Below are 162,357 nucleotides of genomic sequence, written 5' to 3'. Positions count from 1 at the left end.
TGACTGCGCCGATGGTACTATCGCTTAAGCGCTGGAAGAGTAGGTCGCCGCCAGGCTTTGCAGCAGGCGCATCCGGGAATTGTTCCTATATACAGAACCCATTCATGATTTTAATACGGTCTCACACCGCCTCTGGCGCGGGATGGAGCAGCCCGGTAGCTCGTCAGGCTCATAACCTGAAGGTCGCAGGTTCAAATCCTGCTCCCGCAACCAAGGCCGTAAGACAAAAAAAGGGCTTCCCTCCGGGGAAGCCCTTTTTTGTTGTCCGGAATCCGCGGACATAACGCCGATTCCGCAAGCACCGTTGGCGCGATCCTGTTGGTGAGAGCCAGCCACGGCCACGCCGTCGCGGCTAGAGATTCCGGCAATTACCTGAGAATTGCCGAGCCTTTCGCTCCCAGGCTATCAGCGACTGAGGTCCAGTCGCCCTAAGGGGTTTCGGGTGGGACTCCCCGCTTGGCGGCAGCCGCAGACATGAGAACTCGTTCAACGATTGCATCAAACTCTTCCCGGCCGATCGGATCCAACGCCTCGTAGCTTGTCACGCTCTCGGGCCACCACCCATGCCTATCGCCCCAGGAAAACAATTCGCGTGCGGCGGCTTCGATCTCCGCGTCACTTGGACGATCACTCTCGGCAAAATGGGAAGGATACATTCAGCGCTCCGTTGCAATACCATCCAGACATCAGGCTTGGGTTCTGCAAGCGGTCGGGCGGCAAAGAGCCCCACTTGCGAACGTTCAGCGGAACAGGGTGTAGAGCGCACCGGGCATGGCCAACGCGACAATCGCAATCCAGTGCTTCCAAGACAGATAATCCTGCCTGCGCAACACCCATCCGACCGCTGCCGCCACGGCTCCGAACAGAATGAGCGCGCTCTGGAGAAGTTTGCCATTTTCACCCGCGCCCAGAACGCTGATCACTAGGGCCAAACAAATCGCCATGAAGGCGCTGACGAACAAGAAGACCATGGCGATAATTCGGATCATCCTGTTCCACAATTCTGCTGTGGAAATATATGTCTGCTTCATGCCTTGATCGTAACACATGTGCGAAAAGAGACGCTACAGCTTGCGGACTGATGACGGTGCTCCACCTTTCCCATCTACCGTCGTACGCCCCGGAACCCTCTGCGATCACCCCCGAACCGGCGCAGCCTCGATCAGGCCGGCGCAGCGGGCGAAGAGTTCGTTCTGTGAAGCGATGCCGAGCTTGGCATAGGCGCGGCGGCGAAAGGTCTTCACCGTCGTGGTGCTGACCGCCAGATCCTGGGCGATCGCCTCCGCGCCGTAACCGCACAGGATCCGCGCGCAGACTTGGCGCTCGCGCTCGGACAGGCCGGGCAGATGGTCGCTCATATAGCGTTCCGCACGCATCGGCCCCGCCGGCCGCACCCATCCCGCCCCGCACAAGGCTTCATGCTTGAGCATCAGCTCGAGCAGCAGCGCGCCGATCTCGCGGACGCAGCGCCGTCCCAGCGCATAGGCGCCCGACAGCGCATCGGCATAATAGAGATTGAGATAGAGGATCATGCCGTCGCCGCGCACGATCGCCGACGCCTTGGCCGACAGGCCGGCGTCACCGAACAAAGCGCGACGATAGCCGATGTCGGCGATGCTCGCGCTTTCGATCGCCGCGACCGCGGAGCGCGCGGCCGAGCGGACGAAATCGCCGAGCAGCGTGTCGCGATCGGCGAAGCTGCGCGCATAGCGCCGGCACAGTGCCGCGACATGATCCTCTTCGCCCGGCCTGCGCGCGAGCAGGCAGCGCACGCCGCGATCGTCGAGCGCGAGCAGCGTGATCTGGTCCGCCTGCGCCAGATCGCTGCAGGTATCGAGGAACAGATCGCCGAATCCCGGCCGGCCGAGTTCGGCGACCAGCCGCTGCACGCCCGCGAATTGGTGCGTGCGGCTGTTTGCCACGAACGGCGTGCCGTCAGCCAATCGCGCTGCTGCCTAGATGGCGGCGCAATGTCGCACAGGTGAGGTCGATCGCCTCGATCGCCGCGTCCGTCTCTCCCCAGAACAGGAAGCCGTGCGGCCAGCCTTCGAAACAGCGATAATCGACCGCGACGCCCGCCGCGCGCAGCCGCTCGGCATAGGCTTCGGCTTCGCTCAGCAGCGGGTCGAGCCCGGCGGTGACGATCAGCGCGGGCGGCAGGCCCGCCAGCGATTCCGCGCGCAGCGGCGACATGCGCGGATCGTCCAGATCGTCGGGGCTGCCGATATAATGGCTGAGGAAATATTCGGATTTGCTGCGCGTGAAGAAGAAACCCTCGGCGAAGCGGCGATAGGACTCGCTGTCGGTCGATCCGTCGAACATCGCATAGATCATCACCTGAACCGCGGGCCGCGCGTCGCCGCCGCGATGGAGCTGCTGCGCGACCACCGCGGTCAGATTGCCCCCCGAGCTTTCCCCGGCCAGCGCAAAACGCGCGGCGTCATAGCCCAGCATGTCCCCCTGGGTCAGCGCCCAGCGCGTCGCGGCGAGGCAATCCTCGGGTGCGGCGGGAAAGCGGTTCTCGGGCGCCAGCCGATAGTCGACCGCGATCAGCGCCACGCCGGTGCGCGCCGCGATCAGCCGGCACAGCGCGTCATGCGTATCGAGATTGGCGACCATGAATCCGCCGCCATGGAAGAACATCACCAGCGGCAGATCGCGATCGTCCGATGGGCGATAGAGCCGCAGCGGGATCGGCCCCGCCGGGCCGGGGGCGCTGAGATCGCGCACCGCGTGCATCTCGGCATGCGGCAGGCCGCTATTGCCGACACGGGCGTCGGCAAAACGGCGCGCCTCTTGCGGCGGCAGCGTCTCCAGCGGCGGTTCGCCGCTGGCCGCGATGCGATCCATGATCGCGCGCGCCTGGGGATGGATCGTCATGTCGTTCATGGATGTCTGTCCTTCGCGATCAGAAGCGGAACGTGCCTTCGAGGCCGAAAGACCGGCGGTTCTCGTTGGCGAAGCCGACCGGCTGCGCGAACAGGAACTGGACCACGCCGATATACTGCTTGTCGGTCAGGTTGCGGCCATAGGCGGCCAGTTCGAAGCGTTCGTCGCCGGTCTTGAACGCGATGCGCGCGTCGAGCAGGCCGACTTGCGGACGGATCAGCGCCGGCGTGTTGGCGTCGTTCTGCGGCATCGCGCCTTCATAGGAATAAGCGAGCCTGGCGCTGCCGGTGCCGCCGCCGACCTTCGTCGAATATTCGATCGCCGCAGCCCCCTTCCAGCGCGAGGCGCGGGGCAGGCGGTTGCCGGCATATTGGATCAGCGGCGTCGTGCTGAACACGTAGCGGCGATAGGTGGCGTCGAGAAAGGCGACATTGCCGCTGAGCGTCAGGCCGGGCGCGAGCAATGCCGCCGCCTCGACCTCCACCCCGCGCAGCCGCGCATCGGCATTGCTGGTCTTGGTGGTGCCCGGCCCGGTCGAGACCGTCACCTGCAGCCCGTCATAATTCTCGTGGAAAGCGGCGACGTTGAGGCGCAGGCGCCGGTCGAGGAACTCGCTCTTCAACCCCAGCTCATAGGCCCAGACGCGTTCGGTGCCGAAGGATTCGGGCGGCAGGATGTTGAAGCCGCCGCTCTTGAAGCCCTTGGAAACGGTCGCATAGACCATCACGTCTTCGTTGATGTGATAATTGGCGCCGAAACGCGGCGTCCATGCTTTCCAGCTATCGTCGAGCGCGGTCGCGCCCTGCGTGAAATCCTTGGTCTCATAGGTGTAGCGAACGCCCGCTTCGAGCTCGAGGCCGGTCGCCACTTCATAGGTCGCGTTGGCGAAGGCGGCATAGCTTTTGAGTTTGTTGGTGCCGGGCACGAATACCAATGTGTTGGTCGGCACCACCGTGATGTTGGCGACGTTGTTCACATTCTCCTGGAAATAATAGAGGCCGACATCCCAGTTGAGCGGCCCTTCGCCGCTGCTCGATGCGCGGAATTCCTGCGAGAACTGGTTGTGCTTGCCGTGCGATATGTTGCGCGCGAACAAGGTGTCGGTGGCGTCGGTATCGACCTGCCCCGACATCTTCGAATAACGCACCGCGGTGAGCGAGATCAGGTTCACGCCGCCCGCATCGTAATTCACTTCGAGCGAGGTCCCGCCGGTTTCGCGGTTGAGGAAGGAATCGAAATCGTTGCGGACTTCGCCGAGCGGAAAGCCCTGTTCGCGCTCGAGCGTGCGGCGATCGATCGCGCTGACCAGCGGCCCGCCAAAACCCTTGGTCAGGCGCCGGCCGCCATAGTTGGAGAAACCCTCCTCATAATCGCCGCGCAGCCGCAGCAGCAGATCGTCGGTCGGCCGGAAATCGATCGCGGCGGACGCATTGAACGTGCGGTTGCCCGCGACATATTTGTCGAGCGTGCGGTTGTAGATCGATCCGCGCGAGCGCTGATAACCCATGTTCAGCACGCCATTGACCTTGTCGGCTAGCGGCCCTTCGACCGAGGCGTCGAGCACATAGGTTTCGAAACTGCCATAGCTCGCCCGCACCATGCCGCCGGGGGTGGAGGATGGCGCACGATGGATGATCTGGATCGCGCCCGCCGCGGCGTTGCGGCCGAATGTCACGCCCTGCGGTCCACGCAGCACCTCGATCCGCTCGACGCCGGCCAGCGCGCTGCGCACCGCGAACTGGCGGCCGACATAGACGCCGTCGATATAGACCGCGACCGGCATGTCGAACGCGACGCCGGTGTCGATCGAGCTGATGCCGCGGATCGAGGTCGGAAACTGGTTGTAGATGGTGCGGCCGGGCAGTTGCAGCCCGGGAACCTGGACGCTGATATCCTCCAGGAAGCGCGATCCGTTCGCCTGCAGCGCATCCTCGCCGATCGCGCTGACCGCGACGGGCGTGTCCTGCAATGCGGACTCGCGGCGCTGCGCGGTGACGACGATGTCGACCAGCCCTTCGGCCTCGGGCGCCGGCTGCTCGGCGGCGGGCGGCTGCGCCGCCTGCGCGAAAACGGGTGTCGACCAGCACAGCCCCATGACCAGCGCGGCGCCGACGGATCCCGCGCCCCCGAATTGCCTCGTCATCATCCTCTCCCCGATTCTTCCCCCGCAGTCGCCGCTGCGTCGTCACGATATGGCGAGCTTCGCGCGATCAGGTCAATCGAAAAGCCGTTTTTAGGGACATCTTTCCCATTATATGAGATTAATGTTGCACCTGACGTGTCGCGCGATTGAGCGCCAGGCCCGCAAGAAGCAGCGCCGCAGCGGCAAGGGCCAGCGACATCGTGTACCCGCCGGTCATATCGCGCAACTGGCCGGCGGCGAGATGGCAGACCATACCCGCGATCACCCCGGCGAGCGAGATGGCCGCGATGCCGACGGGGCGTTCGCCGGGTGCCAGGATCAGCGGCGGCACCGTCCAGAACACCGCGAACATCGCAAAGGCGCTGGCAGTGGCGATCGTCATGCCCAGCAGGATCGTCGCCGTTCCGTTCCCGGTCGCCGCGAGCGCGAAGCCGGCCGCGCCGAGCAGAGCCGCTGCGATCAGGTGGCGCCGGCGCTCGCCATGCCGATCCGAACTGCGCGACCAGCCATACATGGCGATCGCGGCGATCGCGTTGGGCAGGCCGGTCAGCCACGCGATCAGCGACGGGTCGAGCCCCGGCCGCTGCAGGATCTGCGGCGTCCAGGTGGTGAGGGCGATGCCGATATTGATGCACATATAGCCGAGCGCGAGCGCGCGCTTGACCGGATCGGTCAGGATCGAACCGATCACGCGCAGTGCGCCGGCGGCGGGCTCGCCGGCATGGCCGGCACGTTCGGCGGCGAGCGTGGTGTTCAGCCAGTGCTTCTGCTCGGGCGTCAGCCAGCGCGCATCGTCGGGGCGGTCGTCGAGATATTTGAGGATGACGATGGCGAGCAGCAGCGCGGGCACCGCTTCGACGACGAAGATCCAGCGCCAGCCGGCCAGGCCGAACAGCCCGTCGAGCCGCAGCACCAGCCCGGAGACGAAGGCGGTGACGATGCCCGCGATCGGCATCACCATCAGGAATGCCGAGGTCACCCGCCCGCGCTGCGCTTCGGGCAGCCACCAGGTGAGATAGAGCAGCACGCCGGGGACGAAGCCCGCTTCGGCGACGCCGAGCAGGAAGCGCAGCAGATAGAAATGCCATTCGGTCTGAACGAACGCCATCAGCATGGAGACGAGCCCCCAGCTCGCCATGATCCGCGCGATCCAGCGCCGTGCGCCGAACCGGGCAAGCGCCATGTTGCTCGGAATCTCCGCGACCAGATAGGCGGCGAAGAACAGGGCGGTGCCGATGCCGAGCTCCGCCGCCGAGATGCCGATATCGGGCATCATGGTGAGCGCTGCGAAGGACAGGTTGATCCTGTCCATCATCGCCACAAGCATCGCGACGCTGAGCAGCACACCCAGCCGCCACGCTATGAGACGGCGGACCTCGACCGCGATATCCATGATATATGCTCCCGATTAACGAGACTCGAATCCTGTTAATCGCGATCTTGTATCAGCATCGAGCAGTTGGCAATCGCTTGCTGCGATCGACGATCTCCGGCCTGTGGGGACGCGCCATAGCGCTCGCACAGTCTGCTTTGCTCGTTGCCCCGGCGAAAGTGCATCGGTGCCCGCGATTCCATTCGGAGCGCGAGACGGTGTGATTTTCTCCTCTCCATCGAAGATGGGGAGGGGGACCGCCAGCCAAAGGCTGGTGGTGGAGGGGAAATAGGATGCAGCCGCTCTGCGGGACTTTCGAGCAAGATCTCGCGAGATTCCCGCCAGCTTCGAGGAGAATGAGCCATCGCATTTCCCCTCCACCACCGACCTGCGGTCGGCGGTCCCCCTCCCCATGCCTTCGGCATAGGGAGGAGAGGCCAACTGCATCGGCCCAGATCATGTCTCGACAACGGGAAAAGCGGCTCAGTACCGGGAGTTCCCGCCTCGCATCAGGCTCCCGTAGTAAAATCCCGGACAGCAACGGGCGAAAGCCGGAGACGTAGTCGACCGTAGGTCAATCCTGTCCGACATCGAGCACGAGATTCCGGCTTTTGCCGGAATGACGCGGTGTGGGTGAAAGCACGCATTTGCGGCCACCCCGAACCTAATGCTGTGCGATCGCCTGTGAGATCTTGCGCGCGGTCGCCTGCACTTCGCTGGCATAGCGCGCCATGCGCTCGCGGTTCAGCCGGAATGACGGGGCGACCACCGAGATCGCATAATGGGCGAAACCGTCCGGCCCCATCACGGGCGCGGCGAGGCCGCTGACGCCTTCGTCGATCTCGTCGCGATTCATCGCATAGCCCTGCGCCTTCACCGTCTCCAGTTCGCGCACCAGCACCGCGCCGTCGGTGATGGTGTTGTCGGTATATTTGTTGAACTTGCGCCGCCGCATCACCGTCTGCCGGTTGCGCGGATCGCCGAATGCGAGGAAGACCTTGGCCGACGCGGCCGCCGGCGTTGGCAGCACCTGGCCGCGATTATAGCTGATGCGCACCGCCTGTGCGCTTTCGATGCATTCGAGCACCGAGATCTCCAGCCCGTTCATCTGCGTCATCAGCACCGTCTCTCCGGTGGTGGCGGACAGCTGGCGCAGCTCGGGCTCGGCGATCTGCAGCACCGAATAGCCGCGCCGCGCGACGCGGGCGAGCTGGAAGATACGCGGCCCCAGCCGGAATTCCGAATCGCCGGCATCGACGAGCAGCCCGCGCGAGCGCAGGCTGGAGAGATAACGATAGGTCGTGCTGCGCGGCATCCCGAAACGCTCCGCCACTTCGGCGGCGGTCAGCGACGGATGCTCGTCGTCGAACATCAGCAGGATCTCGATCGCACGGTCGGCAGTGGAATTGGCGCTCGGCATGGTCGCTCTTCATCGTTGCGGTGGGGGTGGTTGTAGCATCATGCGATCAGAATGCGACCTGATCCCCGCCCTTCAGGCCCAGGATCGCACGCGCCTCCGCCGGGGTCGCCACCTGGAGCGACAATTCCTCGACGATACGGCGGACCTTGGCCACCTGTTCGGCATTGCCCGATGCCAGTTTTCCAGGGGCGATGAACAGGCTGTCCTCCAGCCCCACGCGCACGCTGCCGCCAAGCATCGCCGCATGCGTCGCGATCGGCATCTGCCGCCGGCCGGCCGCCAGCACCGACCAGACATAGTCGCCGCCGAACAGGCGGTCGGCGGTGCGGCGCATATGCAGCAGGTCCTCGGCATGGGCGCCGATCCCGCCCAATATGCCGAACACCGACTGGACGAAGATCGGCGGCGTCACGAGCTTGCGGTCGAGGAAATGCGCGAGCGTATAGAGATGGCCGATATCGTAGCATTCATGCTCGAACTTCACGCCTTCGCCGCCCAGTTCCTCCAGGATCGCCGCGATGTCGCGGAATGTGTTGCGAAAGATCAGGTCGTCGGTGCCGCGCAGATAGGGTTCCTCCCAGTCGTGCGTCCACGACTTGTAGCGATCGGCCATCGGATAGAGGCCGAAATTCATCGACCCCATGTTGAGCGACACCATTTCGGGTTTTGCGCGCCGCGCCGCGGCCAGCCGCTGGTCGAGCGTCATCGTCACCGCCCCGCCGGTGGTGATGTTCACCACCACGTCGCTGGCCTGTTTGATCCGCGGCAGGAAACGCATGAACATGTCCGGATCGCCCGTCGGCCGCCCATCCTCTCCCCGCGCGTGGAGATGGACGATGGCGGCGCCCGCCTCGGCCGCGGCGATGCTGTCCGCGGCGATCTCGTCGGGGGTCACCGGCAGCGCCGGCGACATGGTCGGAGTGTGGACACCGCCGGTTACCGCACATGAGATGATCACCTTGCCTGCCATGCCGAGCCTCGCTTGCTAAAATAAACGTCCTGTTTTACGGGTATCATGTCTCAATAAACAGGACAATGATTCTCGATGGGAGGCTGTGTGGAGAATGGAAATGGCGTGCGCGAAGCCGGTCGGTTCGATGTCGACGCGCTCGTCATAGGGGCCGGGCCGATCGGCCTTGTCATCGCCAACCTTTTGGGAAGATACGGGATTTCGACACTGGTCGCGGAACGCAATACCGGTCTCGCGGATATGCCGCGCGCGGTCGCGCTCGATGACGAAGGCATGCGGACGCTGCAGATGGCGGGGCTGGTCGAGGCTGCGGCGCCGCACATGCTGCTCGGCTATGATCACCGGCTGTTCGGCCGCAACGGACGGCTGCTGCTCAGCGTCGACCCGGCGAGCCGCGAGCATGGCTATCCCAAGCGCAACCGTTTCCACCAGCCGATCCTGGAGGAAATCCTGCTCGCCGGGCTCGATCGTTTTCCCGGCGTCGATATCGCGTTCGGCCATGAGCTGACGGCGTTCGAGGGCGACGCGGACAGCGTCACCGCGCGCTTCGCATTGGCGGAGGGCGGCGAGCGCGAATTGCGCGCCCGGATCCTGATCGGTGCCGATGGCGGCAACAGCGCGGTGCGGCGGATGGCGGGGCTCCGCATGGATGGGGAAAGCCATGCCGAGCCCTGGATCGTCATCGATACCGAGGCCAATGACGATACCGCGCGCTACAGCCGCGCGATCGGCGATCCGTCGCGGCCCACCGTCAATGTGCCGGGGGTGGAGGGGCGCCGGCGCTATGAATTCATGCTGCTGCCCGGCGAGGATCCGGAGGCGGCGGCGAGCGATGCGGCGGTGGCGAAATTGCTGGCGCCATTCTGCGATCTCGATCGCGTGCGGGTGACGCGGCGCACCGTCTACACCTTCCACTCGCTGATCGCCGAACGCTTCAGCCAGGGGCGGCGCATCTTCCTGGCGGGCGATGCGGCGCATATGATGCCGCCTTTCCAGGGACAGGGCATGAACAGCGGCATGCGCGACGCCAGCCTGCTGGCATGGCGGGTGGCGGCGGTGCTGCGCGGTCAACTGGGGGCGGGTCTGCTCGACAGCTATGATGCCGAGCGCCGCCCCCATGCGCGTGAGATGATGCTGCTGTCGCAACGCGTCGGCCGCATCCTGATGACGCGAAGCCCGGTACGGGCATTGCTGCGCGACATGATGTTCGGTGTGCTGACACGCTTGCCCGGCACCGGGCGCTATCTGCGCGAGATGCGCTTCAAGCCGCGGCCCGACGCCGCATCGGGCTTCTTCGCCGGCCCGGCGGACGGGATTGCGGGGAAATTGTTTCCCCAGCCCGATATCCTGACCATCGATGGCCGCCGCGTGCCGCTCGATTCGGTGCTCGGCGACGGGTTCGCCATCCTGCATCTGACTGATGCGCCCTTCGATCCGCGTCCCGCCTTCGGTCACCCATTCTGGGCACGGATCGCTCCCACCCATCTGCTGGTTCTGCCCGGCGGACTGACGCGGACGCCCGAGGGCATTGCGCAGGTCGCCGATATCGGCGGCTCGGTCCGCGCCGCGGCGGGCGGGCGCCGTGGGATCGCGCTGCTGCTGCGACCCGACCGCTATCTGGCGGCGGTGATCGAGCAGGGCCGGGCGGATGAAGTAGCGACGGCGCTCGAGGCATTGGCGGATGGCGGGGATACGACCGGATAAAAGGCCCATTTGAACCCGTCCCGTTCGCGCCTATGCCTTGGCCGGATGAGCCATTCCCTTCGCCGCCTTCGCTGGACCGATCCGCATCTGGCGGACATTCCGATGCCCCGGGGCGGATTGCGCCTGACCCGCAGCCTGGCATCGGGCCTGTGCCGATCCGCCCGGGATCCGGACGGGGTGTTCTGGGGGATCGGGGACAGGGGCCCCAATATCAAGCCCGGTTCGGCCGCCAGCCTGTACGGCGCCGATCATCTGGGCCCGCTCGGCGGGATCGATGGCGCCAAGATCATGCCGCTGCTGTCGGCCGGCCCGGCGCTGGCCCGCTTTCGCAGGCAGGGTGATGCGATCCTGCTCGAGACTGTCGAGAGCCTGACCGGTCCGGATGGAGCTGCCGTCACCGGCCTGCCGATTCCGGCGGCCCCGCATGCCGAATTCGAACCGGTGTTCGATCTGGCCGGTTTGCCGCTCGGGACCGATCCGGACGGCGCCGACAGTGAAGCGATTGCCGCACTGCCCGATGGCAGCTTCTGGATCTCCGAGGAATATGGGCCGTCGCTGCTGCGCGTCGACAGGGACGGCCGCGTGCTGATGCGCTGGGTGCCAGAGGGCATGGGCGCGAGCTTTGCGGGCGCGGCCTGCCCGGTCGTCGAAGCGCTGCCTGTGCTGGCCGCGGCGCGCAAATTGAACCGGGGCTTCGAGGCGTTGGCGCTCTCGCCCGACGGTGCCAGCCTGCTGGTCGCGTTCCAGAGCCCGCTCGCGCATCCGGACCGGCACGCCCATGACTCCAGCGCCCATGTCCGCATCTGGCGGCTCGATGCGGCCTCGGGCGCGCTGCTGGCCGAATATGTCTATCCTCTCGACGATCCCGACAGTTTCCGGCGCGACTGCGCGGCGGGCAAAGTGAGGCGCGACGATATCAAGATCAGCGAATTCGTGGCGCTCGCCGATGGGCGCCTGCTGGTCCTGGAACGGGTGACTCTGTCCACCAAAATCTATTGCGTCGTGCCGGACGCGGGCAATCGCGCGCCGGCGGCGCTGGCCGATCCCGCGACGCGGCCGACGCTGGAACAGATGTCACGCGGGGATGTGCGGCGCGGCGGCATTCCCATTCTCGAAAAGACTCTTCTCCTCTCGACCGACGATCATGCCGAGATCTGCGGCGACCTCGAAGGCATGGTCCTGCTCTCCCCGACCGAATTACTGCTTTCCAGCGACAGCGATTTCGGCATCGAAGGCGCCGAAACCCAGTTCTGGCTGGTCGAGATGCCGGCGCTTTGCTGAACTGAACCGATGGCGTCGCGACCTTACATCGCCTCGCCGATCCGCACGCGCATCTCCTCCACCCATTGCGCATGCGGCCGCCGGCTGGGATCGTCGCGGGTCAGCGCGTCGGTTTCCTCGATCAGTTCCGCGGCGCCGCGTGTCATGTCGACCGCGATGCGCATCGGCTGGCTGACATACCAGGGCGAGCTGGCATAGATTTCGATCCTATTGTCTTCGGGGTCGCGGAAATAGATGCTCCAGGCATTGCCGTGGGTCACCGCCTCCAGCCCCGGCAACGCCGCGCTCTCCGCATGCGCATGCCAGGCGCGCAATGCGTCGAGATCGGCGACGCGGAACGAGATCTGGTTGATCAGCTGGAAACTGCCGGCCGGCCGGCCGCTGGCGAGCACGACCTGATGATGTTCCTGCGGATTGCGGCTGAGAAACGCCCAGGCGCGGCCGCCCGCCTCGCCGCTGTCGGTCACCACCATGCCCATCACATGCGTATAGAATTCGGTCATCCTGGCGATGTCCGAAACATAGAAGCCGAGATGGGTCAGCTCGGCATGGGGCGGCGCCGCCATCAGTCGCTCTCCTGCACGATCGGATTGGCCAATATGCCGATGCCCGCAATCTCGACCTCGATCCGGTCGCCGGGCTGCATGAACAGCTGCGGCGTGCGGCGATTGCCGACGCCGGCACAGGTGCCGGTGGCGATCACGTCGCCCGGCAGCAGCGGACAGATCGTCGAGAGATAGGCGATCATGCGCTCGATCGTGAACATGAGCTCGCCGATCGACGCGGACTGCACGACGGCGCCGTTGAGCCGCGTCTCCAGCCGCTTCTCATAAGGATCGCCGAACGCGTCGGGCGTCACCAGCCAGGGGCCGAGCGCGCCGGTCGAGGCGAAATTCTTGCCCGGCGTGATCTGCGTGCTGTGGACCTGCCAATCGCGGATCGATCCGTCGTTGAAGCAGGTGAAGCCCGCGACATGGGCCATCGCATCCGCTTCGGAGACATGCCGTGCGCGCTTGCCGATGATCACCGCCAGCTCGCCTTCGAAATCGAGCCGGTTCGAGACATTGGGCCGGACGATCGGGTCGCCCGCCGCACACAGGCTTTCAGCGACGCGCAGGAACCAGGGCGGCTCGCTGGTCTCCTTGTGTCCGCCCTCGGCCAGATGCGCGCGATAGGTGCCGGCCGCGCACCAGATCGCGGCCGGATCGGGGATCAGCGGCAGCAGCGCGACGGCATCGAGCGCGATCCGGTCGGGCCGCGCCAGCGCGGCCGCACCCGCGGCGCGGAGCGCGTCGGCGGCGAGCAGCCGACGCAATGCCGATCCTTCGCCGGCGGGCGCCGCAACGGGCGCGAAACGGTCGTCGCCGTCCATCACCCCCGCCGCCTTTTTGTGCCCCGCCCGGTAAGAGATGAAACGCATCGATCGGTCCTTGCTCAGTGTGCGGAAACGGCAATCCTCACGCTTCGCCTTTCCCACAGAAATCGCGCGCGGAAAAGCTCTGTGATCTCACAATATGGGAATATTATCCTGTTTATTGATTTTTCGATTGCCGGTCAGGCCGTCGCGACGATCCGCATGAGATCCGCCTGCCGACGCACGCCGGTCTTGTCGAAGACACGCTGCAAATGGGTCCGTGCGGTGCTGCGCGCGACACCCAGCCGGCCCGCCGCCTGCGGCACCGAGCAGCCTTCGAACAGTGCCGCGACCAGCTTGATCTCGGTGCGGGTCAGGCCGAAACCGGTCTGCGCGGCGTGCAGTCGTTCGCGCGCGTCATCCTTGATCGCCCGGATCATGACGATGATGCGCGGCGGACGTCCATCCTCCGCTTCGAGCCCGGCGAACTCGGCGTCGAAGCGTTCGTCGGCGCCGTCGAATATGGTATGCGCATGGCCGAGGCCGACCGCATCGGCGAGCGCGCTGGACAGCCGTCGGGCATTGGCCTGCGTCGTCGCGGCGACCCTGTCGAAGCTGCGGTGCAGGACGCGGCCATTGGCAAGCAATGCGCGTCCGCCCGGCGTGGCGTGCACCAGCCTTCGTTCGGCATCGATCACCATGACGATAGGCGCCGGCGCGGCATATGCGCCGTCACCCGCGCCAATCTCCGGCTGAAACGAGAGAAGATGGCTATGCATGACTCGTTACTCCCTGCACTATGCTTCACCAGGGATGACGGAAAGCCGGAGCAAAAGCGGACAGCATGACGGCCGAACCAACCAACGCCGGATCGGACACGCTGATGACCGCGATGTATGCCGAACTGCGTGTCGCCGCGCATCGCGAGTTGCGCCGCGCGGGTTCGCCGCAGACCTGGCAGACCACGGCGATCATCAACGAAGCCTGGATGAAGCTGCACGACCGCAACGACTGGGAAAGTCGCGAACATTTCATCCGCACGGCATCGACGGCGATGCGCCACATCATGATCGACGCCGCGCGGGCGCGGCTGGCGACGCGGCGCGGCGGCGGTCAGGTCGCGGTGCCGATCGAGGAGGTCCAGGATAGCCTCGGCAATGTCGACGACGCGACGATGGTCCAGCTTGGCGAGGCGCTGGTCGGGCTCGCGGTGATCGACCCCGAACTGGCGCATCTGGTCGATTGCCGCTTCTTCGCGGGGCTGACCGAACCGGAGACCGCGCGGCTGCTCGGGATCAGCGAGCGGACGGTGCGGCGGCGCTGGGCACAGGCCCGCGCCTGGATCCATCGCGAGATGCGCGAAGTCTGATCCGCTCAGCGCACCTTCGCTTCGATGCGCGCGGCGGCCAGTACCTCCCGAAGCTTGGGCAGGCTGGCGGCGAATACCACCGCGGCCGGCCCGACCTTTTTGTAGACCGCCTCGGCCGCGTCATAATCGGCCTGTGCCTCGTCGAACCGCTTTTCTGCGACGCGAAGCTGCGCCCGGCCGCGCAGGAAAACGCCGTAGATGAGGTGCGTCCTGCCGAATGCCTCGGCCGCCGGGGTCACGCCGTCCAGCGCCGTGCGTGCGGCCGTGACATTCCCCAGATTCGCCTGTGCCTCGGCCAAGGTGACGCCGAACATGACGGCGTGCTGCGATGCGGGCCCCAGATAGACGCGGGCAAGCTGCGCCCCTTCGGTCAGCACCGGAATCGCCTCGCGGACCTGACCGAGACTCACCATCACCCGGCCGACCGACAACAGGTCGCCGGCCAGGCCGATCGATGGACCGAAAAGCTCGCGCCGCAATGACGCCGCGCGCTGGAACTGCCGGAGCGCAGCCTGCAGATCGCCGCGGCGCGACAGGATTCCGCCCCTGAGCTGGATCAGCGAGACCGCGACCGGGGATCGCTCCGCGCCGGTGCCCCGCATCTTCGCTTCGGCGCGTTTCAATATGGCGTCCGCCTCGTCGATGCGATTGAGCTCGATCAGATGCACGACGATATTGTTGTAGCGCGTCAATATCTCGCGCGGCTTGTCGGCATAGACTCGCTCGGCATCGGGCAGGCTGGCGGTCAGCAAGGCGACACCCTCTTCGCGCTTGCCTTGCAGCCGCAATATCATGGCGCGCGCGCTGATCGTTTCGAGCCGCTGCTGCGGGAAACGTTCGGGATCGGTGCGCCACACGGTTTCGGCCCGATTGAGCAGCAGCTTCGCTTCGTCGAACTTGCCCATCGCGGCCTTGGCGGTGCCGAGTGTGATCTGCAGCGTGGCGCGGTCCTCGGGCGCATCGTTCCCAACGCCCTTTGCCAGCGCCTTGGTCAGGATCGCATCGGCGCTCGCCGGATCGTCGATCTGGACATAGAGATCGGCGATGGCGGCGACCACCGCCGCCGTTTCGGGTGAGGCGGCATCGAAGGAGCGGACAAGCTCCTCGGCGCTTTCGTTGAGCAGGTCGCGTGCGGAAACGGTGCCACCGCGATTGCTGTTGCGCGCATTGCCGAACATCAATGTGATCGCGGCATTGACCGCTTGCGCCTTGCGCGCCTCGGCGCGCGCGATGTCGCGTTCGATCGCGGTCTGGCGCGCTTGCCAGGCAATGCCGCCGGCGCCGGTCAGCAGCATCAGTACTGCGACCGTCGTGGCCAAAGCCGTCCAGCGATTGCGGCGCAGGAAGCGGCCCGCGCGATATCCGGCCGATCCGGCCCGCGCGTGAACGGGTTCGAAGTTCAGATATCGCCGGACATCCGCAGCGAGCGCCGCCACCCCCGGATAGCGGTCCGCCGGATCGCGGCGCATCGCCTTCATCACGATCGCATCCAGATCGCCCGCGATCCGCGACGCCGCGATCGATCCCGGTTCGGCCACGGTGCTGGGAAAGGGCGGATCCTCGTGCAGCAGCCGGCGCAGCACCGCCGGCATCGGCGCGTCGTTGAACTTCCACGGCCCGCGCCCCGCCAGCAATTCGAACAGCACGGCGCCCAGCGCATAGATATCCGACGCGACCGTTGGACGTGCGCCCGCAAATTGCTCGGGTGCGGCATAGTCCGGGGTCAGCAGCGCGCGTGTCTGCGTGCGATCGGTCGCGGCGGCATCGACCAGCCGGGCAATGCCGAAATCGAGCAATCGCGCGCGACCATCGCCGTCGATCAGGATATTCGAAGGCTTGATGTCGAGATGCAGCACCAGCCGGGCATGCGCATATTCGACCGCGTCGCAGATTTCGAGGTACAGCCGCAGCCGTGTCGCCAGATCGGCGTCATGTTCGGCGCACCACAGGCCGATCTCGCGGCCGTCGACATATTCCAGCGCCATGAAGGCGCGGCCGTCATCGGCGATGCCGCCGTCGATCAGCCGCGCGATTCCCGGATGTTCGAGCCCCGCGAGCAATTGCCGCTCGGTATCGAACAGCCGCGCTCGCCCGGCCGCCTCGGGGCGCAACAGCTTGAGCGCGACATTCTGGACGAAGTCCGTCGTGTCGCGCCGGGCGAGATAGACTTCGCCCATGCCGCCCCGGCCGATCAGCTGCACGATGCGATAGGCGCCGACCCGCGTATCGGGCGCCAGCGAGGCATAGGTGACGGGCGCAATTGCACCACCGTTGCCCGGCGCGGCATCCAGCACGCCGGTGTCCGAGTCTTCGGCCAGCAGCGACCGCAATTGATCGATGATGAACGGATCGGCCCGCATCCGCGACAATCTGGTTGTCCGCACATCAGCGGGCAGGTCGACGAGCGTGCCGAACAGCTCGCTGATCCTGCTCCATTCGGCTTGGGTCGGTTTACGGGCCATCATGTCCCCAAAGTCGTCAGGCCAGTCTGGCGCGGTTCGTCGAGGCGGTAAAGCGACTGAATGTCATTCCACCGAGGCATTTCGTGGCCACGCAGGAAACGACCGGCCCTGCCGTCGACGACGATCCGGGGCGTGCGGCAAAGGTCGCGATTGCGGAACAACTGCTCGGCGGGGCGATCGCCCAGAATGATGCGGACATCCCAGCGGCAGCCCGGCGCTGGCAGCGGGATCGCCAGGCTGGTGCCGATCCGGACATTTTCACGCGCGCGATCGGGGCCCCAATTATCGGCGTTCGACGGCGACAGGTGAACGCCGCGCAGCACGTTCCCGCTTTGATTCTCGATCACGACCATGCGCGGCGATGCCGATGCGGCGGTCAGCAGGGTCAGGCAGCCGAGGGCGGCGGGCAGGGAACGGATCATGGTCTATTCCGCGGTGGCGAGGTTTCGTCGCGATAGCCGGAACCGGCGGGATCGGCGTCCTTCGATCGGATGACGCGGACGGTGCGGCCCGGGCTTTATGTCCGGCGGATGTCGATGCAGACCGCCAGCACAGCGCCGCCTCCGCAGCGCCGGATCGTGCCCGTGACATTCCATGCCGAACAGGCGCGTCGCCGGAAGTCGATCTGGCGCACCACCTGCGTCTGCGCCATCGCAGCCGTGATCGCCGGCATGTTCCTCAGCCTGGTGCTGCTGCTGTTCGCGCCGGTCGGCCTGGGCGTCGTCCTCGGGCTCGGCCTGCGCGCGATCCAGGCGCTGGGGCTGAACGCGGCGGCGATCGCCGCCGTCGAGGGCATCGTGACCGGACCCAATCGCAACGCCGCGATCCTCGGCGCGGCAACGATCGTCATCCTGCCGACACTCCTGCCGCCGCCGATCGCCTGGGGTTGGCTGCGATCGCTGATGCTGCGACGGCAGGAGCCGCCCTGGCCGGCGGCGCTCGTGGTTCGCCAACCCGGGCCGGGCGATCTGGAAGAGCATCAGTTCGGCAATCTGGTGGGCGAAATCGCGGTCGCCGCCGGCCTGCCGGTGCCGATGGTCGGGATCATCGATTCGCCCGCGCCCAATATCGGCATGTTCGGCACGGGCCACGACAATGCCGGCATCGCGGTCACGCGCGGACTGCTCGATACGCTCGACCGGGGTGAGACCCAGATGCTGGTCGCGCAGATGATCGGATCGATCGGCAATGGCGATCTGCGCGTTTCGGCGTCGCTGCTCGCCGTCTATCGCGCGATCGGCCTGTTCATGGTGCTGCTCGACCTACCTGTGCGTCGCACCGCCCGTGCGGCGATCGCCGCGCTGCTGACGGGCGGCGACCGCGAGGCCGCCTATGCCGAACTCGATGCGCAGATCGTCCGTGGCGGTCTTGCGCGGCTGCTGCTCTGGCTTCCGGCGATGCTGATCGTGCCCGGCATCACGCTCTCATTGGTGGTCAATCGGCTGAATCTCGGTGCGGACACGCCGCTCGGCGGGCTCTTGCCGGCACTGCTGATGCTCGTCGGAGCGGCGGTTCTGTTCTATGGGCTGATCCGGCTCACGCTCGGTATCTGGACGATCTTCGTGCTTGGCTGGCCGCTCGCCTATCTCTGGCGCGGTCGGCGCTTCCTCGCTGATGCGACCGCAGTGCGCCTTGCCGGCAATCCGCAGGCGCTGGCGGATGCGCTTGTCCATCTGCGCGCCACCTGCGCGATTCCGCCCGGGGGCGAGCGCTTCGCACATCTCTTCCTCTGCCGGCCGGAGCGGGCTGCATCACTGTCGCCGCTCGCGACGCTGGAGCCGTCCTTTGCGAAACGTCTCGCACGGCTGCACGCGCTCGGCGCGATCGAGGGGCTGCATCCCGAACCCCCAATCGCGGCGCCCGCACGCCCGGCGGGTGCCGTGAAGCTCGGCCTGGGCGGCCTCCTCCTGATCTTCTTCATCGCCAATGCCCGGTTGACCGCATTCCTGATCGCCGCCGGGCTCGGCGGACTGTTCCTGCTCAGCTGCGGTGCCGGGATCCTGTTGTTCATCACCATCATCAACGCCTGAAGGAGCGTTCGCATGACGACCCATTCCATCATCGCCATCGCCGCGGCGGCGCTGCTCATCCTGATCGTGATCGGAATCTACAACGGACTGGTCCGCGCACGGATGCGGGTGCGCACCGCCTGGGCGCAGATCGACGCGCAATTGAAACGGCGCCACGATCTGATCCCCAATCTGGTGGCGTCGGTCCGCGGCTATTTCGATCATGAAGCCGACGTGCTCGAGCGCGTGACGACATTGCGCGAGCGTGCGGCCGGCGCCGGCGACGATGTGGCGAAACGCGCCGATGCGGAAGGGGCGCTGTCCGGCGCGCTCGGCAAGCTCATCGCCCGCGTCGAGGCGATGCCCGATCTCAAGGCGAACACCACCGTGCTGGTGTTGCAGGAGGAACTGGCGACGACCGAGAACCGGATCGCGTTCAGCCGCCAGCATTATAACGAGACCACCGGCGACTATAACGGCGCGATCGCGACGATCCCCAATGTGCTGATCGCCCGGCCGTGCGGATTCCAGCCCGCCGCCTTTTTCGAAATCGACGTGCCCACCACGGTGCCCATCGTCTCGCTGGGCCGTGCGGCGTGAGGGCCCTGTGCGCCCTCGCCGCGCTGACCGGCGTGGCGCTCGCGCTGCCGGCCGATGCGCAGCTGCCGAGCAGGCCTGCCAAGCCGCAGGTGAAGCTGATCGGAAAGGTTCCGCTTCGCACCATGACATTGCCGATCGTCCGCAATTCCGACGGCAGCTTCGTCCAGGATATCGACGGCAAGGCGCGCAATTTCGGCTTCAAGCCCGGCAGCGTCCATTCGATCCGCGGCAAGGGTTTCGGCGCCCGATCGAATATCAGCGCGGTGCTGCTCAAATCGGCCGATGGCCGTTTTGCCGCGACGCTCGCCATCGTCCGTTGGGAGGATGACCTGATCGTCGCGCAGGTTCCGGCCAGCCAATCGGGTTTTCCTTCGGCCGATCAGCTCGTCCTGATGATCCTGACCGGCCCGTCCAATGGCGGGCCGCGCCAGTTCACGATCCGCGGCGGACGGTTCGAGGCCGAGGATGCGGAAGTGAAGCTGGCGCTGTCGTCAGCGGATCAGCGCGCGCTGCAGGATGCCGGTCTCAGGATCCGGGTGTGGAATCGCGGTCGCGAATTCTTCACGGCCGAACGCGACGGCGCGATCACCGTGACTCATTATATCGACTTTCCCAAGGATCAGCGCACCCAGCTTTGCCCGGGACCTGGCAGCGACCGCATCAACCTGACCCAACTCGCATCGTCGCTTCGGCTGCGCGACGGCTTCCGATTCACCCGGATCGCGATGTCGCATGGGCCGACCAATGGTCATTTCACCGGCCGTTATGGCGAAGCCTGGCAGTCGATCGACGGCACTGTTTTCTACAAGGTCGACTGGGGCGTTTGGCGCTTTCGGCGCGATGCCAGCTTCTCGCTCAACAAGCCGTTCGACATCAGGGACCAGCCTTTTGGCCGGCATGTCGTCATTCCGAATGCCGACAAGGCGTTCACTGCCTGCGGCGCCGAATTCAGCCTCACTTTCTACGTCACCGGCCCGCGCGGCCTGTCTCCCCGTTGAACAGGAAGAACCTCATGCACCGCATCGTCATCGCAATCCTTCTCGCTGGCACCGCCGCGATTTCCGCAGCGCAGACGATGGTTCCGATCAAGCCGAAGAAGCCGCCTGCCCCAAAGGTGTTCAAGGGCACCGAAATCGATGCCGGCGCGTATCGGCCGACCCCGGCGGAGATCGAAGCCAGCAAGATCCGCGTGCCGCCCAATATCGGCGTATCGCGCGATCGCTCGGGGTGGATCGCCTCGATCGACGGTAAGGGACCGCGCTATGGCGACGGTCATGACGTCACCTTCAGCCTGGGCAGCGAGCATGTGTTGCGCGGCAAGGGGTTTGACGGTTTCGTGTCGGCCTTCATCACCGGTTCGCGATTGCCGAGCGGGCAGGGCCGCTATGAAACCGTCGGATCGGTGCTGGTGCCCGTCCGGCAGAGCGACACCGAACTGGTGCTCCGGGTGACGCAGATCGCGGCGGGCAAGATCCCGTGGTCGTCGTCGGGCACGCGCCAGAGCCCTTCGATACGGCTGAAGCTGACCACGGCCGGCGGCGGCCGGACGATCGAGGCGACGCTGCAGAACAGCGTTTACCGCTGCGCGGTGGGCGAACCCAATTGCATATGAGGCGGGTGGGATTGCCATTGTCGCTGGCCATGTCCGCACTGGGGATGCCGATGCTCCCGCGATCGGCCGGGCCGGAGGCGGCCGCACCGTTCTCCGGCAAGTTCCATGTTGAATATCAGCCGCTCCATTGCGTTCGTGCGCCATGCCCGCCGGGCCGTTACCGGGTCGTCATGCCCGGGCGATCCGCCACTCTGGTACAGGCCGTCGATTATGATCCCGCCACGCCGGTTGCGATGCGCGTCGCACTGCGTGGCACGGGTTCGGCGGAGGGCGTGGCGATCGATGGGCGAGTCCGCTTCGTCCGCGAGCCCGATGGCCGCACCGTACGGGCGGTCATCCTGGCGCGGCGCGCCATCGCCGGGCGATGGAAACCGTGATGCCGTTCGCACGATGGCGGATCGATCAGGGCTCAACGACGAAGCGGATATTCCTGACTTCGTAGCGGCTCCAGACATTGCCTGGCTTGACGCCCTGAAGCAGCAATCGTCCCCGGTTCGTGCTCGGGATCAGCCTGGCCCGGTCGGTCGGCACGACCACCGTCACGCGTGTGTCGGTCCAGCTGACGATGCTCAGCATCATGCCCGACGTCGCGGGGCCGTCGAACAGGGAGACGTTGCTGGCCTTGGCGCGGTCGGCGAAACCCTTGCCGTTGATCACCACCTGCATGCCCGGCCGGAACAGGAATGGTCCGCGTCGGCCGTTGATGTCGGCGATATAGCCGCCATCGGAATAGACGGCGAGAAGCGGGCGGACCATGGGCGCGCCCAGCCCCCTGGCCCGCGCCACCGGATCATATGGCAATAGCCGTCCGTCTCTGGTGTCGAAGCCCGTCGCCGCCGATCCCGGCACTAGCAGGGTCAGGCCGAGCAGCGCGATCCGGACGCTCACGGCTTGCGCACGATCAGCGTCGCGCCGTCGATCGAAAGGTCGAGCCTTTTGGGATCGCGGCCCTGCTCGATCAGGAAATTATGTGGCGGACGGGCGTTCAGGATCGCATCGGACGCGCGCGTCAGGCCGATGCGCACCGTCGGCACGCGATCATAATCGGACGATATTTCGACCAGATTCTTGGCGACGCGCTTCACGGTGATCTGGACGTCAGACTGCGATCCGCCGCGTGTGTCGGCGACGACCGCGCCTTCATAGATACCCGCCGCGACATCGGCCAGATCAGGCTTGCGCGCCGGCTGGCCTGCCGCAGACGCTGCGGATGCGGTGGTGACGAGGGCGATAGCCGACAGAATAGCCGGCATAAACAGCGGCATGGCTTTACGCATCTTCACTCTCCTCGATCGAAGGTCAGTTCACCGGGCTGCGTCTGATGGTTTTGCCGGTGAAGGGATCGATGCCCGCCGGCCCGTAGAGCGATATGTTCACGCGGTAGCCGGTGGAGCAGAACACGGGCATCCGCTGCGCGGTGTATATATGATAGACCCGAGCCGAGAGCGTGATCCTGGCGGCCTGGGCCATCTGGTCGGTCGCCATGCCGTCGGCATCGATAAAGGGGGTTCCCGGGCGGCGAACCGGGCCGCCGGTCGGGACGGGAACATAGCCCTTGGGCGGCGGAACGGGCTCGATCGTGAACGCGGCGAGTTGGAAGCCGTGGCGGCGCGGTTCCGCCAGGTCGAGCGTGTCGGGGCGGCGCGGACGACTGGAGCAGCTATATTCGCGTCGGGGCTGGGGTGGTTCCACCCAGCTCTTGCTGACATAGATCGTGGCACCGGCGCTCGATATGCCGCCGGGCGGCGCGGGCGCCGTGCGCGCGATCTTCACGCCTGGCCAGCTATGGAGGTCGAGTGCGGAATCGGGCACCCGGCCGATCGGCACGACGGCTTTCAGCACCTTCACCTTCGCGACGAGCGGCATGGTGGTGACGAGTGGGCGCACCTCTTCCATGCGGACCTGTGCGGGCCCCATCGCTGGGATGGCGAGCGCGCCGATCAGGATGAACGATATGGCGGGTTTCATGGTGACGATCCTCCGTTTCAGCGGTCCTGACGATGGCTGGGGCGCCGGAATGAACCGAACGGATCGACGCCGATCGGGCCTTCGAGCGTGACGGTCAGCCGATATCCCGACCAGCATGTGCTCGGTCCGCCGTCCTGCTTGACGAACAGCGGCGGGCGGATGCGGATCTGGTCGGCCTTGTCGAGAAAGGCGGTATAGGTATCGCCCTCGCGGCTGTTGACGGCGATCGCCTCGACCGGGGATTGAAGCGTGTGGCCATGGCGCGGTGTCAGTGGTTCGGCGCTGAATGCGGCAATGGTGAAGCCACGCTTGCGAACGGCGGACAGGTCGATGCGATCGTAGAATGTCGTACAGGGCGCCGAGACCGGGCTGCGCACCCGTTCCACCGCCAGCGCCGAAGGCGGATAGTTCAGCGCGATCCTGCGCGAGGGATTGCTCCAATCTTGCGGCGTGGCCAGCGTCAGGTCGCGATCGGGCCAGTCATGGACGGGCTTGCGCTCGGTCTGTCGCCGGATCGGCGTGGTCGCAATGTCGATGCCCGGCTTGATCCTGACCGGTGCGATTTCGGTTTTCTTGGGCGACGAGCCGACATTGATCGTGTCCTGTGCGACCGCAGGCGCGGCGAGCAGAATGATCGGGAGCATCAGTGCTTTCATGGATCAGCCTCCGGTCGGGGATGACGGGCTGGCAGCTGCGCCCGGAATCATCGCCGCCATCCATTGAGGGGGTCGGTGCCCGCCGGCCCGATCGCCTTGATCTCGAGGCGCCAATTGGCCGCGCATGCCATGCGCTGGATCTTGCCGTGCGCCGGGATGTCGAGAACATAGATGGTCGGCGATATGCTGATCACATCGATCTCGGCCGGGTTGTGCGCATTGAGCAGCCGCGTGCCGTTGCGCTTATAGGGGCGCACCACCGCATGGGCGGCGATCTTGTAACCCTGGGGCCCGGCGTCGGTGATCAGCCGGTGATCGACCACGGTGAAGCCGCTCATGCGCAGCCGCCGCAGATCGATCGAATCGCTGGGCTGCCGGCATTGCTGAAACGGCAGCGCAATGCGCCGTGCGCCGGGATAGCCGCCCTCGGTCAGGGTGGCCGCCTGCCACCCGCCTTCGGTATCGAGGGCGATCATCTCGCGCGGCAGATTCTGCAGCGTCACCACAGCCTGCGGCACGGATAGCGGGCGGATCTTGGCGGTGAGCAATTTGGTCTGTTGCGCCGCCACGGGCATGAACGGGATGATCGACAGGCAAAGAATGATCGATCGGGACGGGATGCGCATCACGCGGCTCCTTTGCGGGGGTCTCAATCGATCTGACGGGATAGGCCGGACTTTCCGGCCAAAGTTTTCTGCGGCTGGAGCGATTTGTAGTTCGATCGAATCATCGAACGACTCGAAAATCGCGTTAAAACAAACATCTGGAGCAGGCTGTGATCCGCTTCCGCCGGATCACAGCCTGCTCTAGTCGGGAAGCGCGGCGAAGATCCGGACGAGCGGCCCGCCCGGCCCCTGGGTGATGACATTGTGCGAAGCGCCGTCGGGGCCGGCGAAGAGTGCGGAACAGAAGCCCGCGCCGGTCCCGGCACACACTTTGATTTCCGGAAAGGCGGCGCATTCGGCCTGCCCGATCGACGCGCAATCGCGCTCGGCCGGAGCGCCGGGCCGATAGCCGCCCGCCGCAAGCCGTGCCTTGACCGCGACATAGGGCATATCGGCTTCGAGCCCGAGCGCGGCGAAAACGGGCGGGATATCGTCGGCCAGCGCGGAATCGGTCGCGGCCGGCGTGGCGGGGGCGGGCGCCGATGGCGGTGGTTCCGGCGTCGGCGCGGGCCGGATCGCGATAGGCGGGGGCGATGCCGTCGGCGTTGGCGGCCCGCCATCCAGCGCCGCTCGCCCGGCGACGATGCCGATCCCGGCCGCGACCGCCAGCGCAATGAGCGTGATGGCCGTGTATCTCATTGCGGCCGTGGCGGCAGGCGCCTGACGATCGTCCGGGCGGGGCCGATCCGCATCGGAGCGGTGATGGTCGCCGGTGCCGGCCGCCATCCGGCGTCGGCAATGCAATCATGATATTCGCCCGCGATCCGGTCGACGGTGCGCCGGCTTCCGCGCGTCCAGACCGTGCCGACATTGCGATCCCAGGCAGTGCCGCCGCCGCCGACCTTGCGGACCTTGACGGTATAGGTTCCGTGCGCGGGCACGTCCTTCACCACCGGCCACACCGTGATCACCGTCTGATGACGGCGGATCGTCAGTTCGCATTCCAGATCGATACCCTCGCCCTGTGCCCAGGCGCCGGCCGGCAGCAGCAGCCAGCCAAGCAGCAGCGACGCAGCGATCCGGCGGGGAGAGGTTCTTTGTATCATGGCGCCAGCCTAGCCGTGCGCACGGCGCGTGCCGTCCTTCGTTCGTGGGAGGGGCCGCAGCATTCGGCGGCGGGGCGCATGGCGTCCCGACGATCATCTTTCGCCGGGGTGCATTATCCCCCGCGACAATTGGCGCGCGGGCGGTTAGTCAGCGGCTATGACCAGATCCGCAACAGATGTGATGCAGGACATCATCTTCGCCGCCGTGATGGACGGCATCGCAGCGCTCAAGACGGCGTCGAAGGGCGTTCCCAACACCCTCGTCCGCGATCTGGGCGCGCTTCACGTCAACACGACCTTTGCCGATCTGCCGCCCGAGCTGCGTACCGCGATCGCGGCGAGCGTGCGCACGGCGTTCACGCGCCTGCAAAAGGAGGGCTATGTCGTCGGTGGCGGAACACCTGCCGGCGGCCCCGATCGTCCCGTCCGGTCGCCTTCCGCGCATGCGCCGCGCCCGCCCTCGGCGAAGCCTAGGCATCCGCGGCCCGACAATGGCAACAACAACCGGCCCAGGCCCGGTGGCGGCCGACCGTCAGGAAAGCCCGGACGGCGAGGGAGCTAGAGCGGAGCGCTCTCCGCGGCCCGAAACACTGCATCGCACAGCGATGTCGCCCGGGGATCGCCGACGAGATCGGGGCCCATATGGTTGCAGGCATAGCCGATCGCGATGCCCGTCCCGCGATCGGCGCAACCGAAAGAGCCGCCCCAGCCGCTATGGCCGAATGTCTCGCGATGAGGCCCGAACATGCCCGACGCATTATGCGCCACCCCCATGCCCCAGCCCGGATTGAAGCCGAGCACGAGATCGGGCCGGTCGGCGGTCGTGCGGGTCATCGCCGCGACGATGGCCTCCGGAATCGGCTTGATGCCGTCCAGCCCGGTATCGGCGACAAGCGCCGCATAGAGCCGCGCGATGCCCTGGGCCGAGCCATGGCCGTTGAGCGCCGGCAATTCCGCGGCGCGCCATCCGTCTTCATTGGCGCGCTGCGGTTCCATCGCCGGACTGCCGAGCGCCATCGCCATTGCCGGGGTGATGGCGAGCCCTGACAGATCGGCGGCGGTGTCGGGGGGCACCAGTTCGGCGACTCTCGGCGCCTCGGCCCCGCCAAGCCCGATATGGATATCGGCCGCCAGCGGTCCGGCGAGTTCCTCGGCCAGGAACCGGCCCAGCGTGCGTCCATCGGCGCGGCGCACGATCTCGGCGGCGAGCACGCCCCAGGTGACGGCGTGATAGCCATTGGCGGTGCCGGGCGGCCACAGCGGCGGCTGCGCGGCCAGTCGCGCGGCGACACGGGATTGATCGAACAGATCGTCGATCTCGGTGGGTTCGGCGAAGCCGGGAAGCCCGGCCTGATGCGACAGCATTTCGCCGAGCGTGACGTCCCGCTTGCCGGCATGCGCGAATTCGGGCCAGGTCGCCGAGACCGGCTGCGCATAATCGAGCACGCCGCGCGCGACGAGCAGGGCGACGCACATCGCCGCGACGCCCTTCGTCGTCGACCAGAGATTGACGAGCGTGTCGCGGGTCCAGAGGCGGCTCAGCGCCTTGTCGGCATGGCCCGCCCAGAGGTCGACGACACAGACGCCGCGCCGATAGACCGCGCATGACGCGCCGATCTCGGCATAGGGGCCGGTGCGCGCGAAATTCTCGGCAAAGGCGCCCCGCACCGCTTCGAAACCCGGCGCGACATCGCCATGGATCGCCGCCGCCATCTCAGCGTGCGCCGAGACCGAAGGCATAGAGCATCCCGAATTCCTCGACGATCCGCGCGACCATCGCTTCGTCCTCGCCATCGAACCATTTGGGGATCCAGCCGAACGTGCCCGCCAGCGCGATCGCGGCGGCGGTCGCGTCGATCGCACGGATGCTGCCCTCGGCGATGCCGGCCATGACGATCGCTGGAAAGACCTGCTGCGAGGTCCGGACGAGCGCGATCACCTCGTCATGCGCCTCGGCATGGAGCGCATCGACGCCGGCAAGGGGGGCGAGCGGCGAGAATTCGGCACGCGCGTTGATCTCGACGAGCAACTGGAAACCGGCAACGGCGCGCGCGAACCCGTCGCCCGGCGCCGCGCCGATCGCATCCAGCACCCGGCCGCCCAGCGCGAACGCCCGGCGATAGCATTCGGCCACCAGCTCGGGCTTGTCGGTCAGATAATGATAGACGACGCCTTTGGTCGCGCCCAGCGCGGCGCCGATCTCGTCGAGCGAGGTCGCGTCGATGCCCTTGCGATTGAACAGCCGCGACGCCGTGCGCAACAGCTCCTCGCGTTTCATCGACGCCGCCTCGTCGCGGCTAAACGGGTTTCCCCGTGGCGGACGCAGTGCGGAAATGCCGATCCGCGGCAATGGCGTATCGGGTGTCGCCATGGCCGCAATGCCGTTGCGGATCAGGTCGATCGCGGCCGCGCAGACGCGCGCGCGCGTCTGCGCGGGATCCGCGCCGCTCCAGCGCGGCGCGAGCGGCGTCCAGGATACCATGCCGATGATCGCCTGCGCCATGATCGCCGCGTCGCAGGTGCGCAGCTCGCCGGCCTTCTGGCCGGTTTCGATCAATGCGCGAAGCTGGGCGAGCACGCCCCCGGCAAGCCCTTCGATCGTCGCGCGCTGTTCGTCCGACAGATAGGCGACCTCACTCAGCACGGCTTCCTCGACGCGGTCGCCGTCCAGGCTGCGTTCGATGAAGGCGGCGATCCGATCGAGCGCGCCGCCCGGGGCCCGTGTCGCGGCGGCGATGTCGCGGGCGAGCGCTTCGCACGCGCGACGATAGCTCTGAAAGACCAGGTCCTGGCGATCGTCGACATAATAATAGAGCGCCGCGCGCGAGAGCCCCAGTGCCGCCGCGATATCGGCGAGCGCGGTCTCGGAAATGCCGCGCCCGTTCAGCTGGCGCGCGGCTTCGTCGAGGATCAGATCCCGCCGGCTGCGCTTCCGCACGAGTTTCAGGTCGCCGCGCGGCATGGCCGGTTGTTCACCCATCGCTTCCTCAACATTTGGTTTTGACAACATACGCATATGTCAAAACGCTTGACAAGCCCAATTCAACATGTCCTGATGCATGCATACTCAGATGTAAAATCCGTGAAACGGCAGGTGCATCGAAGTGGCAAAGGCGGGTTCGGCCCGCATTTGGGGAGGCTGGAATGGCGAAGATGCTGAGGAAAGGCGCGCGTTCGATTGGCGGCTGGTTGCTCGCGACGGCGGCGATGCCGGCAAGCATTGCCTGGGCGCAGGCCGAACCCGTGGCGCGCGAGTCGGAGATGGCGGAGATCGTCGTCACGGCGCAGAAGCGCGAGGAGCGGCTGGTCGATATCGGCATCAACATCCAGGCGCTGTCCGCCGAGGCCGTCGGCGAACGCCGGATCAACCAGATCGAGAATCTCGCTTCGGCGATCCCCAATATCGACATCAAGGAACAGGTGCCCGGCGCCATTCCGGTGGTGACCGTGCGCGGCATCGGGCTCGACGATTTCAGCGCGACCAACAGCCCCGCGGCGGGCGTCTATGTCGACGAGGTTGCGCTTGCCTCGACCGCGCTGATGAGCGGCGAACTCTACGACGTCGCGCGGATCGAACTGCTCAAGGGGCCGCAGGGCACGCTCTACGGCCGCAATTCGACCGCGGGCGCGCTCAACATCATCACCCAGCGGCCGCAGCAGGACTTCGCGGGAGCGATATCGGTGGGCTACGGCAATTATCAGGCGTTCGAAGCCGAGGGCTTCGTCAACGTCCCGCTCTCCGAAACATTGGCGATGCGGCTTTCGGCGCGCACCGTCCAGCAGGGGCACGGCTACTGGAAGAGCCGGCTGCTTCCCGGCGAGACGATCGGCGAGCGCGACATCATGACCGGGCGGTTCCAGCTGCGCTGGCAACCGTCGAACCGGGTCGACATCAACCTGAAGGTCGAAGGGCTGCGCTCGAGGTCGGAAATGGGCCAGGGCGAATTCTTCGGCGCCGTCGATCCGCTGACCGGCGGGCCCTGTGCGCCGATCCTCGCGGGCCGCGTCGACAATACACGCTGCACCGATTTCTTCGGCTACACCGATACCGACGGCAAGCCGTTCCTCGGCGACTGGCCGCGCGACGCATTTTACGACACCGACAGCTGGGACGCGACTCTTTCGGCGCGGATCGGGCTCGGCAGCGTCGAACTGGTCTCGATCACCGGCTATCGCTGGCAGGATCGCGGTTTCGACATCGATTCCGACGCGACTCCCGCGCGGCAGGTCGATTTCCTCCAGAACGACACGATCGAGCAATTCTCCCAGGAATTGCGGCTCTCCGGAAAGACGGGGCCGGCGGCATGGATATTGGGTGCGATCTATGCGCACGACCGTGTCGAGGTCTTCACGCCGGGCAATCATCTCGATCTGTTCGCGACACGCACCGTGATCACCGCCGATCAGAAGACCGATGCCGTCGCCGCCTTCGTCAATGTCGACTGGACGCTTGCCGACCGGCTGACGCTGGTCACGGGGCTCAGGCTGACCTGGGAGGAACGGACCTATGTCGGCGGCACCACCGATCTCAATCCGCTGGGCTTCAGCCTGCTTTGCATCCCTGCCGGATTGTGCGCGCCGGGGGTTCCCGGCCCGGTGGCGCTCAGCTTCATCGACGCCCGGATCAGCGACACCAACCTGACCGGTCGCGTCGCGCTCGAATATGCGCCGGCGGCGAACAGCCTGATCTATGCGAGCATCGCGCATGGCGTGAAGAGCGGCGGCTTTTTCAGCGGCCTCTCCACCAACGATCTGGCGCTGCTGCCCTATCGCCCGGAAAAGCTCACCGCTTATGAGGTCGGCGCCAAGGCCGAACTGCTCGATCGGTCGATGCTGATCAACGCCAGCGCCTTTTATTATGACTATCGCGACGTCCAGACCTTCGTGCGCGCCGATGACGGGCCGATCCCGGTGCAGAAGCTCGGCAATATCGACAAGGCCAGCGTCAAGGGGATCGATCTCGACATCACCTGGCTGCCGGTGCGCGGACTCAACCTGTTCGCGGGGATCGGCCTGCTCGACACCAGGCTTGGCCGCTTCACGACGACCGCGGGCGTCATCCCCGGGGGCAACAGCCTGCCCAACGCGCCCGATCTCACCTTCACCGGCCGCGCCCGCTACCAATGGTCGGTCGGCGGTCTCAAGGCGTCGGTCCAGGGCGGCGCGCGCTTCGGCGATGCGGTGTTCAAGGATGCGATCAACGATCCCGTCATCCGCGGCGAATCCTATTGGATGTTCGACGCGCGGATCGCGCTGGGGGCGGAGGATGATCGCTGGGAATTCGCGCTCTGGGGCAAGAATCTCTCCGACGACCGGCATGTCGTCCAGGGGCTCAACGTCGCCGCGCTCGGCTTCGGCAACCGCACCTACAACGCGCCGCGCACCTGGGGCGCGACATTGGGGTTCCGTTTCTGATGGGCGATCCCTTTCTCGGGCTCGACGCCGAATTGCGGCCGCTCTGCACCTCAGCCGTCACGCTCGGCGACGCGCATGTCATCGAAAGCGGTCCGCACGGACGGCGCCTGATCGTCGATGTCCTTTCCGTGCGGATGGAGGGCGAACGGCTTTCGGGGCGCCTGCGCGGCAGCGCCGCCGCCGACTGGCTGACGATCGGCCCCGATGGCCGATATGGCGCGCTCGACGTTCGCGCCACGATCGAAACCGACGACGGCGCCGTGATCTATGTCCAATATGGCGGTCGCATCCGTTTCGGCGCGGAGGGCATCAACGCGGCGTTCGGCGCGCCGCTCTTCGAGACCGGCGATCCGCGCTACGCTTGGCTCAATCGCATCCAGGCCGTCTCCAAGGGGCGTTCCGACACCGCGGCGCGCACCATCCACTACCGCATCTACGAGGTTTGCTGATGTCGATGCCCGTCAATCGCCAATACCGGCTGGCGCGCCGCCCCGGCGCGCGCATTTCCCGCGACGATTTCGCCTGGTCGTCCGAACCCGCGCGCGCGCCGGGCGATGGCGAGATCCTCGTCCGGACGCGCTATCTGTCGCTCGATCCGACCAACCGGCTGTGGATGACCGACGTCCCGCAATATCTGCCTCCGGTCGCGATCGGGGACGTCATGCGCGGCGGCGGGATCGGCGAAGTGGTCCAGTCGCGGCTCGACGGCTATGCGCCGGGCGACATGGTCTTCGGCATGACCGGCTGGCAGGATTATGGCGTGCTGTCTGCCGGCGGGCCGATCGGCCTGGCGAAGCTGCCCAGCGATACGGGGCTGCCGATGGAGCGGTTTCTCGGCGCCTGCGGCGCGACCGGGGTGACCGCCTATTACGGCATGATCGACATCTGCCGGCCGCAAGCCGGCGAAACCGCGATCGTGTCGGCGGCCGCGGGGGCGGTGGGCTCGGTCGCCGGACAACTCGCGCGGATCGCGGGCGCGCGCACCGTCGGCATTGCGGGCGGGCCCGAGAAATGCCGGCTGCTGATCGACGCATTCGGTTTCGATGCCGCGGTCGACTACAAGGCCGCGGACTGGCGCGAGGCGCTGGTCGCCGCCACCCCGGGTGGCGCGGACATGCTGTTCGAAAATGTTGGCGGGCGCGTCATGGCGGCGAGCATAGAGCGATTGCGCATCGGCGGGCGCATCGCGCTGTGCGGGATGATGTCCGCGCAAGGCGGCGAGCAGTCCACCAGTGCGGACTATGCCATATTGATCGGCCGCCGCCTTCGCCTGCAGGGCTTCAACATCGTCGATTATGCCGATCGCTGGCCCGCTGCGGCGGCGCAGCTCGGCCGATGGATCGCCGAAGGGGCGCTCAACGGGCGCGAGACTTTGGTCGAGGGGCTGGAGAACGCACCCGAAGCGCTCAACATGCTGTTCGACGGCGGCAATGTCGGCAAGCTGGTGGTGCGGGTGGCATGACCGACGGTCCGTTCAGCGGCATGACCGCGCTCGTCACGGGCGCGGCATCGGGCATCGGTGCGGCGACGGTCCGCGCGCTGCGGGCCCAGGGCGCCGTGCGGCTGGTGCTGGTCGACCGTGACGGCGAGGCGCTGGAGCGTGTCGCCGACGGCCTCGACCTGGCGCGCGACGCGATCGAGATCGCGGTGCAGGACGTCGCCGATGCCGCGGCCTGGACCGCGCTCGAAACACGGATCGGTGCGCGGTTCGGCCATGTCGACCATGTCGTCGCGGCGGCGGGCATCGGCCATGCGGTCGCGCCCGTCGCGGATCTGCCGATCGCCGAGTGGCGACGGACGCTGAGCGTCAATCTCGACGGCAGTTTCCTCGCGCTCCAGTCGGGTATCCGGCTGATCCGCGCGGGCGCGCGGGGCGGCGGCATCGTCCTGCTGTCGTCCTCGACCGCATTTCGCGCGCAGCAGGGCATGTCGGGCTATGCCGTCTCGAAACTGGCGCTGGTTCAGCTTGCACGCACCGCCGCGGCGGAGGTCGCCGCCGAGGGCATCCGCGTCAATGCGATCGCTCCGGGCGTCGTCGAAACCCCGTTGTTCCGGACGCTGCCCTGGTTCCGCAATCTTGCCGCGCAGTCCGGCGGCGAGGCGGAGGCCTTTGGCGCGTTCGCGCGCCGCGCCGTCCCCATCGGGCGCGCGACCACGGCCGAGGAGACGGCCGAGCAGATCCTGTTCCTGCTCGGGCCTTGGGGCGCCACGATCACCGGCGCTGTGCTCAATGCCGATGGCGGCATGACCTTGAGTGCCGCCTAGAGCCTGAGTGATTGCGGGGCGGGCGATGTCGGCCCGCCGGCCATTGCGCGCGCATAGCCGCTCGGTGCCAGCCGCACGATCAGGCCCGCGACGATGGCGGCACAGCAAAGATGAAAGATCCAGCCGGCGACGAATCCGCCGCTGGCATCGTGCAGCGCCGCGACGATCCAGGGCGGAATCGCCGCGATCAGGAAGCCGCCGCCCTGCATCAGCGCGGACAGCGCGCCGGCGCGCGCCGGATCGGGCAGATGGTCGAGCGCGACGATCATCGACAGGGCGAAACAGCCGCCGAGCCCGGCGCCGAGCAGGATCGCCCAGAGGACGGGCAGCAGCGTCGGCCAGGCGGCGAGCCCGGCAAAGCCGATCGCCTGCATCGCCAGCGTCAGCCACAGCCAGGGGCGACGATCCTCGCCCCTGCGCGCCAGTGCGGGGATCAGCAGCGCCGCGACCGTCTGGCTGGCCGCCATCATGGCGAGCAGGCCGCCGCTGGCGGTGCCGGTCCAGCCATGATCCTGATAGGATGGCGCAAGCCATGCGACGATTGATGCATAGCCGCCATTGACCAGGCCGAAACAGATCATCAGCAGCCAGCTGCGTGGCCGTTTCAGCAATGCCGCGATCGGCCGGTCATCGCGCCCGACCATGACGTGGCGTGGCAGGATGCGCGCCGCCATCGCCAGGGCGATCATCGCGGGCAGCGCCAGGGTGGCCAGGCCGAGACGCCAGTTTCCCGATGCACGCGCGACGATCGGCGCGATCTGCGCGCCGAGCGCGCCGCCGCCCATCAGCATCGACGAATAGAGCCCGGTGACGATCGGGACGTGCCCGGGAAATTGCCGCTTGATGATCCCGGGAAAGACCGCCTGCACGATCGCGGCGCCGAGCCCGCACATGGCCGCCGTGCCGAGCAGTGCCCAGCCGCCGAACGCGGCCAGCCGCAACAGCGAACCCATGCCGAGAAGGGCGAGTGCGGCGACCACCGCACGCCGCGGTCCCAGCGTGTTTTGCAGGGCGGGGCCGGCAAAGGCGCCGGCGCCCATGATCAGCATCGGCACCAATGTCAGCAGCGCCATGCCCTGCAGGTTCAGGCCGGTGTCAGCGCCGATGCGCGACGCGAGCGGGCCGATGCCGGTGAGAAACGGCCGCAGATTGAGGCCGATCATGGCGACGGCCGCGATCAGGGGAATGCGTGTCCGCACAGGGTCAGCCCCGGCGTTCGGTGTCCTGCCGCCGCTTCCATTCGCCATAGAGGTCGGGGCAGCTGTCGAGGTGCGCCGGCAGGTGCCGGATCCTTATCGACTGTTCGGAAAAGGGCTTGGCCAGATCGGCGCGGATCGCGGCGGTCGACAGACCATAGGGTTCGCCGTCGTCGTTGGAATAGGCATAGGTCACCGCGCCGATACCGGCCAGCCGCATCGCGGCCATGCACATAGGGCAGGGATGGCCGCTGGCGAAGACCGCGCAGCCGCTGAGGTCGGCCGAGCCGAGTGCCTGGCTGGCGGCGCGGATGGCGTTCAGTTCGGCATGGGCGGTCGGGTCGTTTGAACCGACCACGTCGTTGACGCCCGTCGCGACGATTTCGCCGTCCCGGACAACGACCGCGCCGAAGGGGCGTCCGCCCGCCGCGACATTGGCATGGGCGAGCGCGATCGCCGCGTGCAGGAAATGCTCTTCGTCGCGCATGGATTGAACGGTCAAGGCGCCGGCTTGGCGTTCCACGCGGCGACCTTGGCGCGGGTGTCGGCCAGCATCCGGTCGAGCGCCGCTCGGTCATGGACAATGCCGCGCATGATCACCGTGCGGATCGCCCGCGTCGCCGCGATATCCTCCAGAGGATTGCGATCGAGCAGCACCATGTCGGCCGCCTTGCCGCGCGCGATCGAACCGAAGCGATCGAGCGTGCCGAACCATGCCGGCCCCGCGCGCGTCGCGGCGGCCAGCGTCTGGGCGGGGGTCAGGCCGTATTTGACGTAGAGCGCCATCTCGTCGTGCAGGCCGATGCCGGGATAGTTGAACGAGTTGAGAAAGCCGGCATCGGTGCCCGCGATGATCGTGACGCCCGCCGCCTTGAGCATCGGCAGCACCGCCGCCTCGCGCTCGATCTGGTCATGCCGTGCCGTGATCGCGGCGGCGTCGGCCTGCGCGGCGCGTTCGACGCGCCATGTGTAGGTCGCGCGCAATCCGGGGCCGATATAGGCCAGATAATCGTCGTTCCGGTGATCGTCCTGGTCGAGATAGGCGATGATGCGGCCGCCGTTGAGCGTGGGGGTGACGAAGACGCCGGTCTCGGCGAAATGGCGATAGGACGCCATCGCCGTCGCCTCGTCGAAACCGGCATTGATCCGGCGATTGGCCTCGGCGCGGTCGATGCGGCCGGCGGCGAAATCGGCGGCGATGCCGGCCTCGTCCTTCGCGCCCGCCTTGAACGCATAGCCGAGATGCTCGATCGAGCTGATCCCGGCATCGACTGCCTGCCGGACCGTGAGCGCCATCGGGATATGGCCCGATGCGCGCAGCCCGGCGGCTCGCACCTGGCGCAGCGCATAGAGGAACAGCTCGGGCTTGAGCGTGCTGTCGGTGATCTTGACGAAATCGACGTCCAGCGCCTTCAACTGCGCCACCGCTTTGTCGACATCATCGGTCGATCCGGTTTCGATGGTGCCCTTCCAGATCGGCTTGATGCCTTCGATCTTGGGGCCCGAACTCAACAATGTCGGGCCGAACAGGCTGCCGTCGCGGATCGCCTGCCGCCAGCTCAGCACCTGTTGCGGCAGATCGCCCGACGCGTCGCGCACCGTGGTGATGCCATGTGCGACATAGAGCGGGAGCAGCGCCTTATTCTCTTCGATGAGCGCGGGGCCGCCGCCGAAATGGACATGCATGTCCCACAGGCCGGGGATCAGATACCGGCTCCTGGCATCGACCGTCCGCTTGGCGCCCCATTGCCGGGCGATCTCGGCGTCGCCGCCGACCGCGACGATCTCGCCGCCCGTGGTGGCGACGGCCTGATCGGGGATCAGTCGCGCATGCTCGACATCGACGATGGTCGCGTGGCGGATCAGCACGTCCGCCCGATCTTTTGCGGCCGCCTGTATCGGCAGCAGCGCAAGGCCCGCGAGAATGGCGGTGAACACAGATTTCATTGGTCGAACGTCCCGGAATCCCAACTCGTCCCATGGGTAGCTTCGCGTTGGAACATTCGCAAATTAGATGTATGGATAAATATTATCTATTTTCAGAATGACTCCATGCTCGATCCCCGTCTCCTCCGCGCCTTCGTCACCATCGCCGACACCGGCAGCTTCACGCTGGCCGCGGCGCGGCTGCACATGACCCAGTCGACGATCAGCCAGCAGCTCGGCCGGCTGGAGCAGGCGGTCGGCCACGAACTCGTCGACCGGACGGCGCGGCCGGTTCGGGCGACGGCATCGGGCGAACGCCTGCTCGGCCATGCCCGCCGCATCCTGGCGCTCCAGCGCGAGGCCGAAACATTGCTGTCGGATCAGGCCGGCACCGCATCGATCCGGATCGGCGTGCCCGACGATATGGTCACCTCGCAGATGAGCCTGATCTTCGCCGCCTTTGCGAAGCGGCATCGCGAGATACGGCTCGACGTCATCACCGGGCTCAGCCGCGATCTCGGCCGGCGTTACCGCGCGGGCGAGTTCGACATCGTCATCGTCAAGGAACCGACCGCCAGCGTCGATCACCATGCCAGTTTTCCCGAAGCGATCGGCTGGTTCGAAAGCGCGGATCGCGATCATGAATGGCCCGATCCGGTGCCGCTGGTCGCCTTTCCGCCGGGCGGCCTCTATCGCGAGGCGATGTTCGAACGGATCGAGCGCGAGCGCCGCCGCTGGTACATCGCCTTTACCGGCAGCAGCCTGAACAATGTGCTCGTCGCGGTCGAGGCCGGGCTCGGCCTGTCGCTCGTGCCGACCTTTACGGTTGCGGGCTACCGGATCCGGCCTTGCCCGGCGCTGGGGCCGGAGCCGGCGATGGTGGTTTCGCTCTATGCCTGGGAAAGGACCGGCCAGCGCGGCGAACTCGTCGAACATATGGCGGCCGCGCTCGCCGATCGGTTCGAGGCGTCGCTTCGGACGACCTCATGAATTCAACGGCGGATTCCGGCGCTGCGTTTTCCGGGGCGCGGAATCCCCGATAAGAAATTATTTTCAATGGATATTTTTGAAGATGGTTTCGGCCCGTCCACGCATTGACATTGTCATGGTTATAATGTGAACTTGCCGGACTCGTGGTGATGAGCGGACATGGGGCGCCCGGCGGCGGCCTGACAGGCTCGAATCCCGTTCCGTTTCCTATAGGAATTTCGCTCATGCATTCTGACTATTCCGGCTCCGGACTTCGGAAGCGGTTCGGCGACGATGTGATCCTCACCGATATGATCTTCGTCTACGAACCGCCGATCGGGAACGGCGCCGATCTGTTCGACCGCTATGCCGAGGCCGGGTTCGATTTCATCCAGTGCCACCCGGCGGGCGACGATCACAACATCACCCAGGCGATCCAGCGCATCGCGCGGATGCGTCGGCAGGTCTGGTCGCGGCGCGACATGTGCAGCCTGGTCGAAAGCGTCGAGGATATCCGGCGCGCGAAGCGCGAGGGCAAGCTGGCGGTGGGGATCCAGCTCGAGGGGTTCCGATGCCTGGAACGCGATCTGGACATGGTCGATCTCTATTATGCCGTTGGCGTGCGGCTGTGCCACCCGGTGTTCAACATCACCAACTCGATCGGCGGCGGCTGCGCCGACGGCAGCGATATCGGCCTGACCCGCTTCGGCCGCCGCGTGATCGAGCGGATGAACGAAGTCGGCATGATCGTCGACGGCGCGCATGCCGGGCATCGCACGCAGCTCGACATGCTGGAGGTGTCGACGGCGCCGGTGATGTTCTCGCATCACGGCGTCGCCAGCCTCTATCCGCATGTCCGCAACATCGCCGACGACGTGATCCGTGGCTGCGCGGCGCGCGCCGGCGTCGTCGGGATCACCGGCGCCGGCTATTATCTGGGGGGGCAGCCGACCCCCGAATTGCTGTTCCGCCACATGGATCATGTCGTGCAGATGGTCGGCCCCGATCATCTGGGGCTGGGTCTCGACTGGACCGCAGACAATGAACGTCTCGAACAGGCTTTCGCGGCCGCCCCCGATGTCTGGGGCCCGCTCGATCTGTGGCAGCCGATCGCCTTTTGCCCGCCCGGCTTTCTGGGGCCGACCGTCGAACTGATGGACCGCGCCGGCTATGGCGAGGCGGCGATCGCCGCGATCGTCGGCGGCAACTGGATGCGCGTCGCGACCGAAATCTGGAATTAGAGCATTTTCGAGTTGACCGTTTACAGTCAACGGCTCGGAAAATGCGACCGCGAAAGACCAGAGCGTTTCCGCTCATCGTGGAAACGCTCTAGCCCGGCGGGATCATAATCCGCAACGGTCCCCCAATAATTGTAATCGCCAAAGCGATGGATAAGCAGGGATGATCCCTCGTCAGCCAGTCCGCCCATTCGGGTGATGGGCGGCCGATCGATGAGGGATGGATATGGACCGGAAATATCTTTTGGGCGTGGCCGCTCTGATGGCCGCGTCGCAGGCGAATGCGCACGAGATCTGGCTGGAACAGGATGCGTCCGGGCCGGCCAGGGTCTTTCTCGGCGAGCCCGATTACCCCGTGCCGCCGGGCGGGGACAAGGAATTCCCCCGCCTCAAGGCGCCCCTGGTCTTTCGCGACGATCCGGCAAAGGCCGCCACATTGACGCGCCGCGCCGATCATCTCGAGGCGGCGGTGTCGGGCACGGGGGATATCAGGCTGCGCGATGCCGCGATCTTCGATCCGGAACGCGGTGAGGACGGCAGCTACAGTGCGCGGATCTATTATGCCAAAGCGGGCCGGGCCGAGACCCGGGCGGTGCTCGACTTCGAAATCGTCCCGCAGCGATCCGGTGCGAACGATTTCCAGATCATGTTCAAGGGCGCGCCCGCGCCGCGCGAGGGCGTCAGGATTATCCGCCCGGATGGCTGGCTGAAGAATATCAAATCGGACGATGCCGGCCGGTTCGCGGTGCCGGCCGAGCCGGGCGGCCGATATCTGATCTATGTCGATCATGACGAAAAGACCGACATGCTTCAGGGGACGATGCGGGTGTCGAAGGTCACCCATGTCGCGACGCTCACCTTCGTCCAGCCCTGAGCAGCACGGCGCCGCGGGCGCCGGCCATGGCATCGGCCCGGACGGCACCCGCACGCGCGACATGGCCGGCGGCCCCATAGCGAGACACTGCGTTGGCAGATCATTTTCAGCGATGGCTTTCAGGGGGCCGGGGACGCCGGGCTCCCGTTCGCACGGTCGGCGCATGGTGCGCCGGCAACCGGCGGCTGGGCCTCGGCCTGGCTGCCGCGATACTCGGCCTGTATCCGTCGATCGCCTGCGCGCAGGGCTCGGATGCCCCCGTCACCTGGCGGCTGAGCAGTATCGCCGATGGTTGGGCCGCGATCGACAATGGCGCCCGGCGCAACATCGCGGCGCTCAACAAGATCGACGCGGCGATCACCATCGACGGGCACGCCGCCGGCATCGGATGGCTGAGCGCCCATGCAAGCTATTTCCATATCGTCGGCCATGGCCCCAGCGAGCGGCTGGTCGGTGACGGGCACGGCATCGACAATGCCGAAAGCGACCCCGACCACCGGCTGTTCGAAGCATGGGTGGAGGCAAGGCTCGCGCCCAACGCATCGATGCGTATGGGGCTGATGGATCTGAATGCGCAGTTCGACGCCATCGATACCGCATCGCTCTTCCTCAACGGCGGGCACGGCATGGGCACCGAATTCGCGGCGAGCGGAGTCAACGGCCCCTCCACCTATCCGGCCACCGGGCTCGGCATCAGCGGCACCGCGACCTGGTCGGGCCTGACGCTTCAGGCCGCGGTCGTCGACGGCGCGCCGGATGCGACCGCCCATGGCGGCCTCGCGATGCGTCTGCGCGGGCGGGATGGCGCGCTGATCGTTGGCCAGGCGCGCTACGCCTTCGGTCGGGATGGCCCCTCGCTCGGGCTCGGCGTCTATCGATATAGCCGTGCGCCCGCCCCGACACCGGACACCGTGACGAGGCGCCAGGGCGGCGGCATCTATGCGACGGCCGAATTGCCGGCTGTCCGGGGGCTTGCCGGCTGGCTCCGTATCGGCTTCGCCGATGCGGCGATTTCGGACGTGCGCCACCAGATCAGCGGCGGCATCGTCCGCCACGCACCGTTTCCGGGACGGGCGGACGACAGGGTGGGGCTGGCGGTGAGCACGATCGGTGTCCGTCCCGACGGACCCGGTCGGATCGGCTATGCGCGGCGTGAAACCAATGTCGAACTGACTTATCATCTTGCATTGAGCGAGACCGTCAGCCTTCAGCCGGACGTGCAATATATCCTGCGGCCGGCCTATGATCCCGACTCCAAAAGCGCGTTGCTGGCCGGTCTGCGCCTGACCGTCTCGTTCGGAAGCCAGAGTCGATGAAACGCAGACTGTTGACGATCCACCGCTATGTGTCGCTGTCGCTCGCGCTGTTCTGGATCATCCAGGCGCTGACGGGCACCATTCTCATCTATGCCCGGACCGCCGACGACATGGCGATGGGCGCCTCGGCGCGCGCCGTCTCCTCGGCCGCCGTCGATCGCACGATCGCGGCGATCGGCCGCTCGGGTGCCACCGTCCACGAATATTTCGTCAGCGGCGGCGTGCCGGGGCAGATCGATATCCTGGTCGAGGATCGCGCCGAAGGGTTCCGGGTCTGGCGCGTGGACGGGGCGAGCGGCGCCGTCCAGCGCGTGAGCGCGTGGAACGGGCCCTGGTGGAAGCTTTCGCTCGCGCGCGGGGCATTGCTCCTCCACAAATCCCTGCTCGCGGGCGCCACGGGACGGATCATCGTCATCGCGAGCGCCGCCATGCTGTTCGTCAACATCCTGATCGCGCTGAAACTGGCCTGGCCGATGAAACGGCGATGGCGTTCCGCACTCGTACCGGCCCGCGCCGGCAATGCCGTGGTCAGAAGCTTCTCCTGGCACAGGGCGCTCGGATTATGGGTGTTGCCCTTCGGCCTCGTCATCACGCTGACCGGGCTCGGGCTGTCCTTCATCCCGACGCTCGAACAGCTGACGGCAAGCCGGGCCGCGTTGCCGCCGCAATGCCGGACCGCCACCGCCGGGCCGATGCCCGCTTTGTCGTCCGCCCGGGCGCTGGAAAGCGCAAGGCAGGTCTTCCCCGATGCCGGTCTGGTCGTCGTTTCGCTGCCGCGTGCGGACCGGCACTGCTATGTGCTGCAGATGCGGCAGCCCACGGAATGGCGGCGCATATTCGGCACCAGCCGCGTCTATGTGGACGCGCGATCCTATGATGTCATCGGCCGTTGGGATGCGACGGCAGCGGGCCTTCCCGCCAGGGCGGTGGTCGCGCTCTATACCATCCATACCGGCGAATGGGGCGGCAGCGCCGGCCGCTTCGCCACTTTGGTGATGGGCGCCGGCCTGCTCGCGACGATCATGCTCGGGCTCTGGCTCTGGTGGTCGCGGCGGCGCGCGCGCGGCGCGTCCGCCCGATCGGGCCGACAGCCCTCCGCCCGATCCTGATCAGGCTCGCGAGCGATCGGTCCGATGATGAGCCCATCATCCCGTTGTCGAGACAGGATCTGCGCCAGCAGCAAGCTTTCTCCTCCGCGTCTCCGCGCCTCCGCGTGAACCTGCCAATCCGGAAGCGCTGCCAGGCGATGACAGTTCACGCGGAGGCGCGGAGACGCGGAGGATCGTTCTCAAATGGCGGAAGTGGGGCAAAGTCGCGTCGTGCCAGCACGCCCGCTTTGCTCGACAATTAGGGGGCGGCTTCCAAAAATTGTGATCGACTCGACTGCCTGCTCGGGATCATCATCACCCATGAATTTCGCAGTGATCGAAATAGAGTTCGAGTAAAAATTCAATTCTATCGAAATCCACATGCGTTCCATAAAAAAACAGGGGGTGTGAAATGGAAAAGATCAAGACCATGGCCTTTCGATCTGCAATGGCGGCGATCTGCTGCTCGGCTTCGTCAATGGCAATAGCGCAGGTGGAGTCGCAGGGTGCGCAATCGAACGAGGAAATTGTTGTCACCGCCGATCGGCGCAACAGTTTCGGTCAGGATTATCTGCAGGCCGGTGCGTTTCGCGATGCGCGCATCATCGATACGCCGCTGACCGTCTCGGTCCTCAGCCGCGAATTGCTCGATGCGCAGCAGGCGGGCAGCATCATGGATGCGGCGCGCAACACCGCCGGCGTCACCCAGTCGCAGCTCAACAGCACGATCTACAGCAATCTCTCCATTCGCGGCATCGCCGTCGACAACCTGACCAACTTCCGGTTCAACGGCATCCTGCCGATCATCAACTTCATCGACATGCCGATCGAGAGCAAGGATCGTGTCGAGATCCTGAAGGGGGCCGCCGGCCTCTATTACGGGTTCGCCTCGCCATCGGGCATCGTCAATCTCGTCTCGTCCCGCGCGACCGCCGATCCCGTCAACAAGGTCGATGTCAGCGGCAATCTCCACGGCTCCTTTGGCGGCCATGTCGATATCGGCCGGCGATGGGGCGATGTCGGGCTGCGCGTGAACGCGGCCGCCAATTCGCTCGAAACCGGCGTCGATCGCACGACCGGCCGGCGTTTCTTCACGTCCGCGGCTTTCGACTGGTCGGTCACCGACCGGCTGACCTTGCAGCTCGACGCCGAATATATCGACAAGTCGATCACCGAGGCGACCGAACTGGTCCTGCCCGCCGCCGTCAACGGCGTGGTCACCGTGCCGCCGCTGCAAAAGGCGTCGAAGAATGTCGGTGCCACCTGGCTGCTGTCCGAGGGTTATGAGTACAACCTGCTCGCCCGCCTGAAATACACGATCTCCGACGATTGGAGCGTCACCTTCGGCACGGGCGAATCCTATCTCAAGCGCGACCGCCGCTATTCGTCCTTCTCCGGCTATAATCTCGCGACGGGCAACGGCACGCTCGGTCTCGCGCTCACCCATGGCAATGATTATCGCGCGCGGATCGTGCGTGGCGACGTGGCGGGCGTCATCCAGACCGGACCGATCAAGCATAATCTGCTGATCGGAGCGTCCTATTACACCCGCGCCAGCAACATCCCCGCCGCGACCCGCTACACATTCGCGCAGAATCTCTACGATCCCATCGTCATTCCGGAACAGCCGACGCCGGCGCGCACGATCACGAGCATTTCGCGCGTCAAGGAAAGCGCGGTGTTCATCTTCGATCGCGCCAGCGTCGGGGAATGGCTGAATCTCATCGTCGGTTATCGCAAGACCGATTATGAGGATCGCAGCCTGACGGCCATCTACAAGGCCAGCCCGGATTCCTGGTCGTACGGCGCGCTGGTCAAGCCGATGCGCTGGCTCAGCATCTACGGAAATTATATCGAAGGGCTCGAATCGGGCGGCATCGTCCCGCAGATCGCGACCAATGCCGGGCAGGTCCTGCCGGCCGCGCTCAGCAAGCAGCGCGAGTTCGGCGTGAAGCTCGAACCCATGCGCGGCTTCCTGATCACCGGCGCCTATTTCGATATCGACCGGACATCGGCCTATCTGAATGCCGCGAACCTGTTCGTCCAGGATGGCCAGGCCAGCTTCAAGGGCTTCGAATTCAGCGGCAGCGGCAATATCGGGCCCAACCTGTCCCTGTCGGTCAGCGGCGTGTTCCTCGATGCCGTGCAGAGAACCGGCAGCGCGGCCGTGGTCGGCAATGTGATCGAGAACACCTCGAAGTTCAGCGGTTCGATCTTCGCCGAATATCGCATCGAGGCGCTGGATGGGCTGCGGGTCTCCGCGGGCATGTTCCGGGTCGGGCGTCGCGCCGCCAATGCCGCGAATACCGCCTTCGTCAAAGGCTATACGACCTTCGACCTCGGCCTGCGCTACGAGACCGAGATCGCCGGACATCCGACCTCGTTCCGCCTCTATGGCGAGAATGTCGGCGGCCGCGAATATTGGGCGGCCACCGGGTCGAGCCTGCTGCAACAGGGCGTACCGAGGACGGTGAAGGTCTCGGTCGCGACCTCCTTCTGACGGCCATGGCCAGATCCGGCTCCGATGATGACCCCCGACCGTCCCCGACACGCAATACGATCGACATCCATCGTCGGGGACGCCGTCATGAAACGAGGATATAAATGAAGTTCGATGTCATCGTCGTCGGAGGGGGCTTTGCCGGTGCCTCGACCGCCTATTTCCTGGCACGGTCCGCATCGGTGCTCCTGATCGAGCGGGAGCCGGCGCTCGGCACCCAGAGTTCGGGGCGCTCGGCCGAGCAGTTCACCGTCGGCATCGCCGCGGATCTGATGCGCAATCTCGGGGCGGCCAGCCGGTCGTTCTTCGATACGCCGCCGGCGGAATTCGGCGAGGAATCACTGCTTTCGCCGCGAGGCTGCCTCACTGTCGGTGCGGCGGAGCATCGCGCTCGCCTCGACATGCTCTCGCAGCGCCTGGCATCGGCCCGCGCGGAGGCGCGGCCGCTTTCGGGGGTTGAGGCGCTGGCATTGTTTCCGGCGCTTCGTCCGGACGGTGTCGAGCTCGGCATCTATGAACCCGGCGCTGCCGACATCGACAGCAACAGGCTGTTGCAGGGCTATGTCCGCAGCGCGCGCAGCCATGGCGCCGAGATCCTTCTCGACGCACCGGTCTCGTCGATCGATCGCCGGAATGGCCGGTGGATCGTGACCACGGGCAAGGGGGCGTTCGAGGCGCCGGTCATCGTCAATGCCGGCGGCGCCTGGGTCGATCAGATCGCGGCGATGGCGGGCGTCGCGCCCATCGGCATCCGGCCGATGCGGCGAACCGCCTTCACTTTCGCGGCGCCGGCCGGGCTGACGGTCGATGCCTGGCCGCATGTCTTCAAGGTCGATCGACAATGGTATCTGAAGCCTGAGACCGGTCGGTTCATGGGCAGCCTGGCCGACGAAGTGCTGTCGCCGCCGAGCGACGTCTATCCCGACGATCTGGATGTCGCCCAAGCGATCGAGAATATCGCGGCGGATACGACGCTCGCCATCGGGCGCCCGATGAGCAGCTGGGCGGGACTGCGCAACTTCCTTGCCGACCGCAATCCGGTCGGCGGCGCGCGCGCCGACGATCCCTCTTTCGTCTGGGTGGCCGGGCAGGGAGGATGCGGCGTGCTGACCTCCCCGGCGCTCGGGCAGGCGGCGGCCGCCGCGGCGCTGGGGCAGGCGCTGCCCGACGCGCTGCGCGAATTCGGGATCGATGCCGCAGCCCTTTCGCCCGACCGGCTCACCGCCGCTCCGTGACGGGCGGGCGCGTCCAGACACCATGATCTTTTCGGGAATCCACAATGACTTCGACCTACAGGCCAACCGCCATTCCACGCACGCGCATCACATCGGGCAGCGAATTCGAGCGTATCTATAATTACAGCCGCGCCGTGCTCGTCGGAAATCATCTGATGATCTCCGGAACCACCGGTTACGACTATGCCACGAGCACGCTTGCCGACGGCCCCGTCGAGCAGACCGAGCAGCTGATCCGCAATGTGGAGGCCGCGCTCGCCCAGGTCGGCGGCACGCTCGCCGATATCGTCCGGGTCCGCATGTATCTCGCTTATGCCGAAGATTATGACGCGATCATGGAGGCCTATGCCCGGGCCTTTGAGGGGATCTGTCCCGCCTGCACGACGGTCGAGGCGAAGCTGTTCGATCCCGCCATGCGCATCGAGATGGACATGGACGCGATTGTCGATGTCCGCCCTTAATCTCAGGCCGCATACCCCGGACGACGTGCTCGCCCGGATCGGGAACCGCGCCTGGGCGCTGCCCGATCGCGCCGACGCCATCATCATCGGCGGCGGCATCATGGGGATCGCGACCGCCTATTATCTGGCGCAGGCCGGCGTGAAGGCGGTGGTGATCGAAAAGGATCGCGTCGCATCGCAGCAGTCGGGCCGCAATTGGGGGTTCGTGCGCACGCAATATCGCGACCCCGCCGAAATGCCGCTGGCGCTGGAGGCGCTGCGCATCTGGCCCGGGCTCGAGGCCGAACTCGGCACACCGCTCGGCTGGAGAGCCACGGGCTGCCTGTTCGCTGCGGCCGACGATGCCGAATATGGCGCTTTCGAAGCTTGGCTCCGCCAGTTGGGTACGAACGCGACCTCGTCGCGTCTCCTCAGTGCCGGCGAAACCGCCCGGCTGTTGCCGTCGCTCAATCGGCCCGCGGTGGGCGCGCTGTACACGCCCGACGACGGCCAGGCCGAACCGGGACAGGCGACCATGGCCTTTGCCCGCGCGGCCCGGGCGGCGGGCGTCGAGATATTGGAGGATTGCGGCGCGATCGGCATCGATGTCGCGGCGGGCCGCGTCGCTGGCGTCCAGACCGAACATGGCCTGATCCGCAGCGATGTCGTGATCTGCGCCGCGGGTGCGATTTCCCACCATCTGCTGCGGCCCTTGGGGCTGCTGCTGCCGCAAAAGACGGTCCGCAACACCGTGTCGCTGACCACCCCGGTGCCGCCGCTTGCACAGCCCTGTTTCTGCGGCTTCGGGCTCGGCCTGCGGCAACGCGCCGACGGATCGTGCATCATCGCCGCGGAATCGACGTCGGACGTCGACGTGACCTTGGGCTCACTGCACAATGCGCGCTATTTCCTGTCCAGTTTCCTGGCGAACTGGCGTACCTTCCGGTTGAGCATCGGCCGACCCTTGCTCGACGATCTGCACGGCCTGATCGTGCGGAAACGCGAAGAGCGGCTGATCGAACCGCGCCGGCCCTTCCTGGCCCCCAATGAGAAGCGGGCCGGCAAGATGCGCGACCTGCTCAGGCAGCTTTTCGCGGGCGCTGAGACTGTGGAGATCGAGCGATCCTGGGCCGGCGCGATCGACGTGCTGCCCGATGCCCTGCCGGTCGTCGACGGCGCGACGGGCGTGTCGGGCCTGGTCGTGGCGACCGGTTTCTCCGGGCATGGTTTCGGCCTTGCGCCGGCGGTCGGCCGCACCGTCGCCGCGATCGCGGCCGGACGGGCGTCGCCGCTCGATCTTTCGGCATTCCGTCTCGATCGTTTCGAACGGGGCACTTTCGGCCAGCCCCACGCGCCGCTTTGAGGAGTCCGTCATGACCATTGCCGATCACGCGCATTACCGGTCGATCGCGTCGCGATTGTCGATGGCGGGCCGCGCATTCATCGATGGCGCCTGGAGCGACGGGCCCGCGCTTTTCGAAACCGTGAACCCGGCGACCGGTCGGGCCTTCGCGACGGTGGCCCATTGCGGCGACGCCGAGGTGGATGGCGCGGTGCGCGCCGCCCGGCGCAGCGTGCGCGACGGTGTCTGGGGACGGCAGCCGCCCGAATATCGCAAGGCCATATTGCTGCGGCTTGCCGATCTCATCCGGCACAATGCCGAGGATCTCGCGGTCCTCGAAAGCCTCGACAGCGGCAAGCCGATCCGGGACTGCCTGAAGGAGATCGGCGAGGAAGTCCCGTCCTGCTTCCAATGGTATGCCGAACTGATCGACAAGAGTTTCGGCAAGGTCGCCCCGACCGGCGAAAATGTGTGGGCGATGATCATCAAGGAACCGGTCGGCGTCGTCGGGCTGGTCCTGCCCTGGAATTTCCCGCTGCTGATGGCGGCGTGGAAACTCGCGCCGGCGCTGGCCGCGGGCTGCTCGGTGGTGGTGAAGCCGGCGGAGCAGACGTCGCTCACCGCATTGCGCCTCGCCGAATTGGCGGCCGAAGCGGGCGTGCCGGCGGGTGTGCTCAACGTCGTTCCGGGATTTGGCGAGACCACGGGCGCCGCGATCGGGCGCCATCCCGACGTCGATGCCGTGTCCTTCACCGGATCCACCGAGGTCGGCCGCCATTTCCTGCGCTATGCCGCCGATACGAATCTGAAGACCGTCGGGCTCGAAATGGGCGGCAAGAGCCCGTTCATCATCCTCGACGATGCGCCCTTGTCCGACGATCTGATCGAGAATGCGGCGATGTCCGCTTTCTGGAACGCCGGCCAGAATTGTTCGGCCAATATGCGCCAGATCGTCGGCGGCGGGCTTCACGACGCATTCGTGGATGCGGTGGCGCAGCGTGCCGATGCGATCGTGATCGGCGATCCGCTCGATCCGGCGACGGAAATGGGGCCGCTGGTGTCGGAGGAACATCGGGCTAATGTCCGGCGCCATCTCGATATCGGCCGGCGCGAAGGCGCTGTGGTGACGCTCGATCGTGCCGATCAGGGCCGGGACGGCTGGTTCATGGGGCCGACCGTCCTTGCCGGATTGACGCCGGCGATGACGCTCGCGCGCGAAGAGATATTCGGCCCGGTATTGGGGATTCTGAAGGTCGATGGTCTCGACGAGGCCGTGCGTGTCGCCAATGACAGCGATTACGGCTTGCATGCCACCATCTACACGCGCGACATCGACGCCGCGATGCACGTCGCCAATCGCCTGGAATGCGGTACGGTGGCGATCAACGGCTTCACCGAGGGTGACATGAAGACCCCGTTCGGCGGCTATAAGCGATCCGGTTCTCTCGCCCGCGACAAGGGCGTGGAGGCGCTGGATCAGTATCTGCACAGCAAGACCATCTGGATCACCAACACGCAATATTGACGATCCCTTTCACAGCAGGGCTGCCACCATGTCCCGTCGCCTTCCATCCGTGAACGCACTGAAATGCTTCGAAGTCGTTGCGGCGCAGATGAGCATCCGCAAGGCCGCGGCGGCGCTGCGCGTGAGCGAGAGCGCGGTCAGCCGCCAGGTCCGGATATTGGAACAGCAGCTCGGCATCACCCTGTTCCAGCGCGGCCATAACGGCCTGGAGATCACGCCGGAGGGCCGGATCCTGGCGTCGAGCACAAAGGACGCATTCGACCAGATCGCCCGCACCATCGAGAGTTTCCATCGCGATCAGGACGTCGTCGAGATCCGGGTGTTGCCGAGCTTCGCGCTGCGCTGGCTCTATCCCCGGCTGCGGACCTTCCAGGATCAGCATCCGCTGGTGAAGGTGATGATCCACACGCGCTGGCACGACATGATCTCCAGCGACAACGACGCCGAACTCGGCATCCGCTACGGCCTGGGCAATTGGCGCAGCGAGGACGTGACCGAGCTTTATGCCGAGCGGCTCGTGCCGGTCTGCGCACCCGATTATCTGTCCGGGCGCGAGCTGCGCTCGGTCGAGGATCTGCGCGGCGCGACCTTGCTGCATTCCCAGCCCGACCATCAGGATTGGAAGATCTGGGCGCTCGGCTGGGAAGGCGGCGAGATCGACACCGATCAGGGCCTCGATTTCGATGTGCTCGACATGGCGCTGCGCGCGGCAGAGGCGGGCTTCGGCATCACGATGAGCGATCAGCTGCTCGCATATGACGCGGTGCAGGCCGGGCAGCTGACGATGGCATCGCGTCGCGTCGTCGCCAGCGGGACGTCCTATTATCTCGTGCGTCCGGCCAATCTCAATGCACGGCGCCAGGTGCGCCTGTTCCATGAATGGATCTGCGACGAGATGAGCAGCGCGCGTCGGTTGCTCGAGGCCGGCGGCCGTTGAGCATGACGACCGTCCTTTCACCATCGCGCCGGCGTGCGGCGTTGGGGCTGGCCGTGGCCCTGATCGGGCTGGCGGGCTGCGGTCCGCGCGCGGCCGCCCCCCGGTCGGTCGATGGCGTGATGCAGATCCCGCTGACCTCCGACATCCGCGGCACCAATCCCGGCGTCAATCGCGACGCCAACACCGACACCGTGATGATGCATGTCCTGGAAGGGCTGGTGGGCTATCAGGAGGACGGGCGTCCCGGCCTGATGCTGGCGCAATCGCTGACGGTGTCGCCCGATGGCCGCCGTTATGTCTTCCGGCTGCGCGACGGCGTGAAATTCCACAATGGCCGGCCGCTGACCTCCGCCGAAGTGGTCTGGTCGTGGCGGCGCTATCTCGATCCCGCGACCAACTGGACCTGCCTCGCCGATTTCGACGGTTCGCGCGGCATGAAGATCGAGGCGGTTGAGGCGATCGATCCGCAGACCGTCGCGTTCACGCTCAATCGCCGCCAGCCGCTGTTCCTTACGCAGATGGCGGCGTTCACCTGCGGCGGCGGCGCTATCCTCCATCCGGATTCGGTCGATGCGCACGGCGCCTGGCACGCGCCGATCAGCACCGGCCCGTATCGGATCGTGCGGTGGGAACGTGGCCGCTTCATCGATATGGACGCATTTGCGCAATACCGGCCCGCGCCCGGCCGCGAGGACGGCAATATCGGCGCCAAGATCGCTTATGAGAAGCGGTTGCGCTGGCTTATCATCCGCGACGCCTCGTCGCGCCTCGCGGCGCTGGAAAAGGGGCAGGTCGATGTCATGCCCGAGGTTCCGGCCGCGGAGATGCTGCAGGTCCGCCATCTGAAGGGGATCCGGATCGCCCAGGCGCCGATGCTCGGCAGCTACGGGATTCTCGTGCAGGACAAGGATCCGCTGCTGGCCGATCCGCGCATCCGCGAAGCGATCGGTTATGCGATCGATCGCGAGACGCTGGCACGCCTCGTCACCGAAGGGACCGCACCGGGCAATGCCTCGATCGTCGCGAATGCGAGCCCGTTCCATTCCGACGGGCCGGGAAAATTGTTCGATCCGGCAAAGGCCAGGGCGCTGCTGCGCGCGGCCGGCTATCGCGGCCAGCCGATCATCCTCACCACCAATCGCCGCTATCCCGCGATGTTCAACCAGGCGCTGCTGGCGCAGGCGATGGCACGGCAGGCCGGCCTGAACCTCAAGATCGAGGTGCTCGAATGGGCGACGCATATGGATCGCTGGCGCTCGGGCAAGTTCCAGCTGCTGTCGTTCGGTTTCTCGGCAAAGGCCGATCCGTCGCTCAGCTACGAATCCATCCTGGGTGACCGGGCGAAATCGCCCAGCAAGACCTGGAACGATCCGGCGGCGCTCGACCTGCTGGCGGCGAGTGCTGCGACCGACGATGTGGCGCAACGCCATGCCATTTTCGAAAGGCTGCATGGACTGATGATCCGCGACGTCCCCTATATCGCGCTGTTCAGCCCGGCCGACAACAATGCCGTGCGCGACGGCGTGACCGGGTTCCGGTCGTGGCAATTCGGCCGCGCCCGTTTCTGGGGCGTGCGCGCCGCCGGGAGCAAGCGGTCATGATCCGGTACGCCTTTTCCCGCTTCGTCCTGGCCCTGCCGACGATCCTGATCGCCCTGTTCCTGATCTTCGCGCTCATCCGGCTCATTCCCGGCGATCCGGCGCAGCTGATCCTCGGCGATACCGACGATCCCGCCGCGCTGGCGCGGATCCGCGCCACGCTGGCGCTCGACCAGCCCTTGCCGGTGCAGTTCATGCACTGGATCGCCGCGATCGCGCATGGCGATTTCGGACGGTCGATCTCGATGGAGAGCCCCGTCATCGACCTGCTGATGCCTGCCTTCGGCGTTACCGCCTTGCTGGTGGTGCCGGCGGTGATCATCGCCGCGCTGCTCGCATTGCCGCTCGGCATGTTCGCGGCATGGCGGCAGAATAGCGGAACCGATACGCTGGTGGTGACCGCGGCGACCTTTTTCCTGTCGGTGCCCAGCTTCTGGCTGGGCCTGATGATGCTGCTCTATTTCGGGGTGAAGCTCGATCTGTTTCCGGTGGTCGGCTATGTCTCGCCCTTCGACGATCCGGGTGAAGGGCTGCATTATCTGGTCCTGCCGGTCGTGACGCTTGCGCTCATCGAGGCCGGGGTGCTCGTCCGGCTGGTCCGGGCCAGTACCATCGAGGTGCTTCAGCTCGACTATATCGCGCATGCCCGGTCGAAGGGATTGTCCGAGCCCGCCGTGGCGCGCCGCCATGCGTTCCAGAACGTCATGGGCCCGACCTGGACGATGATCGGGCTGGCGCTTGGCGGCCTGCTCGGCGGCGCGGTGGTGATCGAAACCGTCTTTTCGCTTCCCGGTCTCGGCCGATTGATGGTCGAGGCCGTCTTCGCCCGCGACTATCCCGTCGTTCAGGGGTGCATGGTCATCGTGATGCTCAGCTATGTCGGCGTCAATCTGGCGGTCGAGCTGACCGCTCCGCTCATCTGTCCGTCGCTGCGCCATGACTAGAGCGCTTCCCGAAAAAGTGGGCACCGGTTTTTCGGCCGGGAAGCGCTCAGGATATTCGTCGATCCGCGCATTCGCCGCCCGCCCGAGCGGCGCCATCGGCGGGATCCTCGTCATCCTGACCCTGGCCGCCGCGCTCGCGGGTGCGATCGCCACGCCCTATGATCCGACATTGGTCGATTTTTCGGCGCGGCTTTCGCCACCTTCGCTCCTGCATTGGCTCGGCACCGACGAATGGGGGCGCGACGTGCTCAGCCGCCTGCTGGGCGGTGCGGCGATCACCGTCGCGGTCGCCGCGCTGACCACTGTCATGGTCACGATTGCCGGCGCCGTGCTGGGTGCGCTGTCGGCCTTTGCGGGCGGCTGGCTGGATCGCATCGTCATCGCGCTGATGGATGCCCTGCTCGCCTTTCCCGCGCTGGTGATGGCGATCGCGATGACGACGGTGCTGGCCGGGTCGTCGCTGGCGCCCGTCATCGCGCTCAGCGTCGCCTATCTGCCCTATATGGTGCGGGTGGTGCGGACGAACGTGCTGACGATGCGCAACCGCGATTTCATCACCGCGTCGAAGATCATCGGCAATCGGCCGATCTATACGCTGGCCCGTCACATCCTGCCCAATACGGTCGGGCCGGTGCTGGTCATGTCCACGTCTCTGTTCGGATGGGCATTGCTCGCCGAATCGGCGCTGTCCTTTCTCGGGCTCGGCCTGCCGCCGCCTGCCGCGAGCTGGGGCGGTATGCTGGCCGACAGCCGCAATTATTTCGCCGATGCGCCCTGGCTCGCGATCGTGCCCGGTGTGGCGATCTCGGGGGCGCTGCTCGGCATCAACCTGTTCGGCGATTCCTGCCGCGATCATTTCGACCGGAAGATGAAGGCATGACGCGCGACGCAGCAAAGCCGGTGCTCGCCATTGACGGGCTGACGATCACCGCGCCCGGCGGGCGGGCGGTGGTGGACGATGTCAGCCTGTCGTTGCAGGCGGGGGAGATCGGCGCGCTCATCGGTGAATCGGGCAGCGGCAAGACCACGATCGGGCGCGCTGTGCTCCGGCTGCTGTCGCCCGCGCTCGCCATCGCCCGGGGCGCGATCCGCTTCGAGGGGCAGGATCTGGTCCGCGCCGATCCCGCCACTTTGCGCAGCCTGCGCGGCCGGCGCATGGCCGCGGTCTTTCAGGAACCGATGACGTCGCTGAACCCGTCGATGACGGTCGGGCGGCAGATGATGGAAGCGCTCCGGCTGCATGAGGGCGTCTCGGCGCGCGAGGCCAGGGCGCGCAGCCTCGAAATGCTGCGCCGCGTCCGGATCGGCGATCCGGCACGATGCTTCGACGAATATCCCGGCAAATTCTCGGGCGGCATGCGCCAGCGCTTCATGCTGGCGTCGGTGCTGCTCACCCGTCCCGCGCTGCTGATTGCCGACGAGCCGACCACCGCGCTCGACGCGCTCATCCGCCGTGAGATCATGGAGCAGATGGTCGAACTCACGCGCGAGCTTGGCACGGCGGTGCTGCTCGTCAGCCACGATCTCGGCATGGTGTCGCAATATGCGGATAGCGCGACGGTGCTGCATGACGGCCTGGTCGTCGAACAGGGACGGGCACGCCAGATCCTGCTCGATCCCCGCACCGACTATATGCGCCGCTTCGTGGCGGCCCTGCCCAGTCGTCCGGCCGAGGCGCATGCGGCGGTCGCCGATGCGACGCTGGTCGGCGTGTCGGGGCTCAATGTCGCCTTTCCGTTGAAGCGCCCGCTGCCCTTCGGACCCCGGCGGCACGTCCGCGCCGTCAAGGATGCGAGTTTCGACATACGGCGCGGCGAGGTGCTGGCCGTCGTCGGTGAATCGGGCTCGGGAAAGACGACGATCGGCCGCACCTTGCTGGGGCTGCACCGCGTCGCGTCGGGGGCGATCGAATTCGGCACCGCATCGGCCGAGGGCATCCAGATGATTTTCCAGGATTCCTATTCGTCGCTCGATCCGCAGATGACGATAGAGCGGATCGTGGCCGAGCCATTGCGGCACGATGCGCGGCTGACCCGCGACGCGCGGCTGGAACAGGCGCGGCAGATGCTGCGAGAGGTCGGGCTCGCCGAGACCTTCTTCGCCCGCTATCCGCATGAATTGTCGGGCGGGCAGCGCCAGCGCGTCGGCATCGCGCGGGCGATCGTGGCGCAGCCCGCGCTGGTGGTGGCCGACGAACCCGTGTCGGCGCTCGACGCGTCGGTGCAGCGTCAGGTGCTCGACCTGCTGATGCGCCTGAAACAGACTTACGATCTCTCCTATTTCTTCATCTCGCACGATCTGGGCGTCGTCGAGGAGATCGCGGACCGCGTGATCGTCATGTATCGCGGGCGGATCGTCGAGGCGGGGCCGCGCGAAGCGATCTTCGACCGGCCGCGCCACCCCTATACGCACCAGTTGCTCGAAGCCACGCCGCGCATCGTTCGGGGCGCGCATGATCATTATGAGCTTGTCGTCGCGCCGACCGGCGATGCGGCGGCCCCGCCCGGCTTCGCCTATCATCAGGCGGACGACGACGATGATGATGCCGAGATGGTCGATCTCGGCGGCGGTCATCAGGTGCTGTGTTCGCCCCGCACGGATTTTTTGCAGCCAGGCGCATAATTATTGAAAGCGACCCTGGTCTCGCCGCCGTCTAGAAATCGGCTTTCGACAGGTCCCGGAGCGACGTTAGATGAGCATTACCCCAGGCGACAAAGCCGATCTGCTGCGATTTTTCGGCGGTTCGCTGATGCCCGGCGAGGTCGTCGACGTGATGCTGCGCAACAGCCGCATGTTTCCCCATGCGCCGGTCGCGCGCGGGACGGCGCCGGCGCGGCCGCTGCCGGTGGCCACGACGCCTTTCCCAAAGATCGAGATCGCGCAGGACGGCCGGACCTTCGATCTCGGCGACTTCATGTCGGTCAACCGCGTCGCCGGCGTGCTGATCATGAAGGACGGCCAGGTCGTGCTCGAGGATTATGAGCTGGGCCTCGACGCCGACACGCATTGGGCATCCTGCTCGGTCGCGAAGTCCTTCACATCGGCACTGATCGGCGCCGCAATCCTGGACGGATCGATCGGCGATCTCGATGCGCCGCTGACCGACTATGTCGAGATTGGCGGGCCCTATGCCGAGGTTTCGGTGCGCCAGCTGCTGCGCATGTGCACGGGTGTCAAATGGAGCGAGGAATATGTCGATCCGCGCTCTGAGCGCCGCGTCCTGCTCGACCGCCAGCTCGAATTCAGCCCGCGGGCGGTGGTCGCCCATATGTCGGGACTGAGCCGGCTGACCGCGGCGGGTGGCGCATGGGCTTATAATACCGGCGAATCCTATCTCGTCGCGGCGCTGCTCGAAAATGCCACCGGCCGGTCGCTGACCGATTATCTGTCGGAGAAGATCTGGTCGCGCCTCGGCATGGATCAGGACGCGACATGGTGGCTCGACAGCCCGGGCGGCATGGTGGTGTCGGGCAGCGGCATGGGCGCGACGATGCGCGACTATGCGCGCTTCGGTCAGTTCGTGCTCGACGACGGCGTGATCGACGGTGAACGCGTGGTGCCCGCCGGCTGGTTCCAGGAGGCCGGCGCCCCCTATCATATCGGCGAAAAGCTGGTGCCCTATGGCTATATGTGGTGGGTGCCCGAACTGCAGGCGCCCGAGCTCGAAGGTTCGTTCCAGGCCGAGGGCATTTACGGCCAATATATCCATGTGAACCCGCGCGAGAATCTCATGATCGTGCTGCTGAGCGCCCGCTCGAAACCCAATTACCGACTGCGCTACGAGCTGAACGACGACGCTTTCTTCGCGGCGGTCGCGCGCGCGCTGCGATGACGACCGACAAGGCCCGGCGCGTCCCCGCCGAATGGGCGCCCCATGACGGCCTGTGGATCGGCTTTCCCAGCCGGGCGGCGGTCTGGGGACGCAATCTCGACGGTGCCCAGCATGAGGTCGCGGCGCTGGTGCGCAGCCTGGCGACATATGGCGGCGAACATGTGTATCTGGCGGTCGGCGACCGGACGGCGCGGGAGCGCGCGCTGAGCCTGCTGGCCGATGTGGCGCATGTCGAGATCCCGCCCTTCGATGTCGGCGACGTCTGGCTGCGCGACACCGGGCCGATCTTCAGGGCGGACGGCTCGGCCGCCGCCTTCGCCTTCAACGGCTGGGGCGAACAGTTCGAACATGCCGACGATCTGCATGTGGCCCGGTCGATCGCGGGCCATGCCGGTGCGCGCCTCGACGCGCATCGCTTCGTCCTCGAAGGCGGCATGCTCGATTTCGACGGCGAAGGCACCGCGCTCGCGACGCGGCAATGCGTGCTCAATCCCAATCGCGGCCGGCGCTGGACCGAGCGCGATGCCGAAGCGGCACTGCGCGACGCATTGGGTGTCGAGGCGGTGCTATGGCTGGATCGCGGCCTCGAACATGATCACACCCATGGTCATATCGACAATGTCGCCAGGTTCGCCGGCCCCGCGACCGTGCTGGTATCGATCGGGACGGCGGGTGAGGATGGAGACGCCGCGCTTTACGATGTGATCGCCGATACGTTGACGGGCAAGGTCGATGCGCGAGGGCGTGCGATGAAGGTGATCCGTGTCGCTTCGCCCGGGCCTGTGGTCGGGGAAGACGGAGCGCCGCTCGCGGCCTCCCACCTCAATTTCATCATCGCCAATCGGGCGGTGCTGGTGCCCGTCTATGGCACCCCGAGCCAGGCGCTGGCGCTCGAGCAATTGCAGGCCGCATTCCCCGGCCGCACCGTCATCGGTCTTCCGGCGAATAGGCTGTTGAGCGAGGGGGGGGCTTTCCACTGCATCAGCCAGCAACAGCCGGCGCTGGGCGGGCATGGCGACGCGGTTCTTCGAGAACAGGATTTGTGCTGAACGGATGCGAGTTCGGCTCTAATGTGCCGGCGGCCAATTGTGCGTCTCGGCATCGCCCGACCGGCACCAGGCATAAAGCGCATCGTAGATGATCATGCCGTGGGCGAGCATTTCGTGGTCGTCGGCATGGCACGCCGACAGACCGAGCGAGATCGCGAACAGGCCGGCCGATTGCGGCGTCAGGTCGAGCCGCGACGTGTCCGCGCCGCGCACGATCAGGGCCAGTTTGCGGAGTGCCGGATCGTCGAGGCCATATGCGTCGAGAAAGGCGTCGAAGCTGCACTTCTCCCCGACATGGCTCAGCGCGACGCCCAGTATGTCGTAGGGAATGGCGCCCTGTTCGTCGGCTGCGGCAAGCACCGTTCTGCTCGGTACATAGAGGAATTCGGGCGCGTCATCGATGAAACGCGCGATCAGCCATGGGCAGGCGATGCGATCGATCTTCGGGCGCTCGCGGGTGACCCATTTCATGAAGCACCTCCTTTTCCGCTTCTAGAGCGCCGCGCGAACCAGCAGCACATAGCCGGCACCGAGCGCCGAACAGGCGCCGAGAACCGGCAGCACGCCGACCTTGAACCGGAACACGGCGATGGCGGCGCCCAGCGCCAGCAATGCCGCCACGATGTTGAGCGAACCCCATACCGGCACGTCGATCTCGCCGCCGGCGAACGGCACCATGCGCACCTGTGCGAACAACGTATGGATCGCGAACCAGAGCGCGAGGTTGAGGATCACGCCGACAACGGCCGCGGTGATGGCCGCCAGCGCCGAGGATAGCGCGCGGTTTCCGCGCAGCCGCTCGACAAAGGGGGCACCCGCGAAGATCCACAGGAAGCAGGGCAGGAACGTGACCCAGGTGGTGAGGATGGCGCCCAGGGTCGCGGCGACCAGCGGGGCGAGCGTGCCGCTGTCGCGGAACGCGGCGAGGAATCCGACGAACTGGGTGACCATGATCAGCGGTCCCGGCGTCGTCTCGGCCATGCCGAGCCCGTCGAGCATCTCGCCGGGCCTCAGCCAGCCGAACGTGTCGACCGCTTCCTGCGCGACATAGGCGAGCACGGCATAGGCGCCGCCAAAGGTCACCACCGCCATCTGGCTGAAGAAGGTGGCGATGCGGCTATACACATCGTCGGGGCCCAGAAGGACGAGCAGCGCCGCAACCGGTGCCAGCCAGAGGAACAGCAAGGCGCCGGAGATGCGCAACGACCAGCCGAGATTGGGGCGCGCATGATCGGGCAGGCCTTCGCCCAGCGCGGTGTCGCGGTCATGCACAGGGATCGCGCCGCCATTGCCGTGACCGCCGCCGCCCTGGAATGCGGCCAGTCCGGCGCGGCCGCCGAAATAGCCGATCAGCGCTGCACCCAGCACGATCAACGGGAACGGCGCGTCCAGAATGAAGATGGCGATAAAGGCGAGCGCAGCCAGCCCGCGCATGACATTGTTCCTGAGCGCGCGCGAGCCGACCCGGACGACCGCCTGCAACACGATCGCCAGCACCGCCGCCTTCAGGCCAAAGAACAGGCCCTCGACCAGCGAGACATTGCCGAGTAGCACATAGACATAGGAAAGCGCGAGGATGGCGAGGAAGCCGGGCAGCACGAACAATGCGCCCGCGATCAGCCCGCCCTTGGTCTTGTGGAGCAGCCAGCCGATATAAATGGCAAGCTGCTGGGCCTCGGGGCCGGGCAGCAGCATGCAATAGTTGAGCGCGTGGAGGAAACGCTCCTCGCCGATCCATTTCTTCTCTTCGACCAGGATGCGATGCATCAGCGCGATCTGGCCGGCGGGGCCGCCGAAGCTGAGCGCGGCGATCCGCGCCCAGACGCGCACCGCTTCGCCGAGCGGGATGCCGTGATCCTTCGGACGGATCGGGCTTTGTCCGGGTTCGGGACGCTGAAGCGTCGCGTCGGTCATCTCGCTCTCCGGCTGCTGAAAAAGGCATGGAACTGGTCGAGCGCTTCGCCGCCCTTGGCGATGCGATCGAGATCGTCGTCGGTGGACGCGCAGATTCCCGACAACATGGCGCCCAGGCCAAGCGCCTCGGGCCGATCGAATTTGCCGTCGCCGATATCGAGTTCGTGGATCATCTCGCCGATCGCGACGAGCGCATTGTCCTCTTCGAGGCCGAGGCGCGCGATGAACGTCTCGAAGCTGCAGCGATCGCCTTCATGGGTGAATTCGGCATCGGCCATGTCGAAACGCAGCTCGCCATGCTCGGCGGCATGGCTTTTGCCATCGACGAAGCTGAAGACGGCATCGGGATCGATGAAACGGCGGATGAGCCAGGCACAGGCGATACGATCGACATGCACGCCGCGCCGCGTCACCCAGATCCTGTTGGTCAGCATGGCCGGGTCGGGCGTGTCGGCGGGGTCGGACCGGCTGATATCGGGATGCGCGTAGCGCTGCGTGTCGAGCTCCCGCAGCGCCGCCTCGGCTGCCTGCCGGCCGTGCGCGCCGAAGAAATCGAGCCTTTCGACCTCGACCAGCCGCTTTTGCAGGCGCTCGATCTCGATGCCGGTTGCCGGGCCCGTGTCGAGAAGGTTGCGCGCGGCCTGCGCGATTTCCTCATAGTCCGCATCGCGCGCCGCATCGAACAGGGCGCGCAGCTCGCTGTCGGAAAGCCCCGCGATCAGCCCGGCCTCGATCAATATGGCCTCGCCGCCGCCTTCGACGATCTCATCCAGCAGGTCGCGAAAAGCGGTTTCGCTTTCCTCGCGCAGCGGCAGGACATGCACCGCATTCTTGATCGGCACCGCTCCGATCGCCTGAAGCCGCCGCCAGACCTTCACCCGCAAATAGGGCGGCTTGGCCGGAAGCTGGTGCAACAGGGCGAGCCAGCCGGATTCGGGCTTTGAAACTATCATGAATCATGTGTATCATAGATTCGGTGATAAAGAAACATATGTATCATATTGCGGCGGCCTGCCTTGCGTCATGCGGCGCCGGGGCAGCGATGGCGCAGGATGCGAAATCCGGCCTATTGCTCCACGACGCGCTTGGCGCGCCGGACGCGTTGGTGATCTCGGGCTCGGTCCGCGCGCGGTACGAAACGCTCGGCGGCCAGTCGCGCGCGGGGTTCGGTCCCGATGACCAGCTTTACAGTGTGCGGTCGACGCTGCTCGCCGAATATCGCGGAGACGGCCTTCGGATCGGGGCGGAGCTTTATGACAGCCGCGCTTATGGCAGCGCGCCCAAAAGCGCGATCGGCACCGGCGAAGTCAATACGATGGAGCTGGTTCAGGCCTATATCGGTGTGGATATCGACGCGCCGTTCGGCAAGGGCAGCAAGGCCGGCCTGCAGCTCGGCCGGTTCATGCTCAATCTCGGATCGCGACGCCTGGTCGCGGCCGACGATTATCGCAACACCACCAACGGCTATACCGGCGTGCGCGCCGATCTGCGCCTGCGCGACGGCAGTGCGGCGACCTTCATCTATACCCTGCCGCAACTGCGCCTGCCCGACGACCTCCCCTCGATCCTCGACAATAAGAGCCGTTTCGATCGCGAGAGCTTCGATCTGCGATTGTGGGGCGGCCTGTTCTCCAGGCCGCGCGCGTTCGGCCAGACCATGGCCGAGATCAGCTATTTCCGTTTGCAGGAACGCGATGGCCCCGGCCGTCCGACCCGCAACCGCGATCTCCACACGATCGGCACGCGGATCATGCGCGACGCCGCCGCCGGCAAGGTCGATTACGAAGTCGAGGCGATCTACCAGCTCGGTTCGATCCGGGCCTCGGCCGCGCCGGGCGCGGCCGCGCTCGACGTCTCGGCCTGGTTCCTGCATTTCGATGCCGGCTACAGCTTTCCCGGCGCGCTGAAGGCGCGGCTTTCGGTGGAATATGATTATGCAAGCGGCGACGGCCCGGGCGGCGGCTTCGGACGGTTCGACACCTTGTTCGGCATGCGTCGCGCGGATCTGGCGCCGGCGGGCATCTATGCGCAGATCGGCCGCGCGAATATCAGCACGCCCGGCATCAGGCTCGAGGTCGCGCCGACGCCGCGACTGGACGGCTTCATCGTCTATCGCGCGATGTGGCTCGCCGATCGCACCGACGCCTTTGCGACGACGGGCGTCCGCGACGCGACCGGACGGTCCGGCAGCTTTGCTGGGCACCAGGTCGAAGGGCGGCTGCGCTATTGGCTCGTGCCGAAGCTGCTGCGCGGAGAGATCAATGCCGCGTGGATCGACAAGGGCCGGTTCCTCAGGACAGCGCCGAATGCGCCGCGGACCGGCGACACCCATTATGCTTCCTTTGCGCTGACTGCGACCTTCTGATCGTCAGCCGCCGTCGCGTGAAACCGCTTCGCGCATCGCGCGGAGAAAGGCCTTGAGGCGCAGAAGCCCGAGGAAATCGAGCATCATCGGCAAGGCGGTCTGGAGCATCGCCGCCGCGCGGTCTTCGGCAATGCGTCCCGCGCTGCCCTCCAGAAAGACGCGAACCTCCTCGTTCGCGATCATCTCGGCCGCACGCTGATAGAAAGCTATGTTTTCGGGCGGAAAGCCCTGTTCCTCGATAAAGCCCGCCTGGCGGATATGGCCCCAGATTTCGACGAGCCTGGCATCGCCATGCGACAGCATCGCGCCATCCGGCGTATCGACGATCTCCACCATGCCCATCGCCGCGAATGTGCGTGCGTCATGATCCGCCATCGGCAGACGCTCGACCAACTGGCGAAGCGTCACGCGCGGCGTTTCGTCGACACCGAAGCGCATCGCGAGCAACGTCTCCAGATGCTGATAGACGCCGCTGGACGCGTGCGGCGCCAGCCCGCGACCTTCGAACAGATCGCCGATCTGGTCGAGCGTCAACCGCCCCTGACGCTGAAGATCCCGCACCGTCGCGATCGCGCGCACATGCCCCTCATCATAAACCGCTGCGTTGCGCGCCGGCCGGTGCGGTTCGGGAATCAGCTTCTTGCGCAGAAAGATGCGGATCACTTCGCGATCGACGCCCGTACGGCGTTCCAGTTCCTGCATCTTCATTGGCGCGTCATACCGAAGCCATCCCGACGGTTGCAACCGCATCTATCAACACATGTGTTGATTTTGTGATTGCGGCACGCCCTTCACGCGTGTTAGCTACACGCATAATAGAATCGAAGCGATGAAGCTCGGCGACCATTAGGATCAGATGGAGAGAATCGTGGCGACCAATATCCCGGATGCATCGGCGCATGCGCAGCGCCCCGCGCATGTCCCCGCCGACAGAGTGTACGACATCGACATGTACGCGCTCGACGGTATCGAGGAAGGCTATCACGAGGCCTGGAAGCGGGTTCAGCAGCCGGGTATCCCGGATATCGTCTGGACGCCGCGCACGGGCGGTCACTGGATCGCGACCAATGGCGATACCGTTCGCGAAATCTACAGCGATCCCACACGCTTCTCGAGCGAGAATATCTGGCTGCCCAAGGAAGCCGGCGAGAAATACGAGATGGTGCCGACGCGGATGGATCCGCCCGAACACACGCCGTATCGCAAGGCGCTCGACAAGGGCTTGAGCCTGGGCCAGATTCGCCACGTCGAAGATCGCGTCAGAAAGATCGCCGCCGATCTGGTCGACCAGATCGCGCCGCGCGGGCGCTGCGACTTCGCCGCCGATTATGCGAACGTCTTTCCGGTCAGGGTTTTTATGGCGCTGGCCGATCTGCCGATGGAAGACGTGCCGCGGCTTGCCGCCTTCGCCAAACAGATGACGCGTCCGGAAGGCGATACCCCCGAGCAGCAGGCAGCCACGCTGGAAGCGGGCAACAAGGGTTTCTTCGCTTATGTCGATCCGATCATCCGCGCCCGCCGCGGGGGGAGTGGCGTCGATCTGATCACGACGATGGTCAATGCCGAAATCGAGGGCCAACCGATCAGCCATGAGAAGGCGCTCGGCTTGGTGTCGTTGCTTCTGCTGGCCGGTCTCGACACCGTCGTCAATTTCCTGAGCTTCATGATGATCTATCTCGCCCGGCATCCAGAGCTGGTTGCGGAACTGCGCACTGACGAACTCAAGCTGAAGCGCAGCGCCGAAGAGATGTTCCGCCGCTTCCCGGTCGTTTCCGAAGCGCGCATGGTCGCGAAGGATCAGCACTATCGCGGCGCCGAGTTGAAACGCGGCGACATGATCCTGTTGCCGACGGCGCTGCATGGACTCGATGCCAGGGAAAACCACGACCCGCTTGTCGTCGATCTCGACCGGCGCGGAATCTCGCACTCCACCTTCGGCGGCGGTCCGCATCGCTGCGCCGGCCTGCATCTTGCCCGGATGGAGGCGATCGTGACGCTGGAGGAATGGCTGAAGCGGATTCCCGAGTTCCATCTGCAGGACGGCGCCCGGCCGATCTATCATTCGGGCATTGTGGCGGCGGTGGACGATGTGCCGCTCGTCTGGCCGACCGCCGATTAGACAACAACTGTCATGACCATCATCACCGTAACGACCCGCGAAGGCGGGATCGAGCCGATCACCGCGACTGACGGATTGAGCCTGATGGAGGCGATCCGCGACGCCGGCCAGGACGGACTGCTGGCGCTGTGCGGCGGTTGCTGTTCCTGCGCGACCTGTCACGTCTTCGTGGATCCCGCCTTCGCCGACCGGCTATCGCCGATGAGCGAGGATGAGAATGATCTGCTCGACAGTTCATCGCACCGGCGACCGTCGTCGCGCCTGTCGTGTCAGGTCACCATCCACGCCGCGCTTGAGGGCCTGGCTGTCGAGATTGCGCCCGAGGACTAAACCCTATCCATGCGCCAGGCGAACGCCGGGCTCGGCCAGCGCACGGCGCGAAACCACGCTCAAGCCGAAGCCTTCCAATGCCGTGAGTTTGGCGTTGCTCGATGTCAGCAGGATCATCTCGCGCACGCCCAGGTCGATCAGGATCTGCGCGCCGATGCCATAGTCGCGATAGCCATGGGTGTCGGAATAGGCCTTGCGGTTGCCCTTCACGCGCTCCGAGATCGAGACCGGACTCGGATCGCGCACGAAGACGGCGACCGCCGGCCCGTCATAGTCCGCGAGCGCCCGCAATGCGGCCGGCACATAATCGCGATGGGCCGCGCGCCAGCCCAGCACGTCCGCGGTCAGATCGAGCTGATGGACGCGAACGAGCGTGGGCTGCCCGGATTGCGGCGCATCGCGCACAAGCGCGACATGCTCTCCGCCATCGATCGTGTTGCGATAGACGACGATGCGAAAATCGCCGTGCCAGCTGTCGAATGGCGCCTCGACGACGCGCTCGACCAGGGATTCGGAGCGGCGCCGATAGGCGATGAGATCGGCGATCGTGCCGATCTTCAGATCGTGCTGCCGCGCGAATGTGATGAGTTCCGGCAAGCGCGCCATGGATCCGTCGTCATTCATGATCTCGCAGATCACCCCTGCGGGGGTGAGGCCCGCGAGACGCGAGATATCGACCGCCGCTTCGGTATGCCCCGCACGGACGAGGACGCCGCCCTCGCGCGCGACGAGCGGGAAGACATGGCCCGGCGAAACGATGTCGCCCGGTCCCTTGGAACCGTCGATGGCAACCGCGATCGTATGCGCCCGGTCATGCGCCGAGATGCCGGTCGTGACGCCCTCGCGCGCCTCGATCGACACCGTGAATGCCGTGCCGTGCCCCGCTTCGTTGCGGGACGTCATCGGCGCCAGATCGAGCTGGCGCGCGCGGTCGCCGGCGATGGCGAGGCAGATGAGCCCGCGCGCATGCATCGCCATGAAGTTGATCGCACGAGGAGTCGCGAATTGGGCGGGAATGATCACATCGCCTTCGTTTTCGCGATCCGGCGCGTCGACCAGGATGTAGGGAAGGCCGTTTCGGGCATCCTCGATAATGTCTTCGATCGATGCGATATCGTTCATGATCCTGCTCCTTGCAGCCGAGCGGCGACGCATGGCGGCGGGTTTTCGGGCGTTACCTCCGTCGTGAAATCGCGCACATAATCGAGAGTCCCGGTCGCCTGTTCCAGCCTGCTGCCGGAATAGCTCCAGCACATTCCGGCCATGCCTTCGGCATGGGCGAGCGGTGTCGGGTCGCCCTGATCGATGACATGTTCGCGTCCGCGTGCGACGAACAGCCCACGCTGCAGCATCGTCGCGGCGAGCAAGGCATCGCCATCGAACTCCGCCCGTGCCCAGGCCATGAAGCCTTTCATCAGCGGCCGCTCCGCCAGCGCCGACGGCGTCACGATCCGGCGATGCGCGATCTGCCACCGGTGCATCGTGATGCCGTTGCGGGCGATCTCGATCCGGACGGGTGACTCGATCTGGTCGGGGATGGCGATTTCCCAGAGCGCGGTGCGCCCGATCTGCGCCAGCGACCAGCAGGCGAGGTCGGCCAGATGCGTGCAGTTCGAGGATCGCGGAAGCCGGGCCAATGCCTCCGCCGCCGTGGTTGCGACGGGCAAGCCGATCAGCGCCGTCAGTCCCGCCATGGCGCCGCGGCAGGCCGTGTTCGGCGCACGCATGAAACCGGCATCGACCTCGGTCACCCGAACCCCGTCATGTGCGAGGGCCAGCCAATAGGAATGATGCGTGTCGTCGACCTGCGCGGTCATGCCGTCGGGGCCGGCAGAAAAATGCAGGCGCCGCCGATAGACACCGCGGCCATATCCGGGATTGCGCGGAAAATGCGCGAGCGTGCGATCCATCTGCCTCTCCTGAAACATCAATGCGCACAATATGGCGGCTAGTCAACTCCTGTGTTGACTGATAGCCTTGTGGCGTGTCGACGGATAAGAGAACCGGATTGCATGAGGGAAACAGCGGTGCCGAAAGTTAGCAACATATCCCGCCGTAGACTATCGGCGCTTGCAGAGGGCGGTTCGGATTATGCGGCGAAGCGCGAGGAACTGGTCCGGATCGCCGCGCAGTTGTTCAAGGAACAGGGATATCAATCCACGCGCCTAATCGATGTCGCCCGCGCCGCGGGGCTCGATCGCGCCACGGTCTATTATTATTTCGGCAGCAAGGAAGAGCTGTTCCGCGAAACCGTGGAGGGCGTCCTCGACGCCAACATGCAGGAGGCGGAACGCCTGCTCGCCGATGAAGGGCTGAACTGGATCGAGCGGCTCCATGCAATCTATGTGCGCCTGATGGTGTCCTATGAGGAGAATTACCCGGCGACCTTCGTCTATATCCAGGAACAGATGCATCAGGTCGGGGCGGAGGAGACCGTCTGGGCGCAGGAGATCATGAAGAAGACCCGCGCCTTCGACACCATGCTGATCACCTTCATCCGCGAAGCGATCGCCGCGGGCGAGCTCCGCAGCGACATTCCGCCCCGATTGGTCGAGAATGCTTTGTTCGGCATGCTCAACTGGACGCATCGCTGGTTCCAGCCCGGCAAGGGCATGACGGGCAAGGAAGTCGCGGAAGCCTTCTGGTCGATATTCGTCAATGGCATGAAAACTGGGGCCGACGCCGCCTGATCGACGGCGCCGGCCAACACTGGACGCTAGACCAAGATCACTTCAGATTGAATCAATCTGAAGTGATCTTGGTCTCAACCATATGATAGAGCCTGATTCACGCCATCGGCGGAAGCGCGTAGCGCTTCCACCTCAAGCGATCAGGCTCTAGGCGGCCACCGCCGATTGCGCGGACGGCTTTGCGCCCTCGGGCAGCGAGATGCGCGGCGCGACTTCCTTGGCGGCGAGTTCGAGCGAGTGGAACCAGGCCGACGGATCGTCGTAATAATCGTGGCTCTCGATCTGGAGCGTGCCCCAGCCGCCGCATCTCTCGAACAATGTGTTGATCTTGTCGACCACCGTGTCCGGCGATCCGACGACGAACACATTGTCGACGAGGAATTCGAGATCGGCCCGCAGCGGATCGATGCCCGCATCCTTGGCAAAGCCGTCCATCATGCCGAAACGGCGCCAGATCGGGATCAGATAGCGGTTGAAGCAATAGCCGATCGGCCCCTCCATCACGAGGCGCTTGGCCTCGGCGTCGGTGTCCGCGATGAACACGGTCTGTGAGACGGCGTGGCGCTGGCGATCGGGCGTGAAGCCGGCCTTGATGTTCGCTTCGGAATAGATCTCCCAATGGCGCTTGAGCGCATCGAGGCCCGAATAGATCGACACCGGCTTGAAGTTGCGTTCTCCCGCGAGCTTCATCGAGGGCGAGTTCGGGCTGAATCCGGTGACCGCGAATTCGGGGAACGATCCGCCCCAGGGCGAATAATTGGCGAGCTTGTGCTGCTCGTCCTCCTCGGTCACCGCTTCCTCTTCCTCGGGGAAGCCGGCATCCCAATATTTGCCCTCGTGGAAGAAAGGCTCGCGCTTCCAGATCTTCTCCATGATCATCAGCGATTCTCGCACCATCTCGTTGAGATGCTCGGTGCTCTGATCCTCGCCGCGAATGCCGTGCATATAGGATGCGAGCGGGTAGGCGCCGGCGCCGATACCCATGAAATAGCGACCCTCCAGGATCTGCGACAACCAGCCCACCGTCATGGCGAGCTTGGTCGGGTTATGATGCGGCAGGATATGGGCCATCGGCGCGAACTTGATGGTCTTGGTGTGCAATGCCGCCGCCGCCATGATCAGCTCGGGATTGGGGATATTCTCCCAGATTTGCGAGGCGTGCTCGGAAATCATCATCGAATCGAAGCCCGCCTTGTCGCACGCGATCGAGCTCTGCACCCCCCATTCGAAGGTCTGCCGCGCGGTGCGGCTCGGCCGCATATACGGGTGGAAAATCAGTCCGGTCAGCATCGACATGGTAAACTCTCCTCGATTCTCGTTTTAAGCCACGTGGCTTAATTGACATAGGTGCGAGAACCGGTCAACCGGATTCGAAAGGGCGGACACGGAGGCGAATGGTGGCAGTTGCGGCGGCCCCGCGGATGGATGGAAAGACCAAGCTGATCCTCGCGGCGGAAAAGCTGTTCGCGCGGGGCGGAATCGAGGGCGTGTCCCTGCGCGAGATCTCGGCGGCGGCCGGTCAGGGCAATCATCACGCCGTGCAATATCATTTCCGCTCGCGCGAAGGGCTGGTGCAGGCGATCTTCGATTTCCGCATGCGGCAGATGGAGCATCGCCGCGCCGAGATGCTGGACGCGGCGGAAGCCGCGGGCCGCCTCGAAGACGTGCGCACGATCGTCGAGATCATCTTCCTGCCCCAGCTCGAATTGCCGGGGCAGCATGGCAATCACAGCTATGCCAATTTCCTGTGCCAATATCTCCTGCGCACCGAGACCGCGGAGTTCGCCGATTTCGGAACCGAATTGCCGCCCAATATCGATCGCGCGCTGAGGCTGTTGCGCGAGCGGCTCGCCTTCCTGCCGGATCGCATCGCGCAGCGCCGGCTGATCACCGCCTGCTTCATGTTCCTCAACATGCTGACCGCCTATTCGGACGATCGCGCCCGGACGCCGGACGATGAGAGCTTCGAGGATGCGGTGAAGGACACGCTGGGCCAGATCGTGCTGGCCACCTGCATGCCGCTGGATCGCTAGGGCCTGATCGCTTGAAGTGGAAGCGCTACGCGCTTCCGCCGATGGCGTGAATCAGGCTCTATTCATATGGTTGAGACCATGATTCACACTCCAGATTGAATCAATCTTACGTGATCATGGTCTAGGGCCTGAAGAAAACATCCCAGGCGTGCATCGTGTCCATATATTCCCGGACGCGCCGGACCTTGCCGTCCGCCACCTCGAACAGGAAATGATAGCGCGGCTGGTAGACCCGGCCGCTCGTCATCGTCGCGAAACCTTCGGCCTCGACCGCCACATGATCGCCCTCGGCGATCATCGAAACCGGCGTGATGCGCAGCGCGCCTTCGACATAAAGCGCCGTCGCGCCGCGCAGCAACGGCCCGAACGACGCTTTCTCATAGGTGCCCGACATGCCGTCGAGACCGCCGGACACCCACCATGTGCCGTCATCGGCCATCGCATCGAGCACGCCATCGACATCCCCGCGGGAAAAGGTCGCGAGGAAATCGCGGACAATCTGTTTCGGATCGCTCATCATTCGGTCTCCGTCAGCCGGGCGCGCAGCGCCCGCTTGTCGATCTTGGTTGCCGACATCGGCCAGTCGCCGGCATGCATGAAATGGATCGCGCGCGGCACCTTGTAGCTGGCGATGCGGCCGCGGCAGTGGGCGATGAGCGCCGCTTCATCGGCGACCCGGCCGTCATACAGCTCGACGAACGCGACCGGCACTTCATCCAGCCGGGGATCGGCGCGGCCCACCACTTCGGCGGTCTTCACATCGGGATGCGTGCAGAGAAAGGCCTCGACCTCGATCGCGGCGACATTCTCGCCGCCGACCTTGAGCATGTCCTTGCAGCGTCCGCCAAAGACGAGGCTGCCGTTCGGCAGCCGCGTGTAGAGGTCGCCGGTCCTGAGCCAGCCCCCGGCATTGAACGCATCGGCCGTCTTCTCCGGCGCGGCCCAATATCCGTCCATGACGTTATAGCCGCGCACCAGGATCTCACCCATCACGCCGTCGGGCAGGTCGGCGCCGGTTTCCGGATCGGTGATCCGTATCTCCACGCCGTCGGCGGGTTTGCCATGCGAGGTGGAGCGCGACTCGCGGCTTTCGTCGGCGTCGCACAGCGCGAAGATGCCCGCGGTCTCGCTCATCCCGCAGGCCTGGATGACCTCCGCTTGAGGCAGCACGTCCTGCACGCGGTCGACCAGCGTCGGCGGCGCGATCAGGAAGAGGTGGCGCAGCGCCGGGAGCGTCGCGGGATCGAAGTCGGGATGGTCGATCAGCCCCTGGACGATGGCCGGAAACCAGGGCCAGGCCAGCGTCACGCCATGCTCCGCCATCAATGCAAGCGCGCGTCCGGCCTCGAAATAGCCATCGGTCAGATAGGTGCCGCCGGCGCCGATCGATCCGATGAACGGGGACAGCGAACCGATGTGGAACAGCGGGCCCGCGCCCCAGGTCACGCCTGGCGCGCCGGTACCGAGCCGATGGCGCGCGCGCTCCACCGGCCCGCGCGTCAGCGCTTCGTGACAGATCAGGCATCCCTTGGGATTGGCGGTGGTGCCGGACGTGTAGATGATCAGTGCCGGATCGCGCAGCCTGATGCTCCGCCGCGCATGTTCGATCGTCGATTCGGGCACGGCCTCGCCGCCGGCCAGAAAATCCTCGCGGCCGACGGACCGGCCCGACGGCTCGCCGCGCAGCAGGACGACGGTGCGCAGCGCCGGCGCCTCGGCGATCGCACCGTCGCCCGCCAGCGACGGCAGCGCCTCCGTCAATATCCCCGGAAAGTCGATGGGATCGGTCGGATGCCGGCTGGTCAGCAGCGCCACCGACTCGGAATTGGCGAGGATATAGCCCAGCTCGTTCGCGCGATGCCGTGCGTTGAGCGGCACCGCCACGCCGCCCAGCAGCGCGACGCCGAACAGCGCTTCGGCATAGGCCACGCTGTTGGGGATCAGGATCGCGACATGATCGCCGCGCCGCACGCCGCGTGCCGCAAGCGACCGCGCCACCGCATAAGCGCGGTCGCGCAACGCGCCAAAGCCGACGCGATCGTCGGGCAGGATCAGCGCCGCGCGCTCGGGATGATCCGCAGCGCTGCGCAGCAGCAGATCGCCGAGCGTCGCCACTGCCGTCGTCACGATCTGTGCCATCGCCTCTCCTCCATCGCCACTTATAGTCCGGCGTCTGCCCCACGATATGCCCAACCCGACCACCATCAGTCAACACATGAGTTGACAACTCGCGCCGAATGCGCTGGAAGTGGTTCCAACACATGCGTTGACAGCAAATGGCGGAGCGCCACCAATGCGCTGCCGCATAAGATGGGCGGAGAGCTATGCGATTTCATTTGATGCAGACGGGCGTCGTCGGGCGCCGGCACGAGATCGAGGCGGGCATGGCCGGCCAGCGCCCCGAGCTTTACCAGCGCTTCCTCGATGAGGTGCGGGACTATGTGAAGCTGGCGGACGAACTGGGTTTCTACGGCTATTGCCAGCCCGAGCATCACCTCCAGATCGAGGGTTTCGAGGCGAACAACCATCCGGGCATGTTCAGCCTCTTCGTCGGCCAGCATGCCAAGCGGATGCATGCCGGGATCATGGGCTATACGATGACGACGCATAATCCGGTGCGGGTCGCCGAGGAAATCGCGACGCTCGACCATATGCTCCAGGGCCGGCTCTATTGCGGCTTCACGCGCGGCTATCATGCCCGCTGGGTCGACGCCTATGGCGTGAAGGAAGGCGTCAGCGCCACCACCCCCGACAATGTGAAGGCGCGCGACGAGCAGGATGCCCGCAACCGCTCGCTGTTCGAGGAAGGCGTCCGCGTGATCAAGAAGGCGTGGACCAACGATGTCTTCAGCCACAAGGGCGAGAATTGGCAATTCCCGCCCGAGGGCGGTTCGGCGGGGCATCCCGCCTATGCGAAATATGGAAAAGGCCAGGACGCGGACGGCATCGTGCGCGAGATCGGCATCGCGCCGCTGCCCTATCAGCGCCCGCACCCGCCAATCTATGGCGGCTTCGCGGCTTCGGGACGGACCATCGATTTCTGGGCGGAGGAGGGCGGCAAGCTGATCGTCCTGTCGGACAATCTCGATTTCTGCGAGTCGCTCAACAATCGCTATATCGCCACCGCCGCCAGGAATGGCCGGGAGGTCACCGGTACCGACGCGTCGGCCTGGGGCGGCTTCCTGATGCTCACCGACGACAAGGATCGTGCGGCCAAGCTGATGGAAGAGCATATGTGGTTCTGGGACGAATGGTTCATTCCGATGGGCCAGCGTCCTCCCAATGTGCTGATCGGCTCCGCCGACGAGATCGCCGACAGGATCGGCGAGGCGCATGATCGGCTCGGCTTCGACGAACTGTTCCTGATGTTCGGTCAGGGTCATCTCGAGCCGGAGGCCAATCAGGAGGAACTCGAGCAGTTCATCAGCAAGGTGGCGCCGCGCTTTTCGACAAAAGCGCCGGATGGCACGCTGGTCTGATCGAAGAACAAGACAGATTTCAGGAGAGAGAGCCAATGGCCATGCAGTGCGGGATCTTCATGACCCCCTACAACCCGCCGAGTCGAACGCCGCGCCAGGTGTTCGACTGGGCCGTCGACATTGCGCGCATCGCCGACGAGGCGGGGTATGTCGACTTCATGATCGGCGAGCATTACACGCTCGGCTGGGAGAATATCCCGATGCCGGAAGCGATCATCGCCGCCTGCGCGCAAACGACGAAGACGATCCGCTTCGCCCCGATGGCGCATCTGCTGCCCTATCACGACCCGGCGACGCTCGCGATCCGCATCGGCTGGCTCAGCCAGGTGATGGAGGGACGCTATTTTCTCGGCGTCGCCCCCGGCGGCCATCATACCGATGCGATCCTGCACGGTTTCGACAGTATCTTCAGCCTGCCGCCCCGCCAGCTCGAGGCGCTCCGCCTGATGGAGCGTGTGTGGGAGCGTAAGCCTTTCCTTGAAAAGGGCGAATATTCCCAGGCGGGCTTCCCCGGTCCGGATACGATGCCCGAATATTGGGTCGAGATCGCCGACAACAGCCCCTATGGCGGACGCGACAAACTCGAGATCGCGGTCACCGGGCTGTCGATGAATTCGTCTTCGATGAAATTCGCGGGCGAACGCGATTACAGTCCGATCTCCTTCTTCGGCGGCACGCCGCAGATGAACGCGCATTGGCAGACCTGGGCAACGGCGATGGAATCGCAGGGCCGGGTTGCCGATCGCAAACGCTATCGCGTCTGCCGCGACGTCTTCATCGCCGATACCGATGCAGAGGCGAAGCGACGCTATCTGAGCAGCGGCATGGCCGAGACCTGGCGCAAATACCTCAAGGAAATCTACATCAAGTTCAAACTGTTCGACGGAATCATCCAGGATTCGGGCGTCGACATCACACCCGCCGAGATCGACGATGATTTCCTGGCCGAACATGTCGTGCTCTGCGGCTCGCCGGAGACCGTGATAGAGAAGCTGGAAAAGCTGGCGAGCCAGGTCGGCGGCTGGGGCCAGATCGTGGCCAACCAGCATGACAGCATCGACGATCCCAGCCCCTGGGAAGAATCGCTGCGGCGTCTGGCGACGGAAGTCTGTCCGAAAGTGAATATGCCCGCCTGAGAAAGCGGAGGAACAGGAGAAGGATCACATGGCCACCGGCCGCGCCGCCGTCCTCGTCGAGCCCAATCGTCTCGAAACCTGGGACGTTCCGATCCCCGATCCCGAACCGGGCGGCGCACTCGTGCGCGTCGTGATCGGCGGCGTGTGCGGTTCCGATCTCCATATCGCCACCGGCGAAGCCGGCGTGATGCCGTTTCCGATCATCCTCGGCCATGAGGGGATCGGGCGGGTCGAGAGACTGGGCGGTATCGACAAGGATTATGCGGGGGTGCCGGTGAAGGCCGGGGACCTGGTCTATTGGTCGCCGATCGCTGCGTGCCACCGTTGCCATTCCTGCACGGTGCTCGACGAAACGCCGTGCGAGAACAGCCAGTTCTTCGAACATGCCGAAAAGCCCAATTGGGGAAGCTATGCCGATTATGCGTGGCTGCCGAGCGGGCTCGCATTCTTCAAGCTGCCGGACGGTGCCGATCCGCTCGCGCTCGCCGCATTGGGATGCGCATTGCCGACGGTGCTGCGCGGCTTCGATCGCTGCGGGCCGGTGCGGATGGGCGAGGCCGTCGTCGTGCAGGGCGCGGGGCCGGTCGGGCTCGCGGCGATCCTGGTCGCGGCACAGGCCGGCGCACGCCAGGTCATCGTCATCGACGGCGTCGACCGCCGCCTCGAGATCGCGAAAACGCTCGGCGCAACGGCAACGGTGTCGCTGAAGGCGAGCGCGGAGGAGCGGCGGCGCCAGATCTATGATCTGACCGGCCCGGCCGGCCCCTCGCTCGTCGTCGAAGCCGCGGGCGCGCTGCCCGCCTTTCCCGAGGGCGTCGACCTCACCGGCATCCATGGCCGCTATGTCATCCTCGGCCTATGGGGTGCGATCGGAACCCAGCCGATATCGCCGCGCGACATGACCACGAAGAATCTGACGATCGCGGGCGCGAGCTTTCCGAAGCCTCGCCATTATTACGGCGCCATGCATCTTGCCGCGCAGCTCCAGGACAAGGTGCCGCTGGCCGGGTTGATCAGCCATCGCTTCGCGATTTCGGACGCCGGCAAGGCGCTCGAGGCCGTCCGCACGGGCGAGGCGATCAAGGCGGTGATCGACCCCGAACTCTAGCCTATCCGGATAGCGGGCCGACGCCGCGATGCCCGGGTGCCGCAGCGGCAAGGTCGAGGCATTCGAGGATCGCCCTGCGGCCGGCGCCAAGCGTGATGGCGTTGTTCAGATGGAGGCGAAAGCCGGGCATGAAGCGGTGCGCCGGTGTGGCGTCGCATGCCATCGCGATCAGTTCCTTGAGCCTGGCGCGCACCTGACCGCTTTTCCACGGCACCGCGCAATACTCGAAAAAGGCGGTGAATTGATCGGCCGACAGGCGGAGCATCGCGCCCAGGAAACCCGGCAGTTCGATTTCGAACGCCGCCCAGAACGGATCGCTGCCGACATATCCGTCCCAGAGCGCCTGCTGCTCCGGCGTCAAAGGCGATGACTCCAAGCCGGCGGCGCGTGCGATCGGCACTGCCGTCACCATGAGCGAATGCACGCCAAGGCCCGATACCAGCGACACCACTTCCTGGATCTGCGCGGGCGTGGCGCCTGCCGCCATGGCCTTTTCGACCGCGATCTCGATGGCATCGGGATCGAGGGCGGTGACGCTCGCGGCCAGGCCCAGCCGGACCATCGCGATGTCCATCGGGTCGAGCGGTTCGCCCGCATGCGAATCGCCGAGCGCGGTTGCCGCCAGTGCATGCAGTTCGGTCAAATCAACGATTCTCATGCTTTCTTCCCTTCGGCGCGGCGGCGTCCAAGGACACTGACAGGCGCTTGTCATCGATCAATATGAAATCAGTCAACTTTGATGTTGACGACGGCGCCGGACGCTGTCAACTTCACTGTTGATAGAGCGCTGGGTCATGGCGTCATTCGCCGCTGTGCTGATGGCGCCTCAGAAAAACAGGCTTACGCCGGTCAGAGGAGGGATGAATGAAAGGACGCACGATCGATTCGTTTCAGATCGCATTGCTGAGCGGAACGGCGCTCGTCGCGGCGATCGCGACGCCGGCCATGGCTCAAGAGGCGGCCGCCGCAAGTGCCGAGGCCGAACAGGCGCCGCTGGACAGCGGCGACATCATCGTCACTGCGCAGCGGCGCGAGGAAAGGCTGTCGAAGGTGCCCGTTTCGGTCGTCGCCTTTGGCGCCGACGTGCTCAAGACCCGGGTGATCAACAGCGAACAGGATATGGGCTCGCTCGTGCCCGGCCTGCTCGTGAAAAACGGTCAGAACTCAAATCAGCTGAGCTTCAGCATGCGCGGCCAGACGCTGGATCCCTTTTCGGGCACCAGCCCGGCGGTGCTGACCTATGTCAACGAAGCCCCCTATATTCCCAACAACACCGCGACGTCGCTGTTCGACCTGTCGTCGATCCAGGTGCTGAAAGGTCCGCAGGGGACGCTGTTCGGGCGTAACGCCACCGGCGGTGCGGTTCTCTATTCCACGCCGATGCCGGGCAATGAGCTGAAGGGCTATCTGACGCTTCGCGCCGGCGAGCGGAACAGTTTCCAGGCCCAAGGCGCCATCGATCTGCCGATCGCCACCGACAAGCTCGCCGTCCGCCTCGCCTTCGACTACACCAAGGCGGACGGATATATAAAGAACGTCAACACCGGCAACACGCTGGGCGACAAGAACAGCAAGTCCGGACGCATCACGGTGGTTCTGAATCCCACCGAGACGATAAAGAATACGCTGCTCGTCCAGTATAGCGATGTCAGGGGCAGTGAAGGCACCGGAAATCTCTACAATTATTATACGATGGGCGGCATCGGCAGCCAGCGTATCAACAACGGCATCAGCTCGACGCTGAACACCAATGGATTTGCCCTGACCAGCACGCTCGACACGGTCTATAATGTGCTGTCGGGTTCGATCAGGAACACGCAAGGCAATTTCATCGGCGACAGCAATCTCACGCCGGGGCCGGCTTATGGGCCGGGCCGTTTCCCGGGCGGGGTGGCGGGCTATGCGGCCTGGTCGCGCGCCAATCCCTACAAAATCTGGCTGGAATTCGATCTTCCGCACAAGGCGCATAACACCTATGTGACCAATACGACGGAAATCGAAGCCAGCGATACGGCAACGATCAAGAATATCTTCAGCTATATGAAGGGTTATTCGCGCACGCCGGGAAATCTTGCCGGCGGTCCTTTCGGGGCATTGTGGCTCTACAATAAGCCCAACAACACGACGGGTCTTTCCGGAGAGGGTGGCCCGGGCGGCCAGACCTTCAAGTCGGAATATATCAGCGAGGAATTGCAGATACAGGGCAGCCTCGATGAAGGCAGGCTCGATTACACGGCGGGTGTCTATTATTCCAAGGCCAAGAGGTTCGAGATCATTCCGGTCAATGTCGGGTCCGATCTCGATCCCGTGACGGCCGCGCCGTTCGGGCTCCCCGCGGATATCGACTATACCTATCGCGCCCGGAATTCGTCCAAGGCGGTCTATGCCCAGGTCAATTACAAGGTCACCGACCGGCTGACCGCCGTTCTGGGCAGCCGCTACACCTGGGAGAATGTCTCGCTGGCGCAGGCGCCCGGCAATGTCTTCGGCGATACGACCTATATCCCGCAAAAGCGCAAGCTGTCGGCGCCGGCCTGGACCGCCAGCCTCCAATATCAGATCGATGACGACAATATGGTCTATCTCTCGCAGCGGGGCAGCTTCCGCGCGGGCAATTTCAACGGCACGGTGGCGCCGGTCATCGCCGCGCCGAACACCAATTTCTTCCGCAACGAATATGTGAAGGACCTGGAGTTCGGCTACAAGTTCAACGGCTCGATCGGGGGGCTGCGCTCCCACCTCAATACCGCGATCTACCACAGCATCGTCAAAAAGGGGCAGCATGCGGTCTATGCGGTCATCCAGGGCAATCCGGCCGGCTTCACGCTGAATGTTCCCGAAGCAAAGATCACGGGTGTGGAAGTCGATGGCGGAATCGGTCTCGCCAGCTGGCTCGATCTGAGTTTCAACCTCGCCTACACCGATGCGAGATATACGAAGAACCGTGTGAATATGGAGCCGCTGACGGGTCAGGCCGGCTATTTCATCACATTCACCTCCTATCCCGATACGCCGAAATGGTCGGGTTCGATCGCCGCCGATCTCAAATTGCCGGTTCCCGACAGTCTCGGTGAAATGCGTCTCCGCGCCGATCTTTATCGGCAGACCAAGACCTTCTTCTCGAGCAACGAGGGGTCGGTCACGCCGGGCACGAGCCTGAAGGGCTACACCACGATCAACCTGCGCTATAGCTGGAATGACATCATGAACAGTGATTTCTCATTGGGTGTCTACGTCCAGAACGTGGCCAACAAGCTCTATTATGTCTCGGGTTACGCAATGGGTGCTTCGGGTGGCTACAATACGGCCTATCCGGGGGCTCCGCGGACGATCGGCGCCGAAGTTTCGGTCAAGTTCTGAAACATGGGGCGCATCGGGCCGATGACGATCGCGCATCGGCCCGACTGCCTGACCAACACCGCAAATGAGATTGGGAAAGAGACTCCATGAATCGTCTGGATGGCAAGGTCGCACTGATCACGGGCGCGGCGCGCGGCATGGGGGAATCGCATGCCCGGCGCTTCATCGCCGAGGGCGCGAAAGTGGTCATGACCGACCGTTCCGAGGCGCAGGGCCGGGCGATCGCCGATGCGCTTGGCGCGAACGCCCTGTTCCTCACCCATGATGTGACCGATGCCGGGCAATGGGCGGATGTCGTCGCCAGGGCCGAACAGGCCTTCGGGCCGATCACCATCCTCGTCAACAATGCCGGAATCCTGGGGCCGATGGCCAACACCGTCGACCTGACCGAGGCCGATTACATGCAGGTCTGCGCGGTCAACCAGCATTCGGTTTTCCTGGGCATGCAGGCGGTGCTGCCGTCGATGCTGCGCGCGGGACGGGGCTCGATCGTCAACATCTCCTCGATCGCGGGCATGGTGGCCAATTACGGTTTCCCGAGCCTGGCCTATGTCGCGAGCAAATTCGCGGTGCGCGGCATGACCAAGGCCACGGCGATCGAATATGGCCCGCACAATATCCGCGTCAATTCGGTGCATCCGGGCTTCATCCTGACGCCGATGATGGTGGAGGCGACCGACGAGGTCGGCGGCGATGCGCTCGCGCAGATCCCGCTCGGTCGGCTGGCCGATCCCGATGAGGTGTCACAGCTCGTCCTTTTCCTGGCGTCGGACGAATCCTCCTACATCACCGGCACGGAGCATGTCGTCGACGCCGGAATGATCGCGCAATGACAAAGGATGATGACGCCGTGAGCATGAATGACATCGAAAAAATGGTCGAGCAGAAGGCGATCGAACGGATGATGTTCGACTATAGCTATGCGCTCGACATGAACCGGCCCGACACGCTCGCCGCCTTGTTCGTCGAGGATTGCGAAGTCAGCTACGCGCCCAATTTCGGCGCGTCCGGCATGGACGCCTATAAGAAGACGCTCGAGGGCATCGGCACCTTCTTCAAGGGGACGTCCCACCACAACAGCAATATCGTCGTGGATTTCGTCGGCCCAACCGAAGCCAATGTGCGTTCGATCGTGCTTGCGATCCATCGCTATCAGAAGGAACGGCCCGACGGCATATTGTATGGCCAGTATTTCGACACCGTCGTGAAGGTCGATGGCGCGTGGAAATTCAAGCGCCGCGAGCTTCGTACGACGCTCACCACCGATTATCACGTCCGGGCGTCCAACCCCATCGGCCGCGAGGCGTGACCCTTGCGCGCTGATTATGAGCATATCCGCATCGAGCATGCCGGTCCGCTCAGCTGGATCGTCCTCGATCGGCCCGAGCGCGCCAATGCGCTGTCGCCGGCCCTGCTCGACGAATTCTCCGACGCGCTCGAACGCCTGAAGACCGAGGGTGGCCCGGTGCTCGGGCTGCGCGGCGAGGGCAGGGGCTTTTGTGCCGGGATGGATCTTGCTGCCTATGGCAGCGGGGACAAGGGGCCGGCCGATCCGATGCTCGACCGTGACCGGCTGCACCGCAATGTCGAGCGCTGGCTGGCGATGTGGGATCATCCCAAGCCCGTGATCGCCGCCGTCCACGGCTTCTGCATGGCGGCGGCGGCGCAGATGTGCGTTTTTGCTGACATCACCATCGTCGCCGACGATGTCCGCATCGGCGAGCCGACCGTGCCGATCGGCGGCGGCTTCATCGCACCCGCCTGGGTGTCGCTGGTCGGCGCCAAGCGCGCAAAGGAGTTCGCTTTCGTCCCGGGCAACTGGATCGACGGGCCGACGGCGGTCGAATGGGGCTGGGCCAATCATTGCGTGCCGGCCGCAGGGCTGCTCGATGCGGTCGCGTCGCTGGCGGATCGGATCGCGCTCACGCCGCCCGAAGTGCTGCGCCTCAAGAAGCTTTCGATCAATCGCGCCGCCGAGGCTGCCGGCTTTCGCCAGGCACTGTCCGGCATCGCGGAGATCGATGCCCTGCTGCATCTCGCGCCCGCCGTGGTCGAGATCCGCGCCCGCATCGCCGAGCGCGGGCTGAAGGCGGTCATCGCCGAATATAAGGTTCCGCCGACGACCCCGCTCGTCGCACCGACCAAGGAGTAGTGAGTCCGTGTCCGATCTAGAATTCACGGTCGATGGCCATGTCGCCCATGTCCGGCTCAACCGTCCGCAGGGATTGAACGCGATCACGCCGGCGATGGATCGGGCGATGTTCGATGCCTGGGCGGCGATCGACGCCGATCCCGACATCTGGGCGGTGATCCTCTCGGCCGAAGGCGAAAAGGCCTTCTGCATTGGCGCCGATGTTTCGGGCGGCACCGACCGCAGCGGCCGGATGGCGCTTGCCGGCGGGCTCACCGGCATCGGCGGACCGCTGGTGAAACTCAGGAAGCCGATGATCGCCGCGGTGCAGGGCTTCTGTGTCGGTGGCGGTTTCGAACTGGCCATGTGCGCCGACATCATCGTCGCCGCCGACACCGCGCAATTCGGCCTGCCCGAGACCAAGGTGGGCATTATCGGCGAATGCGGCGTCGTCCATCGCGCGATCCGCCAGCTTCCCTATCATATCGCGATGGCGATGATCCTGACCGGCGAACGGATCAAGGCCGATGCGGCGCAGCAATATGGCCTGGTCAACGAAGTGGTGGCCTATGCCGATCTCGATGCGGCCGCGCGCAAATGGGCCGACAGGATCAACGCCGCCTCACCGCTCGCCGTGCAGGCGGCGAAAGCGGCAGTGCTTGGCCGGCTCGGCCATCCGCTCGAAGTGGCGTTGATGACCCGCTTCGAGGAGATCGAAGCCTATCACGACGCCGCCGACCGGCTGGAGGGGCTCGCGGCCGCTGGCGAGCGCCGCAAGCCGGTATGGACGGGCCGGTGACGACCCGGCTCGATCCGGAAATCGACGGCGCGACCTTTCGCCGCGTCCTGGGGCATTATCCGACGGGGGTCTGTGTCGTCACCGCCGTCGAGCCCGACGGCATGGCGACCGGGATGATCGTCGGTTCGTTCACCTCGGTGTCGCTCGATCCGCCGCTGGTGGCCTTTTTCCCGGACCGGCAGTCGACGAGCTGGCCGCGCATCGCGCGCGCGGGCCGTTTCTGCGTCAATGTGCTTGCCAGCGACCAGCAGGATCTGTGCCGCCGCTTCGCCGCGAAGGGCGGCGACAAGTTCGCGGGCGTCTCCCACCGCCTGTCCGCCAACGGCTCGCCCGTGCTCGACGATGTCGTGGCCTGGATCGATTGCACGCTCGATGCGGTCCATGAGGCCGGCGATCATTTCATCGTGCTCGGCCGCGTGCGCGAACTCGATATCGCGCGCGCCGACGAACCGCTGCTTTTCTTTCGCGGCCAATATGGCAATTTCGCCCCCTTGCTGGATCCAGGCTGTGAGGCGGGCGCATGACCATCATCGAGGATCGTCTCCGGCGGCTTGAGGATCGCGCGGCGCTCGACGATCTTGTCGTGCGTTATTTCCTCGCCGCCGACGGCGACGATCTCCAGGGCGTCGGCGCGAGCTTCGCCGAACATGCGAGTTTCGCATCGTCGGGCATGATCAACGCCACCGGCCGGCAGGGCATCGTCGATTTCATCGCCGGCGCCCGCGCCCATATGGGGCTCACGGTGCACACGCCCAATTATGCGCTCTACAGTTTCGCCGACGCCGATCATGCCACGGGCCTGATCGGCGCGCATCTCGAACTGGTGCTGGGCGGTCAGTCGCTGTTCGGCGCGGTGCGCTATCAGGACGATTATGTCCGCACCGGCGAAGGCTGGCTGATCATGCGGCGCGACATGCGCACCGTCCATATCGCGCCTTGGAGCGATGTCGGCGAAGCGATGCGCTCCGATGCCCCGGTGCGCTGGCCGGGGATGGCGCCGCTGCCGTCTGACTATCCGCGTCGTGCGGACCCGACGGCGAACGAGGGTCATTGATCCCGGCTGACGATGCCGCCGGATCCATCCCCGCGCCGGGATGACGGATGCCGGGTGGTGATCGCCCCGGACCAGCCGGGGCGATCACCATGTCGGTCAGGCTTCGCCGCTCAGATGCTTCTGCGCGGCCTTCTTGGCCGCGGTCGCGGTCTTGCGCCCGCCGGTCCCGGACGTGGCGGCCTTCGGGGCGGCCTTGGCCGGAGCCTTCTGACCGGGCTTGCGGCCCAGGCCGATCTTCTTGGCCATCGCGCGGCGCGCTTCCGAATAGGTCTCTGCGACCATGGGATAATCGGGCTTCAGGCCGAAACGCTCGCGATATTGTTCGGGGGTCAGGCCGTTGGTCGAAAGATGGCGGCGCAGCGTGCGATAGGGCTTGCCGTCGATCAGCGAGATGATGTGATCCTTCGACGCCAGCGATTTCCTGACCGTGACTGCGGGCTGATAGTCGGGCTGCGCCTGGACGGGCGACGGCGCCGGCGTCTGGGCCGCAACCAGCTCCGTGACGGCGCCATGCATGGACTTGAGGAAGGTCGGGACATCGTCCGCGCCGGCTCTGGTATTGGGGTTCGACAACCATGCCATGGTCAGGTCGGCGGCAAGTTCGACCGTATTGATGGGGTCTGCTTCGGCGTTGGATTCGATATCGACGTCGGACATGTCCAGCTCCTTGTGGGGCGCAGTTTCTCGGGGCGGTCGCGGTCCTATCCAAAATGGACCAAATTGCCAAATACCGTCGGGCGCGCCGCCGATCGCCGAAAACCGGGCTGGGCGAATTGCCCGGCAGGAGGGGCCGCAATCTGCTCCGTCCCGGCTTCGTCTCGCCTCGCCGACCGGCCCGGCGCTGCCCGTTCGCGAATCGGCTTGAGAAAAGCAGTGAAACCAAGCGTCAATGCTGGGACGAACGGCCATTATAGGTCCGATCTGGGTCGGCGGCTGCACTCTCCGGCTAGCAGCGCGGAGACGTTCAGTCGGAAGAGATCATCCTTATCTCCCGGCCGATCCACGCTCTGAATGCCTCGAGCGGCGGGTGGTTTTCGTGCGTGTCGGGCCATGCCAGATAATAGCCCTCGGGGCTCAGATAGGCGCCATCGACAGGCTTGACGAGGTCCCCTCGAACCAGTTCCCGTTCGATCAGCCGTTCCGGCAGAAGCGCTATGCCGAGCCCGGCGCGGGCGGCCTCGATGACGAGGGCGAACTGGTCGAACAGCATGCCATGGACTTCGCCGGGGTCCACGCCCATCGCGACGAACCAGCGTTCCCAGGCATTGGGGCGGGAAACGAGATGAAGCAGCGGCGCGTGCACGAGATCCGCAGGGCCGGTGCAGGCCATGCGCGCCATCAGCGCCGGACTGCAGGCGGGCACCAGTGTCTCGTCCATCAGGAAATCCAGCCCGGCGCCGGGCCATTCGGGCTGGCCGAAATGGATCGCGGCATCGACCGTGTCGAAGCGGAAGTCGAACGGGATGATCCGCGTGGCCAGATTGACGGTGATCTCGGGATGCTCCGACAGGAAACGCGGCAGCCTTGGGGTGAGCCAGCGCGCACCGAAGAGCGGCAATACGGCAATGTGCAGGGAACTCCCGCCCGGGTTCGCCCTGAAGCCCAATGTGGCGTTGGAAATCCGGTTCAGCGCATCGCGGACTTCGCGGACATAGGCATTGCCGGCCAGCGTCAGATGGACTTTCTGCTTTTCGCGATGGAACAGGGGCGCCCCCAGCATCTCTTCCAGGGCGCGGATCTGCCGGCTGACCGCGCTCTGCGTCAGCGACAATTCGCGTGCCGCAAGCGTGAAGCTTTGCGTGCGCGCCGCCGCCTCGAACGCAGAGAGCAGCGCAGTCGGGGGAAGAAAACGTCGGGGGATCATGGGTCATTCCAATATGGAACCAACTCAGTCGAAATCCTCGTTTGATTGCCGGATTTCCTGAATGGTAATTCCCAATCGGCATGAATTATGCCTCTGTCAATTGGGGGCGGGGGATCAGATCGTCGCATGAATGGGGATCCGCACAGCCACGGATTGTGGGAGGCGTCGGCACCTGCCGCTCCACCAACCCAATCGCTGTCGTCCGATATGACGGCCGATGTCGCGATCGTCGGTGGCGGCTTCACGGGATGCTCGGCCGCATATCATCTGGCAAGCGCGGGCCGGTCGGCGATCATTCTCGAAGCCCGCGAAATCGGCTTTGGCGGATCCGGTCGCAATGTCGGGCTGGTGAATGCCGGCATGTGGGTGATGCCCCACGACCTTCTGGCATCGCTGGGCGACACCTATGGCGAACGCCTGCTCACCCAACTTGGCGAAGCGCCGCGCCTCGTCTTCGATCTGGTCGAACGTCTGGGGATCGATTGCGAGGCCGTGTCGCGGGGTACGCTGCACTGCGCGGTCGGGCGCAAGGGGCTTGCCGAGATTGCGGAGCGTGCGCGGCAATGGCAGGCGCGTGGCGCCGACGTCGAACTGCTCGACGCCGGGGCGGCCGAGCGCCTGGTCGGCAGTCGCGCCTATATGGGCGCATTGCTCGATCGCCGCGCCGGAACGATCCAGCCCCTCGCTTATGTCCGTGGGCTTGCCGACCGTGCGATCCGCGAAGGTGCCCGCATTCACACACAAACGCCGGCCCTCGCTTATGAGGATCTCGGTTCCGCATGGAAGGTAACAACCCCGAGCGGAAGCGTCACTGCGCCCTGGGTGATCCTGGCGACCGACGCCTATTCGGGCGCGGGTTGTTCGGCCCTCAAGCGCGAGCAGGTCATGCTGCCCTATTTCAACCTCGCGACCCGGCCGTTGAGCGAGGATCAATTGTCGGAAATCCTGCCCGAACGCCAGGGCGCCTGGGACACGAAATCCATCCTGTCATCATTCCGTCTCGACCGCCGCGGCCGCCTGATCTTCGGGAGCGTCGGCGCATTGCGACACGGCGGCAAGCGCATCCATATCGATTGGGGCAAGCGTGAGCTTGCGCGCCTGTTTCCCCGGCTTGGCCCCGTCAGTTTCGAACATTGCTGGTACGGCATGATCGGAATGACCGGCGACGCGATGCCGCGCCTGCATCGGCGCGGGCGCAACATGGTGTCGATCGGCGGTTTTAATGGCCGCGGCATCGCGCCGGGTACGACTTTCGGCCGAGACCTTGCGCGTCTGGTGCTGGGCGAAATCGTGCTCGAAGACTTCCCGCTGCCGCTGACCGATTTGCGCGAAGCGCCGTTCCGATCGGCCCGCGCGGCATTTTACGAAGCCGGCGCACAGCTGGCGCACTTCACCACCTCCCGATTCCAGCAATAGCCATTCAAGGACCATCAGATGACCAATGCGCTTGCCATCGAAACCCGCGACCTCCTGGTGAAGATGGACGTCGATCCAGCACTTCTCCAAGGCGGAACGCTCACCGTCCGTTCGCCGATCACCGGCGACGTGATTGCCGAGCTGAGCGAAACGACGCCCGCACAGGCCGAGGCCGTGATCGCCGCTGCGCAAGCCGCCTTTCTCGCATGGCGTCGCGTGCCCGCACCTCGGCGCGGTGAGTTCGTCCGCCTGCTCGGCGAGGAACTTCGTCATGCGAAACAGGATCTCGGGCGCCTGGTTTCGCTCGAAGTCGGCAAGGCGCTGTCCGAAGGTCTCGGCGAAGTGCAGGAGATGATCGACATCTGCGACTTCGCGGTCGGCCTCTCGCGCCAGCTTTATGGTCTCTGCATGCCGTCCGAGCGTGGCGACCATCGTCTGACCGAACAATGGCATCCGATCGGCCCGGTCGGCGTCATTTCCGCGTTCAATTTCCCGGTTGCCGTCTGGAGCTGGAATGCCGCGCTCGCTTTCGTCTGTGGCGACAGCGTGGTCTGGAAACCCTCGGAGAAATCGCCGCTGACCGCGATCGCGGTCCAGGCGATCGTCGCGCGCGCGCTCCGGAAATTCGGTGAAGATGCTCCCGCGGGGCTTGCGGGGTTGGTCATCGGTGGCCGCGAACTCGGCGAATTGCTCGTCGACGACATCCGGCTTCCCGTCATCTCGGCGACCGGATCGACACGCATGGGCCGCATCGTCGGCGAACGCGTCGCCCGGCGTTTCGGCAAGTCGATCCTCGAACTCGGCGGCAACAATGCGTCGATCGTAACCCCTTCGGCGGATCTCGACCTGACATTGCGCGCGGTCGCGTTCGGGGCGATGGGCACGGCCGGCCAGCGCTGCACGACGCTCCGCCGCCTGATCGTGCATGAAGATGTCTATGATCGGCTGATCCCGAAACTGGCCGATGTCTACCGGACCATCGTCATCGGCGACCCGCGCGCGCCCGAGACATTGGTCGGACCGCTGATCGACGGCGATGCGTTCGCGGCGATGGAGCGCGCGATCGTCGCGGCGCGGGCCGCCGGCGGAACCGTGCATGGCGGTGGCCGCGTCGACGTCAACGGCGATGCGTCCTTCTATGCGCGGCCGGCCCTCGTCGAGATGCCGGAACAGGCGGCCTGCGTCCGTGAGGAAACCTTCGCGCCGATCCTGTACGTGCTGAAATATCGCACGTTCGACGAAGCGGTCGCGCTGCAGAATGGCGTGCCGCAGGGACTCTCCTCGTCGATCTTCGCCACTGACATGCGCGAGGTCGAGCAATTCCTGTCGGCCGCGGGCTCCGATTGCGGCATCGCCAACGTCAATATGGGCACTTCGGGCGCCGAGATCGGCGGCGCGTTCGGCGGCGAGAAGGAAACCGGCGGCGGGCGTGAGAGCGGTTCGGACAGCTGGAAGGCCTATATGCGGCGTCAGACCAATGCCATCAATTACGGCCGCACCCTGCCGCTGGCGCAGGGTGTGCGGTTCGATGTGAACGCCGATGCCGCTTCGTGAGGGCGTTCACCCGTCCAGAAAGGCAATGAGGCTGCGGGCCAGATCGTCCGGCGCTTCGAGCGGGGCGAGATGTGCCGCCTCGAGATCGAGATGGACCGCGCCAGCAATGTGGGCGAGCATCAGGTCGCCGTGCCCGGCGAACGGCGTCGAGCTGTCGCGCGATCCCGTCACCACGACGGTCGGCGCGGTGATGCCACCGATGCGATCGGCCAGGTCCATGTCGCGGATCGCGGCGCCGCAGCCCGCATAGGCTTCGGCATCCATCGCGAGAAGCTGGCGAAGCAGGGTTTCGCTTATGCCGGGTTCGGCCACCCGGAATTGATCGGAGAGGAAGCGCCCCATGGCGAGCGCCGCGATCGCCGGCATGCCGTCGCGGCGCACCGTCGCGACCCGCGCTTCCCAGGCCGCCTTGTCCATGGCTGCGGATGTGCAGATCAGCGCGAGCTTCGCGACGCGAGCCGGCTCGCGCAAAGCAAGCTCCATGCCGATCATGCCGCCGAGCGACACGCCGGCAAGCGCGAAACGGTCGAACCCGGCCGCATCGGCGACGGAGATCACGTCGCTCGCGAGCAGGGCGAGCGAATAATCGCCTGGTTCGGCACGCGATGCGCCATGGCCGCGCGTGTCGATTCGGAGGATCGCGAAACGGTCGCGCAGCGTCGGGACGACCATGTCCCAAAGCCCCATGTCGGTGCCGATCGAATTGAGCAGCAGCAGGGCTGGGCCCTCGTCGCGGCCTTCGCGTTTCCAGTAGAGCCGGGCGCCCGGCACATCGGTGAATGGCATGTCAGGCCGCCGCCGCTTCCGCCGATGCACGATGGTCGAAAGGCGCGCCGGTTTTTGCGATGACCTCATCGAGACCCACCCCGGGCGCCAGCTCGACGAGGCGCATCGATCCGGCGTCCTTGTCGATGGCGAACACCGCGAGATCGGTGATCACCATGTCGACCACGGCTTTGCCGGTCAGCGGCAAGGTGCAGGCCTGAAGGATCTTCGGGGCGCCATCCTTCGAGACATGGTCCATGACGACGACGACGCGCTTGACGCCGGCGACGAGGTCCATTGCGCCGCCCATGCCCTTCACCATCTTTCCCGGGATCGTCCAGTTCGCGAGATCGCCGTTCGACGCCACCTCCATCGCGCCGAGCACCGCCATGTCGATATGGCCGCCACGGATCATCGCGAAACTGTCGGCGGAGGAAAAGAAGCTTGAAGTCGGCAGCGCAGTGATCGTCTGCTTGCCCGCGTTGATCAGATCCGGGTCCGCCTCGCCTTCATAGGGAAAGGGGCCGATGCCGAGCATGCCGTTCTCAGATTGCAACGTGACCTTGAGCCCTTCGGGCACATGGTTGGCAACGAGCGTCGGAATGCCGATGCCGAGGTTGACGTAGAATCCGTCCTGCAGTTCCCGGGCCGCACGCGCGGCCATCTCATCGCGAGTCCAGGGCATCATGCCATCTCCCGGGGGCGTGTGGTGAGTTTCTCGATCCGCTTTTCGTTGATCGTCGAGAGGATGATGCGATCGACATAGATGCCCGGCGTGTGGATGCAGTCCGGATCGAGCGCGCCCGCCTCGACGATCTCCTCGACCTCGACCACGGTCAGCCGCGCGGCGGTCGCCATGTTCGGATTGAAGTTGCGCGCGGTCTTGCGGAACATCAGATTGCCTTCGGTGTCGGCGCGCCACGCCTTGATGATCGCGAGGTCGGCGCGCAGCCAGGTTTCGCGGACATAGTCCTTGCCCTCGAAGGTTTCGACGGGCTTGCCCTCGGCGACGACGGTACCGACGCCGGTGCTGGTGTAGAAAGCGGGAATGCCCGCGCCGCCGGCGCGGATGCGCTCGGCAAGCGTGCCCTGCGGATTGAGCTCGAGCTCGAGTTCACCCGAGAGATATTGCTGCTCGAACAGCTTGTTCTCGCCGACATAGGACGAGATCATCTTCTTCACTTGCCGGCTTTCGAGCAGCATCCACAGTCCGAAACCATCGGCGCCGGCATTGTTGGAGATGATCGTCAGGCCCTTCACCCCGGCCTTGCGGATTTCCGGGATCAGGCTTTCGGGATTGCCCGACAGGCCGAAGCCGCCGGACATGATCGTCATGCCGTCGAACAGCGCGCCCGCAAGCGCGTCGGTGGGGGTTTCGAAGATCTTCGTCATGTGATGCCTTTTCAACTAACCCAGGTCGCCACCGGCCACGGGCACGATCGTGCCGGTGATGTAGCTTGCTTCATCGGAAGCGAGGAACAGGATCGGCGCGATCTGTTCGTCGAGCGATCCATAGCGTTTGAGGAATGTCGATCCGGTCACCTGCGCGACGGCCTCATCCATCCATTGCCGCTCGCGCGCATCGTTGCCATCGGGGTTGCGCGGCACGCGCCGCGGCGGCGCTTCGGTCCCGCCCGGAGCGGTCGCGACGACGCGTATTCCGGCCGACGCATATTCCATCGCCAGGCTCTGGGTGAGGGCGTTCACTCCACCCTTCGCCGCGGAATAGGGCAGCCGGTGAATGCCGCGCGTCGCGTTGGACGAGACATTCACGATCGTGCCCTTGCCCGCGGCCAGCATGGCGGGAAGGGCGGCGTGGCAGCAATAAAGCGTCGGCATCAACGAGCGGCGGATTTCGGCATCGATTTGTTCCGGCTCGAATTCCGCGAATGGCCGCATGCGGATCGCGCCACCGACATTGTTCACCAGAATGTCGATACGGCCGAACGTCTCCATCGTCGCCGCGATCGCGTCGCGCGCGCCTTCATAGGTTTCGAGGTCGCATGTAAAGACATGCGCAACGCCGCCGGCCGCGCCGATCCGCGCGGCGATCTCCGAGACGGTGTCGGAGCGGTCGATGAGCATCAGGCTTGCGCCTTCCTGCGCCGCGCGCACGGCAATGCCGGCACCGATGCCCTGGGCGCTGCCGGTGACCAGCATCACCTTGCCGGCAAAGCGTCGGGGGAAGATCGGCGCGCTTGCCATCAGACGTGATAGATATCGATGACTTGGTGGATATAGTCGTTTTTCAGCACGACCTTCTTACGGCCGATCCGGGGAGCGGGGCCCGACAAGTCGATCGTGCAGAAACTGGTGCCGAAGAACTGGCTGGTCTGCTGCATCCGGTGGCTCAGTGTGTGCCAGTTGTAGCGAATGTCGACCTGGTTCCCGCGACGCTCGACGATTTCGACATTCGCCACCGAATGGCTGGTGCGCGGTTCGGGCGAGCTCGCTGCCGAGCGACCGGTGTTGAGCCGGTACACGCGATCTTCGAGGCCCTGCCGGTTGGGATAATAGATCAGCGAAATCTCGCTATGGGGATGTTCGGTCAGCGTGTCATCGTCTGTCCAAGCCGGCATCCAGAATTCGGCATCGTCGGTATAGCATTCCAGCCATTCCCCCCATTGCCGGTCGTCGAGCAAGCGGGCCTCGCGATAGAGGAAGTCGCAGATCGCCTGATAGTCCGCGCTCATTCCGCAGCCTCCGGCAACGTCGCCGGCGCGTCCCTGTCGATCGCGGCGAGAAGCGTCTCCGCCCAATAGGCATGCTGCCTGACGAACAGGCCTTCATCCTCGCTGCGCTCGCTCGAAAGCAGCGGATTCATGCCCATCGCCCTGGCATTCTCGTCGGGGCCGGCGATCCAGCGCCGCGCGCCGCGGCTCAGATCGTTCCAAAGCGCGCCCGTGCCCGAATAGGATGACTGGCACGCGCGGAATTCCTCCAGGTCATCGGGCGTGCCCATGCCGGACACGTTGAAGAAATCCTCATATTGGCGGATGCGCGTGGCGCGGTTCTCGGCGCTCTCGCCCTTGGGGGCGAAGCAATAGATGGTGACTTCGGTCTGGTCGACGCTGACCGGCCGGACCACCCGGATCTGCGTCGAGAACTGGTCCATCAGGAACACGTTGGGGTAAAGCGCCAGATTGCGGCTCTGCGTCACGATGAAGTCCGTCCGTTCCGTGCCCAGGCGACGTTCGAGCGCATCCTTCTGGGACCAGATCGGGCGAACCTCCGGATTGAGCACGCGCGTCCACAAAAGGATATGGCCGCGCTCGAAGCCGTAGACGCCGCTGACCGCCTTCGACCAGCCATCGGCATCGACGGCCTTCGTACCGCCCTCGGCGCGGCGGGTCATCGTCGAGGCGTAATTGGCGTGCACCGAACTGACATGATAGCCGTCGCAACCATTCTCCATCTGGAGCTTCCAGTTGCCGTCGAAGAGATAGGTCGAATTGCCGGTGAGGATTTCGAGGCCTTCCGGCGCCTGATCGACGATCTGGTCGATGATGACGCGCGTCTCCCCGAGATGGTCCTCCAGGGGAAGGACATCGGGGTTCATGCTGCCGAACAGAAATCCGCGATAATTCTCGAAGCGCGCGACGCGCGCCAGATTGTGCGAGCCGTCACGGTCGAAACTGTCGGGATAGGCTCCGGAGCTTGCATCCTTCGCGCGGAGCAAGCTGCCGTCGATCTTGAAGCTCCAGCCATGAAAGGGACAGACCATGAGCGGCTGGTTGCCGCGTTTGCGGCGGCATAATTTGGCGCCACGGTGCGAGCAGGCGTTGACCAGCGCATTGATCGATCCGTCCCTGGCGCGGGTCAGCACGACCGGTACCCGGCCGATCCAGGTCGTGAAGAAATCGTTGGCCGCCGCAACCTGGCTTTCATGGGCGAGGTAGACCCAGTTGCTCTCGAAGATATGCGTCATTTCGAGTTCGAAGAGCGCAGGGTCGGTGAATGCGTCCCGCCGGCAGCGGAAAACGCCTGCCGTCTCGTCTTCGACCACGGCGGTGGCCACACGGTGCCGCAATGCAGTAGCCATGTTTTCGTCCTTCTTGCCGATCACTCGACGGCAGCGCGCCTCCGCGCCGAGAATGCCTCATCGTCCTTTTCGCTGGACCGCTGCAGTTCGAAATCGAACGCGATATAGGCCGTGTCACCCTGGCGGCTCGGAACGGGCAGGAGCCCTTCGCGCGTGCCGAAGGCGAAGTCGTCCGCCGCAAAGGGATCGTCACCGAAATTGATCTGGGTGGTCAGCGTCCGATAGCCCGGCGCTTCGACGAAGAAGTGGACATGGGCCGGGCGGTTGCCGTGCCGGCCAAGCGCCTGCATCAGCGTTTCGGCCGCCCCGCCGGGGGGGACGCTGTAGCCGTTGGGCATCTTCGAGCGGAATGCATATTGCCCGTCCGGGCCCAGCTTGATGCGGCGGCGATTGTTGAAGGGGGATTGCTCACCCGTCGGGTCGAAATGCGAGTAGAAACCCTTCGAGTTCGCGTGCCAGACATGGAGCATCACATCCTGGACGAGCTCGCCGTCGGGGCCGGTCACGCGACCGGTCATGTGGAGGGTGTCGGTGTCGTCGGGATCCTCGCTCAGGTCGACATTGCCTTCGACGATCGGGGCGCCTTCGACATAAAGCGGGCCCTCGATCGTGCGCGGCGTTCCGCCGTTGCGCCCGGCCTCCGCATCCTTCGCATCCATATAGAGGTCGAGGAAATGCTCGAGGCCGACGCCGGGAACGATCAGGCCGAATTCGCCTGCGCCGTTCTGCAGATAGGTGACGGCAGACCAGAATTCGCTCTCGCTGACATCGTGGCGCACAATGATCGTCATCATGGCTTCGAGCAGGTCGCGCAGGATCGACTTCAGGCGAGGATCGCCATCGGCTCCATCAAGCCCTGCCGCGCGATCGAGCAATTGCTGCACCGCCGCCGTCTTCACGAAATTCTCGTTCATAATGTCTCTCCTGATCTTGTTGTTGCGGCGCCGGTCAGCGGTCGTCGTCGTGCATCGACGAGGGATGCCGGCAAAGTGCGGTCACGCGGATCGTCATGAAGGGATAGAGCGGCAGCCCTATCAGAAGGTCATGGAGCTGGGCGTTGCTCTCGACGTCGAAGATGCTGACATTCGCGTAGCGACCGACGACGCGCCAGATGTGACGCCAGGTTCCGGCTGCCTGCAATTGCTGAAAGCGCTCCTTTTCCGCGGCTTTCAGGCGCGCAGCCTCGTCGGCGTCGAAGCCGGGTGGAATGTTCACGTCCATTTCGACCATGTAGAGCATCGTTCAGGCGCCTCCCGAAACGGCGTGGAGCGTAGGTGCGGTGCGATCGCGGCGGAAGAATGCGACCTTGGCTTCGTCGAGCGTGATCCCGAGGCCGGGCCCGGTGGGAACGGGCATCGAGAAATCGCGATAGGCGATCGGCTCGGCCAGTATCTCCTCGGTCAGCAGCAGCGGCCCGAACAGCTCGGTTCCCCATTCGAGCGTCGCGAACGTCGCGAAGAGATGCGCCGAGGCGATCGTGCCGACTCCGGCTTCGAGCATCGTGCCGCCATAAAGGCCTATCCCGGCGGCCGAGGCGATGCCGGCAACCTGCGCGGCGGCGTGCAGCCCGCCCGATTGCGCGATCTTCACCGCGAAGACCTGTGCGGCTGCGGCCGATGCGAGCGCGAAAGCCGTTCGCGGACCGTGCAGGGCCTCATCCGCCATGATCGGCACTATGTGGCGCGATGCCAGGCGTGCGAGCGCCGGTACAGCGCCGCCGGCGATCGGCTGCTCGACGAGATCGACCCCCGCGTCGCGAAGCAGTGCCATGCCGCGATCCGCCTGTGCTTCCGACCAGTTCTGATTGACGTCGACGCGGACGCTGGCCCGCCCCTCGACCGCGCGGCAGATCGCGCCGACATGTTGCGCGTCCGCCTCGACGCTGCGCTTGCCGATCTTGAGCTTGAAGATGTTGTGGCGGCGCGTGGCGAGCATTTCCTCGGCCTCTTCGATGTCGCGCGCGGTATCGCCGCTGGCCAGCGTCCATGCGACTGGAAGCGTGTCTCGCACCCGGCCGCCGCCGATCAGTTCGGACACGGGAATGCCGAGGCGCTTGCCCGCCATATCCAGCAGCGCGGTCTCGACGGCGCATTTGGCGAAATGATTGCCTTTCACCGACCGGCCGATCACTGCCATCGTTTCGGCGACCCGCTCCGGATCGCAATGCGACAGGATCGGCGCGATATAGGTATCGATCGCCGATTTGATACTTTCAGGACTCTCTTCGCCATAGCTGAGCCCCCCGATCGTCGTCCCTTCGCCGACACCTTCGAGACCATCCGAACTGCGCAGCCGGACGAGGACGATCGACTGGCGGGACATGGTCGCCATCGCCAGAACATGCGGGCGGATCGTTGGAATATCGACGATGCAGGTATCGACTGCCGCGATCTTCGCCATGTGATGCACCCTCAGCCAAACCGGTATTCGCTGATGGGGTAAGCGCGGTGAGAGCCATACTCAAAGACCATTTGGGTGCGATGAGAATACCTGTAAAGTATCGGAATGAACCTGCGTCAGCTCCAATATTTCGTCACGCTTGCGGCCGAACGGAATTTCAATCGCGCCGCGGAGCGCCTGAACATGGCGCAACCGCCGTTGAGCCGGTCGATCCGGCAGCTCGAGGAGGAGTTCGGCGCGGACCTGTTCGACCGGACCGTGCGGCCGCTCCGTCTCACACCCGTCGGCCGCCTGTTCCATGAGCAGGCCAAGCAGGTGCTCGATCGGGTCGAAAGCATGCGATCGATGATGCAGTCCGCCGCTGCGAACGAGCGGCGGCGTTTCACGATCGGTTTCGTCGCATCGACGATCTATGCCCGGCTTCCGGAGCTCATCCGGGCCTTTCGAATGGAAGCGCCCGATGTCGAGCTGGTGCTGGTCGAAAGCAGCACGCTCGATCAGATCACGGCGCTGAAGGAACGGCGGATCGATGTCGGCTTTGGACGGATACGGTTCGAGGACCCCGCGGTGAGCCGTACGGTGCTGCGTCACGAACGCCTCGTCGCCGCCTTGCCGGCGGGCCATCGGCTTGCAACCGGTGAGGGCGCGGTTTCGCTTCGCGAGCTCGCGGGTGAGCCCTTCATCCTCTACCCGCGTGCGCCACGGCCAAGCTATGCCGACCAGGTGATTTCATTGCTCAGGGATCATGCGATCGAACCGCAGATCGCGCATGAAGCCCGCGAGCTTCAGATCGCGATCGGTCTGGTCGCGGCGGAGGAGGGCATTGCGATCGTGCCGGAATCGGTTCGGCGATCGCGGACCGAGGATGTCGTGTATCGCGATCTTGTCGAGCCCGCGACGTCACCCATCATCCTGAGCCGGAGAATTGACGACAGCTCGATCGACCTGAGGACGATGTCGAAGGTCATCGTCAGCAATTATCGGGAATGGGGTTACGATATCCCGGAGGCGCTCGAATAGAGGACTATATGGCGGCGCTGCCGGTCTGACGCGAACCGCTCTTCGCATGGCGGCCCAGGCTGGAGCGTCCGTCGGTGAACCTCACCAACAGCCGTGCCAGCCTGTCGAGATCGATATTGGGCGAGCCGGCATCGGGAAAAACGCTGTGGCACAGTCCGGGCGCCACCACAGTGAGTTGAATGTCGCGCGACGCCAGATCGGCGAGCAGGGATTCGGAGACCTCCTCGACTGCGAACCTAGCCGCGTCGCAGGCTCCGGAGGCAGAGCCGGTATGATCGTCATCGACACAGCAGATGTTCAGGATGTGGCCCGAACGGCGCGCGCGCATATGAGGCAAGGCGGCGCGCGTGGTCGTCAGCAAGCCCAGTACATTGGTACGGAAAATGCGCCCCTTGTCGTCGTCGTCGCCCTTGTCGGCCGCGTCCGGGGAAGCGGCGCCGATATTGTTGATCAATATGTCGATTGCGCCGAAACGCGCGACTGCCGTTGCGATCGCGGCTCGGGCCTGTGTGCCGTCGGTCGTGTCGAGCGGCAGCGCAAGCAGGTTGCGGCGGCTGCCCATAGCCTTGGTGATCGCGGATCTGCGGCGGGCAGTGGCGACGACATTGTCGCCACGGGCCAGCGCCAGCCGGGCGATCTTCAAGCCAAGCCCGGATGACGCGCCGGTAATGAACCAGGATTTCACGATATCGAGTCCCATGCCGTGGCATCTTGCCGGCGTGGCCCAGCGGATGGAGGCGGTTCGCACGTCCGCTCCATGCCGCTGTACCGGGCGGATTTTCCCGCCCGCGATCAGCGGGGCCGCGGGCCGCCGAGATGGTCCATGAAGAAGCGCATGGTGCGTTCCACGCCGTAAGGCTCGGCGGCCACATGGTGGGGAGAGTCGGGGACGATGAGCAGATCGAATTGCTTGTTCGCGCGGACCAGCGCATCGATCATCTTGAAGCCCGACCGCATGGGCACGATCTCGTCGATCCCGCCATAGATCAGCAGGAGATTGCCCTTCAGCCGGTCGGCCAGGCGGACATTGCTGATGAGATCGAAATAGTCGCGCGCCTGTTTGGATTGCGAGGGCACGCCGAAGAAGCGCTCGTTGCTCGTGTCTCCGGGGAAATCGATCCATTCGCCGGGGCCGACGCTCGATACGCCCGCCTTGTAGAGATCGGGGTGGAGCAGCATCGATCTGAGCGAGCCGTATCCGCCGAAGGACTGGCCGGTGATGCCGACACGATCGAGATCGAGATAGGGCCGCGTCTTGCCCAGATTGCGTAGCGCCGCCGCATGATCGGTCGATCCGAAGGGATCCTCGGTCCCGCGAAACACATCGCGGAATTCGCGCGATCGATAGGCCGTGCCGCGCCCGTCAAGATAGACCACGATGAAGCCGAGCTCGGCGGTTGCCTGGGGCTGCATATAATCGAAATAGCCGCGGAAGGTTGAGGGCGCGAATTTGCCCTGCGGCCCCGGATAGGTCTGTTCGATCACCGGATATATCTTGTTCGGATCGAAATCGATCGGCTTGTAGATGACGCCGTAAAGATCGGTCTTGCCGTCCGCGGCCTTGACGGTGAATTGCTCGGGCGGCGTCCAGCCGGTGGCGCGCAAGGCGCTGTCGTCGGCTTCGGCCAGCTTGCTCACCAGCTTGCCGGATGCCGCGCGGATGACGAATTTGGCGGGCGCCGTCGCGGTCGAGAAGCTGTCGACGAAATAGCGGCCGCTGGGGGAAAAATCCGATCCGGGCCGCGGCCCTTCCCAGAAATCCTGATCCGCGTCGAATTCGTGGTCGGCGTCTTCGGGCGTCAGCAGTTGCGGCGTCCCGCCGTCGAGACCGACCCGGTACAGATGGCGATAATAGAGATTGCGTCCCTGCTCGCGGCCGGTCGCGGTGAAATAGACCTGCCGGTTCGCCTCGTCGACCCGCACCAGATCGGCGACCACCCACGGCCCTTTGGTCAGCTGGCGCTTCACGGCGCCGGTGGCGACGTCGTAAAGATACAGATGCCCCCAGCCGTCGCGTTCGGAATACCAGATTGCCTCGCGTCCGCTCTTCAGGACATGAACATTGGGGCGCGCATAATCATAGGGGTTGAGGCGAACGCTGAAGCGGCCGGTTTCGGTCACCACGTCGCGAACCTCGCCGGTTTTCGTGGCGATCCGGGTGAGGCGGTAGCGTGTGCCGCCCCGGTTGGCGGAGATGATGAAGGCGGCGTCGCTGGCCGCGTCCCAGCGGATGAAGCCGCCCAGCGTGAAATAGGGCAGGGCCCAGTCGTTGATCGATTGCGGGTCGAGCTTGACGGGCGTCGCGGTGCCGGCGCGGACGTCGATGATCGTCATGGCGCTGTCGGCGCGCTGCGGATCGCTGGGAACCGCCGCATGACGGACATGCATCACCGGATCCGTCCGGTCGGGGGGAAGATATTCGGTGAGGACCAGGCGCGCGGGCACGGCGCGCAGATCCTGCCGAAGCCCCAATATATAACGGCCATCAGGGGACCAGTGAACGCCCAGCAGCGGCGACGGCACGCCGGCGCGGCGGAGGTCGACCTTGGCCTCGTCGATATAGGCGTCGGTATCGCCATAGGCGAAATTCTCGACGCCATCGTGCGTCAGTTGCCGTTCCTGGCCGGAGGAAAGCTCGCGCAGCCAGAGATCATTGTCGCGCCGAAAGACGGCGTTCCTGCCGTCGGGCGACAGAACCAGGTTGCCGGGCTGATCCGCATCGGTGCTGGGAATGCATGATATCTTTGCGAGATCGCAGCGAAAGCGCGCATCCTCTATTCCCACGGTCAGCTGCCGGGGATCGTCCGAAAGCGTGAGCGATGTCAGTGAAAGGTTGTTGGCCTCGACCGCTTCACCGGTCGCCTTGCCGAGCGCCGCCGCCAGCGCCTGATGATCGAAGGCGGGGCGGCGGGCGCCGGTGGATGCGTCGACCAGCAGATATTCGCTGCCGTCCGCCCGTTCGTTTCGAAACCAGAAGCTGTCGCCGGAACCTGTCCAGTTCACCTTGATCGCGTGGTTGCGCACTTTCCTGCGCAGCTTGCCGCTCGTGAAGGGCATGGCCTTGCTCAGGCGCGCCGCGGCGTCGGGCGCGGGGCTTGCCATCACGCCGGTCGCGCCGCTCATCAGGCCGAGCGCGACCCCGGCGGCCAGATATGGCCGGAATCGAAGAATCTGACGTCCAATCACGCGAATAATCCCGTTGCTCTGGTTTCAAAGGCCAGTCTGATGCACCGCGCTCAGAACTTTGCCCGCACATCGATCCCCATCGTGCGGGGGCGCCCCGCCGCGATCCGTGGGCGATCGGGATCCTCGATCGCGAGTGGTGGAACATCGGCCAGGTTGGCGATCGTGTTGAAGACGTTTTCGACGAAGAGCGTGACGGTGAAGCGCTCGAAATCGGTACCCAGGCGCAGATTGGCGAGCTCATAGGCCGGGCGGATGCGGCCGGTCAGCAGGTTGCTGCGGCTGAGGCTGCTGCCGACATGGGAAACGTCGCCGTGGAAGGTCAGCGGCAATTTGCCCAGCGCGAAATCATAATCGGCCGAAGCGGTCAGGTTCCAGCGGGGCACTTGCTGGATACGCGCGCCCGATTTGAGAACCGAAAGCTTGCCGGGGTCGGTGATCCGCGCATTGGTATAGCCTATGCCTGTACCCAGCACCAAGCCGTCCGCGGGCCTGGCCTGCACCTCGAGTTCGAAGCCCTCGCTGCGCGCCTCTCCGCCATTCTGATCGATCGAGAAGCCGCAGGCGAGTGCGACATTCTGCTGGATGTTCGACCAGTCGACGCGGAATGCGGTCGCGTTGACGACCAGATGGCCACCCAGGAATGCGGATTTGACGCCGGCCTCGTAGCTCCACACCGAATCGGATTCATAGGAGCGTGCATCCTCCGCGCTGATGCCCAGCGCCTGCCGGTCGGCTGAGCATACGCTTTCGGAATATCCGTTCGCGCCGCCGATACGAAAACCCTTGGCCGCATTGGCGAACAGGTTGATGTCGTCATTGACCGCGTATTTGATTCCGAACCGCGGATTGAAACCGCTTTCGCGCTGGACTTCGCTGAACGTACCGGCGCCGGCACCGACGGCCGCGCCGCCCTGGCTGATCGTCAGGTCCACCTTGTTCCGGAAATAGCGCAAGCCGGCGATCAGCTGGAGCGCGTCGGTGACGTCGAGATTGGCTTCGCCGTACAGGGCCTTTTCGGTGGTCCGGCTGTCCGCCCGGTAATTGTAGAGATCCCCCAGCCCTTCGATGATGTTGGGCGGGATTTCCACCTTGCCCTTCGATCTCTGGTAAAAGGCGCCGACGGTAACCTGAAACGGGCCCTTGAAGTCGGACGTGAAGCGGAATTCCTGTGCGAAGGTGCGGGCCCGGCTCGATCCACGGAAAAGCGAAGGCGTGGTGAATTCCAGCAGTGCGGAAATGACTTCGGAGGCGTTCTCGGCGTCGGACACGTCGCGGTTGAACTGGGAGGTCACCGAGACGAATTCACCGAATTCGGCGCCGTAGCGGCCGGTGAGGCTGTACAATTCCCAATCGTCGGCGCCGCGATCGTCGAGATCGAACAGGCGTTTCTGGACGAAATTGCCGGCCTTCACATCGGCATAGGGCTGGGCATTGGTCCGTGTGCGCTGCAGCACCATTCTCGGCGTCAGGCTGAACGCATTGTCGAAAAGCTGCAGGCGGGCCGCGATCGCGCCGCCATAGCGCCGCGTCGCGCCGAGATTGTCGCGGCGGTCATACTGCACCGGGGCATCGGCCGAAGGAACCCGCGTGAATACGCCCGATTGATGATCCCAGAAGCCGAAGGCGCGGATGCCGAGCGTGTCGGTTACCAGCGGAATGTTCACCGACCCGTCGGCGGTGCCGTTCACATCGCCCTTGCGGGTGGATGAAATGATGCCGTGGCCACTGCCGCTGAAGTCGTTCAGATCGGGCTGATGGGTGATCAGCCGGACCGTACCGCCCATCGAACGCGCGCCATAAAGCGTGCCCTGCGGCCCACGCAGCACTTCGATGCGCTGGAGGTCGACGACCTGGGGGTCGACGCTGCCGGGGAGCGGCGTTTCGTCGAGATAGACGCCCGTCGTGTTGCCTCCATAGATGCCGCGCAGCGAGATTGCCTGGCCTAGGCCGCCGAGGCTCGATCCGCCCTGCGTGAAGGACAGGTTGGGCACGCGCGTCGCATAATCCTGGAACGATCGAAAACCCTCCTTTTCGATCTGGTCGGCGCCCATCACGGTGATGCTCAGCGGCACCTCCTGGACGTTCTGCGCTCTTTTCTGGGCCGTGACGACGATCTCGCCGATGCCCGGATCCTGTGCCGTGCCGTCGTCGGTCTGCTGGGCAAGCGCGGAGGTCGCGGGCAACTGGACCGTCAGCAAGGCCGCGGAAGCCAAGCACCTTATCTTCATTGCCATGCGCATGATTCGACCCCGAGAACAAAAGTGAGAAGCATCTCACTTTTACTCATTTTACGATCTTGTCAACCACCACCCCATTGCCGCTGGATTTCGGGGGTTTTTGCGGCCGGGATCACCCGGGCAGGATGGCGTCGGCAAATGCCTTGACCGCGCGGGGCAGGTTTTTGGGCAGTGGTTCGAGCGGATAGAGGACGCGCAGCCACATGACGCTCGTCGCGTCCGCGATCATGTCGTCATCACCATGAAGCTGCTGTAATAACGCAAGAAAATCCCGATCCGGATAAACGATCAGCTTGCGGAGCAACTCGTCCATCATCGCCCCGAGCAGATAGACCGCGAAAAGGATCGGGGCCTGGTCGATCGCGCCGCGGCGGCGTGCGACGCTGCGGGTCACATGCCCAAACCAGGCGCGGTTCGTCCGCTGCACGACCGCCGCGAAATCGGCATTCTCGTCGCCGAGCTGGACGACGCATCGCATCAGGCCCGGATTGGCCCGCGCAACCGAAATCCATCGCCGGTTCGCACGCCGTATCGCGGTGAAAGGATGCTCGGACGTCTCCGGCGATTCGGACGGCAGCAGCACGAATTCGTCGAGGAGTGTGGTCAGGACGGTGATCGTCGAATCGGTCTTATCCTTGAAATATATATAGAAAGATCCTTCGGCGACCCCCGCACGCGCAGCGACGTCTCCAGCCTTGATCGCGAGATAGCCTTTCTCCTCGAGCACTTCCGCCGCCGCGATCTTCAATCGCTCACGGGTGCGCGCGCCCTTTTGCTGAGGCGGGTTCCTCTCCAGCCTGTCCTTGAGAAAATCGATGAAGGATGGGTTTTCGGACGTCATCGGGCCGGTCCGAGCCCCCGGCACTTGACTTGGCATAAAACTGAGATCAATCTCATATTACTTCTCCCAAACTGGAAATCATAATGAACGAAGCAGTGCTGACAAATTCCTTTCTATCCGCCGAGCCGGGCACCCTGATCGGGGTGTCGGACTGGATCAACGTCACCCAGTCGATGATCGATCGTTTCGCCGACGCGACGCTCGACGACGACCCGATGCATATCGACCCGGAATGGGCGCGGGCGGAGACGCCTTTTGGCGGTACGATCGCGTTCGGATTCCTCACCATGTCGCTGCTGACCCATATGCTGCACAGCGCGCAGCCGCGGGATCGGCGTTCGCATGTCGCGACCGCCGGCTATTATCTCAATTACGGCTTCAACCGGTTGCGGCTAATCTCTCCCGTGCCGACGGGCAGCGCAGTGCGTGGACGGTTCGAACTGATCGATCGTCGCACGGATGAGCGAGGTCGGGTGCAGGTGACGATTGGCGTGACCGTCGAGATCGAGAATAGTGAGAAACCGGCATTGGCGGCGGAGTGGCTGTCGGTATGGGTGCCGCCCGAAGGCCATCAGGAGGCATGAAAGCCATGCGGGACGATGACGGATTCGCAGACGGCATCAGCGATTTCCTGTTCCTGCATGCGCGATCCCGGCCGGACGCCGTCGCGCTCGTGCTGGAAGGTCGGCGTTGGACCTATTCGGCCCTGGCATCGGCGGTGGATGCGCTGGCGCGCGCCATGGTCGCGGCCGGGGTGGTCAGGGGCGATCGTGTCGCGACGCTGCAGACGCCGCACCCGGATTTTCTGATCGCGCTGCTGGCGACCGCGTCGATCGGCGGGATCTGGGTCGGGCTGAATCCCCGATATCAACGCGCCGAACTGTTGCATGTCTTGGAGGATGCCGAGCCGAAGCTGCTTCTTGCCCGCAGCAAGGTGGGCGGGCGCAGCTATGAGCGGGAACTGGTCGGCCTGTGTGCCGATCTTCCGGCAATCGAGACGCTCGTCGTTTTCGACGGCGACCCCGCGGTGCCCGGTGCCGACACGATGGTGGCGTTCCTGCGCGCCGGCGCAAGCGTCTCCGACGCGCGGCTTCGGGAGGCCCGGCTGGGCGTTGGCGGACGCATGCCGTGCCTGATCGTCTATACGTCGGGTTCGACCGGGGCGCCCAAAGGGGCTGTCCTGCATCATGCGGGCATCAACGCATTCTGCGTGACGCAGAACCGGCTCTGGCCGCTCGATCCGCATCGGGTCCTGAGCTATTTTCCGATCAATCATATCGGCGGTGTCGTGGACACGGTCCTGCCATGCATCGCAGCGGGCGGCACCGTCGTCTTCATGGAGCAGTTCGATGCGGCCGGCTGCCTGGCGCTGATGGCGCGTGAGGCGGTCACATTCTGGATTTCCGTTCCCGGCACCTTCCAGATGCAGCTCGAACTGCCGGATTTCAGCGATCACGACCTCTCGGCGGTCCAGCTGATCGTTTGGGAAGGGGCGGAGATGCCCGCCGAGATGATCGGGCGCCTCTTGCGGATCTGCCCGAGGCTGGCGACCAATTACGGCATGACCGAAGCGACCAGTGCGATCACGGTCGTCGAGCCGACCGACGATATCGATATCCTCTCGGCTTCGGTCGGCCATGCCTTTCCGGGCGTCGAGATCCGGCTGGCCGATGCCGATGGCGTCGAAGTCGCCGTTGGCGCGGAAGGCGAAGTGCAGACGCGCTCCGGTCTCAATCTGATCGGCTATTGGCGCCGGCCGGATGCGACGGCGGCGTGCTTCACGCCGGACGGCTTTTTCCGCACCGGCGACCTGGCGGTGCGCCGCCCGGATGGCAGCTATCGTCTCGTCGGCCGGCTGAAGGAAATGTACAAATCGGGCGGCTACAATGTCTATCCCAGGGAAGTGGAGACCGTGCTCGAGCGGCATCCCGCCGTGGCGCTGGCCGCCGTCGTCGCGCGGCCCGATCCGGTCTGGCAGGAAGTCGGGGTCGCTTATGTCCACCCGTCCGCCGATGTGAGTGCCGAGGAACTCGACGCGCATTGCCGCGCGCATCTCGCCAACTACAAGATCCCCAAGCTTTTCGTGATCGAGCCCGATCTGCCGACACTTCCCATCGGCAAGATCGACAAGCAGGAACTGGCGCGGCGCGCGCGTGCGCTCACCGCATGAAGGCGGATCGAGGCAGGGCGCCGCCCTTTCGTGAACACGCCGCTGGAAAGTGAGAGACATCATGGATTTGGATGAAGCGGTTTCGCACGCATTCTCGACAAGTTACACCGAGGCGCGGGCGCGCTTCCTTGCCGCGGCACATACCGCGGGAGCGGACGTCGCGCATCTTCAATGCCCTGCTCACGGCCCCCTGGGGGAGGCGTTGATGATGGATGTCGCATATCTCGGCGTCAGAAATGCCGCCGACATCGTGGCCATCTCGTCGGGGGTTCACGGCGTGGAAGGCTATGCCGGTTCGGCGGTGCAGATCGACACCCTCGCGCGCGGTTGGCCGGCCGATGGGCCCGGCCTGCTCCTGATCCACTTCGTCAATCCCTATGGCATGGCGTGGACCAGCAGCGACAATGAGGAAGGCGTCGACCTCAATCGCAACTTCCTCGATTTCAACCGCCCGCCCGGGCACAATCGGCGCTATGACGAAGTCGAGAGCTTCGTCTGCTGTCCGGCGCTGGAGGGGGAGGTTCGCGTGGCTGCCGATGCCGCGATGAATGCCTATATCGAAGCGCAGGGCTTCGAGAATTTCGTGCGGGCGATCGCCGATGGTCAGCATCACCAGCCCGGCGGCTATCTTTATGGCGGGCATGTTCCGGCCTGGTCCAATCTCACGCTGCGCAGGGTTCTTCGCGACTATACGCAGGGTGCCCGGCGGCTCGCGGTCATCGATGTGCATACGGGGCTCGGCGATCGCGGAGGTGCGCTGATGCTGTGCATCAATGCGCCCAGATCCGCCGCGTATCGCGCCGCGTCCTGGTGGGACAATCTGGTCCTGGTTCCGAGCGCGGACTTTCCCTTCGCGCCGGTCGGAACCTTTGTCGGATCGATCTGGGATTTCGGCCTCGATGCGGAACTGACGGTCGCCGCGCTCGAGGTCGGCACCGAGCCGGTGGAGCGCGCCTTCGGGGCACTGCGCAATCGCAAATGGCTTGAGAAGCACGGCGATTTCACCGGTCCGGCAGCGGCGGCGATCCTCGATGAAATGCACGCGTGTCTTGCTCCGCGCGATATTGCGTGGCGCAGGGCGATGCTTGCCGCCGGCCGCGCGGCGCTGGATGCGGCGGTGGCGGGCCTCTCGCAGGATCGCTGAGCGGCGAACATGGAAAAGGGGTGCGCCCGATCACGGAGCGCACCCCCGATCGTTCAATAGCGATAGGTCGCGGTCAGGCCGGCGGTGCGCGGCCGTAGCGTCGTGACATAATAAAGCGACGACGCCAGCGTGTCGCGCGAGCGGCCGAGAATGGGCTGCGACTTCAGGACATTGTCGACGAACAGCGACAGATCGACGCCGCGATATTGCAGACCGGCGCGCAGCGAGAGCTGGTTGATGGCCTGCGATCCCCGCAGGATGGTCGGATCGACGCCGACGACGGCCAGGTTCGGATTGGGCGCCTCGCTGACGAACTGATAGTCGGCGCGAAGATAGGCGTCGCGATCCTCCCTGACGTCGAAGCGATATTCGCCCGACAGCGCGACGCTCCATGGCGGAATGTCGAGCTTGTCGCCCTTCACGCCGAACGGGCGGGCGCCGCCGCTGAGCAGCGTGGCCTCCAGCCTGGCGTCGGTATAGCCGGCATTGACGCCGACGCTCAGCCGATCCGAGACCGCTGCCTGCAACGACAATTCGAACCCGGTGCTGCTCGCCGAGCCCAGATTGGCGATGATGGTGGAGCCGCAGGTGGCGAGCTGGATGCGGCGCTGGATGTTCCGCCAGTCGATCCGGAAAAGGCTGGCATCGATGCGCAACCGGCCGCCAAGGACGCGGTTCTTCGATCCGACCTCGTAGGACCAGACCGAATCCGCATCATAGGTGCTGGCATTGCCGGTTATCCCGATCTGCTGCGCCTGCGCGTTGCACGCCGCGAGCAGGGCGGGATTGATGCCGCCGATGCGAAAACCCTTGCTGACCGATGCGTAGAACAGATTGTCCGGGTCCGCCTGATAGGACAGGCCGAATTTCGGCGTGATCGGCTGTTCGTGCTGGCGCTCGCCGAAGCTGGACGGGCCGCCGGAAAAGGGGCCGCCGATCGACTGGTCGTAGCGCAGCTTGACGTCGGCGATGCGGAGACCGGCGGTCACTGTCAGCCCGTCGGCGATCTCATAATCGACCTGGCCGAAACCCGCGATCTGCTTGTCGACCGAGTGAAGGTCGGAAAAGAAGGGAATGTCGCCGGGATCGAGCGGACGCCCCAGGACGGCGGCGACACCCACGCCATAACGCTGGATCAGCGCGCGATCGAGAAAGGGCGAGACGTTGGTTTGCCGCGCGCGCTGCTTCGACTGGCCGAAATAGACGCCGAACACCCAGTCGAGCGGCCCATTCCCGTCGGACTGGAGGCGCAATTCCTGCGAGAAATTGCGCTGGTCGTCGCGAAACCGGGCCAGGTCATACTGGCCTGCAATGGACGGGCGCGGATCGCCCAGGAGCAGTGCGCCGATGAAATTGGTATAGTCGGCATCGTAGCGCATCTGCCGGCGGAAATAGGATGTGTTCGAGATCAGCCGGACCGACCCCAGCGAATATTCGATGTCGAGCGTCGGCAGGGTGAACCGGTCGCGCCTGGGCTGATCGAGCACGCGTCCGCTCAGGAAGGTACCGGTGCCGACATCGGTCAGGTCCGCGAACATCAGCGGCGGATTGTCGATCACCTGCTTCTGATGGAAGACCGACGCCGTGATCCGCAGGTCCGCGACGGGTTCCCATGCCAGCGCCCCGCGCAACGTATAGCTGTCCGAGCCGTTCGCGTTCCGGTTCACCGGCGCGCGGGTCCGGAAATCGACGCGATCGATCCACCCGCCGTCGCGGCGATACCAGCCGCTGGCGCGAAAGCCGAGCTTGCCGTCGACAATCGGGCCACCCACGGCGGCCCCGGCCTCATAACTCATGTCACCGCCTTCGGTCGCGGCGATTTCGGTGCGGGCATAACCGCTATACCGGTTCAGGCCCGGCGCGGGGGTGATGAAGCGCACCACGCCGCCCTGGGCGCCCGCGCCGAACAAGGTCCCTTGCGGTCCGCGCAAAACCTCGACCCGATCGAGATCGAAGATCAGCGGATAGGCGGTGGTCGCGGTATTGCCGGTGGCGCGGACCTGGATCGGCGTCTCGTTGATGTAGATGCCGGTCGTCGCGGCGCCCGCCGACGAGGTGATGCCGCGAATGGCGATCGTGCTGCGAACGCCGGTGACATCGTTGGGCGATGTCCCGGCCGCCGATATGCGCAGCCCGGGCGTCAGGCGCGCCAGATCGTTGATCGATCGGACGCCCTGCGCGTCCATGCTTTGCTGGTCGAAGGCCGCGATGCTGATCGGAACACGACTTAACGGTTCTGCTTGGCGAGTGGCGGTCACGACGATGTCCGCCATGCTCGATTCGGACTCTCCGGTTTGGGCGTGAACGGCCGGCACCGCGGTCATTGCCGCAAGGCAAGTCGATATATTCAGGAATATGATAAATTTATCAGTCATTTGATCTCTCCCCAGTTCGGCGCATTCGCTGCGCTCTTGTGCTCCCACGGTAAATGTGAGAAGTCTCTCATATTATAACGACCGGTTAATCGGCAATACAAAACTGTATGTTAAGGATGGGGAGGGGCATGAAGAATCCAGGTCGGCTCCTCCTTTCGATGGTCTCGATCATGATCGCGCCCGTTGTTTCCGCTTCGGGCGATAAGGCGGTCGAATTTCAGGGGATCGTCATTCCCGACATGAGCGGCGCGGTGATGACGGTCACGGGGGCCGTCGCGCCCGACATGCTTGGGGCGACGCTGATGCACGAGCATCTTTTCGTCGATCTTGCCCGCGCCTTCGCACCCGGTGCCGCGATGGGTCGGCCGGCCACCGGTGAGACTTTGAGGCGCTGGGCCGAGCCGTTCGAGACCCGTCGCCGGGGCGAATTGCTGTACGATCCGTTCGGGACGAACCGGGACATGCTCGTGCTCGATGATCCGGCGGACGCGAAGGCGGAGATCGAGGACTTCAGGGCATCGGGCGGCGGGGCGATCGTCGACGTCACCGTTTCCGGCCTGGGCCGCCGGCCCGTAGCGCTGCGCGATCTGGCGCGAACGACCGGCGTGAAGCTGGTGATGGGCACCGGCTTCTATCGGGCGGGCTGGCATCCGGCCGACATGAGCGGCCGCTCGATCGACGATATCACCCGCATGATGGTGTCCGACATCGTGAAGGGGGCAGACGGAACCGGGATCCGCGCGGGCATTATCGGCGAAATCGGCGCCGAGGATCTGCGCCTGACGCCGGCGGAATCAAACGAAGTGCGTGTGCTGCGCGCCGCGGCGCGTGCCAGCCAGCTGACCGGCGCGGCTGTTACCATCCACAACTCTATCGGTCACCGCGAGCTTTGGCACACGGCACTCGATATCCTCGAGCGCGAGGGCGCCGACATGGGCCGGGTCGTCGCGGGCCATATCACCGGGGTCGATGCCGACTTCGTCGAGACCCTGATCCGGCGCGGCGTCTACGTCCAGTTCGACACGCTCGGTGCGCCGTTCTTCACCCAATATCCGATGCTCGACACGCGTCCGAACATGCTGACCATCCTCGAACTGATCAAGCGCGGTCATGCGAGCCGCATACTCGTTTCTCAGGACGTCTGCACAAAGGCGCAGCTGCACAGGCATGGCGGCTTCGGATATGATTTCGTCCTTCGCCATCTGGTGCCGTTCCTGCGCGCCAATGGCGTTTCTCAGGCGGACATCGACCGGATCGTGATCGGCAATCCGGCGCATGTGCTGAGCTTCGTCAAGCCGCGTCCTTATCGCACGCGCATCCGCGAGTGAGTGTCCATGTTTTATGAATGACTCTTTGGAAGGGGCCCTAATGCCGCGCTTCAACAGGTGAGCACCGTGATTGCAGACGTACCGAAAGGGCGCTGGTTGAGCCGCAGCAATTATGTGTTGCTGGTGCTGACGACCGTCTATGCGCTCAACATCGCCGATCGCTTCGTGCTGGGTTCGCTGATCGAACCGATCAAGGCCGAGTTCCAATTGTCCGACGGCGGCGTGGCGTTCCTGACCGGCGTTGCGCTGGCGATCTTCTACGTTGCCGCGGGCATTCCGCTCGGCCTGCTGGCCGACCGGACGAACCGCCGGACCATGATCGCCTGGGCGCTTCTGATCTGGTCCAGCTTCACTCTGCTGTGCGGGTTCAGCCAGACTTATTGGCAGCTTCTGCTCGCCCGTATCGGCGTCGGGGTGGGGGAGGCCGGCGGGACGCCGCCCTCTCAATCGCTGCTTGCCGACGAGTTTCCGGCCGCCAGCCGCGGCCCGGCCATGTCGATCTTCTCGATCGGTTCCACCATGGGGGCAGCACTCGGCATGGCGGGTGCGGGCTGGCTCACCGACCTCTATGGGTGGCGGCAGAGCCTGATCGTCTTCGGAGCGATCGGACTGCCGCTCGCGCTGCTGGTGCGCCTGTCGCTGCGGGAACCGACGCGCGGCGCGACGGACGAGGTGCGGCCGGCGAGAGCCGTTGCCGCGCCGGGCATCATCGATACGCTGCGCTACATACGCGCGCATGCCGCGGTCTTCCATGTCCTGCTCGGCGCCACCATCGTCACGTTCTCGGGCGCCGGGCTGCTGTGGTGGACATCGGCCTTTCTGATGCGTTTCCACGGCCTTTCCGCCGGAGAGGCGGGCATATCGCTGGGGATCATGAGCGCGGTCGGCGGATCGCTGGCGATGCTGGGAACCGCCTGGGTCATGGCCCGGCTCTCATCCCGCGATCCGCGCTGGCAGGTCTGGCTGGTGGCGCTGGTCAGCGTCGCGGTGATCGTGCCCGGCGTCGTTGCCTATTCGACGCATTCGCTCAGCATCGCGACGCTCGCGCTCTGGGTCTTCGTGCCCGCGAGCTGCATCTATATCGGCCCGACCCTGGCGCTTTGCCAAAGCCTCGTCCCCGCCGAGATGCGCGGCCAGACCGTCGCGATCCTGCTTTTTACCGCGAACATCGCCAATCTGGTGCTGGCACCCCAGCTGATCGGTTCAGCATCGGATTTCGTCGGGCCATTTCTCGACGATCCGCATCAGTCGCTGCGCTGGGTGCTGGTGGCATGCAGCTTCACCGGCATCTGGGGCGGCTGGCATTATTACGCCGCCGGCCGGACGATCAGGGAGGATATCATATGAGAGCGGCGATACTTGCCGTCGCGCTGGCCACCGCCGCGCCCGCCGTCGCGCAGCAGCCGCCCAGCGCGGCGCAGGCGGAGGCATTCGTCCAGGATGCGGAGCGCCAGCTCGAGGTCAGCTACGACTATGGGCAACGCGCCGGGTGGGTGAACTGGACGTATATGACGGAGGATACGAGCTGGATCGCGGCGCGTGCCTCGGCCGATGCATCCCGCCTTGCGTCGCGCCTCGCGGCTTCGGCGGCGCGTTTCGATCGCGTTGCCGGGCTTTCCGGCGATGCCGCCAGGAAACTCTATCTCATCAAGCAGGCCACTGTCCTGCCGGCCCCTGCGCGAGCGGGCGCGGCCGAGGAACTGGGCGGCCTGTCCGCCAGCCTCCAGGCCATCTACGCGACCGCGCGCGGCACGCATGGCGGCATATCCCTGCCCGGCGACGAGCTGGACGGACTGATCGGCACGGTGCGCGATCCAAAGGCGCTCGCCGAGATATGGCAGTCCCGGCAGGACAGTGTGCGGGGCATGCGCGAAGACTATGCCCGGATGGTGAGCCTTGCGAACGAGGGCGCACGCGAACTGGGCTATGCGGACGCCGGCGCGCTGTGGCGTTCGGGCTATGACATGCCGCCGGAGGAATTCGAGGCGCTGGCCGATCGCCTCTGGCTGGAGGTGAAGCCGTTTTACGAACAGCTTCATTGCTATGCCCGCGACCGGCTGTCCGCGAGATACGGCCCGGACGTCCAGCCCGCCACCGGCCCGATCCGCGCCGATCTGCTCGGCACGATGTGGGGACATAAATGGCAGTCGATCTATGACATCGTCGCCCCGCAGGACGGCGGCGACAAGGGTTATGACCTGACCGAGCGCCTTGTGGCCGGTCGTTACGATGCCAAGGCCATGGTTCGGTCGGGCGAGCGGTTCTTCACGTCGATCGGCTTCGACAAGCTGCCACCGAGCTTCTGGGAACGATCGATGTTTGTCCGGCCCCGGGATCGCGACGTGGTGTGCCACGCATCGGCATGGACGCTGGGGCAGGACATGCGCATCAAGATGTGCATCCGCCCGACCGCGGACGATTTTTCCACCATCCATCATGAGCTTGGCCACCTCATGTACGAGCGGTCTTTCGCCGCGCAGCCCTTCCTTTACCGCACCGGTCCGAACGATGCGTTTCAGGAAGCGGTCGCCGACTTCGTCCATTTGTCGCTGACGCCCGATTATCTGGTCGGGGCGGGGATCCTTCCGGTCGAACAAAAGCCGGGGCCGGACGCCGAGATCGGCGTTCTCCTGTCATTGGCGTTGACCAAGGTGGCGGCGCAGCCCTTCGGCCTGCTCGTCGACAAATGGCGCTGGGGCGTCTTCTCCGGAAAGATCACGCCCGAAAACTACAATAAGAGCTGGCACGATCTGCGCCTGCGCTATCAGGGCGTGGTTCCCCCGGTTGCGCGTTCGGAGGCCGATTTCGATCCCGGCACCTTGTTCCATGTGCCGGCCGGCATTTCCTATATCCGCTATTTTCTGGGGCGTTTCCTGCAGTTCCAGTTTCATGAAGCGGCCTGTCGCGAGATCGGCTGGAAGGGGCCGCTGCACCGATGTTCGGTCTATGGCAGCAAGGCCGCCGGCGATCGCATGAGGGCGATGCTGACGATGGGCGCCTCCAGGCCCTGGCCCGATGCGCTGGAGGCATTCACGGGCAGCCGTGAGATCAGCGCCGGCGCGATGCTGCGTTACTTCAGGCCGCTGGAGGATTGGCTGCGCAAGCAGAATGCGGGCCGTCAATGCGGTTGGTAGCCGCCAGAATCTGCTCATAAAACAAGAATATCAAGGATTTATATGAAGCTTAAGCTATGCCTTGCGTTGCTGGCGTCGACGGTCTGGGCGCAGGCCGCGGCCGCCAAAGCCGAGCCCGAATATGATCTGGTGATCCGCAACGGCCGCGTGCTCGACGGTGCCGGCAATCCCTGGATCCGGGCCGATCTGGCGGTGGCGGCGGGAAAGATCGTCAAGATCGGGACCGTTGTCGCCAAGGGGAAAAGGGAGATCGACGCGTCCGGCCATTATGTGTCGCCCGGTTTCATCGACATGATGGATCAATCGGGCGCGGTGCTGCTGAAGAACGGCGATGCCGAGAGCAAGCTGCGCATGGGCGTGACCACGGTGATCGCGGGCGAAGGCGGCACGCCCGTCGGCTCGGCCGAAATCGGCACCTATTTCGCGACGCTCGAGCGCCAGGGCATCGGCGTGAATTTCGGTACCTTCTATCAGGCGGCGCAGGCACGCATGAGCGTGATGGGGGATGGCGAGGGGCAGCCGACCCCTGCCCAGCTGGAGGCGATGCGCGCCGATGTGGCCCAGGCGATGCGGGCGGGCGCATTCGGGATCTCGTCCGCGCTGATCTATCCGCCGTCGAGTTTCCAGGGCACCGACGAACTGGCCGAACTGGCCAAGGTCGCCGGCAAATGCGCCGGTTTCTACGCCACGCATATGCGCGACGAGAGCGCCGGCCTGCTCAAGGGAGTCAGGGAAGCGATCGAGATCGGTGAGCGCGGCGGCGTGAAGGTCGAGATCTTTCACCTGAAGGCGGCCTATGCGCCCGGCTGGGGCAGGTTGATGGCCGAGGCGGTGGGGGAAATCGATGCGGCGCGCCTGCGCGGGGTCGATGTCGCCGCCGATCTCTATCCCTATACCGCGGGCGGAACCGGGCTCAGCATCACGGTTCCAAACTGGGTGTTCGCGGACGGCCAGGAAAAGGGTTTCGCGCGGCTGAAGGACCCGGCTGTTCGTGCGCGGTTGAAGCGCGAAGTGGCGGCGGGATCGATGCCGGGCTGGTCCAATCTGGTCGAGGCTTCGGGCGGATGGAAGGGCATCGTCCTCGCCAACGCATCAAGCGACACATTCGCCCGTTTCGACGGGCGCAATATCGCCGATATCGCGACCGAGTTGAAGCAGGACCCGGCGGATGTCGCCTGGGACATCGTGCTCGAAGCGCTGCCGCGCCGCGCGACCGCCCAATTCTTCATGATGAGCGAGCAGGACATCGCGCTGGCGCTGAAGCGGCCATGGACGAGCATCGGCAGCGATGCGGCGGCGTCGGACAGATTTGGCGAGATGACCAAGGACCTCCCGCACCCGCGCGCCTATGGCACATTCCCCAGGATCATCGCCCAATATGTCCGCGACCGTCCGGTGCTCACGCTCGAGGATGCGGTTCGAAAAATGACCTCCTGGCCGGCCACACGCATGGGCCTCTTCGATCGCGGGGTGCTTCGCGAAGGGATGTGGGCGGACATCGTGATCTTCGATCTCGATCGGATCAAGGACAGCGCCAGCTGGGCGCAGCCCTATGCGCCGCCGATCGGCATCGACCATGTCATCGTCAATGGAACGGTGGCGGTGGAAGGTGGTCGCGGCGTCAAGGCGCGCGCAGGCCAGGTGCTGCGGCATCGCTGCGGCGATTAAAGGCGGCAGTCGACATTCTTCATATGGCCATAAAAATAAATGGAGGAGAGCGATCTGGGTATAAATATAGTCAAGGCATATGGATCGACTTTGGTTGTAAATAATCGATCTATCTGAATCTCATATAGAGATGATTGCAATATAGAAAGTAACGTAGGACCAATGTGGATTCTGCGAACGGCTAGTTTCGGATTCGTAAATGATGACATCATAATAAACTGAGAATCTTCTCAGTTTGCTCTTGAGAATATTTGATACAGTGCAGTACTGTATGGCGACTCGCATTTGCGGGTCTGAAAAAACAATCTCAGGGGGGTATCATGCATCGATATTTATACCGCAACCGGTCCCTATTCCGGACTGCTCTCTGCATTGGGGCGGCGATCGTTCCGGGCACGGCGAGCGTCCTTGCTCAGAATGTGCCGGATGAAAGACCGGCGCGAACGGAGCCGGCCGTCGAAGACAGCGATATCGTCGTCACCGGATCGCGGATCGGCCGTGGCAACGAGGCGGCGGCAACGCCCGTCCAGGTTCTGACCGCTCAGGACATTTCGCAGCAGGGGCAGACCAACGTCTCGACGATCCTCAACGAACTGCCTGCGGCGGGACCGAGCGGCTTTTCGTCCAGTGGCGCCAATGCGCAGGACTTTTTCCAGGGGGGTGTCGCCACCGTCGATCTGCGCGGCCTGGGCAGCGACCGCACGCTCGTCCTCGTCAATGGGCGCCGATATGTATCCGGGGTGCAGAATGCGTCGCTGGTCGACCTCAACACCATCCCCGCCGACATGGTGGAGCGCATCGAGGTGACCACCGGCGGTGCGTCCGCGATCTACGGTTCGGATGCGATCGCCGGCGTCGTGAACCTGGTGCTGAAGAAGAAATATGAAGGCGTGTCGGTCAACAGCCAGGCGGGCATCAGCGACGAAGGTGACGGCCGCCAATTCCAGCTCAGCCTGCTCGGCGGCGGCAGTTTCGCCGGGGGACGGGGCAATGCCCAATTCTATGCCGGTTACGATACTGTCGATGCGATCCGTGGAACCGCGCGCTCCATTTCCAGGCAGCGCGTCGCCGCGACCGATATCACGCGACCCGATCTGGCCCTGCGCGGCGCGGCTGCCGCGAGCGGCCTCGTCAACGAGTCGGGGCTCTTCTATCCGACATCGACCAGCTATCTTGCCGCACCCAACAAGCAGGTCGTATTGCCGGACGGCAGCGTCGTTCCCTTCAACCGCGCGATCCACGGCTTCGACACCCAGCCTTATAAAAGGCTGACCACCGATACCGAGCGGCTCGTGACCGCCGCCACGCTGGGATATGATCTGACCAGCAATGTCCGGCTGTTCGCCGAAGCGAATTTCGCGAAAACCAAGACGTTCACGCAGCTCGAGCCGGTCTTCGTGGCCAGCGGCCTCGTGAACATCGGGGTCGGCCCCGATGCGATCCCCTTCTCGATCCCCACCAGCAATCCCTTCATGCCGGCGGCGCTGCGTGCGCTGGTTCCGGCCGGACGAACCGAGATCGGTTTTGGCCGCTATTTCTCGGAATTCGGCGGTCGCGGCATCGACTATACGCGCGAAACCGTGCGGCTGGCCGGTGGCTTCGACGGGACGCTGACGCTGCCGTTTTCGGAGAAGCCGTGGGACTGGAACGTCTATCTCAGCTACGGTCGGACCGACGTCGATCAGCAGTTCAGCGGCGGATATGACATTGCCCGGCTCTATGAAAGCCAGCGCGTGGAGTCGAATGGCGCCGGTGGATTCCGGTGCGCGAATGCCGCGGCGCGTGCCCAGGGCTGCATTCCGGTGAATCTGTTCACCGGCACCCGCCTGACCTCACAGGAAATCCAATATCTGTCGAGCGATCCGAGCGCCAAGGCAGTGCTCGAGCAGAAGGTAGCGGCCGGTTCGATGTCGGGCGAGCTGTTCCGCCTGCCCGCCGGCCCGTTCAAGATGGCGATGGGGTTTGAGGTTCGCGAGGAAAAGAGCGCCTTCAACCCGAGCGAGTCCTTCGAACAGGGTACCAGCGGCATTTTCCAGACCTCGGCGATTTCCGGAAAGTTCAACGTCAAGGAGGTGTTTGCGGAGGTCAATTTCCCGCTGCTGGCCGACCTGCCGTTCGTGAAGCTTCTCGAATTCCAGGGGGCCTTCCGCTACGCGCATTATTCCACCGTCGGCGGAACCCAGGCCTGGAATTTTGGCGGATCCTACAAGCCGATATCCGATCTGCGTTTCCGCGCGCTTTATGCCGGGGCCGTTCGCGCCCCGAACATCGGCGAACTGTTCCAGGCGCCGACGCTGAATACCGCTTCGGTCTTCGATCCGTGCCTTGGCGGCGGGCGGCTGAGCGGTCTCGACCCGGCGATCGCGGCACAACGCAAGGCCAATTGCCTGGCGACACCGGGCATCACCACCGCGTTCAATCCTTTGCAGCCATCCTCGATCTTCAGCTTTGCCGGCAGCAACAGCAAGCTGAAGGAGGAAGTGGCCAGGACCCTGACGGTCGGTGCGGTCTATACGCCGTCCTTCATTCGGGGGCTGACGCTGATGGTCGATTATTACCGGATCCGGATATCCGACGCGATCTCGGACATTCCGCTGCAGACGACGCTGGATCAGTGCGCGAACACCAAGGATCCGTTCTTCTGCAACCAGATCACGCGCGACCCGGCTTCCGGAAACATCATGCGTGTTGATCAGACGTTGCAGAACGCCGCGAATCTGAGGGTTTCGGGCATCGATGTGGAGGCGCGATACCGGCTGCCGCTTTCGAATCTCGGCATATCGAGCAACGGCCAGCTGACTTTCGGCGTGAATTATTCCTATCTGCGCGAATTCAAGACGACGCCGTTCGTCGGCGGCGATCCGATCGTCACCAAGGGGGCGGCGGGTTTCCCGGAGCACAAGGCGAATGTGCGGGTGTCCTATTCGGATGGGCCGATCAACATCTCGCTTGAGGAGCGCTATATCGGCTCCATCCTCAGGCTGCCGGATCAGTCGTTCGAACTGAACAGGGTTCCCGCATTCTTCTATACGGATGCGCAGATCCGCTTCGATGTCCGGGAAAAATTCACGGTCTATTTCGGCGCCAACAACCTCTTCGACAAGAAGCCGCCCTTCATCCCGCTGCCCTATACCAATGCGACGCCGGGGACGAACACAGCGACGGCGGCATATGATGTCATCGGCCGTTATCTCTATACCGGCGTGTCGATGCGGTTCTGAACGATCGGGGGGAGGGCGGCTGTGACGCCCTCCCTTGAAAGTTATCGGCTCGTCGATAACGATCGCGCCACGGCTTCCGCACGCGCGAGGACGCGCTGGATATTGCCCGAAGCGATCTTGGCGAGCTCTTCACGCGTGTAGCCGCGCCGCAGCAGTTCGGCGAACAGATCGGGATAATGGCTGACATCGTCCAGGCCGGCGGGCAGATGGTCGACACCGTCGAAATCCGATCCGATCCCGATGTGATCGATGCCGGCGATGCGGCGGATATGGTCGATATGATCGGCGACCTGCGAAAGCCTGGCGCCGGGATAGGGGTTGCCGGCTTCCCATGCGGTCAGGGCTGCGGCGTGCGCGGCCGCGTCGTCCGGACGTTCCGCTCGCAGGCGATCGCGCTCCTTGATCCAGGCGTTGCGCCATTTTTGCGCATCGGCATCGATCGTCCAGGGGATGAAGGTCGCCATGACGATACCGCCATTGTCGCGCAGCTTGCGCAGGACATCGTCGGGCACGTTTCGCGGATGCTGGCGGGCGCCATAGGCATTGGAATGGCTGAAGATGACGGGCGCGGCCGAAGCCGCGAGCGCATCGTTCATCGTCGCGGGTGAGGTGTGGCTGAGATCGACCAGCATCCCCAGCCGGTTCATCTCATGCACGACTTCGATTCCGAAAGGCGTCAGGCCGTCATGCCTGGGGGCGTCTGTTCCCGAATCCGCCCAATCGGTCGTGTAATTATGGGTCAGCGTCAGATAGCGGACGCCGAGGTCGTAAAACTGACGCAACACGGCAAGCGACCCGCCGATCGAATGACCGCCCTCGGCGCCGATCAGCGACGCGATCCTGCCTTGCCCGAAGGCCTTGCGAACATCCTTAGATGAATAGGCCAGCCGCATATCCGCCGGATATCGCGCGGCCAATTGCTTGACGATATCGATCTGCTCGATCGTCATCTGCACCGCTTCGGCGCCATGGAGTTCCGACGGCACATAGACCGACCAGAACTGGCCGCCGACGCCGCCGGCACGCAGGCGCTCGAGATCGGTCTTCATCTTGCGGCGCTGCTCGGCGTCCAGCCGTTTGAAGTCGAAGCTGTCGAACCGGCGCTGAAAGGCCTCGCGGATGACGAGCGCGGTGTCGTTATGGCCATCGATGACCGGGGTCCGCTTCAGCAGGGCCTTCGCCTCCGCCTGATAGTCGCGTTCCGCATGGGCGGTGGCGGTGGCGAGCAAAAGAATGGGCAGTGCGGTCAGGCGTTTCAAGATCATTCTCCAGCGGGCGAGGGGGAGGATTGGGCTTGCGGACGCGGTGCCGGACGGGGGCTGCTCGACCTTGCCGAGGCGCAGGCGAAACGGGGCAAGCTGCACTATGTCCGGCGGGATGCCGTGATGCAGCTAAAGCTCTATTTCGTGCACCAGGCCGCTGGCGCGAGCCCGGGCCAGCGCCAGTGCGCCGATCGCAATGTCCTGAACCGCCACGCCGGAACTGTCGAAGATCGTCGTCTGGCGATCACCTGTTCGGCCGATCGCTGTCCCGTTGATGACGGCGCCCAATGGAACGATTCTGTCGGGCGAGACGCTGCCCGCGCGGCAGGCGTGCTGGAACTCGCCGACCGCGACCGATTGCGTGACCATATCGGTGAACAACAGCGCGGCTTCGACAAGGTCGATGGGCAGTTCCTGCTTGCCGGGGCCGTCGGCGCCCATCGCCGAGATATGAATGCCGGGCGTCATCAGCGCTGCGTCGAAAAGCGGCCGGGTCGAGGCGGTCACGGTGCAGAGGATATCGGCCTGCGTCACTGCCTCCTCGATCTCCGCGGCGCGCGCGGGCAATCCCGCTTCGCGAAGCCGTAAAGCGAGCCGTCCGGCCGCCGCTGGATTCCGGCCCCATATCAGGATCTGTTCGAGCGGGCGGACTTGCGCGACGGCCAGGGCCTCGTAATAGGCCTGATGTCCGCTTCCCAAGATCGACAGCCGCGATGCCGAGGTGCGGGCCAGATGCTTCACCGCCACGGCATCGGCCGCGGCAGTGCGCAAGGCCGTCAGGTAATTGGCGGCGACAAGGGCGCATGGGCGGCCCGTGCGGTGGTCGAGCAGCAGCGTGGTCGAACCGTGATTGGCGAGGCCCGTGCGGCTATTGTCCGACCAATAGCTGCCCAGCTTGGCGCCCGGATGACGCGAAAGGCCATCATAGCCGGCCTTGACGCCGAGGCGCGTGTTCGGGGTCGGGCCCGGCCCCGCGCTGAAGGCGAAGGCGCGACTGAGCTCGGAGTCGAGCGAAGCGAATGCGCTTTCGACCACGGTGATGGCGTCCCCGATCCCGATCAGTCGTGCCGCCGTCGCTTCGCTGATCACGGCGATCCGGGTGGTTTCGGGACTGTGGCTGGGGGAATGAAGTGTTGGCAAGATTTATCCATTTAGGAAATATATATCCTATATGGCGAATAGCGACGCGAGGCGGCGTGTCAAGCAAGAGGGGCGGGTGATTTTCTGCTATGGCCAATCCGTCGGCGCGTTCCTATCCTCTGGGGCGCGGCCAAATATTGTATTCTGGGAATGGGAAAGCGCAAAAAATGAACAGCAAAGCGGCGGCGCGGGACCTGGTCCATGCCCGAGTGCGGGCCCTGCGGATCGAGCGCGGGCTGACATTGGCCGATATGGAAAAGGCCACGGGGCTTTCGGTTTCGCTTTTGTCGAAGATGGAAAACGGCAAGATTTCGCTGACTTACGACAAGCTCGCGGCTCTCGCGATCGCGCTGCATATCGATATCGCGGAACTGCTCGCCACCGAGACAGAGGGATCGCGATCCGGGTGGGGGCGGCGGACGCTCACCAGGGGCGGCGAGGGGCGCGAGGTGGAGACCGGGGCCTATCTCTACCGTTATCTGGGCGTCGATCTGCTCGACAAGCGCTTCACTCCGATCTGGGGGGAGATCGTTGCCCGCTCAGTCGAGGAATGCGGCGGGTTCAGCACGCATAACAGCGACGAGTTCATCTATGTCCTCGACGGCGTGCTCGAACTGCACACCGATACCTACGCCCCGTCGATCCTCAAAGCGGGCGATTCGCTCTATTTCGACGGGCGCATGGCGCATGCCTATGTCGCGTCCGGCGAGGGGCCCTGCCATATCCTGAGCATATGCTCCGAGGAAAAGGGTTGAATCTGTCCTGGCGGGCCAAATATGGCCTAAAAGGAAAATGATTGACTAAATGGAAAATCTCCTTGAGGATGTTCGGCGTCACAAGGAGAGGGCGGGTCGCAACCCGTAAATATGAAAATGATCAGCAAAGGGCGCCGTCGGCGCAGCCAGGGTTTTTGCGTCGTTGCAATGCTGTTGGTCGGGGTGGGGCAATCCGCCCTTGCCCAGACGACTTCCAGCGAAAAGGGTGTGGAAAGCGCCGAGGAGGCGGTTCCCGCCGAGGATATCGTGGTGACCGCCTCGCGTGCGGCGGGATCCGGCTTCGATGCGCCGACACCCGTCACGACGGTGAGCAAGGCCGAACTGACCAATAGCGGCGTGTCGAACATCGCCGACCTGCTCAATACCCAGATTCCGTCCTTTCGCGCGTCGGCGACGCCATCGTCCGCGACGACGCGGACGGCGGGCGCGGGCAATTATCTCGACCTGCGCGGGCTCGGCTCGGCCAGGACGCTCGTGCTGCTCGATGGCCGCCGCCATGTGCCGACGACCAATGCGGGGCTGGTCAACGCCAATGTCCTGCCACAGATGCTCGTCGATCGCGTCGATATCGTTACCGGCGGCGCTTCGGCGGCCTGGGGATCGGATGCGGTGGCTGGCGTCGTCAACTTCGTCCTCAAGGATCATGTCGACGGTTTGATCGGCGAAGCGCGCGCCGGCATCTCGGGACGCGGCGACAATCAGAATTATCAGTTGTCGCTCGCCTGGGGCACGAAATTCGCCGGCGGCCGGGGATCGTTCATGATCGCGGGCGATTTCGCGGACAGCCAGGGGATCGACGATCAGGGCAGCCGCGGCTGGGGACGGAAGGACTGGCAGGTCATTTCCAATCCGCGTTTCGCCCCGGGCAACGGCCAGCCACGCAACCTGATCCGGCCCAATGTGCACACCGCGGTCGCGACGCCGGGCGGCATGGTCTTCCTGCCCGACGGCGATGTCGAATTCGGTCCCGGCGGCACGCCGATCCCGTTCATTCCGGGAACCGATATCGGATCGCTCTATCAAGTCGGCGGCAGCGGGATCAATCCGGGGCGGTTCAATCAGCTCGTCATTCCCGAACGGCGTGGCAGCGTGTTCGCGCGCGCATCCTATGAACTGGCGAACGATGTGACGCTCTTCGCCGAAGGCTCCTATGCCGAATCGCGCAGTCGTTTCGAGGTCCTGCCGACCTTCGATTTCGGATCGATCGAAATCAGCCGCGACAATGCGTTCCTGCCGGCTTCGATCGCCGCCGTCATGGATCGCAACGGGCTGGATTCGATCGATATGGGACGGATCAATTATGATTTCGGCTTTGTCGAGCCGCTCAACAAGGATCGCGTCTATCGCGGCGTCATCGGGTTGAAGGGCAAGATCTCCGACTGGAAATGGGATGTCTATTATCAGCGCGGAGAAGCACGGCGTGCCGAACTCCTGCTCAACAACCGCAAGAAGAACGATGCCGCGGGCAAGCCGATATTCGCCTCCGCGGTCGATGCGGTTCTCAATCCGGCGACCGGTGCGATCGTCTGCCGATCGAGCCTCACCAATCCGTCGAGCGCCTGCGTTCCGCTCAACCTTTTCGGCGAAGGTTCGCCTTCGGCCGCCGCGCTCGGCTATATTCTGGGAACCTCGTCGCGCCACACGCGGATGAGCCAGGATGTGATCGCCGCCAATCTGCGCGGCGAGCCGTTCTCGACCTGGGCAGGGCCCGTGGCGCTGGCGTTCGGTGCGGAATATCGCCGCGACAAGACGGTGTACGACACCGATCCCATCGCCAATGCCAATGGCTGGTTCACCGGCAACGGCCGATCCTATTCGGGCGGGGTCAAGGTGAAGGAAGGTTATCTCGAAGCGATCGTGCCGTTGATGCGCGAGTCCGCGCTTGGCCAGTCGCTCGATATCAACGGTGCCGTCCGCTATACCGAATATGACATTCGGGGCAGGGCCTCGTCATTGTCGGCAACGACGTGGAAACTCGGCGCCAGCTACGAACCGGTTTCCGGCGTCCGTTTCCGCGGCACCTATTCGCGCGACATCCGCGCGCCCAATGCCGACGAATTGTTCAGCGCGGGCCGCACCGGCCTTGCCACGATCAACGATCCGCGCTTCAACAATGCCCAGGCGCTCGTGACCGTCGCCGAAGGCGGCAATCGCAATCTCGATGCCGAGGTCGCCAAGACGCTGACTTTCGGCACCGTCCTGGCGCCCGCCTTTTTGCCCGGCCTCCAGCTGTCCGTCGATTATTACGACATCAAGCTGCGCGGCGCGATCGGTGCGAACAGCGCGCAAAATCTCGTCAACCGCTGCGCCAATGGCGAAACCGCGATCTGCGCGTTCATAACGCGCAATCCGACGACCAATCTGATCGAGCGGGTGAGTGCGACGCTCAACAATCTGGCCCAATTGCATACCCGTGGGCAGGATTTCGATCTCAGCTATCGCACGGCGATCGATGGGATCGGCAATGACGCCAGGGCGACCTTCCGCCTGATCGCGACGCATGTCGACACGCTCGAATATCGCGACGGTGCGTCGATCACCGAAGGCGCGGGTTCGCTGGGGCCAAAGCTTGGCGGCGTTCCCAAATGGCGTTTCACTGCCAGTGCCGGGCTCGAGGTCGATGATTTCAATGTCTATCTGGCGGGCCGCTATGTCGGCGGCGGCAGCTATGATCGCACCAATCCCAGCTTCTACGACGACAACAGCGTCGACAGCGCTTTCTATGTCGATGCAACGATCGGCTATGATCTGCTGCGCTCGGGCAAGAAAAGCCTGTCGGTGACCGGAACCGTCCGCAACCTGTTCGATCGCGATCCGCCGATCGTGCCGACGCCCGATCTGATCGCGACCCCGACCAACACGGTCTTCCACGACGTGATCGGCCGCTATTTCTCGCTGGGCATATCCTTCAAATATTGACCGGACAGGCAGGGTGAACCGATGATGCGCAGCTTCATGATGATGGTCCTGGTGATGCTGGCGGCGATTGCGCCGTCCAGCGTCCATGCCCAGTCCGCAGCCCCGGCGGCTCTCGCCGAACTCGAACTCTATTTCGACGGCATCGTGCCATATGCGCTGGAGCAGGCCGGAATCCCGGGCGCGGCCGTCAGCGTCGTCAAGGACGGTCGCATCGTCTTCGCCAAGGGCTATGGCGTTGCCGACCGGAAGACGGGGCGGCGAGTGACGCCGGATGCCACCTTGTTCCGCATCGCTTCAATTTCAAAGCTGCTGACCTGGACCGCGGTCATGCAACTCGTCGAGCAAGGCAGGCTCGACCTTGACCGGGATATCAACACCTATCTCGATTTCCGCATTCCCGACACATATCCGGCCAAGATCACGCTGCGCCATCTTATGACGCACCGTAGCGGATTCGAGGAGGTATCGCGCGGCAACACGCTATATGGCGCCGGGTCCGGAAGCCTCGGCCGCTATCTCCACAACCATGTGCCGAAACGGATCTTCGCGCCGGGCGAACGCATCGCCTATTCCAACTACGGCGCCGCGCTTGCCGGCTATATCGTCGAGCGCGTCTCCGGCGAGACCTATCCGAACTATATCGAGCGGCATATCCTGGCGCCGCTCGGCATGACGCGCACGTCCGTTGCCCAGCCGCCACAGGGCGCGTTCGCCGCGATGGCGGCCAAAAGCTATATTTCCTCGGCGGAGCCGCAGCCGACCGGATATGCGACGGTTTCCGCGGCCCCCGCGGGCGCGGTCGCGTCCACCGCGACGGACATGGCCCATTTCCTGATCGCGCAGTTGCAGGGCGGGCGCTTCGGCAACGCAGCGATCCTGCGGCCGGAGAGCATCGCCGAGATGCACCGGGTGCAATATCGCGCGGCGCCCGGCCGCAACGGCTTCATGCTCGGTTTCTGGGAAGCCAATCGCAATGGTTATCGCCTGATCGGCCATAGCGGCGACTGGACCGACTTTCATTCGCTGCTCTATTTTGCACCCGAGAGCGGCTATGGCATTTTTGTCACGCTCAACGGCACCGGCACGCTGGGACGCAAGCTCGGCTCCGACACTGTCCGCAACGCCATCGCATTCGGCTTTTTCGATCGCTTCGTCCCCGGCCGCGTCGCCGATGAGCCCACCGTCTCACCAGGATCCTTCGATGCCGCGCGCGTCGCGGGACTGTATCGTTCGACGCGCCGGAACGAGTCCGGCCCGCAATTGATGCGGCTGTTCGAAGGTGACGATGAAGTCGAAGCTGCCGCCGACGGCACGATCACCGTATCCTCGCGCCTCGCGGCCGACGGTGCCCCCAAAATCTGGCGGCAGGTGCGCCCGCTCACCTATCGCGAAGTTGGGGGCCAGGCTCATCTTTCGTTCGTCGCCGGCAAGGATGGCAGGATCCTCTATTGGGTCAGCGACGATTATCCGCCGGCGATGGTGTTCGAACGGGTCGAGGGCATTTTTGCGACCGGCCTGGTGCAGCCGCTATTCTGGCTGGCCTTGCTCGGTTGCGCGGCATTCGCGGTGACTGCGCTGATCAGCTGGTGGCGCCATCGCCGGCGGCACGAGCGGAGCGAACGGTCCTGGGTCGGCTCACGCGCAGGCCATGGCTGGATCGCGTCGGTGATGATCGGCTGGATCGCAGCGGCAGTCCTTGGCGGGCTTGGCGACGACCTGACGCTTATGAACGTCCTGCGTGGCGCGAGCATGATCGCGGTGGCGGCCGCATTGCTGCCGGCGCTCCATGCCGGGCTGACGATCAGGCGATCGAAGGGCAAATTGCGGTGGGCGGTCGAGATTGCGGGCGCCTTGCTTGCACTCTACGCCGCATGGTTCATGGTCAGCCAGAATCTGGCCAGCTTCAACAACAGCTTCTGAGGCCCCGCCCCATGCTGCATCGAAAATCCGTCACCGGCGATGATCCGGGCCAGCCAAAGGCAGGCAATGGCGGGCTGGTGCGCCGGCTGGGTTGGGTCGATCTGCTGCTGATCGGTATCGGGGTGATCGTCGGCGGCGGCATCTTCATCGTCACCGGAACCGCGGCGGCGCAATTCGCCGGGCCCGCGATCACGCTCTCCTTTCTGCTCGCCGCGTTCGGCTGCGCGCTGGCGGGGCTCTGCTACGCCGAGCTCGCGGCGGCGCTGCCGGTGCAGGGGGGCGCTTATGGCTATTGCTATGTCACTTTGGGGGAGGTCTTTGCCTGGTTCGTCGGCTGGTTCCTCATCGTCGAATATCTTTGCGCCGCGTCGTACATCGCGGTCGGCTGGTCGGGTTATGTGACCGCGCTGTTTGCGACGCTCGGTGTCCATTTGCCGGCGGCGCTGACGACGCCCGCCCTGTCGGCGGTCGAGGGAAGGATCGTGGCGGGGGCCTCGATCAACCTGCCCGCGATCTTCGTCGTTCTCGCCGCGTTCGCGATCGCGCGCCGCGGCATCGGCGTCTCCTCCGCCGTCAACAGCGTGCTCGTCGCCGCCAAGCTGATGGTGCTGCTGCTCTTCATCACTGCCGGCGCATTCTATATCGATCCTGCCAACTGGACGCCGTTCATTCCCGCCAACACCGGCGTGTTCGGCCATTTCGGGGCGAGCGGCATCCTGCGCGGCGCGGTCGTCGTCTTCGTCGTGTTTCTGGGCTTCGATGCGGTCTCGACGCTTGCGCAGGAAACCCGTGACCCGCAGCGCAACGTGCCGCGCGGCATCCTGGCCGCGATCGCGGTCTGCACATTGCTCTATATCGCGGTCTCGCTCGTCATGACGGGCCTCGTGACCTACACCGCGCTCGACGTCGCCAATCCCCTTTCGGTCGCGACGCGCGCGGCGGGTGGTGGACTGGACTGGCTCGCACCGCTTATCGAGATCGTCGCGATGAGCGGCCTCGCATCGGTGCTGCTCGTGCTGCTGACGGCGCTGTCGCGCATCTATCTCGCCATGGCGCAGGACGGCCTGTTGCCCGCGGTCTTTGCGCGGATTCATCCGCGTTTTCATGCACCCGACCGTGCGACGCTGCTGGCGGCGCTGGCGATCGCGACATTGGCCGGGCTGTTTCCGGTGTCGTTGCTCGTGCAACTCGTCTCGCTGGGGACGTTGCTCGTGTTCATCGCGATCTGCGTCGGCGTGCTCGTGCTGCGCAGGCGCCATGCCGATCTGCCGCGGCCCTTCCGCGTCGCGTTCGGACCATTGGTGCCGCTGCTGGGCGTCGCGGTGTTCGCCTATATGCTGGTCGGCGTGCCTGCGGAGACCTGGCGGCTGTTCAGCGTCTGGGCAGTGGCCGGCTTGATCACTTACCTGACCTTCGGCATGCGCAAGGCGCGTCGCATCAGAATGGCGGGCCTTGCGGGAGAAGCAGTTCCATGATCGAAGATCTTCGCCTGGCGGATATCGAGGAAAACCGTGCGCTGATCGCCCCCTATGTGGCGCGGACGCCGGTGCACGACTGGCAGGGACGCGAAATCGACGCGCGGCTGGCGCCCGGAACGCGCGTCAATCTGAAGCTCGAACTGTTCCAGCATAGCGGCACGTTCAAGCCGCGCGGCGCGCTTTCGGTGATGCTGCGGCTGACCGACGCGCAGCGCCGCAACGGCGTGACCGCCGTCAGCGCCGGCAATCACGCGATCGCCACCGCCTATGCCGCTAGCCGGCTCGGCATATCGGCCAAGGTCGTCATGCTGCCGACCGCCAATCTCGCCCGCCAGGCGCGGTGCCGCGCCTATGGCGCGGAGATCATCATCGCCGAGAATGGCAAGGCGGCGTTCGAGCTGGCCGAAGCGCTCGCGCGCGACGAAGGACGCAGCTTCATCCATCCGTTCGAGGGGCCGTTGACCGCGCTCGGGACCGCGACGCTCGGGCTCGAATGGATGTCGCAGACCGACGATCTGGAGGCGGTGATCATTCCGGTCGGCGGCGGCGGCCTGTGTGCGGGGGTTTCGTCGGCGATAAAGCTGATTAACCCGAATTGCCGCGTCTATGGCGTCGAGCCCGTCGGCGCGGATTCGATGCATCAGAGCCTCGCGCTCGGCCGACCCGTCGAGCATGCGACGGTTTCGACGATCGCCGACAGCCTGGGACCGCCCTTCGCGCTGCCCTACAGCTTCGAGCTCTGCCGGCGACATGTCGACCGGTTCGTGAAAGTCGACGACGATCAGATCCGCGAGGCGATGGCGCTTCTGTCGCGCGAGATGAAGTTGATCGCCGAACCGGCGGGCGCCACCGCCACCGCGGCACTGCTCGGTCCCCTGCGCGACGAACTCGCCGGGCGCCGAACGGGCGTGCTGGTCTGCGGATCCAATATCGATATCGGCAGCTTCGCATCGATGATCGATCAGGCGCAGGGTGGTGCGGCGCTTTAGGGAAGGGGCTGTCTAGCCCTCGCGCCGCTCGTTTCGAGCGAAGACTCCCCAGAACCCTGATCCCCGCGGCAGGCGCGCAGTCCATCGGTCATGATCGCCTCGGATGAGCCGTGGTGCTTCAGTGCTTTCCATAAATGCGGGGCAACTCGGCGTTTGGCTCTCGACTTGCGTCTCGTTGATGCCGCTATCACCCGGGCACTTCCATTCCGCACTGGTCCGCGCTGGTTTGACAGGCTCCGGCCTCGATCGAACGGGTGACGATGCCCGTTTTGAATTGCTCCTGTGCCCGTTTCAGATTTGTCGTTCCCGGTGCCGTTCTTAGAATGGCCAAAAATAGACCGGACCGGGAGAGTGGCCAGGTGAACAGCGATCGCACCCATTCGTGGGAATCTTACGCCGGCCGCAAGCGCATATGGCGCGGCGTCGCGGCAATCGCGCTTACTGCAGGTCTCCTTGCCGGATTGCCGGGGACGGCTGCTGCGCAAGCCACGCCGGACGACGATGCGCAGGCCGCCTCGGGGCAGGGACGGCTGGAGGACATCATCGTCACCGCGCGCCGTCGTGCCGAGCGGTCGCAGGAAACGCCGCTTTCGATCAGCGCGATTTCGGGCGCGCAGCTGGAAACGCTGAACATCGTCCGGATCGACGGCATCACCCAGCTCGCGCCGAGCCTGCGCATCACCCAGGCCAGTGGCAGCGGCAATGCGCCCGCGATCTACATCCGCGGCATCGGCACGCTGTCGACCGCGCTCTATGTCGAGCCAGCGGTGGGTGTCTATATCGACGGCGTCTACAATCCCCGTCCGAGCGGCAACACCTTCGATCTGCCCGATATCTCCAGTGTCGAAGTGCTGCGCGGACCGCAGGGTACCCTGTTCGGTCGCAACACGACGGGCGGCGCGATCCTGCTGTCCACGCGCAATCCGGACGAGGAATTCGGCGTGAAGGCCGATTTCTCCTATGGCTCGCGCGCCGAAGTGACGGGCTCGGCCGTCGTCCAGTTCGGCCGTCTCGGCAATTCACCCTTCATGCTGAAGGTTTCCGCGCAATCGCACTCGCGTGACGGCTGGGTCGAGACGCCGGGCGTGTCGCGTTCGAAATGGGGCGGCGCGCTCGACAGTTACGGTTTCGGCGCTGCGCTGCGCGGCGATCTGGGCGATCTGACGGTCGACCTGCGCGGGCGATACAACAAGGTGAATTCCTATACAGGCTGGGAAGTGCTGGGCGGATCGACCGTCGGGCGCGCCTATTTCGGCAACGCCGCCGCCGCGAACGGCCCGGCATTCCCGATCGGGCCGGGGCCGCGCGACTTCAGCTATCGCGATCCGCGCACCGACGGAAAGGCGGCGGTGGAAACCTATGGCGGCGTGCTGACGCTCGAGCATCGGTTCAGCGATGCGCTGACGGTGAAGTCGATCACCGGTTATAACGAGATCCATCAGAATCTGCGCGGCAACATCGGCGGCGGCGCGACCCGCGGCGCGGTCGCCAATCCCGCAGTGGCCGGCCAGCCGATCGAATGGGTCACCGCGCACGTTACGCCTGCCAATCCGGGCCAGCAGAAGCAGTTCACCCAAGAGCTTCAGCTGCTCGGCGATGTTGGGGAATTCAACTATCTCGTCGGCCTCTATTATTACGACGAAAAGGTGGATGAGACGATCACCACCATCCTTAATTCGCCATTGTCCGCGGCGGCGGCGATCCGGTTGAACCGCAGCACGAGCTATTCGATCGATTCCAAATCCTATGCCGGCTTCGCGCAGGTGGGATGGAAGCCGTCCTTCGCCGACGGCAAGCTCGAGATCGTCGGTGGCATCCGCTATACCGAGGACAAGAAGAGCCTCGATTCCGTGTCGGTCTCGACGACGACCACCACCACCCGATTGACCCAGGCGCGCAGCGACAAATGGAACAATGTCGGCTGGCTCGGTTCGATCAGCTATAAGGCGCTGCCCGACGTCCTGCTCTATGCCCGGGCATCCTCGGCCTATCGGTCCGGCGGATATAATGCGCCGACCGTGGGCGCACCGCCCTTCGGTCCCGAAACGGCGCGCAGCTACGAAGCGGGTATCAAGAGCGACTTTTTCGATCGTCGCGTCCGCCTGAACATCGCGGCCTTCCAGACCGACTATGACGATCTGCAGGTCAATGGCTACAGCATCGTCACCAACACCAATCAGCTCACCAATGCCGGCAAGGCGCGCTATCGCGGCTTCGAGGTCGAGGGTCAGGTCGTGCTCGGCGGCTTCAAGATCGACGGCAATCTCGGCTATGTCGATCCGGAATATCAGGAATATATCGTGGCGGTCGGTGGCGTGCCGACCAATGTCGCGGATCAGGCAAAATTCGCGAACGTGCCGAAATGGACCTACCATGTCGGCGCCGAATATACGCTCGACACTGCCTCGGCGGGCAGCTTCACCCTGCGCGGCGACTATACCGGCAAAGGCAATTCGCCGACCTATACGCTGCTGTCGCAGGCGCCCAACACCGCCCAGGTTCCGCTCTATGGCAAGGAAAGCAACTACAGCGCGCGTCTGATCTGGGCGTTCGAGGTCGATGGCCACAAGATGCGGGCGCAGATCTTCGGCGAGAATCTCAGCAACAACCGGTATCTGACCTTCGCGACCGATTTCGGCGCGATCCTGGCGGGCACCTATAATCGCCCGCGCTATTACGGCTTCGCGCTCGGCCTGGATTTCTGATCCGGCGCGTCGATGACGTCCGATCCCCAGACGCTGGAGGCGGCGAGCCGGCTCGATGGTCGGCTCGCGATCGTCACCGGTGCCGCTTCCGGGATCGGGCGCTGCATCGCCAGGCATCTTGGGCTGGCGGGTGCGCGCCTGTTGCTGGTCGATCGTGACGAGGCCGGGCTGTCGGCGGCGCAGGGGGAAATTCCCGGCGCGGTCGTACTCTCGCTCGATATCTCCCGATGGTCGATCGAGGATGCGCTGAAGGCTGCGCTGGACGGCAATGTTCCCGCGATCCTGATCAACAGTGCAGGCCTGTTTCCCTCGCGCGCGGTGCTCGATCTCGACGAACCGCATTGGGATGCGGTGATCGACGTCAATCTGAAGGGCGCCGTTCGCATGGCGCAACTGGTCGCGGCCATGATGCGCGACGCGGGGCAGGGTGGTGCGATCGTCAATATCGGATCGGTCCAGGGTTTTCGCCCCGGTGCGGGCAAGATCGCCTATGCCGCATCCAAGGCCGGGCTGGCGGCGGCGACCCAGGTGATGGCGCGCGAATTCGCGCCGTTCGGCGTTCGGGTGAACGCCGTGGCGCCGGGGCCCGTGCTGACCGAGGCGACCCAGGGTGCGATCGAAGCCGCGGGCGGCGCCCCCGGCACTGTCCCGCCCGGCGTCGCGCAGCCCGATGAGATCGCCCGGGTCGTCCATTTCCTCGCAAGCCCCGCCGCGTCGTTCGTCAACGGCGCGATCTGGACGGTCGATGGCGGCGCCACGCTGTCGCGCTGAATGCACCGATCGTCTCCGACCTTGCGCAACGATGCACGCTCGGCAACGAGGGCATGCCGGATGACGAACGGCCAAGGCGCGCGAGCAATGCTAGCGTGGACGAAAGACAGAAGAGAGGGCGTTGAAGATGGCCACCGTGACTGGAACGGGTGAGGATGCGCCGACGGCGGTAGCGTCGCCGGCGGATGCTTTGCCATCCTGGCGTCGCCTGCTCATCATCATCATCCTGCTGACCGGTGGGATCAAATCGGCGCTTGCCTTCACCACGGTCGTCCCGGGGCTCCAGCTGATTGCCCAGGATTTCAGCAGTTCCGGCGATTCGGTGCTCAGCGCCCAGTTCGTTGTCACGCTTGCGCCCATCGGCATGGCGATCTCGGGGCTGGTGGCCGGACTGTTCGTCAGTTCCACCAACCTGCGCGGGATGATGTTCGCCAGCCTGGCCGTCTGCACATTGGCGGGCCTGATGCAGCTGCTGCCGCTCAACTATTACGCGCTGCTCGCCAGCCGATTCGTGCTCGGCTTCAGCGCGGTCGTTGCCGACGTGTCGATGACCAGCATCCTCGCGGCACAGTTCGCTGGGGCGATGCGTTCCAAGCTGATCGGTTATCGGCACGGCATCTCCTCGATCGGAACCGTCACGACGATGCTGCTCGGCGGCTGGCTGGCGCAGAATTACGGCTGGCGCGCGCCGGGCATCATGTTCCTGATCCCGGGCATCATGCTGCTCATCGCCTTCTTCGTGTTCGACAAGCCGATCACGCTGGAGCGCAAGCTGGACAGCAAGGACCGTTTCTCGGTGTGGCAGCTCTGGCCGCTGTTCCTGTTGTCGCTGATCCTGTCGATCGGCCATACCATGCCGTCCTTCCAGATGCCCTTCCTGCTCAAGGACAATGGCATCACCAGCGCCGTGCTGGTGTCGCGCGTGCCCGCGCTCAGCGCCGCCGTATCGATCCTGGCGGCCTTCGCCTTCGGCTATGTCTATGCCCGTCTTGGTGGCTGGACCCTGGTGATCTCGTCCACCCTGATGGGCATCGGTTTCATCGGTGCCGGATTCGCACCGACCTATGAACTGATCCTGGTGTGCGTGGTGATCGAGGGGATCGGCGCCGGCTGGAACATGCCCTTCTTCCTCAATCGGATTCTCGACAGGGTCAGTCCGGGCCAGCAGAATTATTCGATCGGGCTGGTCCAGTCCTCGCTGTTCCTCGGTCATTTCCTCAATCCGCTGATCACCGCGCCGGTGCGGCTGAGTCTCGGCATCCACGCCACCTTCGTCACGGTGGGTGGTACGCTGGTGGTGTTGGCGCTGCTCATGGGCCTGTGGATCACGGCGAACCGGGGCCGCCCGAACGCACTTTAGGAGATCGCTGGGATGTCGTGGCGGTAGCGCTCCGCCACGTTGACTCGCGCGCCTTCTGCATCCATCATATAAAAGATAGATAGGAGAACAAGAATGCCTCTCGGAAGTAGCCGCCTCGTTTCCGCCGACAGTCATTTCAACGAACCCGGCGATCTGTTCACGAAGCGTGTCGCCCAGAAGTTCAAGGACCGCGCACCGCGGATGGAGAGCTTCCCCGAGGGTGATGGTTGGCTGTTCGAGGGTCTCGAAGGGCCGCGCAATTTCGGCTGGAACGCCTGTGCCGGCCTGCCCCCCGAAGAGACCAAGGCGTGGATGCGTTTCGACGATATGCGCAAGGGCGGCTGGGATCCGGCCGAACGCCTCAAGGAGCAGGATCGCGACGGTGTCAGCGCCGAGGTCATGTATCCCACGCCGTCGATCCAGGCCGCCATAGCGCTGGTCGAGGATGAGGAATTCCACCTGGCGCTGGTCCGTGCGTATAATGACTGGGTCTCGGAATATGTCGCGTACGATCCTGCCCGCTTCTGCGGCCTGGTCCTGCTGCCCAATCGCGGTGGCGTGAAGGCTGCGGTCGAGGAGATGGAGCGTGTGCTCGGTCGCCCCGGCATGCGCGCCGTGATGGCGCAGGCCTATCCGACTGGCACGACGGTGATGACCGACGAGCATGATTATCTCTGGGCCGCGATTCACGAGCGTGACGTCAGCTTCAACATCCATGTCGCCCTGGGCATCTACAAGCCGAGCCCGCACAAGGCGAAGCTGCCCGGCTATGGCCGCTTCTTCGATGCGCCAAATCGCTGCATCGAATTCGTGTTCAATGGCGTGTTCGATCGTTTCCCGAACCTGAAGGTCGCCTTCGCGGAAGTCGATTTCGGTTGGGTGCCCTATGTGAAGGAGCAGATCGACAACAACTACCAGCGGCTCGAAAAGGTCAACCATTTCGGCCTGAAGCGCCTGCCGTCCGAATATATCGATGAGCATTTCTACTTCGGCTACATGACCGACAGCTTCGGGCTCAACAATCTGAACTACATGAATCCGGAGCGGGTGCTGTGGTCGACCGACTATCCGCACATCAGCGCGGATTATCCCTATAGCTGGCGCACGATCCAGTCCTCGATGTCGGGGGTTCCCGCGCCGGTGAAGGCGGCGATCCTGCACGGCAATGCCGACAAGCTCTACAAATTCCCGGTGGCCGAGGCCGTCGAGATCGGCACCAAGCCGGCACTCGTCAGCGCTTGAGGCGCTGACTGTTCGGCCGTGACCGGTTCGGGGCGGTCGCCCGAAAGGGCGGCGCCCCGAACCGAGGGTGTTTGAAGGAAAGACATGCTCGACAAAAGGATGTCGCCGGACGCCATCGTGGCGGAGCTGGCGGACGGAATGACGATCGCCATCGGCGGATGGGCGACGCGCCGCAAGCCGATGGCGCTGGTCCGCGCGATCGCGCGTTCCTCGCTTAAGGATCTGACGGTGATCGCCTATGGCGGGCCCGATGTCGGCATCCTCGCGGCGAGCGGCAAGTTGCGGCGGCTGATCTTCGCGTTCGTCTCGATGGACCAGATCCCGATCGAGCCGCATTTCAAGGCTGCGCGCCAGGCGGGGCTCGACGTCTGGGAAATGGATGAAGGCATGCTCCATTGGGGATTGCGTGCCGCGGCCATGCATCTGCCCTTCCTGCCGACGCGCGCGGGCATCGGCACCGCGATCGCCGACGATCCGCGCTTCAAGAGGATCACCAGCCCTTATGACGACGGAGAGACGCTGATCGCCATGCCGGCGATCCGGCCCGATGTGGCGCTGATCCATGTTCATCGCAGCGACGAGAAGGGCAATGTGCTCACTTTGTCGCCTGATCCTTTCTTCGACGAGTTGATGGTCCGCGCCGCTGGGCGGACGTTCGCCAGTGCCGAGAAACTGGTCACGACGCCCGAGCTCGGGCTGCCGGGCAATGCCCGCTATCATCTGGTCGAACGCTCGCTGATCACGGGCGTTGCGGAAGTGCCGTTCGGCGCGCATCCGACCAGTGCGTCGCCCGATTATCAGATCGATATGGCGCATTTGCGCACCTATGCCGCCGCTGCCGAGGGCGAGGCATGGGCCGAGTATCGCCGACATTATGTCGAGGTCGACCAGCCTTCCTATGTTGCCGCAGTCGGCGGTGTGGATGCGATCCGCGCCAATCCCGCGCCGGTCTATTGAGGAGCGCCGCATGACCGACACCAGCGTCACGCTCGCCGAATTGCTCATCGCCGCCTGTGCCGAGGTGTGGCGGGGCGATCCCGAATGGCTGGCGACCGGGATCACGCCGATCCCCAGGCTGGGCGCCAGCCTTGCCAAGCTGACCTTCAACCCGCGGCTGATGATCACCGACGGGGAGAATATGTTCCTCGAAGAACCGGCACCGATCGGGCCGCGTGATACCGGGCCGACCGTCGAGGGCTGGGCGCCTTTTGCCCGCACTTTCGACAATCTGTGGGGCGGACGCCGCCATGCCCTGGTCGCTCCGGTGCAGATCGACCGTTTCGGCCAGACCAATATCAGCGTGATCGGTGATCATGCGGCGCCAAAGGCCGCATTGCTGGGCGCGCGCGGTTTCCCCGGCAACAGTATCTCGCACCCCAACAGCTATTTCGTGCCTCAGCACAGCCGGCGCTCGATGGTGGCGGGCGAAGTCGATTTCGTCTGTTCGGTTGGCTATAATCCGGCACGCTGGCCCGACGGCCGCAAGCCGCATCGGCTGGAACTGCGGCGGATCATCACCAATTTGTGCGTCCTGGATTTCGGCGGTGTCGATCATGCGATCCGCCTTGTCTCGCTGCATCCCGGTGTTTCGGTCGACGAGGTTCGCGAGAATACCGGCTTCGACGTTGCAGTGCCGGATGGCGCCATTCCGGTGACGCCGCTGCCAGATTCTGAGGCACTGGCGGTCATTCGCCGGCTTGATCCGCACGATATCCGCGCGACCCTCCTCAAGGGAAATCCGCCCGCCGTTCGCGCCATGTGATCGCTGGGGCGGCTGCGATGTCGCGAAAGCACCGCACGCTTGCCGTGACGCTATCGCCCACGGTGTTGACGCTCCTCAAGATTGCAATGATTGATAATCTGAAGATGGAGAGGGACATCCCATGACTGCGGGCACGCCGGGCGCGGCGGATATCGTCTACGAGACCGAGACGCCGGTCCTCTACGAGGTCCGCGACGGCGCCGCCTGGGTGACGATGAATCGCGAGCGCTACAATAACGCGCAGAACAGCCAGATGACCTATGCGCTCGACGCGGCCTTCCGCCGGGCGGTCGACGATCCTGAGGTGAAGGCGATCGTGCTGGCCGGCGCGGGCAAGCATTTCTCCGCCGGCCACGATATCGGCACGCCGGGGCGCGATATCGCGCGTAGCTTCGATCGCGTGCATCTGGTGCCCGACCATGTCGGACGCCCCGGCGCTGAACTGCTCTATACGCGCGAGCAGGAAGTCTATCTCGGCATGTGTCGCCGCTGGCGTGATATCACCAAGCCGACCATCGCGATGGTGCAGGGCGCCTGCATTGCGGGCGGGCTGATGCTCGCCTGGGTGTGCGACCTGATCGTCGCATCCGACGATGCGTTCTTCCAGGATCCCGTGTCGAAGCTGATGGGCATTCCAGGGGTCGAATATTTCGCGCACGGCTTCGAACTGCCGCCGCGCGTCGCCAAGGAATTCCTGCTGCTCGGCGAGCGCATGGGCGCCGAGCGCGCCTACGCCTTCGGCATGGTCAACAAGGTGGTGCCGCGCGCGGAGCTGCAGCAGGCGACGGCGGAGATGGCGGCGAAGCTCGCCGTCCAGGGCTCGCTCGGCATGTGGCTGACCAAGCAGGCGGTGAACCATGTCGAGGAACTGCGCGGCAAGCGCAACGCGATGGACGCGGCGTTCCATATGCATCATTTCGCGCATGCCCAGAACGACCTGACGACCGGCAATGCGCTGGGCGGCGTGACCGGCAAGAGCGCGGCCGCCGACAACAGGCACGCCGAGGGCGAATGACCGATCCGCTCGCCACGCCCTTGACCGATATGCTCGGCTGCCGGCTGCCGGTGATCCAGACCGCGATGGGCTGGATTGCCGAGCCCGTGCTCGTGGCGGCGACGGTCGAGGCGGGCGGGTTCGGATTTCTCGGCGCGGCGGTGATGACGTCGGGTGAGGCGGCCGCCAAGATCGCCGAAGTCAGGCGACTGACCTCAAGGCCGTTCGGCGTGAACTTCCACATGTTCCAGCCCGGCGCGGTGGAACTGGTCGATATCATCATCGCCAATCGCGAGCAGGTGCGCGCCGTCAGCTTCGGGCGGGGGCCCGATGCGAAGATGATCGGCCGTTTCCGCGACGCCGGGATACGCTGTGTACCCACGGTCGGCGCGGTCAAGCATGCGCAAAAGATGGCGTCTCTCGGCGTCGATATGCTGGTGGTGCAGGGCGGCGAAGGCGGCGGCCATACGGGATCGGTGGCCTCGACGGTGCTGTTGCCGCAGGTGCTCGACGCGGTCGACCTGCCCGTCGTGGCCGCGGGTGGTTTCGCCGACGGGCGCGGGCTTGCGGCGGCTCTGGCTTATGGGGCGTCGGGCATCGCGATGGGCACGCGTTTCCTGATGACGCGGGAGAGCCCGGTGCCCGCGTCGGTCAAGCAGCGCTACGTCGCAGCGGGCACCGACGACATTTTGGTGACCGACGCGATCGACGGATTGCCGCAACGAATGATCCGCAATGCCGCGCTGCGCCATGCGATGTCGGGTGGGTCGATGGCATCCTGGCTGGGCGCGATGTCTGCGGGACTGGCGATGAAACGCGCGACCGGCGCGTCATGGGGCGATCTTCTGCGCTCGGCGCAGGGCATGCGCAGCCATGGCGGGCTCAGCCTGTCGCAGGCGATGCGTGCCGCGGCGGCGCCGACCTTGATCCAGCGTGCCGTGGTGTCGGGCGATGGCGACGACGGGCTGATGGCGACGGGCCAGGTCGCCGGGCGGCTCGAGGACCTGCCCAGCGTTGCCGAACTGCTGGCGGCGATCGAGCGTGACGCGCGCAGCCGCATTGCCGCGCTTGCCCCGGCGCCATCCATGACAAGGATTCGTGCCTGATGCCCGTCCTGACCCGCATCGCCGACCGGATCGGCGAGATCATCCTCGATCACCCCCCGGTCAACGCGCTGGACAGCGCGGGCTGGAATGCGGTGCCTGATATCGTCACGGCGATGGGCCGCGATCCCGAAGTGCGCTGCGTGCTGATCCGCGGCGAAGGGCGCGGCTTTTGCGGCGGTGTCGATATCAAGGAGATGCAGGCGCATCCCGAACGCATCGTCGCGCTCAACCGCGGCAATTATCGCACCTTCCAGGCGGTGCGTGCCTGCGAGGTGCCGGTGGTCAGCGCGGTGCATGGCTTCATCATCGGATCGGGCATCGGCATCTGCGGCGCTTCCGATGTGGTGATCGCGGCCGAAGACGCGTTCTTCTCTTTGCCCGAGGTCGATCGCGGCGCGATGGGCGGCGCCAGCCATCTGATGCGCATGTTCCCGTTGCAGAAGGTGCGTGCCGCCTTCTTCACCGCCGGGCGGATCGATGCGGCCGAAGCCTATCGGCTCGGTGCGGTCGAGAAGGTCGTGCCGCGCGAGGCGCTGGTCGAGGAGACGCGCGCCTTCTGCGCGGTGATCGCCGCCAAGAGCCGCACCGCGCTGGTGACCGCCAAGGAGGCGCTGAACGGGATCGAGCCGCGCGACGTCGATCACGGCTATCGCTTCGAACAGGGCTTCACGCTGGAAATGTATCTGCACGAGGATAGCCAGCGCGCGCGTGATGCCTTCGTCCAGAGCGGCAAGGCGGCGGACTACTGATCGTGGACCTCCGTTACTCTCCTGCCGAACAGGCTTTTCGCGCCGAGATACGCCAGTGGCTGGCCGCGCATGTCCCCGCGCAGCCGCTGCCCGATTTCGATTCGAGCGTCGAAGGCTTCGAAGCGCATCGCGCCTGGGAACGGACGCTCAATGCCGGCGGCTGGGGCATGGTGACCTGGCCCGTCGATTATGGCGGGCGGGGGCTCGACCTGATCCGCTGGCTGATCTTCGAAGAGGAATATTATCGCGCAGGCGCGCCGCTGCGCGTCAACCAGAACGGCATCTTCCTGCTCGGCCCGACGCTCATCGAATATGGCACGCCGGAGCAGAAGGCGCGTTTCCTGCCCGCGATGGCGGCGGGCGACGAGATCTGGGCGCAGGCCTGGTCCGAACCGGGCGCGGGCAGCGATCTGGCCGGCGTGCGTGCCACCGCGGTGCGCGACGGCGACGATTATATCCTGTCCGGCCACAAGATCTGGTCGTCGCGCGCGGTTCATGCCGACTGGGCGTTCGGCCTGTTCCGCGAACCGGGCAGCGAGCGGCACAAGGGACTGTCGCTGATCCTGTTCCCGCTCGACGCGCCCGGCGTGACGGTGCAGCCGATCAAGCGGCTCGACGGCAAACCGGTCTTCGCCGAACTGTTCCTGGACGATGTCCGCGTGCCCGCCGCCAACCGGCTGGGCGAGGAAGGGCAGGGCTGGGTGGTGTGCATGTCGACCGCCGGCTTCGAGCGCGGACTGATGCTGCGCAGCCCCGCGCGTTTCCAGGTGGCGGCGGCGAAGCTGGTCGACCTGTATCGCAAGCGTCGGGGCAGCGCCGATCCGCTGGCGCAGGCCGCGGTGATGCAGGCCTGGATGGATGCCGACGCCTATGCGCTGTCGATCTACGCCACCGCGAGCCGGCTGATGGCGGGCGGCACGATCGGGCCGGAGACGAGCACCAACAAGATCTTCTGGTCGGAACTCGATCTCGACCTGCATCGCACCGCGCTGTCGATCCTGGGGGCGGAGGCCGAACTGACCGGCGCCGCGCCCGACGCCTCGGCCGATATCCAGGACTGGCTGGACGGCTATGTCTTCTCGCTCGCCGGCCCGATCTATGCCGGCGCGAACGAGATCCAGCGCAACATCATCGCCGAGCGGATGCTCGGCATGCCGAGGTAGATGCGATGGATTTCCGCCTCACCGACGAACAGGACATGCTCGCCGAGATGGTCGGGCAGATGTTTGCCGACACCTGCACCGGCGCGGATCTGCGCCGGCTGCTCGACAGCGGCGCGCCGCGCGATGCTGCGCGCTGGGACCAGATCGTGGCGATGGGGCTGCCCGGCACGATGGCGCCCGAGAGTGTCGGCGGCAGCGGTCTCGGCCAGGTCGAGATGGCGTTGATCGCGATCGCGTGCGGCCATGCGGCGCTGCCCGAGCCTTTGGTCGAACATGCCGGAATCGCCGTGCCGATGCTGGCGGCCGCCGGCGTGGATATCGGCAATGCGCTGTCGGGCGGCACGGTCGCCATCGGGCATCCGGTCAATCCGTTCGTGGCCGATGCCGATGCGGCGGAGGTGTTGCTGCTGGCCGATGGCGATGCGGCCTATCTCGTGCCGCGCGATGCCGTCACGCTGGTGCGCCAGCCGAGCATCGATCCGTTCCGCCGCCTCTTCCGCGTCGACTGGACGCCCATGAGCGCGACACGGATCGGCGGCGCTGCACTGCTGGACGCGGCGCTGGATCGCGGCGCCCTGTTCGCTGCCGCGCAATTGCTGGGGCTGGCGCAGCGTGCGGTCGATCTGGCTGTGGCCTATTCGAAGGACCGTCAGCAGTTCGGCAAACCGATCGGGTCGTTCCAGGCGGTGAAGCATCATCTCGCCAGTGCGCAGGTGAAGATCGAATTCGCACGGCCGGTGGTGCTCGCCGCGGCCGCGATGGCGGCGTCGCCGCTGTCCGTCACGCGGATCAGCCATGCCAAGCTTGCGGCGACCGCCGCGGCCGAAGCCGCGACGCATGCGGCGGTGCAGGTCCATGGCGCCATGGGTTATTCCTGGGAAGTCGACGTGCATTTCCTGCTGAAGCGCGCGCTGGCGCTCGGCCAGGCCTGGGGCACGCCCGCGTTCCATCGCGCGCGCGTCGCCGCGCATATCATGTCGGCGCCGCTCGGCGCGGACCGGACCTTCGACATCGCATCCGCCGGGGAGGTCGCCCGTGAAGCCGCTTGAGATCGCCCGTAGCCTGCGCGCTGATCCCGAAGCTGCCGCACGCTATCGCGATGCCGGCTGGTGGGGGGAGACCACGCTGTCGGATCGCGTCGCAGCGCTCGCCGCGACGAAGCCCGGCGAACCCGCCTGGATCACGCCGGAGGGGCGTTTCTCCTGGGGCGCTTATGATCGGGCCGCGACACGCATCGCCGCGCTGATCGCGGGCAAGGGGCTGGCCATCGGCGCGCGCGTCGCGGTGCTGCTGCCCGACGGTCCGGCGGTGCATGCCGCGCTGCTCGGCATCGAGCGTGCCGGCATGGTCGCGGTGGGCATCGGCGCACGCGCCGGCGTGGCGGAGATCGCGCATCTGCTCAAGCGCACCGGCGCCACCTTGCTGATCGCGCATGAGGCGACACGCGAGCGGACATTGGACGCGCTGGTCGAAGCGGTGCGGGCACAGGGGGCACCACTGGCCGATACGCTGATCGTGCCCGACCTGATCGCGCAGCGGAACTGGAGCGCCGGCGAGATGCCCGCCCATGCGCCGTTCCCGCCCGGCGATCCCGACGCGCTGTTCCTGATCAATTCCACGTCGGGCACAACCGGTATGCCCAAATGCGTGATGCACACGCAGAATCGCTGGTTCTATTTCCACCAACTCGCGGCAGAGGCCGGCCGCTTCGCCGAAGACGAGATCTTCATGGGCGCGGTGCCGGCGCCGTTCGGCTTCGGCCTGTGGACCGCGCATTTCTCGCCCGCCATTCTCGGCTGCCCCACCGTCGTGCTGCCGAAATTCGACGCGGGCACCGCGCTCGACATGATCGAGCGCGAGCGGGTGACCGTGCTGTGCTGCGTCTCCACCCAGTTCATCATGCTGCTCAACGAACAGGCGGAGCGCCCGCGCGACCTGTCGTCGCTGCGCGCGATGTTCACCGGCGGAGAGGCCGTGCCCTATCGCCGCGCCGCCGAGTTCGAGGAGGTGACCGGCGCCGCGGTGCTCCAATTCTACGGATCGAACGAGACGGGCGCGCTCAGCCGCACCACCTCCACCGACACGCGCGACCGTCGCCTGACCACGGCGGGCCGGGTGATCGCCGAGATGGAGGTCCGCCTGTTCGATCCTGCCACGGGCGCGGATGTGGAGGGCAGGGGGCAGCCCGGCTGTCGCGGCCCCGCCACCTGTCTCGGCTATTGGGACGATGACGAGGCGAACGCGAAGCTCTTCACGCCCGATGGCTGGATGTTGATGGGCGACATCGTCGAGGTGGACGAGGACGAGTATCTGCGTGTCGTCGGCCGCACCTCCGAATTCATCATCCGCGGCGGCAAGAACCTGTCCGCGCCCGCGATCGAGGCAGAGGTTGCGACGCATCCGGCGATCGCGCTGGTCGCGGCGGTGCCCGCGCCCGATCCGGTCTTCGGCGAGCGTGTGTGCATCTATGTGTCGCTGCGGCCCAACCAGCAGGTGACGCTGGAAGCGATCTCGCAGCATCTCGAAGCCCGCGGCGTCTCCCGCGAATGGTTTCCCGAATATCTCGTCCTGATGGACGACCTGCCGCGCTCGTCGGGCGGCAAGGTGGCCAAGGGCGCGCTGACCGCCGATGCGAAGCAGCGCTGGGCCGTACCCGCATGACATACCAGAACCTCACGCTCGCCTATGAAGGCCGCACGGCACGCGTCACGCTGGCCCGGCCCGACAAGCTCAATCCGCTCGACTGGTCGACGGTCAAGGAATTGAAGGGCGCCGTCGCCGAGATCGAGGGGGCGCCGGACGTCGATTTCGTCATATTGACCGGGGAGGGGCGCAGCTTCTCCGCGGGTGGCGATCTCGACGGCTATATCCGCCTCTATGCCGATCCGCCGGCGTTCCAGGCCTTTCTCGACGATTTCTACGACATGCTGACCGGCATCGAGAAAGCCCGTGCGATCTGGATCGCCGCAGTCAACGGTGTGTGCGTCGCGGGTGGGATCGAATTGCTGCTCGCCTGCGACATGGCGATCGCCGCCGAGAGCGCGAAGATCGGCGACGGGCATCTCAATTTCGGCCAGCTTCCCGGTGCGGGCGGATCGCAGCGGCTGCCGCGCGCGATCGGATTGCTGCGCGCCAAGCATCTGATGCTGACCGGCGAGCTGCTCGACGCCCGGACGTCCGAGGCCTGGGGGCTGGTGACGAAAGTGGTTCCCGATGCCGGCCTGCTCGATGCCGCGGCCGAGTGGGTCGCGGGCATGGCCGGCAAGAGCCCGGTCGGTCTCGCCGGTGCGAAGCGGCTCGCCAACATGACGCTCGACACGCCGTATGAGCAGGGGCTGCGCGAGGAGATCGCGTTCGTCCACCTTTATGCGACGACCGAGCCCGACGCCACCGAAGGCCTGATCGCCTTCAAGGAAAAGCGCGCGCCGCGTTTCGGCGCGCCCAAGGAAGACTGAACCCATGTACAAGCTGCGCGACAAATATGCGATCGCCGGGATCGGCACCACGGACTACACCAAATTATCGGGCCGCACGGTCCGGAGCCTTGCGACCGAAGCCTGTCTGAAGGCGATCGAGGATGCCGGGCTGCGCGTTGCCGATATCGACGGCATCGTCAGCTTCAACTTCAACGACAGTGCCCCGGCGATCGGCGTCGCGACCGAGATGGGCATCGAGAATGCCGGCTATGCGGTCGATTATGCCGCGGGCGGCAACGGCGCGAACCTGATCACCCTGGCGGCGACCGCGGCGATCGAGGCGGGGCTGGCGAAGAACGTCGTCTGCTTCCGCGCGATGAACGGCCGCTCCGGTTTTCGCCTGGGCGGTGGGCGCGACCTGTCGGCCTATGGCGTCACCCAATATACCGCGCCGCTCGGCTGGATCACCTATCCGCAGGCGATGGCGATGTGGGCACGCCGCCACATGATCGATTACGGCACCACCGAAGAACATTGGGCCGAGATCGCGACCACCTTTCGCGACAATGCCGTGCTCAACGAGCGCGCGATGCAGCGCACGCCGATGACGAAGGACGATTATTACAATTCGCGCTTCATCGTCGATCCGTTCCGCATGTACGACATCTGCCTGGAGAGCGACGGCGCCTGCGCGGTCGTGATCACGTCGGCGGAGCAGGCACGCGACCTGCGCCACAAGCCGGTTTACATCATGGGTGGCGCCTATGGCGGCGGGCCGACCCAGGGCGACGATCTGTTCGACGCGATCCGCTGGCCCAGCCATTCGCACAATTGCTTCAAATATCTCGCCGACGATCTGTGGGGCAGCGCGGGCATCGGCCCGCAGGATGTCGACGTCGCCGAGATCTACGACTGCTTCACCTACAGCGTGCTGATGGCGCTGGAGGGGCTGGGCTTCTGCAAGGACGGCGAGGGTGGTCCGTTCGTGATGGACGGCCGCATCGCCCGCGGCGGCGCGCTGCCGCTCAACACCCACGGCGGGCTGCTGTCCGAGGCCTATATCCACGGTTTCAACCACGTCATCGAGGCGGTCGAGCAGCTGCGCGGCACATCCGGCGCGCGCCAGATCGAAGGCGCTGAGATCGCGTTGACCACCGCCGGCGCGATGACCTGCGGCAGCGCCATGATCCTGAGGAACTGAGATGCAACAGACCGCCTATAACAAGCCGCTGCCCGTGCCCGATTCGGAGAGCACGCCATTCTGGGACGGCATGCGCGAACATCGCCTGATGTTGCAGCGCGTCGCGTCGACCGGCGAGCATCTGTTCCCGCCCGTCACCTTCAGCCCGGGCTCGCTGGAGAAGCCCGAATGGGTCCAGGCCAGCGGCAAAGGGACGGTGTTCAGCTGGATCGTCGTGCGCCATCCGGTGCCGCGCGACATCTATGCGGACGAGGTTCCCTATGTCGTGGCGCTGATCGCTCTCGACGAAGGCTGCCGGATGATCGGCAACATCGTCGACTGCGCGCCGGAGGACGTTCGCGCCGGCATGCCGGTCGAGATCGTCTATAATCAGGTCACGCCCGAGATCACCTTGCCGGCGTTCCGGCCCGCGGAGGCCTGAGCCATGGCGTCCCCGCCCGTCGCGGATCCGTTCGCCGCGTCTCCGCTGCTGCGCCGGTTCGGCGAGATGACGCGCGAGGCGCTTGAGGCGCACCAGCTCCGCAAGGTGCAGGCGCTGTGCGCGCGGCTCTATGCGAAGAGCGATTTCTACCGCGCGAAGATGGACGAAGGCGGCCTGAAGGGCGGCGCGGTCGACAGCCTCGATCGCTTCGCCAAGGCGTTCCCGACCTCGGCCAAGGCCGACTTCCTGGCCGACCAGCAGGCCGCGCCGCCATTCGGCACGCGGCTGGGCGTCGATCGCGACGAAGTCGTGCATATCAGCATGACCAGCGGCACCTCCGGCCAGGGGCAGGAGATCTATGGCCGCACCCAGCGCGACGTGCATATGCTTGGTTATCTCCATGCGCTGCCCTGGTACATGGCCGGGCTCCGTCAGGGCGATACCGCGATCAACTGCGTGCCCGCCGGCGGACTGACGACCGGTGGATGGGGCCCGGGGGAAGCGATCCGCATCGTCGGCGCCACGGGTTTTCATGTCGGCGGCAACACCTCGACCGAAGCCAAGATCGACCTGATGCTCAAGCTCGGGGGCATCCACTTCATCTATGCCTCGACCAATTATCTCCACACGCTGACCGAGGCGCTGCTGGCGCGCGGTATCTCTCCGCAAGAAGCGTTTCCCGGCATGCACGGGCTGTTCATCGCAGCGGAGGGCTATCCGCTCGAATGGGCGGCGAAGATCGAGGAACATTGGGGCTGCCGGCTGCAGGAAGGCTATGGCAGCACCCAGCTCAACGGTTTCGGCGGCTCGACCGGATCGGCGGGCGTATTCCGGTCGAATGGCGAACGCGGACTGATCCGGCTGTTCGAATGGGAGCATCTGATCGAGATCGTCGATCCGGAAACCGGCGCGCCGGTCCTTCCGGGCGAGCTGGGCGAGATGGTCGTGACCAATTTGTCGGTCGAGGGCAGCCCGGCGGTCCGTTTCCGCACCGGCGACGCAGCCCGTTTCGTGCCGTGGCAGGAATGCGGCGGGGCGGCATGGAATGCGATCGAATGCGGCACGATCGGCCGGTTCGACGACATGATGAAGATCCGCGGCAACAATATCTGGCCGTCGATGTTCGACGCCGCCGTCTTCGCGCATGCCGAGGTCGGCGAATATAAGGGCCGCGTCTACACGCGCGACGGCAAGACCGAGGTCGAGGTGAAACTCGCCGTCGCCGAGCATCAGTCCGACCTGTCGGCCGAGGCGCGCGAACGTCTGGTCCAGTCGGTCCGCGCCGCGATCAAGGAACGCAGCAACATGTGGGTGGACGTGTGCGAAGTGCCGCGCGCCGAGTTCCAGGGCTTTGCCTACAAGGCGCGCCGCTGGACCGACGAGCGCCAGGACGGCTACCGGCTTTAGGAGGGCGGCGATGAGCGACGGCAAGGATGAAGACGCGCTGCTGGCCGAGATGCTGGCATTGGCGGATCGATTGGCGAAGAGCGAGGATGCGCTGCTCGTTGGGCAATATGCCTATCTGCGCGCCCGCGTGGCGGCGCTGATCGAACTGCGCAGCTTCGGCGAGGAGATCGCGGCGTGACCGGCATTTCGCGTTTCGCGCTCGACGGCCAGGTCGCGGTGGTCACCGGGGGTGGGGGCGGCCTCGGCTCCGCAGGCGCGCTTGCGTTGGCGGAGGCCGGTGCGGACGTCGCGCTGATCGCACGCAATCGCGCCAAGCTGGAGGATGCGGCTCGGGCGGTGGAGGCGACCGGCCGGCGTGCGATGATCGTCGAGGCCGACGTGTCCGATGCCGATGGCATGATCGCGGCGGCGGCGGAGATCGAGGCGACGTTCGGCCGGATCGACATCCTGTTCAACAATGCCGGCATCACCAATCCCCAGTCGGTGCTCGATATCGCGCCCGAAGAATTCATGCGCATCCTGGAGGTGAATGTCGCGGGCGCATTCCATGCGATCCGCGCCTTTGCCAGGCCGATGATCGCGCGCGGTTACGGGCGGATCATCAATATGGGCTCGATCCTGTCGGGCCGCGGCATGGCGAACCGGGGCGCCTATTGCGCGTCGAAGGCCGGGCTCGCCAATCTGGGCGCGGCTTGCGCGTTCGAGTTCGGGCCGTCCGGCGTCACCGTCAACACGCTCGGCGCGACGGTGATCGTCACCGATCTCAACCGCGAACTCGTCCGCACCCAGCCCGATCTCTACGCCAAGGTCGTGCAGCGCACGCCGCTGGGCCGGCTGGGCGAGGTCGAGGATCTGATGGGCGCCCTGCTTTTCCTCGCTTCTCCCGCGGCCGGCTTCGTCACCGGCCAGACCCTTTTCGTCGACGGCGGTTACACCGCCGGCTGAACCGCCAGAGAACAGCTATCCATGACCACATCGCTCAAGACACTTTTCGACCTTACGGGCCGCACCGCGCTGGTGACCGGCGGATCGCGCGGCCTCGGGCTCACCATGGCGGAGGCGCTGGGCGAGTTCGGCGCGCGCGTGATCGTGACGGCGCGCAAGCAGGGCGAACTCGACCAGGCTGTCGCGCATCTGCAGGCGCTGGGAATCGACGCCAGCGCGATCGCGGCCGATGTCGGCAATCCCGATGCGGCGGCGCAGATCGTCGAGCAAGTGAAGACGGATGGCGGGCGTATCGACATCCTCGTCAACAATGCGGGCACGTCCTGGGGATCGAAGACGGAGGAAATGCCGCTCGACGGCTGGAACAAGCTGATGGCGGTCAATTTGACTGGCCCGTTCCTGATGGCGCAGGCGGCGGCGCGCGAATTCATGATCCCGGCGGGGTGGGGGCGGATCGTCAACATCGCATCGGTCGAAGGATTGCTCGGCCATCATCCCCGGATGATCGGCACCATCGCCTATAATGCGAGCAAGGGCGGGCTGATCAACTTCACCCGCGCGCTTGCCGCCGAATGGGGTTCGCTCGGCATCACCGTCAACGCGCTGGCGCCTGGCTATTTCCCATCGAAGCTGACCGGCTACGTCATCGACAAGCATGGCGACGATCTGCGCAACGACACGCCGCGCGGCAAGCTCGGATGCGACGACGATCTGAAGGGCGCGACGCTGCTGCTCGCATCGGACGCGGGCGCGCACATCACCGGTCAGGTTCTCGCCGTCGACGGTGGCGCCAGCATCATCTGATCGTCGCAAGAGGAGAGGCAGAATGAACGCACTCAGCCGTTTCGGCACGAAATATCCGTTCCATCCGTATCCGACCGGCTGGTTCAGCGTCGGCTTCACCGATGATCTTGCGCCCGGCGACGTCCGGCCATTGCGCTATTTCGATACCGAACTGGTGCTGTTCCGCACCGAAAGCGGCGCCACCGTCGTCACCGACGCGCATTGCCCGCATCTCGGCGCGCATCTCGGTTACGACAGCTGGGTGGAGGGGGAGACGATCGTCTGCCCGTTCCACCAATGGCGCTACGACACCAGCGGCAAGTGCGTGCACGTGCCCTTCGCCAAGGCGATCCCGCCGCGAGCGAAAGTGCGGACCTGGCCGACGGTCGAACGCGGCGGGATGATCTTCGTCTGGCACGACCTGTCCGGCCGCCCGGCGCTGTGGGATCTGCCCGTCTATGACGAGAGCCGCCGCATTCCCGATGCCGGATTCCGCAAGCTTCACGACGATTTCGGCGCCGCGCATCCGCAGGACGTATTCGAGAACGGCGTCGACTTCGCGCATTTTCCCGGCGTGCATTCGACCGGACGTGCCGTGTCCGATGGCGAGATCCGGATGGAGGGGCATCGCTTCTTCAGCCCGGTGCGCATCCTGCCGGCCGGTTATGAAGGACGGATCGAGAATGCGACCGAGGGCTCGACGGTCAATTCGGAGGTTGTTGGCGGGGGATTGTCGCGCGTCGAGAGCCGGACGCCGCATGCCCCGGGCATCAACACGATCTATTATGTCTCGGTGACGCCGGTGGATGCCTCGCTCAGCCACTATTACGTCCACCAGTTCTTCCTGATCGACGACGACTGCCCGATGTCGCGCGAGGACATCGCGCGCTTCACCGCGCTTGCGGCCGAGCATGGGCTGCGCGAGCAGCACAGCGACGGCAAGATCTGGCCCCACAAGGCCTATGTCGCGCAGCCGATGCTGACCTCGGCCGACGGTCCGATCCTGAAATATCGCGAATGGTACAAGCAGTTCCATCCGGCGGTGTGAGGGGAGGGAGCTTATCAGGAGACCGAATTTCCTGACGTTTCCACTTCACCGCCGTCATTGCGAGGAGCGTAGCGACGAAGCAATCCAGCGGTTGATGCACCGCTGGATTGCTTCGCTTCGCTCGCAGTGACGAAGCCGTGGTTGCGGTTCCACATCAATGACTAGGATGCCGAATCTACCCCCCGGCCAGTTCCTCCAGCACCGTCGCAAATCGCTGCTGCGCACGCTCGACATAGCGCGGATGGGTCAGGATCTTTGCGCGACCGGCAACCGCGCCGTCGAACGCGATCGCCGCCGCTTCGTCCGGGCTGATCGAATCCGCCGGCGCCACGCGGTCCGGATCGACCGTGTCGAAGATACGCGTCGCGACTGCGCCGGGCATTAGCAAAGATGCGCCGACCGAAGTGCCGTCCAGTTCGCCCTGCAGCGCTTCCACCATCGGCCAGAGCGCATGCTTGGTGGCGCAATAGGCGGCAAGGCCGGGTGCCGCGATCATCGATCCGGTCGATCCGGTCACCATCACCTGTGCCGGCTCGTCCTGCGCGATCATGCGCGGGACGAAGGCCTGAAGCGTCACGACGGCGCCGATCACATTGACGTCGAACAGCAAGCGCCATTCGGCGGGCGGCATAGCAAGCAGATCGCCTGTGCGCAGGATGCCGGCATTGGCGAAGAGCAAGGCGATCGGCGGCAGGTCGGCGATGTCGGCGGCGAATGCTGCCATTGCGTCCGCATCGGTCACGTCGATGCACTGGATGAGATGCCGTACGCCCGCCCGATCCAATGACGTTGTCAGCCGTTCGATCCCGGCCGCATCGCGATCGCAGGCCGCGACCGTCATGCCCTGCGCCGCGGCATGCAGCGCCAGTGCGGCGCCGATGCCCGATGCCGCGCCGGTGACGACGGCCGTCCGCCCGGCCAGCATCACCGGAAGTGCGGGATCACATGCGTGCCGATCTTGCGCAGCGTCTCGAGCTGCGCCCATTGCGGCACCGTTCCCATATTGGTCATGAACAGAATCTCGTCCGCGCCTGCCGCAGCGAGTTGCTCGACATAGCTTATGCAGTCGGCGACGCTGCCATAGGCGTTCTTGGCACTCAATATGCCTTCGCTCGGGCGACGTCCGTCCTCGTCCGCACGCAGATCCATTGTCAGTGTTTCCGACGCGAGCTTGGTCGTGATGATCGTGTCCGTGCCCTCGACGAGCAGTTCCTCACCCCATTTCTCGGGCTCGGGCTTGGGGCCGCCGCCATACCAGTAATTGAGCGACTCGTAGAAATAGCGCTGGCCGCGGATACCGATCTTACGCGCCTGCGCGGCATCGTCGAGCACGATGGTCGGGCACAAAGCCGCCAGATGCTGGATGGGGCGGTAGCCGACTTGGTCGGCCGGATCGCGGCTTACCCAAGCATCACGATAGAGCTTGTTCTTCTTCGCCACTTCCTCCGGACCGCCAAAACCCAGGACGAGCGCACCCAGGCCACGCTGGCCGGCGCGCACCAGCGTATCCGGATTCGTGCAGGCCAGATACATCGGCGGATGCGGATCCTGATAGGGCTTGGGGTGGATCGGGCGCGGCGGCACCGTAATGTGCGGCCCGTTATGCTCGACCTCGTCCTGCACGAACATCTTGGGGATCAGGTACATCGCCTCGTCGATCAGCGGCTGCAGCGCCTTCAGGTCGTAGCCATAGGCCCCCGCTTCTTGCTGGCTGCCGCCCTTGCCGATGCCGAAATGGACGCGGCCCTTGGAGAGCAGGTCGAGCGTCGCGATGCGTTCGGCCACCTTGATCGGGTGGTTCATCGCCGGCATCAGACAGACGACGCCATGGCCGATGCCGATCCGCGACGTCTTGCCCGCGATATAGGCGAGGAAGGTCTCGGGCGCGCTCATATGCGCATAATGGGTGAGCGAGGTGTGTTCCACGCTCCATATCACGTCGAAGCCCAATTGCTCCGCCAGCAGGGCCTGTTCGACCAGTTCGTCGAACACCTGGCGTTCGCCGCGTGGCGAGGCATCGTCGGTCTGCGCTTCGAAAATAAGGGAAAATCGCATCGTCACTCTCTCGAATTCTGTTCTCGCAGTGACCCTCGACTTGGTGCCCCCCGCTTTCAAATGCCGTTTGGCGGCGCGACCGTTAGCGTCTGAGCATCGCTGGACGCCGCGATTGCCGGATTTCGATCGCTGCCATCGGGCTTGGGCACTCGACCGCGTGCCGCACCCGCACCTAGGTCCGGCGTATCAGGGCCCTGGAGTCAGCCGGACATGAGCAGCGCGATCAGGATATTGGGCATCGGCGGCACTGCGCGCGCCGGATCGAGCAGCGAGCGCGTCGTGCGCCATGCGCTCGCGGCCGCGGAAGCGCAGGGCGCGGAGATCGAACTGTTCGACGGGCCGTTCATCGCAAGCCTGCCGCTCTATGTTCCCGACCGGACCGAGCGTACCGACGACGAGTGCCGCTTCGTCGAGGCGGTGCGGCGATGCGACGGCATCATCGTAGGCTCGCCGGGCTATCACGGCAGCCTGTCCGGTCCGATCAAGAATATCCTCGATCTTCTCGAGGATCTGTCGCGCGACGCGCGGCCTTATCTCGACGGCCGGGCCTTTGGCGCGATCGTGACCGCCTATGGCTGGCAGGCGTGCGGGACGACCCTGGTCGCGATGCGATCGATCGCCCATGCGTTGCGCGCCTGGCCGACGCCCTTCGGCGCCGCGGTCAACGCATCCGCGCCTTTGTTCGACGAGAATGGCGACTGTCTGGATCCGAAGGTCGCCGAGCAGCTCGCGATCGTCGGGCGGCAAGTGGCCGATTTCGCACGCTGGCGGCGGTCCGATCTGGCGGCCTGATGCCGGGTGGCGAAGGGGCTGATCGCCCAATGGCAATAGAGGGGGCGGGGGGCTGCCGATAGACGGGCGGGATCGCGGCCCGACCGTTCCAGAGGATGCCCATGCGCGAAGCCCTTATCGTCTCCACTGCCCGTACCCCGATCGGCAAGGCCTATCGCGGCGCGTACAACGACGCGGAGGCGCCTCTGCTTTCGGGCCATGTCGTGGCCGAAGCGGTGGCGCGCGCGGGCATCGATCCGGCGCGCGTCGAAGACGTGGTGATGGGCTGCGCCGCGCAGCAGGGCACGCAGGGCTATAATATCGGCCGCCTGACTGCGGCTGCCGCCGGCCTGCCCGCGAGCGCGGCCGGTATGTCCATCGACCGGCAGTGCGCGTCGGGCCTGATGGCGATCGCGACGGCCGCCAAGCAGATCGTGCATGACGGGCTGGAGGTCGCGGTCGGCGGCGGGGTCGAATCGATCAGCCTGACGCAGAATTCGCACAAGAACGGCTATCGCGCCCAGTCCGCCGCGGTGACGGCGCAGAGCCCGCATATGTATATCGCGATGCTCGAGACCGCCGAGCTCGTCGCAGATCGCTATGGCGTCAGCCGCGAGGCGCAGGACGCCTATGCGCTGCAGAGCCAGGAGCGCACGGCCACCGCCTACGCCGCCGGCCGTTACGATGCCGAACTCGCGCCGCTGACGACGACGATGCTGGTGACCGACAAGGCGACGGGAACGGTGAGCGAGCGCGTCGTGACGCTCGATCGTGACGAGGGGCCGCGCGCCGGCACCACGATCGAGGGATTGTCCGAGCTGAAGCCGGTCTGGGGCGGCGGCGAACTGACCGGCGCGGGGCGTTTCGTCACCGCCGGCAATGCCAGCCAGCTTTCCGACGGCGCCGCCGCCTGCCTGCTGGTCGAGGCCGGGGTTGCGGCACGCGAGGGACTGGAGCCGCTTGGCGCCTATCGCGGCATGGCGATCGCCGGCTGCCCGCCCGAGGAAATGGGGATCGGCCCGATCTACGCGGTGCCGAAACTGCTCGCGCAGCATGGCCTGTCGATCGACGATGTCGGCCTGTGGGAATTGAACGAGGCGTTCGCGGCGCAGGTCATTCCCTGCCGCGACCGGCTGGGCATTCCCGACGATCGCCTGAACGTGGACGGCGGTGCGATCGCGATCGGGCATCCGTTCGGCATGTCGGGTGCGCGCATGGTCGGCCATGCCTTGATCGAGGGCAAGCGGCGCGGCGTCCGCCACGTCGTCATCACCATGTGCGTGGGCGGCGGCATGGGCGCCGCCGGGCTGTTCGAGATATTGTGATGGTATCGCGCGCGCCCATCCCGCTGCCGCATCCCTTCATCGCCTCGCCCGAGCAGATCATCGACGAGGCGCGCAACGGGCGGATGTTCATCTTGGTTGACGACGAGGACCGGGAGAATGAAGGCGACCTGATCATCCCCGCGCAGATGGCGACGCCGTCGGCGATCAATTTCATGGCGAAGCATGGCCGCGGGCTCGTCTGCCTTGCGCTGGCCAAGTCGCGCGTCGATCAGCTCGGCCTGGAGCTGATGAGCCGCGCCAACGGCACCCAGTTCGAGACCGCCTTCACCGTCTCGATCGAGGCGCGCGAGGGTGTGACCACCGGCATCTCAGCCGCCGATCGGGCGCGCACCATCGCCGTCGCGATCGACGCGGCCAACGGTCCCTCGGAGATCGTGACCCCCGGCCATGTCTTCCCGCTCGTCGCGCGCGAGGGCGGCGTACTCGTCCGCGCCGGCCATACCGAGGCGGCGGTGGACGTTTCCCGCCTGGCCGGGCTCAATCCCTCCGGCGTGATCTGCGAGATATTGAACGACGACGGCACGATGGCGCGCCTCGACGATCTGATCCCCTTCGCGCAGCGTCACGGGCTGAAGATCGGCACGATCCGCGATCTCATCGCCTATCGCCGCCGGCACGACCATCTCGTCCAGCGTCGTGCCGAAATGCAGTTCGAGAGCCGCTGGGGCGCGGACTGGCGGATCATCAGCTATCGCAACACGGTGACGGGCAGCGAGGTCGTGGCGCTGGTCAAGGGCGCGATCGACCCCAGCGAGCCGGTGCTGGTGCGCATGCACGTCCATTCGCCGCTCGCCGACCTGTTCGCCGAGGAGAATGGCCGATCGGGCATGCTCGACCGTGCAATGATGGCGATCGCAGAGGCCGGCGCGGGCGTGCTGGTCGTGCTCAGTTCGCCCGCGCCCGATCTGGTCGCCTGCATCATCCGGGCACGGCAGGACGGCCGCGAGGAAAGCGGTGGGCGCCGCATTGCGCTGCGCGAATATGGCATCGGCGCCCAGATCCTTACCGATCTCGGCATCCACCGGATCACGCTGCTGAGCAACAGCGACACCAATTATGTCGGCCTCGACGGCTACGGCATCGAGATCGTCGGACAAAGGCCACTGCTCGACGCCGACTAATCTTGCAATCTTATATACAATATGTTCGTTTAACGGGAATCAGAAACAGGAGAGCGCCTTGAGTGACATTCTCATTCGGAACGGGACGGTGGTCGATGGCACCGGTGCGCCGTCCTATACCGCCGATATCCGCATCGCCGACGGCATCATTGCCGAGATCGCCGCCGGGCTGGCGCCGCAGGATGGCGAGCGCGTGGTCGATGCCGAGGGTTGCATCGTCTCGCCCGGCTTCATCGAACCCCATACCCATATGGACGCGGTGATGTGGTGGCAGCCGAGCCTCGATCCGTTGCCCGGCTATGGCGTGACGACGATCGTGATCGGCAATTGCGGCTTCACCGCAGCGCCCGTCCATAGCGATCCCGAAGTCCGCATGGAGATGGTCAAGATCTTCTCCTTCTTCGAGGAGGTTCCCGAAAAGCCGTTCTTGGACGTGCTCCCTTGGGATTGGAGCAGCTGGTCGGAATATTGGGCATCGATGAGCGAGAAGTGCCGCGTCTCGACCAATGTCGCGGGCTATGCCGGCCATATCGCCATCCGCCTGGCGGTGATGGGCATGGACGCCTGGACCCGCGTTTCGACGCCTGAAGAAATCCGCAAGATGTGTGCGCTGCTGGAGGATGCGATCGATGCCGGCGCGCTCGGCATGTCGTCCAATCTGATGGATCATGACAGCAAGGATCGCGCGGTGCCCAGCCTCGTCGCCGACGATGCCGAATGGTCGGCGCTGATCGGCGTGCTTGCCAGCCGTCCGGGCAGCCAGCTTCAGGTGATTCTCGATACCTTCTTCAAGCTGAAGGCGCCCGAGCAGATGGAGCGGCTGGGCAATCTCTGCCGCGATCGCGGCGTGCGCGTCCAGATGGCGGGCGCAGGCGGACTGCTGCGCTTCCAGGATTCGATCCGCGAGAAGATGTGGGAGATCACTGCCAGGCAGAAGAAGGAAGGCTTCGATTTCTGGCCGAGCTTCGCGCATGTCCCGCCGACGACCGCGCTCAATTTCTTCAGCAGCTCGTCCTTCGCCCAGGCCAATGAATATGTCTGGCACGAGGTCGTGCAGGCGCCGACCGCCGAAGCGAAGATCGCGCTGCTCGAGGATCCCGATTTCCGGGCACGTGCACGCGACAGCTGGGACAACAAGGCGTTCAAGCAGTCGCTGGTCGCCAATCCGCACATGATGCTGCTGATGGATTCCGACACCGGCGCCGGCCCGCTCGGCCTCAGCCTGAAAGACCTCGCGGAGCAGCGCGGCGTTCATCCGTCCGATGCGCTGGCGGATTGGGTGCTTGCCAATGGCGTGAATTCGATCGTCAACCGCGTGCCGCATCCGATGGCCTATGAGCAGACCGTCGAGATGCTGAAGGACAGCCAGACCGTCGCCAACATCTCCGATGCCGGTGCACACGGGCAGATGCTGTGCGGCGGCGGCGAGAATATCCTGCTGCTCACCACCTATATGAAGAACAACGATCTGACGCTGGAAGAGGCGATCCACGTCCAGACCGGCAAGCAGGCCGAGCATTTCAACTTTGGCGACCGTGGCGTGCTGAAGACGGGCTATCGTGCCGACATCGCGGTCTTCAAGCTCGACGAGATCGAGGCACGTCCGCTCAAGCGCGTCTTCGACGTGCCCGACGGCAAGGGCGGCTTCACTTGGCGCTTCACGCGCGACGCCGCGCCGATGCGCCTGACTTTGGTCAATGGTGTGCCGACGTTCGAGAATGGCGGCTTCACAGGCGCTCTGCCCGGCGAATTCGTCGGCCCGGTCATCCGCAAGGTCGCATCGGCGGCCGCCTGAACGACGTGCGGCAACGGAGAGGGAGGACAGGATGAACGACGAAGATCTGCCGTATCTGCAGCGCGGGCGGCAAAAGGTCGACACGACGAGCAGTGTGCTCATCAGTTCGTCCAAATATATGAACGATTATCGCATCCGCGAATGGGTCACGACGCAGTGCCTCAAGCGCAATGGGCGCGACTATCCGACGACCTATGGCATTCCGATGCTGATCGAGGCCGTGCGCGAAGTGCAGGATCACGAGCGGATCGAGATATTGTTCGACGAGGCGCGTCGCGGCTGGCCCGAATTCGACAAATGGCTCGACGAGCGTTGGCTTGCCAGGCTGACGCGCGAGGACATGAAGTCGTGCCCCGAAGGATCGGTCGGCGGCATCTGGTACAAGCAGCTCGTCGGCGCGGGCATGCAGGTCGACATCATTCCCAGTTTCGAGCCGCGATCGAGCTTCGAATATTTCTTCCTGCGTGGCGTCCAGATCCACGACATCATGCATATCCTGAGCGGCGGCGGCTTCGACGGAATCGGGGAGATCATGCCCGCCTTTCTGAAATACGGAAACCTCTTCCGCCATTTTACGCCGGAGCTGGCCGGGCTGCTCAATGTGCAGAACACATTGCTCACCATCCCGATGTTCATGCGCGGGCCGCTCCACTATCCGGAACTGTTCACCCGGATGTGGGATCTCGCCCATTATGCGATGAAGGTGGGCGAGAAGTCCGACGCGCTCTTCATCCCGCGCTACGAGGACTGGCTCGATCTTCCGCTCGAGGAGGCGCGGCGCAAATTCGGCGTACGCGGCGCGCGGACGATCGATACATCGCGCGAATCGGACTTCTGGGACGAGCGCACGCCGAGCTTCGATCCGTTGCCCGACGAGCCGCAGGCGGTGGCCGCGGAGTAGCTGGGTTTTAGAGCGGATTCTGGTTCGGGATGAATCAGATCCGTTCCATATTTGCCCTTGTTTGCCGCGATTTAGCTTCGCTGGCCGGCTCCGAGCCGGTAGATGATTCCATCTGCCTCGAAATCGCTCTGGCCATCTTCACCGTTTGTCCCGAGCCCTTCGACTGCCTGCGAAGGCAGGCGCTCAGGATAAACTTCTCCGCTTCGCGGAGAAGTCGAGGGACGTAGGGCGCGGTGCAGCGTGTCTCGACTTCGGCCTATAGGCCGAAGTTTATCCTGAGCGCCCGCCCTGGCGGGCAGTCGAAGGGCTCGACACGAACGGGGGTTGGTTCACAGGTGCTTTCGCCGGAATGACGTTGAGTGGTTCGTCACGGGAAGCGGCGGGAGACTATCTCCCGCCGTTTTTCGTTCACCAGCCTTCGATCCCGGCCAGTCCGATCGCCTCGACGACCGCGAGCGCCTTTGCCAGCGCCTCGGGTTCGGCGGGCAGGCGCGGGGAGCGGGGATAACCGCCGGCCAGGCCGAAATGCTCGAGCAGTGCCTTGGTCACGCGGATGCCGCCATTGCCGTAAAGCGCCATGAACAGCCGCATCAGCTTGCCCCAGCGCTCGAGAAAGGCAGCATTGTCGCCGGCCTTGGCGGCATCGATCACGCCCATGCAGAGCCTGGGCGCGATATTGCCTTCGGAGGACAGGAAGCCCTGCGCGCCGAACGCCAATGCCATTGGCGCCTGGTGCGGCCCGCCGACGCAGATGTCGATCCGGTCGCCGAGCGCATCGGCCAGCGTGCGCAGATAATTGGGATCCTGGTGGCTGACGTTGAGTCCGATCAGCTGGGTGTGGCGATCGAACAGTTCGATGATGACCTGGGCGGGGATGACATACCCTACCGACTGATGAGTGGAGAGGACCGAGGGGATATCGGTGTTGGACAGCACGTCGCTGAAATAGGCGTCAAGCTCGCGCGGGGTCGGCGCATGGCCATGGCCGACATCGAGCGAATAGACCTGCGCGGCATCGACGCCGGCGCTTTTTGCCTGCTCCAGAAATGCGATCATCTGGTCCGCCGTACGCGGCTCGACGCCCATGGCGCGGATCGGCGCGCGGCCCTTGAGTTCTTCCACGGCGATGGTCAGCAGCCGGCTGGTTTCCTCTTGCGACAGCGTATAGCCCTCGCCGCTGCCGCCGCCACCGACATAGACGCCGATTCCAGCGTCCCCCAGTTTGCGCAGATGTCGCCGCAGCGCGGGCTCATCGATTGCGCCGTCCGCCGTGAAGGGGGTGATGCTGATGGTAAAGCACTGGTAGCGTGCGACTTCGCTGGCCATGGTCTCTCCTTGCAAAGATTCAGTGTGCGCTTATTGCAGTGGATCTGGAAATTCGGTGTAATCCGATGGAATTCACAAGTGCGGCGATCGGCATGATCGGCCCAGGGGGAGCCCGGTTTTGACCACAGGCACGACCAAGCGTCGGTTGCGACAGCCGCGAGTGGCTGAAATCGTTGCGTCCAGCCTGCGTTCGCGCATCTTGTCGGGCGCGCTCTCCGATGGCGATCTGCTGCCCAAGCAGGAGGAACTGCTGGCCGAATTCGGGGTCAGCCCGCCTTGCATCCGCGAAGCGTTCCGGATCCTGGAAACCGAAGGGCTGATCACCGTCATCCGCGGCAATGTCGGCGGCGCGGTCGTCCATGTCCCGCATTCGGGCACGGCCGCCTATATGCTCGGCCTCGTGCTCGAGGCGCGAAACGTCACGCTCACCGACCTGCTCAACGGCATGCGGCTGCTGGAGCCCGCCTGTGCGGCGGAGGCCGCGCTGCGCCCGGATCGCGGGACCACGGTGCTGCCCAAATTGCGCGCGAACATCGATGCCTGCATGGCGGCGGTCGACGATCCCAGCACGTTCATCGGCCTTGCGCGCGCCTTCCACACCGAACTGGTGAACCATTGCGGAAACGAGACGATGAGTCTCGTCGTCGGTGCGCTGGAGAAGCTCTGGTCGGCGCAGGTCGACCTGCTGGCGCTCAACAAGTCGGTGCATGGCACATTCTCCGACCGTTCGGTCCGCCTGTCGCTGGCGCACGAGCATGAGCGCATCTACCGCGCCATCGAAGAGGGCGATTCGCTGAGCGCCGAACGCGCGATCCGCGAGCATTATTCGGGCGGCGGCGGCGAGCGTCGTCACGGCTTCAGCACCGACGTCACGATCAAGGCCGACACGCTGCGCGCCTGATCGAGGTTCAGAGATCGAGCCAGCGTGCAACGTCGTCGGGCGCGGCGCGCGGGCGGGGGGGCGCTTCCTCCGCGATGCTGCCGACCAGGATGACGCCCGCCACCTTCTCCCCATCGCCAAGATCGAGCAACGCGGTCGCCTGGCCGTCATAGGCGTGCCAGCCGGTCAGCCAGTTGGCGCCATAGCCCATGGCGTGCGCGCCGTTCAGCACGTTCATGCAGACCGCGCCGGCCGACAGCCATTGCTCCCATTCCGGCACCTTGTGGCCAGGGGTCGCCGCGGAGACCACGACGACGACGAGCGGCGCCGAACCGAGCTTGCGCGTGCTGACGCGCACCTTGGCGGCGTCCTCGCGCGCATCCGCAAGTTCCATCAGCCGTGCGACCCATTTCTCCTTGGCGTCGCCGGCGATGAGGATCAGCCGCCAGGGGCTGAGTCGGCCATGATCGGGCACCCGTAACGCGATCTCGACAAGGCGATCGATCTCTCGGGCATCGGGGCCTGGCGCGACCAGCGCGTCGGGCTGGGGCGAGCGGCGCAGGGCAAGCCTGTCGGTTGCCGATGGGGCGGCCTGGCTGTTCGTGGTGACGGTCAAGCGGTCTCTCCTCTGGCCAACTCTGAATATCTATCTTTACTAGTAAAGGGCCGGATGCCCGACCAACGCTCGTTTGGCAATGCGCCGATCTCCGGTTTGACGACTGGGAGCGAATCGTCTATCCTATAAAAGATAGAAAGAAATAAGATCGGCGCAAGATCGCCGCGATTTTATGCCTTTCCGAGCAATCGCAGGCTGACGGCGTAATCGTCGGTCGCAACATGGAGGGACGATGATGAACGCAATCCCGCTCCGCTTCGCGGATGTGCGACTTGGGCAGTCGGTGGAACTGGATGGTCCCATGAATCCGGAAACCTCGATGGCCGAACGGGTCTGCGAGATGGTCCGCAAATGGTCGGGCTCGTCGGCGGCTTCGCTGATTTCCATACATGCGCCCGACGACGGTTTCGCGCCCGATCATGTCGCGGGCCGTGTGATGGCGCGCCATCTGGACGGCAGCAATCGCGCCGATGTCGAAGTGGTGATGCGCGCGCGCGACATTTGCGGAAAGGCGGTGGTTCGTGTTGCACTTGGCTGATGCGCCGGTTGCGGCGGGCGCAACTCCGATCTGGCCAGCAACGGCCGACCGGAGCATAAAGCCGGACATGTCCAAATCCCTGACGCCGAACGTTCCCCGCGAGGTCGCGACATTGCGGACCCTGCGGATCGCCAAGCATTTCCCTTTCTTCCTCGCCGTTGCCGAGGAGCAGAATCTGCATCGTGCCGCCGAACGGCTCAACATCGCGCAATCGGCGCTGTCGCGCCGGATCGCCGATCTCGAGCGGGAGCTTGGCGATGTCGAGCTTTTCGAGCGCCAGGCGCGGGGTGTCGCGATCACGCCCGCGGGCCAGACGCTGGCCAAGGATGTCCGGCGGATCCTGCTGTCGATCGAGGAAGCGCGCCGCAATGTCCGGCGGATCGCCGACGGCGATCTCGGCACGCTCCGCGTCTCCTTTTCGGAAGCGATGCTTCGCCGTCCCGTCCTGCCGGCGGTTCTGCGCGAATTCCGGACGCTTTATCCGGCCGTCGAGCTTCGCGCCTTTCCGCTGACCTCGGATGCGCAGCGCAGCCGGCTGCTCGCCGACGAGATCGATGTCGCCTTCGTCATCGACGAGGCCACCGACGTCGATCAGTTCGACAGGCTTCCCGTCGGGCAGGATCGTTTCATGCTGGCCTTGCCGGCCGATCACCCGCTTGCGGCGCTGCCGTCCGTCCGGCTGGCCGATATCGCGTCGGAGCCCTTGCTTTGGCCCGCCCGCCATATCTCGCCGCGTCTGTTCGACCGGATGATCGCGGCGTTCGATGCACGCGGCGTTTCGCCCAACATCGCGGTCGAAGTCGCCGCAGTGGACATTGCCTATGAACTCGCGGCCGCCGGGATCGGGCTTGGCATCATCACCGCGGCGCGTGCCGACCGGACCCCGGCCGATATCGTGCTGCGCGAACTCGTCGATCTCGATCTGCCGCTGCCCATCAGCATGTTGTGGCCGAAGGGCAGCGCATCGCCGCTGATCGCCCGGTTTATCGAGCTGGTGCAGCAGCGTCTGGCGGAAGAGGCGTAACGGGGATTGCCGGGCGTTTCAGTGAACCTCTCCTCCCTACGCGCAGCGTGGGGAGGGGGACCACGACGCGAAGCGGCGTGGTGGAGGGGAATGCGATGCGTCATTCCTCGCTGCAACTGACGGCAATCGCACGAAAACATTACCCGGAAGCAGCATGTGCTGACGGCATCGCATTTCCCCTCCACCACCGACCTGCGGTCGGCGGTCCCCCTCCCCATCGAAGATGGGGAGGAGAAAGTCGCACCGTGCCTTCACCGGAATGACGGGGGTGACTTCACTCGCCGAACCGCTCAGCGATCACCCGCCCAACCCGCGCAACCTCCGCATTGGCGGCGCCGAGCAGATCGACGAGGGTGAAGAAGCCGTGCGCCATGCCGGGATGGTCGTGCAGCGCGACGCGCACGCCGGCTGCCGCCAGCGCGGCGGCATAGGCCTGGCCTTCGTCGTGCAGCGGGTCGCAGCCGGCAAGGACGATGATCGCTTCGGGAAGACCCGCGAGATCCGTGGCGGCAAGCGGCGCCGCTTCGGGATCATCGCGACTGGCCAGCGGCACATGATGGTCCCAGAACCACTGCATGTCGGTGGTCGAGATCAGATAGTCGCCCTTGCCGAACCGATCGTAGGAGTCGCGATCGAAATCCGGAGAAAGCACCGGATAGAGCAATATCTGCAGGTCGATCCTCGGCCCGCCGCGGTCGCGCGCGCGCAGGGCGAGTGCGGCGGCGAGATTGCCGCCCGCGCTGTCACCCATCACCGCCAGCGGCCCGTCGCCCGCAACTGCCTGCAGCGCGGCCCAGGCGTCGTCGAGCGGCTGGGGAAAGGGATGTTCGGGCGCCAGCCGATAATCGACGCTCACCACTTCCGCGCCGCTCTCATGCGCCAATTGCCTGCAGACCGGATCGAAGCCGTCGAGCGTGCCGAACACCCAGCCGCCGCCGTGGAGATAAAGGATGCGCCCATGTGCACTTTCGCCGGCGACATAGTGGCGCACGCGGATCGGCCCATTGGGTCCATCGATCGTTCCGTCGCGCATCGTCCGCACCGGGGCGCCACGATCTTTCGGCAGCGCCGCCTGCCCATCGGCAAAGCTACGCCGCGCGTCGGCGGGCGAACCGCTCGAAAAGCCGGGCAGGTTCAGCGCATTGCGGCGATCGAGGATCGCGTGCATTTCGGGGTCGAGCGGTCCCATCAACTCTCCTCTTCTCAATGGATGGTCGGGGCGGTGCGGCTCGATCGCAATTGCCCAATTGCGATCCCTTCGATCGGCCTTCGACATTCGACGCCAACGGTGTCGGGGCCTTAATGGACACGGGCATAAACGGATCGGGAGTGGGATGAGCGACGTTCTGATCGTACGCGAAGAACTGGATTTCCTGTTGTGGGACTGGCTCGGCCTCGATCGGGTGATCGCGCGCCAAGCCGCCGACAGTGTCGATCGCGAAAGCGCGGATGCGATCCTCGATCTTTCGACGCGCCTGGCGGCCGACAGCTTCCTGACCCATTACAAGGATGCCGACCGCATCGAGCCGCGGCTGGATGGCGACGGCGTCCACGCGCTGCCCGCGATCGGTGTCGCGCTGCGCAGCTATGCCGAACTCGGCCTGTTCTCCGCCAGCTTTCCCGTTGAGCGCGGCGGCATGGGATTGCCCAGTCTGTTGGCCAACGCGTCCTTCGCGCAATTCCTCGCCGCCAATGTCGCGACCGCCGCCTATCCGATGCTCACCACCGCCAATGCGCGGCTGCTGCTGGCCTTCGCCAACGAAGCGCAGATCGAACATTTCGCGCTGCCGCAGATCGCCGGCCGCTGGTTCGGCAGCATGTGCCTGTCCGAACCACAGGCGGGATCGAACCTGGGTGATGTCGCGACGCGCGCGGTCGCCGACGGCGCCGACGCGCTCGGCGATCGCTATCGGCTGAGCGGCAACAAGATGTGGATTTCCGGCGGCGATCACGATCTGGCCGGGAATATCGTCCATCTGGTGCTCGCCAAGGCGGTCGGCACGGACGGCAATGTCGAGGCCGGCACGCGCGGTCTGTCGCTGTTCGTCGTGCCGAAGATCCTGCCGTCGGGCGAACGCAACGACATCGCGGTCGCGGGGCTCAATCACAAAATGGGCTATCGCGGCACGACCAATTGCCTGCTCAATTTCGGCGAGCGCGAGGGGGCGATCGGCTGGATCGTCGGACAGCCGGGGCAAGGATTGCCCCAGATGTTCAAGATGATGAACGAGGCGCGGATCGGCGTCGCGCTCGGCGCGGCGGCTTTGGGCTATCGCGGCTATCGCCACGCGCTGGCCTATGCGCGGGACCGCGCGCAGGGGCGGCCGCCGGGGGC

147 protein-coding genes and 1 tRNA gene are annotated in these 162,357 nt (G+C 65.2%); 91 read left to right on the top strand and 57 right to left on the bottom strand.

The window, feature by feature from the left end:
* Window positions 1-136: 136 nt before the first annotated feature.
* Window positions 137-213 (top strand) — tRNA-Met (locus tag AC3WN8_RS12040).
* Between the two features lie 527 nt (window positions 214-740).
* Here AC3WN8_RS12040 and AC3WN8_RS12035 read toward each other — a convergent pair.
* The 7 genes from AC3WN8_RS12035 to kce form a co-directional block, all read right to left on the bottom strand.
* Window positions 741-1,031: a hypothetical protein gene (locus AC3WN8_RS12035; RefSeq protein WP_492669663.1), complete on the bottom strand. Its 291-nt coding sequence runs from the start codon at window positions 1,029-1,031 to the stop codon at window positions 741-743.
* A gap of 105 nt (window positions 1,032-1,136) precedes the next feature.
* The gene (locus tag AC3WN8_RS12030) at window positions 1,137-1,943 is read right to left on the bottom strand and encodes a helix-turn-helix transcriptional regulator (RefSeq protein WP_492669662.1); all 807 of its coding nucleotides are present in this window, start codon (window positions 1,941-1,943) and stop codon (window positions 1,137-1,139) included.
* Window positions 1,936-2,889 carry an alpha/beta hydrolase gene (locus AC3WN8_RS12025; RefSeq protein WP_492669661.1) on the bottom strand — a complete coding sequence of 318 codons (954 nt, stop codon included), beginning with the start codon at window positions 2,887-2,889 and terminating at the stop codon, window positions 1,936-1,938. The genes AC3WN8_RS12030 and AC3WN8_RS12025 overlap by 8 nt, the downstream gene beginning before the upstream one ends.
* A 19-nt stretch (window positions 2,890-2,908) precedes the next feature.
* Window positions 2,909-5,032, bottom strand: coding sequence for a TonB-dependent receptor (locus AC3WN8_RS12020; protein WP_492669660.1), 2,124 nt, complete (start codon window positions 5,030-5,032; stop codon window positions 2,909-2,911).
* Between the two features lie 118 nt (window positions 5,033-5,150).
* The gene (locus tag AC3WN8_RS12015) at window positions 5,151-6,425 is read right to left on the bottom strand and encodes an MFS transporter (RefSeq protein ID WP_492669659.1); all 1,275 of its coding nucleotides are present in this window, start codon (window positions 6,423-6,425) and stop codon (window positions 5,151-5,153) included.
* A 643-nt stretch (window positions 6,426-7,068) separates the two neighbouring features.
* The gene (locus AC3WN8_RS12010; protein ID WP_492669658.1) at window positions 7,069-7,824 is read right to left on the bottom strand and encodes an IclR family transcriptional regulator; all 756 of its coding nucleotides are present in this window, start codon (window positions 7,822-7,824) and stop codon (window positions 7,069-7,071) included.
* Window positions 7,825-7,870: 46 nt separating this feature from the next.
* On the bottom strand, window positions 7,871-8,794 hold the full coding sequence (gene kce, locus AC3WN8_RS12005) for a 3,5-dioxohexanoate:acetyl-CoA acetone transferase (protein WP_492669657.1): 924 nt from the start codon (window positions 8,792-8,794) through the stop codon (window positions 7,871-7,873).
* A gap of 105 nt (window positions 8,795-8,899) precedes the next feature.
* Here kce and mhpA point away from each other — a divergent pair, with 105 nt between their 5' ends.
* Window positions 8,900-10,498 carry a bifunctional 3-(3-hydroxy-phenyl)propionate/3-hydroxycinnamic acid hydroxylase MhpA gene (mhpA, locus tag AC3WN8_RS12000; protein WP_492669656.1) on the top strand — a complete coding sequence of 533 codons (1,599 nt, stop codon included), beginning with the start codon at window positions 8,900-8,902 and terminating at the stop codon, window positions 10,496-10,498.
* 45 nt (window positions 10,499-10,543) lie between these two features.
* Window positions 10,544-11,779 (top strand): esterase-like activity of phytase family protein, encoded by a 1,236-nt coding sequence (locus AC3WN8_RS11995; RefSeq protein ID WP_492669655.1) that lies wholly within the window; start codon window positions 10,544-10,546, stop codon window positions 11,777-11,779.
* Window positions 11,780-11,802: 23 nt separating this feature from the next.
* Here AC3WN8_RS11995 and AC3WN8_RS11990 read toward each other — a convergent pair whose 3' ends face one another.
* The 3 genes from AC3WN8_RS11990 to AC3WN8_RS11980 all read right to left on the bottom strand — a co-directional run bounded on the left by AC3WN8_RS11990 (window position 11,803) and on the right by AC3WN8_RS11980 (window position 13,912).
* Entirely contained in the window at window positions 11,803-12,345 is a 543-nt protein-coding gene (locus tag AC3WN8_RS11990) for a VOC family protein (RefSeq protein ID WP_492669654.1), read from the bottom strand.
* Window positions 12,345-13,199 carry a fumarylacetoacetate hydrolase family protein gene (locus AC3WN8_RS11985; RefSeq protein WP_492669653.1) on the bottom strand — a complete coding sequence of 285 codons (855 nt, stop codon included), beginning with the start codon at window positions 13,197-13,199 and terminating at the stop codon, window positions 12,345-12,347. The genes AC3WN8_RS11990 and AC3WN8_RS11985 overlap by 1 nt, the downstream gene beginning before the upstream one ends.
* A gap of 134 nt (window positions 13,200-13,333) precedes the next feature.
* The gene (locus AC3WN8_RS11980; protein WP_492669652.1) at window positions 13,334-13,912 is read right to left on the bottom strand and encodes a helix-turn-helix transcriptional regulator; all 579 of its coding nucleotides are present in this window, start codon (window positions 13,910-13,912) and stop codon (window positions 13,334-13,336) included.
* Window positions 13,913-13,977: 65 nt separating this feature from the next.
* Between AC3WN8_RS11980 and AC3WN8_RS11975 the strand changes: the two genes are divergently transcribed.
* On the top strand, window positions 13,978-14,502 hold the full coding sequence (locus tag AC3WN8_RS11975; protein ID WP_492669651.1) for an ECF-type sigma factor: 525 nt from the start codon (window positions 13,978-13,980) through the stop codon (window positions 14,500-14,502).
* Window positions 14,503-14,507: 5 nt separating this feature from the next.
* Here AC3WN8_RS11975 and AC3WN8_RS11970 read toward each other — a convergent pair whose 3' ends face one another.
* Window positions 14,508-16,964, bottom strand: coding sequence for a protein kinase domain-containing protein (locus AC3WN8_RS11970; protein WP_492669650.1), 2,457 nt, complete (start codon window positions 16,962-16,964; stop codon window positions 14,508-14,510).
* On the bottom strand, window positions 16,964-17,386 hold the full coding sequence (locus AC3WN8_RS11965) for a hypothetical protein (protein WP_492669649.1): 423 nt from the start codon (window positions 17,384-17,386) through the stop codon (window positions 16,964-16,966). The genes AC3WN8_RS11970 and AC3WN8_RS11965 overlap by 1 nt, the downstream gene beginning before the upstream one ends.
* Window positions 17,387-17,500: 114 nt before the next feature.
* Here AC3WN8_RS11965 and AC3WN8_RS11960 point away from each other — a divergent pair, with 114 nt between their 5' ends.
* Genes AC3WN8_RS11960 through AC3WN8_RS11940 form a run of 5 tightly spaced genes read left to right on the top strand, consistent with a single transcriptional unit; the run spans window position 17,501 to window position 21,562 of the window.
* Window positions 17,501-18,994: a M48 family metalloprotease gene (locus AC3WN8_RS11960; protein WP_492669648.1), complete on the top strand. Its 1,494-nt coding sequence runs from the start codon at window positions 17,501-17,503 to the stop codon at window positions 18,992-18,994.
* Window positions 18,995-19,006: 12 nt separating this feature from the next.
* The gene (locus tag AC3WN8_RS11955) at window positions 19,007-19,573 is read left to right on the top strand and encodes a LemA family protein (protein ID WP_492669647.1); all 567 of its coding nucleotides are present in this window, start codon (window positions 19,007-19,009) and stop codon (window positions 19,571-19,573) included.
* Window positions 19,570-20,571 carry a hypothetical protein gene (locus AC3WN8_RS11950; protein WP_492669646.1) on the top strand — a complete coding sequence of 334 codons (1,002 nt, stop codon included), beginning with the start codon at window positions 19,570-19,572 and terminating at the stop codon, window positions 20,569-20,571. The genes AC3WN8_RS11955 and AC3WN8_RS11950 overlap by 4 nt, the downstream gene beginning before the upstream one ends.
* A 14-nt stretch (window positions 20,572-20,585) precedes the next feature.
* Window positions 20,586-21,185 (top strand): hypothetical protein, encoded by a 600-nt coding sequence (locus AC3WN8_RS11945; RefSeq protein WP_492669645.1) that lies wholly within the window; start codon window positions 20,586-20,588, stop codon window positions 21,183-21,185.
* A gap of 50 nt (window positions 21,186-21,235) precedes the next feature.
* Window positions 21,236-21,562 (top strand): hypothetical protein, encoded by a 327-nt coding sequence (locus AC3WN8_RS11940; RefSeq protein WP_492669644.1) that lies wholly within the window; start codon window positions 21,236-21,238, stop codon window positions 21,560-21,562.
* Window positions 21,563-21,587: 25 nt separating this feature from the next.
* Here AC3WN8_RS11940 and AC3WN8_RS11935 read toward each other — a convergent pair whose 3' ends face one another.
* From AC3WN8_RS11935 to AC3WN8_RS11905, 7 genes are all read right to left on the bottom strand, one after another.
* Window positions 21,588-22,073 carry a hypothetical protein gene (locus AC3WN8_RS11935; protein ID WP_492669643.1) on the bottom strand — a complete coding sequence of 162 codons (486 nt, stop codon included), beginning with the start codon at window positions 22,071-22,073 and terminating at the stop codon, window positions 21,588-21,590.
* Window positions 22,070-22,462, bottom strand: coding sequence for a hypothetical protein (locus AC3WN8_RS11930; RefSeq protein WP_492669642.1), 393 nt, complete (start codon window positions 22,460-22,462; stop codon window positions 22,070-22,072). The genes AC3WN8_RS11935 and AC3WN8_RS11930 overlap by 4 nt, the downstream gene beginning before the upstream one ends.
* A 22-nt stretch (window positions 22,463-22,484) precedes the next feature.
* Window positions 22,485-23,153 carry a hypothetical protein gene (locus AC3WN8_RS11925; RefSeq protein WP_492669641.1) on the bottom strand — a complete coding sequence of 223 codons (669 nt, stop codon included), beginning with the start codon at window positions 23,151-23,153 and terminating at the stop codon, window positions 22,485-22,487.
* A 17-nt stretch (window positions 23,154-23,170) separates the two neighbouring features.
* Window positions 23,171-23,797 (bottom strand): hypothetical protein, encoded by a 627-nt coding sequence (locus tag AC3WN8_RS11920; protein WP_492669640.1) that lies wholly within the window; start codon window positions 23,795-23,797, stop codon window positions 23,171-23,173.
* A 59-nt stretch (window positions 23,798-23,856) separates the two neighbouring features.
* Window positions 23,857-24,435, bottom strand: coding sequence for a hypothetical protein (locus AC3WN8_RS11915; RefSeq protein WP_492669639.1), 579 nt, complete (start codon window positions 24,433-24,435; stop codon window positions 23,857-23,859).
* A gap of 180 nt (window positions 24,436-24,615) precedes the next feature.
* Window positions 24,616-25,113: a hypothetical protein gene (locus tag AC3WN8_RS11910; protein ID WP_492669638.1), complete on the bottom strand. Its 498-nt coding sequence runs from the start codon at window positions 25,111-25,113 to the stop codon at window positions 24,616-24,618.
* On the bottom strand, window positions 25,110-25,520 hold the full coding sequence (locus AC3WN8_RS11905) for a hypothetical protein (protein ID WP_492669637.1): 411 nt from the start codon (window positions 25,518-25,520) through the stop codon (window positions 25,110-25,112). The genes AC3WN8_RS11910 and AC3WN8_RS11905 overlap by 4 nt, the downstream gene beginning before the upstream one ends.
* 181 nt (window positions 25,521-25,701) lie before the next feature.
* Between AC3WN8_RS11905 and AC3WN8_RS11900 the strand changes: the two genes are divergently transcribed.
* Window positions 25,702-26,082 (top strand): hypothetical protein, encoded by a 381-nt coding sequence (locus tag AC3WN8_RS11900; RefSeq protein WP_492669636.1) that lies wholly within the window; start codon window positions 25,702-25,704, stop codon window positions 26,080-26,082.
* On the opposite strand, the gene AC3WN8_RS11895 is transcribed toward AC3WN8_RS11900, so the two are convergent.
* Both AC3WN8_RS11895 and AC3WN8_RS11890 read right to left on the bottom strand, forming a co-directional pair.
* The gene (locus AC3WN8_RS11895) at window positions 26,079-27,260 is read right to left on the bottom strand and encodes a serine hydrolase domain-containing protein (RefSeq protein ID WP_492669635.1); all 1,182 of its coding nucleotides are present in this window, start codon (window positions 27,258-27,260) and stop codon (window positions 26,079-26,081) included. The two genes, AC3WN8_RS11900 and AC3WN8_RS11895, sit on opposite strands and share 4 nt — an antisense overlap.
* On the bottom strand, window positions 27,235-28,500 hold the full coding sequence (locus tag AC3WN8_RS11890; protein WP_492669634.1) for a TetR/AcrR family transcriptional regulator: 1,266 nt from the start codon (window positions 28,498-28,500) through the stop codon (window positions 27,235-27,237). The genes AC3WN8_RS11895 and AC3WN8_RS11890 overlap by 26 nt, the downstream gene beginning before the upstream one ends.
* Before the next feature lie 164 nt (window positions 28,501-28,664).
* Here AC3WN8_RS11890 and AC3WN8_RS11885 point away from each other — a divergent pair, with 164 nt between their 5' ends.
* Genes AC3WN8_RS11885 through AC3WN8_RS11870 form a run of 4 tightly spaced genes read left to right on the top strand, consistent with a single transcriptional unit; the run spans window position 28,665 to window position 33,200 of the window.
* Entirely contained in the window at window positions 28,665-30,935 is a 2,271-nt protein-coding gene (locus AC3WN8_RS11885) for a TonB-dependent receptor (RefSeq protein WP_492669633.1), read from the top strand.
* Entirely contained in the window at window positions 30,935-31,384 is a 450-nt protein-coding gene (locus AC3WN8_RS11880; protein WP_492669632.1) for a DUF3237 domain-containing protein, read from the top strand. Before AC3WN8_RS11885 ends, AC3WN8_RS11880 begins: the two co-directional genes overlap by 1 nt.
* On the top strand, window positions 31,384-32,397 hold the full coding sequence (locus AC3WN8_RS11875; protein WP_492669631.1) for an NADP-dependent oxidoreductase: 1,014 nt from the start codon (window positions 31,384-31,386) through the stop codon (window positions 32,395-32,397). Before AC3WN8_RS11880 ends, AC3WN8_RS11875 begins: the two co-directional genes overlap by 1 nt.
* Entirely contained in the window at window positions 32,394-33,200 is an 807-nt protein-coding gene (locus AC3WN8_RS11870; RefSeq protein ID WP_492669630.1) for an SDR family NAD(P)-dependent oxidoreductase, read from the top strand. Before AC3WN8_RS11875 ends, AC3WN8_RS11870 begins: the two co-directional genes overlap by 4 nt.
* On the opposite strand, the gene AC3WN8_RS11865 is transcribed toward AC3WN8_RS11870, so the two are convergent.
* The 3 genes from AC3WN8_RS11865 to AC3WN8_RS11855 are packed head-to-tail and all read right to left on the bottom strand — an operon-like array spanning window position 33,197 to window position 36,343.
* On the bottom strand, window positions 33,197-34,399 hold the full coding sequence (locus tag AC3WN8_RS11865) for a cyanate transporter (protein ID WP_492669629.1): 1,203 nt from the start codon (window positions 34,397-34,399) through the stop codon (window positions 33,197-33,199). The two genes, AC3WN8_RS11870 and AC3WN8_RS11865, sit on opposite strands and share 4 nt — an antisense overlap.
* Before the next feature lie 4 nt (window positions 34,400-34,403).
* Window positions 34,404-34,898, bottom strand: a complete 495-nt coding sequence (locus AC3WN8_RS11860) for a nucleoside deaminase (protein WP_492669628.1) — start codon at window positions 34,896-34,898, stop codon at window positions 34,404-34,406.
* A complete protein-coding gene (locus AC3WN8_RS11855; protein WP_492669627.1) occupies window positions 34,895-36,343 on the bottom strand; it encodes an amidohydrolase family protein in 1,449 nt (482 codons plus the stop codon). The genes AC3WN8_RS11860 and AC3WN8_RS11855 overlap by 4 nt, the downstream gene beginning before the upstream one ends.
* A 105-nt stretch (window positions 36,344-36,448) precedes the next feature.
* Between AC3WN8_RS11855 and AC3WN8_RS11850 the strand changes: the two genes are divergently transcribed.
* The 17 genes from AC3WN8_RS11850 to AC3WN8_RS11770 all read left to right on the top strand — a co-directional run bounded on the left by AC3WN8_RS11850 (window position 36,449) and on the right by AC3WN8_RS11770 (window position 57,209).
* Entirely contained in the window at window positions 36,449-37,312 is an 864-nt protein-coding gene (locus tag AC3WN8_RS11850; RefSeq protein WP_492669626.1) for a LysR family transcriptional regulator, read from the top strand.
* Between the two features lie 224 nt (window positions 37,313-37,536).
* A complete protein-coding gene (locus AC3WN8_RS11845) occupies window positions 37,537-38,532 on the top strand; it encodes a dipeptidase (protein WP_492669625.1) in 996 nt (331 codons plus the stop codon).
* Window positions 38,533-38,755: 223 nt separating this feature from the next.
* Window positions 38,756-39,403 (top strand): DUF4198 domain-containing protein, encoded by a 648-nt coding sequence (locus tag AC3WN8_RS11840; protein WP_492669624.1) that lies wholly within the window; start codon window positions 38,756-38,758, stop codon window positions 39,401-39,403.
* 92 nt (window positions 39,404-39,495) lie between these two features.
* Window positions 39,496-40,719 (top strand): carbohydrate porin, encoded by a 1,224-nt coding sequence (locus AC3WN8_RS11835; protein ID WP_492669623.1) that lies wholly within the window; start codon window positions 39,496-39,498, stop codon window positions 40,717-40,719.
* Window positions 40,716-41,828 (top strand): PepSY-associated TM helix domain-containing protein, encoded by a 1,113-nt coding sequence (locus AC3WN8_RS11830; protein ID WP_492669622.1) that lies wholly within the window; start codon window positions 40,716-40,718, stop codon window positions 41,826-41,828. The genes AC3WN8_RS11835 and AC3WN8_RS11830 overlap by 4 nt, the downstream gene beginning before the upstream one ends.
* 457 nt (window positions 41,829-42,285) lie before the next feature.
* A complete protein-coding gene (locus AC3WN8_RS11825) occupies window positions 42,286-44,307 on the top strand; it encodes a TonB-dependent siderophore receptor (protein ID WP_492669621.1) in 2,022 nt (673 codons plus the stop codon).
* Between the two features lie 104 nt (window positions 44,308-44,411).
* Window positions 44,412-45,542 carry an NAD(P)/FAD-dependent oxidoreductase gene (locus AC3WN8_RS11820; RefSeq protein WP_492669620.1) on the top strand — a complete coding sequence of 377 codons (1,131 nt, stop codon included), beginning with the start codon at window positions 44,412-44,414 and terminating at the stop codon, window positions 45,540-45,542.
* Window positions 45,543-45,586: 44 nt separating this feature from the next.
* Window positions 45,587-46,003 carry a RidA family protein gene (locus AC3WN8_RS11815; protein WP_492669619.1) on the top strand — a complete coding sequence of 139 codons (417 nt, stop codon included), beginning with the start codon at window positions 45,587-45,589 and terminating at the stop codon, window positions 46,001-46,003.
* A complete protein-coding gene (locus AC3WN8_RS11810) occupies window positions 45,990-47,345 on the top strand; it encodes an NAD(P)/FAD-dependent oxidoreductase (protein WP_492669618.1) in 1,356 nt (451 codons plus the stop codon). The genes AC3WN8_RS11815 and AC3WN8_RS11810 overlap by 14 nt, the downstream gene beginning before the upstream one ends.
* A 10-nt stretch (window positions 47,346-47,355) precedes the next feature.
* Window positions 47,356-48,849, top strand: a complete 1,494-nt coding sequence (locus tag AC3WN8_RS11805) for an aldehyde dehydrogenase (protein ID WP_492669617.1) — start codon at window positions 47,356-47,358, stop codon at window positions 48,847-48,849.
* A gap of 28 nt (window positions 48,850-48,877) precedes the next feature.
* Window positions 48,878-49,786: a LysR substrate-binding domain-containing protein gene (locus AC3WN8_RS11800; RefSeq protein WP_492669616.1), complete on the top strand. Its 909-nt coding sequence runs from the start codon at window positions 48,878-48,880 to the stop codon at window positions 49,784-49,786.
* Window positions 49,787-49,788: 2 nt separating this feature from the next.
* Window positions 49,789-51,387, top strand: coding sequence for an ABC transporter substrate-binding protein (locus AC3WN8_RS11795; protein WP_492669615.1), 1,599 nt, complete (start codon window positions 49,789-49,791; stop codon window positions 51,385-51,387).
* Window positions 51,384-52,328, top strand: coding sequence for an ABC transporter permease (locus AC3WN8_RS11790; RefSeq protein ID WP_492669614.1), 945 nt, complete (start codon window positions 51,384-51,386; stop codon window positions 52,326-52,328). The genes AC3WN8_RS11795 and AC3WN8_RS11790 overlap by 4 nt, the downstream gene beginning before the upstream one ends.
* Window positions 52,321-53,208: an ABC transporter permease gene (locus AC3WN8_RS11785; RefSeq protein ID WP_492669613.1), complete on the top strand. Its 888-nt coding sequence runs from the start codon at window positions 52,321-52,323 to the stop codon at window positions 53,206-53,208. Before AC3WN8_RS11790 ends, AC3WN8_RS11785 begins: the two co-directional genes overlap by 8 nt.
* A complete protein-coding gene (locus tag AC3WN8_RS11780; RefSeq protein WP_492669612.1) occupies window positions 53,205-54,950 on the top strand; it encodes a dipeptide ABC transporter ATP-binding protein in 1,746 nt (581 codons plus the stop codon). The genes AC3WN8_RS11785 and AC3WN8_RS11780 overlap by 4 nt, the downstream gene beginning before the upstream one ends.
* A 70-nt stretch (window positions 54,951-55,020) precedes the next feature.
* Entirely contained in the window at window positions 55,021-56,160 is a 1,140-nt protein-coding gene (locus AC3WN8_RS11775) for a serine hydrolase domain-containing protein (protein ID WP_492669611.1), read from the top strand.
* Window positions 56,157-57,209, top strand: a complete 1,053-nt coding sequence (locus AC3WN8_RS11770) for an agmatine deiminase family protein (RefSeq protein ID WP_492669610.1) — start codon at window positions 56,157-56,159, stop codon at window positions 57,207-57,209. Before AC3WN8_RS11775 ends, AC3WN8_RS11770 begins: the two co-directional genes overlap by 4 nt.
* Before the next feature lie 18 nt (window positions 57,210-57,227).
* On the opposite strand, the gene AC3WN8_RS11765 is transcribed toward AC3WN8_RS11770, so the two are convergent.
* Genes AC3WN8_RS11765 through AC3WN8_RS11755 form a run of 3 tightly spaced genes read right to left on the bottom strand, consistent with a single transcriptional unit; the run spans window position 57,228 to window position 60,076 of the window.
* Window positions 57,228-57,680, bottom strand: a complete 453-nt coding sequence (locus tag AC3WN8_RS11765) for a chromate resistance protein ChrB domain-containing protein (protein ID WP_492669609.1) — start codon at window positions 57,678-57,680, stop codon at window positions 57,228-57,230.
* A 21-nt stretch (window positions 57,681-57,701) separates the two neighbouring features.
* Window positions 57,702-59,123 (bottom strand): chromate efflux transporter, encoded by a 1,422-nt coding sequence (gene chrA / locus AC3WN8_RS11760; RefSeq protein ID WP_492669608.1) that lies wholly within the window; start codon window positions 59,121-59,123, stop codon window positions 57,702-57,704.
* Window positions 59,120-60,076: a chromate resistance protein ChrB domain-containing protein gene (locus AC3WN8_RS11755; RefSeq protein WP_492669607.1), complete on the bottom strand. Its 957-nt coding sequence runs from the start codon at window positions 60,074-60,076 to the stop codon at window positions 59,120-59,122. Before AC3WN8_RS11755 ends, chrA begins: the two co-directional genes overlap by 4 nt.
* A gap of 38 nt (window positions 60,077-60,114) precedes the next feature.
* On the opposite strand from AC3WN8_RS11755, the gene AC3WN8_RS11750 reads away from it, so the two are divergent.
* Entirely contained in the window at window positions 60,115-61,488 is a 1,374-nt protein-coding gene (locus AC3WN8_RS11750; RefSeq protein ID WP_492669606.1) for an alginate export family protein, read from the top strand.
* A 3-nt stretch (window positions 61,489-61,491) separates the two neighbouring features.
* On the opposite strand, the gene AC3WN8_RS11745 is transcribed toward AC3WN8_RS11750, so the two are convergent.
* A complete protein-coding gene (locus AC3WN8_RS11745; RefSeq protein ID WP_492669605.1) occupies window positions 61,492-62,196 on the bottom strand; it encodes a MerR family transcriptional regulator in 705 nt (234 codons plus the stop codon).
* Window positions 62,197-62,437: 241 nt separating this feature from the next.
* Here AC3WN8_RS11745 and AC3WN8_RS11740 point away from each other — a divergent pair, with 241 nt between their 5' ends.
* The gene (locus tag AC3WN8_RS11740; protein WP_492669667.1) at window positions 62,438-63,607 is read left to right on the top strand and encodes a cytochrome P450; all 1,170 of its coding nucleotides are present in this window, start codon (window positions 62,438-62,440) and stop codon (window positions 63,605-63,607) included.
* A gap of 12 nt (window positions 63,608-63,619) precedes the next feature.
* Window positions 63,620-63,937 (top strand): 2Fe-2S iron-sulfur cluster-binding protein, encoded by a 318-nt coding sequence (locus tag AC3WN8_RS11735; protein ID WP_492669604.1) that lies wholly within the window; start codon window positions 63,620-63,622, stop codon window positions 63,935-63,937.
* A 3-nt stretch (window positions 63,938-63,940) separates the two neighbouring features.
* On the opposite strand, the gene ribB (AC3WN8_RS11730) is transcribed toward AC3WN8_RS11735, so the two are convergent.
* Together ribB (AC3WN8_RS11730) and AC3WN8_RS11725 are read right to left on the bottom strand one after the other, a co-directional pair.
* Window positions 63,941-65,059 carry a 3,4-dihydroxy-2-butanone-4-phosphate synthase gene (gene ribB, locus AC3WN8_RS11730; RefSeq protein ID WP_492669603.1) on the bottom strand — a complete coding sequence of 373 codons (1,119 nt, stop codon included), beginning with the start codon at window positions 65,057-65,059 and terminating at the stop codon, window positions 63,941-63,943.
* Window positions 65,056-65,847 carry a DUF2889 domain-containing protein gene (locus tag AC3WN8_RS11725; RefSeq protein ID WP_492669602.1) on the bottom strand — a complete coding sequence of 264 codons (792 nt, stop codon included), beginning with the start codon at window positions 65,845-65,847 and terminating at the stop codon, window positions 65,056-65,058. The genes ribB (AC3WN8_RS11730) and AC3WN8_RS11725 overlap by 4 nt, the downstream gene beginning before the upstream one ends.
* Window positions 65,848-65,964: 117 nt before the next feature.
* Between AC3WN8_RS11725 and AC3WN8_RS11720 the strand changes: the two genes are divergently transcribed.
* The gene (locus AC3WN8_RS11720) at window positions 65,965-66,627 is read left to right on the top strand and encodes a TetR/AcrR family transcriptional regulator (protein ID WP_492669601.1); all 663 of its coding nucleotides are present in this window, start codon (window positions 65,965-65,967) and stop codon (window positions 66,625-66,627) included.
* Window positions 66,628-66,774: 147 nt separating this feature from the next.
* Here AC3WN8_RS11720 and AC3WN8_RS11715 read toward each other — a convergent pair whose 3' ends face one another.
* The gene (locus tag AC3WN8_RS11715) at window positions 66,775-67,923 is read right to left on the bottom strand and encodes an LLM class flavin-dependent oxidoreductase (RefSeq protein ID WP_492669600.1); all 1,149 of its coding nucleotides are present in this window, start codon (window positions 67,921-67,923) and stop codon (window positions 66,775-66,777) included.
* Window positions 67,924-68,021: 98 nt separating this feature from the next.
* Here AC3WN8_RS11715 and AC3WN8_RS11710 point away from each other — a divergent pair, with 98 nt between their 5' ends.
* Window positions 68,022-68,660, top strand: coding sequence for a TetR/AcrR family transcriptional regulator (locus tag AC3WN8_RS11710; RefSeq protein WP_492669599.1), 639 nt, complete (start codon window positions 68,022-68,024; stop codon window positions 68,658-68,660).
* A gap of 121 nt (window positions 68,661-68,781) precedes the next feature.
* Here AC3WN8_RS11710 and AC3WN8_RS11705 read toward each other — a convergent pair whose 3' ends face one another.
* Window positions 68,782-69,177, bottom strand: a complete 396-nt coding sequence (locus AC3WN8_RS11705; protein ID WP_492669598.1) for a nuclear transport factor 2 family protein — start codon at window positions 69,175-69,177, stop codon at window positions 68,782-68,784.
* Complete coding sequence (locus AC3WN8_RS11700; protein ID WP_492669597.1) at window positions 69,177-70,799, bottom strand: class I adenylate-forming enzyme family protein; 1,623 nt, start codon at window positions 70,797-70,799, stop codon at window positions 69,177-69,179. Before AC3WN8_RS11700 ends, AC3WN8_RS11705 begins: the two co-directional genes overlap by 1 nt.
* Window positions 70,800-70,984: 185 nt before the next feature.
* Here AC3WN8_RS11700 and AC3WN8_RS11695 point away from each other — a divergent pair, with 185 nt between their 5' ends.
* Genes AC3WN8_RS11695 through AC3WN8_RS11685 form a run of 3 tightly spaced genes read left to right on the top strand, consistent with a single transcriptional unit; the run spans window position 70,985 to window position 74,383 of the window.
* Window positions 70,985-72,139, top strand: coding sequence for an LLM class flavin-dependent oxidoreductase (locus AC3WN8_RS11695; protein WP_492669596.1), 1,155 nt, complete (start codon window positions 70,985-70,987; stop codon window positions 72,137-72,139).
* 35 nt (window positions 72,140-72,174) lie between these two features.
* Window positions 72,175-73,275, top strand: coding sequence for an LLM class flavin-dependent oxidoreductase (locus AC3WN8_RS11690; RefSeq protein ID WP_492669595.1), 1,101 nt, complete (start codon window positions 72,175-72,177; stop codon window positions 73,273-73,275).
* 28 nt (window positions 73,276-73,303) lie between these two features.
* Window positions 73,304-74,383: a zinc-binding dehydrogenase gene (locus tag AC3WN8_RS11685; RefSeq protein ID WP_492669594.1), complete on the top strand. Its 1,080-nt coding sequence runs from the start codon at window positions 73,304-73,306 to the stop codon at window positions 74,381-74,383.
* Window position 74,384: 1 nt separating this feature from the next.
* On the opposite strand, the gene AC3WN8_RS11680 is transcribed toward AC3WN8_RS11685, so the two are convergent.
* Window positions 74,385-75,041 carry a carboxymuconolactone decarboxylase family protein gene (locus AC3WN8_RS11680; RefSeq protein ID WP_492669593.1) on the bottom strand — a complete coding sequence of 219 codons (657 nt, stop codon included), beginning with the start codon at window positions 75,039-75,041 and terminating at the stop codon, window positions 74,385-74,387.
* A 206-nt stretch (window positions 75,042-75,247) separates the two neighbouring features.
* Between AC3WN8_RS11680 and AC3WN8_RS11675 the strand changes: the two genes are divergently transcribed.
* The 7 genes from AC3WN8_RS11675 (at window position 75,248) to AC3WN8_RS11645 (ending at window position 81,727) form a co-directional block, all read left to right on the top strand.
* Complete coding sequence (locus AC3WN8_RS11675) at window positions 75,248-77,743, top strand: TonB-dependent receptor (protein WP_492669592.1); 2,496 nt, start codon at window positions 75,248-75,250, stop codon at window positions 77,741-77,743.
* A gap of 86 nt (window positions 77,744-77,829) precedes the next feature.
* Window positions 77,830-78,576 carry an SDR family NAD(P)-dependent oxidoreductase gene (locus AC3WN8_RS11670; RefSeq protein ID WP_492669591.1) on the top strand — a complete coding sequence of 249 codons (747 nt, stop codon included), beginning with the start codon at window positions 77,830-77,832 and terminating at the stop codon, window positions 78,574-78,576.
* A 23-nt stretch (window positions 78,577-78,599) separates the two neighbouring features.
* Window positions 78,600-79,052, top strand: coding sequence for a nuclear transport factor 2 family protein (locus tag AC3WN8_RS11665; RefSeq protein ID WP_492669666.1), 453 nt, complete (start codon window positions 78,600-78,602; stop codon window positions 79,050-79,052).
* A gap of 3 nt (window positions 79,053-79,055) precedes the next feature.
* Window positions 79,056-79,895, top strand: a complete 840-nt coding sequence (locus AC3WN8_RS11660) for an enoyl-CoA hydratase-related protein (protein ID WP_492669590.1) — start codon at window positions 79,056-79,058, stop codon at window positions 79,893-79,895.
* Window positions 79,896-79,902: 7 nt separating this feature from the next.
* Entirely contained in the window at window positions 79,903-80,673 is a 771-nt protein-coding gene (locus AC3WN8_RS11655) for an enoyl-CoA hydratase/isomerase family protein (protein ID WP_492669589.1), read from the top strand.
* Window positions 80,670-81,197: a flavin reductase family protein gene (locus AC3WN8_RS11650; RefSeq protein ID WP_492669588.1), complete on the top strand. Its 528-nt coding sequence runs from the start codon at window positions 80,670-80,672 to the stop codon at window positions 81,195-81,197. The genes AC3WN8_RS11655 and AC3WN8_RS11650 overlap by 4 nt, the downstream gene beginning before the upstream one ends.
* Entirely contained in the window at window positions 81,194-81,727 is a 534-nt protein-coding gene (locus AC3WN8_RS11645) for a nuclear transport factor 2 family protein (RefSeq protein ID WP_492669587.1), read from the top strand. The genes AC3WN8_RS11650 and AC3WN8_RS11645 overlap by 4 nt, the downstream gene beginning before the upstream one ends.
* 96 nt (window positions 81,728-81,823) lie before the next feature.
* Here AC3WN8_RS11645 and AC3WN8_RS11640 read toward each other — a convergent pair whose 3' ends face one another.
* The gene (locus AC3WN8_RS11640) at window positions 81,824-82,384 is read right to left on the bottom strand and encodes a Ros/MucR family transcriptional regulator (RefSeq protein ID WP_492669586.1); all 561 of its coding nucleotides are present in this window, start codon (window positions 82,382-82,384) and stop codon (window positions 81,824-81,826) included.
* A 307-nt stretch (window positions 82,385-82,691) separates the two neighbouring features.
* Window positions 82,692-83,591: a LysR family transcriptional regulator gene (locus AC3WN8_RS11635; protein WP_492669585.1), complete on the bottom strand. Its 900-nt coding sequence runs from the start codon at window positions 83,589-83,591 to the stop codon at window positions 82,692-82,694.
* Window positions 83,592-83,717: 126 nt separating this feature from the next.
* On the opposite strand from AC3WN8_RS11635, the gene AC3WN8_RS11630 reads away from it, so the two are divergent.
* Window positions 83,718-85,007 carry an NAD(P)/FAD-dependent oxidoreductase gene (locus tag AC3WN8_RS11630; RefSeq protein WP_492669584.1) on the top strand — a complete coding sequence of 430 codons (1,290 nt, stop codon included), beginning with the start codon at window positions 83,718-83,720 and terminating at the stop codon, window positions 85,005-85,007.
* Window positions 85,008-85,025: 18 nt separating this feature from the next.
* The gene (gene amaB / locus AC3WN8_RS11625; protein ID WP_492669583.1) at window positions 85,026-86,561 is read left to right on the top strand and encodes an L-piperidine-6-carboxylate dehydrogenase; all 1,536 of its coding nucleotides are present in this window, start codon (window positions 85,026-85,028) and stop codon (window positions 86,559-86,561) included.
* A 6-nt stretch (window positions 86,562-86,567) separates the two neighbouring features.
* Here the strand turns inward: amaB and pcaD are convergent, their stop codons facing one another.
* Genes pcaD through AC3WN8_RS11580 form a run of 9 tightly spaced genes read right to left on the bottom strand, consistent with a single transcriptional unit; the run spans window position 86,568 to window position 93,768 of the window.
* The gene (pcaD, locus tag AC3WN8_RS11620; RefSeq protein WP_492669582.1) at window positions 86,568-87,347 is read right to left on the bottom strand and encodes a 3-oxoadipate enol-lactonase; all 780 of its coding nucleotides are present in this window, start codon (window positions 87,345-87,347) and stop codon (window positions 86,568-86,570) included.
* 1 nt (window position 87,348) lies between these two features.
* Window positions 87,349-88,011 (bottom strand): 3-oxoacid CoA-transferase subunit B, encoded by a 663-nt coding sequence (locus AC3WN8_RS11615; RefSeq protein ID WP_492669665.1) that lies wholly within the window; start codon window positions 88,009-88,011, stop codon window positions 87,349-87,351.
* Window positions 88,011-88,718 carry a CoA transferase subunit A gene (locus tag AC3WN8_RS11610; protein WP_492669581.1) on the bottom strand — a complete coding sequence of 236 codons (708 nt, stop codon included), beginning with the start codon at window positions 88,716-88,718 and terminating at the stop codon, window positions 88,011-88,013. Before AC3WN8_RS11610 ends, AC3WN8_RS11615 begins: the two co-directional genes overlap by 1 nt.
* Window positions 88,719-88,733: 15 nt before the next feature.
* A complete protein-coding gene (benD, locus tag AC3WN8_RS11605) occupies window positions 88,734-89,531 on the bottom strand; it encodes a benzoate diol dehydrogenase BenD (protein ID WP_492669580.1) in 798 nt (265 codons plus the stop codon).
* The gene (benB, locus tag AC3WN8_RS11600) at window positions 89,531-90,019 is read right to left on the bottom strand and encodes a benzoate 1,2-dioxygenase small subunit (RefSeq protein ID WP_492669579.1); all 489 of its coding nucleotides are present in this window, start codon (window positions 90,017-90,019) and stop codon (window positions 89,531-89,533) included. Before benB ends, benD begins: the two co-directional genes overlap by 1 nt.
* The gene (locus tag AC3WN8_RS11595) at window positions 90,016-91,368 is read right to left on the bottom strand and encodes an SRPBCC family protein (RefSeq protein ID WP_492669578.1); all 1,353 of its coding nucleotides are present in this window, start codon (window positions 91,366-91,368) and stop codon (window positions 90,016-90,018) included. Before AC3WN8_RS11595 ends, benB begins: the two co-directional genes overlap by 4 nt.
* Before the next feature lie 20 nt (window positions 91,369-91,388).
* Entirely contained in the window at window positions 91,389-92,282 is an 894-nt protein-coding gene (locus AC3WN8_RS11590; RefSeq protein ID WP_492669577.1) for a dioxygenase family protein, read from the bottom strand.
* A 34-nt stretch (window positions 92,283-92,316) separates the two neighbouring features.
* Window positions 92,317-92,607: a muconolactone Delta-isomerase gene (gene catC / locus AC3WN8_RS11585; RefSeq protein ID WP_492669576.1), complete on the bottom strand. Its 291-nt coding sequence runs from the start codon at window positions 92,605-92,607 to the stop codon at window positions 92,317-92,319.
* A 3-nt stretch (window positions 92,608-92,610) separates the two neighbouring features.
* Window positions 92,611-93,768 carry a muconate/chloromuconate family cycloisomerase gene (locus AC3WN8_RS11580; RefSeq protein ID WP_492669575.1) on the bottom strand — a complete coding sequence of 386 codons (1,158 nt, stop codon included), beginning with the start codon at window positions 93,766-93,768 and terminating at the stop codon, window positions 92,611-92,613.
* 105 nt (window positions 93,769-93,873) lie between these two features.
* On the opposite strand from AC3WN8_RS11580, the gene AC3WN8_RS11575 reads away from it, so the two are divergent.
* The gene (locus AC3WN8_RS11575; protein WP_492669574.1) at window positions 93,874-94,788 is read left to right on the top strand and encodes a LysR family transcriptional regulator; all 915 of its coding nucleotides are present in this window, start codon (window positions 93,874-93,876) and stop codon (window positions 94,786-94,788) included.
* A gap of 4 nt (window positions 94,789-94,792) precedes the next feature.
* Here AC3WN8_RS11575 and AC3WN8_RS11570 read toward each other — a convergent pair whose 3' ends face one another.
* From AC3WN8_RS11570 to AC3WN8_RS11555, 4 genes are all read right to left on the bottom strand, one after another.
* Window positions 94,793-95,536 (bottom strand): SDR family NAD(P)-dependent oxidoreductase, encoded by a 744-nt coding sequence (locus AC3WN8_RS11570; protein ID WP_492669573.1) that lies wholly within the window; start codon window positions 95,534-95,536, stop codon window positions 94,793-94,795.
* Window positions 95,537-95,580: 44 nt separating this feature from the next.
* Window positions 95,581-97,974, bottom strand: coding sequence for a S9 family peptidase (locus AC3WN8_RS11565; RefSeq protein WP_492669572.1), 2,394 nt, complete (start codon window positions 97,972-97,974; stop codon window positions 95,581-95,583).
* Window positions 97,975-98,024: 50 nt separating this feature from the next.
* A complete protein-coding gene (locus AC3WN8_RS11560) occupies window positions 98,025-100,187 on the bottom strand; it encodes a TonB-dependent receptor (protein ID WP_492669571.1) in 2,163 nt (720 codons plus the stop codon).
* Between the two features lie 136 nt (window positions 100,188-100,323).
* Window positions 100,324-101,052, bottom strand: coding sequence for a TetR/AcrR family transcriptional regulator (locus tag AC3WN8_RS11555; RefSeq protein WP_492669570.1), 729 nt, complete (start codon window positions 101,050-101,052; stop codon window positions 100,324-100,326).
* Window positions 101,053-101,135: 83 nt separating this feature from the next.
* Between AC3WN8_RS11555 and AC3WN8_RS11550 the strand changes: the two genes are divergently transcribed.
* From AC3WN8_RS11550 to AC3WN8_RS11540, 3 genes are all read left to right on the top strand, one after another.
* Window positions 101,136-101,636: a MaoC family dehydratase gene (locus tag AC3WN8_RS11550; RefSeq protein ID WP_492669569.1), complete on the top strand. Its 501-nt coding sequence runs from the start codon at window positions 101,136-101,138 to the stop codon at window positions 101,634-101,636.
* Window positions 101,637-101,641: 5 nt separating this feature from the next.
* Window positions 101,642-103,222, top strand: a complete 1,581-nt coding sequence (locus AC3WN8_RS11545) for a class I adenylate-forming enzyme family protein (protein WP_492669568.1) — start codon at window positions 101,642-101,644, stop codon at window positions 103,220-103,222.
* Between the two features lie 61 nt (window positions 103,223-103,283).
* Window positions 103,284-104,366 (top strand): DUF2817 domain-containing protein, encoded by a 1,083-nt coding sequence (locus AC3WN8_RS11540; RefSeq protein ID WP_492669567.1) that lies wholly within the window; start codon window positions 103,284-103,286, stop codon window positions 104,364-104,366.
* Between the two features lie 53 nt (window positions 104,367-104,419).
* On the opposite strand, the gene AC3WN8_RS11535 is transcribed toward AC3WN8_RS11540, so the two are convergent.
* Window positions 104,420-106,741, bottom strand: a complete 2,322-nt coding sequence (locus AC3WN8_RS11535) for a TonB-dependent receptor (protein WP_492669566.1) — start codon at window positions 106,739-106,741, stop codon at window positions 104,420-104,422.
* 128 nt (window positions 106,742-106,869) lie between these two features.
* Between AC3WN8_RS11535 and AC3WN8_RS11530 the strand changes: the two genes are divergently transcribed.
* From AC3WN8_RS11530 to AC3WN8_RS11510, 5 genes are all read left to right on the top strand, one after another.
* Window positions 106,870-108,069 carry a phosphotriesterase family protein gene (locus AC3WN8_RS11530; protein WP_492669565.1) on the top strand — a complete coding sequence of 400 codons (1,200 nt, stop codon included), beginning with the start codon at window positions 106,870-106,872 and terminating at the stop codon, window positions 108,067-108,069.
* A gap of 66 nt (window positions 108,070-108,135) precedes the next feature.
* Window positions 108,136-109,416, top strand: a complete 1,281-nt coding sequence (locus AC3WN8_RS11525; RefSeq protein ID WP_492669564.1) for a spinster family MFS transporter — start codon at window positions 108,136-108,138, stop codon at window positions 109,414-109,416.
* Window positions 109,413-111,203 (top strand): M2 family metallopeptidase, encoded by a 1,791-nt coding sequence (locus AC3WN8_RS11520; protein ID WP_492669563.1) that lies wholly within the window; start codon window positions 109,413-109,415, stop codon window positions 111,201-111,203. Before AC3WN8_RS11525 ends, AC3WN8_RS11520 begins: the two co-directional genes overlap by 4 nt.
* A gap of 42 nt (window positions 111,204-111,245) precedes the next feature.
* Window positions 111,246-112,871, top strand: coding sequence for an N-acyl-D-amino-acid deacylase family protein (locus AC3WN8_RS11515; RefSeq protein WP_492669562.1), 1,626 nt, complete (start codon window positions 111,246-111,248; stop codon window positions 112,869-112,871).
* Between the two features lie 419 nt (window positions 112,872-113,290).
* A complete protein-coding gene (locus AC3WN8_RS11510; protein WP_492669561.1) occupies window positions 113,291-116,092 on the top strand; it encodes a TonB-dependent receptor in 2,802 nt (933 codons plus the stop codon).
* A gap of 41 nt (window positions 116,093-116,133) precedes the next feature.
* Here AC3WN8_RS11510 and AC3WN8_RS11505 read toward each other — a convergent pair whose 3' ends face one another.
* Both AC3WN8_RS11505 and AC3WN8_RS11500 read right to left on the bottom strand, forming a co-directional pair.
* Window positions 116,134-117,357 carry a dipeptidase gene (locus tag AC3WN8_RS11505; protein WP_492669560.1) on the bottom strand — a complete coding sequence of 408 codons (1,224 nt, stop codon included), beginning with the start codon at window positions 117,355-117,357 and terminating at the stop codon, window positions 116,134-116,136.
* Between the two features lie 126 nt (window positions 117,358-117,483).
* Window positions 117,484-118,494 carry an ornithine cyclodeaminase family protein gene (locus AC3WN8_RS11500; protein WP_492669559.1) on the bottom strand — a complete coding sequence of 337 codons (1,011 nt, stop codon included), beginning with the start codon at window positions 118,492-118,494 and terminating at the stop codon, window positions 117,484-117,486.
* 167 nt (window positions 118,495-118,661) lie between these two features.
* On the opposite strand from AC3WN8_RS11500, the gene AC3WN8_RS11495 reads away from it, so the two are divergent.
* The 25 genes from AC3WN8_RS11495 (at window position 118,662) to AC3WN8_RS11375 (ending at window position 147,649) form a co-directional block, all read left to right on the top strand.
* Complete coding sequence (locus tag AC3WN8_RS11495) at window positions 118,662-119,249, top strand: helix-turn-helix domain-containing protein (protein WP_492669558.1); 588 nt, start codon at window positions 118,662-118,664, stop codon at window positions 119,247-119,249.
* Between the two features lie 168 nt (window positions 119,250-119,417).
* A complete protein-coding gene (locus AC3WN8_RS11490; protein ID WP_492669557.1) occupies window positions 119,418-122,189 on the top strand; it encodes a TonB-dependent receptor plug domain-containing protein in 2,772 nt (923 codons plus the stop codon).
* 21 nt (window positions 122,190-122,210) lie between these two features.
* Window positions 122,211-124,109: a serine hydrolase domain-containing protein gene (locus AC3WN8_RS11485; protein WP_492669556.1), complete on the top strand. Its 1,899-nt coding sequence runs from the start codon at window positions 122,211-122,213 to the stop codon at window positions 124,107-124,109.
* 11 nt (window positions 124,110-124,120) lie between these two features.
* On the top strand, window positions 124,121-125,584 hold the full coding sequence (locus AC3WN8_RS11480) for an APC family permease (RefSeq protein ID WP_492669555.1): 1,464 nt from the start codon (window positions 124,121-124,123) through the stop codon (window positions 125,582-125,584).
* The gene (locus AC3WN8_RS11475) at window positions 125,581-126,576 is read left to right on the top strand and encodes a threonine ammonia-lyase (protein ID WP_492669554.1); all 996 of its coding nucleotides are present in this window, start codon (window positions 125,581-125,583) and stop codon (window positions 126,574-126,576) included. Before AC3WN8_RS11480 ends, AC3WN8_RS11475 begins: the two co-directional genes overlap by 4 nt.
* Before the next feature lie 359 nt (window positions 126,577-126,935).
* Window positions 126,936-129,281: a TonB-dependent receptor gene (locus AC3WN8_RS11470; protein WP_492669553.1), complete on the top strand. Its 2,346-nt coding sequence runs from the start codon at window positions 126,936-126,938 to the stop codon at window positions 129,279-129,281.
* 12 nt (window positions 129,282-129,293) lie between these two features.
* A complete protein-coding gene (locus tag AC3WN8_RS11465) occupies window positions 129,294-130,052 on the top strand; it encodes an SDR family NAD(P)-dependent oxidoreductase (protein ID WP_492669552.1) in 759 nt (252 codons plus the stop codon).
* A gap of 127 nt (window positions 130,053-130,179) precedes the next feature.
* A complete protein-coding gene (locus AC3WN8_RS11460) occupies window positions 130,180-131,412 on the top strand; it encodes an MFS transporter (protein WP_492669664.1) in 1,233 nt (410 codons plus the stop codon).
* A 93-nt stretch (window positions 131,413-131,505) separates the two neighbouring features.
* Window positions 131,506-132,654 carry an amidohydrolase family protein gene (locus tag AC3WN8_RS11455; protein WP_492669551.1) on the top strand — a complete coding sequence of 383 codons (1,149 nt, stop codon included), beginning with the start codon at window positions 131,506-131,508 and terminating at the stop codon, window positions 132,652-132,654.
* A gap of 84 nt (window positions 132,655-132,738) precedes the next feature.
* Window positions 132,739-133,611 (top strand): CoA transferase subunit A, encoded by an 873-nt coding sequence (locus AC3WN8_RS11450; protein ID WP_492669550.1) that lies wholly within the window; start codon window positions 132,739-132,741, stop codon window positions 133,609-133,611.
* Window positions 133,612-133,621: 10 nt separating this feature from the next.
* Window positions 133,622-134,416, top strand: a complete 795-nt coding sequence (locus AC3WN8_RS11445) for a CoA-transferase subunit beta (RefSeq protein ID WP_492669549.1) — start codon at window positions 133,622-133,624, stop codon at window positions 134,414-134,416.
* Between the two features lie 121 nt (window positions 134,417-134,537).
* Entirely contained in the window at window positions 134,538-135,431 is an 894-nt protein-coding gene (locus AC3WN8_RS11440; RefSeq protein ID WP_492669548.1) for an enoyl-CoA hydratase, read from the top strand.
* Window positions 135,428-136,516 carry an NAD(P)H-dependent flavin oxidoreductase gene (locus AC3WN8_RS11435; protein ID WP_492669547.1) on the top strand — a complete coding sequence of 363 codons (1,089 nt, stop codon included), beginning with the start codon at window positions 135,428-135,430 and terminating at the stop codon, window positions 136,514-136,516. The genes AC3WN8_RS11440 and AC3WN8_RS11435 overlap by 4 nt, the downstream gene beginning before the upstream one ends.
* The gene (locus tag AC3WN8_RS11430) at window positions 136,516-137,265 is read left to right on the top strand and encodes an enoyl-CoA hydratase family protein (RefSeq protein ID WP_492669546.1); all 750 of its coding nucleotides are present in this window, start codon (window positions 136,516-136,518) and stop codon (window positions 137,263-137,265) included. The genes AC3WN8_RS11435 and AC3WN8_RS11430 overlap by 1 nt, the downstream gene beginning before the upstream one ends.
* Window positions 137,266-137,267: 2 nt before the next feature.
* Window positions 137,268-138,428 carry an acyl-CoA dehydrogenase family protein gene (locus AC3WN8_RS11425; protein WP_492669545.1) on the top strand — a complete coding sequence of 387 codons (1,161 nt, stop codon included), beginning with the start codon at window positions 137,268-137,270 and terminating at the stop codon, window positions 138,426-138,428.
* Window positions 138,429-138,433: 5 nt separating this feature from the next.
* A complete protein-coding gene (locus AC3WN8_RS11420; RefSeq protein ID WP_492669544.1) occupies window positions 138,434-139,477 on the top strand; it encodes an acyl-CoA dehydrogenase family protein in 1,044 nt (347 codons plus the stop codon).
* On the top strand, window positions 139,464-141,089 hold the full coding sequence (locus tag AC3WN8_RS11415) for a class I adenylate-forming enzyme family protein (RefSeq protein ID WP_492669543.1): 1,626 nt from the start codon (window positions 139,464-139,466) through the stop codon (window positions 141,087-141,089). The genes AC3WN8_RS11420 and AC3WN8_RS11415 overlap by 14 nt, the downstream gene beginning before the upstream one ends.
* Window positions 141,086-141,883: an enoyl-CoA hydratase/isomerase family protein gene (locus AC3WN8_RS11410; RefSeq protein WP_492669542.1), complete on the top strand. Its 798-nt coding sequence runs from the start codon at window positions 141,086-141,088 to the stop codon at window positions 141,881-141,883. Before AC3WN8_RS11415 ends, AC3WN8_RS11410 begins: the two co-directional genes overlap by 4 nt.
* Before the next feature lie 4 nt (window positions 141,884-141,887).
* Window positions 141,888-143,045, top strand: a complete 1,158-nt coding sequence (locus tag AC3WN8_RS11405) for a thiolase C-terminal domain-containing protein (RefSeq protein WP_492669541.1) — start codon at window positions 141,888-141,890, stop codon at window positions 143,043-143,045.
* A gap of 1 nt (window position 143,046) precedes the next feature.
* Window positions 143,047-143,466, top strand: coding sequence for a Zn-ribbon domain-containing OB-fold protein (locus tag AC3WN8_RS11400; protein WP_492669540.1), 420 nt, complete (start codon window positions 143,047-143,049; stop codon window positions 143,464-143,466).
* A gap of 3 nt (window positions 143,467-143,469) precedes the next feature.
* Entirely contained in the window at window positions 143,470-144,873 is a 1,404-nt protein-coding gene (locus AC3WN8_RS11395; RefSeq protein WP_492669539.1) for a phenylacetate--CoA ligase family protein, read from the top strand.
* Between the two features lie 10 nt (window positions 144,874-144,883).
* Window positions 144,884-145,051, top strand: coding sequence for a hypothetical protein (locus AC3WN8_RS11390; protein ID WP_492669538.1), 168 nt, complete (start codon window positions 144,884-144,886; stop codon window positions 145,049-145,051).
* Window positions 145,048-145,818 carry an SDR family NAD(P)-dependent oxidoreductase gene (locus tag AC3WN8_RS11385; protein ID WP_492669537.1) on the top strand — a complete coding sequence of 257 codons (771 nt, stop codon included), beginning with the start codon at window positions 145,048-145,050 and terminating at the stop codon, window positions 145,816-145,818. Before AC3WN8_RS11390 ends, AC3WN8_RS11385 begins: the two co-directional genes overlap by 4 nt.
* A gap of 21 nt (window positions 145,819-145,839) precedes the next feature.
* Window positions 145,840-146,622, top strand: a complete 783-nt coding sequence (locus AC3WN8_RS11380) for an SDR family oxidoreductase (protein ID WP_492669536.1) — start codon at window positions 145,840-145,842, stop codon at window positions 146,620-146,622.
* Window positions 146,623-146,644: 22 nt separating this feature from the next.
* Window positions 146,645-147,649: a Rieske 2Fe-2S domain-containing protein gene (locus AC3WN8_RS11375; RefSeq protein ID WP_492669535.1), complete on the top strand. Its 1,005-nt coding sequence runs from the start codon at window positions 146,645-146,647 to the stop codon at window positions 147,647-147,649.
* 175 nt (window positions 147,650-147,824) lie between these two features.
* Here AC3WN8_RS11375 and AC3WN8_RS11370 read toward each other — a convergent pair whose 3' ends face one another.
* The gene (locus tag AC3WN8_RS11370; RefSeq protein ID WP_492669534.1) at window positions 147,825-148,574 is read right to left on the bottom strand and encodes an SDR family NAD(P)-dependent oxidoreductase; all 750 of its coding nucleotides are present in this window, start codon (window positions 148,572-148,574) and stop codon (window positions 147,825-147,827) included.
* The gene (locus AC3WN8_RS11365) at window positions 148,574-149,704 is read right to left on the bottom strand and encodes an LLM class flavin-dependent oxidoreductase (RefSeq protein ID WP_492669533.1); all 1,131 of its coding nucleotides are present in this window, start codon (window positions 149,702-149,704) and stop codon (window positions 148,574-148,576) included. The genes AC3WN8_RS11370 and AC3WN8_RS11365 overlap by 1 nt, the downstream gene beginning before the upstream one ends.
* Window positions 149,705-149,914: 210 nt before the next feature.
* Here AC3WN8_RS11365 and AC3WN8_RS11360 point away from each other — a divergent pair, with 210 nt between their 5' ends.
* The 5 genes from AC3WN8_RS11360 to AC3WN8_RS11340 all read left to right on the top strand — a co-directional run bounded on the left by AC3WN8_RS11360 (window position 149,915) and on the right by AC3WN8_RS11340 (window position 155,638).
* Window positions 149,915-150,496 (top strand): NADPH-dependent FMN reductase, encoded by a 582-nt coding sequence (locus AC3WN8_RS11360; protein ID WP_492669532.1) that lies wholly within the window; start codon window positions 149,915-149,917, stop codon window positions 150,494-150,496.
* A gap of 101 nt (window positions 150,497-150,597) precedes the next feature.
* Window positions 150,598-151,800, top strand: coding sequence for an acetyl-CoA C-acyltransferase (locus AC3WN8_RS11355; RefSeq protein ID WP_492669531.1), 1,203 nt, complete (start codon window positions 150,598-150,600; stop codon window positions 151,798-151,800).
* Window positions 151,800-152,942, top strand: a complete 1,143-nt coding sequence (ribB, locus tag AC3WN8_RS11350; protein ID WP_492669530.1) for a 3,4-dihydroxy-2-butanone-4-phosphate synthase — start codon at window positions 151,800-151,802, stop codon at window positions 152,940-152,942. Before AC3WN8_RS11355 ends, ribB (AC3WN8_RS11350) begins: the two co-directional genes overlap by 1 nt.
* A gap of 58 nt (window positions 152,943-153,000) precedes the next feature.
* Complete coding sequence (locus AC3WN8_RS11345; protein WP_492669529.1) at window positions 153,001-154,737, top strand: N-acyl-D-amino-acid deacylase family protein; 1,737 nt, start codon at window positions 153,001-153,003, stop codon at window positions 154,735-154,737.
* Between the two features lie 31 nt (window positions 154,738-154,768).
* Window positions 154,769-155,638: a hypothetical protein gene (locus AC3WN8_RS11340; protein ID WP_492669528.1), complete on the top strand. Its 870-nt coding sequence runs from the start codon at window positions 154,769-154,771 to the stop codon at window positions 155,636-155,638.
* 408 nt (window positions 155,639-156,046) lie between these two features.
* Here AC3WN8_RS11340 and AC3WN8_RS11335 read toward each other — a convergent pair whose 3' ends face one another.
* A complete protein-coding gene (locus tag AC3WN8_RS11335; protein WP_492669527.1) occupies window positions 156,047-156,964 on the bottom strand; it encodes a dihydrodipicolinate synthase family protein in 918 nt (305 codons plus the stop codon).
* Between the two features lie 160 nt (window positions 156,965-157,124).
* On the opposite strand from AC3WN8_RS11335, the gene AC3WN8_RS11330 reads away from it, so the two are divergent.
* The gene (locus tag AC3WN8_RS11330) at window positions 157,125-157,865 is read left to right on the top strand and encodes a FadR/GntR family transcriptional regulator (RefSeq protein WP_492669526.1); all 741 of its coding nucleotides are present in this window, start codon (window positions 157,125-157,127) and stop codon (window positions 157,863-157,865) included.
* A 7-nt stretch (window positions 157,866-157,872) separates the two neighbouring features.
* Here the strand turns inward: AC3WN8_RS11330 and AC3WN8_RS11325 are convergent, their stop codons facing one another.
* Window positions 157,873-158,460 (bottom strand): nitroreductase family protein, encoded by a 588-nt coding sequence (locus AC3WN8_RS11325; protein ID WP_492669525.1) that lies wholly within the window; start codon window positions 158,458-158,460, stop codon window positions 157,873-157,875.
* A 301-nt stretch (window positions 158,461-158,761) separates the two neighbouring features.
* Between AC3WN8_RS11325 and AC3WN8_RS11320 the strand changes: the two genes are divergently transcribed.
* Entirely contained in the window at window positions 158,762-158,998 is a 237-nt protein-coding gene (locus AC3WN8_RS11320) for a hypothetical protein (protein ID WP_492669524.1), read from the top strand.
* 67 nt (window positions 158,999-159,065) lie between these two features.
* The gene (locus tag AC3WN8_RS11315) at window positions 159,066-160,022 is read left to right on the top strand and encodes a LysR family transcriptional regulator (RefSeq protein ID WP_492669523.1); all 957 of its coding nucleotides are present in this window, start codon (window positions 159,066-159,068) and stop codon (window positions 160,020-160,022) included.
* Between the two features lie 274 nt (window positions 160,023-160,296).
* On the opposite strand, the gene AC3WN8_RS11310 is transcribed toward AC3WN8_RS11315, so the two are convergent.
* Window positions 160,297-161,211 (bottom strand): alpha/beta hydrolase, encoded by a 915-nt coding sequence (locus tag AC3WN8_RS11310; RefSeq protein WP_492669522.1) that lies wholly within the window; start codon window positions 161,209-161,211, stop codon window positions 160,297-160,299.
* 145 nt (window positions 161,212-161,356) lie between these two features.
* On the opposite strand from AC3WN8_RS11310, the gene AC3WN8_RS11305 reads away from it, so the two are divergent.
* On the top strand, window positions 161,357-162,357 hold a 1,001-nt coding region (locus AC3WN8_RS11305), incomplete at its 3' end, for an acyl-CoA dehydrogenase family protein (protein WP_492669521.1).

The organism is Sphingobium sp. FW305-3-2-15-F-TSA7, assembly GCF_058787155.1.
This window is presented reverse-complemented; position numbering and strand designations above follow the sequence as displayed.

Bases quoted from the DNA above. Each gene is read 5' to 3' on its own strand.
- AC3WN8_RS12035 (WP_492669663.1), bottom strand. From the start codon at position 1,031: ATGAAGCAGACATATATTTCCACAGCAGAATTGTGGAACAGGATGATC.
- AC3WN8_RS12025 (WP_492669661.1), bottom strand. From the start codon at position 2,889: ATGAACGACATGACGATCCATCCCCAGGCGCGCGCGATCATGGATCGC.
- AC3WN8_RS12020 (WP_492669660.1), bottom strand. From the start codon at position 5,032: ATGACGAGGCAATTCGGGGGCGCGGGATCCGTCGGCGCCGCGCTGGTC.
- AC3WN8_RS12015 (WP_492669659.1), bottom strand. From the start codon at position 6,425: ATGGATATCGCGGTCGAGGTCCGCCGTCTCATAGCGTGGCGGCTGGGT.
- AC3WN8_RS12010 (WP_492669658.1), bottom strand. From the start codon at position 7,824: ATGCCGAGCGCCAATTCCACTGCCGACCGTGCGATCGAGATCCTGCTG.
- kce (WP_492669657.1), bottom strand. From the start codon at position 8,794: ATGGCAGGCAAGGTGATCATCTCATGTGCGGTAACCGGCGGTGTCCAC.
- AC3WN8_RS11995 (WP_492669655.1), top strand. From the start codon at position 10,544: ATGAGCCATTCCCTTCGCCGCCTTCGCTGGACCGATCCGCATCTGGCG.
- AC3WN8_RS11990 (WP_492669654.1), bottom strand. From the start codon at position 12,345: ATGGCGGCGCCGCCCCATGCCGAGCTGACCCATCTCGGCTTCTATGTT.
- AC3WN8_RS11985 (WP_492669653.1), bottom strand. From the start codon at position 13,199: ATGCGTTTCATCTCTTACCGGGCGGGGCACAAAAAGGCGGCGGGGGTG.
- AC3WN8_RS11980 (WP_492669652.1), bottom strand. From the start codon at position 13,912: ATGCATAGCCATCTTCTCTCGTTTCAGCCGGAGATTGGCGCGGGTGAC.
- AC3WN8_RS11975 (WP_492669651.1), top strand. From the start codon at position 13,978: ATGACGGCCGAACCAACCAACGCCGGATCGGACACGCTGATGACCGCG.
- AC3WN8_RS11970 (WP_492669650.1), bottom strand. From the start codon at position 16,964: ATGGCCCGTAAACCGACCCAAGCCGAATGGAGCAGGATCAGCGAGCTG.
- AC3WN8_RS11965 (WP_492669649.1), bottom strand. From the start codon at position 17,386: ATGATCCGTTCCCTGCCCGCCGCCCTCGGCTGCCTGACCCTGCTGACC.
- AC3WN8_RS11960 (WP_492669648.1), top strand. From the start codon at position 17,501: ATGCAGACCGCCAGCACAGCGCCGCCTCCGCAGCGCCGGATCGTGCCC.
- AC3WN8_RS11955 (WP_492669647.1), top strand. From the start codon at position 19,007: ATGACGACCCATTCCATCATCGCCATCGCCGCGGCGGCGCTGCTCATC.
- AC3WN8_RS11945 (WP_492669645.1), top strand. From the start codon at position 20,586: ATGCACCGCATCGTCATCGCAATCCTTCTCGCTGGCACCGCCGCGATT.
- AC3WN8_RS11940 (WP_492669644.1), top strand. From the start codon at position 21,236: ATGCTCCCGCGATCGGCCGGGCCGGAGGCGGCCGCACCGTTCTCCGGC.
- AC3WN8_RS11930 (WP_492669642.1), bottom strand. From the start codon at position 22,462: ATGCGTAAAGCCATGCCGCTGTTTATGCCGGCTATTCTGTCGGCTATC.
- AC3WN8_RS11925 (WP_492669641.1), bottom strand. From the start codon at position 23,153: ATGAAACCCGCCATATCGTTCATCCTGATCGGCGCGCTCGCCATCCCA.
- AC3WN8_RS11920 (WP_492669640.1), bottom strand. From the start codon at position 23,797: ATGCTCCCGATCATTCTGCTCGCCGCGCCTGCGGTCGCACAGGACACG.
- AC3WN8_RS11915 (WP_492669639.1), bottom strand. From the start codon at position 24,435: ATGCGCATCCCGTCCCGATCGATCATTCTTTGCCTGTCGATCATCCCG.
- AC3WN8_RS11910 (WP_492669638.1), bottom strand. From the start codon at position 25,113: ATGAGATACACGGCCATCACGCTCATTGCGCTGGCGGTCGCGGCCGGG.
- AC3WN8_RS11905 (WP_492669637.1), bottom strand. From the start codon at position 25,520: ATGATACAAAGAACCTCTCCCCGCCGGATCGCTGCGTCGCTGCTGCTT.
- AC3WN8_RS11900 (WP_492669636.1), top strand. From the start codon at position 25,702: ATGCAGGACATCATCTTCGCCGCCGTGATGGACGGCATCGCAGCGCTC.
- AC3WN8_RS11895 (WP_492669635.1), bottom strand. From the start codon at position 27,260: ATGCCTTCGGTCTCGGCGCACGCTGAGATGGCGGCGGCGATCCATGGC.
- AC3WN8_RS11890 (WP_492669634.1), bottom strand. From the start codon at position 28,500: ATGGGTGAACAACCGGCCATGCCGCGCGGCGACCTGAAACTCGTGCGG.
- AC3WN8_RS11885 (WP_492669633.1), top strand. From the start codon at position 28,665: ATGGCGAAGATGCTGAGGAAAGGCGCGCGTTCGATTGGCGGCTGGTTG.
- AC3WN8_RS11880 (WP_492669632.1), top strand. From the start codon at position 30,935: ATGGGCGATCCCTTTCTCGGGCTCGACGCCGAATTGCGGCCGCTCTGC.
- AC3WN8_RS11875 (WP_492669631.1), top strand. From the start codon at position 31,384: ATGTCGATGCCCGTCAATCGCCAATACCGGCTGGCGCGCCGCCCCGGC.
- AC3WN8_RS11870 (WP_492669630.1), top strand. From the start codon at position 32,394: ATGACCGACGGTCCGTTCAGCGGCATGACCGCGCTCGTCACGGGCGCG.
- AC3WN8_RS11855 (WP_492669627.1), bottom strand. From the start codon at position 36,343: ATGAAATCTGTGTTCACCGCCATTCTCGCGGGCCTTGCGCTGCTGCCG.
- AC3WN8_RS11850 (WP_492669626.1), top strand. From the start codon at position 36,449: ATGCTCGATCCCCGTCTCCTCCGCGCCTTCGTCACCATCGCCGACACC.
- AC3WN8_RS11845 (WP_492669625.1), top strand. From the start codon at position 37,537: ATGCATTCTGACTATTCCGGCTCCGGACTTCGGAAGCGGTTCGGCGAC.
- AC3WN8_RS11840 (WP_492669624.1), top strand. From the start codon at position 38,756: ATGGACCGGAAATATCTTTTGGGCGTGGCCGCTCTGATGGCCGCGTCG.
- AC3WN8_RS11830 (WP_492669622.1), top strand. From the start codon at position 40,716: ATGAAACGCAGACTGTTGACGATCCACCGCTATGTGTCGCTGTCGCTC.
- AC3WN8_RS11825 (WP_492669621.1), top strand. From the start codon at position 42,286: ATGGCAATAGCGCAGGTGGAGTCGCAGGGTGCGCAATCGAACGAGGAA.
- AC3WN8_RS11820 (WP_492669620.1), top strand. From the start codon at position 44,412: ATGAAGTTCGATGTCATCGTCGTCGGAGGGGGCTTTGCCGGTGCCTCG.
- AC3WN8_RS11815 (WP_492669619.1), top strand. From the start codon at position 45,587: ATGACTTCGACCTACAGGCCAACCGCCATTCCACGCACGCGCATCACA.
- AC3WN8_RS11810 (WP_492669618.1), top strand. From the start codon at position 45,990: ATGTCCGCCCTTAATCTCAGGCCGCATACCCCGGACGACGTGCTCGCC.
- AC3WN8_RS11805 (WP_492669617.1), top strand. From the start codon at position 47,356: ATGACCATTGCCGATCACGCGCATTACCGGTCGATCGCGTCGCGATTG.
- AC3WN8_RS11800 (WP_492669616.1), top strand. From the start codon at position 48,878: ATGTCCCGTCGCCTTCCATCCGTGAACGCACTGAAATGCTTCGAAGTC.
- AC3WN8_RS11795 (WP_492669615.1), top strand. From the start codon at position 49,789: ATGACGACCGTCCTTTCACCATCGCGCCGGCGTGCGGCGTTGGGGCTG.
- AC3WN8_RS11790 (WP_492669614.1), top strand. From the start codon at position 51,384: ATGATCCGGTACGCCTTTTCCCGCTTCGTCCTGGCCCTGCCGACGATC.
- AC3WN8_RS11785 (WP_492669613.1), top strand. From the start codon at position 52,321: ATGACTAGAGCGCTTCCCGAAAAAGTGGGCACCGGTTTTTCGGCCGGG.
- AC3WN8_RS11780 (WP_492669612.1), top strand. From the start codon at position 53,205: ATGACGCGCGACGCAGCAAAGCCGGTGCTCGCCATTGACGGGCTGACG.
- AC3WN8_RS11775 (WP_492669611.1), top strand. From the start codon at position 55,021: ATGAGCATTACCCCAGGCGACAAAGCCGATCTGCTGCGATTTTTCGGC.
- AC3WN8_RS11770 (WP_492669610.1), top strand. From the start codon at position 56,157: ATGACGACCGACAAGGCCCGGCGCGTCCCCGCCGAATGGGCGCCCCAT.
- AC3WN8_RS11765 (WP_492669609.1), bottom strand. From the start codon at position 57,680: ATGAAATGGGTCACCCGCGAGCGCCCGAAGATCGATCGCATCGCCTGC.
- chrA (WP_492669608.1), bottom strand. From the start codon at position 59,123: ATGACCGACGCGACGCTTCAGCGTCCCGAACCCGGACAAAGCCCGATC.
- AC3WN8_RS11755 (WP_492669607.1), bottom strand. From the start codon at position 60,076: ATGATAGTTTCAAAGCCCGAATCCGGCTGGCTCGCCCTGTTGCACCAG.
- AC3WN8_RS11750 (WP_492669606.1), top strand. From the start codon at position 60,115: ATGTATCATATTGCGGCGGCCTGCCTTGCGTCATGCGGCGCCGGGGCA.
- AC3WN8_RS11745 (WP_492669605.1), bottom strand. From the start codon at position 62,196: ATGAAGATGCAGGAACTGGAACGCCGTACGGGCGTCGATCGCGAAGTG.
- AC3WN8_RS11740 (WP_492669667.1), top strand. From the start codon at position 62,438: ATGTACGCGCTCGACGGTATCGAGGAAGGCTATCACGAGGCCTGGAAG.
- AC3WN8_RS11735 (WP_492669604.1), top strand. From the start codon at position 63,620: ATGACCATCATCACCGTAACGACCCGCGAAGGCGGGATCGAGCCGATC.
- ribB (WP_492669603.1), bottom strand. From the start codon at position 65,059: ATGAACGATATCGCATCGATCGAAGACATTATCGAGGATGCCCGAAAC.
- AC3WN8_RS11725 (WP_492669602.1), bottom strand. From the start codon at position 65,847: ATGGATCGCACGCTCGCGCATTTTCCGCGCAATCCCGGATATGGCCGC.
- AC3WN8_RS11715 (WP_492669600.1), bottom strand. From the start codon at position 67,923: ATGTCGATGCTGACCGGACTGATTTTCCACCCGTATATGCGGCCGAGC.
- AC3WN8_RS11710 (WP_492669599.1), top strand. From the start codon at position 68,022: ATGGTGGCAGTTGCGGCGGCCCCGCGGATGGATGGAAAGACCAAGCTG.
- AC3WN8_RS11705 (WP_492669598.1), bottom strand. From the start codon at position 69,177: ATGAGCGATCCGAAACAGATTGTCCGCGATTTCCTCGCGACCTTTTCC.
- AC3WN8_RS11700 (WP_492669597.1), bottom strand. From the start codon at position 70,799: ATGGCACAGATCGTGACGACGGCAGTGGCGACGCTCGGCGATCTGCTG.
- AC3WN8_RS11695 (WP_492669596.1), top strand. From the start codon at position 70,985: ATGCGATTTCATTTGATGCAGACGGGCGTCGTCGGGCGCCGGCACGAG.
- AC3WN8_RS11690 (WP_492669595.1), top strand. From the start codon at position 72,175: ATGGCCATGCAGTGCGGGATCTTCATGACCCCCTACAACCCGCCGAGT.
- AC3WN8_RS11685 (WP_492669594.1), top strand. From the start codon at position 73,304: ATGGCCACCGGCCGCGCCGCCGTCCTCGTCGAGCCCAATCGTCTCGAA.
- AC3WN8_RS11680 (WP_492669593.1), bottom strand. From the start codon at position 75,041: ATGAGAATCGTTGATTTGACCGAACTGCATGCACTGGCGGCAACCGCG.
- AC3WN8_RS11675 (WP_492669592.1), top strand. From the start codon at position 75,248: ATGAAAGGACGCACGATCGATTCGTTTCAGATCGCATTGCTGAGCGGA.
- AC3WN8_RS11670 (WP_492669591.1), top strand. From the start codon at position 77,830: ATGAATCGTCTGGATGGCAAGGTCGCACTGATCACGGGCGCGGCGCGC.
- AC3WN8_RS11665 (WP_492669666.1), top strand. From the start codon at position 78,600: ATGAATGACATCGAAAAAATGGTCGAGCAGAAGGCGATCGAACGGATG.
- AC3WN8_RS11645 (WP_492669587.1), top strand. From the start codon at position 81,194: ATGACCATCATCGAGGATCGTCTCCGGCGGCTTGAGGATCGCGCGGCG.
- AC3WN8_RS11640 (WP_492669586.1), bottom strand. From the start codon at position 82,384: ATGTCCGACGTCGATATCGAATCCAACGCCGAAGCAGACCCCATCAAT.
- AC3WN8_RS11635 (WP_492669585.1), bottom strand. From the start codon at position 83,591: ATGATCCCCCGACGTTTTCTTCCCCCGACTGCGCTGCTCTCTGCGTTC.
- AC3WN8_RS11630 (WP_492669584.1), top strand. From the start codon at position 83,718: ATGAATGGGGATCCGCACAGCCACGGATTGTGGGAGGCGTCGGCACCT.
- amaB (WP_492669583.1), top strand. From the start codon at position 85,026: ATGACCAATGCGCTTGCCATCGAAACCCGCGACCTCCTGGTGAAGATG.
- pcaD (WP_492669582.1), bottom strand. From the start codon at position 87,347: ATGCCATTCACCGATGTGCCGGGCGCCCGGCTCTACTGGAAACGCGAA.
- AC3WN8_RS11615 (WP_492669665.1), bottom strand. From the start codon at position 88,011: ATGCCCTGGACTCGCGATGAGATGGCCGCGCGTGCGGCCCGGGAACTG.
- AC3WN8_RS11610 (WP_492669581.1), bottom strand. From the start codon at position 88,718: ATGACGAAGATCTTCGAAACCCCCACCGACGCGCTTGCGGGCGCGCTG.
- benD (WP_492669580.1), bottom strand. From the start codon at position 89,531: ATGGCAAGCGCGCCGATCTTCCCCCGACGCTTTGCCGGCAAGGTGATG.
- benB (WP_492669579.1), bottom strand. From the start codon at position 90,019: ATGAGCGCGGACTATCAGGCGATCTGCGACTTCCTCTATCGCGAGGCC.
- AC3WN8_RS11595 (WP_492669578.1), bottom strand. From the start codon at position 91,368: ATGGCTACTGCATTGCGGCACCGTGTGGCCACCGCCGTGGTCGAAGAC.
- AC3WN8_RS11590 (WP_492669577.1), bottom strand. From the start codon at position 92,282: ATGAACGAGAATTTCGTGAAGACGGCGGCGGTGCAGCAATTGCTCGAT.
- catC (WP_492669576.1), bottom strand. From the start codon at position 92,607: ATGCTCTACATGGTCGAAATGGACGTGAACATTCCACCCGGCTTCGAC.
- AC3WN8_RS11580 (WP_492669575.1), bottom strand. From the start codon at position 93,768: ATGGCGAAGATCGCGGCAGTCGATACCTGCATCGTCGATATTCCAACG.
- AC3WN8_RS11575 (WP_492669574.1), top strand. From the start codon at position 93,874: ATGAACCTGCGTCAGCTCCAATATTTCGTCACGCTTGCGGCCGAACGG.
- AC3WN8_RS11555 (WP_492669570.1), bottom strand. From the start codon at position 101,052: ATGACGTCCGAAAACCCATCCTTCATCGATTTTCTCAAGGACAGGCTG.
- AC3WN8_RS11550 (WP_492669569.1), top strand. From the start codon at position 101,136: ATGAACGAAGCAGTGCTGACAAATTCCTTTCTATCCGCCGAGCCGGGC.
- AC3WN8_RS11545 (WP_492669568.1), top strand. From the start codon at position 101,642: ATGCGGGACGATGACGGATTCGCAGACGGCATCAGCGATTTCCTGTTC.
- AC3WN8_RS11540 (WP_492669567.1), top strand. From the start codon at position 103,284: ATGGATTTGGATGAAGCGGTTTCGCACGCATTCTCGACAAGTTACACC.
- AC3WN8_RS11535 (WP_492669566.1), bottom strand. From the start codon at position 106,741: ATGACTGATAAATTTATCATATTCCTGAATATATCGACTTGCCTTGCG.
- AC3WN8_RS11530 (WP_492669565.1), top strand. From the start codon at position 106,870: ATGAAGAATCCAGGTCGGCTCCTCCTTTCGATGGTCTCGATCATGATC.
- AC3WN8_RS11520 (WP_492669563.1), top strand. From the start codon at position 109,413: ATGAGAGCGGCGATACTTGCCGTCGCGCTGGCCACCGCCGCGCCCGCC.
- AC3WN8_RS11515 (WP_492669562.1), top strand. From the start codon at position 111,246: ATGAAGCTTAAGCTATGCCTTGCGTTGCTGGCGTCGACGGTCTGGGCG.
- AC3WN8_RS11505 (WP_492669560.1), bottom strand. From the start codon at position 117,357: ATGATCTTGAAACGCCTGACCGCACTGCCCATTCTTTTGCTCGCCACC.
- AC3WN8_RS11495 (WP_492669558.1), top strand. From the start codon at position 118,662: ATGAACAGCAAAGCGGCGGCGCGGGACCTGGTCCATGCCCGAGTGCGG.
- AC3WN8_RS11490 (WP_492669557.1), top strand. From the start codon at position 119,418: ATGCTGTTGGTCGGGGTGGGGCAATCCGCCCTTGCCCAGACGACTTCC.
- AC3WN8_RS11485 (WP_492669556.1), top strand. From the start codon at position 122,211: ATGATGCGCAGCTTCATGATGATGGTCCTGGTGATGCTGGCGGCGATT.
- AC3WN8_RS11480 (WP_492669555.1), top strand. From the start codon at position 124,121: ATGCTGCATCGAAAATCCGTCACCGGCGATGATCCGGGCCAGCCAAAG.
- AC3WN8_RS11475 (WP_492669554.1), top strand. From the start codon at position 125,581: ATGATCGAAGATCTTCGCCTGGCGGATATCGAGGAAAACCGTGCGCTG.
- AC3WN8_RS11465 (WP_492669552.1), top strand. From the start codon at position 129,294: ATGACGTCCGATCCCCAGACGCTGGAGGCGGCGAGCCGGCTCGATGGT.
- AC3WN8_RS11460 (WP_492669664.1), top strand. From the start codon at position 130,180: ATGGCCACCGTGACTGGAACGGGTGAGGATGCGCCGACGGCGGTAGCG.
- AC3WN8_RS11455 (WP_492669551.1), top strand. From the start codon at position 131,506: ATGCCTCTCGGAAGTAGCCGCCTCGTTTCCGCCGACAGTCATTTCAAC.
- AC3WN8_RS11450 (WP_492669550.1), top strand. From the start codon at position 132,739: ATGCTCGACAAAAGGATGTCGCCGGACGCCATCGTGGCGGAGCTGGCG.
- AC3WN8_RS11445 (WP_492669549.1), top strand. From the start codon at position 133,622: ATGACCGACACCAGCGTCACGCTCGCCGAATTGCTCATCGCCGCCTGT.
- AC3WN8_RS11440 (WP_492669548.1), top strand. From the start codon at position 134,538: ATGACTGCGGGCACGCCGGGCGCGGCGGATATCGTCTACGAGACCGAG.
- AC3WN8_RS11435 (WP_492669547.1), top strand. From the start codon at position 135,428: ATGACCGATCCGCTCGCCACGCCCTTGACCGATATGCTCGGCTGCCGG.
- AC3WN8_RS11430 (WP_492669546.1), top strand. From the start codon at position 136,516: ATGCCCGTCCTGACCCGCATCGCCGACCGGATCGGCGAGATCATCCTC.
- AC3WN8_RS11420 (WP_492669544.1), top strand. From the start codon at position 138,434: ATGGATTTCCGCCTCACCGACGAACAGGACATGCTCGCCGAGATGGTC.
- AC3WN8_RS11410 (WP_492669542.1), top strand. From the start codon at position 141,086: ATGACATACCAGAACCTCACGCTCGCCTATGAAGGCCGCACGGCACGC.
- AC3WN8_RS11405 (WP_492669541.1), top strand. From the start codon at position 141,888: ATGTACAAGCTGCGCGACAAATATGCGATCGCCGGGATCGGCACCACG.
- AC3WN8_RS11400 (WP_492669540.1), top strand. From the start codon at position 143,047: ATGCAACAGACCGCCTATAACAAGCCGCTGCCCGTGCCCGATTCGGAG.
- AC3WN8_RS11395 (WP_492669539.1), top strand. From the start codon at position 143,470: ATGGCGTCCCCGCCCGTCGCGGATCCGTTCGCCGCGTCTCCGCTGCTG.
- AC3WN8_RS11390 (WP_492669538.1), top strand. From the start codon at position 144,884: ATGAGCGACGGCAAGGATGAAGACGCGCTGCTGGCCGAGATGCTGGCA.
- AC3WN8_RS11380 (WP_492669536.1), top strand. From the start codon at position 145,840: ATGACCACATCGCTCAAGACACTTTTCGACCTTACGGGCCGCACCGCG.
- AC3WN8_RS11375 (WP_492669535.1), top strand. From the start codon at position 146,645: ATGAACGCACTCAGCCGTTTCGGCACGAAATATCCGTTCCATCCGTAT.
- AC3WN8_RS11370 (WP_492669534.1), bottom strand. From the start codon at position 148,574: ATGCTGGCCGGGCGGACGGCCGTCGTCACCGGCGCGGCATCGGGCATC.
- AC3WN8_RS11365 (WP_492669533.1), bottom strand. From the start codon at position 149,704: ATGCGATTTTCCCTTATTTTCGAAGCGCAGACCGACGATGCCTCGCCA.
- AC3WN8_RS11360 (WP_492669532.1), top strand. From the start codon at position 149,915: ATGAGCAGCGCGATCAGGATATTGGGCATCGGCGGCACTGCGCGCGCC.
- AC3WN8_RS11355 (WP_492669531.1), top strand. From the start codon at position 150,598: ATGCGCGAAGCCCTTATCGTCTCCACTGCCCGTACCCCGATCGGCAAG.
- ribB (WP_492669530.1), top strand. From the start codon at position 151,800: ATGGTATCGCGCGCGCCCATCCCGCTGCCGCATCCCTTCATCGCCTCG.
- AC3WN8_RS11340 (WP_492669528.1), top strand. From the start codon at position 154,769: ATGAACGACGAAGATCTGCCGTATCTGCAGCGCGGGCGGCAAAAGGTC.
- AC3WN8_RS11335 (WP_492669527.1), bottom strand. From the start codon at position 156,964: ATGGCCAGCGAAGTCGCACGCTACCAGTGCTTTACCATCAGCATCACC.
- AC3WN8_RS11320 (WP_492669524.1), top strand. From the start codon at position 158,762: ATGAATCCGGAAACCTCGATGGCCGAACGGGTCTGCGAGATGGTCCGC.
- AC3WN8_RS11315 (WP_492669523.1), top strand. From the start codon at position 159,066: ATGTCCAAATCCCTGACGCCGAACGTTCCCCGCGAGGTCGCGACATTG.
- AC3WN8_RS11310 (WP_492669522.1), bottom strand. From the start codon at position 161,211: ATGGGACCGCTCGACCCCGAAATGCACGCGATCCTCGATCGCCGCAAT.